General features: G+C 72.2%; 209 protein-coding genes and 1 pseudogene (1 of these 210 cut by a window edge). 96 read left to right on the forward strand and 114 right to left on the reverse strand.

Annotated elements, in window-relative coordinates; genetic code table 11:
* Positions 1-453: 453 nt before the first annotated feature.
* The 4 genes from Actob_RS34050 to pgsA are packed head-to-tail and all read right to left on the reverse strand — an operon-like array spanning position 454 to position 3675.
* A complete protein-coding gene (locus tag Actob_RS34050; RefSeq protein ID WP_284916001.1) occupies positions 454-1002 on the reverse strand; it encodes a hypothetical protein in 549 nt (182 codons plus the stop codon).
* Between the two features lie 43 nt (positions 1003-1045).
* Entirely contained in the window at positions 1046-2182 is a 1137-nt protein-coding gene (locus Actob_RS34055) for a glycosyltransferase family 4 protein (RefSeq protein ID WP_284916002.1), read from the reverse strand.
* Positions 2183-2191: 9 nt separating this feature from the next.
* Positions 2192-3058 (reverse strand): phosphatidylinositol mannoside acyltransferase, encoded by an 867-nt coding sequence (locus Actob_RS34060; RefSeq protein ID WP_284916003.1) that lies wholly within the window; start codon positions 3056-3058, stop codon positions 2192-2194.
* Complete coding sequence (pgsA, locus tag Actob_RS34065) at positions 3055-3675, reverse strand: phosphatidylinositol phosphate synthase (RefSeq protein WP_284916004.1); 621 nt, start codon at positions 3673-3675, stop codon at positions 3055-3057. The genes Actob_RS34060 and pgsA overlap by 4 nt, the downstream gene beginning before the upstream one ends.
* A gap of 176 nt (positions 3676-3851) precedes the next feature.
* Between pgsA and Actob_RS34070 the strand changes: the two genes are divergently transcribed.
* Positions 3852-6005, forward strand: a complete 2154-nt coding sequence (locus Actob_RS34070; protein ID WP_284916005.1) for an elongation factor G-like protein EF-G2 — start codon at positions 3852-3854, stop codon at positions 6003-6005.
* Here Actob_RS34070 and Actob_RS34075 read toward each other — a convergent pair.
* The 3 genes from Actob_RS34075 to Actob_RS34085 all read right to left on the reverse strand — a co-directional run bounded on the left by Actob_RS34075 (position 5986) and on the right by Actob_RS34085 (position 9548).
* On the reverse strand, positions 5986-6450 hold the full coding sequence (locus Actob_RS34075; RefSeq protein ID WP_284922433.1) for an HIT family protein: 465 nt from the start codon (positions 6448-6450) through the stop codon (positions 5986-5988). The genes Actob_RS34070 and Actob_RS34075 overlap by 20 nt on opposite strands.
* Before the next feature lie 132 nt (positions 6451-6582).
* A complete protein-coding gene (thrS, locus tag Actob_RS34080) occupies positions 6583-8580 on the reverse strand; it encodes a threonine--tRNA ligase (RefSeq protein WP_284916006.1) in 1998 nt (665 codons plus the stop codon).
* A gap of 53 nt (positions 8581-8633) precedes the next feature.
* Positions 8634-9548 (reverse strand): ADP-ribosylglycohydrolase family protein, encoded by a 915-nt coding sequence (locus tag Actob_RS34085; RefSeq protein WP_284916007.1) that lies wholly within the window; start codon positions 9546-9548, stop codon positions 8634-8636.
* A 96-nt stretch (positions 9549-9644) separates the two neighbouring features.
* Between Actob_RS34085 and Actob_RS34090 the strand changes: the two genes are divergently transcribed.
* The 4 genes from Actob_RS34090 to Actob_RS34105 all read left to right on the forward strand — a co-directional run bounded on the left by Actob_RS34090 (position 9645) and on the right by Actob_RS34105 (position 14441).
* Entirely contained in the window at positions 9645-10334 is a 690-nt protein-coding gene (locus Actob_RS34090; protein WP_284916009.1) for a response regulator transcription factor, read from the forward strand.
* A gap of 134 nt (positions 10335-10468) precedes the next feature.
* Positions 10469-11722 carry a HAMP domain-containing sensor histidine kinase gene (locus Actob_RS34095; protein WP_407653729.1) on the forward strand — a complete coding sequence of 418 codons (1254 nt, stop codon included), beginning with the start codon at positions 10469-10471 and terminating at the stop codon, positions 11720-11722.
* Positions 11723-12070: 348 nt separating this feature from the next.
* Complete coding sequence (locus tag Actob_RS34100) at positions 12071-14236, forward strand: RICIN domain-containing protein (RefSeq protein WP_284916011.1); 2166 nt, start codon at positions 12071-12073, stop codon at positions 14234-14236.
* 58 nt (positions 14237-14294) lie between these two features.
* Positions 14295-14441, forward strand: a complete 147-nt coding sequence (locus Actob_RS34105; protein ID WP_284916012.1) for a hypothetical protein — start codon at positions 14295-14297, stop codon at positions 14439-14441.
* Positions 14442-14554: 113 nt separating this feature from the next.
* Here Actob_RS34105 and Actob_RS34110 read toward each other — a convergent pair whose 3' ends face one another.
* Positions 14555-15580 carry an adenosine deaminase gene (locus Actob_RS34110; RefSeq protein ID WP_284916013.1) on the reverse strand — a complete coding sequence of 342 codons (1026 nt, stop codon included), beginning with the start codon at positions 15578-15580 and terminating at the stop codon, positions 14555-14557.
* A 475-nt stretch (positions 15581-16055) separates the two neighbouring features.
* Positions 16056-16817 carry a trans-aconitate 2-methyltransferase gene (locus Actob_RS34115; protein ID WP_284916014.1) on the reverse strand — a complete coding sequence of 254 codons (762 nt, stop codon included), beginning with the start codon at positions 16815-16817 and terminating at the stop codon, positions 16056-16058.
* A gap of 113 nt (positions 16818-16930) precedes the next feature.
* Here Actob_RS34115 and Actob_RS34120 point away from each other — a divergent pair, with 113 nt between their 5' ends.
* Together Actob_RS34120 and Actob_RS34125 are read left to right on the forward strand one after the other, a co-directional pair.
* Positions 16931-17908 (forward strand): aldo/keto reductase, encoded by a 978-nt coding sequence (locus tag Actob_RS34120; protein ID WP_284916015.1) that lies wholly within the window; start codon positions 16931-16933, stop codon positions 17906-17908.
* Positions 17902-18153, forward strand: coding sequence for a hypothetical protein (locus Actob_RS34125; RefSeq protein ID WP_284916016.1), 252 nt, complete (start codon positions 17902-17904; stop codon positions 18151-18153). The genes Actob_RS34120 and Actob_RS34125 overlap by 7 nt, the downstream gene beginning before the upstream one ends.
* 279 nt (positions 18154-18432) lie before the next feature.
* On the opposite strand, the gene Actob_RS34130 is transcribed toward Actob_RS34125, so the two are convergent.
* The 7 genes from Actob_RS34130 to Actob_RS34160 form a co-directional block, all read right to left on the reverse strand.
* Positions 18433-18636 (reverse strand): cold-shock protein, encoded by a 204-nt coding sequence (locus tag Actob_RS34130; protein WP_011905669.1) that lies wholly within the window; start codon positions 18634-18636, stop codon positions 18433-18435.
* 345 nt (positions 18637-18981) lie between these two features.
* The gene (locus Actob_RS34135; protein WP_284916017.1) at positions 18982-19254 is read right to left on the reverse strand and encodes a DUF4235 domain-containing protein; all 273 of its coding nucleotides are present in this window, start codon (positions 19252-19254) and stop codon (positions 18982-18984) included.
* Complete coding sequence (locus Actob_RS34140) at positions 19254-19538, reverse strand: DUF3618 domain-containing protein (protein WP_284916018.1); 285 nt, start codon at positions 19536-19538, stop codon at positions 19254-19256. Before Actob_RS34140 ends, Actob_RS34135 begins: the two co-directional genes overlap by 1 nt.
* The gene (locus Actob_RS34145; protein WP_284916019.1) at positions 19535-19966 is read right to left on the reverse strand and encodes a phage holin family protein; all 432 of its coding nucleotides are present in this window, start codon (positions 19964-19966) and stop codon (positions 19535-19537) included. The genes Actob_RS34140 and Actob_RS34145 overlap by 4 nt, the downstream gene beginning before the upstream one ends.
* A gap of 36 nt (positions 19967-20002) precedes the next feature.
* Positions 20003-21199, reverse strand: coding sequence for a mechanosensitive ion channel family protein (locus Actob_RS34150; RefSeq protein WP_407653474.1), 1197 nt, complete (start codon positions 21197-21199; stop codon positions 20003-20005).
* 123 nt (positions 21200-21322) lie between these two features.
* Positions 21323-22147, reverse strand: a complete 825-nt coding sequence (locus tag Actob_RS34155; RefSeq protein WP_284916020.1) for a DUF1206 domain-containing protein — start codon at positions 22145-22147, stop codon at positions 21323-21325.
* 58 nt (positions 22148-22205) lie between these two features.
* The gene (locus tag Actob_RS34160) at positions 22206-22532 is read right to left on the reverse strand and encodes a hypothetical protein (RefSeq protein ID WP_284916021.1); all 327 of its coding nucleotides are present in this window, start codon (positions 22530-22532) and stop codon (positions 22206-22208) included.
* A gap of 62 nt (positions 22533-22594) precedes the next feature.
* Here Actob_RS34160 and Actob_RS34165 point away from each other — a divergent pair, with 62 nt between their 5' ends.
* Positions 22595-22882: a GNAT family N-acetyltransferase gene (locus Actob_RS34165; protein WP_284916022.1), complete on the forward strand. Its 288-nt coding sequence runs from the start codon at positions 22595-22597 to the stop codon at positions 22880-22882.
* 209 nt (positions 22883-23091) lie between these two features.
* Here the strand turns inward: Actob_RS34165 and Actob_RS34170 are convergent, their stop codons facing one another.
* On the reverse strand, positions 23092-24633 hold the full coding sequence (locus Actob_RS34170; protein WP_284916023.1) for a glycoside hydrolase family 3 protein: 1542 nt from the start codon (positions 24631-24633) through the stop codon (positions 23092-23094).
* A 141-nt stretch (positions 24634-24774) separates the two neighbouring features.
* On the opposite strand from Actob_RS34170, the gene Actob_RS34175 reads away from it, so the two are divergent.
* The gene (locus Actob_RS34175) at positions 24775-24903 is read left to right on the forward strand and encodes a hypothetical protein (RefSeq protein ID WP_284916024.1); all 129 of its coding nucleotides are present in this window, start codon (positions 24775-24777) and stop codon (positions 24901-24903) included.
* Positions 24904-24921: 18 nt separating this feature from the next.
* Positions 24922-26565 carry a RecQ family ATP-dependent DNA helicase gene (locus tag Actob_RS34180; protein WP_284916025.1) on the forward strand — a complete coding sequence of 548 codons (1644 nt, stop codon included), beginning with the start codon at positions 24922-24924 and terminating at the stop codon, positions 26563-26565.
* A 73-nt stretch (positions 26566-26638) separates the two neighbouring features.
* On the opposite strand, the gene Actob_RS34185 is transcribed toward Actob_RS34180, so the two are convergent.
* The 6 genes from Actob_RS34185 to Actob_RS34210 all read right to left on the reverse strand — a co-directional run bounded on the left by Actob_RS34185 (position 26639) and on the right by Actob_RS34210 (position 34037).
* Positions 26639-27058, reverse strand: a complete 420-nt coding sequence (locus Actob_RS34185; RefSeq protein ID WP_284916026.1) for a VOC family protein — start codon at positions 27056-27058, stop codon at positions 26639-26641.
* Positions 27051-27902 carry a helix-turn-helix domain-containing protein gene (locus tag Actob_RS34190; RefSeq protein WP_284916027.1) on the reverse strand — a complete coding sequence of 284 codons (852 nt, stop codon included), beginning with the start codon at positions 27900-27902 and terminating at the stop codon, positions 27051-27053. Before Actob_RS34190 ends, Actob_RS34185 begins: the two co-directional genes overlap by 8 nt.
* A 52-nt stretch (positions 27903-27954) precedes the next feature.
* Complete coding sequence (locus tag Actob_RS34195; protein ID WP_284916028.1) at positions 27955-32001, reverse strand: trypsin-like peptidase domain-containing protein; 4047 nt, start codon at positions 31999-32001, stop codon at positions 27955-27957.
* Positions 31998-32297 (reverse strand): CU044_2847 family protein, encoded by a 300-nt coding sequence (locus Actob_RS34200; RefSeq protein ID WP_284916029.1) that lies wholly within the window; start codon positions 32295-32297, stop codon positions 31998-32000. Before Actob_RS34200 ends, Actob_RS34195 begins: the two co-directional genes overlap by 4 nt.
* A 76-nt stretch (positions 32298-32373) precedes the next feature.
* Positions 32374-32877, reverse strand: coding sequence for a hypothetical protein (locus Actob_RS34205; RefSeq protein ID WP_284916030.1), 504 nt, complete (start codon positions 32875-32877; stop codon positions 32374-32376).
* A gap of 110 nt (positions 32878-32987) precedes the next feature.
* Positions 32988-34037, reverse strand: a complete 1050-nt coding sequence (locus Actob_RS34210; RefSeq protein ID WP_284916031.1) for a class I SAM-dependent methyltransferase — start codon at positions 34035-34037, stop codon at positions 32988-32990.
* A 97-nt stretch (positions 34038-34134) separates the two neighbouring features.
* Here Actob_RS34210 and Actob_RS34215 point away from each other — a divergent pair, with 97 nt between their 5' ends.
* The 3 genes from Actob_RS34215 (at position 34135) to Actob_RS34225 (ending at position 37881) form a co-directional block, all read left to right on the forward strand.
* Positions 34135-36678 carry an ATP-binding protein gene (locus tag Actob_RS34215; protein WP_284916032.1) on the forward strand — a complete coding sequence of 848 codons (2544 nt, stop codon included), beginning with the start codon at positions 34135-34137 and terminating at the stop codon, positions 36676-36678.
* A 4-nt stretch (positions 36679-36682) separates the two neighbouring features.
* Complete coding sequence (locus Actob_RS34220; RefSeq protein ID WP_284916033.1) at positions 36683-37354, forward strand: MBL fold metallo-hydrolase; 672 nt, start codon at positions 36683-36685, stop codon at positions 37352-37354.
* A gap of 68 nt (positions 37355-37422) precedes the next feature.
* A complete protein-coding gene (locus Actob_RS34225; RefSeq protein ID WP_284916034.1) occupies positions 37423-37881 on the forward strand; it encodes a hypothetical protein in 459 nt (152 codons plus the stop codon).
* Positions 37882-38038: 157 nt separating this feature from the next.
* On the opposite strand, the gene Actob_RS34230 is transcribed toward Actob_RS34225, so the two are convergent.
* From Actob_RS34230 to Actob_RS34250, 5 genes are all read right to left on the reverse strand, one after another.
* Positions 38039-38614 carry a response regulator gene (locus Actob_RS34230; protein ID WP_284922435.1) on the reverse strand — a complete coding sequence of 192 codons (576 nt, stop codon included), beginning with the start codon at positions 38612-38614 and terminating at the stop codon, positions 38039-38041.
* A gap of 65 nt (positions 38615-38679) precedes the next feature.
* On the reverse strand, positions 38680-39942 hold the full coding sequence (locus tag Actob_RS34235) for a histidine kinase (RefSeq protein ID WP_284916035.1): 1263 nt from the start codon (positions 39940-39942) through the stop codon (positions 38680-38682).
* A gap of 33 nt (positions 39943-39975) precedes the next feature.
* A complete protein-coding gene (locus tag Actob_RS34240) occupies positions 39976-40716 on the reverse strand; it encodes an ABC transporter permease (protein WP_284916036.1) in 741 nt (246 codons plus the stop codon).
* A 2-nt stretch (positions 40717-40718) separates the two neighbouring features.
* Positions 40719-41621 (reverse strand): ABC transporter ATP-binding protein, encoded by a 903-nt coding sequence (locus tag Actob_RS34245; RefSeq protein WP_284916037.1) that lies wholly within the window; start codon positions 41619-41621, stop codon positions 40719-40721.
* An 88-nt stretch (positions 41622-41709) separates the two neighbouring features.
* Positions 41710-42906: a glycosyltransferase gene (locus tag Actob_RS34250; RefSeq protein WP_284916038.1), complete on the reverse strand. Its 1197-nt coding sequence runs from the start codon at positions 42904-42906 to the stop codon at positions 41710-41712.
* Between the two features lie 222 nt (positions 42907-43128).
* Between Actob_RS34250 and Actob_RS34255 the strand changes: the two genes are divergently transcribed.
* Complete coding sequence (locus Actob_RS34255; RefSeq protein WP_284916039.1) at positions 43129-43566, forward strand: SRPBCC family protein; 438 nt, start codon at positions 43129-43131, stop codon at positions 43564-43566.
* Here Actob_RS34255 and Actob_RS34260 read toward each other — a convergent pair.
* Positions 43557-45146: a phytoene desaturase family protein gene (locus Actob_RS34260; RefSeq protein ID WP_284916040.1), complete on the reverse strand. Its 1590-nt coding sequence runs from the start codon at positions 45144-45146 to the stop codon at positions 43557-43559. The two genes, Actob_RS34255 and Actob_RS34260, sit on opposite strands and share 10 nt — an antisense overlap.
* A 52-nt stretch (positions 45147-45198) precedes the next feature.
* On the opposite strand from Actob_RS34260, the gene Actob_RS34265 reads away from it, so the two are divergent.
* The 3 genes from Actob_RS34265 to Actob_RS34275 all read left to right on the forward strand — a co-directional run bounded on the left by Actob_RS34265 (position 45199) and on the right by Actob_RS34275 (position 46468).
* Positions 45199-45597, forward strand: coding sequence for a DUF2795 domain-containing protein (locus Actob_RS34265; RefSeq protein ID WP_284916041.1), 399 nt, complete (start codon positions 45199-45201; stop codon positions 45595-45597).
* Complete coding sequence (locus Actob_RS34270; protein WP_284916042.1) at positions 45594-46058, forward strand: SRPBCC family protein; 465 nt, start codon at positions 45594-45596, stop codon at positions 46056-46058. Before Actob_RS34265 ends, Actob_RS34270 begins: the two co-directional genes overlap by 4 nt.
* 230 nt (positions 46059-46288) lie before the next feature.
* Positions 46289-46468 (forward strand): hypothetical protein, encoded by a 180-nt coding sequence (locus Actob_RS34275; protein ID WP_284916043.1) that lies wholly within the window; start codon positions 46289-46291, stop codon positions 46466-46468.
* A 33-nt stretch (positions 46469-46501) separates the two neighbouring features.
* On the opposite strand, the gene Actob_RS34280 is transcribed toward Actob_RS34275, so the two are convergent.
* The gene (locus tag Actob_RS34280; RefSeq protein ID WP_284916044.1) at positions 46502-47128 is read right to left on the reverse strand and encodes a hypothetical protein; all 627 of its coding nucleotides are present in this window, start codon (positions 47126-47128) and stop codon (positions 46502-46504) included.
* Between the two features lie 217 nt (positions 47129-47345).
* Here Actob_RS34280 and Actob_RS34285 point away from each other — a divergent pair, with 217 nt between their 5' ends.
* Positions 47346-47555 carry a hypothetical protein gene (locus tag Actob_RS34285; RefSeq protein WP_284916045.1) on the forward strand — a complete coding sequence of 70 codons (210 nt, stop codon included), beginning with the start codon at positions 47346-47348 and terminating at the stop codon, positions 47553-47555.
* Between the two features lie 192 nt (positions 47556-47747).
* On the opposite strand, the gene Actob_RS34290 is transcribed toward Actob_RS34285, so the two are convergent.
* Entirely contained in the window at positions 47748-48122 is a 375-nt protein-coding gene (locus tag Actob_RS34290; protein ID WP_284922436.1) for a hypothetical protein, read from the reverse strand.
* Between the two features lie 371 nt (positions 48123-48493).
* On the opposite strand from Actob_RS34290, the gene Actob_RS34295 reads away from it, so the two are divergent.
* A complete protein-coding gene (locus tag Actob_RS34295) occupies positions 48494-48850 on the forward strand; it encodes a DUF6401 family natural product biosynthesis protein (protein WP_284916046.1) in 357 nt (118 codons plus the stop codon).
* A gap of 247 nt (positions 48851-49097) precedes the next feature.
* Here Actob_RS34295 and Actob_RS34300 read toward each other — a convergent pair whose 3' ends face one another.
* Both Actob_RS34300 and Actob_RS34305 read right to left on the reverse strand, forming a co-directional pair.
* Positions 49098-50915: a mechanosensitive ion channel family protein gene (locus Actob_RS34300; protein ID WP_284916047.1), complete on the reverse strand. Its 1818-nt coding sequence runs from the start codon at positions 50913-50915 to the stop codon at positions 49098-49100.
* A 149-nt stretch (positions 50916-51064) separates the two neighbouring features.
* The gene (locus Actob_RS34305) at positions 51065-51820 is read right to left on the reverse strand and encodes a hypothetical protein (RefSeq protein ID WP_284916048.1); all 756 of its coding nucleotides are present in this window, start codon (positions 51818-51820) and stop codon (positions 51065-51067) included.
* Between the two features lie 155 nt (positions 51821-51975).
* On the opposite strand from Actob_RS34305, the gene Actob_RS34310 reads away from it, so the two are divergent.
* The 3 genes from Actob_RS34310 to Actob_RS34320 all read left to right on the forward strand — a co-directional run bounded on the left by Actob_RS34310 (position 51976) and on the right by Actob_RS34320 (position 55877).
* Positions 51976-54099: an ATP-binding SpoIIE family protein phosphatase gene (locus Actob_RS34310; RefSeq protein WP_284916049.1), complete on the forward strand. Its 2124-nt coding sequence runs from the start codon at positions 51976-51978 to the stop codon at positions 54097-54099.
* A gap of 257 nt (positions 54100-54356) precedes the next feature.
* Positions 54357-55082, forward strand: a complete 726-nt coding sequence (locus Actob_RS34315) for a VOC family protein (protein WP_284916050.1) — start codon at positions 54357-54359, stop codon at positions 55080-55082.
* A 354-nt stretch (positions 55083-55436) separates the two neighbouring features.
* The gene (locus Actob_RS34320) at positions 55437-55877 is read left to right on the forward strand and encodes a MarR family winged helix-turn-helix transcriptional regulator (RefSeq protein ID WP_284916051.1); all 441 of its coding nucleotides are present in this window, start codon (positions 55437-55439) and stop codon (positions 55875-55877) included.
* 84 nt (positions 55878-55961) lie between these two features.
* Here the strand turns inward: Actob_RS34320 and Actob_RS34325 are convergent, their stop codons facing one another.
* Positions 55962-56207 carry a hypothetical protein gene (locus Actob_RS34325; protein ID WP_284916052.1) on the reverse strand — a complete coding sequence of 82 codons (246 nt, stop codon included), beginning with the start codon at positions 56205-56207 and terminating at the stop codon, positions 55962-55964.
* 771 nt (positions 56208-56978) lie between these two features.
* Entirely contained in the window at positions 56979-57191 is a 213-nt protein-coding gene (locus Actob_RS34330; RefSeq protein ID WP_284916053.1) for a hypothetical protein, read from the reverse strand.
* Positions 57192-58211: 1020 nt separating this feature from the next.
* Here Actob_RS34330 and Actob_RS44225 point away from each other — a divergent pair.
* A complete protein-coding gene (locus Actob_RS44225; RefSeq protein WP_456319233.1) occupies positions 58212-58634 on the forward strand; it encodes a VG15 protein in 423 nt (140 codons plus the stop codon).
* 13 nt (positions 58635-58647) lie between these two features.
* On the opposite strand, the gene Actob_RS34335 is transcribed toward Actob_RS44225, so the two are convergent.
* The gene (locus Actob_RS34335) at positions 58648-58854 is read right to left on the reverse strand and encodes a hypothetical protein (protein WP_284916054.1); all 207 of its coding nucleotides are present in this window, start codon (positions 58852-58854) and stop codon (positions 58648-58650) included.
* A 197-nt stretch (positions 58855-59051) separates the two neighbouring features.
* Here Actob_RS34335 and Actob_RS34340 point away from each other — a divergent pair, with 197 nt between their 5' ends.
* The 5 genes from Actob_RS34340 (at position 59052) to Actob_RS34360 (ending at position 62555) form a co-directional block, all read left to right on the forward strand.
* On the forward strand, positions 59052-59570 hold the full coding sequence (locus Actob_RS34340) for a hypothetical protein (protein WP_284916055.1): 519 nt from the start codon (positions 59052-59054) through the stop codon (positions 59568-59570).
* 110 nt (positions 59571-59680) lie between these two features.
* On the forward strand, positions 59681-60085 hold the full coding sequence (locus Actob_RS34345) for a hypothetical protein (protein ID WP_284916056.1): 405 nt from the start codon (positions 59681-59683) through the stop codon (positions 60083-60085).
* 14 nt (positions 60086-60099) lie between these two features.
* Positions 60100-60525, forward strand: a complete 426-nt coding sequence (locus Actob_RS34350; RefSeq protein WP_284916057.1) for a hypothetical protein — start codon at positions 60100-60102, stop codon at positions 60523-60525.
* Between the two features lie 456 nt (positions 60526-60981).
* Positions 60982-61932: a pirin family protein gene (locus tag Actob_RS34355; protein ID WP_284916058.1), complete on the forward strand. Its 951-nt coding sequence runs from the start codon at positions 60982-60984 to the stop codon at positions 61930-61932.
* A 155-nt stretch (positions 61933-62087) separates the two neighbouring features.
* Positions 62088-62555, forward strand: coding sequence for a GNAT family N-acetyltransferase (locus Actob_RS34360; RefSeq protein WP_284916059.1), 468 nt, complete (start codon positions 62088-62090; stop codon positions 62553-62555).
* Here Actob_RS34360 and Actob_RS44150 read toward each other — a convergent pair.
* From Actob_RS44150 to Actob_RS34370, 3 genes and pseudogenes are all read right to left on the reverse strand, one after another.
* Entirely contained in the window at positions 62548-62670 is a 123-nt protein-coding gene (locus tag Actob_RS44150) for a Clp protease N-terminal domain-containing protein (RefSeq protein ID WP_407653730.1), read from the reverse strand. The genes Actob_RS34360 and Actob_RS44150 overlap by 8 nt on opposite strands.
* A gap of 354 nt (positions 62671-63024) precedes the next feature.
* Positions 63025-63162, reverse strand: a pseudogene (locus Actob_RS44155) (Clp protease N-terminal domain-containing protein); the annotation flags it as partial.
* Position 63163: 1 nt separating this feature from the next.
* On the reverse strand, positions 63164-63400 hold the full coding sequence (locus tag Actob_RS34370; protein WP_185045887.1) for a helix-turn-helix domain-containing protein: 237 nt from the start codon (positions 63398-63400) through the stop codon (positions 63164-63166).
* Between the two features lie 86 nt (positions 63401-63486).
* On the opposite strand from Actob_RS34370, the gene Actob_RS34375 reads away from it, so the two are divergent.
* Positions 63487-64683, forward strand: coding sequence for an aminopeptidase (locus tag Actob_RS34375; protein WP_284916062.1), 1197 nt, complete (start codon positions 63487-63489; stop codon positions 64681-64683).
* A 33-nt stretch (positions 64684-64716) separates the two neighbouring features.
* On the opposite strand, the gene Actob_RS34380 is transcribed toward Actob_RS34375, so the two are convergent.
* Positions 64717-64842, reverse strand: a complete 126-nt coding sequence (locus tag Actob_RS34380) for a hypothetical protein (RefSeq protein WP_284916063.1) — start codon at positions 64840-64842, stop codon at positions 64717-64719.
* A gap of 90 nt (positions 64843-64932) precedes the next feature.
* On the opposite strand from Actob_RS34380, the gene Actob_RS34385 reads away from it, so the two are divergent.
* The 3 genes from Actob_RS34385 (at position 64933) to Actob_RS34395 (ending at position 68508) form a co-directional block, all read left to right on the forward strand.
* Entirely contained in the window at positions 64933-66510 is a 1578-nt protein-coding gene (locus Actob_RS34385) for a phospholipase D family protein (RefSeq protein ID WP_284916065.1), read from the forward strand.
* A gap of 79 nt (positions 66511-66589) precedes the next feature.
* Entirely contained in the window at positions 66590-67864 is a 1275-nt protein-coding gene (locus Actob_RS34390; protein WP_284916066.1) for a sensor histidine kinase, read from the forward strand.
* A complete protein-coding gene (locus tag Actob_RS34395; protein WP_284916067.1) occupies positions 67852-68508 on the forward strand; it encodes a response regulator transcription factor in 657 nt (218 codons plus the stop codon). Before Actob_RS34390 ends, Actob_RS34395 begins: the two co-directional genes overlap by 13 nt.
* On the opposite strand, the gene Actob_RS34400 is transcribed toward Actob_RS34395, so the two are convergent.
* The 4 genes from Actob_RS34400 to allB are packed head-to-tail and all read right to left on the reverse strand — an operon-like array spanning position 68487 to position 73032.
* Complete coding sequence (locus tag Actob_RS34400; protein WP_284916068.1) at positions 68487-69596, reverse strand: protein-L-isoaspartate O-methyltransferase family protein; 1110 nt, start codon at positions 69594-69596, stop codon at positions 68487-68489. The two genes, Actob_RS34395 and Actob_RS34400, sit on opposite strands and share 22 nt — an antisense overlap.
* Positions 69597-69611: 15 nt before the next feature.
* Complete coding sequence (locus tag Actob_RS34405; RefSeq protein ID WP_284916069.1) at positions 69612-70760, reverse strand: aminoglycoside phosphotransferase family protein; 1149 nt, start codon at positions 70758-70760, stop codon at positions 69612-69614.
* Entirely contained in the window at positions 70745-71722 is a 978-nt protein-coding gene (gene alc / locus Actob_RS34410) for an allantoicase (protein ID WP_284916070.1), read from the reverse strand. Before alc ends, Actob_RS34405 begins: the two co-directional genes overlap by 16 nt.
* A complete protein-coding gene (gene allB / locus Actob_RS34415; protein WP_284916072.1) occupies positions 71719-73032 on the reverse strand; it encodes an allantoinase AllB in 1314 nt (437 codons plus the stop codon). The genes alc and allB overlap by 4 nt, the downstream gene beginning before the upstream one ends.
* Before the next feature lie 54 nt (positions 73033-73086).
* Here allB and Actob_RS34420 point away from each other — a divergent pair, with 54 nt between their 5' ends.
* Positions 73087-73497: a glutaredoxin domain-containing protein gene (locus tag Actob_RS34420; protein WP_284916073.1), complete on the forward strand. Its 411-nt coding sequence runs from the start codon at positions 73087-73089 to the stop codon at positions 73495-73497.
* 36 nt (positions 73498-73533) lie between these two features.
* Here the strand turns inward: Actob_RS34420 and Actob_RS34425 are convergent, their stop codons facing one another.
* The 7 genes from Actob_RS34425 to uraD all read right to left on the reverse strand — a co-directional run bounded on the left by Actob_RS34425 (position 73534) and on the right by uraD (position 80039).
* On the reverse strand, positions 73534-73971 hold the full coding sequence (locus Actob_RS34425; RefSeq protein ID WP_284916074.1) for a hypothetical protein: 438 nt from the start codon (positions 73969-73971) through the stop codon (positions 73534-73536).
* Positions 73972-74096: 125 nt separating this feature from the next.
* Complete coding sequence (locus Actob_RS34430) at positions 74097-75233, reverse strand: DUF6986 family protein (RefSeq protein WP_284916075.1); 1137 nt, start codon at positions 75231-75233, stop codon at positions 74097-74099.
* Positions 75234-75305: 72 nt separating this feature from the next.
* Positions 75306-76841 carry a malate synthase A gene (gene aceB / locus Actob_RS34435; protein WP_284916077.1) on the reverse strand — a complete coding sequence of 512 codons (1536 nt, stop codon included), beginning with the start codon at positions 76839-76841 and terminating at the stop codon, positions 75306-75308.
* Positions 76842-76965: 124 nt separating this feature from the next.
* Complete coding sequence (locus Actob_RS34440; protein WP_284916078.1) at positions 76966-78321, reverse strand: 8-oxoguanine deaminase; 1356 nt, start codon at positions 78319-78321, stop codon at positions 76966-76968.
* On the reverse strand, positions 78318-79169 hold the full coding sequence (gene pucL, locus Actob_RS34445; protein ID WP_284922437.1) for a factor-independent urate hydroxylase: 852 nt from the start codon (positions 79167-79169) through the stop codon (positions 78318-78320). The genes Actob_RS34440 and pucL overlap by 4 nt, the downstream gene beginning before the upstream one ends.
* Positions 79170-79183: 14 nt before the next feature.
* Positions 79184-79543 carry a hydroxyisourate hydrolase gene (gene uraH / locus Actob_RS34450; RefSeq protein ID WP_284916079.1) on the reverse strand — a complete coding sequence of 120 codons (360 nt, stop codon included), beginning with the start codon at positions 79541-79543 and terminating at the stop codon, positions 79184-79186.
* Entirely contained in the window at positions 79533-80039 is a 507-nt protein-coding gene (gene uraD / locus Actob_RS34455) for a 2-oxo-4-hydroxy-4-carboxy-5-ureidoimidazoline decarboxylase (RefSeq protein WP_284916080.1), read from the reverse strand. Before uraD ends, uraH begins: the two co-directional genes overlap by 11 nt.
* Positions 80040-80238: 199 nt before the next feature.
* Between uraD and hrpB the strand changes: the two genes are divergently transcribed.
* The 3 genes from hrpB (at position 80239) to Actob_RS34470 (ending at position 84401) form a co-directional block, all read left to right on the forward strand.
* Positions 80239-82743 (forward strand): ATP-dependent helicase HrpB, encoded by a 2505-nt coding sequence (gene hrpB / locus Actob_RS34460; RefSeq protein WP_284922438.1) that lies wholly within the window; start codon positions 80239-80241, stop codon positions 82741-82743.
* A gap of 43 nt (positions 82744-82786) precedes the next feature.
* Entirely contained in the window at positions 82787-83560 is a 774-nt protein-coding gene (locus Actob_RS34465) for a class I SAM-dependent methyltransferase (RefSeq protein WP_284916082.1), read from the forward strand.
* Positions 83561-83798: 238 nt separating this feature from the next.
* The gene (locus Actob_RS34470; RefSeq protein WP_284916083.1) at positions 83799-84401 is read left to right on the forward strand and encodes a hypothetical protein; all 603 of its coding nucleotides are present in this window, start codon (positions 83799-83801) and stop codon (positions 84399-84401) included.
* Between the two features lie 72 nt (positions 84402-84473).
* Here the strand turns inward: Actob_RS34470 and Actob_RS34475 are convergent, their stop codons facing one another.
* From Actob_RS34475 to glgX, 8 genes are all read right to left on the reverse strand, one after another.
* The gene (locus Actob_RS34475; RefSeq protein WP_284916084.1) at positions 84474-87257 is read right to left on the reverse strand and encodes a putative bifunctional diguanylate cyclase/phosphodiesterase; all 2784 of its coding nucleotides are present in this window, start codon (positions 87255-87257) and stop codon (positions 84474-84476) included.
* 69 nt (positions 87258-87326) lie between these two features.
* Complete coding sequence (locus Actob_RS34480; protein ID WP_284916085.1) at positions 87327-88049, reverse strand: PP2C family protein-serine/threonine phosphatase; 723 nt, start codon at positions 88047-88049, stop codon at positions 87327-87329.
* Between the two features lie 81 nt (positions 88050-88130).
* The gene (locus Actob_RS34485) at positions 88131-89156 is read right to left on the reverse strand and encodes a hypothetical protein (protein WP_284916086.1); all 1026 of its coding nucleotides are present in this window, start codon (positions 89154-89156) and stop codon (positions 88131-88133) included.
* Complete coding sequence (locus tag Actob_RS34490) at positions 89153-90409, reverse strand: transporter substrate-binding domain-containing protein (protein ID WP_284916087.1); 1257 nt, start codon at positions 90407-90409, stop codon at positions 89153-89155. Before Actob_RS34490 ends, Actob_RS34485 begins: the two co-directional genes overlap by 4 nt.
* Before the next feature lie 45 nt (positions 90410-90454).
* Positions 90455-90862, reverse strand: coding sequence for a membrane protein insertion efficiency factor YidD (gene yidD / locus Actob_RS34495; RefSeq protein ID WP_284916088.1), 408 nt, complete (start codon positions 90860-90862; stop codon positions 90455-90457).
* A gap of 211 nt (positions 90863-91073) precedes the next feature.
* Positions 91074-92807, reverse strand: a complete 1734-nt coding sequence (gene treZ / locus Actob_RS34500) for a malto-oligosyltrehalose trehalohydrolase (RefSeq protein ID WP_284916089.1) — start codon at positions 92805-92807, stop codon at positions 91074-91076.
* A 1-nt stretch (position 92808) separates the two neighbouring features.
* On the reverse strand, positions 92809-95076 hold the full coding sequence (gene treY / locus Actob_RS34505; RefSeq protein WP_284916090.1) for a malto-oligosyltrehalose synthase: 2268 nt from the start codon (positions 95074-95076) through the stop codon (positions 92809-92811).
* On the reverse strand, positions 95076-97187 hold the full coding sequence (gene glgX, locus Actob_RS34510; RefSeq protein ID WP_284916091.1) for a glycogen debranching protein GlgX: 2112 nt from the start codon (positions 97185-97187) through the stop codon (positions 95076-95078). Before glgX ends, treY begins: the two co-directional genes overlap by 1 nt.
* Before the next feature lie 211 nt (positions 97188-97398).
* On the opposite strand from glgX, the gene Actob_RS34515 reads away from it, so the two are divergent.
* From Actob_RS34515 to Actob_RS34525, 3 genes are all read left to right on the forward strand, one after another.
* The gene (locus Actob_RS34515) at positions 97399-99189 is read left to right on the forward strand and encodes a glycogen debranching enzyme N-terminal domain-containing protein (RefSeq protein ID WP_407653731.1); all 1791 of its coding nucleotides are present in this window, start codon (positions 97399-97401) and stop codon (positions 99187-99189) included.
* A gap of 11 nt (positions 99190-99200) precedes the next feature.
* Positions 99201-100424 carry a glycosyltransferase family 4 protein gene (locus tag Actob_RS34520; RefSeq protein ID WP_284922439.1) on the forward strand — a complete coding sequence of 408 codons (1224 nt, stop codon included), beginning with the start codon at positions 99201-99203 and terminating at the stop codon, positions 100422-100424.
* A 69-nt stretch (positions 100425-100493) separates the two neighbouring features.
* A complete protein-coding gene (locus tag Actob_RS34525) occupies positions 100494-100910 on the forward strand; it encodes a hypothetical protein (protein ID WP_284916093.1) in 417 nt (138 codons plus the stop codon).
* 58 nt (positions 100911-100968) lie between these two features.
* Here Actob_RS34525 and Actob_RS34530 read toward each other — a convergent pair whose 3' ends face one another.
* From Actob_RS34530 to Actob_RS34550, 5 genes are read right to left on the reverse strand one after another with little or no spacing between them, the layout of a single operon-like run.
* A complete protein-coding gene (locus tag Actob_RS34530; protein WP_284916094.1) occupies positions 100969-101880 on the reverse strand; it encodes a ketopantoate reductase family protein in 912 nt (303 codons plus the stop codon).
* The gene (locus tag Actob_RS34535; RefSeq protein ID WP_284916095.1) at positions 101877-102140 is read right to left on the reverse strand and encodes a UBP-type zinc finger domain-containing protein; all 264 of its coding nucleotides are present in this window, start codon (positions 102138-102140) and stop codon (positions 101877-101879) included. Before Actob_RS34535 ends, Actob_RS34530 begins: the two co-directional genes overlap by 4 nt.
* Entirely contained in the window at positions 102137-103714 is a 1578-nt protein-coding gene (locus tag Actob_RS34540; RefSeq protein ID WP_284916097.1) for a Na+/H+ antiporter, read from the reverse strand. The genes Actob_RS34535 and Actob_RS34540 overlap by 4 nt, the downstream gene beginning before the upstream one ends.
* Before the next feature lie 33 nt (positions 103715-103747).
* Positions 103748-104344, reverse strand: a complete 597-nt coding sequence (locus Actob_RS34545) for a fibronectin type III domain-containing protein (RefSeq protein ID WP_284916098.1) — start codon at positions 104342-104344, stop codon at positions 103748-103750.
* 32 nt (positions 104345-104376) lie between these two features.
* Positions 104377-105054 carry an EcsC family protein gene (locus Actob_RS34550; RefSeq protein ID WP_284916099.1) on the reverse strand — a complete coding sequence of 226 codons (678 nt, stop codon included), beginning with the start codon at positions 105052-105054 and terminating at the stop codon, positions 104377-104379.
* A gap of 240 nt (positions 105055-105294) precedes the next feature.
* Here Actob_RS34550 and Actob_RS34555 point away from each other — a divergent pair, with 240 nt between their 5' ends.
* Positions 105295-106200, forward strand: coding sequence for a proteasome assembly chaperone family protein (locus Actob_RS34555; RefSeq protein WP_284916101.1), 906 nt, complete (start codon positions 105295-105297; stop codon positions 106198-106200).
* Here Actob_RS34555 and Actob_RS34560 read toward each other — a convergent pair.
* Both Actob_RS34560 and Actob_RS34565 read right to left on the reverse strand, forming a co-directional pair.
* Positions 106197-106943 (reverse strand): alpha/beta hydrolase, encoded by a 747-nt coding sequence (locus Actob_RS34560; protein ID WP_284916102.1) that lies wholly within the window; start codon positions 106941-106943, stop codon positions 106197-106199. The genes Actob_RS34555 and Actob_RS34560 overlap by 4 nt on opposite strands.
* A 113-nt stretch (positions 106944-107056) precedes the next feature.
* Positions 107057-107305 (reverse strand): sensor histidine kinase, encoded by a 249-nt coding sequence (locus tag Actob_RS34565; protein ID WP_284916104.1) that lies wholly within the window; start codon positions 107303-107305, stop codon positions 107057-107059.
* Between the two features lie 495 nt (positions 107306-107800).
* On the opposite strand from Actob_RS34565, the gene Actob_RS34570 reads away from it, so the two are divergent.
* The gene (locus Actob_RS34570; protein ID WP_284922440.1) at positions 107801-108466 is read left to right on the forward strand and encodes a hypothetical protein; all 666 of its coding nucleotides are present in this window, start codon (positions 107801-107803) and stop codon (positions 108464-108466) included.
* Between the two features lie 526 nt (positions 108467-108992).
* On the opposite strand, the gene Actob_RS34575 is transcribed toward Actob_RS34570, so the two are convergent.
* Positions 108993-109805, reverse strand: coding sequence for an IclR family transcriptional regulator (locus Actob_RS34575; protein WP_284916105.1), 813 nt, complete (start codon positions 109803-109805; stop codon positions 108993-108995).
* Positions 109806-109918: 113 nt separating this feature from the next.
* Between Actob_RS34575 and Actob_RS34580 the strand changes: the two genes are divergently transcribed.
* The 3 genes from Actob_RS34580 (at position 109919) to Actob_RS34590 (ending at position 112659) form a co-directional block, all read left to right on the forward strand.
* Positions 109919-110719, forward strand: a complete 801-nt coding sequence (locus Actob_RS34580; RefSeq protein WP_284916106.1) for a maleate cis-trans isomerase family protein — start codon at positions 109919-109921, stop codon at positions 110717-110719.
* Positions 110720-110737: 18 nt separating this feature from the next.
* Entirely contained in the window at positions 110738-111280 is a 543-nt protein-coding gene (locus Actob_RS34585) for a YbhB/YbcL family Raf kinase inhibitor-like protein (RefSeq protein WP_284916107.1), read from the forward strand.
* Positions 111281-111672: 392 nt separating this feature from the next.
* Positions 111673-112659 (forward strand): DMT family transporter, encoded by a 987-nt coding sequence (locus Actob_RS34590; protein ID WP_284916108.1) that lies wholly within the window; start codon positions 111673-111675, stop codon positions 112657-112659.
* Positions 112660-113137: 478 nt separating this feature from the next.
* Here the strand turns inward: Actob_RS34590 and Actob_RS34595 are convergent, their stop codons facing one another.
* The 3 genes from Actob_RS34595 to Actob_RS34605 form a co-directional block, all read right to left on the reverse strand.
* The gene (locus Actob_RS34595; protein WP_284916109.1) at positions 113138-113773 is read right to left on the reverse strand and encodes a hypothetical protein; all 636 of its coding nucleotides are present in this window, start codon (positions 113771-113773) and stop codon (positions 113138-113140) included.
* Positions 113770-115173 carry a selenium-binding protein SBP56-related protein gene (locus Actob_RS34600; RefSeq protein WP_284916110.1) on the reverse strand — a complete coding sequence of 468 codons (1404 nt, stop codon included), beginning with the start codon at positions 115171-115173 and terminating at the stop codon, positions 113770-113772. The genes Actob_RS34595 and Actob_RS34600 overlap by 4 nt, the downstream gene beginning before the upstream one ends.
* Before the next feature lie 70 nt (positions 115174-115243).
* On the reverse strand, positions 115244-117292 hold the full coding sequence (locus Actob_RS34605) for a sensor histidine kinase (RefSeq protein ID WP_284916111.1): 2049 nt from the start codon (positions 117290-117292) through the stop codon (positions 115244-115246).
* A 1008-nt stretch (positions 117293-118300) separates the two neighbouring features.
* Between Actob_RS34605 and Actob_RS34610 the strand changes: the two genes are divergently transcribed.
* On the forward strand, positions 118301-119341 hold the full coding sequence (locus Actob_RS34610) for a hypothetical protein (protein WP_284916112.1): 1041 nt from the start codon (positions 118301-118303) through the stop codon (positions 119339-119341).
* Between the two features lie 277 nt (positions 119342-119618).
* Here Actob_RS34610 and trmB read toward each other — a convergent pair whose 3' ends face one another.
* The 4 genes from trmB to Actob_RS34630 form a co-directional block, all read right to left on the reverse strand.
* A complete protein-coding gene (trmB, locus tag Actob_RS34615) occupies positions 119619-120332 on the reverse strand; it encodes a tRNA (guanosine(46)-N7)-methyltransferase TrmB (protein ID WP_284916113.1) in 714 nt (237 codons plus the stop codon).
* An 18-nt stretch (positions 120333-120350) separates the two neighbouring features.
* Positions 120351-121271 (reverse strand): TolB family protein, encoded by a 921-nt coding sequence (locus Actob_RS34620; protein WP_284916114.1) that lies wholly within the window; start codon positions 121269-121271, stop codon positions 120351-120353.
* 69 nt (positions 121272-121340) lie between these two features.
* Positions 121341-123110, reverse strand: a complete 1770-nt coding sequence (gene ggt / locus Actob_RS34625; RefSeq protein WP_284916115.1) for a gamma-glutamyltransferase — start codon at positions 123108-123110, stop codon at positions 121341-121343.
* A 78-nt stretch (positions 123111-123188) separates the two neighbouring features.
* Entirely contained in the window at positions 123189-124646 is a 1458-nt protein-coding gene (locus tag Actob_RS34630) for an alpha/beta hydrolase (RefSeq protein WP_284916116.1), read from the reverse strand.
* A 140-nt stretch (positions 124647-124786) separates the two neighbouring features.
* Here Actob_RS34630 and Actob_RS34635 point away from each other — a divergent pair, with 140 nt between their 5' ends.
* Positions 124787-125872 (forward strand): PQQ-dependent sugar dehydrogenase, encoded by a 1086-nt coding sequence (locus Actob_RS34635; protein WP_284916117.1) that lies wholly within the window; start codon positions 124787-124789, stop codon positions 125870-125872.
* Here Actob_RS34635 and Actob_RS34640 read toward each other — a convergent pair.
* The 4 genes from Actob_RS34640 to Actob_RS34655 all read right to left on the reverse strand — a co-directional run bounded on the left by Actob_RS34640 (position 125858) and on the right by Actob_RS34655 (position 128805).
* Positions 125858-126106 carry a hypothetical protein gene (locus Actob_RS34640; RefSeq protein WP_284916118.1) on the reverse strand — a complete coding sequence of 83 codons (249 nt, stop codon included), beginning with the start codon at positions 126104-126106 and terminating at the stop codon, positions 125858-125860. The two genes, Actob_RS34635 and Actob_RS34640, sit on opposite strands and share 15 nt — an antisense overlap.
* Positions 126107-126195: 89 nt before the next feature.
* On the reverse strand, positions 126196-126450 hold the full coding sequence (locus Actob_RS34645; RefSeq protein WP_284916119.1) for a hypothetical protein: 255 nt from the start codon (positions 126448-126450) through the stop codon (positions 126196-126198).
* 7 nt (positions 126451-126457) lie between these two features.
* Positions 126458-128110, reverse strand: coding sequence for a sodium:solute symporter family protein (locus Actob_RS34650; protein ID WP_284916120.1), 1653 nt, complete (start codon positions 128108-128110; stop codon positions 126458-126460).
* 47 nt (positions 128111-128157) lie between these two features.
* Positions 128158-128805, reverse strand: coding sequence for a TetR/AcrR family transcriptional regulator (locus tag Actob_RS34655; RefSeq protein WP_284916121.1), 648 nt, complete (start codon positions 128803-128805; stop codon positions 128158-128160).
* A gap of 84 nt (positions 128806-128889) precedes the next feature.
* Here Actob_RS34655 and Actob_RS34660 point away from each other — a divergent pair, with 84 nt between their 5' ends.
* Positions 128890-130053, forward strand: coding sequence for an FAD-dependent monooxygenase (locus Actob_RS34660; protein ID WP_284916122.1), 1164 nt, complete (start codon positions 128890-128892; stop codon positions 130051-130053).
* 162 nt (positions 130054-130215) lie between these two features.
* Here the strand turns inward: Actob_RS34660 and Actob_RS34665 are convergent, their stop codons facing one another.
* On the reverse strand, positions 130216-130872 hold the full coding sequence (locus Actob_RS34665) for an HAD family hydrolase (protein ID WP_284916123.1): 657 nt from the start codon (positions 130870-130872) through the stop codon (positions 130216-130218).
* Positions 130869-131741 (reverse strand): LLM class F420-dependent oxidoreductase, encoded by an 873-nt coding sequence (locus tag Actob_RS34670; RefSeq protein ID WP_284916124.1) that lies wholly within the window; start codon positions 131739-131741, stop codon positions 130869-130871. Before Actob_RS34670 ends, Actob_RS34665 begins: the two co-directional genes overlap by 4 nt.
* Before the next feature lie 155 nt (positions 131742-131896).
* On the opposite strand from Actob_RS34670, the gene Actob_RS34675 reads away from it, so the two are divergent.
* Positions 131897-133243 (forward strand): glycosyltransferase family 2 protein, encoded by a 1347-nt coding sequence (locus tag Actob_RS34675; RefSeq protein ID WP_284916125.1) that lies wholly within the window; start codon positions 131897-131899, stop codon positions 133241-133243.
* Positions 133244-133335: 92 nt separating this feature from the next.
* Here Actob_RS34675 and fgd read toward each other — a convergent pair whose 3' ends face one another.
* Positions 133336-134346 (reverse strand): glucose-6-phosphate dehydrogenase (coenzyme-F420), encoded by a 1011-nt coding sequence (gene fgd, locus Actob_RS34680; RefSeq protein ID WP_284916126.1) that lies wholly within the window; start codon positions 134344-134346, stop codon positions 133336-133338.
* Positions 134347-134356: 10 nt separating this feature from the next.
* Positions 134357-136207 (reverse strand): sigma-70 family RNA polymerase sigma factor, encoded by a 1851-nt coding sequence (locus Actob_RS34685; protein WP_284916127.1) that lies wholly within the window; start codon positions 136205-136207, stop codon positions 134357-134359.
* Between the two features lie 131 nt (positions 136208-136338).
* Here Actob_RS34685 and Actob_RS34690 point away from each other — a divergent pair, with 131 nt between their 5' ends.
* The 4 genes from Actob_RS34690 to Actob_RS34705 all read left to right on the forward strand — a co-directional run bounded on the left by Actob_RS34690 (position 136339) and on the right by Actob_RS34705 (position 139403).
* The gene (locus Actob_RS34690; protein WP_284916128.1) at positions 136339-136731 is read left to right on the forward strand and encodes an ATP-binding protein; all 393 of its coding nucleotides are present in this window, start codon (positions 136339-136341) and stop codon (positions 136729-136731) included.
* An 80-nt stretch (positions 136732-136811) separates the two neighbouring features.
* On the forward strand, positions 136812-137951 hold the full coding sequence (locus Actob_RS34695; RefSeq protein ID WP_284916129.1) for a PP2C family protein-serine/threonine phosphatase: 1140 nt from the start codon (positions 136812-136814) through the stop codon (positions 137949-137951).
* Between the two features lie 73 nt (positions 137952-138024).
* On the forward strand, positions 138025-138495 hold the full coding sequence (locus Actob_RS34700; protein WP_284916130.1) for a MarR family transcriptional regulator: 471 nt from the start codon (positions 138025-138027) through the stop codon (positions 138493-138495).
* A 20-nt stretch (positions 138496-138515) separates the two neighbouring features.
* A complete protein-coding gene (locus Actob_RS34705; RefSeq protein WP_284916132.1) occupies positions 138516-139403 on the forward strand; it encodes an LLM class flavin-dependent oxidoreductase in 888 nt (295 codons plus the stop codon).
* A 31-nt stretch (positions 139404-139434) separates the two neighbouring features.
* On the opposite strand, the gene Actob_RS34710 is transcribed toward Actob_RS34705, so the two are convergent.
* Positions 139435-139782 carry a histone-like nucleoid-structuring protein Lsr2 gene (locus tag Actob_RS34710; RefSeq protein WP_284916133.1) on the reverse strand — a complete coding sequence of 116 codons (348 nt, stop codon included), beginning with the start codon at positions 139780-139782 and terminating at the stop codon, positions 139435-139437.
* Positions 139783-139981: 199 nt separating this feature from the next.
* Here Actob_RS34710 and Actob_RS34715 point away from each other — a divergent pair, with 199 nt between their 5' ends.
* Together Actob_RS34715 and Actob_RS34720 are read left to right on the forward strand one after the other, a co-directional pair.
* Positions 139982-140413 carry a hypothetical protein gene (locus Actob_RS34715; protein WP_284916134.1) on the forward strand — a complete coding sequence of 144 codons (432 nt, stop codon included), beginning with the start codon at positions 139982-139984 and terminating at the stop codon, positions 140411-140413.
* Complete coding sequence (locus Actob_RS34720; RefSeq protein WP_284916135.1) at positions 140410-141702, forward strand: D-alanyl-D-alanine carboxypeptidase family protein; 1293 nt, start codon at positions 140410-140412, stop codon at positions 141700-141702. The genes Actob_RS34715 and Actob_RS34720 overlap by 4 nt, the downstream gene beginning before the upstream one ends.
* A gap of 21 nt (positions 141703-141723) precedes the next feature.
* Here the strand turns inward: Actob_RS34720 and Actob_RS34725 are convergent, their stop codons facing one another.
* Positions 141724-142224 carry a DUF456 domain-containing protein gene (locus Actob_RS34725; RefSeq protein WP_284916136.1) on the reverse strand — a complete coding sequence of 167 codons (501 nt, stop codon included), beginning with the start codon at positions 142222-142224 and terminating at the stop codon, positions 141724-141726.
* Positions 142225-142433: 209 nt separating this feature from the next.
* Here Actob_RS34725 and Actob_RS34730 point away from each other — a divergent pair, with 209 nt between their 5' ends.
* From Actob_RS34730 to Actob_RS34740, 3 genes are all read left to right on the forward strand, one after another.
* Entirely contained in the window at positions 142434-143351 is a 918-nt protein-coding gene (locus Actob_RS34730) for a sigma-70 family RNA polymerase sigma factor (RefSeq protein ID WP_284916137.1), read from the forward strand.
* A gap of 82 nt (positions 143352-143433) precedes the next feature.
* On the forward strand, positions 143434-144288 hold the full coding sequence (locus tag Actob_RS34735; RefSeq protein ID WP_284916138.1) for a GNAT family N-acetyltransferase: 855 nt from the start codon (positions 143434-143436) through the stop codon (positions 144286-144288).
* 13 nt (positions 144289-144301) lie between these two features.
* Positions 144302-145042, forward strand: coding sequence for a class I SAM-dependent methyltransferase (locus tag Actob_RS34740; RefSeq protein WP_284916139.1), 741 nt, complete (start codon positions 144302-144304; stop codon positions 145040-145042).
* 87 nt (positions 145043-145129) lie between these two features.
* Here the strand turns inward: Actob_RS34740 and Actob_RS34745 are convergent, their stop codons facing one another.
* Positions 145130-147430 (reverse strand): HelD family protein, encoded by a 2301-nt coding sequence (locus Actob_RS34745; protein WP_284916140.1) that lies wholly within the window; start codon positions 147428-147430, stop codon positions 145130-145132.
* Between the two features lie 177 nt (positions 147431-147607).
* Between Actob_RS34745 and Actob_RS34750 the strand changes: the two genes are divergently transcribed.
* Positions 147608-148120 carry a hypothetical protein gene (locus Actob_RS34750; protein ID WP_284916141.1) on the forward strand — a complete coding sequence of 171 codons (513 nt, stop codon included), beginning with the start codon at positions 147608-147610 and terminating at the stop codon, positions 148118-148120.
* A gap of 56 nt (positions 148121-148176) precedes the next feature.
* Here the strand turns inward: Actob_RS34750 and Actob_RS34755 are convergent, their stop codons facing one another.
* Complete coding sequence (locus tag Actob_RS34755) at positions 148177-149028, reverse strand: sigma-70 family RNA polymerase sigma factor (protein ID WP_284916143.1); 852 nt, start codon at positions 149026-149028, stop codon at positions 148177-148179.
* Positions 149029-149134: 106 nt separating this feature from the next.
* Here Actob_RS34755 and Actob_RS34760 point away from each other — a divergent pair, with 106 nt between their 5' ends.
* Positions 149135-150739 (forward strand): DEAD/DEAH box helicase, encoded by a 1605-nt coding sequence (locus Actob_RS34760; RefSeq protein WP_284916144.1) that lies wholly within the window; start codon positions 149135-149137, stop codon positions 150737-150739.
* Between the two features lie 267 nt (positions 150740-151006).
* Here Actob_RS34760 and Actob_RS34765 read toward each other — a convergent pair whose 3' ends face one another.
* Positions 151007-151657 carry a hypothetical protein gene (locus Actob_RS34765; RefSeq protein ID WP_284916145.1) on the reverse strand — a complete coding sequence of 217 codons (651 nt, stop codon included), beginning with the start codon at positions 151655-151657 and terminating at the stop codon, positions 151007-151009.
* A 17-nt stretch (positions 151658-151674) separates the two neighbouring features.
* Between Actob_RS34765 and Actob_RS34770 the strand changes: the two genes are divergently transcribed.
* Positions 151675-151845 (forward strand): hypothetical protein, encoded by a 171-nt coding sequence (locus Actob_RS34770; protein ID WP_284916146.1) that lies wholly within the window; start codon positions 151675-151677, stop codon positions 151843-151845.
* A 4-nt stretch (positions 151846-151849) separates the two neighbouring features.
* On the opposite strand, the gene Actob_RS34775 is transcribed toward Actob_RS34770, so the two are convergent.
* From Actob_RS34775 to Actob_RS34785, 3 genes are all read right to left on the reverse strand, one after another.
* Positions 151850-152896 carry an App1 family protein gene (locus Actob_RS34775; protein ID WP_284922441.1) on the reverse strand — a complete coding sequence of 349 codons (1047 nt, stop codon included), beginning with the start codon at positions 152894-152896 and terminating at the stop codon, positions 151850-151852.
* A 169-nt stretch (positions 152897-153065) separates the two neighbouring features.
* Positions 153066-153761 (reverse strand): hypothetical protein, encoded by a 696-nt coding sequence (locus tag Actob_RS34780; protein WP_284916147.1) that lies wholly within the window; start codon positions 153759-153761, stop codon positions 153066-153068.
* A gap of 96 nt (positions 153762-153857) precedes the next feature.
* On the reverse strand, positions 153858-154175 hold the full coding sequence (locus tag Actob_RS34785) for a hypothetical protein (protein ID WP_284916149.1): 318 nt from the start codon (positions 154173-154175) through the stop codon (positions 153858-153860).
* Positions 154176-154270: 95 nt separating this feature from the next.
* Between Actob_RS34785 and Actob_RS34790 the strand changes: the two genes are divergently transcribed.
* From Actob_RS34790 to Actob_RS34840, 11 genes are all read left to right on the forward strand, one after another.
* Positions 154271-155134: an NAD-dependent protein deacetylase gene (locus tag Actob_RS34790; protein ID WP_407653475.1), complete on the forward strand. Its 864-nt coding sequence runs from the start codon at positions 154271-154273 to the stop codon at positions 155132-155134.
* A gap of 155 nt (positions 155135-155289) precedes the next feature.
* A complete protein-coding gene (locus tag Actob_RS34795; protein ID WP_284916152.1) occupies positions 155290-156294 on the forward strand; it encodes a LacI family DNA-binding transcriptional regulator in 1005 nt (334 codons plus the stop codon).
* A gap of 191 nt (positions 156295-156485) precedes the next feature.
* Entirely contained in the window at positions 156486-158171 is a 1686-nt protein-coding gene (locus Actob_RS34800; RefSeq protein ID WP_284916153.1) for an ABC transporter substrate-binding protein, read from the forward strand.
* A 75-nt stretch (positions 158172-158246) separates the two neighbouring features.
* The gene (locus tag Actob_RS34805; RefSeq protein WP_284916154.1) at positions 158247-159302 is read left to right on the forward strand and encodes an ABC transporter ATP-binding protein; all 1056 of its coding nucleotides are present in this window, start codon (positions 158247-158249) and stop codon (positions 159300-159302) included.
* The gene (locus Actob_RS34810; RefSeq protein WP_284916155.1) at positions 159299-160279 is read left to right on the forward strand and encodes an ABC transporter permease; all 981 of its coding nucleotides are present in this window, start codon (positions 159299-159301) and stop codon (positions 160277-160279) included. Before Actob_RS34805 ends, Actob_RS34810 begins: the two co-directional genes overlap by 4 nt.
* Positions 160280-160345: 66 nt before the next feature.
* A complete protein-coding gene (locus tag Actob_RS34815) occupies positions 160346-161380 on the forward strand; it encodes an ABC transporter permease (RefSeq protein WP_284916157.1) in 1035 nt (344 codons plus the stop codon).
* Positions 161377-162354, forward strand: a complete 978-nt coding sequence (locus tag Actob_RS34820) for an ABC transporter ATP-binding protein (RefSeq protein ID WP_284916158.1) — start codon at positions 161377-161379, stop codon at positions 162352-162354. Before Actob_RS34815 ends, Actob_RS34820 begins: the two co-directional genes overlap by 4 nt.
* Positions 162355-162416: 62 nt before the next feature.
* Entirely contained in the window at positions 162417-163724 is a 1308-nt protein-coding gene (locus tag Actob_RS34825; RefSeq protein WP_284916159.1) for a GH1 family beta-glucosidase, read from the forward strand.
* The gene (locus tag Actob_RS34830; protein ID WP_284916160.1) at positions 163721-164551 is read left to right on the forward strand and encodes a class I SAM-dependent methyltransferase; all 831 of its coding nucleotides are present in this window, start codon (positions 163721-163723) and stop codon (positions 164549-164551) included. The genes Actob_RS34825 and Actob_RS34830 overlap by 4 nt, the downstream gene beginning before the upstream one ends.
* A gap of 43 nt (positions 164552-164594) precedes the next feature.
* On the forward strand, positions 164595-164795 hold the full coding sequence (locus Actob_RS34835; RefSeq protein WP_284916161.1) for a hypothetical protein: 201 nt from the start codon (positions 164595-164597) through the stop codon (positions 164793-164795).
* 41 nt (positions 164796-164836) lie between these two features.
* A complete protein-coding gene (locus Actob_RS34840) occupies positions 164837-165916 on the forward strand; it encodes an aldo/keto reductase (protein ID WP_284916162.1) in 1080 nt (359 codons plus the stop codon).
* Positions 165917-166095: 179 nt separating this feature from the next.
* Here Actob_RS34840 and Actob_RS34845 read toward each other — a convergent pair whose 3' ends face one another.
* On the reverse strand, positions 166096-166470 hold the full coding sequence (locus Actob_RS34845) for a cupin domain-containing protein (RefSeq protein WP_284916163.1): 375 nt from the start codon (positions 166468-166470) through the stop codon (positions 166096-166098).
* Positions 166471-166546: 76 nt separating this feature from the next.
* Between Actob_RS34845 and Actob_RS34850 the strand changes: the two genes are divergently transcribed.
* Positions 166547-166990: a MarR family winged helix-turn-helix transcriptional regulator gene (locus tag Actob_RS34850; protein WP_284916164.1), complete on the forward strand. Its 444-nt coding sequence runs from the start codon at positions 166547-166549 to the stop codon at positions 166988-166990.
* A gap of 357 nt (positions 166991-167347) precedes the next feature.
* On the opposite strand, the gene Actob_RS34855 is transcribed toward Actob_RS34850, so the two are convergent.
* The 3 genes from Actob_RS34855 to Actob_RS34865 all read right to left on the reverse strand — a co-directional run bounded on the left by Actob_RS34855 (position 167348) and on the right by Actob_RS34865 (position 172680).
* Positions 167348-169867: a DNA gyrase/topoisomerase IV subunit A gene (locus tag Actob_RS34855; protein ID WP_284916165.1), complete on the reverse strand. Its 2520-nt coding sequence runs from the start codon at positions 169865-169867 to the stop codon at positions 167348-167350.
* 14 nt (positions 169868-169881) lie between these two features.
* On the reverse strand, positions 169882-171969 hold the full coding sequence (locus Actob_RS34860) for a DNA gyrase/topoisomerase IV subunit B (RefSeq protein WP_407653476.1): 2088 nt from the start codon (positions 171967-171969) through the stop codon (positions 169882-169884).
* A 102-nt stretch (positions 171970-172071) separates the two neighbouring features.
* Complete coding sequence (locus Actob_RS34865; protein WP_284916167.1) at positions 172072-172680, reverse strand: adenylate/guanylate cyclase domain-containing protein; 609 nt, start codon at positions 172678-172680, stop codon at positions 172072-172074.
* A 175-nt stretch (positions 172681-172855) separates the two neighbouring features.
* Between Actob_RS34865 and Actob_RS34870 the strand changes: the two genes are divergently transcribed.
* A complete protein-coding gene (locus tag Actob_RS34870) occupies positions 172856-175672 on the forward strand; it encodes an ATP-binding protein (RefSeq protein WP_284916169.1) in 2817 nt (938 codons plus the stop codon).
* A gap of 173 nt (positions 175673-175845) precedes the next feature.
* Positions 175846-176616: a DUF5995 family protein gene (locus Actob_RS34875; RefSeq protein WP_284916170.1), complete on the forward strand. Its 771-nt coding sequence runs from the start codon at positions 175846-175848 to the stop codon at positions 176614-176616.
* Here the strand turns inward: Actob_RS34875 and Actob_RS34880 are convergent, their stop codons facing one another.
* From Actob_RS34880 to Actob_RS34890, 3 genes are read right to left on the reverse strand one after another with little or no spacing between them, the layout of a single operon-like run.
* Positions 176617-177108, reverse strand: a complete 492-nt coding sequence (locus tag Actob_RS34880) for a hypothetical protein (protein WP_284916171.1) — start codon at positions 177106-177108, stop codon at positions 176617-176619. It abuts the gene before it with no gap.
* A 35-nt stretch (positions 177109-177143) separates the two neighbouring features.
* Positions 177144-178499 (reverse strand): sensor histidine kinase, encoded by a 1356-nt coding sequence (locus Actob_RS34885; protein ID WP_284916172.1) that lies wholly within the window; start codon positions 178497-178499, stop codon positions 177144-177146.
* On the reverse strand, positions 178492-179184 hold the full coding sequence (locus Actob_RS34890; protein ID WP_284916173.1) for a response regulator transcription factor: 693 nt from the start codon (positions 179182-179184) through the stop codon (positions 178492-178494). Before Actob_RS34890 ends, Actob_RS34885 begins: the two co-directional genes overlap by 8 nt.
* 425 nt (positions 179185-179609) lie before the next feature.
* On the opposite strand from Actob_RS34890, the gene Actob_RS34895 reads away from it, so the two are divergent.
* The 3 genes from Actob_RS34895 (at position 179610) to Actob_RS34905 (ending at position 183635) form a co-directional block, all read left to right on the forward strand.
* Complete coding sequence (locus Actob_RS34895; RefSeq protein WP_284916174.1) at positions 179610-181340, forward strand: hypothetical protein; 1731 nt, start codon at positions 179610-179612, stop codon at positions 181338-181340.
* Positions 181341-181417: 77 nt separating this feature from the next.
* Complete coding sequence (locus Actob_RS34900) at positions 181418-181627, forward strand: hypothetical protein (protein WP_284916175.1); 210 nt, start codon at positions 181418-181420, stop codon at positions 181625-181627.
* Positions 181628-181688: 61 nt separating this feature from the next.
* Positions 181689-183635: a S8 family serine peptidase gene (locus Actob_RS34905; protein WP_284916176.1), complete on the forward strand. Its 1947-nt coding sequence runs from the start codon at positions 181689-181691 to the stop codon at positions 183633-183635.
* A 727-nt stretch (positions 183636-184362) separates the two neighbouring features.
* Here the strand turns inward: Actob_RS34905 and Actob_RS34910 are convergent.
* Positions 184363-185583, reverse strand: a complete 1221-nt coding sequence (locus Actob_RS34910) for an exonuclease domain-containing protein (protein WP_284916177.1) — start codon at positions 185581-185583, stop codon at positions 184363-184365.
* Positions 185584-185739: 156 nt separating this feature from the next.
* Between Actob_RS34910 and Actob_RS34915 the strand changes: the two genes are divergently transcribed.
* The gene (locus tag Actob_RS34915; protein ID WP_284916178.1) at positions 185740-186738 is read left to right on the forward strand and encodes a glutathione S-transferase family protein; all 999 of its coding nucleotides are present in this window, start codon (positions 185740-185742) and stop codon (positions 186736-186738) included.
* 151 nt (positions 186739-186889) lie between these two features.
* On the opposite strand, the gene Actob_RS34920 is transcribed toward Actob_RS34915, so the two are convergent.
* Entirely contained in the window at positions 186890-187378 is a 489-nt protein-coding gene (locus Actob_RS34920; protein WP_284916179.1) for a MarR family winged helix-turn-helix transcriptional regulator, read from the reverse strand.
* Between the two features lie 106 nt (positions 187379-187484).
* Here Actob_RS34920 and Actob_RS34925 point away from each other — a divergent pair, with 106 nt between their 5' ends.
* From Actob_RS34925 to Actob_RS34945, 5 genes are all read left to right on the forward strand, one after another.
* Positions 187485-188390 (forward strand): EamA family transporter, encoded by a 906-nt coding sequence (locus Actob_RS34925; protein ID WP_284916180.1) that lies wholly within the window; start codon positions 187485-187487, stop codon positions 188388-188390.
* 78 nt (positions 188391-188468) lie between these two features.
* On the forward strand, positions 188469-191381 hold the full coding sequence (locus Actob_RS34930) for an SWIM zinc finger family protein (RefSeq protein ID WP_284916181.1): 2913 nt from the start codon (positions 188469-188471) through the stop codon (positions 191379-191381).
* A gap of 47 nt (positions 191382-191428) precedes the next feature.
* A complete protein-coding gene (locus Actob_RS34935) occupies positions 191429-192490 on the forward strand; it encodes an ATP-binding protein (protein WP_284916183.1) in 1062 nt (353 codons plus the stop codon).
* Positions 192483-194975, forward strand: coding sequence for a DUF5682 family protein (locus tag Actob_RS34940; RefSeq protein WP_284916184.1), 2493 nt, complete (start codon positions 192483-192485; stop codon positions 194973-194975). Before Actob_RS34935 ends, Actob_RS34940 begins: the two co-directional genes overlap by 8 nt.
* Positions 194976-195341: 366 nt before the next feature.
* Entirely contained in the window at positions 195342-196526 is a 1185-nt protein-coding gene (locus Actob_RS34945; RefSeq protein WP_284916186.1) for a VWA domain-containing protein, read from the forward strand.
* 223 nt (positions 196527-196749) lie between these two features.
* On the opposite strand, the gene Actob_RS34950 is transcribed toward Actob_RS34945, so the two are convergent.
* Positions 196750-197322 (reverse strand): AAA family ATPase, encoded by a 573-nt coding sequence (locus tag Actob_RS34950; protein ID WP_284916187.1) that lies wholly within the window; start codon positions 197320-197322, stop codon positions 196750-196752.
* A 71-nt stretch (positions 197323-197393) separates the two neighbouring features.
* On the opposite strand from Actob_RS34950, the gene Actob_RS34955 reads away from it, so the two are divergent.
* Positions 197394-198137 carry a class I SAM-dependent methyltransferase gene (locus Actob_RS34955; protein ID WP_284916188.1) on the forward strand — a complete coding sequence of 248 codons (744 nt, stop codon included), beginning with the start codon at positions 197394-197396 and terminating at the stop codon, positions 198135-198137.
* Between the two features lie 121 nt (positions 198138-198258).
* On the opposite strand, the gene Actob_RS34960 is transcribed toward Actob_RS34955, so the two are convergent.
* Positions 198259-198810 (reverse strand): DUF4142 domain-containing protein, encoded by a 552-nt coding sequence (locus Actob_RS34960; RefSeq protein WP_284916189.1) that lies wholly within the window; start codon positions 198808-198810, stop codon positions 198259-198261.
* Between the two features lie 135 nt (positions 198811-198945).
* The gene (locus Actob_RS34965; protein WP_284916190.1) at positions 198946-199167 is read right to left on the reverse strand and encodes a hypothetical protein; all 222 of its coding nucleotides are present in this window, start codon (positions 199165-199167) and stop codon (positions 198946-198948) included.
* Between the two features lie 325 nt (positions 199168-199492).
* On the opposite strand from Actob_RS34965, the gene Actob_RS34970 reads away from it, so the two are divergent.
* Positions 199493-200245 (forward strand): hypothetical protein, encoded by a 753-nt coding sequence (locus Actob_RS34970; protein ID WP_284916191.1) that lies wholly within the window; start codon positions 199493-199495, stop codon positions 200243-200245.
* 59 nt (positions 200246-200304) lie between these two features.
* Here the strand turns inward: Actob_RS34970 and Actob_RS34975 are convergent, their stop codons facing one another.
* Positions 200305-202275: a S8 family serine peptidase gene (locus Actob_RS34975; protein WP_284916192.1), complete on the reverse strand. Its 1971-nt coding sequence runs from the start codon at positions 202273-202275 to the stop codon at positions 200305-200307.
* Between the two features lie 118 nt (positions 202276-202393).
* The gene (locus Actob_RS34980; RefSeq protein WP_284916193.1) at positions 202394-203623 is read right to left on the reverse strand and encodes an IPT/TIG domain-containing protein; all 1230 of its coding nucleotides are present in this window, start codon (positions 203621-203623) and stop codon (positions 202394-202396) included.
* Positions 203624-203999: 376 nt separating this feature from the next.
* On the opposite strand from Actob_RS34980, the gene Actob_RS34985 reads away from it, so the two are divergent.
* Positions 204000-205688: an IPT/TIG domain-containing protein gene (locus tag Actob_RS34985; protein WP_284916195.1), complete on the forward strand. Its 1689-nt coding sequence runs from the start codon at positions 204000-204002 to the stop codon at positions 205686-205688.
* A 71-nt stretch (positions 205689-205759) separates the two neighbouring features.
* Here the strand turns inward: Actob_RS34985 and Actob_RS34990 are convergent, their stop codons facing one another.
* A complete protein-coding gene (locus Actob_RS34990; RefSeq protein WP_284916196.1) occupies positions 205760-206428 on the reverse strand; it encodes a hypothetical protein in 669 nt (222 codons plus the stop codon).
* Positions 206429-206693: 265 nt separating this feature from the next.
* Between Actob_RS34990 and Actob_RS34995 the strand changes: the two genes are divergently transcribed.
* From Actob_RS34995 to Actob_RS35015, 5 genes are all read left to right on the forward strand, one after another.
* Positions 206694-206981, forward strand: a complete 288-nt coding sequence (locus Actob_RS34995) for a DUF1540 domain-containing protein (RefSeq protein WP_284916197.1) — start codon at positions 206694-206696, stop codon at positions 206979-206981.
* A 143-nt stretch (positions 206982-207124) separates the two neighbouring features.
* On the forward strand, positions 207125-207877 hold the full coding sequence (locus Actob_RS35000) for an NUDIX hydrolase (RefSeq protein ID WP_284916198.1): 753 nt from the start codon (positions 207125-207127) through the stop codon (positions 207875-207877).
* Positions 207874-208758 carry a protein kinase family protein gene (locus Actob_RS35005; protein WP_284916199.1) on the forward strand — a complete coding sequence of 295 codons (885 nt, stop codon included), beginning with the start codon at positions 207874-207876 and terminating at the stop codon, positions 208756-208758. Before Actob_RS35000 ends, Actob_RS35005 begins: the two co-directional genes overlap by 4 nt.
* A gap of 21 nt (positions 208759-208779) precedes the next feature.
* The gene (locus tag Actob_RS35010; protein WP_284916200.1) at positions 208780-209619 is read left to right on the forward strand and encodes a hypothetical protein; all 840 of its coding nucleotides are present in this window, start codon (positions 208780-208782) and stop codon (positions 209617-209619) included.
* A 2-nt stretch (positions 209620-209621) separates the two neighbouring features.
* A complete protein-coding gene (locus Actob_RS35015) occupies positions 209622-210824 on the forward strand; it encodes an adenylosuccinate synthetase (RefSeq protein WP_284922442.1) in 1203 nt (400 codons plus the stop codon).
* Here the strand turns inward: Actob_RS35015 and Actob_RS35020 are convergent.
* A complete protein-coding gene (locus Actob_RS35020) occupies positions 210797-211009 on the reverse strand; it encodes a DUF2283 domain-containing protein (protein ID WP_284916201.1) in 213 nt (70 codons plus the stop codon). The genes Actob_RS35015 and Actob_RS35020 overlap by 28 nt on opposite strands.
* A gap of 170 nt (positions 211010-211179) precedes the next feature.
* Here Actob_RS35020 and Actob_RS35025 point away from each other — a divergent pair, with 170 nt between their 5' ends.
* Entirely contained in the window at positions 211180-211599 is a 420-nt protein-coding gene (locus Actob_RS35025) for a hypothetical protein (RefSeq protein ID WP_284916202.1), read from the forward strand.
* Positions 211599-212981: a multicopper oxidase family protein gene (locus Actob_RS35030; protein ID WP_284916203.1), complete on the forward strand. Its 1383-nt coding sequence runs from the start codon at positions 211599-211601 to the stop codon at positions 212979-212981. The genes Actob_RS35025 and Actob_RS35030 overlap by 1 nt, the downstream gene beginning before the upstream one ends.
* Before the next feature lie 17 nt (positions 212982-212998).
* Here the strand turns inward: Actob_RS35030 and Actob_RS35035 are convergent, their stop codons facing one another.
* Together Actob_RS35035 and Actob_RS35040 are read right to left on the reverse strand one after the other, a co-directional pair.
* Positions 212999-214150, reverse strand: coding sequence for a DUF5925 domain-containing protein (locus tag Actob_RS35035; protein WP_284916204.1), 1152 nt, complete (start codon positions 214148-214150; stop codon positions 212999-213001).
* Between the two features lie 107 nt (positions 214151-214257).
* Positions 214258-214692, reverse strand: coding sequence for a nitroreductase family deazaflavin-dependent oxidoreductase (locus tag Actob_RS35040; protein WP_284916205.1), 435 nt, complete (start codon positions 214690-214692; stop codon positions 214258-214260).
* Positions 214693-214875: 183 nt separating this feature from the next.
* On the opposite strand from Actob_RS35040, the gene Actob_RS35045 reads away from it, so the two are divergent.
* Genes Actob_RS35045 through Actob_RS35055 form a run of 3 tightly spaced genes read left to right on the forward strand, consistent with a single transcriptional unit; the run spans position 214876 to position 218137 of the window.
* Positions 214876-216774: a S8 family peptidase gene (locus Actob_RS35045; RefSeq protein WP_284916206.1), complete on the forward strand. Its 1899-nt coding sequence runs from the start codon at positions 214876-214878 to the stop codon at positions 216772-216774.
* Between the two features lie 26 nt (positions 216775-216800).
* Positions 216801-217400 carry a sulfite oxidase-like oxidoreductase gene (locus Actob_RS35050; protein WP_284916207.1) on the forward strand — a complete coding sequence of 200 codons (600 nt, stop codon included), beginning with the start codon at positions 216801-216803 and terminating at the stop codon, positions 217398-217400.
* Positions 217370-218137, forward strand: coding sequence for a ferredoxin reductase (locus tag Actob_RS35055; RefSeq protein ID WP_284916208.1), 768 nt, complete (start codon positions 217370-217372; stop codon positions 218135-218137). The genes Actob_RS35050 and Actob_RS35055 overlap by 31 nt, the downstream gene beginning before the upstream one ends.
* A gap of 34 nt (positions 218138-218171) precedes the next feature.
* Here the strand turns inward: Actob_RS35055 and Actob_RS35060 are convergent, their stop codons facing one another.
* From Actob_RS35060 to Actob_RS35085, 6 genes are all read right to left on the reverse strand, one after another.
* The gene (locus Actob_RS35060) at positions 218172-220805 is read right to left on the reverse strand and encodes a S8 family serine peptidase (RefSeq protein WP_284916209.1); all 2634 of its coding nucleotides are present in this window, start codon (positions 220803-220805) and stop codon (positions 218172-218174) included.
* Positions 220806-221151: 346 nt separating this feature from the next.
* A complete protein-coding gene (locus Actob_RS35065) occupies positions 221152-223209 on the reverse strand; it encodes an alpha-galactosidase (RefSeq protein WP_284916210.1) in 2058 nt (685 codons plus the stop codon).
* Entirely contained in the window at positions 223206-224522 is a 1317-nt protein-coding gene (locus Actob_RS35070; RefSeq protein WP_284916211.1) for an ABC transporter substrate-binding protein, read from the reverse strand. Before Actob_RS35070 ends, Actob_RS35065 begins: the two co-directional genes overlap by 4 nt.
* 30 nt (positions 224523-224552) lie before the next feature.
* Positions 224553-225380, reverse strand: a complete 828-nt coding sequence (locus Actob_RS35075; RefSeq protein ID WP_284916212.1) for a carbohydrate ABC transporter permease — start codon at positions 225378-225380, stop codon at positions 224553-224555.
* Positions 225377-226237: a carbohydrate ABC transporter permease gene (locus Actob_RS35080; RefSeq protein WP_284916213.1), complete on the reverse strand. Its 861-nt coding sequence runs from the start codon at positions 226235-226237 to the stop codon at positions 225377-225379. Before Actob_RS35080 ends, Actob_RS35075 begins: the two co-directional genes overlap by 4 nt.
* Positions 226234-227941 carry the 3' portion of a beta-galactosidase gene (locus tag Actob_RS35085; protein ID WP_284916214.1) on the reverse strand. Its footprint extends 272 nt past the window's final position, so the window shows 1708 of its 1980 coding nt (coding positions 273-1980); its start codon lies beyond the right edge, outside the window; its stop codon occupies positions 226234-226236. Before Actob_RS35085 ends, Actob_RS35080 begins: the two co-directional genes overlap by 4 nt.

Genomic DNA, 227941 nt, shown 5'->3' on the forward strand with positions numbered 1-227941 from the left:
GCCCGGGAGACAACCGTGAGCACCAGCCCGGGCCGCGAACCGTGTGCCTCCGACAGCAGCGGAGCAGGACGGGCGGCCGCAACAGCGACCCACCGCCCCATGGCCTGGCACCCAGACCGAGACCAGCATCGGACCGCGGGCGGCGGCCGCGACAGTGACCCGCATTCAGGGAGACGCACGCGCACGGAGCGGGAAATGCGGATCTCGGCACGACAGGGGGTCCGGCCGCACCACGGAAAAGGGCACGAGTCCGCATTCCGGAGAGCGGGGTCAGACGGCAGGGCACGGGCGGGGTCGGACTACCGGGACCGGGAACGATCAGACGGCTGCGTCCGGGGCCAGACGGCCGGGACCGGGGTACAGACGGCCGGGACCGGGGTCAGACGGCCGGGCAGGAGCCGGGTCGGACGGCCGGGACCGCGAACGATCGGACGGCCCGGGCCGGGACCGGGATCAGACGGCCTGGACCGGGAGGGGAGCCTCCGGCGGGGCGCTCGGGGCCGGAACCGGCAACGGCGGCAGCTCCGGCATGAGCGGCTCGACGATGTCGAAGTAGCGCGGGCGGGGATAGCGGCCCGGCAGCCGCAGCACCCGGACCAGTTTGCGGCGGCGCGCGGTGAGCGCGTCCCGGACCAGGTCGGTGTGCACCTGACGGGCCAGGACCACCCGGCGGCTGCTGGCGATCAGGGTACGCGCGGCCGGGTCGGCCGGATCGAGGTCGATGCCCTGCAACTGGCGGGTCAGGTCGTTCTCCGCGGACTCGCGCTCGTCGGGCTCGGCGTCCAGGGCGAGGCGGGCCGCGGCGTACAGCTCGACCGCGTCGATCCGCTCGGCGACGACGGCGGCGGCCGCGGCACGGCGCAGCAGGTGGGCGTCGAGGGCGCGTTCGGCGGACTGGGCGCGGGCGTGCACCCGCTCGACCCGCTGGGCGGTCCAGCCGAGGTACGCCGAGAAGATCGTGGCCAGCACGACGACACCCACCACCCACCACATGCGGGGCATCGTAGTGCCGGAATGTGTCCGACCGTCACCTGCCCTGTGCCGATCAGGCCTCGTCGTCGTCGAAGACGCGCCCGTCGGTGGCCTCGATCGCCGTGGTGTAGACCTCGAGGACCCGGGCGGCCACACTCGGCCAGTCGAACGTACCGACCGCCTGGCGGGCGCAGGTGGCCAGCTCAGCGCGGCGGGCCGGGTCGTCGAGCAGGTCGCCGAGCAGGGCGGTGAGCGCGGCCTGGTCACCGTTGGGGAACAGCGCGCCAGCCCGGCCACCGTCCAATACCCGACGGAACGCGTCCAGGTCGCTGGCCGCGATCGTGGCGCCGGCCGCCATCGCCTCGGTGAGGATCATGCCGAAGCTCTCCCCGCCGGTGTTCGGCGCCACGTAGACGTCGACGCTGCGCAGCATCCGGGCCTTGTCCGGCTCGCTGACCAGACCCAGGTGCTCGACCCGGGAGTGCAGCTCGGCCGGGATGTCGTCGAACAGCTCATCGCGGTCGCCTGGGCCGGCCACGAGCAGGCGCAGGCCGGGGCGCTGCCTGGCGAGCGTGACGAACGCCGTACGCAAGAGCGGGAACCCCTTGCGCGGCTCGGTGAAACGGCCGAGGAAACCCAGGGTGCCGCCCTCCCCGGGCCAGCCCGGCAGCGGGGCGGCGGTGGCGAATTTCGCCACCGCTACCCCGTTGGGGATCTCCACGGCGCCGCCGCCCAGGTGTTCCACCTGCACCTTGCGGGCCAGCTCGCTGACCGCGATCCGGGCGGTGATCTTCTCCATCACCGGCTGGAGGAGGTTCTGCGCGACGGCGAGCGCCCGGGAGCGGGTCATCGCGGTGTGGAAGGTGGCCACCACCGGGCCGCGTGCGGAGAGCACCGCGAGCAGCGACAGGCTGGGCGTGAGTGGCTCGTGCACGTGCAGCACGTCGAACTCGCCGTGCTTGAGCCAGCGGCGCACCCGGGCGGTGGAGACCGGCCCGAAGGCGATCCGGGCCACCGACCCGTTGTACGGCAGCGGCACCGCCCGGCCGGCCGGCACCAGGTAGGCCGGCAGCTCGGCGTCCTCGTCGGCGGGAGCCAGCACGCTCACCTGGTGACCGAGCCCGATCAGCGCCTCGGCCAGGTCCATGATGTGGTTCTGCACGCCGCCGGGCACGTCGAACGAGTAGGGCGAGACGATCCCGATCCGCATCCCGGCCTCCTAGATCCAGAGTTTCTGGAGCATGTGCCAGTCCTGCGGGTGTTCGGCGATGCCGAGCGCGAAGGCGTCGGCCATCAGCTGCGTGGTCCGCTTGACCCGCTGGTCGAGCGGCCCGTCGGTCGGCGGGGTGATCTTGCGGAGTCGCGCCTCGACCCGGTGCTCGGTGTACCAGAGGTCGGCCGCGTACAGCGGGGCGCCGGTGCGGATGGCGAGGATCGCCGGGCCGGCCGGCATCCGGGTGCGCCCACCGAAGAACCGCACCTCGACACCACCGCGGGACAGGTCCCGGTCGGCCAGCAGCGGGACCACCCAGCCCTGGTCGAGGTGCTCGGCGAGCACGTCCAGCGGGGCCCGCTCGCCGCCGGTGAGCGGCAGCACCCGCATGCCGAGGCTTTCCCGGTAGTCGAGGAATTTCCGGTAGACCGCCTCCGGCTTGAGCCGCTCGGCCACCGTGATCATCGGCCAGTCGTGGGCGACCACCCAGGCGGCGGCCGCGTCCCAGTTCGCCACGTGCGGCAGCGCCAGGACGATGCCGTTGCCCTCGGCGATGACGCCTTTCATCTCGTCGTAGGACTCGGTGTGCATGAAGAAGCCGGCGGCGTTCTGCTCGCGGCTGCGCGACGGCAGGCGGAACGCCTCCATCCAGTACCGGGCGTACGAGCGCAGCCCGTCGCGGACCAGTGTCTCCGGCATGTCCGGGCCGACCACCTGCTGATAGTTGCGGCGCAGCCGCTGGGTGCCCGGACCGTTCCGGCGCCAGGCGCGGTCGGCGGCCCGGGTGAAGAGCGCGCGGACCACCGGCAGCGGCAGTGCCCGCACCAGGCGCCACCCGGCGGTGAACCCGAGCGTGGTCAGCTGGTCCTTCACTCGGCGGCGACCTTGGGCTCGGTGGTCCGGGCGTGGATCAGCCGCTGGCCCGCGGTGATCACCGAGAGGACGGCCAGCACCCAGAGCGCCGCGGGCAGGCCCCAGTCCAGACCGGCGGCGCCGAGCAGGCCGCCGACACCGACGATGAGCAGGCGCTCCAGGCGCTCGGCGAGGCCGACGTCGGCGTTCAGGCCGAGGGACTGGGCGCGGGCCTTCACGTACGACACGACCTGGCCGAAGACCAGGCTGACCAGGGCGGCGATCATCCCGTTGTACGGGTTGCCCTCGGTGGCCAGGTAGTAGGCGACCGCGCCGAACACGGCACCGTCGGCGATCCGGTCCATCGAGGAGTCGAGAAGCGCCCCGAATCTGCTCGAACCGCCGCGAAGCCGGGCCATTGTCCCGTCGAGCACATCGGTGAGAGCGCAGGCGGTTACGATCACGGTGCCCCAGAAGAGCTGACCCTTCGCACCGAAGTACGAACCGATCAGCACCCCGACGGTGCCCGCGACGGTGACGGCGTCAGGTGAGACGCCGATCCGGAGTAGGAAACGTGCGACCGGGTTGACGCCGTACGAGACGACGGCACGGGCCGTTACTTGAACGATCTTTGCCATGGCCGTCCCACCATATCGGCGCGGACGTGGCGGCGGCACGGCTCGCCCCCCGGTTGGCCGGATCGTCACCATCCGGCACGATCGGGTGGCTCTCGGTCCTTGCGGGCGGGACAGCCCCGGGTGTGGGATTTCTAGAACAGCGGCGTAACAAAACAAAAACGACAGGAGCGCTCGGCATGGCGCAGAAGACTTCGGAGAAGGGGCAAGCCGGCGCGGCCGCGCCGGTGGTGACAGAGCCCGGCAGAGTTCGCAACGTGGTGCTGGTGGGGCATTCCGGCGCCGGGAAGACCACGCTGGTGGAGGCCTTGCTCGCGGCCACCGGCACGATCACCCGGGCCGGGACCGTCACGGACGGCACCACGGTCACCGACTACGACCCGGCGGCGGTGCGGCAGCAGCGGTCGGTGGCGCTGTCCTGCGCGCCGCTGGTGCACCAGGACGTGAAGGTCAACCTGCTGGACACCCCCGGGTTCGCCGACTTCGTCGGTGAGCTGCGGGCCGGGCTGCGCGCCGCGGACGCCGCGCTGTTCGTGGTCTCCGCCGTCGACGGCGTGGACGACGCCACCATCGCGCTCTGGGAGGAGTGCGCGGCGGTCGGCATGCCCCGGGCCGTGGCGATCACCCGGCTGGACCACCCGCGCGCCGACTACGAGCAGGTGCTGCAGGACTGCCAGGAGGCGTTCGGCGAGAACGTGATGCCCGTCTACCAGCCGATGCTGGGCGACGACGGTCAGTCGGTCGCCGGCCTGATCGGCCTGGTCACGCTGAAGGTGCTGGACTACTCGCAGGGCTATCCGCCGGCGCTGCGGACCGCCGAGGCCGAGCACCTCAACCCGATCGCCGACGACCGGAACCAGCTCATCGAGGGGATCATCGCGGAGAGCGAGGACGAGACCCTGATGGACAGGTACATCGGCGGCGAGCTGATCGACACCGAGGCGCTGATCCCGGACCTGGAGAAAGCCGTCGCCCGGGGCAACTTCTACCCGGTCATCCCGGTCTGCGCGGGCACCGGCGTCGGTCTGGACGCCCTGCTCGACGGCCTGGTCACCAGCTTCCCGTCGCCGCTGGAGCACGACCTGCCGGTGGTCACCGGCGTGGACGGCTCGGCGCGCCCGCCGCTGACCTGCGACCCGGGCGGCCCGCTGGTGGCCGAGGTGGTGCGCACCACGATCGACCGGCACGTCGGGCGGGTCTCGCTGGTCCGGGTCTTCTCCGGCACCCTGCGCCCGGACCAGACCCTGCACGTCTCCGGGCACGGCCTGGCCGAGCGCGGTCACCCGGACCACGACGCCGACGAGCGGGTGGCGCACGTCTACACGCCGCTCGGCGCCACGCTGCGCGAGGTCGGCTCCTGCGTCGCCGGCGACATCTGCGCGATCACCAAGTCCGGGTCCGCCGAGACCGGCGACACGCTGTCCGGCAAGGACGACCCGCTGCTGATGGAGCCCTGGTCGATGCCCGAGCCGCTGCTGCCGATCGCGGTGGTGGCCAAGACCCGCTCGGACGAGGACGCCCTGGCCAAGAACCTGGCCCGGCTGGTGGCCGGCGACCCGACGCTGCGCCTGGAGCGCAACGCCGACACGCACCAGCTGGTGCTCTGGACGATGGGCGAGTCACACGCCGACGTGGTGCTGGACCGGCTCCGGTCCGGCGGTGTCGAGCTGGACACCGAGCCGGTGAAGGTGGCGCTGCGCGAGACGTTCGGCGGGCCGGCCAAGGGGCACGGCCGGCACGTGAAGCAGTCCGGCGGCCACGGGCAGTACGCGGTCTGCGACATCGAGGTGGAACCGCTGCCCCGCGGCTCCGGCTTCGAGTTCGTCAACCGGGTGGTCGGCGGCGCCGTGCCGCACAACTACATCCCGTCGGTGGAGAAGGGCGTCCGGGCCCAGCTGGAGAAAGGCATCGTGGCCGGCTATCCGGTCATCGACCTGCGGGTCACCCTCTTCGACGGCAAGGCGCACAGCGTGGACTCCTCGGACGCGGCGTTCCAGACCGCCGGGGCGCTGGCGCTGCGCGAGGCGGCCGCCGCCGGCCAGGTGACCCTGCTGGAGCCGGTCGACGAGATCGTGGTGCGGGTGCCGGACACCTACGTCGGCGCGGTGATGAGCGACCTGTCCAGCCGGCGCGGCCGGCCCCTGGGCACCGAGTCGGAGGCGGACGGCGGGCACAGCCTGGTCCGGGCCGAGGTGCCGGCGACCGAGCTGATCCGGTACGCGGTCGAGCTGCGCGCCCTCTCGTCCGGCGCGGGCACGTTCTCCCGTACCTATGTCCGGCACGAGCCCATGCCGGCCCACCTGGCCGAGGCGATCAAGAAAGCGGCTGGCTAGGCCAGGCTTTCGCGAGCATCAGCCGGGTGTCGCCGAGCAGCTGCGGCAGCATCTTGGTCCGGCCGATCACCGACATGAAGTTGGCGTCGCCGCCCCACCTCGGCACCACGTGCTGGTGCAGGTGGGCGGCGATCCCGGCGCCGGCCACCGAGCCCTGGTTCATCCCCAGGTTGAAGCCGTGCGGGCGGCTCACCGCGCGGATCACCCGCATCGCCGTCCGGGTGAAGCCGGCCACCTCGACCGTCTCCTCCTCGGTCAGGTCGGTGTAGTCGGCGACGTGCCGGTACGGGCAGATCATCAGGTGGCCCGGGTTGTACGGATAGAGGTTGAGCACCGCGTAGACCAGCTCGCCGCGGGCCACCACCAGGCTCTCCGGCTCGGACAGCCCCGGTGCGAGACAGAACGCGCAGCCCTGCGGCGTGGCGATCCCGTCGATGTAGGTCATCCGGTGCGGGGTCCAGAGTCGTTCGAGGCCGTCGGGGTCGGTCACGCCCGAACACTACCGCCCAGGTGACCTCTCCGCTCCCGCCGCCGCGTCACGCGCGGGGACGCCGGCAGGCGGGAGCGGGAACCGAGGTCAGACGGCCGACGGCCCGGTGTTGGTCCGGGAGCGCACCACCTCGACGACGTGCGCGACGGCCTCGTCGATCGTGACGCCGTTGCGCTGCGAGCCGTCCCGGTAGCGGAACGACACGGTGCCGCCGTTCACGTCGTCGTCGCCGGCGATCGCCATGAACGGGATCTTCTGCTGCTGCGCGGTCCGGATCTTCTTCTGCATCCGGTCGGTGGAGAAGTCCACCTCGGCCCGGATGCCCTCCTTGCGCAGGCGCTCGACGAACGCCGACAGGTAGTCGGCGTGGTCGTCGCGGATCGGGATGCCGACCACCTGCACCGGCGCCAGCCAGGCCGGGAACGCGCCCGCGTAGTGCTCCACCAGCACGCCGAAGAACCGCTCGAGGGACCCGAACTTCGCCGAGTGGATCATCACCGGCTCCTGCCGGGTGCCGTCGGCCGCCTGGTACTCGAGGCCGAACCGGGCCGGCATGTTGAAGTCGTACTGGATCGTCGACATCTGCCACGTCCGGCCGATCGCGTCCTTGGCCTGCACGCTGATCTTCGGACCGTAGAACGCCGCGCCACCCGGGTCGAGCACCAGCTCCAGGCCGGACTCCTTCGCCACGTCCTCCAGCACGCGAGTGGCGGTCTCCCACTGCTTGTCCGTACCGATGAACTTGTCGCTCTGCGGGTCCCGGGTCGACAGCTCCAGGTAGTAGTCGTCCAGGCCGAAGTCGTCGAGCAGCGAGCGGACGAAGTTCAACAGGTGCTTGATCTCGGCCGGGGCCTGCTCGGCGGTCACGTAGGAGTGCGAGTCGTCCTGGGTCAGGCCGCGCACCCGGGTCAGGCCGTGCACCACGCCGGACTTCTCGTAGCGGTAGACCGTGCCGAACTCGAACAGCCGCATCGGCAGCTCACGGTAGGACCGCCCGCGCGACCTGAAGATCAGGTTGTGCATCGGGCAGTTCATCGCCTTGAGGTAGTAGTCCGCACCCTCCAGCTGCATCGGGGGGAACATCGTGTCCTTGTAGTAGGGCAGGTGGCCCGACGTGAGGAACAGGTTCTCCTTGCTGATGTGCGGGCTGCCGACGTACTGGAAGCCCTCCTCGATGTGGCGGGCGCGGACGTAGTCCTCCATCTCGCGCTTGATCACGCCACCCTTCGGGTGGAAGACCACGAGACCCGACCCGATCTCATCGGGGAACGAGAACAGGTCCAGCTCGGTGCCCAGCTTGCGGTGGTCCCGGCGTTCGGCTTCGGCAAGACGATTGAGGTACGCCTTGAGCTCGTCACGCGACGGCCACGCCGTACCGTAGATCCGTTGAAGTTGCGGGTTCTTCTCCGACCCGCGCCAGTACGCGGCGGCCGAGCGCATCAGCTTGAACGCCGGGATCAGCCGGGTCGACGGCAGGTGCGGGCCCCGGCACAGGTCGCCCCAGACGCGCTTGCCGTCCTTGTCGACGTTGTCGTAATGGGTGAGCTCGCCGGCACCGACGGCCGCCGCCTCCGCGTCCACGTCGCCCTTGATGTCGACCAGTTCCAGCTTGAACGGCTCGGCGTGCAACTCGGCCTTGGCCTCGTCGAGCGACGAGTACTCCCGGCGGTGGAAGGTCTGACCCGCCTTGACGATCTCCTGCATCCGCTTCTCGAGCTTCGTCAGGTCCTCCGGCTGGAACGGCTTCGCCACGTCGAAGTCGTAGTAGAAGCCGTCCCGGATCGGCGGGCCGATGCCCAGTTTCGCCTCCGGGAAGACGTCCTGCACGGCCTGGGCGAGCACGTGCGCGGTGGAGTGGCGCAGCACGTCGAGGCCGTCCGGCTCGTCGATGGCGACCGGGGTGACCTCGGTGTCGGCGGCCGGCGTCCAGGTCAGGTCACGCAGCCGGCCGTCGGCCTCGCGGACCACGACGACGGCTTTCGGCCCGTTGGCCGGGAGCCCGGCGGCGGCCACCGCGTCGGCCGCCGTAGTCCCGGCCGGGACGACTAGGGGGTCGGCCACAGCGGGTGTACGGGGTGCGGACACGGTGTTCTCCATTCAGAAGGCGACTGAGCGTCCTGATGCTATCCGCCTGCGGATCACTCGCCGCTCGCGGCGGCCAGCCACGCCGGTAACGGCTCCCGGCTGGACAGCCAGGCGCCCGGGATGCCGTCGGCGCCGGTGTACGCCGCCACCACTCCGCCGGCGATCGCCGCTGTGGTGTCCACGTCCCCGCCGGCCACCACGCACGCCGCCACGGCCGCCGGGTAGTCGTCCAGATAGCGGTCGGCCACCCAGAGCGCGAACGGCACGGTGTCCTGCGCGGTCGCCTGACCGCCGTTGCCCAGCCGGGCCGCGGCCTCCTCGACGCCCTTGACCGAGGCCGCCTCGCGGAGCCCGTCGTGGACCACGCCCGCCCCGGTGTGCGCCGCGGTGGCCAGCAACAACCGGCCGGGGTCGGGCCGCTCCCCGTTGAGCCGGGCGGCCGCGGCGAACGCGGCGGCCACCGACACCGCCACCCCGCCGGCGATCCCCTCCGGGTGCGCGTGGGTCACCTCGGCGGCCCGGGCGCCCTGGACCGCGGCGTGCTGGAGCGAGTCGGCGTGCCACGCGCCGAGCGGGGCCGCGCGCATCGCCGCGCCGTTGCCGCAGGAGCCCTGCCCGTCGAACGCCGCCGCCGCCGCGATCGGCCAGGGCACGCCCTCGCGGATCTGGCGCAGCATCACCACCGCACCGGGGCCGTAGCCCCGATAGGGCTCGAAGACGTCGCCGAGGCGCGCGGCGAAGGCGTCCCGGTCGAAGTCGCCCTCGTCCAGGGTGGCCACCAGGCAGCAGGCCTGCTCGGTGTCGTCGGTCCAGTCCCAGGGCGGTGCCGGGGTGCGGGCGGCGAGCAGGTCGGACGGCTTGTTGCCGGGCACGAAGTACTGGGCTCCGAGCGCGTCACCGACACTGAGGCCGGCCAGGCTCTCGAGGGCCAACGCGAGTCGCGTACCGGGGAAAAGTGTGAAGGACATCGGTACTTCGGATCGTATTCCATCACTGAGGGTCATCAAAGCATCTCGTTCCATGACCCTTTAGGTTCTGCCCGCCGGAGTCGGTACGGTCTTCGCATGGCCACGGTGTTGCTCGTCGAAGACGATCATGTCGTGCGTGGCGCCATGCTCCGCTCGCTCGCCGACCGGGGGCACGCCGTGCACGCCGTCGGCACCGCGCTGGAGGCACTCCGGCGGGTCGCCGCGGAGACCCCCGACCTCGTCGTGCTCGACCTCGGGCTGCCCGACCTGGACGGGTCGGACGCGCTGCGGATGCTGCGCGGCATCACCGACGTGCCGATCATCATCGCCACCGCGCGTGACGACGAGCAGACCGTCGTGCGCCTGTTGCGGGCCGGCGCCGACGACTACATGGTCAAACCGTTCACCGGCGCGCACCTGGACGCCCGGATCGCCACCGTGCTACGCCGGGTCGGCCGCGCCAGCCGGGCCGCGGCCCCCGCCGTCCACGAGGTGGGTGACTTGCGGGTTGACGTGGGCGAGCGGAGCGCTACCCTCGGCGACCAGCCGCTGGCGCTGACCCGCAAGGAGTTCGACCTGCTGGCCTACCTCGCCGCCCGCCCGGGCCGAGTGGTTTCCCGTCGTGAGCTGTTGGAGGAGGTATGGCGACAGCCATCGGTCGGCGAGGACCAGACCATCGACGTGCATTTGTACTGGCTCCGCCGGAAACTGGGCGAGTCCGCGGCGAAGCCCCGCTACCTGCGCACCGTGCGGGGGGTCGGATTCCGGTTGGTGGCGCCGGACTGAGGTTGCGGCTGGCGTACACGACCGCCGCCACCACCGCTGTCGCCGCACTGGTCTTCCTGGTCCCGCTGGGCTGGGGCCTGCGCTCCGACCACCGCGAGCAGGCGCTCGCCGACGCGGCCCGCAAGACTTCCACGGTGGCCGGCGCGATCGTCGCCGGCGCCGGGCCGAAAGGCATGAACGCCGCTGTCGCCGCGGCCGGCGGCCCGGTGGTGCACGTCCCGGGCCTGGCGCCCAGCGACGGCGGCCGGGCCAGCGCCCAGCAGATCGACCAGGCCGCGACCACGACCGAGGCCAGCGTCGTGGACGTGGCCGGCGGCGTGGTCCGGTTGCAGCCGGTCACCACGGCCGGCAAGTCCTGGGTGGTCGAGGCCTTCGTGCCGGACTCCGCCCTGGGCGAGAACACCGCGCGTGACTGGTGGCTGCTGCTCGGGCTGGCCGTGATCCTGGTCGGCGGGTCGGTGATAGTCGTCGACCGGCTCGCCCGCGGCGCCGTCTCCTCGGCGAACAACCTGGTCGAGGCGGCCCTCGCGGTCGGCGACGGCGACCTGGACGTGCGCATCTCCCCGTCCGGCCCGCGCGAGCTGGCCGAGGCCGGTTACGCCTTCAACCGGATGGCCGACCGCCTGGTCAGCTCCCGCACCGACGAGCGGGAGCTGGTCGCCGACCTGTCGCACCGGCTGCGCACCCCACTCACCGCGCTGCGCCTGGACGCCGAGGCGCTCGACCCGGACGACACCCAGATCATCGACCTGACGGCCGACGAGGTGGACCGGCGGCGCGGCATCCGGCGCATCCGGCAGGCCATCGCCACCCTCGAGGACGAGGTCAACTCCCTGATCAACACCACCCGGCAGGCGGTCGCGGCGGAGGTGGCGGCAGCTCCCGAGGAGGGTCTGTGCGATGCCAGCGAGGTGGTCCGCGAGCGGATGACGTTCTGGTCCGCGCTGGCCGGCGACCAGAACCGGCAGTTCCGGGTGGTCGGCGCGCACCTGCGCATCCCGGTGCCGGTGGCCCGCGCCGAGCTGGCCGCCGCGCTGGACGCGATCCTCGGCAACGTCTTCCGGTACACCCCGCAGGGCACCGCGTTCGAGGTGGCGCTCTCCCGCCGGGACGGCTGGGTGGCGCTGCGGGTGGACGACGCCGGTCCGGGCATCCCCGACCCGGAGAGAGCCCTGCGCCGCGGCCAGAGCCAGCAGGGCTCGACCGGCCTGGGCCTGGACATCGCCCGCCGGCTCACCCAGTCCACCGGCGGCTCGGTCAGCCTGGACCGGGCCACCATGGGTGGGGCCAGCGTGGTGATGCTGATCGCCGACGCCGAGGCCACCCCCAAGACCCCGAGTCGTTTCGGACTGGTCGGCCGCGGCCGGCTGGGACGACGCCCGAGCTGATCCGCAAGCCCCCTCCCCCGTACGGAACAGAAGTTGCTTAGATCTGCTTTAAGAGTGTTCCCCTGGCTCTCCGGGCCTGGCAGTGTTCCCTCCGATCCCATCCGGCTCCCCGGCTCGCTCACCGCACGTCCCCATCGCCGCGACCGGCGGAGCCCCGGCGTGGTGGGAGGCGGGCACCCCATGGCCCCCTCCCACCGCGCACCAGCTCGACCCGCTCGACCTGCTCGACAGTTCCGACAAGGAGACGCTTTGCCCGCGCATCGCCGGTCAGCGTTCCACGGGTCGCCCCCCGGGCGGCGCCGTGCCGGAGTCGAGCGGGGGAAGCCGACACGCTCCGTCACCACCCGGATGCTTCCGGTGGCCCTCGGGCTGGCCCTGCTCGGGGTCGGCGGCGTGGTCGGCCCCAGCGTGATCGGCGCCTCCGCGCCCGACGACCCCGGCCGGTTCGAGCTCACCGCGCTGCCCGCCGACGCTCCCGACCAGGGCCTGGTCTACGAGGGGCTCAAGCCGGCTGCCGCGAACGCGCTGTGCGCCGGGTCGTACGTGCTGTTCGAGGAGACCTGCACGCACGGCCCGGACCGGGCGCCCACCGGCCTGGCCGTCGGCCGGGACGTCGCCCCGGTCACCGCCGCCGCCAAGCTGCCCTCGTCGGTACGCGTGCTGCCGAGAAGCGCCGTCCCCGGGGACGGCGAGATCGCCCGTGAGCTGGGTGGCAGCGCGCTCACCCCGGAGGCGCCGGCGCTGATCCCCGACCCGGCACCGGGCAACGCCGACTTCGTGCTCGGCCCGGACGGCGTGGCCTGCGAGGGCGACGGGCAGAGCGGCAAGCGCGTGCAGGCGCTCTACCTCTACACCGCCGGCGGCGCCAGCCGGTACGGCAAGTACGTCAACTCGTTCCGCACCTGGGCCGGCGGCGTCGACGCCATCTTCGACGCGAGTGCCGGCGAGACCGGGGGCTCCCGGCACGTGCGCTACCTGACCACCGCCGACTGCACTGTCGCCGTCTCCGAGGTGGAGCTGCCGGCCGGTTCGCTCGACTCGTTCGCCGCCACCGTCAAGGCGCTCGGCGCGCTCGGCTACAACCGCACCGACCGCAAGTACCTGATGTTCGCCGACACCAACGTCTACTGCGGCATCGGCACCTACGTCGACGACCAGCGCCCGGGCCGGACCAACCGCAACAACGCCGGCCCGTCGTACGCCCGGGTCGACTCCGGCTGCTGGAGCTCGGCGATGGCGGCGCTCGAGCTGACCCACGTGTTCGGCGCGGTACTCAACGGCGCGCCGAACGGCACCGGCGCCGGTGGCTGCCGGGACGACTTCGACCTGCTCTGCGGCGCCGACCGGGCGAACCGCGCGGTCCGCCAGGCCTGCCCGAAATCGCACGAGGTGCGGCTGGACTGCGGGCACGACGACTACTTCGACACCAACCCGGAGCCGGGCAGCTTCCTGGACACCCACTGGAACGTGGCGCTCAGCGACTTCCTGCTGCGCAGCGACGGCGGCGACGACATCCCGGACGTGCCGGGCGCCGTCACCCCCGACCCGACGACCAGCCCCAGCACGCCGGCCACCACCGCGCCGGCCACGCCGGACCCGTCACCCAGCTCCGCGTCGCCGAGCCCGAGCATCAGCGCCAGCACCCCGGCCGGCGACACCCCGGCCGCCCCGAGCCCCACGCCGAGCACCTCGGCCGCGCCGCTGCCCGGCGTGAGCGCCTCGCCGGGCGCCCAGGTCGCTGTCGAACCGGCCGCCTTCGAGCAGCCGCACGCCGAGAGCGGCGTCAACGGCTCCGGCGACCAGGACGCCGGCGCCCCCGAGCCGGAGACCGGTGGCGGTTCCGGGGTGCAGGCCGTCCTGGAGATCCGCGACGCGACCAGCATGTCGGCCCGGCTCACCTGGAGTGCCGCGTCCGACAAGGCGAAATACCAGGTGTGGGTGGACGGCAAGCCGGTGGCCACCACGAAGGCGACGCGGGCGCGGCTGATCGGCCTCAAGCCGGACGCCACCTACCGGGTCGAGATCACCAGCAAGACGCTCGACTACCACGCGACCGGCACGGCCCGGACCGCCCCGGCGGCCCGCCCGGTGCAGAACTCGTACTTCGTGCTGGCCAACGCGCTGACCGGCGGCGCGGCCGACCTCTACGCGGCACGTACCGCCGACGGCACACCCGCCACCCTCGCCCCGGCCGACGGCGGCAACCAGCAGCAGTGGCAGCTCGTCCCGGCGGCCGCCGAGGGCAGCTACACGCTGGTCTCCCGGGCCAGCGGCAAGTGCCTGCTGCCACTCGGCGGCGTCGCGGTGGCCGGCGCCCCGCTGGTGCAGGGCGACTGCGCGAGCGCCGGCACCCAGTGGCGGCTGCAGGCCTCCGACTACGGCTTCACGCTGCGCAGCGGGACCGGGGATCTGGCGGTCGGTGTCGGCAGCCAGCGGTTCGGCTGGCACCGGGTGCTGACCCTGCAGCCGGACACCGGCCAGCGCCACCAGAGCTGGACAGCGGTCCCCAACTGACCGATGCCATCGAGGCCGCGAAGACACCCCGCCGCCGAGGACAGACAGGAGGGAAGCGATGCCCGATCTGCTGCGCAGGCCGGAGACCGAGCCGGAGGAGGATCCGGCCCGGTTCAACCAGCGACGCCTCGTCCGCTGGCTGACCATCCTCACGATCGGCACGCTCGTGATGCTGGCCTGCTGGCAGGATCCGCTGTACCCCTAGATCCGCGTACCGGAAGACCGCATCACGATCTTCCGGTACGCGGGTCCGCCGGGGTACGGATCGCACGCTCCCGCGCGGGCCGGGGCCGGCGGGTGGCTCCGGAGATCAACACCTCAGTGGGCGGCCGTGGCCTCGTAGGTGTCGATGTCGGCGATCAGCGCGGCCTTGCCCTCGGCGGACAGGAAGCTGTGCCGGACCGCGGCGCGGGCCAGGTCCGCGACGCCGGCCCGGTCCAGGCCGAGCAGGTCGGCGGCGACCGCGTACTCCCGCTCCAGCGTGGTGCCGAACATCGGCGGGTCGTCGGAGTTGACGCTGACCGGGACGCCCGCCGCGACCAGCCTGCCGATCGGGTGCTCGGCCAGGTCGGCGACCGCCCGGGTGCGCAGGTTCGACGTCGGGCAGACCTCCAGCGGGATCTGCCGCTCGGCCAGGTGGGCCATCAACCGCTCGTCCTGGGCCGCCGCGATGCCGTGGCCGATCCGCTCGGCGCCCAGCTCCCGGATCGCGTCCCAGATGGTCTCCGGCCCGGTGGTCTCCCCGGCGTGCGGGACACTGTGCAGCCCGGCCGCCCGCGCCTTGTCGAAGTACGGCTTGAACTGCGGCCGCGGCACCCCGATCTCCGGCCCGCCCAGCCCGAAACTGATCAGCCCGTCCGGTCGCTCGTCGAGGGCGATCCGCAGCGTCTCCTCGGCCGCCGGCAGCCCGGCCTCCCCCGGGATGTCGAAGCACCAGGCCAGGTCCACATCGAAGTCGCGGCGGGCACCGGCCCGGGCGTCCTCGATCGCCTCGCAGAACGCCGGAGCCGGGATGCCGCGGCGCACGCTCGAATACGGGGTGACTGTCAGCTCCGCGTACCGCACCTGCTGGCGGCTCAGCTCGCGCCCGATCTCGTAGGTCAGCAGGCGCACGTCCGCGGCGTCCCGGATCAGGTCGACCACGCTCAGGTAGATCTCGATGAAGTGGGCGAAGTCGCGGAACTCGAAGTACTTCGCGAGCGCCTCGGGGTCGGCCGGCACCGGTGAGCTGCCCTCGTGCCGGGCCGCCAGCTCGGCAACGATCCGCGGGGAGGCCGATCCCACGTGGTGCACGTGCAACTCGGCCTTGGGCAGCCCGGCGATGAACGCCGTAAGGTCCGTCACGACTCGTCTCCTCGGTCGGCAGCGGTACGAATCCCCTAGAACTTAGCGACCATCCCGGTGCCGTCGGCGATGCCCCACCCGCAGCCGGCCGGGGGCCCGCTCGCAGCCGGTCCGCGATCGGCCCGGAGCCCACTCGCAGCCGGCCCGGAGCCCGCTCGCAGCCAGCCCGCGGTCGGCCCGAAGCTCGCTCGCAGCCGGCCCTTGGCTAGCCGGCAGGCAGCTCGCAGCCAGCTCGGGGATGGCGCATAGCGGACGCGCGGTCAGTCCCGAACCCGCTCGCAAGCAGCCCCGAGCCAGCCCGGGAACCGCTCGAAGCCCGCGCGGAGCAAGTCCGCAGCCCGCTCCCCTCGGCCACTACCCGCCCTCCCCCAAGGGGGCAGCCCCCGCAAGCAGTGTGGCCGGGCGAGGGAAGATCATGTGGGTGGGCTGTGGAAGTCGCCCCGCTGTGGACATCGCGTGTGTGGCGGAACGCTGTCTACGACGCGGTTCGGGCCACCACGAAGATGCGGCGGAACGGGAACGCGACGAGGTGGCCGCGGGCCGGGTAGGCCTCGGCGATCCGGCCGGCCAGGTCGGCTCGGAACGCCGTCCAGGTGTCGTCGTCGAGTGCCGCCCGGACCGGGCGCAGCGCGGTGCCCTCGATCCAGCGCAGGACCGGGTGGTCCGCGCCATCGGTCGGCAGCAGGTGCAGGTAGGTCGTCTCCCAGGCGTCGACGGTGGCGCCGGCCTCGGTGAGCCGGGCCGCGTAGTCCACCGGGTGGTCGACCGGGGCCTCGCGCAGCACGTGGGCGGCGCCGTACCGGGCCGCGGTGGCGCGGAGCAGCCGGTGCGAGGGCGCGTCGAAGTTGCCCGGCACCTGCATGGCGAGCCAGGCACCGGACGGCAGCCCGGTCGCCCAACGGCTGAGCATCTCCTGGTGGCCGGGTACCCATTGGAGCGCGGCGTTGGTGACCAGCACGTCGGTGTCCGGGCCGGGCTGCCAGGTGGCGATGTCGCCGAGGTGGAACGCGACGGGGCCCGCGCCGGCGGCCGCCTTCTCGATCATCTCGGGTGCGGAGTCGATGCCGGTGACCTGGGCCTGGGGCCAGCGTTCGGCGAGGGTGCGGGTCAGCTCGCCCGGGCCGCAGCCCAGATCCACGACGGCGCGCGGGGCTGTCGCGTCGATCCGGGCGACCAGGTCGAAGAACGGACGTGAGCGCTCGCTGCCGAAGCGCCGGTACACGGCGGGATCCCACATGGCACACCTCGCTGGCGGTAGGGCTCTGGGCGTACCCAAAACCGATCTTAATCTTGATTAAAACCGTACGTACGTTTTGTTTGACGATAACAGTCGGGCGGTAGGGTCTCCACGTGGAAAAACGAAGCTTTCGCCGGATGGGACGGGACGCCTCGGTGATCGGCCTGGGCGCCTGGCAGCTGGGCGCCGACTGGGGCGACGTCAGCGAGGCCGACGCGCACGCCACCCTGCAGGCCGCGGTCGACGCCGGGGTCACCTTCATCGACACCGCCGACGTCTACGGCGACGGGCGCAGCGAGCAGATCGTCGGCTCGTTCGTGAAGGACAAGCCGGGCCTCACCGTCGCCACCAAGATGGGCCGTCGCCTCCCCCAGGAGCCGGCCAACTACTCGCTCGACAACTTCCGGGCGTGGACCGACCGCTCGCGCGCGAACCTCGGGGTGGACACCCTGCAGCTGGTGCAGCTGCACTGCCCGCCGACGCCGGTATTCAGCAGCGACGAGGTCTTCGACGCGCTGGACACGCTGGTGCAGGAGAAGCGGATCGCCGCGTACGGCGTGAGCGTGGAGAAGGTGGACGAGGCGCTCGCCGCGATCGCCCGGCCCGGGGTGGCCAGCGTCCAGATCATCCTGAACGCGTTCCGGCTCAAGCCGCTGGAGCGGGTGCTGCCGGCCGCCGCCGAGGCCGGGGTCGGCATCATCGCCCGGGTCCCGCTCGCCAGCGGTCTGCTCTCCGGGCGCTACGACGAGCACACCACGTTCGCCGCTGACGACCACCGCAACTACAACCGGCACGGCGAGTCGTTCGACGTCGGCGAGACCTTCTCCGGCGTGGACTTCACCACCGGGCTGGAAGCGGTCCGCCGGCTCCGGCCGCTCGTTCCGGATGGCGCGACGATGGCGCAATTCGCGTTGCGCTGGATCATCGACCAGCCGGCCGTCACCGTGGTGATCCCGGGTGCGCGCAATCCCGAGCAAGCGCGCGCGAACGCGCACGCCGCCACCCTTCCGCCGCTTTCGGCGGAAACCCGGGAAAAGATCGTAGCGGTCTACGACGAGCTGATTCGTCCCCAGGTGCACGACAAATGGTGAACAATGAAAACGGCACTCCGGCCGAGCCGCCGCGGCTGCGCGGCTGGCTGACCATGTCGCTGGGCCTGCTGGCCATCGTGCTCGGTGCGGTGTGGACGCTGCAGGGGCTGAACTTCTTCGAGCACGAGCTGATGAGCGACAAGCCGGTCTGGGCCGCGGTGGGCGGCGCGGTCGCCGGGCTCGGCCTGGCCCTGGTGATCATCGGCATGCGCCGCCGCGCCAGCGGCCGATTGGCAGCGGCATAGCCCGACCCGAACGCCTCGCGGCCGGGCCGCCACGGACGCCGGCTCGCCGCGGCGCCTGAAGGTCACGGTTGTAGCGCGCCCCGGCCGTCTGACAGGTCGCTTCTGGGCAGGCGGGACACCACAACGACCGGGGCTGCGACACATTTCGTCAATAGTGTGGCTGGAACAACAAGTCGTACAAAAGCGGCCCCGCATCCTCCGGCGAGGGTGCGGGGCCACCGGTCAGGCCGGCCTCCGCCAGGCGGCCGGCGTGCCGGCCTCGCGACCGGCGGATTGGTCTCAGAGCGGGCGAACCTGCTCCGCCTGCGGGCCCTTCTGGCCCTGGGCGATCTCGAACTCCACCCGCTGGTTCTCCTCCAGAGTGCGGTAACCGCTCGTCTGGATGGCCGAGAAGTGGACGAACACGTCAGCACCCCCGCCGTCGACGGTGATGAAGCCGAAGCCCTTGTCTGCGTTGAACCACTTCACGGTTCCTTGCGCCATGCTGAACTCTCCTTCTGAAAATGCCGGCCCGCCCTACGCGGCAGCGGAGCGCGGGGCCGATGACCGTTTTCGAGCAGCGGCGCCGCGAGGCGGCCCTTTCAGAGGACGTCCCATCCGCTCGGCTTTGCGACACCTCGTGGCCCTCCCGGGAAGGGCCGGTGTCCCGCCGCCTGACGGAAGCAGCGAACCACGTACGCAAAAACTGGCCACACTGTACCCGAAAATCGGGCCGGAAAGCTGCCCCTCGAAGGAATCCAATAAAGCGTGGCAGATATGGAAAAGGCTCCCCACTTCGCGGTTACGAAGTGGGGAGCCGTCAAGACACCTGTCTATACCGGTGATGATCTAGTCAGGCCAGTGACCGGTCAGCCGCTTGGTCCCGGCCGCGCTGCCACGATGGACGGCCGCCTTCACCACGGCGAAGATCGCGCCCTGCAACGCCGCGGCGATGAGCACCTCGCCCCAGCCCCGGCTCTCGTCACCGGCGTCCGGCGCGTCGTCGTCGCCCGACGCCAGTTTCCAGACCTGCTTGAAGAGCATGCCGGCCACCGTGCCGGCCGCGACGCCCAGCGCCAGGTTGACCGGCTTGAGTGCGATCTTCTCCAGCTTGCCCGCCATCAGCGCCTCCCTCGCACGATCAAGATGATTCCGGCGATCGCCGCCAGACCGGCAGCGACCAGCACGATCGGCGCCGGGTTGAGCCGCACCGCGGCGGCCTGCTCACGCACCTGCTCGCGAACCCGCTCGCGGGCGTGCACCACCTGCTCCCGGGCACGGGCCTTGACATCCGCCTTGGCCGCCAGGGCCTGCACGGTGTCACCCAGCTCGGCCCGGGTCTGCTTGATCTCGGCGCGCAGCGCCACCAGATCCGGTTTCGTGGTGGTCCCGTTGGACTCGCTCATGCCCGGCCTCGCTCCACCGCGTGTTTGACCTCGTCGACATCGGCTTTCAAGCCCTCGATCGCGGCCTTCGGCTCGGGCGGTGTGGCCCGGCGGAACTGGGATCGGCCGATCAGCGCCAGGACGCCGGCGATCAGGAAGACCGCCACGGTGACCACCAGGCCGGCCAGCCAGGCGGGCCAGACCAGGCTCAGCGCGATGATCGCGGTCGCGATCAGGGCGCCCACCCCGTATCCGGCGAACACACCCGCGCCGCCGAACAGGCCGGCGCCGATCCCCGCGTGTTTACCTTTCTCCGCGAGCTCGGCCTTGGCCAGGGTGAGTTCGTCCCGGACCAGCTTGCTCAGCTGCTCACTGGCGCGCTGCACCAGCTCCGCGGTGGACTGCTCGGACAACGGTCGAGCCGTCCTGCCGTTGAGCACATCGGCCATCGTTCCCCCTTTCGCTGTGTGGGCTGTATGCCCTGATCACCTGCCGCTCAATCCTGAAACAGCGGCGGCGGCGGAAACGGCGTCGCCATGCCCGTCCGCGCCACCGAACGCCGCTCCCCGGGCCTCGGCGTCGTCACTGCCGCTGAACACCCGCGCGTCCGGGGACACCCCCGGCCTCCGAGACTGCCGCATCGGCGCCACCCCGTCATCGCTCTCGTCCAACTGGGTGCGCATCCGGGGCAGGCCGCCGCGCTGGTTCTCCCACATCCAGGCCACCAGCCGCTCCCGCACCAGGCAGCGCAGATCCCACAGGGCGCCCGCGTCGGCCGCGCTGACCAGGGCCCGCAGCCGGATCATGCCGCCGGTCGCCTCGGTCACCTGAAGCACGCAGACCCGCTCGTCCCACAGCTCCGAGCCCTCGCAGACCCGCCGCAGCTCGGCCCGCAGCGGTTCGATGGGGGTGGACCAGTCCACGTCGATCTCGGCCGTGCCGAGCACCGCCGAACTGGACCGGGTCCAGTTCTGGAACGGCTTGGTGGTGAAGTACGAGGTCGGCAGGATGAGCCGGCGGTCGTCCCAGATCTGCACCGCCACGTAGGTCAGGGTGATCTCCTCGATCCGCCCCCACTCCTGCTCCACCACGACCACGTCGTCCACCCGGATCGCGTCGCTGAACGCCAGCTGCAGGCCGGCGAAGACGTTGCCGAGCGTGCTCTGCGCGGCCAGCGCCGCGATCACGCTGACCAGACCGGCCGAGGCGAGCACGCTGGCGCCCAGCGCCCGGATCCCGGGGAAGGTCATCAGCATCACGCCGATGGTCAGGACCACGATGGCGGCGACGGTGACCCGGCGCAGCATCACCACCTGGGTCTTGATCCGCCGGCGGCGCAGGTTGTCCGGTACGTCGGTGCGCCACCGGGCGAGCGTCAAGTCCTCCAGGACGAGCAGGAGCGCGGCCACCAGCCACCCGAACGAGCCGATGCAGAGCAGCACCAGCAGGTGCACCACGCCGGCCCGGCCCGGGAACTCCCCGGCGACGACCCGGATCGCCTGCTGGATCGCGAACAGGGTGACGGTGAGCAGGAACGGCCGGTGCATGGTGGTGGCCAGCTCCGCGGCGAGCGCCGAGCGGCGGCCGATCCTGGTCATCGCCCAGTGCGCCGCCTCGACGAATCCGAGGGCCACGACAGCGGCCCCGGTGACACCGAGCACGGCAGTCAGAACGCTGGACACGAACTTTCCTCTCCACGGTCGAGTGCAGTGCCAGCGCTCCAACTTGCCCCAGGAGGGGTCCGGCACACACCCGCTACGGCGGATGTCGGATACAGCTCACACCCGCCCGCCGTGGAGTGTCAGTCAAATCTTGCGATAGCGGGCCTGCGCCATGCAGTACACCCCGAACGCCGCGATCCCGAGCCCGATCAGGCCCAGCAGCCAGACGCCCCACGGGTGCCCGGCCAGGGTCTTCAGCGCCGCGTCCAGGCCGCGCGCCTTGTCCGGGTCGTAGGTCACCGCGGCGGCCACGAAGAGCACACCGGCGACCGTGTACGCGACGCCCTTGGCCATGTAACCGGACATCCCCAGCCGGATGATCGGCTGCCGGGTGGTCTGCGGCATCTGCTGGACGTTCAGGTGCTTGGTGAACTTGCGCTTCAGGCCGTAGATGAAGATCCCGATCCCGACACCGACGACCACGACGCCGATCAGGCCGACCAGGAACCGGCCGCCGTCGGACTGCATCAGCCCGGCCGACTTGCTCTCCGACTTGTCGCCCATCGAGGCGTTCGCGCCCTGGATCACCTTGATCGCGAGCCAGCCCAGGTAGACGTAGAGGACCGCCCGGATCCCGGACATCACCCGCTCGGCGATCGCGCTCCGGGTCTGCTCGCCGCTCTCCCCGACGACGGCCTCGAAGGCCTGCCAGAGTGCCATCGCGAACAGGCCGACCACGATGATCACCAGCAAGGTCTTGCCGAACGGCTGCCGGGCCAACTCGGTGAGCGCGCCGGACTGGTCGCTCTCCTTGCCGGAACCGACGAACGCGAGCTGCAGCGCGATCCAGGCGAAGAGCAAGTGGATGATGCCGTACCCGACGAAGCCGCCCCGGGCCAGGAACTCCAAGGGCTTGCTGTCCGCCGCGCGGGACGCGTGATATCTGACGTTCGAGGAGGTCGAGGACATGCCCCTCAATGTGACCGAACGCGCCCTCCGCCAAACTCCGGGTGCTATTCTCCGCGGCTCATTTGGCGACCTGCACCTGAACCGCGCTCTTCGTCACGCTGGACAGCGACAGCTGCAGGCCGCCGACCTCGACCGCCTGCTGCCCCTTGGTCAGGGTCACCTGCTGGCCGGCCACCTGCAGGGTGACGGTGTCGTCGTCGGCGCTGACGAACTCGGCCCGCACGCCGAGCACCTCGACGCTGGCGTCGGTCTCCCGCTGAATGGTCACCGTGCACTGGTCGACGCCGCAGCTCACGTCGTCACCACACCCGGTGAGCAGGGCGGCCCCGAGGGCGGCGGAGACCAGGACGGCGGCGACGCGGCGGCGACGCGAGGAGATCAACACCCTTACCACGGTACGGGCGACGAGCAACCGTAGGCTGTGGATCGATCTCGAGGAGGCTGTTCGTGAGCGAGTACCCGGTTCAGGACAACGCCGCCGAGCACCGGTTCGAGCTGCTGGTCGACGGCGAGGTGGCGGTCCTGGCGACGTACCGCCCGCGCGGGGCGGACGTGCTGGCGGTGCTGCACACCGAGACCCAGCCGGACATGCGCGGCCGCGGGCTGGCGGGCGAGCTGGCCCGCATGACCCTGGAGCTGCTCCGGTCGCGGGGGCAGCGGATCGTGCCGTCGTGCCCGTTCTTCGCCCACTACCTCACGGAACACCCGGAATACGCGGATCTGGTCACCCACTAGCCCACTCGGCTGGCACCCACGGCCCACTCCCGGGCCGGGACAGCACCACCACGACCAGCCACGCCCACCCGGCTGGCGCCCACGGCCCACTCCCGGGCCCGGACACCACCACCACGACCAGCCCGGACACCACCACCACGACCAGCCACGCAGGCGGGCGACATCGCCGGATGCGGGCTACCCGGGTGCACCGGACACCACGGCGGCGATCAGGCGGGGACCGGCTCCGGCACCACAGCGCCCGCGATCAGCTCGGCAGCGGCCTGGCCGCACGCCCGGGTCGCGCCGAACGTCGCCACGTGCACCCCGCCGACCACCCTGATCGGGATGCCCATCTCGACCACTATCGCGTCCGGCCGCGCCGCCAGCACCCGGTCCAGGGTGTCGGCGATCCAGCGGTGCCGGTGCGCGTCCCGGACCACCAGGACCAGGGGCCGTCCGGCGGCTCCGGCCAGCAGCGCGCCGGCCGGGTCGCCGAGCGCCGCCAGGTCGTCGGCGTCGAAGCGGGCCGACGTGGTGCCGGGCAGCAGCCCGGCCAGCGGCGCACCGATCCCCCACGGGGTCTCGCTGCCGATCGCGATGTTGCGTTCCGGGGAGAACTCGACGACGTGCGGGACGCCGGCGATCGGCAGGGCCGGCGCGCCCTCGGCGCGGGTGACCCGGATCGCGCGGCGAGCGGCGGCGAACCCGATGTCCGAGCCGAGCTCGGAGGTGGGCCGCGCGCCGTGCACCACGCCGGCCTCCCGCTGGGTACGCGTGGTCCAGTCACCCAGCGCCCGGACCCGCGCGACCGCGTCCCGGAGCCGTTCCTCGGACAACTCGCCGGCGAGCACCGCGGCGACGATGGCGTCGCGCAGCCGGATCGCCGTCTCCTCGTCGGCGTGGTCGCCGCCCACGCAGATCGCGTCCACCCCGGCCGCCAGGGCGCGCACGGTGGCGCCCTCCAGGCCGAAGCGGCGGCGTACGCCCTGCATCTCGATCCCGTCGGTGACGATCAGGCCGTCGAAGCCGAGTTCCTCGCGGAGCAGCTTGGTGATGATCCGCGGGCTCAGGGTGGCCGGCAGGGTGGCGTCGTAGGCCGGGACGAGCAGATGACCGGTCATCACCACCCGGGTGCCGGCGGCGATCGCGGCCTGGAACGGGATCAGCTCGATGGCGGCCAGCTCGGTGGCGCTCTGGGAGATCAGCGGCACGTCGTGGTGGGAGTCGACGGCGGTGTCGCCGTGTCCGGGGAAGTGCTTGGCGCAGGCCGCCACGCCGTACGCCTGGATCCCCCGGGTGAAGGCGGCCGTGTGCCGCGCCACCAGCAGCGGTTCGGCGCCGAACGCGCGTACCCCGATGACCGGGTTGTCGGGGTTGTTGTTGACGTCCGCGTCCGGCGCGTAGTCCAGCGTGATGCCGGCCGCGGCCAGGTCCCGGCCCAGGTCCCGGGCGACCGCCTCGGTCAGCTCCGGGTCGTCGATCGCGCCGAGCGCCAGGTTGCCCGGGCGGGAGCTGCCCAGCCGGGACTCGAACCGGGTGACGTCGCCGGCCTCCTCGTCGATGGCCACGATCACGTCGGGCCGCTCGGCGCGCAGCTGCGCGGTGAGCGCGGCGACCTGGGCGGGCGATTCGACGTTCCGGGCGAAGAGCGCCACGCCGCCGAGACCCGCGCCGAGCCAGCGACGGACCCAGTCGGGGGCGGAGGTGCCGACGAAGCCCGGCTGGAGGACCGCAGCCGCGAGTTCCGGCAATTCGCCGTGCTTGGACATGATCCCCCGTACCTCCGTCTACGTGCGCGAACGCCTATGTGAACGTTCTCCCCCGTTCGGGGACCTATGGTCACACCCGCCACACCCATTAGTCAACAAACCTTTCTATTACCTGCGGTGGTTCGCCGGTAGAGTGACGACGTGCCGCTCACCCCCCTCGCGGAACCGACCGTCGACTGGTCGCAGATCCACGCCGTCAAGCTGCTCGGCGTCGCGCTCGCCGCGCTCTTCCTGCTCTGGGCGATCCGCCGCATGTTCGGCGGCAAATAGGGGTACACAGGCGCCCCGATGAAACTTCCGATCTACGGCCCCCGCCTGCGCAAGGTGGCCCGCACCCACTTCGGGTGGCCGTCGCTGCGACCCGGCCAGTTCCGGCCGATGCGCGCCGTGCTGCGTCGCAAGGACGCCCTGGTCGTGCTGCCCACCGGGGCCGGCAAGTCGGCGATCTACCAGATCCCGGCGGTGCTGCTGCCCGGCCCGACAGTGGTCGTCTCCCCGCTGCTGGCCCTGCAGCAGGACCAGATCACCGCGCTGAACGAGCGGAACGACCCGAAGATCCGTGCGGTCCGGGTCAGCTCCGCCGAGACCGCCCGCGAGCAGCAGGAGGCGATCGCCGAGCTGCGCGCCGGCCGGGCCGAGTTCCTGTTCATCACCCCGGAGCAGCTGGCCAACCCGGAGCGGCTGGCCGAGGTCAAGTCGCTCAAGCCCGGGCTGGTCGCGATCGACGAGGCGCACTGCATCTCGGCGTGGGGACCGGACTTCCGGCCGGACTTCCTGGCGCTCGGCGACATGATCGAGCGGCTGGGCCGGCCACCGGTGCTGGCGCTGACGGCTACCGCGTCACCACCGGTCCGCGAGGACATCATCGCCCGGCTGCGGCTGCGCGATCCGGAGATCCACGTCTCCGGGCTGGACCGGCCGAACCTGTTCGTCGAGGTCACCCACTGCCCGGACGAGGCGTACCGGTGGCGGCGGCTGACCACGCTGCTCGACGAGGGACAGCGGCCGGGCATCGTCTACGTACCGACCCGGCGGGCCGCCGAGGAGCTGGCCGCCAAACTGACCGAGGCCGGCTACTCCGCCGACTACTACCACGGCGGGATGGCCGGCGGGCTGCGCGAGCAACGGCACGAGGACTTCACCGAGGACCGGGTGGAGATCATGGTGGCCACCTCGGCGTTCGGCATGGGCATCGACAAACCGAACATCCGCTGGGTGGCGCACATGGCGCTGCCCGACTCGCCGGACAGCTACTTCCAGGAGATCGGCCGGGCCGGCCGGGACGGCGAGCCGGGGCGGGTGCTGCTGCTCTGGCGGGCCGAGGACGAGGCGATCCAGCGCTTCTTCAACGGCGGCGGGCCGGACCCCGACGAGCTGCGCGGGCTGGCCAAGGCGCTGCACAAGGGACCGACCACGAAGACCGCGCTGCAGAAGGCGACCGGGCTCGGCCAGCGCCGGCTCGGGCAGTACCTGGCGCTGCTGGAGCAGGTGGGCGCGGTGCGTACCGACAAGACCGGCAAGCTGACCGCACCGCCCGGCGCGCCGCTGCCGGCCGCGGCGGTGAAGGCCGCGATCGCCGAACACGAGCGCCAGCAAGCGGTGATCAAGTCCCGCACCGACATGATGCGCGGCTTCGCCGAGAGCCGGCAGTGCCGCACCGAGACGCTGCTCGCCTACTTCGGCGAGGAGATCCGCCGGATGTGCGGGCACTGCGACAACTGCCTGGACGGCAGCGCCGAGGCGGTCAACGCGGCCGAGCCGGAGGGCCCGTTCCCGATCCACAGCCACGTCCGCCACGGCGAGTGGGGCACCGGCATGGTGATGGGCTACGAGGAGGAGAAGATGACCGTCCTGTTCGACTCGGTCGGCTACAAGACGCTGAGCGTCCCGGTCGTCGTCGAGCAACAGTTGCTGACCGCCGCCCAGCTGTAGGACCAAACCGCTTTCCGGTACGCACGGAGCGCCCCGGCGTACCGAAAAGCGGTGATCGGCGGACCGGAACCGATCAGCGGGGCTCGCCGCGGTAGGTGCCGAAGGACCACAGGTTGCCCTCCGGGTCACGGGCGGCGAAGTCACGGGAGCCGTAATCGGTGTCGAACGGCTCCCTGACGATGGTGGCGCCGGCCGCACGGGCGCGTTCGCAGAGTTTGTCGGGCTCGTCGGTGACCACGTAGGCGCCGAAGACGCCCGGCGGGAGCTGGCACGGGTTGTCCGGGTCGTCCGGGTCGTCGCGGACCGAACCGAGCATGATGCCGCCGCCCGGTGGCCAGCTCAGCTCGGCGTGATCGACGCGGTCGCCGGCGCCGTGGACGGCCGTCTCCTCGAACCCGAACGCGTCCACCAGGAAGCGGATCAGCGCGCGGGCGTCGGTGGCCCGCAGCGTGGGCCAGACCTGCGGGGGCGGTGGTGTCTTCCGATCAGTCATGCACCCCATCGTGGTCATCGGCGGCGGCCGCGGCTTGGACGAAACCGAACTCGTCCGACAGCCAGCGGGACGGCGCGCAGCCGGCGAACGCCTGGAAGTCGCGGACGAGATGCGACTGGTCGGCGTAGCCGTGCTCGGCGGCCAGGTCGGCGAGGCGGGTCCCGGGGCGCAGGGCGCGGCGGGCGCGATCGAACCGGGCGATCCGGGCCGCCTCCTTGGGACGCAGGCCCACCTCGGCGCGGAACCGGTCGGTGAGGTGACGCGGCGTCCAGCCGACCTGACCGGCCAGCTCGGCGATCGAGGCGGGGGCGCCCCGGCGCAACGCCGCCCAGACGTGCGCGACCCGCTCGGTGCCGGGCCGGGCCGGACGGGTGGCGGGCAGCGCGCCGAACGCCGCGTCGAGCACCGCGAAGCGGGCCGGCCAGTCGACGGCGGCACACAGTCGTTCCCGGACCCGCGCCACGAACGACTCGCCGAGGATCGCCGCCGGGTCGATGTCCAGGCCGGCCAGTTCGCCGGCGGGCAGGCCGAGCAGTTCGCGGCAGCCGAGCGGGTGCAGCGCCACCTGCACGCCCGACTGCCGGCCGTCGTGCGCGATCATCGCGGGACGCAGGTGCAGGCCGCCGAGCAGCGCCCGGTAGGTGTCCGGGGTCTGCCGCCCGTCCGGGTGCTCGCTGATCACCAGCGGATCGTCCATCGTGAAGATCAACGTCAGGTACGGCGACGGCAGGCCCCGGTGCCGGCCGGGCGGCAGGCCGCACTGCCGGTATCCGGAGTAGAACGCGATCCGGTCGCGCAACGGCGGGGCGGGGCGGCCCTGCGCGTACTCGTCGACGGTCGGCACCCGTCCAGCATGGCAGGACCGGGTGCCGGGCGCGGGCGGTGACGCCGCCGGATCAGGCGTGGTCCGCCGCCGGCTCGATCATCAACAGGCCGCCGCTCGTCCCGACGGCCACGCCGCGCCCCACCGCCGCACAGCAGTGCACCGGGAAGTGGATCGCGATGTCGGTGGGGTGGCGGGTGTCCAGATCCCAGATCCGCACGGTGCGATCGCCACCGCCGGAGACCAGCAACGTCCGGTCACCGGCTGGCACGCCACAGAGGGTTTCCACCCAGCCGTTGTGGCCTTCCAGGGACGCGTGCACGCTCTCGGTCACCGGATCCCACAGCCGGATCAGCCCGGTCCCCTCGGCATAGGCAAGTAACGACCGGCCCAGGATCGGCACTACGCACAGTGCGCTGACCACCTCGCCGCTCTCCGTGACCACGGTCTGCACGGATCCGGTCGCCGGGTACCACAACCGCAGCCCGCCGTCCCTCATGGCGAGGGCGAGGGCCATCCGGTCACCGACCGGCATCCCGCACATCGCTCGCACCACATCGATGTCTCGCATCGGCAGAACGGCGTGCGTCCGGCCGGTGGTCACGTCCCACAGCCGGATCGTCGAGCCGGTGCCGTACGCGAGCATGGGCCGTCCGTCGAGTCGTATCCCGCACATCACGACCGCCCGCTCGAAGTCCTCCTCCAGCAGGTGGACTGTCCGGCCCCGGAGCGGATCCCACAGTCGTACCGCGGGGTCCTCAGCCGTGCACAGCAGCACCTCGTCATCGACCGCGAGGGCACATACCTCATTGACGAGCCACTCCCCCTGATCTGGCACGACGAGGGCGTCGCCAGTGGCGGCGTCCCACAGGTGCAGTGTCAGCTCCGCGTCGGAGGCGGCCACCACTGTCCGATCACCGGCCCGGACGGCGCACACCCCGGTGACGGCCCGGCCCCGCAGGGCGGCCTGGACCGCCCCCGGCTCGGGATCCCACAACCGGACCGTCCAGTCGTCGCTGGCGGAGGCGAGCAGTGTCCGGCCGCCGGCCCGCACCGGGCACACCACCCGGACCCAGTCGGTATGACCCGGCAGTTCGGCCCGGGCGAGATTCGTGGACAGGTCCCACAGGCGGATCGTGTTGTCGGCGCCACCCGAGACGAGCAGCGAGCCGTCCCTCGCCGGTACCTGGCACAGGGCCATGACCCGGCGGACGTGGCCGGCCAGCACGGCACCCGGAGTCCCGGCTATCGGGTCCCAGAGGCGCACCGACCCCTCCTCGCCACCGGAGGCGAGCAGCGTCCGGCCGTCCTCGCGCACCGCGCACACCGCGATCGCGCCCTCCTCGTGGCCGTCCAGCACCGCGCGGGCCGCGCCGGTGACCGGATCCCACAGCCTGACCGTCCCGTCGTCGCCGGCCGAGGCGAGCAGGGTGCCCTCGGCGGTCGCCAGCGCACAGACCGCGTTCACCGCGCCGGTGTGGCCACGCAGCACGGCGTGCGTGCCGGCGGTCGCCGGGTCCCACAGCCGAATCGTGCCGTCGTCGCTCGCCGACGCCAGAAGCACCCGATCGGGGGTCGGTACCTCGCACACCGCGTTCAAGGCGGCGGCGTGGCCTTCGAGCCGCACCGGAGCCACCCCGGCCCCGGGATTCCACAGCTGGACCGCTCCGGCGGTGGTGGCGGCGGCGATCAGTGTCTGGCCACCGAACCGCACCTGACACAGGCCATACACGAACTCCCCGGTTTCCAGAACGGCGTGCGTCGCCCCGGAGACCGGATCCCACACCCGGATCGTGTCGTCGTCGCCGCCGGAGGCGAGCAGCGTGCGCCCCTCGGCCTCCACCACGCACAACGCCCTGATCCAATCGGTGTGGCCCTCCAGCGTGGCGTGCTCGATCCGGGGCGCGGCCCGGCCCCAGAGGGCCCGATACGGCATCCGGGGATGGCTGATCGTGACGGGATCGCCCTGCAGGGCCTGGGTGACGCCGAGCATCGCCGCTCGCTCGGGCGGCGACGCCCCGATCGCCTGAGGCGTCAGCCGCAGCAGCCGGGCCCGGTCGTGGCCGGCCTCGGTGCGGGCCTCGGCGGCTGCCGGGATCAGCCGCACCAGATCGGCGTGCAGCAGGTAGTCGTCATCGGCGAGCAGGTCGTCGACCAGCTCGGCCCGTGCCGCGTGCCCCGGCAGTGACCGCAGTAGATACGCCGGTGCCGCCGCCCAGCCCGATCGCCGACCGGTCTCCAGGAACACCTCGGTCAGCGCACGCTCGTCGGCGCGCACCTCACGAGGTTTCCGCAGCGCGTCGTTGAGTGCCTGGTGGAACAGCCGGAACACCGGCTCGTTGCCGTCGACCGACGTCTCCACCAGGAAGTTCGCCGCCGCGGACCGGGCGAACCCGGCGAGCTCCGCGGTGCCGATCCGCCCGCCCAGCGCTCCGGCAGCCGCCTGCCACAGCGACACCGTCCACCCCGGCGACTCCGCGTAGGCCAGCGCGGTCAGCACCAGCACCGCGGCGACCCCGTCGACGGGCGGCAACACGCTCAGGAACGTGTGCAGGGCGGCATGCACGGTCGGCGTCAGCGACACCGCCCCCGGGTCGGCGGGCCGGGTCGCATACATCCCATGCCGCCGCGCCTCCAGGCCCGCCACCAGGAAGTTTCCCGAAGCCAGCCGGGCGATCCGGTCCGCCACCGCCGCCGCTGCCGCCGCGTTGGCCGGCTCGTCGTAGGGATTGTCCGGACGCGGGTCGCCGTCCATCCGCAACGTCGCGAGCGTGTAGTCGCGCAGGTCGGCCAACTGGAAATAGCGGGCGTCATCCAGATCGATCAGCTCGGTCATCCCGGCGAGACCGTCCAGCAGGTCGCCCCGGCTGTCGTGGCGCCGGGTGCCGACCACCACCTGGACCCCGCGTCCCGCGCACGCCTGCACCAGCGGCAGCACCACCTTGCTCAGGATCGACCGGGCCTCGTCAGCGGTGTCCGCCTCGTCCAGCGCGTCGATCACCACGTTGAACCGGCCGGGCCGGGCCTCCAGCCGTTCCGCCATCGACTCGGCGAGCGCGTCCGGCCGTGCGGGCAGCGCCGCCGACGCCGCCGTCGCGATCTCCGCGGCCACCTCGAGGGCGGTCTTGCCCTTGGCGTGCACGGCGCACGCCACCGAGCCGGCCTCGGCCCGCACCCCGGTGTCGTCGCTCGGCAACCGGCGCCGCAGGTCCGCGTCGGCGGTGGTCACGATCCGGCCGAGGACCGCCGATTTGCCCACTCCCGGCGATCCGGTCACCACCAGCACGCGCCGGTCCGGCGCGGGACGGCCCAGCCAGCCGGTGATCGCCCGCAGCGCCACCACCCGGCCCCGGAACCGATGCCCCCGCTCGGCCACCGTCGTGACGCCGCGCGCCCGCGAGTCGAAATGCCGGGCGGTATCCGGATCGTCGCCGAGTTTCCAGCCCCAGGAGGAGAGCGCCACCGGGCCCGCGTCGGCGACTCGCCAGCCGACCAGCATCGTCAGTTTCTCGGCCGGCACGAAGCGATCCGCCTGGGCGAGGGTCAGCGCCTGCGCGTCGCCCGGCCGGATCCGGGCCGCACCGCTGCGGGCCCGGCCGACGATGCCCACCACAGCCGCGTATTCCGGCACCCACAGGCCGGAGCCGGAGAAGCCCTCCTCCACGGGGTAGGCCGAGTCCGTGTCGAGCCGTACGCACCCGTGCGACAGAACGGTACCGATCGCCCCCTCGGCGTCGTTGCCGTGCAGCCGGCTGCTGACCGGGAACCCGAACGCCCACCAGCGCAGCCCCTGGAGATCCTTGGGCTCGGGCGCCCGCAGCCGGGCCGGCTCCACCTCGACCGGCAGGTCCTGGTCGAAGTGCAGCACCGCCACGTCGGCGATGGTCCGGTCGCCGGGGTGCCACTCCACCCGCGACACGCGGTGGCGCACGTCCCACAGCAGGGTTTTCGGGAACGAGACCCAGATCTCCCCGTCCGGCACCACGTGCGCGCAGGTCAGCGCGCGCCGGGTGTCGATCGCCACCGCCGTGCCCAGCGGCGCGAAGCCGGCCGCGCCGTCACGCTCCGACGCGTGGACCGCGAGGGTCCACGAGTCGTCGGGCGGGACAGTGCCGGTCATCGCTTACCGGGCTGCCACTTCAGGGTGACCTCGAAGTTGCCCTCGGTCGCGGCCTTCGCCACCAGCCAGTTCGCGGTGCCGCTGACCTTGATCCCGAACTTCACCTCGACCTCGTCCGGGGCGTGCGCCCGCACCCGGTCGAGGACCTCGCGGGCCGCCTCGACGGCCGGGCCGACCGCGTCGCGGACCTGGCCGGCGATCCGCTCGGCGGAGGCCTGCTCGAACCCGTCCGGCGGGTCCACCTCGAACTGCACGACGGTGCCGTCGTCGACTGTGTACCGGACCACCTGGGACATCGGGCTCCCCTCGGCAGGCAGACCCACATGCTAACCACCGCTGAACCCGGGGCGCTGGCCCCGGGTTCAGCGACGCTCAGCCGGCCAGCGCGCCGGCCAGGTGGTCGCGGAAGGTCCGCTCGTCCTCGGTGACCGCCTCGCCACCGATGCCGAGCAGACCACCGGTCGAGGCGGCACCGACCACCGCGTCGGTGATCTCCAGCAGCCAGTGCCGGTAGGTCTCGGCGTCGGCCACCGAGGCCTTCGCGGCCAGCAGCTTGGCGGCCTCGGCCGCCCGGCCCAGGACGTCACTGGCGTACCCGGCGGGGTCGGCCGGCTCGATGACCGGTGGTTCCTCACCCAGTTCCGGGTCGCCGGCCTCGGCCACGGCGGCCGTGGCGACAGCGGTGACCAGGGTGCTCGCCGAGGCCCTGGCGTCCGAGATGCGGCCCAGGCCGGCCGCGCTCTCGGCCCGGGTCTTGCGGGCGCTGTCGTGGGTGGCGGCACTCGCCGCGGTGAGCACCGCGTGCGGGAGCCCGACCAGCAGCCCCCACTCGGCGTCGGTGAAGCCCAGCTTGGCGTAGAGCGGTTCGTCCGTCACTCGGGGTTTCCTTTCGCTTGCGTCGGCAGCCGACAGCGCATTCTTTCGCACCCGCGGGCCGCTGCCCTCTCACCACCCCCTCTACCCGATCTTGCCGGTGGGTGAAAAGTTCACGGCCGGGCCTCGTACACGATGTTGAACGGGGTCTCCGCCGCCCGGCGGAACCTGGTGAACCCGGCGTCCGCGGCCAGCCGCCGGATCGGTTCCTCGCCGGCCTGCGCGCCCAGCGAGTACCCGCCCTCCTGGGAGAGCGCGTTCGGCACGCAGAGGTAGGCGGAGAACGAGTAGTAGACCCGCCCGACCGGGTTGAGGTTGGCCTCGACGGTGTCCCCGGCGGCCGGCTCCACGATCATCCAGGTGCCGTCCGGGGTGAGCTGGGACCGCACGTGCCGGGCCGCGCCCAGCGGGTCGCCCATGTCGTGCAGCGCGTCGAACGTGGTGACCAGGTCGTACGGCCCGCCGGTGAAGGTCTGCGCGCCGGCCGCCTCGAACCGGACCCGGGAGTCCAGGCCGGCGTCGGCGACCCGCTTGCGCGCCTGGTCGATCGAGCCGGCGTGCAGGTCGGACCCGGTGAAGACGGAGGCCGGGTAGGCGCTGGCCATCAGGACGGTCGAGGCGCCGTGCCCGCAGCCGACGTCCGCGACGCGCACCCCCCGCTGGAGACCGGCGACGACGCCGTCGAGCGCGGGCAGCCAGTCGGTGACCAGGCTGGCGCTGTATCCGGGCCGGAAGAACCGTTCGCAGCCGCTGAACACGTCGTCGTCGTGCTGGTGCCAGCCCACTCCCCGCCCGGTGCGGAACGCCTCCTCGATCCGGCTCTGGGCGCGCAACGCGCCGAGCGCGAGCTGGAACGCGCCGGGCGCGAAGATCGGGCCGTCCGGGTCGGTGAGGGCAAACGCCTGCTCCTCGGTGAGCGAGTACCGCCCGCCGGCCGGGTCGTAGGTGACGTAGCCACCGGCCGCCTGGCCGCGCAGCCACTCCTCGACGTAGCGCGGCGCGGTCCCGGTCCGCTCGGCCAGTTCCTCGGGCAGCGCCGCACCGGCGGCCAGCCCCCGGTACAGGCCGAGCCGGTCGCCGAGCACCACCCCACCGGCGGCGATCGTGGCGCCCAGGTCGCCGACGAACGTGTGCACGAACTCCATCAACTTGGTCTCATCCATGCGCCCGTTTCTACGGACGCACCACCCCGGGGACATCGGTGTCGGCTACCTAGCTCGGTGCCCGGCGCTACCTATCTCGGCACCTAGACTCGCGCGCATGGCGCTGCTGGAGCGCGACCACGAGCTCGCCGAGCTGGCCACCGCCGCCCGGCGGGCGCGGGCCGGGCGGGGCTCGGTCGTGCTGGTCACCGGCGAGGCCGGGATCGGCAAGTCCAGTGTGGCCGCCGCGGTCCGCTCGGTGCTGCCGGCCGAGGGCCGGCTGCTCACCGGCTGGTGCGACGACCTGGCCACGCCCCGGGTGCTGGGGCCGCTGCGGGACCTGATCGGCCGGGTCGGCACCGGGCTGACCGAGGCGCTGGCGTCCGGCGACCGGGTCCGGGTGCTCGAGGCGTTCCGGGCCGAGCTGGACTGGCCGGGGCACCCCACCGTGCTGGTCGTCGAGGACGTGCACTGGGCCGACGAGGCCACCCTGGACGTGCTGCTCTTCCTGGTCCGGCGGATCGCCACGCTGCCGGTGGTGCTGCTGCTGACCTACCGGGACGACGAGGTGGACGCCGGCCACCACCTGCACCAGGTACTGGCCCGGGCCACGCCGGTGCACCGGCTGCCGCTGTCCCGGCTCTCCGCGGACGCCGTCCGGGCGCTGGTCGGCGAGCGCGGCCTGGACCCGGACCGGGTCTTCTCGGTCACCTCGGGCAACCCGTTCTTCGTCACCGAGGTGCTCGGCGCGGGCGACGCGGACGCGGTGCCGGCCACCGTGACCGAGGCGGTGCACGCCCGGTTGCAGGGGCTGGACGAGCCGTGCCGGGCGGCGCTGGGCACCCTGGCGGTGGTGCCGCACGCGGTCGAGCGATGGCTGGTCGAGGCGGTGGTGCCGGGCGGGCTGGCCACGATCGCCGAGGCGGAGCGGCGCGGGCTGCTCCAGGTGAGCCCGGAGCGGGTGGCGTTCCGGCACGAGCTGACCCGGCGGGCCGTGGCGGCGGCGCTCACGGCGTACCGGAAAATCGTGGCGAACCAGGCGGTGGTCGCGGCCCTGCGCGACCGCGGCGGGGTTGATCTGTCGCGGTTGGTGCATCACGCGGCCGAGGCCGGTGACGACGAGCTGATCATCCGGTGGGCGCCGGCGGCCGCGGCCGAGGCGGCCCGGGCCGGTGCGCATCGCGCGGCCGCCGCGCACTACCGGCTGGCGCTGGCGCGGGAGGCGGCCTTCGCGCCGGGTTCGCGGGCCGACCTCCTCGAGGGGTACGCCGAGGAGCTCTACCTGCTGGCCGACGCGACCCGGGCGGTGACCACCCAGCGAACCGCCCTGGCGCTGCGGCGGGAGCTGGCCGATCCGGCGGCGCTCGGGCTGGCGCTGCGCCGGCTGTCCCGGCTGCACTGGTGGGCCGGTGACCGTCCGGAGGCGGAGCGGTGCGCTGTCGAGGCGGTGTCGGTGCTGGCCGCCGCCGGTGACCCGGCCGCTCTCGCCTTCGGCCTGAGCAACCAGGCCCAGCTGCACGTGCTCAACGGCCAGGCCGCCGAGGCGATCGAGGTGGGCGACCGGGCGATCGCGCTGGCCCGCTCGTCCGGCGCGGACGGGGTGCTGTCGCACGCGCTGAACAACGTGGGGTTCGCCCGCTGGGAGGCCGGCGAGGCGGACCGGGGCCGGGCGCTGCTGGACGAGAGCCTGGCGGTGGCGCTGGCCGCCGGCGAGGCCGATCACGCCGCCCGCGCCTACGCGAACATCTCCTGGCTGCTGCTCGACCACCTGCGGCTGGACGAGGCGGCCGGGGTGCTGACCGCGGCGATCGACTACGCCGAACGCAACGAGGTGCTCGGCTTCCTGCGCTACCTGCACCTGGGCCGGGGCCGGCTGCACCTGGCCCGCGCCGAGTGGGCGGCCGCCGAGCGGGAGGCCGCCTGGGCCCTCGACGCGCCACCCAACATGCGCTGCACGGCACTGGTCGTGGGCGGCCTGGCCCGGCTGCGCGCCGGCCGCCTGGGCGCCGAGGATTTGATCACCGAGGCCTGGTCGGTGGCGCTGCGGATCGGCGAGGCGCAACGGGTCGGCCCGGCCGGCGCGGCCATGGCGGAGGCGGCCTGGCTGCGCGGCGACCGCGCGGCGGCCGGCCGGCTCGCGCCGGCCTATCGGCCGGTCTTCCGCGAGGAGGGCTTCGGTTACTGGCTGCGGCGGCTGGGCGCCGCCGTCCCGCTGCCGGCGAACTCGCATTTCTACCGGTTACAGGCCGCTGGTGCGGTCCGGGCCGCGGCCGCCGGGTGGAGCAAGACCGGTTTCCGGTACGAGGCGGCGGTAGCCCTCAGCCACAGCGACGACCCCACCGACCTGCTCACCGCGATCGCCGACCTGGACGCGATGGGCGCCGCACCCATGGCCCGCCGGCTGCGTCAGCAGCTGCGCGACAGCGGGATGACCCGGGTACCGCGCGGCCCGCGCCCGGCCACCCGGGACAACCCGGCCGGGCTGACCGGCCGCCAGCTGGAGGTGTTGCGGCTGCTCGCGGCCGGGCACAGCAACCCGGAGATCGCCGCCGAGCTGGTCCTGTCGGTGCGCACCGTCGACGCCCACGTGGCAGCGGTGCTGGCCAAGCTCGGCGTGCACGACCGCAAGGAGGCGGTCGCCTGGTACCGGCACCACTGCTGAGACAATGCCCGTCGTGCGCGAAGTGGTCGACGGAGTGTTCGAGCTGTCCCTCGCAGTGGTGAACGTCCATCTGGTCGTCACCGACGACGGCCTGGTCCTGGTCGACACCGGGCTCCCCCGGCAGGCGCCGGTGATCGAGCGCGCGCTGAGAGGTGTCCGTCGCTCGCTCGGCGAGGTGCGGGCCATCCTGCTCACCCACCACCACCCGGACCACGCGGGCAGCGCCGCCGACCTACGCGCCCGCACCGGGGCCACCCTGGTGGCCCACGCTGCCGAGGCGTTCCACGTGGCCGGCTCGGAGCAGGCGCCCGAGCCCGCGGGCCGGCTGCGCGGGTTCCTGTTCCGCCGGCTCGGCAAGGTGCCACCGACCAAGGTCGACAAGCTGGTCGGGGACGGTGCCGAGCCGGTGCCCGGGTTCACCGCGCTGCACACTCCCGGGCACACCCGGGGGCACCTGTCGTTCCTGCTGGACCGGGCCGGTGGGGTGCTGTTCGCCGGGGACGCCGCGACCGTCCGGGACGGCCGGGTGACCGGGCCGCCGGTCGTCGCCGACCCGGAGCGGGCCGCGGCGAGCCTGGCCCGGCTGGCCGGATGCGACTTCGAGCACGCGGTCTTCGGGCACGGCAAGCCGATCTCCGGCAGGGCGGCGGCACGCTTCCGGGAGGCGACTGACTGACGGGTCCCCGACAATCGGGTTGTGGCGCCGACTATCCTCATGCGTCACGGTCGATCGAAGGGGGCGCCATGGGCTCGCTCGGCAAGGCGGTCCGTGGTCTGGCCGCCGTCCTGCTGGCGGCCGGCCTGATCGGATCGGTCGTCTCCGGCATGGCCCTGCTCCTCACCCTGCTCATGGCCAGCGACAAGGCGGACATCGCCGGTGAGGCCTTCGTGACCTCCGGCAGGGTCCTCTGCCTGGCCGCGCTGCTGTTCGGTGCCGCCCGCCTGCTCCGTGGGCGCACCGGCCGGGATCCGGGGCCCGGGCCGGACGACCTGGACGAGTTCGACGGGCGGGGCCGGACGGACCGGGATGAGCTAGACGAGCGGGGCTGGACGGACCGGGGTGAGCTAGACGAGCGGGGCTGGACGGACCGGGGTGAGCTAGACGAGCGGGGCCGGACGGACCGGGATGCACTCGACGAGCCGGCCCGGACGGGCCGGGAGGAGCCGGCCGAGCCGCTGGTCAGCCCGCCTACCAAGCCCTGAGGATCAGGTGCTCGGTGCACTGCGGTTCGTTGCTGTCGTAGCCGAGCGCGCGGGTGTCGTTTTCCACAGTGGCGGGTTGTCCACAGGCCGTGCGCGTGATCTTCGGTGTCTCGGGACAATGGTGTCGGGGTCGCCCCCCGAGGAGGGTGGGGGCTGGCTAGTCGCGGCCCAGCAGGCCTCGCTCGAAAGCCGCGGCGACGGCCGCCGCCCGATCGCGAACCCCCAATTTGGCGTACGCGTGCAGCAAATGCGTCTTCACCGTCGCCTCACTGATGAACAGCTTCCCGGCCGTCTCCCGGTTGCTGCACCCCCGGGCGATCAGGGTCAGCACCTCCAACTCCCGCTGGCTGAGCGGCTCCTTCTCGCCGGCCGGCGCCCGCAACCGGCCCATCAGCCGGCCGGCCACCGACGGCGACAGCACCGACTCGCCGCGGTGCGCGGCCACCACCGCGCGGAACAGGTCCTCGCGCGGCGCGTCCTTGAGCAGGTACCCGGTCGCCCCGGCCTTGATCGCCGGCAGCACGTCGCTGTCGGTGTCGTACGTGGTCAGCACCAGCACCCGGGCCGCCGACCCGCCCGCCTTGAGCGACCGGATGGTGCTCACCCCGTCCAGCACCGGCATCCGCAGGTCCATCAGGATCACGTCGGGTGCGACGGCGGCCGCCACGGCGAGCGCCTCCCGCCCGTCCCCCGCCTCGCCGAGCACGGTGAACCGGTCGTCCCCGGCGAACATGCCGCGCAGCCCGTCGCGCACCACCGGGTGATCGTCGACGATCAGCAGCCCGATCGGCCGGGCGGTCACGCCACCCCGCCGATCGTGATCGCCGGGACGCAGGCCGACAGCGCGGTCCCGCCGCCCGGCTCGGACTCCACCGCCAGGGAGCCGGCGATCCGGGCGAGCCGTTCGCGCATCGCGCTCAGCCCGAACCCGCCGCTCTCGGTCACCTCCCGGGGCTGGTCCGGGTCGAAGCCGGCGCCGTCGTCACGCACGTCCAGTGTCACCATGTCCTCCATGTAGGAGAGGGTCAGCCCGACCCGGCCGGCGCCGGCGTGCCTGGCGACGTTGGCCAGCGCCTCCTGAGCCGTACGCAAAAGGGTCGTCTCGATCTCCGGAAGCAACCGCCGCGCGGTGCCGGTGGTGACCAGGTCGGCGCGCACGCCGTGCAGGCCGGACCAGGTCTCGACCACCTCGCCGAGTGCGTCCGGCAGGCCCGCGCCGTCCAGGTGCTGCGGGCGCAGCGCCTGCACCGACCGGCGTGCCTCGGCCAGGCTCTCCCGGGCCAGGCGTTTCGCCGCGGCCAGGTGCCGGTCCCGCTCGCCGGGGTGCGCCTCGGCCGCCTCCAGCTGGGTGACGATGCCGGTCAGTCCCTGGGCCAGCACGTCGTGGATCTCGCCGGCCATCCGTTGCCGCTCGTCCAGCACCCCCGCCTCGCGGGCCTGGACGAGCAGCTGGTCGTGCAGGCCGGCGTTCTCCTTGAGGGCCGCCTCCAGCTTCGCGTTCGCCTCGGCCAGCTCCTCGATGATCTCGTTGCGCCGGATCGCCTTGCGCTCCTTGACGCTCTCCATCCTGGTCATGGCAACGGAGATGCCCGCGTTGCAGAGGAACAGGAAGCCGAAGAGGAGGGCGCCGCCGCCGGTGCTCAGGGTCCGGAAGCCGCCGGACTGGGAGGCCGCGGTGATGAACGCGACGGATGCCGCGCCGAGCAGTCGCCACCAGCCGGGCAGCGTGTAGACGGTGAACAGGTAGCCGGTCCAGACGAAGAAGCCGTAGAACGGGTGGCACCAGACCAGCAGGGCGGCCAGGGCGAGGAAGGCCAGGAAGAACAGGACCGACACCGGCCGGGGCCGGGCGCCTGCCGCCGGCACCAGACGCCAGACCACGAGCAGCAGGGCGGTGGTGCCGGCCAGCGCGAACGTCGTCGGCAGCGGCTGCATCGGCAGGTCGATCGACCGGGCCATCACCGCCAGCACTGTCGCGGCGGCCAGGAGCCCACCGGCCACGGTGAGCACCCGGCGCTCGTTCCAGTCGGTGCGCACGGCGGTCCCTGTCCCGCTGTCCATCGATGCCTCCCCCGGTCGTCCGGTCCCAGTCTGTCAGTTCCAGCGGAACAGGCGCGCGGCCCCGAACCCGAAGACGACCAGGTATCCGAGCAGGACCATCGAGGAGAGCCAGTTGGGCAGGTGCCCGTTCATCGCGTCGTTCAGCGCGCGCTCGCCGGCACCCAGGGGCGTGTAGTCACCGACCGTCCGCACCCAGTCCGGCATGAACTCGCGCGGCGTCCACAGTCCGGCGAAGAACATCGACGGGAAGAACAGCAGCGTGCCTACCGCGTTGCCGGCCTTGCCGGTGGGCACCAGGGCGGCGATGAACAGGCCGATCGCGAACACGCCGAGGGCACAGAGCAGAAAGGCCAGCACGAAGCCCGGGAAGTTGTCGGCGAGGCGGACGTCGAAGGCGAGGTAGCCGACCGCGATGGCGAGCGCGGACGAGCAGAGCGCGATCAGCATCGACGCCGTCATCTGCGCGACGAGCAGGGTGATCGGCCGGACCGGCGTGGTGGCGACCCGGCGCAGCACGCCGCGCTCGCGGTAGGTGGCGAGCACCATCGGCAGCACCTGCAGGCCGATCATGGCCAGGGTCAGCGCGACGGCGATGCCGACGTAGACGTCGATGGTGCGCAGGCCGTTGAGCTCCGGGGCCGGGTCGCGGAAGATCTTGATGTTGCCCAGGATGGCGACCAGGATCGACGGGAAGAGCAGCGAGAAGAAGGCGCTGACCGGCTCGCGGAGGAAGAGCCTGATCTCGGTACGGGTGAGCCTGGTGAAGACGTTCATGGTCATTCCTCGGTTCCGTGGCCGGTCAGGCGGACGAAGGCGTCGTCGAGGCTGGCCTGCTCCAGGCGCAGGTCGTTCGCGACGATCTGGTGGACGGCGAGCGTGGAGCTCACCGCGTGCAGCAGGTTGCCGGTGCCGACGACCTCGACGCGGCTGCCCGCCTGCCGCACCTCGCGCACCTCGGGAAGTCGCATCAGCAGGGCGTCGTCGAACGGCGCCGAGGGCCGGAACCGGATCGTCTGGGTCGTCTCGGCGCGGGCCACCAGGCCGCCCGGCGTGTCCAGCGCGATCACCGAGCCCTTGTCGATCACCGCGAGCCGGTCGCAGAGCCGCTCGGCCTCCGCCATGAAGTGGGTGACCAGCACGACGGTGACGCCGCGGTCGCGGACCGATTCGATCAGGTCCCAGGTGTCCCGGCGCGCCTGCGGGTCCAGCCCGGTGGTCAGCTCGTCGAGGATGGCGATCCGGGGGTTGCCGATCAGGGCGAGCGCGATGGACAGGCGCTGCTTCTGCCCACCGGAGAGTTTTCCGTACGCCGTCCGCAGCTTCTCGTCCAGCCCCAGGTCTGCGGCGAGCTGACGCCAGTCGGCCGGCTGCGGGTAGAACGCGCTGTAGAGCTCCAGCGCCTCGCGTACCGTCAATTTCTCCTGGAGCTGGGACTCCTGGAGCTGGACGCCCACCTCGGCCCGCAGCGAGGGATCGCGCGGAGCGCGGCCCAGCACGGTGATCTTCCCGCTGTCCGGGGTCCGCAGCCCGGCCACGCACTCGACGGTGGTGGTCTTGCCGGCCCCGTTCGGGCCGAGGATACCGAAGATCTCGCCGTCCTCGACGGCGAGCGACACGTCGCGAACCGCGACGGTGTCGCCGTAACGCTTGGTGAGGTTGCTGACCTCGATGACTGTCATGCGTCAAGCGTCACGGATCGCCGGGGGTGCCCGAATCGACCAGCGAGCGATCTCCGCCATCCACCGACCGGTGGATGGCGGCGTACTACTACGCGACCGCTTCCGCCTCCGGCTCGGCGGCCGGGCGGCGCAGGCCGGTGACGGCCGAGTAGACCGAGCCGATCTGCGCGGCGACCCGCTTCCACGAGTACGCCTGGCGGGCCCGGTCCAGCGCGGCGGTGGCGTAGGTGAACCGCCGCACCTTGTCGTTGATCAGGCGGCGGACCGCACCGCCGAGCGCGCGCGGGTCACGGGCCGGGACCAGGTCCCCGGTCAGGCCGTCGACAACGGTCTCGGTCAGCCCGCCCACCGCGGTCCCGACGATCGGCACGCCGCAGGCCATCGCCTCCAGCGCGGACCGCTCGAACTGCTCCTGCCAGGGCGCGGCGACCAGCAGGTCGGCGGAGCGGTACCAGCTCGGCATGTCCCGGTGCGGCACCGCGCCGATCAGCCGGAGCCGGTCGGCGACCTGGAACCGCTCGGCGAGCGCGCGCAGCGACTTGGCGCCCGGGTCGGCGGTGAGCTGGTCGGCCGGCGGGCCGCCGACCACCACCATCTCGGCGCCGGGCACGTAGCGCATCGCCTGGATGACGTCGCCGAAGCCCTTGTGCTCGACCAGCTTGCCGACCGAGAGGATGCGCGGGCGCTCCGGGTCGCGCGGGGCGATCGGGCCCTCCGGGGTGAACCGCTCGCTGTCCACGCCGGCCGGGACCATGGTGAGCCGGGCCCGCGGCACCCCGATCCGGACCAGGCCGAGCACCTCGTCCTGGGTCTGCGCGACCACCCGGTCGACGGCCCGGCCGAGTGCCCGCTCGTAACCGGTGCGGGACGGGCCGGCGCTGCTCGGGTCGATCGCGCCGAGCTCGTGGAACGACTGCACCACCGGGATGTTGATCTGCCTGGCGGCGGTCACCGCGGCCAGGCCGCTGGTCCAGAAGTGCGCGTGCGCCACGTCCGGCGTCCAGCCGCCGCCCTGCCACTGCTCGCTGAGCGCCCGGGCGAACTCCGCCATGTGCGGCAGCAGGTCCTCGTCCGGCAGCGGGCGGGCCGGACCGGCCGGGACGTGCACCACGCGTACCCCGTCGGCGACCGGGACGACCTCGGCCACCTCGGGATCGGTGCGACGGGTGTAGACCCGTACCTCGTGCCCGAGATCGGCGAGCGCGGCGGACAGGTCGGCGACGTGGGCGTGCTGGTCGCCCACGCCGAGCGGGCTGGCGTGCTCGGAGATCATCGCAATGCGCACGGGCGGGCTCTCCTCAGCGGCGAAGGCAGCAGGTGACAACGGCAGGCTTCGTTGCCCGTCGACCTTCAGCGTAAACATCCCGGTGGCCGGTCAGCTGCCGATCCGGCGGCGGTGGTACTCGGTGTCGTGGTCGGTCAACGCCGCCTGATCTTCGTTGCGGCCGCCCTCCCGGCCCGGTGGCGCTCCCGGTTGAAGGACCACACCCGGGGTAAAACGTTCCCCGTGGCAACCGTGACGCGCACCGTGCAAGCCCCGCCCGAGCAGGTCTTCGCCGTTCTGGCCGACGGCTGGTCGTACAGCGACTGGGTGGTCGGCACCTCACACATCCGGGACGTCGAGCCGTCCTGGCCCGCACCCGGGGCGAAACTGCACCACAAGGCCGGCCCATGGCCGTTCTCCCTGCACGACTCGTCGACAGTGCTGGAGTGCGTGCCGGATCGCGAGCTGAAGATCCGGGCCGGCCTGTGGCCGCTGGGCGAGGCCGTCGTCGACATCGTCCTGGAGCCGCAGTCCGACGGCGGCACCCGGGTGGTGATGCACGAGGACTTCGAGGCCGGCCCGCTGCTCTGGCTGCGCAACAAGCTCAACGACGTGGTGCTGCACCAGCGCAACGTCGAGGCGTTGCGCCGGCTCGCCGACATCGCGGAGGCTCACTCGTAGATCAGCCGGTGGGCGGTCTCCACGAACCCCCGGTATGCCCCGCCGGTCAGTCCACGGTCGCGGGCCAGCGCGGCCCGCGCCGCGTTGGCACCGGGCGCGCCGTGCACGCCACCGCCGGGGTGCGCCGACGAGCTGCCCAGGTACAACCGGTCCACCGGCGTGTCGGCACGCCCCAGCCCGGGCACCGGCCGCAGGAACAGCTGCTGGAACGCCGCCGACGTCCCGCCCCCGATCGCCCCGCCGACCAGCGACGGGTCCTCCCGCTCCAGGTCACCGGGCGCGAACACGTGCCGCCCGACGACCCGGCCGCGGAACCCGGGCGCCTGTGCCTCGAGCACCGCCTCGATCCGCTCCACGTGCGCCGCGATCTCGTCGGCCGGCCACCGCTCCCGGTGCGGCAGGTGGGTGTACGCCCACGCGCTCTCCGTCCCGGCCGGCGACCGGCTCGGATCCGCCGTGGTCATCTGCCCGAGCAGCAGGAACGGGTCGTCCGGCATCTCGCCCGTGGCGATCCGGGCGGAATACCTGGTCAGCCCGTTCAGATCGGCGCCCAGGTGCACCGTCCCGGCCTTGCCGACCTCGGCGTTCTTCCACGGGATCGGGCCGTCCAGCGCCCAGTCGACCTTTACCGTCGCCCCGTCCCAGCGGAAGTGCGCCAGGTCCTCGGCCAGCCGCGACGGCAGCCACCGGGTGCCCACCAGGTCCAGGTACAGCGCCGGTGCCGGCACGTCGGCGACCACCGCCCGGCGGGCCCGCCAGTCCCGGCCGTCAGCGGTCCGCACCCCCATCGCCCGGCCGCGCGCCACCAGGACCCGGGTCACCGGCGCGCCGTAGACGATCTCGCCGCCCGTCGACCGCAACCGCTGGATCAGCGCCGAAGTGATCTTGCCGGCGCCACCCACCGGCACCGGCCAGCCGACCTCCTGGCCGAGCATGGCGAGCAGCCAGCCGTACACCCCGCCGCCCGCCTCCTCCGGCGACAGGTCGGTGTGCAGCGCGCAGCCGGCCAGCGCCACCCGCGCGCCCTCGCCGCTGAACAGCTCCGAACCCAGCTCCCGGGCGGAGAGCACGAGCCGCCGGGCCAGCCGCAGCGACTGGCCCACGCCGAGCTTGCGGGCCAGCCCCAGACCGGCGCGCACCGGCGGGAACGGCCGGGTGATCGCCTCCAGCATGCGCCCGGAGACGGCGGTCCAGTCCTCGTACGCGTGCCGCCACCGCTCGCCGTCCCCGTCCGCGAACGCCTCCATCGAGGCCATGGTCCGCTCCAGCTCCCGGCTGACCGTGGCGGCCCGCCCGTCCGGCAGCAGGTGGGTGAACACGGCGGGGGCGTGCGTCCAGGTCACCCCGTGCCGCTCCAGCTCCATCTCGCGCATGACGGGAGAGGCGTACCCGAGCGGATAGAACGCGCTGAACAGGTCCGACAGGTATCCGGGCGCGGTGATCTCGCCGGAGCGCACCGCACCGCCCGGATGCCCGGTGGCCTCCAGCACCCGTACCGTCCAACCCGCGTCGGCCAGTATGTTGGCCGCCACCAATCCGTTGTGCCCGGCTCCCACGATGACCGCATCAACGATGTCCACATTCGCACGTTAGCCACGTTTAGCCCCGAACCGCGAGGGCACCCCGTGAATCATGGAACGGGGAAACAGCAAGCACGGCGCGGTGCTCGACGAGCAGATGGCCCAGGAGGTGCGTGGCATCTCCCAGGGTGTCGCCGGTAACCGCGCCGAGGAATGGCACACACCCGAGCCGTCCGGCGACGATCAGCCGCCGGTCAGCATCGCCCCGAACGGCGACTTCGGCCGGGGCATCCCGAACGGCGTGGGCAGCTCGCAGGGCGAGGCGCTCAGCCGGTTCGGCAGCTACCTGAACCGGAACGCCTTCCCCGGCGACCGGTCGGCGCTGGAGGCGTCAGCGCTGGCCATGGAAGCGCCCGACGACGTGCTGCGGCGGATCCGGAGCCTGCCCGAGGGCAGGACGTTCCAGAACACCGCCGAAGCCTGGCACGCGAGTGAAGGAGGTACCGCGTGAGCACGGTCACCGAGTTCGTTGACGTCAACGTCCCGGTCCGCACCTGCTACGACCAGTGGACCCAGTTCGAGGAGTTCCCGCGCTTCATGGACGGCGTGGCGGAGATCCACCAGCTGGACGACACCCACCTGCACTGGAAGACCACCATCGCCGGGGTCACCCGCGAGTTCGACGCGGAGATCACCGAGCAGCTCCCGGACGAGCGGGTCGCCTGGACCGCCACGGAGGGCGAGAAACAGGCCGGCGTGGTGACCTTCCACCGCCTGGACGACACGCACACCCGGGTCACGGTGCAGCTCGACTTCGACCCGCAGGGGTTCGTGGAGACCGCCGGCGACAAGCTCGGCATGGTGGACCGGCGGGTCAAGGGCGACCTGCACCGCTTCAAGGAGTTCATCGAGAGCCGCGGCGGCATCACCACCGGCGCCTGGCGCGGCAAGGTCGACCGGCCCGGCATCTGACCGTTTTCATCTTCCGGCTGACGGCCGCCCTCCGGGGCGGCCGTCTTCATGCCGTCGCCCCCTCACGGTCCGCCTCCCGCCAGGTTCCCGCTTTCCGGTACGGCCTGCGAACGGTCCCCCGCGCCGCCCGCCCCGAGCCCCTCGATTCCCGGTACGCCGCCGCCGGTCCCGTCCCGGCCGGGGCCGTCGCCTGATCGTTTCGGGCGGCTCCCACCGGGTACGCGACAGTCATGACCGAGCAACCCGAAGGCGCCTGGCGCGACGAAGAGAAGCTGCCCCTGCAGGATCTGAAGAACGCCATGGCGACCTGGGACACCGACGGACAGAACGAACCCAACGACAACGACACCGGCAACCAGCCGGGGGACGACGTGCGGCCGAGCACGGTGGGACCGAGCGGGCCGCAGTGATCAGCGTGTTCTCGGCGGGACCGGCTCGCGGCGTCAGCCGCTCGGGCGCCGAGCCGGCAGGTGGCGTCGCAGGAGCACGTCGCCCAGCCCGGCCACCGCGCGGACCGCGTACCGGTCGGCGGCTCGTGGCCACCCGCCCTCCCGGAGGATCGCGCCGGCCGGCGTGCCGTTACTGGTGAACCACGGGGTGGCCACCGCGCCGGCGCCACCGTCCAGCGCCAGCCGGAACGGCGCTCCGGTCCCGGCCGTGACGACCACCGAGCCCACGCCGCCGGTGAAGGTGACCGGCACCGTACCGGCCGGGGCCGGCAGCCAGAGCTCGGCGAGCCCGGCGGCGCCCAGATCCAGCCGATCGACCAGGCCGCCGCGCAGATCGACCCGCTCCTCCCCGGCACCGGCCGGCAGCCGGATGTCCCAGCGGACGTCCCGGTTCAGCAGGATCCGCACCTCGTCCAGGCCGTCGCCGCCGGTGGCCCGCAGCCGCACCAGGACCCGGCCGCCGCGCCGGCTGACCACCGGCGCCACCCCGGCGTCCCCCGCCGAACTCACCCGGTAGAGCAGCCCGGGAAGCTCCGCCGTCACCACCCGGACCCGGCTCGCGGCGTCCAGCACGGTGAGCCGGGCACCCCGCTCCGGTCGTGAGCCGGTCCGGTCAAGCAACGATCCGGCCACCACCCGATCCGGCCGGACCGGTACCGGCAGCGAAACCGGCCCGGATTTCCGGACGATCGGGACCAGACCCGCTCCGACCAGCGCGAACGCACCCACTACGGCGGCAATTGAGTGGCTCCGACGCAAGGTTGAGGGCACCATCGGACAACGCAGAATCGGCCGAACGGGTGACGGCGATCCGGACTTATCGAGCCAGAATTTCCGGGTGCGATCTGCCGGATTCCTGTCTGAACGTCAGCGCCGCCTCGCGTGGCTGGGCTTCCTCCTGGCCGCCTTCCAGGCGCCGCTGGCAGCGAAGCTCATCGATGACGCCTCGTGGTTCTTCGCCGTCGTCGTGGCCCTGGTGGTAGCCACGGTCATCGTCGCCGACGACACCCAGCGCCGCCGCCCGGAGCCCGCCGAGATCCCGGAATAACCGGCCCCTTCCACCGCGCCGCCGGCACCCGCCGCTCGCGGCCCCCTCACCGCCCCGGCACGTCGCCGCCCGCGGCCCACTAACCGCGCCCCGGCACCCGCCGTCGGCCCATCCACCCGCGACCGCTGGCACCGTGCTGCCAGCGGCCCCGGCGTGCTGGCGACACCCGCGGCCGCGTCCATGGCGCGTGCGTCAGCCGGGCAGCGCCTCGTGTCCAGGGCGGCCGTGCGTGCGGCGGCGTTCCTTGAGTTCCGCCTCGTAAAGATGCCGGCGCCCGCCCGCGAGCTCGTTCCGAGCGTCTTCCTCCACCTGCCGGAGCTCCCGGTAATACCCGTCGTCATACTCCTCGACGAGCTGGAACGTCCACCGCCCCGGCACCACGTTCCGCCCGATCAGCTCCCGCTCGATCCGTTCCGCGACAGCGGTGTGCCCACCCTGCATGAACAGCGAGACGGCCTCGTCCAGCATGAAGTCGGCGGTCCCGGTCAGCTGATGCATCGAGTACAGATGCCCGCGCACCCGCTCCACCGTCTCCAGCGCCTCACTCAGCTTCCCGAGCGCCTGCACCGTGACGTCGTCGAGCCCCTCCGGCCGCCGATGCCGCGCATCGGGCCCGCTCCCGCCGCCATTCCCCGCGCCCGGCCCGCCGTCCGTGCCGCCCGGGCCGCCGCTCGCCGCGCCCGAGCCGCCGCCTGTGCCGCCCGGCCCGCCGCTCGCCGCGCCCGAGCCGCCGCCCGTGCCGCCGTCCGTGCCGCCCGGTCCGCCGCCCGCAGCGCCCGGCCCGCCGTCCGTTTCTGTAGCCATCGCGCCCTTCCTCTCCCTCAGTTTCCGATTCCGCTCATACCCGCTCGACCCGTCGCCGAACAACGACAGCTTCAACCGAGCTGCACCGTTAGGAAGAACCGTTGGCTACCCGGCGGTCTCTAACTTTTCTTCTCATGAATGGTCTGTTCAGCAACGCCGCCGCCCGCGCCGCCCTCCGCTCCGCGCACGCCTCGCTCGCCGACCTGACCGCTGCCGTTGGCGTCAGCGGTCTCACCGCCGCCCAGGCCTCCCCCGGTCTGATGTCCGTGATCGACCAGCACGCCGCCGGTGTCCGCGACAGCCTCGCCGCGGACACCCGCCCGCTGACCCCGATCCTGCTCGCCGCTTACGCCGAGGGCGTCCGCGACGCCGCCTACCAGCACGGCTGGGTCGCCCCCGAGGGCGAGATCGACTGGTCCGAGAACGACTGGGTCCTCCGCCGCCTGCTCGCCGTCTGCATGCTCGCCCGCACCCTCCCCACCCCGAACTGACCCACCCGGCCGGATCTGCCAGACCCTTCACCAGCCCTGCCGACGGCAGGCCAAGGCAAGGGCCGGGCCTGACCGATCACCCGGCCCGACAGCCGGCCTGATCAGCCACAACCAGCCCAAGCCCACAGGGCCGGCACCGCCCGCGGTGCCGGCCCTTCCCCGTGCGACCGCCGCCACGACCGGCCGAGCAGCGGACCGGCACCCCCACAGGCCGCCGCCCTCGCGGACCGGCACCCCCGCCGACCGGTCACTCGGCCGGCGGATCCTTCGGCCGCGCCGACGGGATCGTCGGCGAGTCGTCGGAACCGTCCGGGTCGGTCCGGCTCCGCTCCGGCTGGGGCAGCGGGACCACCTGGGTGCGGTCCCCGTCCTCGGCCTTGTCGATCACCACCGTCCGGTCCGGCCCGGGCGACGGGATCACCGTCGTCGTCTCCTCACCGGACCCCTGGGTGATCACCGTGGTCGTATCACCGTCACCATCGGCCACCCGGCCGCCCGCCGCCGAGTCGGCCGCCCCGCCGCCCGCCGCCGGGTCGGCCAACCCGCCGCCCGGGCCGTCGGCCACGCCGCCGCCCGGGCCGTCGGCCGCAGTCGTCCCGCCGGCGTCACGGTCATCCGGCTCCGCGTCCCCCGCGACACCCTCCGACGCGCCCCCGGGCGATCCGTCACCGCCCACCAGAACGGTCGGCACCGTCCGCTCGTCACCCGCCGAGGAAGACCCGGCATCTCGTGGGAACGCCGTTGGCACCGTCTCCGAGTCGTCAGCCGCCCCCTGCGGAGCCCCGGCCAACCGTCCACCACCGCCTCCCGGCTGCCCGGACGACTCCCCCGCGCCCGAGCCGTGGTGGTCGGACCACATCGGCCGCACGCCCGGCGTGATCACCGTGGTCTCGCCGGTGCTGGCACGCGGTCCCGGATCGCCCGGCTCCTCGTCACCGGAAGTCTCCGGTGCGCCGCCGAATCCCGGGATGAAGTGCAGCCCGTCCTCGCCGGGAGCCGGGATCACCTGGGTCTCGTCGTCGGGTCGTCCCGGATGAGCCGATGACGCGCGACGGTCCTCGGCCGCGCGTGCCTCCCGCTGCCGCCGCTCGATCTCGGCCCGCCGCGCCTCCTCGGCCCGCCGCGCCTCCTCGGCCCGGCGCTGCTCCTCGGCCTGACGCTGCTGGTCAGCGCGACGCTGCTCCTCAGCCCGGCGCTCCTCCACCCGGCGCTGCTCCTCGGCCCGGCGCTCCTCGACGCGGCGTTCCTCCTCGGCTCGGCGCTCCTCCTCGGCCCGGCGTGCCTCCTCGGCGCGCTGGGCCTCGGCCAGGCGACGGGCCTCCGCCGCTTTCCGCTCCTCCTCGGCCTGCCGGGCCGCCTCCGCCAGGCGGGCCTCCTCGGCGCGGCGCTCCTCCTCCGCCCGGGCCGCGGCCTGGCGGGCACGCTCCTCCGAGTACGCCCGAGCCTGCTCCCGGATGGCCGCCGACTCCACGGCGGCCCGGTCCAGCCACCCCTCCCAGCGCTGCCGCATCGGCCGGACGAGCCCGCCGCCGACCCCCACGATGATCACCCCGGCGACGGTGGCCAGCACCGCGATCAGCAGCGGCCGGGTGACAGTGGTGGCGATGCCGACCTGGTCCAGCCCGGCGATCACGCCGAGCGTGACGATCACCGCGGCGACCGCCCTGGCCAGGACCCGCGCATAGCCCAGCTCGCCGAGTGCGTTGCCGATCAGGTCGTGCACGGCGCCGGCCACGGCGATCGCGGCCACCACGATCACGATCGCCACGAAGAGCTGCGGCAGCCAGGCGATCAACGCGTTGAGCAGGGTGCTCACCTGGTTCGGTCCCCACAGGCCGAAGGCGAACTGCACCGCGATCAGCAGGACCGCCCAGTAGGCCAGCCGGGCGCAGAGCGCCACCGGGTCGGTGCCGCGCAACAGCCGGCCGGCGAGACCGCGCCCGGCGGCGCGGTCGAGGCCCACCCGGCGCAGCGCTCTCGCCGTGATCGTGCGGGCCAGCCGGGCCAGCAGCCAGCCGATCAGCAGCACGGCGACGAACGCCAGCGCCACTGGGAGGTAAAGCACCAGGGACCGCCACATGTCACTCAGTCCACGGCTCAACCCGTCGCCGGTCATCCGCCCTCCCTCGCTCCGTGTGGCACGCCGGTCGGCGCCTTCCACGAAACCCTAGGAGTCGGATGTACCACCAGCCCCTGACAAAAACCGCCGGCGGCTCAGGAACAGACCGTCTCGCCGACCGCGCAGCCGGTGGTCGGCTCCGTCGCCGGCCACCCGGTCGCCGCGGCCGGCTCGGTGGGCGTGCTGTCCGGTTCCGGCCGCCCGGTCCCGGCGGTCGGCTCGACGGTCGGCGTCCCGCTCGTCGGCTGCGTACCGTGTCCCACGGTCAGGGTGGGCTTGCCGATCCGCCCGGTGGCCGAGGGCGAGGCGGACGCCGTCCGCCGGCGCTTGGGCTTTCGCGAGGCCGAGGGTGCGGCCGAGGCTGGGGTGACGGCGGCCGTGGCGGGCACGACGTCCTTCACCGGGTGCGCGTCGGGCACCGAGGTGACCGCGCTGGTGACCGGCGCCGGCACGGTGGACGCCGGGGGTCCGGCACCGTCGCCGGTCATCGCATAGCCGGCCCCGGCCGCCACCAGCACCGCCAGCCCGGCGCCGGCGAGCCCGGCCCAGCGGCGACGGCCGGTGCCCGGCCGGCTGGCCGGCATGTCCGGCATTCCGGAACCGGGCGCCGGATCGGAAGAGGCAGATGACGTGACGGATCCGGATTCCGCGACCACCAGGCGCCGGCCGGGCGACGCCGGATAGGGATCGTCGTCGGGCGCGTCGAGCACCACCGGCATCGTGACCGTCTCCGCCGCCTGCGACCACCCGTCCAACTCGGCCCAGCGCCGCTCGGTCCACGCGTCCGGCGCCGGAGCTCCCGGACCCGGGCCCGGTACGCGCACCGGCAGCGGCTCCCCTCGTTCGATCACGGGCGCGACTATAAATGATCAAGGAATACGCAGGTCACAGTGGGCGATCACGCAGTGTGACGCAGTGCGGGGACGACTTCCGGCACTCCGTCAAGAATCGGACGGTCGGCCGGTGCGACATCGTACAAACGGCCCACTCGGGATAGTCTTTCTGCATGGTCGGCTCGGGAGCGGCACGCCCGCCAGCGATCTCCACGCTGCCCGTGCAGTCCGCGGGCGCCAAGGGATGCGCGTCTCTGGTGCACGCCCGCGACTGGTCCGGCACGACGCTGGGCCCGGCCGACGGGTGGGATCCGGCCGTGCGCGCCGCCGTCGATCTGCTGCTCGAGTCCCCGGTCCCGATGATGTTGATTTACGGGCCGGACTGCCTGGTGCTCTACAACGACGCCTACGCGGAGGTGCTGGGCGACCTGCACCCGGCCGCGCTGGGCGTGCCCGCGGTGCGGGCCTTCGGCGAGGCGTGGGACCAGCCCGGCATGGGTGACGTGATCAGCCGGGTGTTCCGCACCGGCCATCCGGTGCTGGAGCCGGAGAGCCAGGTGACGCTGCGGCCCGGCGGCGCGGAGCCGGCCTTCTACACCCGCGGGCACTCCGTGGTGCGTGACTCGCGTGGGTCGACCGTCGGCGTGCTCACGGTGGCCGCCGAGACGACCCAGGTGATCCACCGGCTGCAGAGCCTCAGTGAGCTGACCGCCCGGCTGGCCGGCGCGCTGACCATCGACGATGTCACCCGCGTCGTCCTGGCGTACGCGATGGCCTCCTTCGATCTCGACCACTGCGCGCTCGCCGTCGACGACGGCGGCTCCTACCGATATGTCCGCCGGATCCGCGGCGAGATGCTGGACGAGGCGGACGAGCGCCTGCCCCCGGTCTGGCGGCGGCTCAGCACCGACCTGGCCGCGCCACTGGTCGCCGCGGCCGAGTCGGGCCGGGCGACCTTCGTCGCCGACGGCGAGCCGCTGCGCGCGATCGCGCAGGATCGGCACGAGCGCCGGGTTCGCGCGCTGGCCGCCCTCCCGCTGCGCACGCCTTCCGTGCGCGGCGCCCTGACCATGGGTTTCCGCCGGGCGCACGCCTGGCTCCCGGCCGAGCGGGCCCTGCTGCGCGCCGCCGCCGAGCTGGTGGCGCAGGCGGCCGAGCGGGCCCGCCGGTTCGAGGCCCAGCACGGCACCGCCCAGCTGCTGCAGCGCAGCATGCTCCCGGAGCACCTGCCCGAGCTGGACACCTTCCGGATCGCCGCGCGCTACGACGTCGGCGTCGACGGGAACGCGGCGGGTGGCGACTTCTACGACGCGTTCCGGCTCATCGACGGCCGGCTGGCCATGGTGCTCGGCGACGTGGCCGGGCACGACGTGCGCGCCGCCGCGGTGATGGGCCAGGTCCGGGCGGCGCTGCGGGCGCTCGCGCTGACCGACCCGGCCCCGCCCAGCGTGCTCGCCGGGCTGGACCGGCTGGTCGGCTCACTGGGCGCCGAGTCGCGGAACGAGGAGATCTTCGTGACCGTGGTCTACGGCGTCCTGGACCCGGCCGACGGCTCGATCACCCTGGCCAGCGCCGGCCACCCGCCACCGGTGCTGCGCCGGGCCGGGCTACGCGGCGAGCCGGCCACCGCCGAGCTGGTGAAGGTGCCGCCCGGCGCCCCGCTCGGCCTGGGCGGCCGCTGGCAGACCGGTTCACTGCTGCTGGAGCCGGGCGACACCATCCTGATGTACAGCGACGGCGTGGTGGAGCGCCGCGGCCGCCCGCTGAACGCCGGCCTGGACGCGCTGGTCGCGGCCGCCGCCGGCTCGGCCAGCGGCGACCCGCGGAACATGTGCTCGCTGGCCACCGCGGCGGTCGAGGGCACCACCGACGACGACGTGGCGGTGCTCGCGGTGGAGCATGCCCTGGCGATGAGCCGGTCGGCGACCATGCAGGTGGCCGCCGAGCCGACCGGGCCGAGCCGGGTCCGGCAGTGGATGACCACCCGGCTGCGCGAGTGGCAGGTGCCGGAGCCGGTGATCGGCGCGGCGATCCTGTGCACCAGTGAGCTGACCACCAACGCCCTGCTGCACGCGGGCACCCCGGCACAGGTGCACATCGACCTGAACGCGGAGCGGCTGCTGGTCTCGGTGGCCGACACCGGCACCCGGGGCAGCGTGATCCGGGCCCGGGCCGACGCGCTCGCCAGCCGGGGTCGCGGACTCGGCCTGATCGAGGAGCTGAGCGACTCGTGGGGCACCGATCCCACGGTGCGTGGTTCCACTGTCTGGTTCGAGATGCTGCTCAACAGAGAGTAACCATGCGCACGCGAAGACGTTTTTCGATCCGATTACTGACAGTTCCGAACGTGAACTATCTTCCACAACCGCTGTCACTATCACATGGATCACTCACGTACTTACGCTACGTAGTTTAATACTGCTCTAAACCGGACAATGAACCGTGCGGTGGTGACGAAGCGTTATCAGTGCCGTAGAGTGCTCAGCAACTGGGGACGTCCATGATGGAGCGGCACATGCGGATCAGAGGGTATGCACCACTGACACCCTGTTGGGTGGAATTGGCGAGTGCGGATCCTGCGCGAGCGGCGCAGTTCTACGGAGAGTTGTTCGGCTGGGAATCAGCCGGTGACCGCTTCAAGCTCAACGGGCGGGCCGTGGCGGGGCTCACCCGCAGCGGGGCGAACCGTCCCGACGGGTGGCTCACGCATCTGAGCACACCCGACCTCGAGGAGACGCTGGAGCAGGTGGCGCTGGCCGGCGGCGCCTGCGTGAGCCAGCCCGCCGACGCGCACGGGGGGCGCCGGGCGGTGGTGGCCGATCCGGCCGGTGCGGTGATCGGGCTCTGGGAGCCGGCCGACTTCGCGGGGGCGCAGGCCGGTGGCGAGCCGGGCACCATGTCGTGGCCGGAATTGATTACCGACGACCCGAACGCCGCCGCTCTGTTCTACGGCTCCGCGTTCGGCTGGCTGCTGCGTCACGACTTCGGCGTCGGCGAGTGGCTGAACCAGGCCCACGACGCCATCGCCGGCCTGGCCTCGGGCTACCGCGGCGCCTGGTGGCGGGCGGCCTTCCAGGTCGAGGACATCGCGGCCACCGCGAATCTGTGCGAGCGCCTGGGCGGTGCGCTTCTCGCGGAGCCGACCGAGGCGGGCCTGTCCGAATTCGCCGAGCTGCGGGACCCGTTCGGGGCGCGTTTCACGGTGGCGGCGCCGGTGCACCACCCGGTGGAGCTGACCGTGTCGCTCGGGTCGCTCGGCGGGCTGCCCGCCTTCGAGTAACTGATCATCGGTTCACCTGCGGAAAGGCCGGCCCTTCGGGGCCGGCTTTCGCGTTCGGCCCGCGTCCGGCCCAGCCACTTCGGACCGCCGATTTCCGGTACGCCGTGAGCACCGCGCCGGGGCTGCCTCGGTCCACGGCGTCAGCTCCGGCGTCGCCACCTTCGGCACGCGCTCGTGGCGAGTCCGGTGGCCCGCTTTCCTGGTGTTGATCTCACCGGGTGGGGCGGATACGGCCCGGCGCGGCCTCGCGGTCGTGGGGAAAAGCGGACATCGCGGGTAGGCACGGGACTCGGCGGGGACGTACCTGATACTTTGAATTTGAAGTTTCAGTTTTGAACGAGTACGCTTCTTCGCATGGCTGAACCGCTCAGTGAGAGCCAGTTGCGGCACTGGCGCGCGTTCATCGAGAGCTCGTGGGCGCTGCACACGACGCTCGAGGACGAGCTGCGGGCCGCCACCGGGCTGAGCATGAACGACTACCACGTCCTGGTCGCGCTCGCCGAGGCGCCGGGGCGGCGGATCCGGATGGGCGAGCTGGCCAGCCGGCTGGTCCTGTCGCCGAGCCGGGTCACCTATCAGATCAGCTCCATGGTCAAACGCGGTCTGGTCGACAAGGAGAGCTGTCCCGACGACAAGCGCGGCTTCGAGGCCGTGCTGACCGAGCGGGGGCTGACGGCGCTGCGCGAGGCCGCGCCGGCGCACCTGGATACCGTCCGCCGAAGCTTCATCGACCACCTCGACGACGAGGAACTGGCCGTCATCGGCCGCGCCTTCGCCAAAATCCGCAAGGCGTGACATCACGATCGGCGCCTCTGGTAACGGGGCCGGCCAGAGCTTGGGGATGGTCGGCCGCGCCATTGTCACCGCATCCCGGCGCGGTCAGCCACTGAGGTGACAGTCGCTGTGTTGTTCCTCGCCGGCGAGCAACCTGTCGGCGATTACGGTCGCCACTTCGTTCAGTTCGGCTATCTCCTCGGCTACTGCCTTCATCGCGTACGCAGCGTCCGACCGTGGACCGTCGCGCTTCGTCTTCTCGACGAGGTCGGCGAACGACGCGACCGAGATCGGTAGGTCGTTCCACATCTTGCAGAGGTCTTCCAGGCTTTTGCCTCCCAGTTCTGACATGTAGATATCGTCCTCCTAGACGCGTCGCCAAGACGGAGAATCACCGTAAGGCTGATTGCTGACAGTCCTTTGGTCCATCCCTGGGGATGCACCATCGGCGGCTGCCCTCCGCACCGAAGCGGCATAGCGCCTCGGGCTCTAGATGGCGACCGAATGCTGTAGCCACCGGACGGGTTTCCGCCGCGTGGCACTCTTCGGTGTGCCTGGCGAACCGGCCACCCACCGCAGCTTGCTCTTGCGACAGGACCGCGCCGGACGGGCCGCTGCCTGGCTGTTCGGCTTGCCAGTCGGAGGATCGCTGTCCTTCTTCGTTTCCGGAGAAACCTCGCCGTCCGCGCGGTGTCGCCGTTCTGACGCAACTCCGCACGCATCGTTCCAGAGCGCTGACGAATGGCCTCCCGTGCGATTCCGGCAGCAGCGACCGCGAGATAGGCCGACGGTGGTGAGCAGCGGGCTGGGATCGCGGCTGTCGGCCATGCCCCTCGGTGCGACCCGCCGCCTTCCCGCGCCGCCGCCTTCTCCGAGATCCGGATGAACGAGGATCGCGGGCGTGATTTGCACAGTCCGCCCGGGCAAGGACATTGTCGGGCTCCTGTCGCACAAAAGCGATTACCAGCGTGTCGGCTTCCTACCCCGTCCGGATCATCTCCGATGAGGTCGATACCGTGCGCGTCATGGTGTACGACATCCTCCGCCGCTGCGCCGCGGATGGCCGGTCGATGGTTGACGCCTTCGCTCACATCCTCGACGTGAGGCAGGATGGCGACCCGGTCACCGCTCCACTCGACGGCTGGTCTTCTCCATTTTGAACATCGCGGCCCAAATGGTCACCGTCAGGAGGAGTGTTCCGGAGAAGGCACCGGCGCCGGCCGTAACGATTTGGTTGACGCTGGCGCCTGCCGCGTCCGAAAGCCAGCCAGCAATCAATGCCGCGATGATGGCTAATTCGAGAAAGACGACGAGAACGCAGAACCGATTTGGCATGCGGTCCATGGGAACGCAGAAACCCCGCGCTTCAAAGCCCGGGGTGTCCTTTTGTTCATGATGCGCACAACCGTCGCATAACGTACTAGTAACCCGTACAAGGTCTGCGCGCACCGTATCGCGCCTGATGCGACTTGGAAACCCCCGAACCGCATCGCGGCGCAATAGTCCACTCCCGAGAGGCCTCAGACCCCCACCGGCCTGGGCCTCTGCCATTCCGGCCGAGGCGCGTAACGCCGGAGGTGAGGCGCGAAGGTCCGTACGCCCAGCGCCGCACCGGATCGAGACCGCGGCGCTCGTGCTGATCCTTTTCGCAGTCGGCAGGGCAGCCGGTGGGGCGTCGTTCACGCACGTCCGCGACTGGACCATGCGGCACGTTCCGGCCGGCACCCAGGTTGGTTCGGCTGGGACAACGCGATCATCTTTGAGCGGGTCCCGTCAACGCTGTTGGAGATGCCCAGGCATCAGCGGGCGAGTGAGGCAGCCGGCCGGTGTTGGACGGCACCGTCAACTTCGCCCACGGGCAACCGCCGCTGTCTCGCTCGGCTTGATCACCCAAACCGCTCCGTCCTCAATCCCACCGCCAGCGACCGCGCGTAAGCCTCGCCGTTTGCGTGCCGGATGACGCAGCTCACTAGTTCTTCAGCTTTGAAGCTAAACACTGGTCTTTCAGATTCGAAAGAGCTATTGGGTCGCCAGTCTCGGGAAGCACCTCAGGAGCTTCGGCGCCCTCGACGTACTCACCCGTGTCCTCGTTTTCAACCGCGGGCGCTGAGTCGGCGGATTCAACCGGGCTCGTCACCTTGCTCGACCCGACCGACCTCGACCGGATCTTTCCCGCCTACCTTCGCGTGGTCACTCAGATAATCGCGGAGGCGCGTCGGGTCAGTGCCCTGGTCGCGGGTGCCTCCCTGACCGCGTACCGCGGGCGTCGGCGGTGATGCTCCTGCGATTGCCTATGCCGGGCAGCTCCCGCCGGCCCGGCTCGCGACGAGCCTATTCGTTACGGGCCCTGTCCAGGTGAAGCGATCCCTCGCGGGAGGCGCGACGATTCAGACCTCGATTTCACGTGCCCGCGCGGCAACGGCCCGCGCTGCCGCCCGGCACACCGCGGACGCCGGCCGCAGCACCGTCCGCGACACGGTTCGGCGCGATCGGGTCGCGCTGGGTTGGGCACGGCTGACCGGCGGCGATCCCTGCTACTTCTGCGCCATGCTCGCTGGCCGGGGGGCGGTCTACATAGGCAAAGACAGTGCCAGGGGAGAGGACCCGTACCACGACGGTTGCGGCTGCATTCCTGTACCGGTCTTCTCGCGTGGCGGAGCGTGGACGGGCCGGTCCCGCGAGTACGCCCCCCTTTGGAAGGACTCAACCGAAGGGTACTCCGGTCGCGAGACAATAAGAGCCTTCCGCCGAGCCTATGAAGCCCGACGGAAGGCGTAAACCCAGGGATACCTCAGGGCCTGGAACTGTCATCGCTGGTCATAACAAGCGCCATCCACAGGCCCAGTCCGACCGTCATTGTTCCGATGAACGCGCCAGCGGCGTAGGCAGCGACCTCTGCAAGCGACCCTCCACTCGCGTCCTTGATCCAGGCCGCAGTGAGCCCAGCAATTACTCCCAACAGGACGAGATTTACGGCAACCAGCACACGCAACAACATGGCCGTCACTCTGCTCAAAGGACTCATGTCGCGCATGAAAATAGATACCCTTGGATCTAATTTTGGCGGAGTTGGCACACATCTTCGACGTTCCGTCATCGTGCCAAGACGCTGCGCATGTAGTGGCCTAGCGCTGTTCACCCGAAAGAGAAGCGGGCAGGTCCCGCACGCCGTCACGGGATCCAGAAGGTCACACCTTGTCGGAAGACCCCACCACCTCGCCCTCGACCGCGCCCGCTGGCAACGGTGACACGGCCGATGATGCGCCCAGCACCACCCCACCCCCTTCCGGCCAGGTGCCGCAGTGGGAGGGCGACTTCGACCCCGAGCGTGCTGCGCGCCTGGTCGAGAACCTGCGCCGCGATCTCGCCGAGGCCCGCGCGAAGGCCAAGACCCCGGCCTCGGAAGTCGCGGAGCTGAAGTCGCAGTTCGACGCGCTCAAGGGTGAACTGACTCAGTCGCGGCTCGACGCGGCGAAGGCCGACGCCATCGCCTCCGCCTGCATCCCGGCGCACCTGGCCGCCTACGTCTCCGGCTCGACGCCGGAGGAGATCAAGGCCAGCGCCGAGAAGGTCGCCGCGGACTTCAGCGTCTCCGTCGACCCGGACCCGATTCCGGGCCGGCCGAAGCCGCGCCTCACCCCGGGCCACGCCACCGATGACTCCGCCCACTCATTCGATCCCGTCGCCGTCGCCGGGGCATCCCGGAGACCCTGACCCTTCCCTACAACGCTTCGACTCCGGAGCTGACCTTCACCAAGGCGCGGAAGACCCTCCGCGACCTGGGCCTGTCTCCGGATGGGCTCTGGGCGGCGTGCGGGACCGGGGTGTACGCGGAGCTGACCGACGCGAAGGCGATCTCCGACGCCTCCCAGTCCGGCTCGACGGAGGCTCTGCGCAACGCCCGTGTCGGGCGCGTCCGGGGCTTCAACACCTTCGAGCACAACTGTCTCGACGATGACGAGACCATCTTCTACAACCGTGATGCGGTGTCCCTGGCGATCCGTGCCCCGTACCCGCCGGAGGGCACTGCCTTCTCCGCGATGCAGTCCGAGGGCGGCTTCGCGATGACCTGGATCAAGGACTACGGCTCCTCGATCCTGAAGAACCGCTCGGTTTTCCCGACCTACGCCGGCGCTCAGGTCATCAAGGTCAAGCGGCTGGCCAAGGATGGGGCGACTTCCCTGATCACTCCGGCCATCCGGGTCAAGACCTCGATCGTTCCTGCCTGAGCGGGGGGCCGAGCGTGAGTCTGCCTCCGCTGGCCACCGTCGAGGCGCTTGCCGTGCGCCTCGACGGCGAGGCCCTGACCGGCGCCGACCTTGCGCGGGCACGTGCTGCGCTCGACGACGTCTCGGCTCTTGTCCGACTGGAGGCGGGTGTCGATTGGGTCGCCACCGACGGGGCCACGATCACCGCTCCGGCGGCCGTCGTGGCTGTCGTTCTGGCGGCGGCCCTGCGCGGCTACCGCAACCCGGACGCTTTCCCGAGCGAATCCGTCGGCTCCTACTCCTACCAGTACGCCCAGGGCTCGACGTCCGCTTATCTCACCGACAGCGAGATCCGAGTCGTCAAGGCCGCCGCAACCGGCCGAGCACGTGCCTACTCCATCCGTACGCCGCCGGCGTACGAGTGGCCGACGCAGCCCCGCGCACCCTGGGAGGCCCCGTGAGGTTCCCCGACGCCGTCCCGGTGCTCCGACCCGCCGGCGTTGACGAGCACGGCAACTCCGGTACGAGTTGGGCCCCCCAGAGGAGTTCGTCGCAGTCGGCTTCTCCTGGTTTACCGGCACGGCCCGGACATCAGGAGCGTCGCGCCCGAGTTTGGCCCACTACCTGCGGCTGATCCGGACAACGGTCGGCCGCTCTGTTCCTTCTCTGTTCTGGCGCGTCTGCGCCCCCTGCATAAGAAGGCCCCTTGGCGGGCGACCCGACTTAAGGGGGCCGCCCACTAGGTCACATCCCACCGCTGACGAGCAACGAACGAGCCCGGCCCGCCCTAGCGGCCGGGCTTTTCGTGCCTAGAGCCGGATGACGTGGCTCACTAGTTTTTCAGATTTTAAAGGAATCCCTAGTCTTTCAGATTTGAAAGAGCTACGCTGACCGCACTGAAGTCAGGAGGGCTTGAGATGCCTGCGATCACCGTTGATGACGTCCTTGTTCTGCCGCGTCTGCCGAAGCTGGACCCGGTCACGACGGAGTACCGCCCGGTGCGCCGCCTGACCACCGCGCCGCAGGGCTACGAGGGCGAGGGCTTCCCAGTGCGGCGCGCGTTCGCCGGGGTGCCGCTGTCCGAGCTTGATCCCTTCATCCACCTGGACCAGATGGGTGAGGTCGACTACGCGCCGGGCGAACCGAAGGGCACGCCCTGGCACCCGCACCGGGGATTCGAAACGGTCACCTACATGATCGATGGGATCATGGACCACCAGGACTCGCTGGGTGGCGGGGGCTCGATCTCCAACAGTGACACGCAGTGGATGACCGCCGGTTCCGGGATCCTGCACATCGAGGCGCCGCCGGAGCACCTGGTGACCAGCGGCGGCCTGTTCCACGGACTGCAGCTCTGGGTGAACCTGCCGCGCGCCGCCAAGATGATCGACCCGAAGTACCAGGACATCCGCGGCAAGGCGGCCGCCCTGCTGACGACCCCGGACGGCGGTGCGCTGATCCGGATCATCGCGGGCTCGGTGGCCGGGCACGCGGGGCCCGGCTCGACCTTCACCCCGATCAACCTGGCGCACGTGACGCTCCAGCCGGGCGCGCGGCTCGACCTGCCGTGGCAGCCGGAGTACAACGCGCTGGTCTACACGCTCTCCGGCGAGGGCTGGGCCGGCACCGACATGCGCCCGATCACACTCGGTCAGCTGGCCACGTTCGGCACCGGCGACGCGATCCGCGTGGAGGCGAAGACCGAGCTGGACCTGTTCATCATGGGCGGCCGGCCGATCCGCGAGCCGATCGCGCACTACGGCCCGTTCGTGATGAACACGAAGGCCGAGCTCCAGCAGGCCTTCGAGGACTTCCAGAAGGGCCGCCTGGGCACCATCCCGGCAGCCCGGCTGCCGCACACCGATTGATTCTTTCGGTACGCGATGAGCCCGCACCGTTGGCCGCCGGAGATTGCCCGTTACCGACCGCATGCCGCCGAGCCCCGGGCTCGGCGGCTCCGGGCGTACCGGAAATCGTCCACCCGAAGCACAGCGGGCCGGGACCGGGTCGCTAACCTGCGGCCGTGGCGATCCGTCAGGCAGTGCCCGCCGACGCGGGGGAACTGATCCGGCTGCGCGCGATTCTGCTGCGCACCTTCGACATGCCGGGGTGGAACGACGACTGGCGCGAGCCGGCCCGCCGGACGCTGGTGGAGCAGCTCGGGCGGCCGGCGGCGACGCTCGGCGCGTTCGTGGTGGACCGGCCGGCCGGGGACGGACTGGCGGCATGTGCGCTCGGGCAGATCGAGCAGCGGCTGGGCAATCCGGCCAACCCGGACGGGCGGATCGGCTACGTCTACAACGTGGTGACCGATGTCGATATGCGGCGGCGCGGGTACTCCCGCGCCTGCATGGAGGCGCTGCTGGAGTGGTTCCGGGAGCGCGGGGTGCGGGCCGCCGACCTGCGGGCGTCGGCCGACGGCGAGGCGCTCTACGAGTCGCTCGGGTTCCGCAGGAGCCACGAGCCGGGGATGCGGCTGACGATCAGCTGACGCTGCGGACCTCCAGGGACCGGGTCAGCTCGGCGCGCAGTCGCTCGATGTCCACCGCACGCTCGGCGAGGACCAGCATCGCCAGCCCCTGACCCTCCCGGATCATGCCCAGCATGATGTGCTCCGGCGCGATGAACTTGTGCTTGAGCCGCAACGCCTCGCGCAGCGACAACTCTAGCACCTTCTTGTTCCGCGCGGAGAACGGGATGTGCCCGCTGGTGGTGAAGTACTGCTTGCCGAAGAGGCCGCGCTTCTTCGGGGCGGGGCGCGGCAGCCGCAGCGAGCCGGCGCCGAAGTTCTCCTCGATCGCGGCGCGGACCGCCTCCAGGTCGATGCCGATCGCCTTGAGCGCCGCGGCGTCCTCGGCATCGCGCTCCGCGGTGGCCGCCGACTCGGTGGTGCGGTCGCCGACGTGCCGGACGACGGCGTCGCGCACCGCGGCCCGGTCGACGCCGGCCCCGCGCAGCACCGCCGCCGCGCCGCAGTCGGTGGCCAGCAGCGCGAGCAGCAGGTGCTCCGTGCCGATCCTGGAATGGCCCAGCTCACGTGCCTGCTCCTGGGCGCCGGTCACGACGGCGCGCGCATCCAGGGTGAATCGCTCGAACATCTCAGCCCTCCCGCGGGTCGTGCATCGGCATCAGACGTGCGTGCTTCTTGTGTACGCCCTGACGGGTCACCTCGAGCGCGTCGGCGATCTCCTGCCAGGACCAGCCCTTGCTACGGGCATTCGCCACCTGGAGGTGCTCCAGGCCCTCCAGCAGGCGGCGCAGTGCCACCACCGCGCGGAGCCCGACCCGGGGGTCGGCGCTGCTCGCGGCGGCGGCGAGGTCGGTTGCCTCGGTCATGGTGTCAACCTACGTTGACGCAGCCCGGATTGTCAACCTCGGTTGACGGGCGGGCTTTTGCCGGCGCCCGCAACTAGGCTTCCGGCATGAATTGGATCGAGCGTTTCGCCGACGTCGTGGTCCGGGCCGGGGTCAACATCCAGCCCGGGCAGGGTGTGGTGCTCAACACCGACACCGCCCACCTGCAGGTCGCCCGCGCGGTGGTCGAGGCCGCCTACCGAGCCGGCGCCGCCTGGGTCGAGCCGGTGTGGCGAGACGGCCCGATGCACCGCTCGGCGGTCGATCACGCCTCTCTCGACCAGCTCCGGTCCAGCCGCCCGTGGGCGGTGCGGCGCATCCAGGAGTGGGCCGAGCAGGGCTCCGCCTTCATCACGCTGGTCGGTGACGCCGACCCGCACGTGCTCGACGGCGCCGACCCGGCGCGGGCCGCCGCGGTCCGGGTGGAGGAGCAGCTGGCCTATCGCGACGCGGTGATGGGCAAGCTGCGCTGGACGGTGATCGGCGCGCCGAACCCGGGGTGGGCCACCCAGGTCTACGGCGAGCCTGACGTCGACCGGCTGTGGGCCGCCGTCGGCGTCGCGATGCGCCTCGACCAGCCGGATCCGGTGGCCGCCTGGCAGCAGCGGGCCGCCACCCTCGGCGAGCGCGGGGCGACGCTGGACGCGCTGGAGCTGACCGAGGTCCGCTACCACGGCGAGGGCACCGACCTGACCGTCGGGCTGATCCCGGGCTGCCACTGGACCGGTGGCGGCATGATCGACGACGCCGGGATCCCGTACCTGCCGAACATCCCCACCGAGGAGGTGTTCACCAGCCCGGACCGGCGGCGGGCGGACGGCACGCTCCGGATCACCAAGCCGCTGGCGCTGCAGGGCCGGCTGGTCCAGGGGCTGCGGCTGACCTTCGAGGGCGGCCGGATCGTGGCGGCCACCGCCGACGAGGGGCAGGACATCGTCGAGGCGCAGCTGGCCACCGACGAGGGCGCCCGGCACCTGGGCGAGGTGTCGCTGGTCGACCGGGACAGCCGGATCGCCCAGGCCGGCATCGTCTTCCACAACACGCTCTACGACGAGAACGCGGGGTGTCACGTGGCGTGGGGCCAGAGCTTCCCGTTCGCCGTGCCGGGTGGCGTCGGCATGACCCCCGAGCAGCGCGCCGAGCTGGGGCTCAACGTCTCGGGGGTGCACACCGACGTGGTGGTCGGCGGGGAGGGCATCACCGTCACCGGCACCGGTCCGAAAGGGACCGTCGACATCATCCGCGACGACGAGTGGGTGCTGTGAGGGCGGCCCACCACGAGATCGCGAGCGGCGAGATCAGGACATGAACAGGAGTGCGGTGGTGCCGAGCAGCACCAGCAGCAGCACCGTGACGAGCAGACCCGTCTCGGCGGATTCGGCGGTTTCGGGCAGGGGTGTGGTGGTGAGCGGTTCACTGCTCATGAGGAGACTCCTCCGCGGGGGTCGCGGGACATGCGTGCGGCGGCCGGGGGGCTTACGGTGAGGGCGTCGTCGACCTCGGAGGGGTTGCCTGTGCCACCGGAGGACTGGCTGCTGACCGCCGCCGAACGCGGCAACCCGCACACCGACTTACCCACCTGGTGTTCCGGAAACACCGCCGAACCACTCATTCACGGAAAGACGTACTTCTCCCGATTGATGGCGGAAGTGGAGCGGCTCGAGGCGGGTGACCACCTGCTGTTCACCGACTGGCGGGGCGACCCGGACGAGCTGGTGGCCGACGACGGGCCGACGATCGCCGAGCTGTTCGCGGCGGCCGCCCGGCGCGGCGTGGTGGTCAAGGGGCTGCTCTGGCGCTCGCACCTGGACAAGCTGGCGTACAGCGAGGAGGAGAACCGCAACCTCGGGGACGCCATCCGGGAGGCCGGCGGCGAGGTGCTGCTCGACCAGCGGGTCCGGCGCGGCGGCTCGCACCACCAGAAACTCGTGGTGCTGCGGCACCCGGGCCGGCCCGAGCGGGACGTGGCCTTCGTCGGCGGGATCGACCTGTGCCACAGCCGGCGGGACGACGCCGACCATCACGGTGACCAGCAGGCGGTGCGGATGGCCGCCGCCTACGGCCCGACCCCGCCCTGGCACGACGTGCAGCTGGAGCTGCGCGGACCGGTGGTCGGCGCGCTGGACCTGACGTTCCGGGAGCGCTGGTGCGATCCGGCGCCGCTGGACCAGCACGGGCCGATCTCCACGGCGATGGACAAGCTGAAGCACGCCGACCTGCACGCCGACCGGATGCCGCCGCAGCCACCGGACCCGCCGCCGTGCGGGCCGATGACCGTGCAGGTGCTGCGGACCTATCCGGCGATGCGCCCGCGCTACGGTTTCGCCCCGCTCGGCGAGCAGACGGTGGCACGCGGCTACACCAAGGCGATCAAGCGGGCCCGGCGGCTGATCTACCTGGAGGACCAGTATCTCTGGTCGGCCGAGGTGGCCCAGCTGTTCGCCGAGGCCTTGCAGGCCAATCCGGAGCTGCACCTGATCGCCGTGGTGCCGCGGCATCCGGACGTGGACGGGGCGTTCGCGCTGCCGCCCAACCAGGTGGGCCGGGAGCAGGCGATCGACCTGTGCCGGCACGCCGCGGCCGACCGGGTGCACATCTTCGACCTGGAGAACACCGCCGGGACACCGATCTACGTGCACGCCAAGGTGTGCGTTGTCGACGACGTGTGGTGCAGCGTGGGCAGCGACAACTTCAACCGTCGTTCGTGGACGCACGACAGCGAGCTGTCCTGCGCGGTCCTCGACACGACACCGGACGAGCGGGACCCGCGGGATCCGGCCGGGCTGGGCGACGGCGCCCGGCGGTTCCCCCGCGAGCTGCGGCTCGCGCTGATGCGCGAGCACCTCGACACCGAGGAGGACAAGGACCTGCTGGACCCGGTCTCCGCGGTGCGCAGGATGACAGCGGCCGCCGAGGCGCTGCGCGACTGGAGCGACGGCGGTCGTCGCGGCCCCCGCCCGCCGGGCCGCTTGATCCCGCACTCGACCGAGCGTCTCCCCTGGTTCCAGCGCGCCTGGGCGACTCCGGCGTACCGGTTGATCTACGATCCGGACGGCCGTCCGTGGCGCGATCGCCGAGCCGGCCGATGGTGACCGGGGGTATGCCTGGGTACACCTCGGCACGGTGGCCAGCGGGATGGGCCGCGCATGATCGGCCGCCTACGGTGAATCGGTGTCCATCACAACGCTGAGCGCGGCCCTGCGCGACCGCCGCTATCTGATCACCCCGTGGCCCTGGCGGTCGTCGCTGTTCCTGGCCACCACCGCGATCGTCGCCACGCCGCTGGCCTGCGGCCTGTGGCTCGGCCTGCTGCCGCTGCTGGTGGCCGCGAACGACGTCGGGCACGGCCGCGGCCCGGACGGCGCGGTCATCTTCCTCGCCCTGCTCGGCGCGGCCCTGCTCACCGTCGCGGCCCCGCTGGTGGCGCTGCCGGTGGCGGCGCTGGACCGCCGCCGGCTCCGGCTGGTCGACGAGCGGCCGCTGCACGGCGGGCCCGGCGGCGACCTGATCTCCCGGCTGCGCGACGAGAGCACCTGGCGGGCGGTGCTCTACGCGCTGTTGCTGGCCCTGCTGGCGCCGCCGGTCTTCTTCGGCGCGTTCCTGCTGCTGCTCGTCGAGGCGCTCATGCTGTTCAGCCCGTTCAGCGTCGGCACCTGGAACTTCGGTGACTACGAGGTGCACGGCGGGCTCCGCGGTGTCCCGCTCTGCCTGGCCGGGATCGTCCTGGTGCCGGTCCTGCTCTACCTGGCCGGGGCGCTCGCCGCCGGGCAGGCGCTGCTCGCCCGCCGGCTGCTCGGCGCCGGGGATCCGCTGCGGGACCAGCTCAGCGAGGTGCACCAGTCGCGGGCCCGGCTGGCCGACGCGTTCGACGCCGAACGCCGCCGGATCGAGCGGGACCTGCACGACGGCGCGCAGCACCGGCTCACCAGCCTCACCCTGCACCTGGGACTGGCCCGGCTGGACCTGCCGGACGGGTCGCCGGCCGCCGAGCCGCTCGGGCTCGCGCACACCCAGGCGAAGGAGTTGATGGTGGTGCTGCGCGACCTGGTGCACGGCATCCGCCCGCAGGTGCTGACCGATCTGGGCCTGCCGGCGGCGCTGCGCGAGCTGGCGGCGACCTCGCCGATCCCGGTGACCGTCGAAACCGACATCGCGGCGCGGCCGCCGGAGGGGATCGAGACCACCGCCTACTTCGTGGCCGCCGAGGCGCTGACCAACATCGCCAAGCACGCCCACGCCACCCGGGCCCGGGTCCGGGTGACCGGCGACGGCACCCGGATCGACCTGGAGATCGAGGACGACGGGCGGGGCGGAGCCGACCCGGCCGGCGGCAGCGGGCTGACCGGGCTGGCCGACCGGGTGGCGGCGGCCGGGGGCCGGTTGCTGCTGGCCAGCCCGGCCGGCGGGCCCACTCTGCTGCGGGTGGAGCTGCCATGTCCGAGGTGACCGCGCGGGTGGTGCTGGCCGAGGACGGGGTGCTGCTGCGCGAGGGGCTGATCCAGGTGCTGGGCCGGTTCGGGTTCACGGTGGTGGACGCGGTCGGCGACGCCGAGCAGCTGATCACCTCGGTCGGCACGCACGAGCCGGATCTGGTGATCACCGACATCAAGATGCCGCCGGACTTCCACGACGAGGGGCTGCGCGCCGCGGTACGGCTGCGCCGGATGCGCCCCGGCCTGCCGGTGGTGGTGCTCAGCCAGTATGTGCAGGAGGCGTACGCGGCCGACCTGATCGGCACCGGCGACGGGGTGGGTTATCTCCTCAAGGACCGGGTGGCCGACATCGCGGAGTTCGTGGCGGCGCTGCGCACCGTGCTGGCCGGCGGGACCGTGGTCGACCCGGAGGTGGTGCGGCGGCTGCTGCACCGGCCGCGGGATCCGCTCGCCGGCCTGTCACCGCGGGAGCGGGAGGTGCTCGCCCTGATCGCCGAGGGCCGGTCGAACTCGTCGATCGCCGGTGCGCTCTTCGTCAGCGAGACGGCGATCGGCAAGCACGTCGGCAACATCCTGGCCAAGCTCGGCCTGCCGCCGACCGACGACACCAACCGGCGGGTGATGGCAGTGCTCACCTACCTGGGAGCGCGGCCCTGAGCCAGGCGCCAGACCCGCGGCACCCAGATCGGGGCGGCCGGGTCGCCGTCCAGGCCGAGACCGACCCGCCAGGCGCGCATCGGCGGACGGCCCAGCCGCGACCAGCGGTCGATCAGGGCGGTGGCGACAGCCGTATAGCGGTCCGCCTCCGCGCCGCCGGCCAGGATCGAGCCGTCCGGCAGCACCACGGCGCCGCCGGTGCCGGTCTCGTCCAGCAGGGCCAGATGGACCTGCTCGCGGCCGGGCAGCGCGGCCAGGGTGGCGCGCCGGTGCCAGGCACCGGCGGCATACCAGAGGTCGCGGAACATGGCGGTGTCCAGCGGGGACGTCCAGCGCGGCGGGGCGGTCTCGGTCAGGTCGGGCAGGACGCCGGCCGACGGCGGATGGCTGCCGGCGTGGCGCGCGCCGAGCGGGCCGGCAGCGCTCATGAAGCCGGACGGGCAGACCACCGTGGCGTCCATCGGATCGCCGGGACGCGCCGCCAGCACCGGGTGGTGACCGGCGTGCTCGACCGGGGCGAGCACCAGCCCGTCCGGGGTGAGCTGCTCGAACCAGTGCGGGGAGAGCCCGGCGATGCCCACGGTGACGACGATCCGGTCGTACCGGAAATCGTCCTCCGGAAGCCCCCGATAACCGTCGCCGGCGACGATCCGCACCCCGGCGATCCCGGCCCGGGCCAGCGCGGAGCGCGCCCGGGAAGCCACGTCCTCCTGGACGTCCACACTGGTCACGGTGGCCCCGAGGGTGGCCATCAGGGCCGCGTTGTAGCCGGTGCCGGCGCCGATCTCGAGCACCCGCATGCCGGGCCGCACGTCCAGCGCGGCCAGCATCACCGCCATCAGCGACGGCTGGCTGGACGAGCTGATCGGCACGTCCCCGTGCAGCTTGGTGACCAGCACGTCGTTGCGGTAGACCGCGTCGAGGAACCGTGGATCGTCGGGCTCGACGCGGCTGCCGTCGCGCCGGTGGAAGCCCTCCGGCACGAACAGCTCGCGGGGCACGGCCGCGAAGGCCGTGGCCAGCTCCGGCGTCAGCGCGACGCCGTCCTGCCGGATCTGGTCGAGAAAATGCCGTCGCGCGTCCGCCATCCCGCAACGGTACGTTTACATGGCCGCTCCGGCGGCGGCGAGACATTCCGGCACGTCACCGGCGTGATAGGGCCACTCCGACTGCTCGATGTGGGCGAGGAAACCGGCGTAGGTGGCGGCCGACAGCAGCCCGGCGACCGGGCGCAGCAGCTCCACCGCCCGCTCCGGATCGCAGCCCGGCACCGTCGCCCGCCAGCGCCGCGCCCATCCCTCGATCACCGGGCCGGGTGTCTCCAGGCCGTCGATCAGCCGCAGCAGGTCGAACGCCGGGTTGCCGATCGCCGAGTCGCCCCAGTCGACGACGACCAGGCCGTCCCCGGCGTCGGTGCGCACGTTGCCCGGGTGCAGGTCGCCGTGCAGCAGCGTGTCCGGCAGCCCGCACGCCGCGACGTCGGCGAGCCGCGCCGGCAGTCCGTCGATCAGCTCGGCCAGGCCGGGGATGCCACCCAGGTAGGGCGCTGCCACGTTGACGAAGCGGTCGATGTCGAGGCGCTTGTCGGGCACCCCGGTCAACGCGTCGAGCCGGCCGGCGAAGTGCGCCTGCACCGGGTGGAAGGCCTCGGCGATCCGCTCGCACAGATCGGCGCCGGCGCCGTACCGGTCCTCGCCCGGCACGTGCGCGAGCAGCATCCGGCCGGCCTGCCCGGACGCCAGAACGTAGGGCACCAGGTCCGGCTCGACCGACGCGACCAGGCCGAGCACGGCCGGCTCGTGCGCGAAGAAGCCGGGCACCTGCTTGAGCCAGGCGACCGGCCCGTCCGGCCCGTCCATCCGCCAGATCGCCGACAGGTTCCAGGTCCGCTGCTGGCGGGGGGTCACCGGGCCCAGGCCGAGCCGGTCCAGCACGCCGGACGCCCAGGCCAGGGTGGCGCCCGGCCCGCCCGGCTCGGCCCACGGCGCGCGCTGGGCGTGCGGCACCAGGTCGGCGCCGAGCGGGATCAGCCCGGCCGGCCGGTCGCGGGTCTCGGCCAGGTAGGTGACGTGCCCGCCGGGTGGCGCGGCCCGGTCGGCGTGCAGCAACCGCAGCACGGTGACGTCGGCGCCCGCCCCGGCGACCACCTCCGCCACCTCCTGCCACCAGGGGCTGTCGACGGTGAACGGCGGCAGCGCGCCGAGCAGCTCACCGGCCGGATCGACCAGTACCAGGGTCACGGTTCGAGGCACTGCCTCATTCTCGCCCACAGGTGATCCCGATCGGCGCGCCCCAGCAGACGAAGCCGGGCCATTCCGCCGTCCGGGAAGATGTCCAGCCGGACGTGGGTCACCTCCGGGCCCTTGCGCAGCGGGAACCGGTGCGGGGTGTCGGGGCGCAGGGCGGTCCGGGGCAGCAACTCGACCTGTTCGCCGCCGGCGGTACGCCCGGTCAGCGCCGCCCAGCCGGGAGCGTTGCCCTTGAAGTGGCTGGTGTCCAGGTCGGCGAAGCGCAGCCGGGCCGGTGCGGCGAGCCGGACCAGCACCCAGTCGTTGGCGTCGTCGCGGCGGCGGGCGGTCTCCCAGCCGTCGCCCATGTTCAGCGCCAGGCCGGGCATCAGCATCCGCTGCGGATTGCCGTAGAACATGTTGCTGCAGTCGACGACCCGGCCGCCGTACTCCGCGGCGGCCACGTCGAAGACCTTCGGCAGCAGCCGCGGGTCGGGAACCACCTCGCCGTGCACGCGCAGCCGGGCCACCCCGCCGTCCGGGAAGATGTTGAGCCGCACGTGGGTGAAGCGGCGCGGATCGCCGACCGGGAACAGGTTGCCGCTGTCGCCCTTGAGTTCCGAGCGGGGCAGGATCTCGGTCCACTCGGCCTCGGCCAGCTCGGCCGGGCCCGGATAGCCGGGCAGCGAGGTCGCGTCGACGGAGGCGTACGGCGGGAAGTTGCCGGTGAAGAACGCGGTGTCGACGTCCACCCCGTGGATCACGCCGGGCGCGCCCAGCCGGATCACCGCGAAGTCGTGGCCGGGCGTACGCCGGCGGCGGGTCTCCCAGCCGTCGTAGACCTGGCCCTTCTGGTCGAAGGTCCGCGGCGCGTGGCCGGGCGGGTGCGGCAGCACGAGGTGGTCGGCGGCGGCGAAGAACTCGTCGTTCGCCTGCACCACGCCGCCGCCGAAGGCCCGGGACGCCAGGTCGGGCAGATCCCTCATCGTTCCTCCCTCGCGAGGAGACGTCCGTGTCGTTCGGCACCGGTCACCGGGCGGCCCCGGAGCCAGGTGGTACGGACCACGCCGTGCAGGGTCCGGCCGGCGTACGGCGTCACCGGGTTCCGGTGGTGCAGCGCGTACGGGTCGACCAGGAAGGTGGCGTCCGGATCGAACGCGACCAGGTCGGCGTCCGCCCCGGGCGCGATCCGGCCCTTGTGCGGCAGGCCGGCCAGGTCGGCGGGGCGGGTCGCCATCCAGCTCACCACGTCGGCGAGCGCGAACCCCCGGGCTCGCGCCGCCGTCCAGATCACCGGCAGGCCCAGCTGCACCGAGGCGATGCCACCCCAGGCCGCCGCGAAGTCCCCGGTGTCCCGCCGTTTCAGTTCGGGGGTGCACGGCGAGTGATCGCTCACCACGCAGGTGATCAGGCCGTCGGCCAGCGCCGCCCAGAGCCGGTCGGCGTTGGGCGCGTCGCGGATCGGCGGGCAGCACTTGAACTCGGTGGCGCCGTCCGGGATCAGGCGAGCGTCCAGGGTGAGGTAGTGCGGGCAGGTCTCCGCGGTGATCCGCACGCCGTCGGCTCGCGCCCGCTCGATCAGCGGGAGCGCGGAGGCGGCGGACAGGTGCAGGATGTGCACCCGCCGGTCGGCGGCGCGGGCGGCCGCGACGGCGGTGGCGACCGCGGCGTGCTCGGCGGCGGCCGGCCGGGAGGACAGGAAGTCGGCGTAGGCCGCCGAACTGGCCGCGACGCGCAGCCGCTCCGGATCCTCGGCGTGGATCACGAACAGCGCGTCGGCGGCGGCCATCGCGGTGGCCAGCTGCTCCCGGTCGACAGGCGGGAACTCCGGCACGCCGGAGTCGGCGAGGAAGGCCTTGAAGCCGAAGACCCCGGCGGCGTGCAGGGCGGGCAGGTCGGCGGCGTTGCCCGGGATCGCGCCGCCCCAGAAACCGACGTCGACGTGGCACTGACCGGTGGCGGCGGCCTGCTTGATCCGCAACGCCGCGACGTCGACAGTGGGCGGCAGGCTGTTCAGCGGCATGTCGATGATCGTGGTGACCCCGCCGGCGGCCGCCGCCCGGGTCGCCGTGGCGAAGCCCTCCCACTCGGTCCGGCCCGGCTCGTTGACGTGCACGTGCGTGTCGACCAGGCCCGGCGCCAGCACGGTGTCCCCGAGATCGACATCGACGGCGGCGGTGACCTCGGCGTCGTAGGGCCGGATGGCGGCGATCCGCTCCCCCGCCACCACGACCGCCGCCGGGACCGCACCGCCGGGTGTGATCGTCCGCCGGGACCGCACCACGAGATCCGCCATGGTCCGACCCTAGCCGCGCTTTGTTTCGGCGGGGCCCTTCGCTAACCTCCGATCATGGTGCGACGGTGGCGGTTCTCCGCGGTGGCGGCGGCGGCCGGCGTGCTCCTCGCGGCGCGCGAGCTGATCTCGGGGTCGATCGGCGGTGCGGCGATCCTGCTGGCGTTCTTCCTGCTGCTGGCGTTCCTGGTGTCGCCGCTCTACTTCCCGCGGCCGGTCACCGCCACGGCGCCCCGCCCGGTGATCTACTGGCGTCCCGGCTGCCCCTACTGCCTGCGCCTGCGCACCGCTCTCGGCCGGCGGGCGAGCCGCTTCCAGTGGGTCGACATCTGGCAGGACCCGGCGGCCGCCGCGATCGTCCGGGGCATCGCCGACGGCAACGAGACAGTGCCGACGGTGGTCATCGGCGGGGCGGGCTTCGTCAACCCGAGCCCGCGCTGGCTCAAGGAAAAACTGCGACAGGCTTGACGGTACGTTCTGGGCACCCGTACCGGGCTCGTGCCGTCACACGGCCAGGCCGGCCAGCGTGGGTGGGCCTTTCCGCCGCGCCGGGCGCACGTGCGTCCAGCGCAGGAACCTGTCGAACATCTCGTGCGGCGGCCGCCGCGGCAGGTCGGCCACAGCCTGCTCCAGGTGCCCGGACATGTACAGCGCCAGCGACACCCGATCCGACTCGGCGGCCAGGATCGCGCGCGCCGGCTCGCACGGCCACGCGCACCCGCACGACCGGCACTCCCACGACGGACGCTCCCGGGTGTGCTCGACCCGGCCGTCGTGCGTGTCGTCGTCCCACTCGTCGTCCCACTCGTCGCCCAGGTGCAGGCTCCGGGTGACCGCCGGCGGCGGGGCGGTCGCGGCGTCCGGGCACGGGTACCAGCCGCACCCGCAGGAGCATCGTTTCTTCCAGGGCGCGTACCAGGCCCGGACCGGTTCGTGTCGCACCTTCATCGCCTCCCGGCGGTCCCGGCTCTCTGTCGCCGGCTGATGCTGACTTGTACGTATTTCGCGAGCCCCGGTTCGAGGTCATCGGTGATTCGACAGGCCCGGATGTCGCACGTTCTGCCTCTTCAGACCAGTGTGGTGAGCCGCTCCCGGGGAAAGCCCGCGTCGGTCAGGGCGCCGCAGTCCAGGCCGCGCAGCAGATAACCGGCGAGGGCGCGGGCGGTGGCCGGCTCGTCCAGGATCCCGCTGTCCCGCCGGTCCAGGTAGTGCCGCAGCCGGGTGACCGCCGCGTCCCGCCCGTCCCGGAAGAACGCGTAGGTCGCCGCGTAACGGCTGGGCAGCTGCGCCGGGTGCAGGTCCCATCCCTGGTAGAAGCCGCGTTCCAGGGAACGGCGGACCAGGCGGTGGTGCAGCTGCCAGCCGGCGTGCACCCGGTCCCGGTCGCCGACCGGCAGGATGTTGGTGGAGCCGTCGCTGAGCCGGACGCCGGTCTGCGCGGCGGCCGCCTGCATCACCGCCTTGGCGTAGTCGGCGGCCGGGTGCTCCATCGACTGGTACGCCGCGGCCACCCCGGCGGCGGCGCTGTAGTCGTACGTCCCGTAGTGCAGGCCGGTGCAGCGCCCGGCGGCCGCGGTGATCAGCCGGGCGACGGTGGCGGAGCCGTCCGCGGCGAGCACGGCCGAGGGCAACTCGACCTGGATCTCGAAGGTCAGGGCGCCGGCGTTCAGGCCGTACGCCGACTCCAGTTTCTCGCAGACCGCGACCATCGCCGCGACCTGATCGGTACCGCTGACCTTGGGCAGGGTGATGGTGAAGGAGTCCGGAAAGGACTCCAGGAACAGGTCGAGGGTCCGCAGCGAGCGGCGCCGGGTGGCGGCCTCCAGCGACTTGATCCGGATCCCGAGGAACGGTGGCCGGGAGCCGTCGCGGAGGATCGCGGCGGCCTTGCGGACGGCGGCGTCCTCCTGGTCGTCGTCGCGGACGCCGTACCCGTCCTCGAAGTCGACCCGCAGGTCCTCGATCGGCTCGCGAGCGAGCTTGGCGCGGATCGCCGGGTCGGGCCAGGGGAAGTCGTGCTCGTCCATCGCGGCCAGGGCGATGGTGCCCCAGTCGCGGAACCCGTCGAGCTTGTCGGCGGGGAGGTAGACGGTGTGCACGGGTTGCCGCCCGGCACGCTCCCCCGGGTATCGAGCCCGGAGGAACGCGTCGTGGGCGGCCAGGCGCCGGTCGATCTCGGTGTGATCCTGATCGGACAGGCGCATCCTCGCTCCTCGTGTCCCGGTCGCCTCGGCAGCGGTCGGTCACCGCCCCGCCACCTCAGCGGCTCGGCTCGCTCAGTCGATCGACTCGTAGGCCGCGGTGGTGAGGAAGTCGGCGAAGTCGTCGGCGAGGGCCACCCGCTCGAACAGCTTGCGGGCGTCCTCGAAGCGACCGCCCTCGCCGGCCGCCTCCGTGATCTTGGCCAGTTCCTCGTCCTCGATCCGGCTCACCAGCTCCGCGGTGATCGGGGTGCCGTCGGGCAGCTTCACCCCGTTGTGGATCCACTGCCAGATCTGCGACCGGGAGATCTCCGCGGTGGCGGCGTCCTCCATCAGGTTGTGGATCGCGACCGCGCCGTTGCCGCGCAGCCAGGCCTCCAGGTACTGCAGGGCCACGTTGACGTTGTTGCGCAGGCCGGCCTCGGTGACCTGGGCGTCCAGCGCCGCGACGTCGAGCAGGTCGGCGGCGTCGACGGCGACGTCGGGACGCAGTTTCGACAGCTGGTTCGGCTTGTCGCCGAGCACCCGGTCGAAGATCGCCTGGCAGACCGGGACCAGGTCGGGGTGGGCCACCCAGGAGCCGTCGAAGCCGTCGCCGGCCTCGCGCTCCTTGTCCTCGTTCACCTTGGCCAGCGCGATCTCGTTGACCTTCGGGTCGCGCCGGCTCGGGATGAACGCGGCCATCCCGCCCATCGCGAACGCGCCGCGCCGGTGGCAGGTGGAGACCAGCAGCTCGGAGTAGGCACGCATGAACGGCGCGGTCATCGTGACGGCGGCGCGGTCCGGCAGGATCATCCGCGGGTTGTCGCGGAAGTACTTGATGATGCTGAACAGGTAGTCCCAGCGACCGGCGTTGAGTCCCGAGATGTGCGGGCGGAGCGCGTAGAGGATCTCCTCCATCTCGAACGCGGCCGGGATGGTCTCGATCAGCACCGTGGCGCGGATGGTGCCGACCGGGATGCCGAGCTTCTCCTGGGCGTACGTGAAGACGTCGTTCCAGAGCGCGGCTTCCTTGTGCGACTCCATCTTAGGCAGGTAGAAGTACGGCCCGCTGCCGCGCTCGAGCAGCTCCTTGGCGTTGTGGAAGAAGTAGAGCCCGAAGTCGACCAGGGCCCCGACGGCCGGCTCGCCGTCCACCGGCAGGTGCCGCTCGTCGAGGTGCCAGCCGCGCGGGCGCATCACGATGGTCGGGTACGGCCCGCCGTTGAGCTCGTACGTCTTCTTCTCGGTCTCCAGCGAGATGGTCCGCCGGATCGCGTCGTAGAGGTTCTGCTGGCCGTCGACCACGTTGGACCAGTGCGGGGTGTTGGCGTCCTCCAGGTCGGCCAGCCACACCTTGGCGCCCGAGTTGAGCGCGTTGATGGTCATCTTGCGCTCGGTCGGGCCGGTGATCTCGACACGGCGGTCCTGCAGGTCGGCCGGCGCGGGCGGGGCGGTCCATTCGGCGGCGCGGATGTCGGCGGTCTCGGCCAGGAAGCCCAGGCTGGCTCCCGCGGCGATCTCGGCCCGCCGGGCGGCACGCGCCTGGAGGAGCTCGTTCCGGCGCGGCCGGAACCGCCGGTTCAGGTCGGCGACGAACGCCACGGCCTCATCGGACAGGATCTCGGTCATCGTTGACGGCTCCTCTCGGTGTGGTTACTCCCGCGTAGCGTAGTGGCGCTCCCGGCATACGTCAGTGGTCAGGAGAGCCAAGAAGATCACACTTGATATGTGCCCGTCACGCGATGGACATCCATCACTGACGCTCCGTTGTCATCAGGCGGCGATGGGCCCGCCGCGCCTCCCTGGTCAGCGTCTCCTCGTCCGCGTTGACCAGCTCACCCCGCTCGACCACCGGCTTGCCCCCGACCAGCGCCAGCTCGACCCGCGCCGGCGGCCCGAAGACGAGCGCCGCCACCTTGTCGTCGATGCCGTCGTGGCCCAGCCCGTCAAGCCGCCACATCACCAGGTCGGCGAGCTTGCCCACCTCGATCGACCCGAGATCGTCCTGCCGGCCGAGACAGCGGGCCCCGCCGATCGTGCCGAGCCGCAGCGCCTCCCGGGCGTCCATCGCCTTCGGCCCGCCGCGCTGCCGGGCCGTGTAGAGCGCCTGCCGCAGCTCGGCGCCGAGATGCGAGACCTCCTGCGAGGCCGCGCCGTCCACGCCCAGCCCGACCGGTACCCCGTTGTCGACCAGCTCGCGCACCCGGGCCAGGCCGGCACCGAGGCGCGCGTTGGAACTCGGGCAGTGCGCCACCCCGGTCCCGGTCGCGCCCAGCCTGGCGATCGCCGAGTCGTCCAGGTGCACGCCGTGCGCCAGCCACACGTCGGGGCCGAGCCAGCCGACCCCCTCCGCGTACTCCACCGGGGTGCAGCCGAACCGCCGGCGGCAGAACTCCTCCTCGTCGTCGGTCTCGGCGAGGTGGGTGTGCAGCCGTACGCCCTTGCGCCGGGCCAGCACGGCGGCCTCCTCCATCAGCCGGGTGGTGACCGAGAACGGCGAGCACGGCGCGACGGCGATCCGCAGCATCGCGTCCGCCGACGGGTCGTGCCAGCGGTCGATCGCGGCCTCGGTCGCGGCGAGCGCCTCGTCGGTGTCCTCGACCACGTGGTCCGGCGGCAGCCCGCCGTCCTTACGGCTGAGATCCATCGAGCCGCGGGTCGGGTGGAAGCGCAGCCCGACCCGCTCCGCCGCCCGGATCTCGGCCTCCAGGACGTCACCGCCGTCGCGGGGGAAGACGTAGTGGTGGTCCATGCTGGTGGTGCACCCGGAGAGGGCCAGCCAGCCGAGCCCGGCGCCGGCCGCGGCACCGACGATCTCGGCGTCCAGCCGGCCCCAGATCGGGTAGAGCGTGGTCAGCCAGCCGAACAGGGTCTCGTCGAGCGCCAGTCCCCTGGTCGCCCACTGATAGAGGTGGTGGTGGGTGTTGACCAGGCCGGGCGTCACCAGGCAGCCGGAGCCGTCGACCGTCCGGACATCGCGCCCCGGGTCCGGCTCGCCGGAACCGACGGCGGCGATCCGGCCGTCGTCGCCGACGACGACGTGGCCGTGGGTGTACTCGGTGCCCGCCGCGTCGACGGTCGCGACGGTGGCGTTCTCGATGACGATCACTGGTACCACTCCGCCGTCGCCGGGGGCGCGTCGTCGCGGGTCACCGTGCCCTCGATCAGTCCGTAGGGCCGGTCACCCGCGATGAACACCTCGTTCTCGTTCGCCAGATCGAAGGCGGAGAGGTCGACCAGGTAGTGGTGTCTGTTCGGCAGCGCGAGCCGGATCTCGGCGAGCTCCGGCCGCTTGGCCAGCACCAGGGTGCCCATCGACATCAGCGTCTGCTGCAGCGACAGGCTGTACGTGTTCACGAACGCGGTGGTCATCGCGTCGACGGCGCCCTGGAACGACTTGCCCCAGTCGGCCTCGTCGCTCAGATGCCGCCATTTCGCGTCCACAGCGGTGGCCAGGATGCGGTCGGTGGTCTCCGGCAGCGTGGTGTACCGATCCTTGACGAAACCGTGGAACTCCGAGGCGGTGGTGTTCATCAGGACCAGGCCGGTGAGGCCGGAGACCACCTGGGTCGCCGCCCGGGTCACGGTCACCACGGTGGTGCGGGTGTGGTCGCCGCGGCGCTGGAACGAGTGCGGGCCGAGCCGGTCCCACGCGAACGACTCGATCGACACCCGCGCCGAGTCCAGCTGGCCCTGCGTCCGCACGAAGTGCCGGGCCAGGAGCAGGGCGAACTCCTCCGGCTCGCCGACGCCGTGCCGCTTGGCGAACGCGTACACCGTGTTCTTCATCGTGTCGGTCGGCAGCACGGCGGAGTTGTCGCCGGTCAGGTGGGTGGCGGTCAGGTCGCCGGCGAGGGCGATGCTGACGTTGAGATCCACCAGGCCGTGCGTGTCACCGTCGCGGTGCACACGCACCAGCCGGGTCTCCGCCTTGCCGTAACGATGCGGTCCGAGCACGATCGCCAACGATTTCAGCTCCCTCGGTAGGTGGTGTAGCCGTACCGGCTGAGCAGCAACGGCACGTGGTAATGACGCTCCGGGTCGTGGACGTGGAAGGCGACCGTGATCTCCGGGAAGAAGCACTCCGCACCGAGGTAGGGCTCGACGTAGAACAGCAGCCGGTAACCGCCGGCCTGCCAGTCGCGGACCGGCACCTGATAGCGCAGGCGTCCGTCGCCGTCGGTGCGGCCCTCGGCGACGGTCCGCCAGCCGTCCGCGTCGCGGCGCTCCAGCCGCACGTAGACGTCGCCGGCCGGGTCACCGGTGACGGTGTCCAGGATGTGCGTGGAGATCCGGGCGTGGAACTGGGCAGTAGTGCCGTCAGAGGGCATCGAGCACCCGCTCCAGCCGCAATCCGGCGATCTTGCGCAGCTCGTCGGCGACGACGGCCCGCTCGGCCGCCACGTCGTTGGCCAGCCGCTCGCGGGCGGCGGCCAGGATCTCGGCCTGGCTGCGGCCGCTCGCGCAGATCAGGAAGACATGGCCGAACCGCTCCTCATACGCCCGGTTGGCCTCGATCAGCGCGGCCCTCGTGGTGTCGTCGGCGCTCCCGGCCGCGGCTGACTGCTCGGCGCGGGACCAGGCCGCCTCGCGCGACGGGCCGGCCGCACGCTCGCCGATCCGCGGGTGCGCGGACAGGCCCTGCAGCACCTCGTCCCAGCTCAACGCGCGGGCCGCGGCGTCGGCCGCGGCGACGATGGCGGACCGGTCCGGGAACGGCCGGTCGGCGACGATCCCGGCACCCCAGGCCGGCGCGGCCAGGCAGGACAGCAACTGCTCCCGCAGGTGGTCGGCCGGCAGCGCGTTGAACACCTGCACCGCGCTCATCGCCTCACCCCTTCTCCGTGTCGATCAGTCAAGCAGGCCGCGTCCGCCACGGGCACCGGCGGAGCGAAGAATTAACAGGGCCACCCTGCCACGAACCGCGGGCCGGGACACTGCCGATCGGCGGCCCTGTGGACAACGCCCGGCTGTCCACAGGGCCCGGAAAGTTGTCGGTGGGATGGGCAAGACTGGGCGCGTGCTGATCCCCGCCGACGCCCTCCCCGATCTCCCGGTCCGCGCCCTGCTGCCGGAGCTGACCGCCACGCTGTCCGAGTCCGGCGCGGCAGTGCTCGTCGCGCCGCCGGGCACCGGCAAGACCACGCTGGTCCCGCTCGCCCTGGCCGGCGCGGCCGACGCCGGCCGGGTGGTCGTCGCGGAGCCACGCCGGGTCGCGGCACGAGCCGCCGCCCGGCGGATGGCCGCGCTGCTCGGCGAGCCGGTCGGCGAGCGGGTGGGTTATGCGGTGCGCGGCGAGCGCCGCGTCTCCCGCCGCACCGTCGTCGAGGTGGTCACCACCGGCCTGCTGGTCCGCCGGCTGCAGCGAGACCAGGACCTCTCCGGTACGACGACGGTGGTCCTCGACGAGTGCCATGAGCGACACCTCGACTCGGACCTCGCCCTCGCCTTCCTCGCCGAGGTGCGCGGCGTGCTCCGTCCCGAGCTGCGCCTGCTGGCGACGTCGGCCACCGCCGACGCCGAGCGCCTGGCCGAGGTGCTCGGCGGGCCGGTGCTCACGGCGACCGCCCGCACCCATCCGGTCGAGATGGTCTGGACGCCACCGCCCGGCCCGGTCGCCCCGCCGCACGGTCTGCGCGTCGATCCGAAACTGCTCGATCACGTGGCCGCCACCACCCGCCGGGCACTCGCCGAGGGCGACGGCGACGTGCTGGTCTTCCTTCCCGGCGCCCGGGAGATCGACACCGTCGCGACCCGGCTGCGCGGTGTCGACGCCGACGTGTTGTCGCTGCACGGCCGCCAGTCCGGGACGACCCAGGACGCCGCGTTGCGGCCCGGGCCGCGCCGTCGCGTGGTGCTGGCGACCGCGATCGCGGAGAGCAGCCTCACCGTGCCCGGGGTGCGTGCGGTGGTCGACTGCGGGCTGAGCCGGGTGCCGCGGATGGATCACGCACGCGGCCTGGGCGCGCTGGTGACAGTGCCGGTGTCCCGCTCGTCGGCGACGCAGCGCGCCGGCCGGGCCGGCCGGGAGGCGCCCGGACGGGCCTATCGGTGCTGGTCCGAGGCGCAGCACGAGCGGCTGCCGGCCCAGCCGGAGCCGGAGATCACGGCGGCCGACCTGACCGGTTTCGCGCTCGACCTGGCCCTCTGGGGTGATCCCACCGGCGGCGGTCTGGCGCTGCCGGATCCGCCACCGCCGGGCGCGTTGCGGGCGGCGACCACGACGCTGCGCGATCTCGGCGCTGTCGATGCCGAGGGCCGGGTGACAGCGCGCGGGCGGGCGCTTGCCGGCGCGGGCCTGCATCCCCGGCTGGCGCGGGCGCTGCTGGACGGCGCGGCCCTGGTCGGCGCCCGCCGCGCCGCCGAGATCATCGCCGTCTTCGACGATCCCCGATCCGCGGGCGACGACCTGGTCGCGGCCGTGCGACGGGCCCGGGCCGCCGGCGATTCCGGTTGGCGCTCCGAGGTACGCCGATTGACCGCCGCCGTCGAGCAGCCCGCCACGGAGTCACCCGCCGCCCGTCCCGTGGCGAGGGCCGAGGGGGCGACCAGGATCCCGGACGACCTGGCCACCGGGCTGGTGGTCGGGCTCGCCTACCCGGAGCGGGTGGCCCGGGCCCGGGAGCCGGGCGGCCGGTCCTACCTGATGGCCGGCGGCACGGCGGCCGACCTGCCCGCCGACAGCGCGCTGGCCGGCTCGCCCTGGCTGGCGGTCGCGGCCGCCGACCGGACGGCCGGGGCGCGGACCGCCCGGATCCGCAGCGCGGCGCCGCTCGACGAGGGGACCGCACGCGAGGTGGCCGGCACACTGCTCCGCGAGGAGACCGAGATCGGCTGGATCGACGGCGACGTGGTGGCCCGCCGGGTGCACCGGCTCGGTGCGATCACCCTGGCCGGCGCCCGGTTGACCGATCCCGATCCGGCCGCGCTGCGCGACGCGCTGCTGACCGGTCTGCGCACCACCGGGCTGGGCCTGCTCACCTGGAGCCGGGCAGCCGAGGAGCTGCGGGCCAGGCTGGCGTTCGCCCACGCGGCGCTGGGTGACCCCTGGCCCGACGTCTCCGACAGCGCGCTGCTCGGCCGTGCCGAGGAGTGGCTGGACCTCGGTTCCGCCCGGCGCCGCGGTGACCTGGCGAGAATCGACGTCGCCTCGGCGCTGCGCCGGCTGCTGCCGTGGTCGGTGGCGGGCCGTCTCGACGAGGTCGCCCCGGAGCGGCTGCCGGTGCCGAGCGGTTCGCAGATCCGGCTCGACTACACGGATCCGGTCGCGCCGGTGCTCGCGGTGAAGGTGCAGGAGGCGTTCGGCTGGCGGGACGCTCCACGCCTGGCCGACGGGCGGATCCCGGTCCTGCTGCACCTGCTCTCCCCGGCCGGCCGGCCGGTCGCCGTCACCAGCGACCTCGCCTCCTTCTGGCAGCAGGGCTATCCGCAGGTCCGCGCCGAGATGCGCGGCCGCTACCCACGCCACCCCTGGCCCGAGGACCCGACCACCGCCGTCCCCACCCGCCGGGCCAATCCACGTGCCCGCTGACCCACGCCCAGCGACGTTCGTTCCCCGAAAGGAGCAACACACCATGACGAGCACCTTCACCCCCGGCGAGAAGACCTGGCTGGCCCAGCTCGGCACCCTGCGCCAGGTCGTGCGCCAGGAGGTGGTGGCCCGGCAGCTGGCCGCGCATCTGCGATCTGACGCGCCCCGCGTCCTCGACGTCGGATGCGGCCAGGGCAGCCAGGCGCTGCGGCTGGCCCGGCTCGGGTTCGAGGTGACCGCGCTGGACTCCTCGGCGGAGATGCTGGCCGAGCTGCGCCGGGCACTGGAGCACGAGCCGGCGCCGGTCCGCGACCGGGTGCAGGTGGTTCACGCGGACGCGAGCCGGCTCGCCGGGACGTTCTCGCCCGGCTGCTTCGACGTGGTGCTCTGCCACGGCCTGCTGATGTATTTCGCGGCTCCGGGTCCGATGCTCACCGACCTCGCCCGGATGCTCGCTCCCGGCGGCATCCTGTCCCTGCTGGTGCGCAACGGCGACGGCCTGGCGATGCGGCCCGGCCTGCGGGGCGACTGGGCGACGGCGGTGGCGGCCTTCGACACCACGGCGTACGGGAACCGGCTGGGCATCACGGCCCGGGCCGACCGGCGCGCCGAGCTCACCGCGGCCCTGACCGGCCGCGGTCTCGAGGTGTTCGCCTGGTATGGCGTGCGGGTCTTCACCGACACCGCCGCCGACGACGCACCGCTGCCCACCGCCACCGAGCTGAACCACATCCTGGACGCCGAGACCCGAGCCGGCTCCACCGATCCCTATCGGGGCGTCGCGGCCCTCACCCACGTCTTCGCCCGCCGCCCCTGATCCGGCAGCCGCGCGGGCTCGGTTCCGTCTCTTGACTCATGGGCGCCGGTCGTTGAGCTGGTGCGGTGCTCCGACGAGGCAGGAATGGGCCGGCGGTGGTGGCGTGATCACCGGCAGGCCGTCCGCGACCTGCCGAGTCCAGCACACCACCACCCCTTGTCGCGCGACAGCTGACGAGCGTACAGTTGTCGCATGCCATCCAGCGCATCGGGGGACCGACGACTTCCAAGTCAGGATGGTGGCCTACTGGGCCGGACTGGCCAGCAGATACGAGGAGCCACACCACCGGATCCACCAAACCGTGGTGTGGCCCGCCGGCGGCGGCTACCCCGGCTCCTTCCAGCGCGATCACCTGCGCCTGGAATACCACTCGGTGAACGTCCCCGACGACCTCGACCCGGACACGCTACTGCGCAGCCCCCTGGCCCCACTCGCCCTCTGGTCGAGCCGGCGCCCACCCGACGTAGCCGACCGGGTCGCCGACCGGATCGCTGAACTGACCAACCCCGAAGAACGACTCGTCCTGATCGACTTGAGCATGCTCGCCGAGCACACCATCGCAGCTCAAGTAGTCAACGCGTTGAGGAGCAAGAGTATGAAATTCAACCTGGCAGAAACCGAGACCGGCCGCGAGATCGCCCAGGAAAACCGGGAACGCGGACGCGAGGAAGGACGCGAGCAAGGACTGGTCCGTTCGATGGAACTCTTCCTCCAGACCCGCTTCGGCGACTTCCCCGGCCTGGACGACCTGGCGCGAAAACTCGTGACCGACGACCACACGACGAACGTGGCACGGATCCTGAACGGCGCCTCCCTGGAGGAACTCCAGCAGGACCGGTGACCCACCATGCCGGCACGTGGCCCGGAACCCGGCCGAGTACGAGACACGGCCGGATTCCGGGACATGGACCAGTTAGGGCTCCCGGGGGACGGCCGGACGGGGCAGCTCGGTCAGCCGCGCCGGCGGCCCGAACAGATAGCCCTGGCCGAGCGGGCACCCCAGATCGGCCAGAGCCGCCGCCCGGTCCTCGGTCTCGATGCCCTCGCCGACCACCGTGATGCCCAGCTCGGCGCAGATCGCGAGGACCGATCCGCACAGCGCCCCCGCCCGGGCCGGCCCCGTGTCGACATCGGTCAGGGTCGAGTCCAGTTTCACCGTGTCCACCGGGAGCCCGTGCAGCTGGGCGAGCGCGTTGTACCCACTGCCGAAATCGTCCAGGGCGACCCGCACGCCCCGGGCGCGGAGGCGTTCGACCACCGCCGCGGCGCGGGGCAGGTCCGGGATGCGGAGCGTTTCGGTGATCTCCACGACCAGGCGTTCCGGCGGCAGCGCGTATCGGGCCAGGGCGGCGTCGACGGCGTCCTCCAGGCCCTGGTGGCCGAGCCGGCCCGCGGAGACGTTGACGTGCACGTCGATCGGGCGGCCGTACCGGTCGGCGAGCGCGTGGGCGTCGGCACAGGCCTGATCCAGCACGAAGTCGTCGATGGCGGCGACCAGGCCGGTGCGTTCGGCCATGGTGACGAAGACGTCGGGATGGACCGGACCGGCCACCGGGTCGGTCCACCGGGCGAGCGCCTCGACGGCCACCGTCACGCGGTCGCCGAGCCTGACGATCGGCTGGTAGTGCACCTCGAAGCCGGCCGCTGCCGGGCTGCCGCCGGTGAGCGCGCCGGCCAGCAGCCGTGGGAGGTCGGCGTTCGGGCCGTGCACCGGGCCGGTGTAGCGGATCAGGGCGCCCTTGCCGCGGCGCTTGACCGCGTACATCGCGGCGTCGGCGCGGCGCAGCAGCAGGTCGGCGGAGAGCTGGTCGTCCGGTTCGGCGGTGACCAGGCCGATGCTGGCGCCGACGCTGACCGAGCGGCCGTCGATCAGGTACGGCTCCCGGAGCGCGGCCAGGACCCGCTCGCCGACTCCCTCCGCCTCCGCCACCCACTCCCGCTCGTCAAAAGTGGACATGGCGCCGGCCGCGGAGGCCGCCGCGGAGGAGACCGCGGAATCGGCGGCCGTGGAGACCGCCGCCGAGGAGACCGCCGAATCCGCGCCCGCGGAAACCGCCGCCGACGACACCCCCGAATCCGCGCCCGCGGAAACCGCCGCCGACGACACCGCCGAATCCGCGCCCGCGGAAACCGCCGCCGACGACACCGCCGAATCCGCGCCCGTAGGAACCCCGGCCGACGAGACCGCGGAGGCGGCGGTCGCGGCGGAGAACGACGCGACCGAGGAGCCCGACAGCACCGGCCCGCCCGTCAGCAGGTCGGTACGCCGGCGCAGCGGTGACCGAGGCGCCGGCGGCCGAGCCTTGTCCCGGGACCAGCGCCCACCGGCACGCGCGTCGCCGGAGACCCGGACCCCGGCGGCGGACAGCACGTACTTCCGCTGTCTCCCCACCACCCGGCGCAGTGCCGAGACGGCGCCGCCACCCGACCGCGGCACCGGTGGCGCCACCACGTCGCTCTGGTCCAGGACGACGGCGAACTCGTCCCCGCCGAGCCGCGCCACCAGGTCCTGCGGCCGCACCGAGGCCCGCAGCCGCTCCCCGATCGCGTGCAGCACCCGGTCACCCATCGCGTGCCCGTACGTATCGTTGATCAGCTTGAAGTCGTCCAGATCCGCGAAGATCACCGCAACCGGCGTGCCCCGGTGCTGGTTCGAGTCCAGCGCCAGGACCAGCCGCTCCCGGAAGAGGGCCCGGTTCGCCAGCCCGGTCAGCGGATCGTGGTACGCCTGATGGTGCAGCCGCCGCTGCGTCTCCGCGACCCGCCCGAGCAGCACGGTGTTGTCCAGGATCGTGATCATCTGGCGGGTCACCACCAGGCCCAGGCCCAGCCAGCCCAGGTAGGCCTGGAACGACGTGAGCGGATGCCCGGTCGCCGTCCGGGCCAGCAGCACCACCCCGGCGACCAGCACCGGCAGGTACGGCAGCAGCAGGTGGAACCAGTCCCGGGGCAGCGCCGTCAGGTCCGGCGGGGCCGGCGCCGGCCGCGGCGGGCTGAGCGCCGCGAGGGCGATGCAGGCCGGCCCGAGCAGGTGCCCGGTCGCCTCCAGCCAGAACGGCCCGAGCCCGAACAGCCGCATGGTGTCCGCCACCCCGAAGGCCAGCAGCCCGGCCCCGATCAGGGCCAGCGGCCGCCGGCCGGCCGGCGAGTCGGGCCGGGTGGTCAGCAGCAGCACCACCATGGTGACCAGGACCAGGTCGGCGATCGGGTAGCCGGCCGCCCACCAGGTCTGCGCGTCCCACTCGGTGACCGGGCTGAGGAACGACGAGGACCAGCCCAGCGCCAGCACCGACCCGGTGATCAGGACGCTGTCGATGAGCAGCGCGATCTGGTCCCGCCGCGGCGAGGTGGGTATCGGCCGTGGCCGGGTCCGGGTCACCCCGAGCAGCCCGATCAGCATGCAGACCGGCAGCACCACGAACCCGATGTCGAACAGCGACGGGCCCGCGTGCCGGTCGCGGCCGGTCAGGTCCTGGACCATCCACCAGAGCCGGACGGCGGACCAGACGGCCAGCCCGCCGGCCGCCAGCCAGCGCCAGTTACGCGGGATGCCGGTGCGGCGGCGCGCCGCGACCAGGCAGGCCCAGGCCGCGATCGCGCCCGCGGCGAGTTGCGCGGTGTCGGTGTAGAGCCGGGGCGCACCCACGAGCTCACCGACCGCGACCACCGCGAGGGCGAGCGCCAGAGTCCCGATCAAGCGCGCCGTCGTGATCACCACCAGTGTCCGGGCCGCGGTCAAGATCCACGGCCGGATGAAAATACCGGTTCAGTCCCCGTCGGTCACGTCGGCGATGACCACCGTGACGTTGTCCGGTCCCCCGCCGCGCAGCGCGAGATCGACGAGCCGCTCGGCGCAGGCCTTGGGATCGGGGACGATCCGCATCTCTTCCTCGATGGTCGCATCCGTCACCACGCCGGTGAGACCGTCGCTGCACAACAGCCACCGGTCGCCATTCTGCGGCTCGACGATCACGTACGCGGGACTGACCGGCTCGCCCTGCAGGACCCGGGTGACGACGGCGCGGCGCGGGTGGCCGGCCGCCTCCTCCGGCTTGATCAGGCCCTGGTCGACAAGCATCTGAACGTACGTGTCGTCCTTGGTGAGCTGGTTGAGCCGCCCGTCGCGGAGCAGGTAGGCCCGGGAGTCGCCGACGTGCGCCATCGCGGCCCGCTCGCCGTTGAACAGCACGGCGGTCAGCGTGGTGCCCATCCCCTGCAGCGAGGGGTCGGCGGCGACCGTCTCGGCGATCCGCCGGTTTGCCACTTCCAGCGCCTGGTGCAGCGCGTCCATCTGATGTTCGGTGTCGATCGGGGCGTCGAGCGAGACCATGGACTCCACGGTGATCCGGCTGGCCAGATCCCCGGCGGCCATGCCGCCCATGCCGTCCGCGACGACGAGAAGCCGATCACCGGCGTAGTGACAGTCCTCGTTGTTGCTCCGGACGTGTCCTTGGTCGGTGACGGCCGCCCACCGCAGGTGCAAGGTCATGGCGTGCAGCCTGCCAGGTCGATGGCTGGCTGTCTGCACGTGGTGGGCGGCATGTCGCACATGTCCTCGACGAAAATACACTCACGCCGGGTCATGCGGCCGTCCCAGGCATCTAGGATCGATTTCGGTCACCTTCCGTGTGGGAGCGATCCACTCCAGCGCCGACGTCTCGACCGGCCAGCCGCGGACCTCCACGGCGCTCTCCGGCGGTCGCACCGGCTCGGGGCAGAGTGTCTTCGACCGTACCTCGTTGTTCGGGATGAACTTCACCTCGCCGGTCGCGTCCAGCATGGTCGTCGAGGTGTCGTCGACGGCGATCAGCTGACCGCGCATCACCTCGCGGACCGGGCCGCCCTCCGGTCCCACCTCGATCGCGCTGCCGGGCAGCACCGGGGCCCGCAGGAAGACCACGCCGACCACGATCGGCAGAGTCATCGCGGCCCCGATCGCCGGCCAGTGCGTGACCAGCCGGGCCCAGCGCGCCGGGACCGGGCCGGTGAGCAGCGGGCCGAGCAACGGCGGCACGGCGAGCAGCAGCGCGATGCCGTACTCGCCGGCGTGGACCGCGGCGACCACGCCCGGCTCGACGAAGATCCAGGTGAGCAGGCCGACCAGCACCGGGACGCCGATGGTGATCCAGAGCATCAGCCAGCGCTCGGCACGCAGCCGCTGCACCGCCGTCAGCCCGAGCACCGCGACGACCAGCATCTCCAGTGTGGGCAGCATCCGCAGCTGCCAGGTGAAGCCGGCGATCAGCACCGCGATCAGCACCACCCAGTCCGGCATCCGCAGGGCGGCCACCGCGACCATCGACCCGCCGGCGTCCCCCGGCTTGCTCACCAGCAGGATCCCGCCGAGCACCCGCAGGGCCAGGATCACTGCCGGGACCGCCCAGGTCAGCGTGATGAACAACGCACTGATCATGCCGAGCGGGTTGATGTACTGGACCAGCAGCAGCATGGTCGGCAGGTCCTGCCGGCTGAGGTACCACAGTCGCAGCACCAGCAGCATCAGCGGGAACGCCGGCAGGACGGTGAGCAGCCAGTTCAGCTGCGCCCGCCGCCGGCGGGGGGCGATCACCGGGCCCTTCACGAAGATGTCGGTCACTTCAGCAGGTCCTCCCAGGGGAGTTCCCGCACGTCCGGCCGGATCACCCGGGGCTGCTGGGCCACCGCGATCGGCACCTTCCCGTTCGCCGGCACCTCGGTCTGGAAGTTCTTCTCGAAGGCCTGCTCCCACCGCTCGTCGTGCGGGTCCGCGTAGGAGCGCCACAGGGTGAGGTCGACCAGCTTCTTCAGCGCCGGGTTGTCACCCACGTTCACCCCCCACCGCTCGGTGCCGTCCAGCCCGAGATCCCAGTGGTCGTACTTGCCCGGATATCGCGCTTTCCACCCCGCGAGGATCGCCGCGTCGGTGCTGACCGCGTCCACCTCGTGGCGGTTCAGCATCGCGAAGCACTCACGCACCCGGTTCTTCGAGATCACTGTGGCACCGGCCTCTTTCGGCGCGGTGAGGCTGGTCGACGTGGACAGGGTGCAGACCTTCTGACCGGCGAAGTCGTCCAGCGAGGCGACCGCCCGGTGTCCGGCCAGGGTCATCACCGACTGCTCGGTGTACAGGTAGGACTGCGAGAAGTTGACCTTGTCGGCGACCCGCTTCGGGGTGATGCTGTAGCTCGCGATCACCAGCTGGACCGGCACCCGGTTGCCGTCGACGTCGGTGGCCTGCATCCGCGCCCGGTCCTCGGACTCCATCCCGTAGAACTTGACCTCACTGCGCCGGAACCCGAGATCCTCGGCGATCATGTAGGCGACGTCGATGTCGAACCCGGACCAGATCTTCGTCGCTGGGTCGTAGTAGGCCGTCCCGAACTGATCGTCCTTGACCCCGATGTGCAGCTCGCTCCACGAGTCGACGCCGGACTGCGCGCGCAGCTCGTCCACCGACGGCGGCCCGCCGACGAACAGCCGCATCATGGTCAGCCCGATCGCCAGCACCAGCCCGAACCCGAGCCCGGCCAGCCGCAACGCCGCCATGTTGAACCGCTCCGGCGGATCCGGCAGCACCTCCGGCTGCTCCAGCGGCACCGGCTCGGCCGGCGGCGGCAGCCGCCCCTCGTCGACCGCCTCCTGCACCGCGATGTCCCGCGCCGCGATGTCCTCCACGGTCCGCCGCTTCAGCGGCCACACCCGCCTGAGCTGCGGCGGCAGATCGCCACGCAGCGCGTAGCCGAGCCGGCTCGCCGGGTCCCGCCGGGGCGCGCCCGGAGCCGGATCCGGCAGGGTCCGCGGCGTCTCGGAAGCGCCCGAGGCCGGCGCACCCCCGCTCAGCGGCGTCCCCTCCGTCGAGCTCTCCCCCATCGGCCCTCCCCACTACTCCCGGTCGGGCCATCGTGCACCATCACGTCACGGAACGGGGTCCCCGGTACCGAACGGGACTCGCGGACCACACCTGCGGAGCCTGGCGACCGCCAGCCGCAGCCCTTTCCGCAGCCCGTGCTTTTCGACGGCCGCCAATGCGTAGGCGCTGCACGTGGGCTGGTAACGGCACCGGGTGGGCAGTTTCGGCGACACTTTGCGGTACCCGCGGATCGCGCCGGTCACCATCCGCTGGGCCGGACCCGCCGCCGGTCCGTGCCCGAGCAGCGCCACGACCGTCAGCAGCGTGCTCAGCCGGAACAGGTCACAGCCGGGCACATCGCAATGACAGCCGGGGATGTCACAGTCCGGGCAGCCCGGATCACAGTCGCAGTTGTGGTACCAAGGCTCCTTCTTCTGCTGCGGTTCCTGCGGATCATCCGGCACGTCTTCCACCGGCACATCGTGCCCGACGGATGCCACTGACCCATCAGCGGAAATGGTGGATCCGGACCACCTTCAAGATCCTCATTTACGCGCGTCCGCCGTGGTGCGGATCGCATGCTCCCGCGCGGGCCGGGCACGGCGATCTGGCCGCTGCGCGTCCAGAACGATCGCCGTGCCCTTCGTTGCCCGTGGGTGGTTCCGGAGATCAAGACCCGGTGACTCAGCGGGAGGTGCGGACCACGACGGCGCTCTCCGGGGGGAGGACGACGCGGTCGCGTTCGAGGACGACGCCCTCGGCGGTGGCGAGCAGGACCGCGGACGGGACGGCGCGCAGGCTGACCGTCTGCGGGGTGCCGGCCAGGTTGGCGGCGACCGCGTGGCGACCGCGGCGGATCACCACGAACTGGTCGCCGTGCCACACCTCGACCTCGGACAGCCACGGGTCGGTCAGGTCGGGGATCTCCCGGCGCAGCCGGATCAGCTTCTTGTACAGCGCCAGCATGTCGGCGTGCCCCGGCTTGCCCAGCTCCGACCAGTCCAGCTTGGACCGCTCGAAGGTCTGCGGGTCCTGCGGATCCGGCACGTCGGCCTCGGCCCAGCCGTGCCTGGCGAACTCGCGCCGCCGCCCGTTCTGCACCGCGGCGGCCAGATCCGGCTCCGGGTGGCTGGTGAAGAACTGCCACGGGCTGCTGGCCGCCCACTCCTCCCCCATGAACAGCATCGGGGTGAACGGCGAGGTGAGCAGCAGCGTCGCCGCGACCTTGAGCAGGCCCGGGGAGAGCGTGGCGGTGAGCCGGTCGCCGACCGCGCGGTTGCCGATCTGGTCGTGGTTCTGCAGGAAGGCGACGAACCGGTGCCCGGCGGTGCGCTGCCGGTCGACCGTCCGCCCGTGCCGCCGGCCGCGGAACGACGACCAGGTCCCGGCGTGGAAGAACGCGCCCTCCAGCACGGTGCGCAGGCAGTCCAGCGAGCCGAAGTCGCCGTAGTAACCCTGCCGCTCGCCGGTGAACAGGGCGTGCAGCGCGTGGTGCACGTCGTCGTCCCACTGCGCGTGCAGCCCGTAACCACCGGCCTCGCGTGGGGTGATCAGTTTCGGATCGTTGAGATCCGACTCGGCGATCAGCGACAGCGGCCGCCGCAGCGCCGTGGAGAGCGACTCCGTCTCGACGGCGAGCTGCTCCAGCAGGTGCACGGCGCCCTCGTCGTGCAGCGCGTGCACGGCGTCCAGCCGCAGGCCGTCGACGTGGTAGTCACGCAGCCACATCAGCACCGAATCGGCGATGTAGCGCCGCACCTCGCCGGACTCCGGGCCGTCCAGGTTCAGCGAGCTGCCCCAGGTGTTCGACCCGCTGCTGAGGTAGGGCGCGAACATCGGGGCATACGCCCCGGACGGGCCGAAGTGGTTGTAGACCACGTCGAGGACCACGCCCAGGCCCTTGCGGTGGGCGGCGTCGACGAAGCGTTTCAGGCCGTCGGGCCCGCCGTACGCCTCGTGCGGGGCGAACCAGCAGACGCCGTCGTAACCCCAGTTGTACTCACCGTTGAACGCGTTGACCGGGAGCAGCTCGACCAGGTCGACGCCGAGCTCGACCAGGTGATCGAGGCGCTCGATGGCCGCGTCGAACGTGCCGGCCGGGGTGAACGTGCCGATGTGCAGCTCGTAGAGCACCGAGCCGGGCAGCTGCCGGCCGGTCCACCCCTGGTCGGTCCAGGTGAACGCGTCGTGGTCGTAGACCCGGCTGGGTCCGTGCACGCCCTGCGGCTGCCAGGCCGACCGCGGATCCGGCACCGGAGTGTCGACATCGGGCAGCACGTAGGAGTAGTCGGTGCCCGGGCCGGCCGACGGCACGTCGAGGCGCCACCAGCCACCGTCGCCCGGCTCCATCGGGTGCTCGGCGTCACCCAGGCGCAGCTTGGGCGACTTCTCCGGCGCCCATACCTCGAAGGTCGTCATCTCACTCTTTCACCAGGAGAGCGACGGGATAGGTGTGCAGCAGCTCGGCAACGGCCAGGCGATTGCCACCGTAGCTGGCGTTCGTGAACACTTCCGTCCAACTGTGTCCGTCGAGTGACAGCGTGGTGTCGTGCCATCCGCCGTGGCGTGACAATCCGACCGGCAGCCGGGTGGCGACCACCACCACCCCGCCCCGGTCGAAGGCCAGGACGTGCTCGCCGACCCGTCCCTCGGCGAACACCGGCTGATATCCGGTGAACAGTTCCGGGCGCTGCCGGAGCAGCCGCAGCGTACGGCTGACCACGAGCAGCTTGGCCGCGCCGCTCTCGTCGATCGGGGGCTGCCAGCCGTCGTCGAGCCGGCCGAGCAGCTCGCGGCGGGCCGCGAAGTCGACAGGCCGCCGGTTGTCCGGGTCGACCAGCGAGTAGTCCCACAGCTCGGTGCCCTGGTAGACGTCCGGAACACCGGGCATGGTCAGCTGCACGAGTTTCTGGCTCAGCGAGTTGGACCAGCCGGGCGGCGTGATCGAGGCGGCGAAGTCGGTCACCTCACGGTGCAGCGCCGGGTCGTCGTAGATCTTGTCGATCATCGTCCGCAGCGCCGTCTCGAACCCCTCGTCGGGGCGGTACCAGCTGGTGACGGTGGCCGACTCGCGGGCGGCCTTCACCGCGTACGCGAGCAGTCGGTCCTTGTCGATCGGCCAGGCGCCGACGGCGACCTGCCAGATCAGATGGGCCAGCGACGGATCCGGGAGCGGAGCGACCCGGACCCAGCGGCGGACCACCTCGGTCCAGTCGCCGGGCACCTCGGAGAGCACCGCGAGCCGGGCCCGGACGTCCTCGCCGCGCTTGGTGTCGTGGGTGCTCAGCGAGGTCATCGTGGCCGGCCAGTCCTGCTGCCGGGTCTCGGCGGCCTCGTGGAACTCGTCCACCGAGACGCCGAACTTGACCGGGTCGTTGCCCACCTCGTTGCGGGCCGCGAAGCGGGTCCAGCGGTAGAACGCGGTGTCCTCGACGCCCTTGGCCATCACCGCGCCGGTGAACTGCTGGAAACGGGCAGCGAGTTCGTCAGCGGGGTTGCGCAACCGGGCGGTGAGCTGGTCCAGCGTGCCGATCAGATGCGGACGCCGGCGGCCCGCCTCGGCGCGCGCCTGGGCGAGGTACCGGGCGCCGCCCGGAAGGTAGGAGCGGTAGACCGGGAAGCAGGCGGCCAGCTCGGCGAGGCCCTGGGGCGCCGCCTCGATCTCCGGGGCGAGCCGGGACAGCCGTCCGAGCTCGGCGGCGAGCAGCGTGGTGGCGACCGTGTGCTTGGTCTCGTGGACGAGGTTCTGAAAGCTGGTGGTGCCACCGGTCAAATAGTGGTCCAGCGTGTCGAAGAAGGTCTCCGTGCCGGCGTCCACGAACACGCCGTTCACCTGCGCCATCGCGTCGTAGCCGGTGGTGCCGTCGATCGGCCAGCGGGGCAGCTGCTCGCCCGGCTCCAGGATCTTCTCGATCACCAGCCAGGCCTCCGGCGCGGCGTCGCGCAGCCGCCGCAGGTACTCCGCCGGGTCGCGCAGCCCGTCCGGATGGTCGACCCGGATGCCGTCGACCAGGCCCTCGCGGACCCAGCGCAGGATCTCGGCGTGGGTGGCCTCGAAGACCTCCGGGTCCTCGACGCGCAGCCCGGCCAGCTCGGTGATCGCGAAGAACCGCCGATAGTTGATCTCGGAGTCGCCGCGGGTCCAGTTGACCAGCTCGTAGTGCTGCCGGTCGTGCACCTCGCGGGGAGCACCCTCGCCGGTGCCCTCGGCGATCGGATAGCGCTTGTCGAAGTAGACCAGCTCGTCGCCCTCAACCTGGAGCTGGTCCAGCGCGTCCGGCTCGTCGGCCAGCACCGGCAGCAGGATCCGCCCGCGCGACCAGTCGATGTCGTAGAACTTCGCGTACTCCGACTGCTGTCCGCGCTTGAGCACGTCCCACCAGGTCGGGTTGGCCTTGGCGACGGCCACCCCGGCGTGGTTCGGCACGATGTCGACGACCAGGCCGAGCCCGGCGTTGCGCAGCGCCGCGGACAGGCCGCGCAGCCCGTCCGGGCCACCCAGCTCCGGGCTGACCTGGGTGTGGTCGACGACGTCGTAGCCGTGCTGGGAGCCGGGCGCCGCGGTCAGCAGCGGCGCCGAGTAGAGGTGACTCACCCCGAGATCGGCCAGGTAGTCGGCGATCTCGGCGGTGGCCTTGAGGGGGAATTCGGGGCGGGTCTGGACTCGGTAGGTACTGCTGGGCCGCATTACACCGTCCGATCAAGCACGATGAGGGACCGGTCCGGCACCCAGAGCCTGTGGCCGGCCTCCACGACCGACGGGCGATCCGGGGACGGCTCGGCGGTTTCGATGACCTTCTCCCACTTCTCCCCGTACTCCGCGGGAGGCGTGGCGAACTCGATGGGCGCGTCGTGCGCGTTGAAGAAGAGCAGGAACGAGCTGTCCACGTGGCGCTGGCCGTACTGGCCGCGCTCGCGGATGCCCTCGCCGTTGACGAACAGGGCGACCGCCCGGCCGAAGTCGTTGCCCCAGTCGTCACCGGCCATCGGCCGCCCGTCCGGGGTGAACCACTCCAGGTCGGGCAGCGGGTCGCCGCCGCCGCGGGCGGTGACCGGCAGGCCGGTGAAGAACCGGCGGCGCTGGAACACCTGGTGCCGGTGCCGGAACGCGGTCAGCTTGCGGGCGAACTCGAGCAGTTGCTCGTCGGCGTTCTCCCAGTCGATCCAGCTGATCTCGTCGTCCTGGCAGTACGCGTTGTTGTTGCCCTGCTGGGTGCGCCCCAGCTCGTCACCGTGCGAGATCATCGGCACGCCCTGGCTGAGCATCAGCGTGGCCAGGAAGTTGCGGCGCTGCTTGGCCCGCAGCTCCAGCACCTTCTCGTCGGTGGTCGGGCCCTCGATGCCGCAGTTCCAGGACCGGTTGTGGCTCTCGCCGTCCCGGTTCTCCTCGCCGTTCGCCTCGTTGTGCTTGTCGTTGTAGGACACCAGGTCGTTGAGCGTGAACCCGTCGTGCGCGGTGACGAAGTTGATCGAGTGGAACGGCTTGCGCCCGTCGTCCTGGTAGAGGTCGGCGGAGCCGGTGATCCGGCTGGCGAACTCGGCCAGGGTGGCCGGCTCGCCGCGCCAGAAGTCGCGGACCGTGTCCCGGTACTTGCCGTTCCACTCGGTCCAGTTGGGCGGGAAGTTGCCGACCTGGTAACCGCCGGGACCGACGTCCCACGGCTCGGCGATCAGCTTCACCTGGCCGACGATCGGGTCCTGCTGCACCACCTCGAAGAACGTGGAGAGCCGGTCCACGTCGTAGAACTCGCGGGCCAGCGTCGAGGCGAGGTCGAACCGGAAGCCGTCCACGTGCATCTCGGTGACCCAGTACCGGAGCGAGTCCATGATCAGCTGCAGGCTCTGCGGGGAGCGCACGTTCAGGCTGTTCCCGGTGCCGGTGTAGTCCATGTAGAACTGCGGCTGATCGTCGACGAGCCGGTAGTACGTCCGGTTGTCGATGCCCTTGAGGCTGAGCGTCGGCCCGAGGTGGTTGCCCTCAGCCGTGTGGTTGTAGACCACGTCCAGGATGACCTCCATCCCGGCCGCGTGCAGCGCCTTCACCATCCCCCGGAACTCCTGGGTCTGCTGGCCGAGCGTGCCGGTCGACGAGTACCCGTGGTACGGCGCGAAGAAGCCCAGCGTGTTGTAACCCCAGTAGTTGCGCAGGCCGAGGTCGTGCAGCCGGTTGTCGTGGACGAACTGGTGCACCGGCATCAGCTCGACAGCCGTCACGCCGAGGCTCTTCAGGTGCTCGATGATCGCCGGGTGGCCGATCGCCGAGTAGGACCCCCGCATGTCCGGGGGGATCTCCGGGTGCCGCTGGGTCAGCCCCTTCACGTGCGTCTCGTAGATCACCGAGTGGTGGTACGGGATGTCCGGCCGCCGGTCGTTGCCCCAGTCGAAGTACGGGTTCACCACCACGCCCTTGGGCATGTACGGCGCCGAGTCCAGGTCCGACATCTGGTCCTGGTTGCCGAAGTCGTACGCGTACAGCGACGGGTGCCAGTCGATGTCCGAGTCGACGGCCCGGGCGTACGGGTCGAGCAGCAGCTTGTGCGGGTTGCAGCGCAGCCCGCGGTGCGGCTCGTACGGACCGTAGACCCGGTAGCCGTAGCGCTGCCCCGGCTCGACGCCCGGCAGGTACGCGTGCCAGACGAAGGCGTCCTGCTCGTGGAGCAGCACCTTGCGCTCGTTCCCGGAGGCGTCGAACAGGCAGAGTTCCACTGCCTCGGCCACCTCGGAGAAGATCGCGAAGTTGGTGCCCGTCCCGTCGTAGGTCGCCCCCAACGGGTACCGGTGACCAGGCCAGACCTGCATTCTCGTGGACCCCCCTCGGCCTTCGGTCGTCGCGACCGGCCCGCGGTTCATGCCCGTCCGCGGGGTGACTCAATCCTGCCCGGCCGCGTCATCACAAATTCTCCCGGAGCGGACTGATACCGTCGGCCCGACTGTCCGATTAGGCGCTAATTTATCCCCTTACGGGGGTTTAGCGGATACCCAAAACGAGCATAGAGGCGACGTGCCGCGGATTGATCCTCTGACCTTCGGGCCCCAGGTGTGCGGCGTTCCCGCAGCGGACGCCGGCGCCGGCCGGGAATGGCTGGTCACCGACGGTCTCGGCGGCTGGGCCAGCGGCACCGTGAGCGGCCTGCGGACCCGCCCGGAGCACGCGCTGCTGACCGTGGCCGGACCGGGCCGGGCGCCGCACGTCGCGCTGGCCGCCCTGGACCTGACAGTGACGCTCCCCACCGGCACCAAGGTGCCGCTGTACACCCACGCGTGGGACTCCGGCGCCCTCGACCCGGCCGGCCACCGCTTCCTGGAGACGTTCACCCTCGCCGGCGGGCTGCCGCGGTGGCGGTGGCGGATCGGCGACGTGGTGATCGAACGCGAGCTGGCGCTGCGCCCCGGCCTCGCGGTGCTGTACCGGGTGCTCAGCGCGCCCGGCCCGGTGAGCCTGTCGGTCGCCGCGATGTGCACCTGGCGGGAGGCCGCCACCGCCCGCCGGGCGGACGGCCCGGGGCTGCGGATCGAGCGGGTGGCCGACGGTGTCGTCGTCGAGGGGGCGTACCGGCTGGCCGGGCCCGGCTGGCAGCCCGCCGGCGAGTGGCATCTCGGCGCCCGGACCGGCGACCTGGCCGAGGACCTGTGGCTGGCCGGGACGTTCGGCAAGCAGGCCGGCCCGGGCGAGAGCCTGGAGATCTCGGCGTGGGCCGGTGACCTGGCGGTCCGGCCGCCGGCTCCGCCGGTGGTGCTGGCCGCGGCGCGCGAGCGGGCTCATCGCCTGGTCACCGCGGCCAAGGCGGAGGGGTACGCCGGAACGCTCGCGCTCGCCGCCGACGCGTTCGTCGTGCAGGGCGCCGACGGGCCGGCCATGGTCGACGGCTACCCGTGGGGCGGACGGCCGGCGTCGCTCGCCGCCTACGAGGGGCTCTTCCTGGACACCGGGCGGGCCGACGAGGGCCGGGAGCTGCTGCGCGCCCTGGTGGACCGGCCGGCCGACGCCGTGGACTTCCCGCTCTGGCTGGTGCACGCGGTGGACCGGCACGTCACCCGGACCGGCGACAGCGACCTGGCCCGGGCACTCGCCGTGCCGCTCGGCCGGCTGCTGCGCCAGGCCCTCGGCGGGGACGGCGCGCTCGCCGTGGACCCGGCCGACGGGCTGCTCAGCCTCGGCCCCGGCCCGGACCGGGCGCGGGTCGGCAAGCTGGTGGAACTCAACGCGCTCTGGGTGAACGCGCTCGCCGCGCTCGGCGACCTGCTGGCCGAGGGCGGCCGGGACGACACCGAGCCGCGCGGCCGGCACGCGCTGGCCTGGGAGTCGTTCCGGCGACGGTTCCCGGCTCCGGAGGGGTGGCTGCACGACCTGGTCGAGGGCCCGGCGGCGCCGTACCCGCTCGGGGCGGGGACCCACCACGACGATCCGACGCTGCGGCCGTACCAGCTGCTCGGCTGGTCACTGCCGCACGCGCCGATGCGGGGCAGCGCCGCGAGCACGGTCCGGGCCGCCGGGGAGGCCCTGCTCACCCCGCTCGGCCTGCGCACCCTGGCCCCCGACGAGTACGGCTACGACGGCGCCGGCCCCGAGCAGGGACTGGTCCGCCCATGGCTGATCGGGCCGTACGCGGACGCCTGCGCGGCCACCGGGCGCCCGGTCGACGGGCTGCTCGACGGGCTCGCCGCGCACCTCGCCGAATGGGGCGTCGGGTCGATCGGCGAGGCAGCCCACGGCGACGCCCCGCACCCCGCGCTGGGCCGCCCGTTCGACGCCCTGGCCGTCGCCGAGATGCTGCGAGTGGAAACGAGGTACGCGCCGTGAGCCGGATCCTCATGCTCTCCTGGGAATACCCGCCGCTGCTGGTCGGCGGGCTGGGACGGCACGTGCACGCGCTGGCCGGCGCCCTCGCCGCCGCCGGGCACGAGGTGACGGTGGTGACCCGCCAGGCGCCCGGCGCGCCGCGCGTGGAACACCTCGAAGGCGTCCGGGTGATCCGGGCCGCCGAGGACCCGCCGGCCTTCGAGGTGACCGGCGGTGATCTGCTCGGCTGGGCGCTGGCCTTCAACCACGCGCTCACCCGGGCCGCCCTGCGCGCCGTCCGCGGCCACCGGTACGACCTGGTCCACGCGCACGACTGGCTGGTCGCGCACACCGCCGTCACGCTCCGGGACCACCTGGACGTGCCGCTGGTCGCGACGATCCACGCCACCGAGTCCGGGCGGCACCAGGGCTGGCTGCCCGGCGCGCACAACCGGACCATCGACGACATCGAACGCTGGCTGTGCGCCGAGGCGCACCGGGTGATCGTCTGCTCGGAGTACATGCGCGCCGAGGTGATCCGGCTCTTCGGGGTGCCCGCCGAGCGCACCGAGGTGGTGCACAACGGGGTGGACGCGCTGCGCTGGCGGGCCCGGCCACGGGCGGTCGCGGCGGCCCGGGAGCGGTACGCCGGCGACGACGGGCCGCTGGTCAGCCTGGCCGGGCGGCTGGTTTACGAGAAGGGCGTGCAGCACCTGCTCGCGGCGGCGCCCCGGCTGCGCGAACGGTTCCCGGGACTGCGGCTGGTGGTGGCCGGGGACGGTCCGTACCGCAAGGATCTGGAACGCCGCGCCGGGCCGGCCGTGAGCTTCGCCGGGTTCCTGACCGGGCACGATCTGACCGCCCTGATGGCGGCCTCGGACTGTTACGTGGTGCCGAGCATCTACGAGCCGTTCGGGATGGTCGCGCTGGAGGCGGCAGCGGCCGGCACGCCGGTGGCGGTGTCGTCGACCGGCGGGCTGGCCGAGATCGTCGAGCACGGGGTGACCGGCGTGTGCTTCCCGCCCGGCGACCCGGACGCCCTGGCTCTCGCGGTGGGCGGGGTGCTGGCGGATCGGGACTACGCCCGGGCGCTGGCGTCACGGGCCCGGCAGCGGGTGGTCGACGACTTCAACTGGCCGGCGATCGCCGCCCGCACCGCGGCGGTCTACGACAGCACCCGGCCGCCGGCGCCGGAGCTGCCGGAACTGCTGCTCACCAGGCGCCCCGGGGTACCGATGGCGGTCGGCGTCGGGTAGCTTGACCGCCCCGACCGGAGCGGCGCACGCGGCGCGGCCGGCACGCGACATCGTCAAGGACGGCCCCCGTTGAGCGACAAGCCCGCTTTCTCCGCGCCCACCCCGGCCCCCGGCTGGGCGCCCGGCACCGCACCCGTGCCCGCGCCCGCTCGCGGCGGTGCGGCTCGCACCGTCGGCGCGGTGCTCGCCGTCGTGGTCCTCGCGGTGCTGGCGCTGGCCGTCGCCGGGATCGGGCTGCTGCTGACGCTGTCCATGGACAGTTGCGGGACGGCCGGCACCGAGGACGTGTTCGTCTGCGGCACTGCCGGGATGCTGGTGACCATCGGGTCGCCGATCGCCGGCGCGGTGCTCGGCGTGCTGGTCGCGCTCGGCGGCTTCCTGCCCCTGCCGTTCCGGCACCGCCGCCCGATCCTGATCAGCGCCGGCTACCTGATCGTGCTGGCCGGCCTCGGCATCGGTTTCCTGGGCGCCTTCGGCCTGTCCTGATCAACTCCCGCGGCCGCTCCGGCGCGTCGGTCTCCCGGGCGCCCTCGGCCTGTCCCGATCAGTCCCCGCGGCCGCTCTGGTAGATCGACAGGCCGGCGTACGCCGCGGACAGTAGCGGGACCGGCACGCCGTGCCGGGCCGCCTCGGCGACCAGGTCGCCCACGATGGCGTCGGCCTCGACCGGCTGCCCGGCGACCAGGTCGCGGTACATCGACGAGGTGGTGGGCTCGGCGCTGGCCATGGTGTCCGCCAGCACGCTCAGGAACTGCGGACGGGGCGGGAAGCCGGCGGCGGTGGCCACCGATACCGACTCGGCGGTGACCGCGCGGTTGAACTCCGGGCCGCCGGGGGCCGCGTTGATCGCGCCGATCGAGCCGCGCAGCAGTGTGGTGGCCGCGCCGATGGTGGCCAGCAGCACCCATTTCTCCCACATCTCGGCCCGGATGTGCCGAGATGCCCGGGAGTCGAAACCGGCGTCGCCGAGAGCCGCGGTGACCTCGTCCAGGCGGTCGTCGGCACCGCCGTCGAGCGGGCCGAAGACCAGGCGGTGCAGGCCGGACATCTGGACCACGTCGCCGTGCTCGTCCAGCGTGCCATGGATCATGCAGAGCCCACCCCAGACGTGCCCGGCGCCGAACGCGCCGGTCAGCGCGTCCAGGTGGCGCATGCCGTTGAGGAGCGGGACGAGCACCGTCCGGTCCCCGACGGCGGGACCCAGCGCGGCGATCACGGCGTCCAGCGCGTAGCTCTTGACCGCGACGAGGACCAGATCGTACGTACCGTCGACGGTGGTGATCGTGTGTGGCGTCAGCCGCGTCTCGCCGGACGGTGCGGTGATCCGGAGACCGCGCTCCGCGAGCCGGGCGGCCCGGCCCTCGCGGACCAGGAACGTCACGTCCCGCCCGGCCTGCGCCAGCCGGCCCCCGAAATAGCCGCCGGTGGCGCCGGCGCCGACCACCAGGATCCTCATCCGAGCTGCTCGTCGTCGAAGCACCAGCGCCAGGTCTCGCCCGGCTCGAACGAGCGCATCACCGGGTGGCCGGACTCGGCGTGGTGTGCGGACATGTGCCGGCGCGGGGACGAGTCGCAGCAGGCGACCAGGCCGCAGGTGAGGCAGACGCGCAGGTGGACCCAGTCGTCGAAGCCGCCGGCCACGCACTGCGGGCAGCCGTCGGCGTAGGCGCTCCGGGGCGCCGGGTCGCCGGTTTCCTTGAGATGCTGGCAGATCACTCGTCACTCCGGTGCAGCTGGGACTCTTCCAGGTCGAGCTCGCGCTGGGCGCGGACCAGCACCTCCTCCGGGATCCGGCCCTCGTTCCGGGCGATCTTGAAGACGTGCCGCTCGGCTCTGATCATCTCGCGCCGCAGCCGGCCGTACGCAGCCGAGGGGGTCTCCTGCCGCTGGCTGCCCAAACGCTCCCAGGCGTTGTTGGACCGGCTCTCCACCAGACCGCGCAGCCGGTCGACCACCGAGCCGGGCGCCCCGTCGGCGTGCTCCTCCAGCGCCTGCAGGGCGGCCCGGCTGGCGGCGTGCTGCACCCCGGCCTCGGCGAGCGCGTCCTGGGCGCTGGTGTCCTCGCGCACCCCGAGCCGCCTGGCCAGGGCCGGCAGCGTGGTGCCCTGGGTCAGCAGGGTCAGCACGATGATCGCGAAAGCGATGAAGATGAACAGGTCACGCGGGTAGGCGGGCACCCCGGCCTCGGCGCTGGGCGGCGTCAGGGTCTGCGCGGCGGCCAGGGTGACCACCCCGCGCATCCCGGCCCAGGCGATCACGGTGGCCGCGGCGACCGGCGGCCGCTCCTCCCGGGCCCGGACCCGCGGCAGCAGCCGGGCCAGGTAGGTGGCCGGGTACATCCACAGGAAGCGGACCAGCACCAGGGTGCCGAACACCGCGGCGGTCACCGAGACCGTGGTGACCAGGCCGGTCTCGATGCTGGTCACCACCATCCGCAGCTGGAGGCCGACCAGCAGGAACACCACGCCCTCCAGGAGGAACGTGGTGAGCCGCCAGACCGCGTCCATCTGCAGCCGGGAGGTGGCCGAGAGCAGGTAGGGCATCCGGTGCCCGAGGTAGAGCCCGGCCACCACCACCGCCACCACGCTGCTGGTGCGCAGCTCCTCGGCGACGATCACCACGACGAACGGGGTGAGCAGCGACACCGCGTCGTCCAGCAGCGGATCCTCGATCCACCTGTGCAGCTTGGCGGCGCCGACCGCGGCGATCATGCCGAGGACCAGGCCGCCACCGGCTTTCAGCGCGACCTCGCCGGCGATCTCCCAGAACCCGACGGCGGCGCCGGCCAGCGCGCCCACCGACACCCGGACCAGCACCAGCGCCGTCGCGTCGTTGAGCAGGCTCTCGCCCTCCAGGATGGTGACCACCCGGCGGGGCAGGCCGACCCGGCGGGCGATGGCGGTGGCCGAGACCGCGTCCGGTGGGGCGACGATGGCCCCGAGGGCGACGCAGGCGGCCAGCGGCGCCTGCGGGACCATCCAGTGCACGACGAACCCGACGGCGAACGCGGTGAGCAGCACCAGACCCACCGCGAGCAGCAGGATCGGTCGCAGGGCGTGGCGGAACGCGGGCACCGAGGTCTGCAGGGCCGCCACGTAGAGCAGCGGCGGCAGGATGCCGATCAGCACCAGCTCCGGCTCCAGGTGCGCCGCCGGGAACCCCGGGACGTAGGACAACCCGAGGCCGGCGACCAGCAGCACCAACGGGGCCACGAAGCCGAGCCTGCGGGCGAGGGCCGCGCCGACGACCGCGATCGCCACGAACACGACCGTTTCGACGATGCTCTCCATGGCGGGAAGCTTATTGCCCGCCGCGGGCCGGCATCAGGTGGTGCTCACCACCCCGGACCGAGCCACGGTACGGGTCCAGGTGCCGTCCATCCCCTTGCGGCTGCGGACCAGATCGGCCGAGAAGACGTACGGCGTCCCGGGGGTCAGTCCGGTGACCGTGGCGGTCATCCAGCCGCAGCCGCTCGGGGTGACGGTCGTCCAGCCCGGCGTCTCCGGCTGCGCGCCCACCACCAGATGCTGACTGACCGCGGTGATCCGATAGTCGACCAGGTCGTCGCCGCCCGGGTTGAACCAGGTGACCACGGCGCTGGTGCTGCCCGGGGTGACGGTCATGCCGTCGACGGCGCCGCCCTTGAACCCGGCGGTCCCGCAGGACGGGCTGCGGCTCGGCGTCGGGCCGGCCGGGGGCGCGACGGTCGGCGACAGCGTGGCGGCGGCCGGCCGGGCCCGCGGCGTGAAGCTCGTGGCCGGCGACGGCGCGACGCTACCGGCCGTCATCCACAGCCACGGGCTGGTCGCGGACGGGCTCGGCTCGGCCTGCACGGCTCCGGTGGTGGCGCAGGCCGCCAGCAGCAGCGGCGCGGCGAGCATGGGCAGGACGACGGCGGCAGCTTTGCGAATCCCCAGCACGTCCTCCACGTTCGGGCCGGCCCGGGCGTTGCTTAGCCGTTCCGGTAGTGCTCCCGGGCACGCCTGGCGAGATCCTTGGTGGCGGCCGAGTTGACCCAGGTGCCGAGCACCACGCCGGCACCCGGGACCAGCTTGGCGAACACCTTGCGGGCGGCACGCACCCCGGCCATCTGGGCCAGCTTGACGCCGAGCTTGACCAGCGCGCCGCCCAGCGGGCCCCCCGCCGCGCCGGTGAAGATCCGGCTGGCGCGTTCGCGGCCGGCCGCCACGCCGAGCGCGGTCCGGGCGGTCTCGGCGACCCGGTGCACCCGCTGCAGCACGAGCAGGTCGGTGGCGCGTTCCGGGGCGGCCGGGTCGGCGCCGTAGGCGGCGGCGACGTGCAGCACCATCCGGGCCTGGGTCCAGGCCAGCACGCCGACGTCAAGGACCGCGCCGGGCAGGCCGGCGACCCCGGAGAGGGCGCCGGAGAGGCGGGCCAGGGCGGTGAAGTTCTTGACGGCCAGGGTGGCCAGCTCGTCCGGGGTGAGGTCGGGGTGGTCGGCGCGGGCCCGGGCGGCCCACCCGGCGGCCTCCGGGCCGAGGCGGCGGACGGCTTCCAGGGCGAGGTGCTCCGGGGCGTACTGGGGGTCGGCGCGCATCCGGGACCAGAGGGTGCCGGGCGGGGTGGCGGCGTCGTCGAGGGCGGGGACCGGTACGGGGTACTGACTCAACGATCACTCCCGAGGGGGCGAGACGGCGATCTACCCCCATAGTGGCGTCCGGGTGCACGTCGGTTGCCCGGCCGGACCGACTTTTCGTGGTGACCGTCACGCCGCACGACGGGCGGGCTCACGTCGTACGCAAAATGGTGGGGAAACCTGGACCACAGCGAGCCGGAATGATTCCAGCGGCTCGGCTGTTGTCGGCGAAAAGCCCGCGCCGTCGGGCGATGTCTTGAGGAGGTCCGCAGCGTGCTCGACCCACACGGGCTCTACGAGGTGGCCGGGGAACTGCCGGTCCTGGACGGCCCGGTGCTCATCCAGGCACTCACCGGGTTCGTCGACGCAGGCAGCGCGATCCAGCTCGCCCGGGAGCACCTCCTGGCGGACCTGGAGAGCGAGGTCGTGGCGACCTTCGACCTGGACCAGCTCCTCGACTACCGGTCCCGCCGGCCTCCGATGATCTTCGTGGCCGACCACTTCGAGAGCTACGAGGACCCGGTCCTCGCCCTGCACCTGGTGCGCGACCAGCTCGGCACGCCGTTCCTGCTGCTCGCCGGCCCGGAACCGGACCTGCAGTGGGAGCGGTTCATCGCGGCGGTGACCGGGCTCATCGAGCGGCTCGGGGTCAAGGCCACGATCGGGCTGAACGCGATCCCGATGGCCGTGCCGCACACCCGGCCGGTCAGCCTCACCGCGCACGCCACCGACCGCAGCCTGCTCGGCGACCACGAGTCCTGGCTGCAGCGGGTGCAGGTGCCGGCCAGCGTCGGCAACCTGCTGGAGTTCCGGCTCGGGCAGAACGGGCACGCCGCGCTCGGGTACGCCGCGCACGTCCCGCACTACCTGGCCCAGACCGCCTACCCGGCCGCCGCCGAGCTGCTGCTCGACTCGGTCTCCGGCAACACCGGGCTGGCGCTGCCGACCGGCAAGCTGCGCGAGTCGGCGAAACTGGTCCGCGAAGAGGTGGACAAGCAGATCGCCGAGGACGAGCAGGCGGCCCGGCTGGTCACCTCCCTGGAGGCGCAGTACGACGCGTTCCTCCGCGGCCGGCAGAACAACCTGCTGGTGGACACGGACACGCCGCTGCCCACCGCCGAGGAGCTCGGCGCGGAGCTGGAGCGCTTCCTCGCCGAGCAGACCCGGGACGAGGGCTAGCGCCCGCGCAACAGGAAGTCGATGACGGCCGGGAGTCGCGCGTCCCAGTAATCCCAGGCGTGCTCTCCCGGGCCGAACTCGGCGTCCAGCTCGATCCCACCGGCCCTGGCAGCCGCGACGAACCGCTTGTTCTGCGCGAGCAGGTGGTCCTCGGTGCCGCAGCGCAGCATCAGCCGCGGCAGTCGCGCCGGGTCGGCCACCCGCAACAGGTGCAGCAGGTCCTCGTCGCCGCCGGCCACCACCCGGTCGGCGAACACCCGCGCCACCAGGGCACGGATGTGCGGCCGCAGGTCGTGCTCCTGGATGTACGCCAGGTCGAGCGCCCCGGACAGCGTGGCGGCGGCGGCGAAGCGCTCCGGCTCGCGCAGCGCCCACTTCATCGCGCCGTAGCCACCCATCGACAGGCCGGCGACGAACGTGTCCTCGCGCCGCTGGGAGACCCGGAAGAACTTCCGTACGGTCTCCGGCAGCTCGGCCGAGAGGAAGTCCCAGAACCGCATGCCGTGCGCCTCGTTGGCGTAGAAGCTGCGGTGCACCTGCGGCATGATCACCGCCAGGCCGCGGCCGGTGGCGTAGCGCTCGACCGAGGAGTAGCGGCTCCAGGCGGAGTGGTCGTCGGTGAGGCCGTGCAGCAGGTAGAGCACCGGCGGCGGGTCGCCGCGGTCGTCGTCGGGCAGGATGACGGTCATCGAGGTGCCGACTTCGAGCGCCTCGGAGTCGAAGTCACAGCGGATCAGAGCCACGCCGCCATCCTGCCGTCTGCCGGGCGTCCGGACATCTCTCCGGTCGCTTCTCGAGTCCTCCGGTCCCGCTTCGGTGTGCCGGACGGCGCGGACCGTCTGTCACCGGCAAGTGATCAGTTCAGGTGGTGCCGGACCTGGGTACCCGGCCGGCGGGCCGTGATCGCAGGTCCGGGCCGGTGGGCGGGACGTAGCCGGATGACGGCGTCGATGCCGGTGGCCGGTGCCTGGTCGAGGTGGATCCGGCCGCCGCTGGCGGTGACCAGGCGTTCGACGATGGCCAGGCCGAGCCCGGAGCCGTCGTCGCGGGCCTGCGGGGAGCGCCAGAACCGGTCGAAGGCACGCCGGCGGTCCTGGGCGTTCATGCCGGGCCCTTGGTCCATGCGGTAAGGCCTGGGACAAGGTTCGACCAAGACACACGCCGTGCTCCCGCGGATTCGAGCCGAGCTTCCGGAAAGGCACCCTGGGACGCCGCTCGAAGGGCGCGAACTTCGATTCGTGGCGGACCGACGGCGACGCGTCGGAGACCGCTTTCCGAGCGAGGGCGATCGAGGTCCCCGCCGACCTCGGCGGTGCCTGAGCAGCCCGGTCAGCGTCTCGGCACGGCCGCGGAGGTTCCGCGCTCGCGTCGCAGAAGTGGCCGGCTCCTCCTGGATGGGCCTGGGGCCGGGCTCGGAGGCTCGACTGCGGGTGCCGGGTCAGTGTCGGGTCGGGTCGATGCGCGAGCGGTTGGGAATGTCGTACCCGTCGATTAGAATGTATGTACGAAAGAGGGGCCCTGAGCTGCTGATCTTCGGCGGGTTTAGTACACCTGTTCGAGGCCACGCGGCGAGTGAGGAGACCACGTGACCACGTCCACCATGTCCACGATCTCGACCACCCCCGTGCCCGTCATCCCGCCCTACGCCACCATGCTCGGCTTCACGCGGTATGTCTCTCGCACCGGCCCCGCGAAAGCGACGTTCGTCGGCGGTCTGCGCAAGCAGCGGGAGCGGCGCAGCGGGTTCAACCCGCACGGCCAGCTGGTCAAAGCGCTGAAGGCGGACATCGCGTTCCGCACCGGCGGCAGCTACCTCGGTGGCGTCGTCGACCTGGTGAAAGACCGGTGGAAGCCGCTCTACGAGTCGCTGCGGGCCGGCGCCCGCACCTATCTGGCGTCGCTCGGCGACCCCGAGCGGATCACCCTGGTGCAGACCCGGGACGCGCTGGCCAGCGTCGGCCCGCTCGCCGTGAAGATCAACCCGCACTTCGGGCTGCGGTTCGGCGACGGGCACCGGGAGGCGGTTCGGCTGCACTTCGACGAGGAGCCGCCCAGCCCGGAGCTGGTCACCGCCATGCTCCACCTGATGGCCCGGCACATGGAGCAGATCCTGCCGGACGCCGACCCGGTGCTGGTCGACCTGCGGCGCGGGGTGACGCACCGGTTGAACCCGGCGATGAGGCCGGCCGATGTGGAGAGTTGGCTGGCCGGGGAGGCGGCGGCGTTCACGGCCATGTGGTCGGCCACGGCCAGTCAGGCGGCGTGACGGGTTCGCTGCTCGCGGTGTGACGGGTTCGCCGCTCGCGGCGCGATTCTCCGACTGACCGGGCTGGCCGCTCCCCCGGCCGGCCCGGTCAGCGGTCGACGCGGCTGTGGTTGCCGGCATGGTCAGCGGTCGACACGGCCGGTGGCTGCCGGCCCGATCGGCGGACGGCCCGGCTGGCTGGCGGACGGGCCAGCTGGCGGACGCGCCGGCTGGCGGACGGGCCAGCTGGCGGACGGGCCAGCTGGCGGACGGGCCAGCTGGCGGACGGGCCGGCCTCACTCCCGGGCCTGTCCCGATGGCGCCGATGGCGCGGGCGATGCCGGCGGCGCCACTGGCGTGGACGGCACCGGCGACGCGGGAGCGCGGACGGCACCGGCGACGCGGGAGCGTGGACGGCACCGATCGCGCGAAAGTGCGGACGGCACCGATCGCGCGAAAGTGCGGACGGCACCGATCGCGCGAAAGTACGGACGGCACCGATTTCGTTGGCGGTGCTTGACGGTGCCAATCGCGTCGGCGCCGGTGATCAGGGGGACTCGGGAGCCTCCATGCGAGGGTCGAGCACCTTGCTGGGCCGATAACCGAGTGCCGCGCTCGCGTCCCGGGCGGCCGCCACCACCAGCGGAGCGAGCCGGTCGACGTCGGCCGGGCCGATGCGCTGGGTCGGCGCGCCGATGCCGATGACGGTCGCCAACTCGCCGGCATGGTCGAAGACGGGTGCGCTGATCGATCCGGCGCCCTCGTGCCGCTCGTCGAACGCGGCGGCGTATCCCTGGCTCCTGGCCTGCTCGACCTGCTTGTCCAGCACGTCGATGTCGACCGGGGTGTGCTCGGTGAACCGGGGCAGCCCGTGCCGGATGAGGTCGGTGCGGGCGGCCGGATCGTAGGCCAGGAAGATCTTGCCGGGTGCGCCCGCGTGGAGGGGCATCACCATGCCGACTTTGAACAGCCGCATCACGATGTGACGAGTCTCGGCAACGGCGATGACGGTTCGAGACGCGCCGTCACGCACGTACAGACAGGCGGTCTCGCCGGTCTCGTCGCAGAGTCGCTGCAGGATCGGCTTGGTCAGCTGCACGATGTCGAGACCGAACGTGCCGGGCGCCGCCCACTGCACCAGTGCCAGCCCGATGCGGTAGCGGTCGCCGCTGCGGTCGAGGAAGCCCTCCCGCACGAGGTTGTGCACCAACCGCTGGCAGGTGCTGGCGTGCAGCCCGCTGCGCTGGGTGATCTCCCGTAACGACGGCTCGGGCTCGGTCACCGAGAAACAGTCCAGGATCTTCGTGATCTTTTCGAGCACCAGCAACGGTGGCGTGCCCGTGCCGCGGTCGGTCGCCACTCGCAGCCCCTTCAGGTCGGAAATCCTCGGTAGTGACTATACCAACAACTCACATCGTGGGTTCATGCCTTACATTGTGAGTCGTTCGACGCTGCCGACGCAGGGAGAGATTCGTGAACTCGCAAACGCTGGCTCGGGGGGACATCGCGACAGCGGCCGCCCTCCCCGCCCGGATCGGCCTGATCGTGCCGAGTTCGAACACCACCATCGAGACCGAGCTGCCCGAGCTGTTCCGGCGGCAGAGCGACGCGACCGGGCGGGCGTACACGTTCCACTCCGCCCGGGCCGGCATGCGCACGGTCAACCAGCGCGAGCTGGACGCGATGGTGGGCAGGTCCGCGGAGTGCGCGGAAGCCCTCGCCGACGCCGACGTGGACGTCATCGCCTACGCCTGCCTGGTGGCGATCATGGCCCAGGGGCCCGGGGAGCACCGGGCCGCCGAGCGGGTGATCGCCGGCGCCGCCGCGCGCGGCGGCCACCCCGCGGCAGTGACGAGCAGCGCCGGCGCGCTGGTCCGCGCCCTGCACGCGATCGGGGCGAGCCGGGTCGCGATGGTCACCCCGTACCTGCGGCCGCTCACCCAGGTGGTGCGGGAGTACCTCGAGGCCGAGGGGATCGAGGTGCTCGACGCGGTCAGCCTCGAGGTCGACGACAATCTCGCCGTCGGCCGGCTCGACCCCGCGCGACTGCTCGGGATCGCCAGTGGACTGCGTCGTGACGGCGCCGACGCGATCGTCCTCTCGGCCTGCGTACAGATGCCCTCCCTGCCCGCCGTGCAACAGGTCGAGGACGCCCTCGGCCTGCCGGTGGTCACCGCGGCCACCGCCACGACGTACGAGATCCTCAAGGCTCTCGGCCATCAGCCGGCCATCGCCGGCGCGGGCCGGCTTCTCGCCGGCTCGTCTCGTCCCTGATTCAACGGAGGAAAAGAAGTGAGTCTCGATCGTCCCGTCGCGCCCGACCCCTACGAGCAGCTGCCCAGGGCCGGATCGTTCCAGGTGACCTCAGCGGATGTCGCCGACGGCCGGCCGCTGGCCAACGCCCAGGTCTTCGACAGCTTCGGCATGACCGGCGACAACATCTCGCCGCAGCTGAGCTGGACCGGCTTCCCGGCGGAGACCAAGAGTTTCGTGGTGACCTGCTTCGACCCGGACGCCCCCACCCCCTCCGGCTTCTGGCACTGGCTGGTGGTGAACATCCCGGCCTCGGTCACCGAGCTGCCCACCGGCGCGGGCCGCGGCGACGACTCGTTGCCGGGCGGCGCGTTCCACACCCGCAACGACTACGGCACCGCCGCCTACGGTGGCGCCGCCCCGCCGCAGGGCGACCAGGTGCACCGGTACTACTTCGTGGTGCACGCGCTGGACGTCGAGAAGCTGGACGTCACGCCGGACACCTCGCCCGCCGTCGTCAGCTTCAACCTGGCGTTCCACACGCTCGCCCGGGCGATCATCACGCCGGTGTACTCGCACTGACGCTCCGGGTGGCCGCGGGGCAGGCCCGCGGCCACCCGAGAGGGTGCGCCTCGGCGGCCCGCGGCCACCCGGGAGAGTGCGCTTCGGCGGCCCGCGCCACCCGGGCGGGTGCGTCTCGGCGGCAGCGGCGGCGGATCCCGGGCGAGTCGACGGCCGGCACACCGCGCGCGACGAGGACCAGCCGGGAGAGGCGTGCCGCCGGTGATCGGCGACGGCGGTCGGAGGTGCGGGTTCGGTTAAGGTGGCGGGGTGAGTCCGTTTCCCGGCGTTCTGCCGCCGCCGCGCTCCTGAGCGGAGCGTGAGCCACGCCGTCTGAGCCATGCTCGGACGGCGCTGTCGCGATGCGTTCCGCAGCCGGACCGAAACCGACTCACCCTCCGCGGAGCACACGCATGTTCTCGTTCTCTTCGTCCCCGAGCCCGGCCGGAGCACGGCTGAGCCTCGTCCAACTCTCGATCGCCGGCATCCTCTGGGGCACCGCCGGCGTCGTGGTCCAGGTGGTCGCCGCCCGCACCGGCCTCGGCGCCGTCGCCATCGGTTTCTACCGCCTGCTCGTCGCTGCCGGAACCATGCTGATCCTCGGGTTCCGGGCCCGCCACCGGATCTGGGCGGCGTTCCGGTCCGCTCCCCTCGCGATCGTCGCCGCCGGCGTGGGCCTGGCGGCCTACCAGGCTCTGTACTTCGTCGCCGTCCGCCTGACCGGGGTCAGCATCGCCACAGTGGTCAGTCTCGGCCTGGCCCCCGTCCTGCTCAGCGCCTGGGAGACGATCCGCACCCGGCGCCGTCCGGCCGGCACCGAACTGGCCGCCTCGACCGCTGCCATCGCCGGCCTGGTGCTGATCGCCGGCGCGAGCATCGACAGCGTCGCCGGAGGTCCGAACGTCACCAGCGCGGCCGCCGGCACCACCGCTGGGCTGGGACTGCTCGCGGCGATAGCCTCCGGCACCGTCTACGCCGCGTCGACCGCCCTCAGCCGGCACACCGCACAGGGCGTGCCGCCGCTGGTCCTCACCACCCTGTCCGGCACCATCGGCGCGATCTCCCTGGCCCCGATCGCGGTGGCGCAGGGCGTGACGTTCACCCCGGGACTCCAGCCGATCGCCCTGCTCCTCTACCTGGGCGCGATCACCACAGCGCTCGCCTACGCCTGCTTCTACACCGGCCTGCGGCACACCACCGGAAGCGTCGCCGTGGTCGTCACCCTGCTGGAGCCACTGACCGCCGCGCTGCTGGCCGTCCTGCTCCTCGGCGAACCGCTCGCCACCAGCACCGTCACCGGCGGCCTGCTCCTGCTCGGCGCGGTCACCACCCTCTATCTGGGCGCCGCTCGGACCCCGGCGGCGAGCCTGACCCGCTCCCGCGAACCGGACCGCGGATGATCCGGCCGCGCCAGGATCCTCCGGTTTCGGTCAAAGACTTTTTTGTACGCTTCCGTCCCGCCACCACCCCTGCCCGCGCGAGGCCGGCCCGGCTCATGACCGCCTCCGCGCCGCCGGGCCGGCTGGCGCTCACGGTCGCCTCAGGACAGTCGACACCCCCGTGAGTGCCAGCCGGACACCGCGAGCCGAGCACGACCCGCGCCGGATCCGCCGAGCGCCGGCGCCCGGGACAGTGACACCACCTCGTCACCCAGGAGAGCCCGCCGCGCGGGGAGCGACACCGAACCGCCAAACACAAACTCCCCGTGGCTGGGTGAGACGGGAACGGCCGGTCGTGGGGCGGGCCGAATTCCGGGCGTACCGGAAAGCGGCGGCCCGCAAGGAAAGCGGACCACGCGCCGCCGCACGGCCGATGTGGTCAGGCGGTGAGGGCGGTGGTCAGGTGGTGAAGGCGGTGGTCAGGTGGTGAGGGCCGGAGTCAGGCGGTCAGGGCGATGGTCAGGGCGCCGGCCGCGACCAGGACGCCGGCCCACAAGCGGTCCACGTTGAACCAGGCGCGGCGGAGGATCCGGACGCCGAGGAACTCGTAGACGAGCAGGGCGCAACCGGCCATCACGGTGACCATCGCGACGGTGTGCACACCGGCCGCGGCCAGGCCGGTGAGGGCGCCGGCCGGGGAACCGGACAGCGCGTGGCCGGGGTGCGTGACCGGGACCGGCGTGGTGGCCAGCACGGGCAGCAGCATCAGGCCGGCGCCATGCGCTGACGACATCAGGAACGACCAGCCCGCCAGCTGCGCCGGCGACAGGCGCATGCCGGCCCAGCGGAAGTGGCGCTCGGAGAGCAGCCGCCACAGTCCGAAACCGACCAGCAGCACGCCGCCGGCGATCCCGGTCACGTCGGCGGCGAGCACCGATCGGGTCGCCGAGATGACCGCGGCGACGATCGCGACCGAGGCGAGGTGCCCGGCCGCGATCGGGGGGAGCGAGCGCAGCAGCACCGCGCGGCTGCGCTCCTGCATGCCGCGGGCCACCGCGAACAGCCAGCCCATCGCCGGGTTCAGCCCGTGGAAGGCGCCCAGCGCGATCAGCGCCGCGTAGGAGCCCCAGGTCACGAGGGGAAACAGTACGAGTCGGAGGAGGCGTCGCCGCCCTGCAGCCGGGTCTGGTGCACGCGGCGGCCGCGGAACTCGTCGCCGTGCGGGAAGAACCGCTGGTCCAGCGTGAACGCGCCGGCGGTGACGTCGGCCTTGGCGAGCCAGGCGCCGACGCCGTCCGGGTAGAACTGGTCGTCCCAGGAGCCGTAGAGCGAGTTGGTCACGTAGACCCGCTCGCCGTCCCGGGACACCTCGATCATCTGCGGCCCGCCGGCCAGCGGCTCGTCCGGGAACGCCGGGTGCGGGGTCCGCCGGACGATCCCGCCCAGGTGCACCGAGTCCTTCAAGACCGGGTGGAACGGGTCGCTGACGTCGTAGCGCCGCAGCTCACCGGTGCCCCAGCAGGAGACGTAGAGGTACTTGTCGTCCACGCTCAGATCGATGTCGGTGACCAGCGGCGGCACCGCGCCGAACGGCTGCAGGGCGGGCGGCAGCAGCGCCGGGTCGGCCGGCTCGGCCGGGATGTCGATGATCTTGCGGACCTCGAAGCCGCCGCCGGACCGGTGCCAGACCCAGATCGAGGCGGACAGGTCCACCACCGAGATCACCACGCCGAGGAAGCCGTGCGAGGCGGTCGGCTCGTGGGCCGGGCGCAGCTCCAGCGCCATCTGGTACTGGTCGCCGAGGTCGACGGTCTGCACCAGGCTGCGCTTGGCCAGGTCCCAGAAGTGGATCCGGTGCCCGTACCGGCGCCCGAGCAGCAGCTCCGGCACGATGCCGTCCTCGATCATGCCGGGCGTGCCCCACTCCGAGGTGACCAGGACGTCCTGCGTCAGGTGCCACCAGAAGTCGTAGGCGAGGTACTGGTCCCCACGATCGGCCTCCCACGCGCCGCGCACGTCGAAGGTCTGGTGGTCGAGGATCGCGATGCCGCCGGGCCCGTCGTCGCCCCGACCGGCGCCGAGGGCGGAGACGTAGATCCCGTCCGGGCCGCAGTGGACGGTGTGCGGGCGCGAATAGTCCGCCTTGGCGGCCAGCTCCGCGGCGCTGATCTCCTTGACCAGCTGCGGGCTGCGCGGGTCGTCCCGGGTGTCGAGCACGTAGATCCGCGACGACCGCAGGCCGGGAACGATCAGGTAGCGGCGCTCCACGTGCGGGTGCGGGGCGGTCGGGCACAGGGCGCTGCTGCACGCGTTCCAGCCGAAGTGGTGCAGCTCGTCACCGGTGTGCGGCAGGTCGGTCCAGCCGACGACCCGGCCGTACTCGGCCGAGGCCGGGTCGGTGTCGATCACCGCGATCGCGTCGGGCTTCTCGGCCGCGCGATCGAAAGCGGCCACGTAGGCGAGCTTTTCCGCCGGAGCACCGGCCGCGTCACTCGGCGAGGGGTAGAACGTCGGATCCGGTGTCCATCGCGTCATGCCGCTCATCGTCACCCGCGCGAGCCGCCGCGACCAGGTTTACATCTGTCACATTCGATACCGGACCCGATCAGCGTACGTCCAGCGGCAGGCGCACCAGCACCGTGGTACCGGTCTCGTCACCGGTCAGCTCGATGCTCCCGTGGTGGCGTTCCACCACCGCCCGGCTCAGCGTCAGCCCGAGGCCGCTGCCCGGCAGCGCCCTGTCGTGTCCCCGGCTGGTCCGGTAGAGCCCGGTGAACAGCTGCTCCCGCTCGATCCGGGGCACGTCCGCCGCCGCGTCGGAGACCGCCAGCTCGGCCGCCCGCGCGGTCCGCCGCAGCCGCACCTCGACGTGCCCGCCGTCCGGGCTGTACCGGATCGCGCTGCCCAGCAGGTTCTCCACGATGTGCCGCAGCCGGTCCCGGTCACCCGGCACGATCAGCTCCCCGGGCAGGTCGGTGTCGATCACCACGGGCGCCTGGCCGATCGCCACCCGGGTCCGATCCACCACGTCCCGTACCACCTCGGCCAGGTCCATCGGCGTGCGCCGCACGTCGGCGTGCCCGGCGTCCAGCGCGGACAGCTCCAGCAACTCGTTGATGATCTCCCGGAGCTGGAGCGCGTTGCGCTCGACCACGGCGATCAGCCGCGGGCCCTCCCGCACCAGCGTCGCCTCGTCCGCCTCGCTGAGCAGTTCGGTGTACGCGCTGATCGAGGTGAGCGGGGTCCGCAGCTCGTGGCCGATCAGCGCCAGGTACTCGTTCTTGCTGCGCACCAGCTGCCGTTGCAGGTCCTCGACCCGGCGCCGCTCGACGAACTGGCCCAGGTGCGCGCCGATCCCGGACATCAGCGCGACCAGCTCGTCCTCCGGGTCCTCGACAGCGTCGGCGAAGACGGTGAGCACCCCGATCGTCCCGGTGCCGTCGTGCACCGGGATGGCCAGCGCGGTGTGCAGGCGCTCGGCGGCGGTGTCCGGCGAGATCAGGCTCTGCGGGCGGCCCACGTCCCGGATCCACAGCGGCTTGTCCACCTGCCAGGCGCGCCCGGCCAGGCCCTGCCCGTACGCCAGCTCGTCGGGCACGGTGATCCCGGTCGGCCAGCCCGGCGTGCTCCACCGCGCCACCGCCCGGATCACCTCGGCCGGCGCGTCCACCAGCCACAGCTCGGCGTGCACCCAGTCCAGCGTGGCGACCACCGCGGCCAGCACCCGTGGCCCGGCCGCCTCGATGCTGGGCGCCTCGGCCAGCGCCGTGGTGACCGCCAGCTCGCACGACCGGAACCGCTCGGCGCGCCGCTGACGGGTGACGTCCTGCACCGCCTGGACCGCGCCGACCACCCGGCCGTCGGGGCCGAGGATCGGTTGCGCGTCCATCAGGTAGTGCCGGTTGCGCCGGACCCGGCCCGGCCGGGTCAGCGGCTCGTCCCGGACCTGCTCGCCGCGCAACGCCCGGACCAGGCCCAGTTCTCCGGTGCCGTCCGGGTCGTCGGCCCAGAGCCGGCGCATCCGCTCGTTGGCGAAGACCACCTGCCCGTCGGCGTCGCACGCGGTCACCCCGTCGTGCAGGCTCTCCAGCACCGCGTCCAGAAACCGGTGCTGCTGCTCCAGCTCGTACCGGGCCAGTTGCTCGCCGATCAGCAGGGTGGCCACCGCGGCCGCCTCGGCCACCGCGCTGATCTGCTCCGGTGACCACTCGCGCGGCCGCAGGTCGTAGGCGCAGCACACGCCGAGCACATGGCCGAGCCGATCGTGCACCGGATAGCCCAGGTAGGCGCCGCCGTGCTGGCGCACCAGTCCGGGCGGCACCCGGTCGTCGGCTGTCGCGTCGTCGACGATCACCGCACCGCCGCTGCTCACCACCATGCCGCCGAGCGACCCGTCGAGGGTGGTGTCGTTGATCGCGTCCCAGTCCGCGGAGACTCCCCAGCTGCCGTAGAGGCGCAGCCGATCGCCCTCGACGAACTGGATGCAGGCGCTCGGGGTCTGCGCCGCGCGGGCGGTCAGCGCGGCGAGCTGGTCGGCGGTCCCGCTGCTCAGCACCCCGCGATGCAGGTCCGGCCGGGCGGCGGCCCCGGCGAGCACGTCGCGCAGCAGGTGCGAGCCGCTGGCCGGCCCGGGACGACTCCCGGGGGTGGCCACCGGTGGGCGTCCCGGAATGCCTCCGGTGGCGGCCGTCGGCAAGCTTGGGTGCTCGTCGACGGCCGTCCCCCCGTGGAGCTCGGCCGGGCGTGCGCGGGCCGCGGCTTCCACCGCCCGTGTCCCTCGGGACCGCCCGGCACCACTGCCGGGGCCTTCTCGCCGCATGGCCGACCTCCACCCTCCAGCCTAGGTGCACGAAAGGGCTGAAACCGGCAATTCGGCCTGCGGATTTGCCGGACGGTCGGCGGCCGGCCGTGATCGCGGTTCACACCCTGACGGGCCTCGCCGGGGCCCGGCGGCCGCCCTCCGACAGGGGTGACCCGGAATGCGGCCGAGGTCGCCGGTGCGCGGGCGTGCGGCTGACCGGCCGATCCGCGAGGCGGCGGCCGGAGCATTGGCGCGCATTTCGATCCGCGACGGTCATGCCATTGACGCAGCTGTCGTCCCGCCCGTCCGTTATCGGCGCGCTATCAACCGGCTGCGGCGATTGAGGAAATCGCCCGGTTCTGGTTGGCGGCGCGTTTTCGCTGGCCAGGACTCTTGCTGCGAATATGTTGGCGTCCGATTCGTCAGCGGCTGACCAATAGGCCAGGGGAACGGCGCTGGCGTCATCGGTGACCGAATAGGAGACGCCGGCGGAGACGGCGCAGTCCAAGAAGGACAAGGAGGCGAAGAAGGCCGCGGAGGCCGCCGCTGCAGCCCCGAAGAAGGCCAAGAAGTCCAGGAAGAAGTGACGCGCTCGGGCCGCCGCGCGTCGGCACGGCGGCCCAGTGCGTACCCGAACTGGGTTTCAGCTTGTTTTACGGTGCTCGATCCGACGGTTCGACGCCTGGACCGGAGCCTGGCCGGGTCGCGGTCCTAGGGCAATGAAACAAGTAGCCGATGTGAGTTCGGAGGCGCAACGCTATTCGCATGGCTGCGAGGCGAGTTCGGGGAAGCCGGCAGCGGCGATCGCGGCATCGGCGCATCCCCATATCGCCCAAGCGCGCCGTAGCTATCATGCGACGCATGATCTCGACCGAACACCGTGGACGGCGTGCCGCCGGTTCCCTGAAGACTTGGGCGGCGGGTGCCGTGGGTGCCGCCCTCGCCGTTGCCGTCGCACCGCACGCCGCGCTGGCGTGGTCCTCTCCGGACCTGCGCGCCGAGTCTGCCCAGCTCGCCGACGTAGTGCAGCCGGGCAGCACGATCGCGCTCCCGGTGATCGTGGACAACGTGGCCCGGGCGGGTGAGGAGGGCACCACCGCACACGGTGTTTCGATCAGCATCATGGCCGGCGCCGACAGCTTCGTGACCCGGCATGACAACTGTTGGTACGGCGCCTACAGCACCACCTGCCGCTTTCCGAGCGTCGTGGTCGCGCCCGGCGAACGATTCGCGCTCAGTCCGGAAACACCGCTGGCGTACCGGGTCAGCCCGGACACCCCGGAACTCGAAAATGCCCGGGTGCTGTACTCGGTCCACGCCATGAGCAGCGTGGACGACCAGCCGCCGTGGGGGACCCAGCAGGGTGACGGGCCCTCGCTGGTGCTGGTCGGAGGACCGGGTGCGAAACCCGCGGACGACAGGAACAACGCCGGCGCCATCACGTTCCATACTGGCCCGAACCCCACGGACATCGTGGCGATCGGTACGCAGGTGAGCGCACCCGGCGGTGAGTCGGTCCCGATCACGTTCGGAGTCCGTAACGACGGCCCGGCGTACATCGACGCGAACAGCGGGCGAGCCGCGTCCAACTGGGAGCCGGTCTGGGTTGACTTCGCCGCACCGGCCGGTACCGAGGTCGAGTCGATCGATTCCCGATGCGCCCCGTTCGTTGACGGCGCTGTCGACCGGAGTCGTGCCGGCGCGGGAGGATTCGCGCGGTACGAGTGTGGTCTCGGAATCATCGAGCTGGACGGGTATCCCGTGGGCTGGTCGGAGCTGTGGAACGGCACGCTGAAGGTCACCGGTACCGTGTCCGGCCCGGGCACCGTCACCGCGCACATCAGCCAGGCGGAGGGCAATCCGGCGAACGACACCGCCCCGATCGAGATCACCCAGCCGTAACAACGGGTTTGCAGGGAGCGCTCGGAGGTCGCCGACCGAACCCGATTGGTCGGGACGGAGGCCGAGCGCCCCACATTCCGCTCAAGTGAAACACCTCGCACATTTGATGGCCATGATCGAAGCCAGACCAGGAGTGCACTGTCATGCCGCGGAGAACGCGCGCTGGTCCTGTCACTGCCCGCGCCCGGCGCGCTGGCCGGCACGCACCGTAGTCACCCTTGGTGACGCGGCGAGCCCATCCGCAGCGACGCCGGGGGGACCGGGAGGTTGGACAAGTTCAGATCCGGGTGTAGCGCAGGTCGGTGATCGGCCGGCCGGCCGCCGCGCCGCGCCGCTCGAACTTGGTCTCCGGGCGCTGGTGCGGCGTCGCCGGCAGGCGGCGCAGGCCCGGGTCGGCGGACAGCGTCTCGGTCATCGACGCCGCGTACTCCGGCCAGTCGGTGGCACAGTGCAGCACCCCGCCGGGCCGCAGGCGCTCGCGGAGCAGGGCGACATTGGCCGGCTGGATCAGGCGGCGCTTGTGGTGCCGGGCCTTCGGCCACGGGTCCGGGAAGAAGACGTGCACGGCGGCCAGCGAACCCGGCGCCAAGCGGTGGACCAGTTCCATGGCGTCACCCCGGGCCACCCGGACGTTGGTCAGGCCCAGCTCGCCGACCAGGGCCAGCAGGTTGCCGATACCCGGCGTGTGCACCTCGACGCCGAGGTAGTCGCGGTCCGGGTCGGCGGCGGCCATCGCGGCCGTGGCGTCACCCATGCCGAAGCCGATCTCCAGGACCACCGGCGCCGCGCGGCCGAAGAGCGCGGGCAGGTCGACGGGGGTGCGGTCGCCGTCGGTGACGGTCAACCCGAGCCGGGGCCAGAGGGCGGCGTGCGCGTCCGCGTGGCGGGCACTCATCCGGCCGCGACGCGGGTGAAAGGTCCGGATCGGCCGGGCGGCGGCTGCCGGGGCGGCGGCATCGGGCGTGGCGGCGGGGGTGACGGTGTCAGTCATGGCGGCGCCAACGATACGTCAGCGGGGCCGGGCCGACGGCTGTGAGCCGGGCCGCAGCGGCGTCCGGACGCCGGTGGCCAGGTCCACCGAGAAGATCCAGGAGCTACCCCGGTACTGCCCGGTGACCAGGGCGTGGGTGGCGTCCAGGTAGCTGGGCTCGCGATCCATCGGCGCGCCGACCGTACGCTTCTTGCCGGTCTTAAGATCGATCTCGGTGACGTGCAGCGGTTCGTTCTGGGCGGGCGTCTCACCCTCCTGGTACGCGGTGAAGGCCAGCCGGGCGCCGTCCGGCCGCCACGCCGGGAGCACCGCGAACCCGCGGTTCTGCAGGCTGCCGCCACCGTAGGCGGCGATCGTCCGCTCCGCCCCGGTGCTGATCGTGCCGATGCTCATGCACGCGTCGTAGATCGCGTCGCACTCGCCGTTGCGGAAGGCGAGCTGCTTGCCGTCCGGTGACCAGGCGACCGCGTCGTCGGCCCGCAGCCGGTCGGTGAGCGTCCCGGTCTCCGGCTGGGGCGCGTCCGCGTCGGGCAGGTCCTCCCCCCGGCAGTCCCGGGGGAAGAGCACCTCGGGTTGCGCGGCGGCAGCGGTCACCGAGATCCGGTAGACGCCGGGTCCGCCGGTGCAGGAGACCGAGCCGAACGCCAGCCACCTGCCGTCCGGCGACCAGGACGGGCCGCCCGCCGGCCGGGTGGAGAGCCGGCGCCGGCCGGTGCCGTCCGCCTTCATGGTCCACAGCTGGCCGCCCTTGAGCACAGCGAGCGACTTGCCGTCCGGCGACCACCGGGGACGGGCGTACCCGCCCCCGGTGGTGAGCCGTTTCTCGACCGGCCCGTTGCTGACGTAGACGTCACCGGAGCGGACGTAGGCGACCGGGCTGGGCGCCGCCGGCGGCGGGGTCAGTGCCAAACCGACAAGTAGTGCCGTCGTCGTGATCATGGCTGACCGCCCCCCGATGGTCCCTGCCTGCGCTTACGTCCTGCACCATCGTCGCAACCGGCCCGCACCTTAAGGGACCGGGTGAACGACGGCAGCCGACCCGCTGCCGCGCCGGACCGGTTCGGCGACGGCCAGCTGGCCGCCGTGCCTGGTGAACTCGATGGCGGTGGCCGCCCCGATCTCCGGCGCGTCGGCTCCGAAGACGTGGCCGAGGGCGGTCAGCTGCGGCCCGTACGTCGTGTGGAAGGCCGGCTCGGCCTGGATCCCGGCGGTGTTGCGTTGCGCGGCGCGCGGCGCGGCGAGCGCCTGGGGCAGTGTCAGCCCCAGCTCCAGCCGGCCGTAGATGATCTGCAGCACGGTGGTGATGATCGTCGAGCCGCCGGGTGCGCCGACCGCCAGGAACGGCTTGCCGCCCTTGAGCACGATCGTCGGCGACATCGAGCTGCGCGGCCGCTTGCCGGGGCCGGGCAGGTTCGGGTCGTCGAAGGTGCCCTGGGTGCCGGTGAAGTTGAAGTCGGTCAGCTCGTTGTTGAGCATGAAACCGCGGCCGGGGACGACCATCCCGTTCCCGCCGAACTGCTCCAGGGTCAGGGTGTACTCGACGACGTTGCCCCACCGGTCGGCGACCGTGAGGTTGGTGGTGCTCATCCCGTTGTCGGGGGTGGCGGCGGCGGTCGCCGGCGTGCAGCCGACCGGTCCGGGGGCGACCGGCTTCACCAGCGCCTTGTCCGGGTTTATCTGACATGCGCGCTGAGCTGCCCACTTGTCGGAGAGCAGGGTCCGCAGCACGGACTTCGGGGTGTCCGCGCCCACGTAACGGCCACGGTCCGCGAAGGAGAGCGCGGAGGCCTCCAGGTAGTAGTGCAGCTTCTCGACGGTCGACGCCGAGTCGAGCGGGGACGCCTCCAGGATGTTCAGCGCCTCCCCCACCGCGGTCCCGCCGCTGGACGGGGTGGACATGCCGTACACGGTCAGGCCCTTGTAGTCCGACCTGGTGGGCGCGGGGTGGCGGACCCGGTATCTCGCCAGGTCGGCGGCGGTCAGCCGACCGGGGCGGATCGGGTAGGCCCACGGCGACGACGGCGCGTCCGAGACGTCGGGGTGCCGCACGGTGGCGAGCAGGTCGCGGCCGATGTCGCCACGGTAGAACGCCCCGGTCCCCTGACGCGCGATCTGCCGATAGGTGTCCGCCAGATCCGGGTTGCGGATCGTGGTGCCCACCGCCGGCGGCGCCCCGCCCGGCAGGTACAGCGCCTTCGTCGCGTCGAACTGCCCGAAGGCCGCCGCGTTCTCGGTCACCTGCCGCCGGAACTCGGCGTCCACGGTGTATCCGCGATCGGCCACCTTCGCGGCGTTGTCCAGCGCGCTCGCCAGTGACCGCGTGCCCCACCGCCGGGCCGCCGACTCCCAGGTGGCCAGGGTGCCGGGCACGCCGACCGACAGGCCGCTGACCCGGGCCTCGTCGAACGCGTACGGCTGGCCGGTCGCCGGGTTGACGAAGTACGTCGGCGTCATCGTGGCCGGCCCGGTCTCCCGTCCGTCGATGGTGAAGACCTGGTGCTTGCGGGCGTCGTAGTAGACGAAGAACCCGCCCCCGCCGATCCCGGAGGCGAACGGCTCGGTCACGCCGAGGGTGGCGGCTGCCGCGACCGCGGCGTCCACCGCGTTGCCACCCCGGCGCAGCACCTCGAGCCCGGCAGCCGTGGCGTCGGCGTCGACGGTGGCGATGGCGCCGCCGTACCCCTGCGCCGTCGGCGTCTTGGCCGGCGCCGCCGAGGCCGGCGTGGCGACCGCCAGGCTGGTCAACGAAAGTGCCGCTAATGCTGATAGGAACCGCATCGGCCCTCCAGACAGGACAGTGTCGGTTGTCAATCCCTGCCTACCGCTGAAGACGGCCGGACACAACCGCTACAACGATCAGCCGACACCGAACGGTTCGGGTTCGACGGCCGGGCAGCTCGCGCCGGCGGCCGGCAGGATGAGGTCGATCAGGTAGTGCTCGACCGCCGCCCGCACGCACGGGCTGTGCGCATACGCGATGTGCCCCCAGCCCTGATAGGTCAGCAGCCGCGCGTCCGGCCCGAGTTGCGCCGCCACCTGCCGCGCCCAGGGGTGCCCGGTGGCCGGGTCGTGCAACGCGTTGACCAGCAGCACCGGCAGTTTCGCCGGGGACAGCACCCGCTGCGGGCTGGCCGGCGGCACCGGCCAGCCGACGCAGCCCGCGGCCGCGGACAGGGCCAGCGGCGAGGCACGGACCTGCGGCGCCAGGGCCGCCAGGACATCGAGACGCTTCCGGTACGCGGTGAAGTCCCCCACCGGCAGCGCCCAGTCCCCGCAGAACACCGCGGGGAAGCTGTTCGGCGCCATGTCGATCGGCGGCACCGCCCGGGACCGGCGGCCGGCGGCCGTCGCGGGCTGGGCGGCGTCCCGCAGGTAGTGGGCGAACGAGAACCACTGCGGGTCGTAGAACGCGCTGAACGCCGCCGAGATCAGCTCCCAGACGCCGAGCTTGGCCGGCGGGTCGTACGGATCCTCCAGGGTCCCCGCCGCGGCCCGGCTCATCAGCGTCGCCCACAGCTTCGGGATGTCCTGCCCGCGCAGCACGCACCGGGTGTCCCGGGCGCACCACTTCACGAACTCGGTGAACGAGTCCTGCACCGCACTGGTCTCCTGGGTCAGGAACGTGTCCACGTCCACGCTGTGGTCCATCACCGAGTCCAGCACCACGGCGCGCAGCGTGGCCGGGTGGTCCTCGCCGTACAACTCCCCGATCAGCGAGCCGTAGGACGCGCCCATGATGCTGATCTTCGGTTCGCCGAGCGCCACCCGCAGCGCCTCCACGTCCCGGACCACGCTGCCGGTGTCGGCGTGCTCGACCACCGGGCCGCTGCGAGCGGTGCAGTCGGCGGCCAGCCGGCGGTTGTAGTCGGCCAGCGCGCGGAACGCCGCCTCGTCCGGGACCAGCGGCGACGGTTTCGCGTCGATCAGGGCCTGCGAGCAGAGCACCGGCGCGCTGCGGCCCACCCCGCGCGGGTCGAGCCCGATGATGTCGAACCGCTTACGCAGCTCCGGGGTGAAGTCGGCGTCCAGCACCATGTTGATCGCCGAGCCGCCGGGACCGCCCGGGTTGACGATCAGCACCCCGATCCGCCGGGCCGGGTCGAGTGCCGGTCGACGGGCCATCCGCAGCTCGATCGTCGGCCCGTACGGGCTGCTCCAGTCCGCCGGTACCCGCATGACGCCGCACTGCACCTGCTCGTCCTCGGGGCAGACCGCCCAGGTCACCGGCGCGGCCGCGAGGGCCGGCCGGACGAACCCGAGCAGGGTGGCAAGGCTGAGGATCGCGGCCGTGACCGGCCGCCGCAAAGCTCGCAAAACCCGACTCTCCGCCCTGCGCGGCGGGACTCGGCCGCGCGGCACCATCTTCGGTCCCACTCCGGCAACGATTCCGGATAATGCCCGTTTTTGCATCATATGGGGCATTCCTTGTCGGAACGGCGTGGCAGGGTGGGACTATGCCGACCGTCACACGCCTGGCCCTCATCACCGTCGGGGCCGCCCTGCTGACCGCCTGCTCGGCCGAGGAACCACCCACGGTGGCGCCGGTGCCCTCGGTGTCGGCCACCGCCCCGGTGGAGAAAGCGGCCACCGGACCCGACCTGACGGCCACCCCGGAGACCGTCGCGACCGGGATCCAGGTGCCGTGGGGACTGGCGTTCCTCGGCGACGGGAGCGCGCTGGTCGCCGAGCGGCAGACTGGCGTCATCTACCAGGTGAGACCCGGCACGGCGAAGAAGAAGGTGTACACCGTCGCCGGGGTGCAGGCCGGCGGCGAGGGTGGCCTGCTCGGCCTGGCGGTCCGGGGCGACTGGGTCTACGCGTACTTCACCAGCGCCGACGACAACCGGATCGTCCGCTTCAAGCGGTCCGGCGGCACCCCCGAGGTGATCTTCAAGGGGCTGGATCGGGGATCGCGGCACAACGGCGGGCGGCTCGCGTTCGGCCCGGACGGGATGCTCTACGTCGGCACCGGCGACGCCGGCGACGAGCCGCAGTCGCAGGACCGGGAGGACCCGAACGGCAAGATCTTGCGGCTCACGCCGGAGGGCGAGGCGGCGCCGGGCAACCCGTTCCCCGGCTCGCCGGTGTGGAGCCTGGGCCACCGCAACGTGCAGGGCCTGGCCTGGGACGCGCAGGGCCGGATGTACGGCATCGAGTTCGGCCAGGACACCTGGGACGAGGTGAACCTCATCCAGCCGGGCAAGAACTACGGCTGGCCGGAGGTGGAGGGAAAGGCCGGCGACGCGCGGTTCACCGACCCGATCGTGCAGTGGCGCACCGACGACGCGTCGCCGAGCGGCGCGGCGGTCGCCGGCAGCACGCTGTACGTGGCCGCCCTCAAGGGTGAGCGGCTGTGGACCGTCCCGCTGACCGGCGGGACCGCGCGGGCCGAACTGTCCGGCAGGTACGGGAGGCTTCGCACGGTCGCCGTGGCCGCCGATGGTTCGCTGTGGTTGACCACCTCGAACACCGACGGCCGCGGCGACGTGCGCGACGGCGACGACCGGATCCTCCGGTTCCCGCCGTCAGTTGGGCGGTAACTGGGGCAGCGCCGAGATCGCCTTGGCGTAAATGGTGACCTGCTTGGCGCTGGGCACCACGCCGTAGACCCGGAGCTGGTCCTGGATGGCCTGTTTGACCTGGTCCTCGGACTGACCGCGGTGGGTCTGGGCGACCCGGTTGACGACGTAGTCGACGCGGAGCTGCACCTGCCAGCCAGCTCCGCGCTGGCCACCGGCGCTGCCGAGGCCGCTGATTGAGGTGAGGGGTTGCATGCCCCGGTAATCGGTCGCACCGGTAGCCGTCTTGAAGATTTGCGGACCCAGTGCAACACGATGGCAACCGGGGCACACCGGCTCGAAACTCAGGCCCGCGGGGGCTCCGTGTCGTCGGTCTGCTCGGTGATCGGCTTCGGCGGGTTCAGCCGCAGCCAGAGCAGCATCAGGCCGCCCAGGACCAGCATCGCCAGGCCCATCCACAGGTTGATCCGGACGCCCTGCGCCTTGTCCACATCCGCCGGGCTGTCGAAGATCCCGATCAGCGTGACGATCACCCCGTAGACGACGAACAGGCCGCCGATGACCGCGCGTACGTCGAAGAGCCGTGTCTTGTCAGGCATGTCAACCTCACCAGAAGGGGATGTAGAGCAGGGCGGCCAGGATCAGCGCTACGGTGCCGAGCACCACCGGGTTGCGCCACCAGACCTTCTCGCCGGTGATCACCACGTCGGCGCCGGTGCTCGGCCCGGCCAGGCCGTAGACCAGGCCGCGCAGCTCGTTCTCCGGCTTGCGCGGGGTGAACGGGGTGACGATCCCGGCCACCACGACGGCCACCACGAACGCGGCGCCGGCGCCCCAGAAGCTCTCCTCCAGGTCGGAGTTGAACTTCAGGATGTCGTTCAGGTGCAGCACGTAGAGGGTGAGCGAGGCGAGGAAGCCGAGCAGCAGCGACCAGAAGCCGGCCCAGGGTGACATCCGCTTCCAGAACATGCCGACGATGAAGGTGGCGAACAGCGGCGCGTTGAACAGCGAGAACAGCGCCTGGATGTAGTTCATGATGTTGTTGAAGTCGGCGGCGATGAACGCGGTGCCGATCCCGATCACCACGCCGACGACGGTGGCGATCCGGCCGACCCGCAGGTAGTAGCCGTCCGGCCGGTCCTTGCGGACGTAGGACTGCCAGATGTCGTAGGTGAAGACGGTGTTGAAGCCGCTCACGTTGGCCGCCATGCCGGCCATGAACGAGGCGACCAGACCGGTCACCGCCACGCCGAGCACGCCGTTGGGCAGCAATTCCTGCATCAGCTGCGGAATCGCGTAGTCGTACTTCAGCGTCCCGGAGCCGCCCAGCCCCTGCACGGTGACCAGGGCGATCAGGCCGGGGATCACGGTGACCGCCGGGATGAGCAGCTTCGGGAACGCGCCGATGATCGGGGTGCGCCGGGCCGCGTTCATGTCCTTGGCGCTCAGCGCCCGCTGCACCTCGGCGAAGTTCGTGGTCCAGTACCCGAACGACAGCACGAAGCCGAGACCGAAGATGATGCCGATCCAGTTCGCGCCCAGCGGGTTGTCGGTGGTCGCGGTGTTCGAGAACGTGTGCAGCGCGGCGTCGCCCAGGTTGCTGGCCTGCACCTTGTCGACGAGCCCCTGCCAGCCACCGACCTTGACCAGGCCGAGGATGGTGATCGGGATCAGGCCGGCCAGGATGACGAAGAACTGCAGCACCTCGTTGTAGATCGCCGAGGAGAGTCCGCCGAGCGTGATGTAGACCAGCACGACGGCGGCGCCGATCACGATGGAGAGCCAGAGCGGCCAGCCGAGCAGCACCTGCAGGATCAGCGCCAGGGCGTAGAGGTTGACACCGGCGATCAGCACCTGGGCCACCGCGAAACTGACCGCGTTGAACAGGTGGGTGGGCCGGTTGAACCGCAGCCGGAGGAACTCCGGGACGCTGCGCACCTTGGAGCCGTAGTAGAAGGGCATCATCACGATGCCGAGGAAGACCATCGCCGGGACCGCGCCGACCCAGTAGTAGTGCAGGGTCATCATGCCGTACTGGGCGCCGTTGGCGGCCATCCCGATGATCTCCAGCGCGCCGAGGTTCGCCGACACGAAGGCCAGGCCGGTCACCCAGGCCGGCATCGACCTGCCGGAGAGGAAGAAGTCGGAGCTGTTGCGGATCGCCCGGCGGGCCGCGAAGCCGACTCCCAGAACAGTGATGAAATAGATCGCAAGGATCAGATAGTCGACGAAGTTCACGTCGAGCCGGAGACCACTCACGGGCCCACCTCCCAGTTCGGCCCGGGACTACCCGAATCGAAGATCTTTCACACCCGCGTCGTGAGCAGCGTCTCCAGACCGTCGAGAATGCGCTCCAGGCCGAACCGGAACGCCTGGTCCTGTCCACCGTGGGCGGCCATGTCGGCGAGCGCCGCGGCGACCGCCGGGAAGCGGGCGGCGTGCTCGGTGAGCGCGGTGATCATGCCGGACTCGTCGGGCTGCACGGCGAGAGCACGGACGTGGCCGGCCAGCACCGCCACGGTGTCCATCCGCTCCGCGCCGGTCAGGCCGTCCGGGAGCCGGGCCAGCGCGGCCTCCATCCAGCTCAGCTCGTTCGGCCCGATCGGCCGCTTGCCGCTGGACGCCTCCAGCGCCCAGCCGTGACCGGCAAAAACCGATAGGAGCGCCTGTGACCAGGCGGTCATCGCGGCCCGCCAGTCGCCCGGCGGCAGCTCAGGGGCGGCCCCCATCCCCCGCTCCAGCATCACCGACACGAGCTCGGTCTTGCCCGGCACGTATCGGTACAGAGCCATTTTCGTGTATCCGAGCTCGGCGGCCACCCGCTGCATCGAGACCGCGGCCAGTCCCTCGGCGTCAGCGACCGCGATCGCGGCATCGGCGATCTCGGCCAAGGTGAGCGCGGCCTTCGGGCCCCGCTTGCCCCCGGACCGCTCCTGCCACAGGAAGTCGGCCATCACCCTTGCCCTCCTCGGTAACTGCGTCTACCGTACACAGAAATAATCGAGTCCGATGGACACAGTTTTCACCAGGGGGAAGACATGGACGTCCTGATCTCCGGCGCGAGCATCGCGGGCCCCGCCCTCGCCTACTGGCTGGCCCGGCACGGCTACCGCCCGACGATCGTGGAGATCGCCCCGCGGCTGCGCACCGGCGGCCAGGCCGTCGACTTCCGCGGCGAGCTGCACCTGGGCGTGCTCGACAAGATGGGCGTGCTGCCCGCGCTGCGCGAGGTGCAGACCCACGGCAAGGCGATGCGGTTCGTCGACGAGCACGGCGAGCGGCAGATGGAGTGGCCGGCCGAGATGGCCGGCGGCGACCTCGAGGTGTTCCGCGGCGACCTGGCCCGGATCCTGTGCGCCGCGAGCGACAGCACCGACTATCTCTTCGGCGACCGGATCGCCGCCCTGGACGAGACCCCGGACGGCGTCGACGTCACCTTCGCCTCCGGCCGGCAGCGGACGTTCGACCTGGTCATCGGCGCCGACGGCGTGCACTCCGGGGTGCGCCGGCTGGCGTTCGGCCCGGACGATCAGTTCGTCAAGCACCTCGGCTACTACGTGGCGACCTGGCCGATCCCGAACGAGTGGGATCTGACGCCCGACCACCTGTGGCACAACACACCGGGCCGGATGATCGGGATCAGCGGCAACCACCGCGATCCGGCCGCGGCCGACGTCCTGGCGATGTTCGCCGCGCCGAAACTGGCCTACGACCGCCACGACCCCGAGGCGCGCAAGGCGATCCTGCGCTCCCGGTTCGCCGGGATGGGGTGGCTCGCACCGCGGTTGCTGGCCGAGCTGGACAAGGTGGAGGACGTCTACTTCGACCAGGTCTGCCGGGTCGACGCCCCGCACTGGGCCCGTGGCCGGATCGCCCTGGTCGGCGACGCGGCCTGCGGCGCCACCATCGGCGGTCAGGGCACCGGCACCGCGGTCGTCTGCGCCTACGTCCTGGCCGGTGAGCTCGCCGCGGCCGGCGGCGACCACCGCGTCGCCTTCCCCCGCTACGTGCGGCGGATCGCCAAGTTCGCCCGCGGCACCCAGAAGGGCGGCGAGACCACCGGCCGCTTCATGGCCCCGAAAACCGACCGAGGCATCCGCCTGCGCAACTACCTGAACAACCAAAAATGGTTCCTGGACTTCACCTTCAAGGTCGCCGGCGGCCGCAGCACCAACCTCCAGCTCCCCGACTACGCCGTCTGAGACCCGCTTTCCGGTACGCCACGAAGCCAGCCCCGCCCCGGCTGGTCCCCACGACCCTCTCCGCGCCCGCGACACCACCGTGACAGCCAGCCAACCCCACGCGGCTGGTCCCCACGACCCTCTCCACGCCCGGCAGACCACCGTGGGGACCAGCCGGACGGGTCAGCGGAGGGCGGCGACCGCCTCCGGGGTGACTTCGGTGATCGTCTTGACCACCAGGGCCGCGTGGGCCAGGGCGTCCGGCGCCGCCGGATACACCCCGTGCGGAACGGCGATCACCGCGAGCCCGGCCGCACCCGCGGACCGCAGGCCGTTGCTGGAGTCCTCGACAGCCGCGCACACCTCCGGCGTCAGGCCGAGTTTGGCCACCGCGGTCAGGTAGACGTCCGGCGCCGGCTTGCCGCGGGCCACCTCCTCGGTCGACAGCGTCACCTCGAACTCGCCGGTCAGCCCGGCCGTCGCCAGCACCTGGTCGATCAGGATCCGGGCGGACGAGCTGGCCAGCGCGAGGCGATACCGCTCACCGAGCGCCCGGACCGTCTCGGCAGCGCCCGGGATCAGCGGCAGCGACTCCCGGTAGCGCGCGGCCATCCGGCCCAGCACGTCGGCGGCGACCCGCTCGGCCGGCACCGGGACGCCGACCTCGTCGGCCAGGTGGGTGGACCACTCGACGGTGCTCATCCCCATCATCCGGTCCTGGCTGTCCGGCAGGAACGCGCGACCGTGCTCGGCCACGTACGCCCGGCGGACCTCCTCCCACACCTCCTCGGTGTCGATGATGACGCCGTCCAGGTCGAACACGACCGCCTCGATGCTCACAGTGCCTCCGCCGCCGGAACGATCTCGTCCCGGAAGATCTCGAACCGCTTGGTGTCCCACGGGTTGCGCACCGAGCCGTGGGTGACCGAGACGCCGAGCCCGGCCAGGTGCCGCATCACGTCGATGATCTCCCCGACCCGCTCGCCCCGTTCCCCCGGGTCGATGGGGTAGAGCACCGTCTTCTCGATCTCGTCGTAGTCCCGGCCGACCGCGTCACAGTGCCGTTTCAGCACGTCGAGCTTGTGCGGCAGCTCCGGGCCGGCGAACAGGTTGCAGGCGTCCGCGTACTTCGCGACCAGCAGCAGCGTCTTCTTCTCCCCGCCACCGCCGACCAGGATCGGCGGGCGCGGCCGGGTCAGCGGCAACGGCGAGTTCAGCAGCCGGGTCAGCGTGTAGTGCGTACCCTCGAAGGCCGTCTCGTCGCCGTCGAACATCTGCCGGCAGATCCGGAGCACCTCCTCCAGCCGCTCGAACCGCTCCGCTGTCGGCGGGAACGGCAGGCCCAGCCCGGCCGACTCCGCCGCGTTCCACGCCGCGCCGAGCCCGAGGATGGCTCGGCCGCCGGAGAGCACGTCGAGCGTCGTCACCGCCTTGGCCAGCAGGCCCGGCTCCCGATAGACCACGCCGGTGACCAGGGTGAGCAGCTTGGCCCGGCGGGTGTGCGCGGCCAGGAAGCCGAGCGTCGTGTACGCCTCGAGCATCGCCATCTCCGGCGGCCCGATCATCTCGATCTGCCAGAGGTGGTCCATCACACTGATCCGCTCGAAACCGGCCTCGTCGGCGGCCGAGGCGATCTCCGCGAGCGTCGTGCCGAGCCGGGGTGATCCCTCCGGCCAGCTGAAGTCCGAGATGTGGAGCCCCAGGTTCATCACGGGACAAAACACTACCTTCAAACCGTTTTTCGTACGGACGGTGACGACCGCTGAGATGATCACGATCCACCGGTCGGGCGAGTTGCCAGCCGGTTGCGGGCCGGTAGCGTCGGCGCATGCCCGTGCCACCCCACCGTCCCTCATCACCCTCCGTGAGCGTCGTGATCCCGGCCGGAACGGCGGCCCTGCCGCTCCTGCTCGCCGCCCTGCCCGCGGTCGCCGAGGTGATCGTGGTGGTCGGCCGGGACGATGACACCACCACCGCGGCGGCCGCGCCCCGCGCCGTCCGGGTGATCCGGCAGACCCGCACCGGCGTCGGCAACGCGCTGGCCTGCGGTGTCGCCGAGAGCTCTGGCGACGTCGTGGTGACCCTGGCCGGCGACGGCTCCTGCGACCCCACCGAGCTGCCCCGCTACCTGGCGGCGCTGCACGACGGCGCGGACATGGCGCAGGGTTCCCGATCCCGCGGCGACGGGCGGGACCTGTCCGGCGGGCGCTTCTCCCGGATCGGGGCACGTCTGCTGCTCTGGCTGATGGCGGTGCTGTTCGGCTGCCGGCGCACCGACCCGGGCTTCGGGTTCCGGGCGTTCTGGCGGGACGTGGCCGGCTCGGCCGGGCTGCCCCGGGTGGCCGGGACCGACCCGGTGCGCGGGGACGGCCCGGAGATCGAGCCGCTGCTGACCGTGCGCGCCGCGGCGAACGGGCTCTTCGTGACCGAGGTGCCGGCGGTGGCGTACCCGCGGACCGCGCCGGCGACCCGGCCGCGCCCGCTGCCGGCCGCCCGGGCCCTGCTCGGCGAGTACCTCGACCGGCGCCGCGCGGCGCGCACCGCCGAGCCGGGCAGCATCGTGGTGCTGACCGGGCGGGAGGCCGCGGTGGCGCCGGGCGTCCTGGGCCGCACCGGCACCGACGCCGGGCTGTTCGATCCGGCCGGCCGGAACGGGCGGGGCTATCACCGGGCTACCGGCGGGGACCGGCTGCCGGTCGGGGACGACCGCGCGGCGCGCTGGCCGGCGACGAACGGGTCGCCGGACCGGGGCGGGCGGTTCCCGGAGGGCGGCACGGAGCGGCGGCGGGGTCCCCGCGCGATGGGCGGGACGCCGGACACCGGCCGGGCCGGCGGCTTCGGCGCGGCGGGCGTCGGTGGGCTCGGCGCGGCGGGCGGTGGCGGCTGGACCGGGCAGCCGCTGGACGGGAGCGCCGCGACCGGGCGGCCGCTGGACGGAAACACCGCGACCGGGCGGCCGCCCGGGGCGAGCACGCCGGCCGGGCGAGCCCTCGGCGGAAGCGCTTCGGCCGGGCGATCGCTCGGGGACGGCACGACGATGCGGCGACGGTGGCGGGACAACGCGGGCGTCGAGGCGGGCCGTGAGGTGGGCACCGGGCGGCGGCGGATGCAGGGCCGGCCCAACCTCCGGGTGATCAATGGCGAGGGCGGCGGGGGCGGTGGGCGTACCGGGAAACTGCGGGCCGTGCCGCGGCCGGACCAGGACCGATGAGCGGGTCGTGAGACGGCGAAGCGCCGCCCGGCCGAGCCTGGGCGACGCTTCGCGGAAAGTCGCTGGGTTTTCCGGGCCCCCGGATGCGGAGCTTACGCCGGGGGTGTGACGTGGGTGCGCAGACGGGGCAGGATCTCCGTCGAGTAGAGGCGCAGGAAGCGCTCCTGGTCCGGGCCCGGGGCGTGGAAGACCAGGTGCTTGAAGCCCATGTCGAGATACTCGGCGACCTTGGCGGCGTGCTCGTCCGGGTCGGACGAGACGATCCAGCGGGTGACCGTCCGCTCGACCGGCAGGGCGTCGGCCAGGCGCTGCATCTCGACCGGGTCCTCGACGCCGGTCTTCTCCTCCGCGGAGAGGGCCAGCGCGCCCCAGTAGTGGGTGTCGTCGCGGGCCCGCTCGAGGTCGTCGTCGAAGGAGACCTTGACCTCGATCATCAGGTCCAGGTCGTCGAGCTTCTTGCCGCCCTTCTCCGCGCCCTCCTTGACGGCCGGCAGCAGCGTGTCGGTGTAGAGCGGGTGGCCCTTGCCGCTGGTGGTGATGAAGCCGTCGGCGATCCGGCCGGCGAGACGGGTGGCGGCCGGGCCGGACGCGCCGATGTAGATCGGCACCCGCTGCTCGGGCTTGTCGTAGATGGTGGCGTTCTCGGTCTTGTAGAACTGCCCCTCGTACGTCACCCGGTCCTCGGCCCACAGCTTCTGGATCAGCAGGACCGCCTCCTTGAGCCGGGCGAAGCGCTCCTTGCCGTCCGGCCATCGGGTGCCGAGCGGCACCTCGTTGAGCGACTCGCCGGAGCCGACGCCGAGGATGGCGCGGCCCGGCGCGAGGCAGCCCAGGGTGGCGAAGGCCTGCGCCACCACGGCCGGGTGGTAGCGGAAGGTCGGCGTCAGCACGCTGGTGCCGACCAGCACCTTCTCGGTACGCGCGGCGAGCGCCCCGAGCCAGGGCAGCGCGGCCGGGGCGTGCCCGCCGTCGTGCCGCCACGGCTGCAGGTGATCGCTGACGAAGACCGAGTCGAAGCCCAGCTCCTCGGCGAGAATGCCGTACTTGAGCAGTTCAGCCGGCGCGAACTGCTCCGCCGACGCCTTGTACCCGAACCGAATCATGAATCCGACTCTAACCCGCGGCGCGGTACGCCTTGCCCGCCTCGGTGGGGCTGTCGCCGTCCCGGTACAGCCCGAAGCCGACGCTGTCCCCGACCGCCGGCAGGCCGAACCAGGCGTAGCGCTCGACGAACGACCGTTTCTCCAGTCCCGCGGTGGCCGCCCGGATGAAGGTGACCTTCTGCGCGTCGCTCGGGTACTTCGGCGAGCCGGAGAAGTTCATCAGGCCGAACTCGGTGATCCAGATCGGTTTGCCGTACCGCTTGTGCACCGCGTCGACGTAGCTGAGGAACTGACCGGCCGCGGCGGCGCCGAAGTCCGAGCCGTACCAGTGCAGCGCGATGGCGTCGACCCGCAGCCCCTTCGCCTTCGCCCCGCTCATGAACCTGTCCAGCCAGCCGCCCGGGGTGTCCCCGCCGTAGGCGACCGCCGGGCTGACCAGGCGCATCCCGGTCGCCTGCAACTGTGGCCAGGCGGCCAGCGCGTCCTCGACGCTCATGTTCGCCTGCCCGCCCATGTCCGGCTCGTTGAAGCCGAGCAGCACGTCACCCTCCGCCTCGGCCTGCTCGAGGGTGGCGCCGGTGACGTCCTTGCGGCCCCAGATCATCGGGACGAACTCGACACCCGCCGGGCCGGGGATCTCGTCGTTCCCCGCCGCCCAGTCGTAGTACCACCCGGCCCCGACGTCCTTCAGCGCCGCCTTGGACCCGGCGAACTTCCAGACGCCGACGCCCTTCTTGGCCGAGGTCTCCTTGGCCGGCACGGCCGCCTTCGCTTCCGGAGACTTCGGCGTACGCCGGGGAGCCGGCGCCTTGCTCGTCGGTGCGAGCGAGGCCGGACGGGCGGACGGCAGGCTGACGGTGGCCGGCGACGGGGCGACCACCGCCTGCGGGACGGCCGGATCGGGCTGGCCGTTCAGGGTGTAAACGGCCGCCCCGCCACCCCCGGCGACGGTCACCGCCAGCGCGGTGACCAGCAGTTTCTGGGTGGCGCTCAGGCCCGCCTTGACGGCCAGGCCGTTGACCCCGCCGCCGGCTCCGGTGCCCACCCCGGTGGTCCCGCCCGTGCTCACCCCGGCCGCTCCGGCTCCGGCGCTCAGGCCGGCCGCCAGCGACGGCGCCGGTACCACCAGGGCCAGGCCGGCCAGCAGGCGTTCCGCGGCGACCAGGTCCTGCCAGGCCGGGGCGCAGAGCCGGCACTCCCGGGTGTGCCGGGCGATCCGCTTGCGCCACAACGCGTTCGGCAGGCCGTCCCACGGCTCGATCAGCACCGACAGTTCCGGGCAGAGCGGCTGGCGGTGCAGCGCCCGGACCACCGCCCGGGCCGTCTCCAGCTGGCCCTTCATCCGCTGGATGCGGACCGCGGCGTGCTGGCGGCCGAGCCCGGTGCCCTCGACGATCTCGTCGCGGGTCAGCTCGCCGGAGGCTTCCAGCCACCAGAGCGAGAGCAGCTCCCGGTTCTCCTCGTCGAGCCAGCGGGTCGCCTCGGCGGTCTCCCGGCGCTGGCCGGACAGTTCCAGCCGGGTGATCGCCAGGTCGGTGAAGTCGGCGCCCGGGTCGCGCAGGTCCGGATCGAGCAGGGCGTGCTCGCCGACCTGCCGGGCCCGGAAGCGGTCCCGGACCTGGCGCACCGTGATCGCCACCAGCCAGGAGCGGAACGCCTCGGGCTCGCGCAGCTCACCGAGGTTCCGCAGGACCCGGATCATGGTCTCCTGCACCACGTCGTCGACGTCCGCGTGCCCCTCCAGGGCCCGGCCCACGATGGTGTAGACGAGCGGGAGGTAACCGGCCACGAGCCGGTCGATCGCGGCCGGGTCGCCGGCGCGCGCGGCCACCACGGTGGCGGTGTCGGGTTGGTTCGCCATCTGCACTGCCCTTTCGTCCGGCGCCGGGGCGCCAGAAAGGGAGACGGGCGCGGTGACCATGGATAACACGAAACGACGACCCGCCGTCGCTCGCGCGTGTAACCGGTGGACCGATCGGGCACAGAAACGGCATGCGCATGTCGGTTCGGCTCAACCTTCCCCGCGAGGTCGACAGTGTTCCCGCCGTGCGCCGGCTGTTGCGCTGCGCGCTCACCTCACTGACCGTCGACGGTCAGGCCGGCGCGGACCTGGAGATCGCCCTGACCGAGGCGTGCGCCAACGTGGTGAAACACGCGACCGGCGCCGAGGCGTACGAGGTCCGTCTCGACGTCGGCGAGGACCGCTGTTCGATCGACGTCGTCGACGGCGGCCACGGGTTCGACCCGGAGAGCGAGACGGCGCCCAGCGAGACCAGCGAGCACGGCCGCGGCCTGTTCCTGATCCGGGCGCTGGCCGAGAACGTCCGGATGCAGTCGAGCCCGCGCACCGGCTCACTGATCCACTTCGAGAAGTCCTTCGCCTGACGGGTGGCGGGCGGCCGTGGCGCCGCCCGCGCGCCGTTTATTTGCCGTATAACAAATTTCGGTCCCGGAGAGGAGTTCAGGTGTCCGACCGACCGGCCCCCACCGGCGCGCTGCTGCGCGCCACCGCGCCCGACCGTTTGCCCGAGGCGACCGCCGACCACCTGCGCCGACACTTCGCGGCCGAGCGGGTCGAGGTGCTGGTCGCCGACCTGGCGCTGCGCCGGCTGGCGCCGCTGCTCGACACGGCCGGCGCCGAGCTCGACCCGGCCGCCCTGCGCTGCCTGGCCAGCCAGCGTCCCAGCACCGGGTCCGGGCCGACCGGCACCCGGCTGCACCTGCCGCTGTCCTGCTGGGGCGAGCGGCTCGGGGTGCTGCGCGTGGACCTGCCCCGCCACCCCGATCCGGAACAGGCCGAACAGCTGCGGTCGGTCGCCGACGAACTGGCGGTGGCGATCCGCGCCGCCGACCGGATGACCGACAGGTACCGCCAGGCGCAGTGCCTGCAGCGGCTCACCATGGCCGCCGAGCTGCAGTGGGACCTGCTGCCCGGCCGCTCGCTCGGCGACGACCGGTTCCTGCTGGCCGGGCAGCTGGAACCGGCGTACGACATCAAGGGTGACCACTTCGACTGGGCGCTCGCCAGCGACCGGCTGACCATCACCGTGCTCAACGGCGCGGGCGAGGGACTGGACGCCGCCCTGCTGACCGTGACAGCGGTGAACGCCATGCGCAACGCCCGCCGCTGCGGCGCCGACATCGTCGAGCAGGCCGAGCTGGCCTCGGACGCGTTGCACACCCGGTACGGCGGCGGCCTGCACGCCGCCACCCTGCTGCTGGAGATCGACCTGGTCGGCGGCTGGGTGGACGCCGTCGACGCCGGCTCGCCGCACTGCATGGTCGGCCGGGGCGGCGAGATCAGCCAGATCCGCCTGGAGCAGCAGCTGCCGCTGGGCATGTTCGGCGAGGCCCGCTACGAGATCGAGCGGTTCCGGCTGGAACCGGGCGACCGGCTGCTCGTGGTCAGCGACGGCGTCCACGCCGCGGCACCCCGGGGTGGTCCCACCTTCGGGGAATCCGCCCTGTTCACGGCGTTGCGCGGGACTAGGTTGCAACCGGCCACCGAGGCGGTCGGTACGGTGATGCGGGATCTGCGTGAGTTTCACGCCGATGCCGAGCCGGAGGACGACGCGGTGACGGTCTGCCTTGATTGGCGCCGTTGACCGGTTTACGCCCGTCGCCGGCGGGGTAACCACCAGGCCTTTGCGGGTTCGTGACTTCGCGACGGGGAACGCCATGGAGCACGCCACCGATGTCGCCGCGGCGATCGAGCCGTCGGTGGAGTCGCTGGTGGCTGTCCTGGAACGGGCCCGCCTCGCGCAGAGCCCGGTGCTCCCGCCCGCCCAGTTGCGGGTGCTGACCATCGTCGCGGAGAACCGGCACACCAACATGAGCCGCCTCGCCGAGGCCCTCGACGTGGTGCCGTCCTCGGCCAGCCGGCTCTGCGACCGGCTGGAGGCGACCGGACTGCTGCGCCGGGTGGCCGACCCGCGGGACCGCCGCGAGGTGCGCCTGCTGCTCACCGCCGCCTCCCGCCGCCTCCTCGCCGATCTGCGGGAACGCCGCCGGGAGGCGCTCGCCGAGGTGCTCGAACGGATGCCGGCGCCGGCCCGGCAGGACCTGGTCCGGGCGCTGCGCGCGTTCGAGGCGGCCGCCGCCGACATCCCGGCCGGCGCCGCGGCCGGCGACGATCTCCGGACCGCCTAGCCTTGCCCTAGTCTGTGGCGATGCGTTTCGGCATCGTCATCCTTCCCGATCAGCGCTGGGCCGAGTCGAGCCGCCGGTGGCGGCTCGCCGAGGAGTACGGCTTCGACCACGCCTGGACCTACGACCACCTGGGCTGGCGGGACCTGGTCGACGGACCGTGGTTCGACGCGGTGCCGACCCTCACGGCCGCCGCCCTGGTCACCGAGCGGATCCGGCTGGGCACCTACGTGGCCTCGCCGAACTTCCGGCATCCGGCGCACTTCGCCCGCGAGGCGACGGCCCTCGACGACATCTCGGCCGGCCGGCTGCTGCTCGGCCTGGGCGCCGGTGGGATCGGCTTCGACTCGGCGGTGCTCGGCCGGCCCGAGCTGACCCCGCGCGCCCGGGTCGACAGGTTCACCGAGTTCCTGGAGCTGTTCGACACCATCCTGCGGTCCCCGGCCACCCCGGGCTCGTCGACCACGTGGTCCGGCTCCTACTTCGCCGCCGTGGACGCGCGCAACCACCCGGGCCCGGTGCAGCAGCCGCGGCCGCCGTTCGTGGTCGCCGCGAACGGGCCCCGCGCGCTGCGGCTCGCCGTGAAGTACGGCGACGGCTGGGTCACCACCGGCCCGCAGGCCGAGACCAGCGCGGAATGGTGGCGCGCGGTGTCCGAGATCCGGGACCGATTCGAGACCGCGCTGGCGGACGCCGGCCGGGCCCCGGAATCGGTTGACCGATACCTCAATCTGGACTCGTCGCCGGTGTTCTCGATGAGCAGCCTGGACGCGTTCCAGGAAGCCACCGGGCGGGCCGCCGAGCTGGGTTTCACCGACGTGATCACGCACTGGCCACGGGCGGCCAGTTGGTATGCCGGCGACGAGAAGACGCTCGAAGCCGTGGCCGCGGAACTGCCCCGGCTGCGCTGAATTCTTTGGCGCCGTCCGATGTGGAACGAGGTCAGCGGCCGTGCGCGGCCCGATAGGCGTTGCTGACCTCCTGCGGAATGCGGCCCCGCTCGGAGATTTTGTGCCCGTTGCGGATAGCCCACTCGCGGATCAGCCGGTTCTCGTCGCGGGAGCCGGCGGTCCGCGCGGGTGCGGCGCCTCGCGCCGGGATGCGCGCGGCGGTGCGACCCAGCCGCGTTCCCGCGTTGATGTACGGATCCAGGGCTTTGCGCAGCTTTCCGGCATTGGCCTCGGAAAGGTCGATCGTGTAGCTGACTCCGTCGAGACTGAACTCGACGGTGCGATCCGCCTTCTTGCCGTCCAGATCGTCGATCAGGGTGGTGATTACCTGCCGCGCCATAACGACTCCCGAGAGAATTCAATCGCCCGCCGACAGTCTGGCCCCCGAACCGCTTCCGGCGCAACTCCCCGGCGCGATCCGGCAATTCTTTTGTCGCCGGTTGCCCGGTCCCTTATCAGAATGTGCCGTGGGTATTCGTACCGAATCCTCAGAAAGCCAGGTTGACCTACGGCCCGGGTCCCGCGTTAAGGTCGGCGCCATGCAGGACGAGCACGCCGCCTGGCTGGCGCACCACCGGCAGGCCGTGGCCGGCCGGGCCGCCGCCCTGGAGGCCGGGCGCACCGCCGAGGCGCGGCATGCCGCCGCGCTGCTGGAGGAGTTCGTCCGCCGGGCCGGTGAGCGCGGGCTGGCCCCGCACCCGCTCGCCGCGACCAGCTACGACGGCCGGTGGACCTACAAGACCCGGGTCCGCGGGTGGTACCTGAAGTCGAACCGCACGGTCGCGGCCGGCGAGGACGGCGAGTACTACGTGCTGACCGTCCCGGCCTCGCTGCGCGCCCGGTTCACCGGCGCCGAGCTGTCCCCGAGCATGCCCCGGCTGATCGTCGGGGCCGGTGGCGGCGACGGCGAGCCGGTACCCCTCGAGCACCTCCTCGATCGACGACTGGAAGCGGGAGCACGCTGGCCGTGACGGTTACCCGGATCACCGCCGCCCTGGCCCTGGTCGCCGCCCTCGTCACCGTTCCGCCATCCGCACCACGAGCCGCGTACGCCGCTCCGGCCGCCGCGTACGCCGCTCCGGCCGCCGCGCGCGCCGGAGAGACCCCCTGTCCCAAGCCGAGGATCGCCAAGCCGAGCGCGCCGCCGCGTCCGGTCCCGCCGGCCGACAACCCGCGGGACATGCGGGTCGGCGGTGACGCGCTGGCCACCCACGGCCTGGTCGTCCCGGCCGGCGCGAAGAACCCGCCGGCGGTCACCGCGACCACCTGGATGGTCGCCGACCTGGACACCGGCGAGGTGCTCGGCGCCTGCGGCCCGCACGTCCACCAGACCCCGGCCAGCGTGCAGAAAACGCTGCTCGCCGCGACGGCCATCGACAGGCTGAACCCGAACCAGAAGATCAAGGTGGTCCCCGGCGACCTGAACATCGAGGTGAACAGCTCGGCGGTCGGGATCGTCGCCGGCGGCACCTATCCGGTCTCCACCCTCTGGCTCGGCCTGCTGCTCAACTCGGGCAACGACGCGGCCAACGCGCTGGCCCGGATGGCCGGCGGTGGCGGCGCCGACGGCGTGGCCACCACGGTGGCGGCGATGAACGCGAAGGCGAAAGCGATAGGCGCGTTCCAGACGCACGCCGTCACGCCGTCCGGATTGGACGGCAAGGGGCAGTTCACCAGTGCGTACGATTTGGCCCTTATCGCCCGGGTGTGTTTCGCCAACGCCGACTTCCGCAAATACGTGCTCACCAAGAGCGCCCAGATGCCCGCCCAGCCGGCCTTGAAGGTCAAGGGCTTCCAGTTCCAGAACGAGAACAAGCTGATCTACAACTACCCGGGCGCGATGGGCGGCAAGACCGGTTTCACCACGGTGGCCCGGCACAGCTACGTCGGCGCGGCCCAGCGCGGCGGCCGGCGGCTGGTGGTCACCCTGCTCGGCGCCGAGGCCCGCCCGCTGCGCGGGTGGCAACAGGGCGCGGCCCTGCTCGACTGGGGTTTCGCCCAGCCGAAGGGCTCCTCGGTCGGTCACCTGGTCACCCCGGCCGAGGTCGCGGCGTCGGCGCGGGCGACGAGTCCGGCCACCGCGGAGAAGGCCATCGCGCCGGGGTCGGCGGACGGCGCGGCACCGGCCGCCACGTCGGGCGGGATGTCCGTGATCGTGGCCGGCGCGGTGGCGGTGGGGCTGACCGCGCTGCCGCTCCTGCTGCTGCTCACCCAGCGGCGGCGGCGCCGGATCGCCCGGGAGGACGCCCGGGAGGAGTGAGGCGGCCCTGGGCCGGCCGGCTCAGGCGGCGAGCACGCCGAACACCCACAGCACGGCGATCGCGAGCGCGGCGGCGAACTCCACCAGCATCGACAGCCCGACCGCCGCGATCGCCCGCCGGGTCGACGGCCAGGCCCGCTCGCGGCCCAGCCGGGCGGCCTCGGCCGCCCAGACGCCCAGCACGAAGCCGAGCACCAGGCCCACCACCGGGATCACGAAGAAGCCGATCAGGCCGAGCGCGCCGCCGGCCAGCAGGCTGGTGGTCGGCACCCCGGCGGTCTTCAGCTTGCGGCCCGGCCACAGGTACTTGACGATCGTCCCGGCCGCGGCGATCGCCGTGGCCACCGCGAGGACCGGCCAGCGCAGCGCGGCCGAGGCGTCCGACAGCAGCGCCCAGAGCAGCACCCCGGCCCAGCTCAGCAGCAGTCCGGGGAGCACCGGCAGGAACACGCCGAGCGCGCCTGCGGCGATCACCACCCCGGCGATGACGTTCACCGACGTGGCGCTCTCGCTCAGGTCCATGGACACACCCTGCCGTACCCGCCGGAAAACTCTCAAGGGCGGCCGCGCGCCGCCGATCGACTCCGGCAACGCGGACGGGGCACCCGGTTCTCAAGCAACCGGGAGGCAACCGTCCATGACCTTGTCCCGCACCTCGCGAGCTTCAAAGTTTCTCCCTGTCAGCCGGTGCCCACCGCCAACGGGCGCCGACAACAACCGGGGGAAACGACATGACCAGCACCGTGACGACCGCTGCCGACCTCACCGCCGACACCGCTCCCGCCACGCCGGTGCTCACCGCCCGCGAGCAGGAGGAGCTGATCCGCACGCACATGCCGCTGGTCGGCCACCTGGTGCGGGACATGCTCAGCCGGATCCCCAACCACATCCACCGCGACGACCTGACCAGCGCCGGCCTGCACGCCCTGGTCACCGCCGCCCGCGGCTGGGACCCGGAGCGCGGCGTGCCGTTCCACCGCTTCGCCGGCACCCGGATCCGCGGCGCCCTGCTGGACGAGCTGCGCGCGCTGGACTGGGCGACCCGCTCGGTGCGGTCCAAGGCCCGTAACACCGACGTCACCCGGCAGAACCTGACCACCACCCTGGGCCGTACGCCGACCCCGGAGGAGCTGGCCCAGGCGCTCGGCACCACCACCACCGACCTGCACCAGACCGACACCGACGTGCAGCGCGCCACCGTCCTGTCGCTGCAGGGCTTCACCACCAGCAGCGCCGACGACCTGGTCACCGAGCGCGACCCGGGCCCGGAGGAGATGCTGCTGCGCCGCGAGCAGATCGGCTACCTGCACCACGCCATCGACTCGCTGCCGGACCGCCTGCAGACCGTGGTCACCGAGTACTTCCTGCAGGAGCGCCCGATGGCGGAGATCGCCAAGGACCTCGGCGTCACCGAGTCCCGCGTCTCCCAGCTGCGCGCCGAGGCCCTCTCGCTGCTGCGCGACGGCCTCAACACCCACCTCGACCCGGAGCTGGCCCCGAACCCGGAGAACCCGGAGAGCATCACCGCGCGCCGCCGGGCGTCGTACTACGCGACCATCGCCGGCAACACCACCATGCAGAGCCGCCTGGCGATGACCAACGCGCACGGGCACACCACGCTCGGCCTCGGCCTGCGCACCGCCGCCTGACACACCGTCACCGGGACGGGCCCGGCGTCTCCGGACGCCGGGCCCGTCCCGCATTACCGGGCTTTTTCATTAAGGTCGCCATATGGGCGAATTCGTGGTGGCACCCGCCAGCGTCGACGACATGGGCCTGCTCGCGGAATGGGCCACCGCGGAGGGCTGGAACCCGGGCACCGGTGACGAACGGATCTTCTTCCCGGTCGACCCCGGGGCGTTTCTCGTCGGCCGGCTCGACGGTCACCCGATCACCTCGATCTCGGTGGTCCGCTACGGCACCGGGCACGGGTTCCTCGGGTTCTATCTGACCGTTCCGGAACACCGCGGCCGGGGGTACGGCCTGCGCACCTGGCAGACCGGCCTGCACCGGCTCGCCGGCCGGGTGATCGGCCTCGACGGCGTCGTGGCCCAGCAGGCCAACTACCGCAGGTCGGGCTTCCAACCGGCCTGGACCAACATCCGCTACCGGGGTGTCCCCCGGCTCGACCCGGTCGCGACCGGCAGCACCCTGGTGGACGCCCGCGGTGTCAGCTTCCAGGAACTGGCCGCCTACGAGCGCCGATTCGGCCCGGCGGGCCGCGACACGTTCCTGGCGCTGTGGATCTCCGCGCCGAACCACCACGCGCTCGCCGTCCTGCGCGACGGGGCGCTGGCCGGTCTCGGCGTCCGCCGCCCAGCCGCCGAGGGCGCCCGGATCGGTCCGCTGTACGCCGCCTCCCCGGAGATCGCCGCGGAACTGCTGAACGCGCTTTCCCACGACGAGGACGACGATCGCCTGTCCGAGATCGCCCTCGACGTCCCGACCGTCAACGGCGACGCCGTGGCGCTCGCCGAACGCGCCGGCCTCACCCCGTCCTTCGAGACCGCCCGGATGTACACCACGGCCCGCCCCGACATCGACGTGTCCGGATTTTATGCGGTGGCCTGCCTCGAACTCGGCTGATTAGGGTCCGGGGATGCCCGACGCGCATTTCGCCGATCCCCGGCTCGCTCCGCTCTACGACCATTTCGACGCCGATCGAGGTGACCTCCCCGCCTACCTGGCGCTGATCGACGAGTTCGCCCCGGACCGGGTCCTCGACGTCGGCTGCGGCACCGGGACCCTGGCCACCCTGCTGGCCACCGGCGGCCGCACGGTGATCGGTGCCGACCCGGCCCTGGCCTCGCTCCGCGTCGCCGAGCGGAAACCGGGCGCCGGCCGGATCACCTGGCTGCACGCCGGCGCCGCCGGCCTGCCGGACGTCTGGGCCGAACGGGCACCCGCCGACCTGGCGATCATGACCGGCAACGTCGCTCAGGTCTTCCTCGCCGACGACGACTGGACCGCCGCGCTGCGCGGCATCCGCGGCGTGCTGCGCCCCGGCGGCCACCTGATCTTCGAGGCGCGCCGCCCGGAATTCCGCGCCTGGGAGGAGTGGGCCGCCACCCAGGCCCCGGCCACGCTGGAGATCCCCGGCGTCGGACCGGTGGAGCGGCGGTTCACCCTCGGCGAGGTCCGGCTGCCGCTGGTCTCGTTCCGGTACGAATTCCGCTTCCCCGGCGGCGAGGTGCTCACCTCGGACTCCACGTTGCGTTTCCGGACGCGGGAGGAGACCGAGGACACGCTGGTGGCGGCCGGTTTCACCGTGCTGGAGGTGCGGGACGCGCCGGACCGGCCGGGGCGGGAGAACGTGTTCGTCACGCGAGCCGGGTCCTGACCGGCGCGGGGCGGGGGCTCCCCGGCGTACGCCGCAAGGGCGGTCCTGAGGAAAGCGGCCCCGCCGGGAAGGCAGGGCCGCGATCGGTCAGGCGAGCGAGCCGAGCACCGCCGGGAGCGGGGCGGTGTGCAGGACGCCGAGGCGCTGGGTGGCGCGGGTGACGGCGACGTAGAGGTCGGACAGACCACGCGGGCTCTCCGCGACGATCTCGTCGGGGCAGACCACCAGGACGGAGTCGAACTCCAGGCCCTTCGCCTGCCGGACGGTCATCAGGACCACATGGTTGAGCAGGTCGGGCTGCTCTCCCACGGCCGCGCCCGGTACGGCCTCGACCAGGGCCTCCCCCAGCGACGACTCCAGGCCCGCCGGGACCAGCACCCCGACGCGGCCGGGCTCGACGGCGGCGGCCTCCTTGCGGACGTCGGCGATCAGCTCCTCGGCGAGGGTGCCGGTGAGCACCCGCCGGGCCCACGGGGTAACCCCGGCCGAGCGGACCGAGCGGGGCGGTTTCAGCTGCGGGTCGACGGCGGCCAGGACGTCGGCCGCCACAGCCATCACCTCGGCCGGGGTGCGATAGTTGACGCTCAGCTCGACGAGCCGCCAGCGCTGCCCCACGTAGGGCTCGAAGACCTGGTCCCAGGTGGTGCTGCCGGACAGCTCCGAGGTCTGCGCGACGTCACCGACCACCGTCATCGAGCGGCTCGGGCAGCGGCGCATCAGCAGCCGCCAGGCCATCGGCGACAGCTCCTGCGCCTCGTCCACGATGACGTGCCCGAAGACCCAGGTCCGGTCGGCGGCGGCGCGCTCGGCGGCGGTCCGGGTGTCGATCACCTCGTGCCGCTCCACGAAGGCGCTCGCGTCGACCACGTCGACGGCGGAGAGGATCTCCTCCTCGACGTCCTCGAAGTCCAGCGAACGGGAGCCCTCGACGATCTCCAGGACGCCCTCGGCGTACTCGATGGCCGCCTCACGCTGCCGGGCCGCCTCCCGCCTCTTCAGCGTGTCGTCGACCCCGAGCAACTCGGCCAGCTCGTCGAGCAACGGCACGTCGGCCGGCGTCCAGCCGTGCGCCCGGTCCCGCAGGAACGACGCCGGCAGCCCGGCGGACTCCAGCCGGTCGGCGTCGGTGAGCAGGTCGCGCAGCACCTGCCGGGGAGTGAGCACCGGCCAGAACTCGAACAGGACCCGCTGCACGTCGACGTCCTCGCGCAGCTCCCGGCGGGTCTCGGCGAGGTCGGCCTCGGAGAGCAGGTTGTCCCCGCCCAGCGGGTCGGCGCCGATCCGCTCGGCGATCTGCAGGGACAGCTGGTGGATCGCCTCGGTCACGAAGATCGCCCGGGCCACGTTGTGCGGTTTCGCCGACCTGCGGGCCGCGGCGCGGGCGTCCTCGAGGACCGCGCGGTCGATGCGCAGCGGGTAGCCGTCGTGGTCCACCTCGACGAAGTCGTCGGGCACGGTCTGCCGGTCGGCGACGGCGTTCTCCAGGGCCGGCAGCATCAGGTCGAGGTCGCCCTTGAGCGCGGCGATCCCGGCCGGCTCGGCGGCCCGGGCCCGCACGCCCGGGAACATGTCGCCGAGGGTGGCCAGCAGCACACCGGTCTCGGCGAGCGACGGCAGCACCTGGGAGATGTAGCGCAGGAACGTGGTGTTCGGCCCGAGGATCAGCACCCCGGAGCGGGTGAGCTGCTGGCGGTACGTGTAGAGCAGGTAGGCCGCCCGGTGCAGGGCCACCGCGGTCTTGCCGGTCCCCGGGCCGCCCTGCACCACCAGCGCCCCGGCCAGCCCGGACCGGATCACCTCGTCCTGCTCGGCCTGGATGGTCTCGACGATGTCGCGCATCCGGCCGGTCCGGTTCGCGGTCAGCGCGGAGAGCAGCGCCGCCTCCCCGGTCACGTCCTCGCGCCCGGAGCCGTCGCCGGCCGAGAGGTCCAGCACCTCGTCGTCGATGCCGGTCAGCACCCGGCCCCGGGTGCGCAGGTGCCGGCGCCGGGTGACCCCGTCCGGGTTGACGGCCGTGGCGAGGTAGAACGGCCGGGCCGCCGGGGCCCGCCAGTCGATCAGCAGCGGATCCTCGTCCCGGTCCTCGGCGAACAGGCCGAGCCGGCCGATGTAGCGCTCCTTGGCCGCGGCGAAGTCGAGCCGGCCGAAACACAGCCCGTTCTCCACGGAATTCATCTGGGCGAGCTGTTCCGCGTAGTGGGCGCGAGTGGCCTCGCGCTGGGTGCGGCCCTGGGGGGTGCCGCCACCCTCCAGCAGGATCGCCTTGAGCCGGCTGTCGGCCTGCTCGCGCAGCTGGTCGAGCCGCTGGTAGAGCGCGGTCAAGTACGCCTGCTCAGAATCGATGTCGGCGTTCGAGCTTGACAAAATCGCCCCTTTTCGTGCTATCATTCCGGCCGCTGGCAACCATTTTCGATGGTTGCCATTTCTGTTGGCACAGACTGTTTACGGCAAACGACCAGACTAGCCGACCCGGCGAGGGTTACGGGTTCGCCGGTGAGTGTCAGGAAGTCGTCAACGACACGCCGGGGCCGTTACGCGAGGCGGCGTGCCGGGATTAACCGGGACATGGACAACAACCACCCGTACCGTCTTGCCGTCCTGGCCCTCGCCGCCGTCGCCACTCTCGGCGTGACCGCCGGCTGCTCCGGCGATGACGACACCCCGGCCGGCAACGCCGCCGCGGCCGCCGCCGGCGGGCCGGAGCCGAAGACCCTCGATGGGGCGAAGACCGCCGCGCAGACCGTGTTCGACCGGTTCAGCGGTGGCGACTTCGCCGGCGCCTGGGAGATGTACACCAGCGCCGGCAAGCAGTCGATCAGCAAGGACGACTACGTCAAGCTCAACCAGGCCTGCTCCCGCAAGGGGCTGGCGATCACCCTGACCAGTGCCCGGATGGAGGGCACCGACCGGGCCATCGTGATCGCGAAGCAGCTGGTGGCGGCGCAGTCGTACACCATGGTCTACGAGAACGACGCGTGGAAACTGGAGCCGGCGGCCGAGGGGCTGGCGCTCTACAAGCTCGGCGCGGCCAAGGCGATCGCGGCCCAGAAGAAGGCCGGGACCTGCGCGAACTCGTGACAACGGTTTTGGGGCCCGCCGCGAACCGCGGCGGGCCCCGGCCAACCGGGATGGTTCTAGGCCGCGACCGGGATCCCGTCCGGGCCGGTCAGGGCGAGCCGGGTGCGCAGCGTGCCGCGGCTGGCGATCCGGTCGTAGTACGCCGCCCGGCGCCGCGCCACGCAGCCCTCCTTGGGCGGGTTCTCCGCGGCGAGCGCCGGGTCCAGGTGGGTGTTCAGCCCGTCCCGCAGCAGCACCAGCGCCTCGGCGCGCAGCTGCGACACCCGGGACTCGCTGACCCCCAGGTCCGCGGCGATGTCGGCCATCGGGCGCTCCTCGAAGAAGTAGCCCTGGACGACCACGCGCAGCCGGTCCGGCAGCGCGTCCACCGCGTGCCGCAGATAGCCGAGACGCTCCCGGAGGATCAGCATGTCCTCCGGCCCGGGCGTGCGTTCGGTCACCAGGTCGTCGGCCGTCGCGGTGGCGAAGCCCTGCAGGCTGAACACCGTGGCGCGGTGCACGTCGTCGGCGGCGTGCTCGATGTCCTCGACCGTGCAGCCCAGCCGCTCGGCCAGCTCCGGCACGCTCGGGGTGCGGCCGAGCTCGGCGGTCAGCTCCTCGCGGGCCGCGTCGGTCCGGCGGGCCCGCTGGCGGACCGAGCGGCTCGCCCAGTCCAGCCCGCGCAGCTCGTCCAGCAGGGCGCCGCGCACCCGGGCGGCGGCGAACCGGGGGAAGGGCACGCCCCGCTCGGCGTCGAAACCGCGGGCGGCGGCGACCAGCGCGGCGTACCCGGCGGAGAGCAGGTCATCGCGGTTGACGTGGGCGGGGACCCGGGCCAGCATCTCACGCACCAGGTGCCCGACGAGCGGCATGTTCGCTCGCACGATGTCCTCGCCACGCCGATCGACGGCAGGTGCCTCACCGTTCATCAGGGGTCTCCTCAGTACCGGCCGGGAGGGTGTCCGGCGCTGAGAAAAAGATCTGCGAGGCTGAGTGCTACCCGGTTCGATACCGGGTGCAGAGTGGTTGCCACGGATGATCGGTAGGATTGACCTCCAACTGACCTACGGAGAGTTACCCCCTTTGACATCGTTCATCGAGCTAGGCGTCCCCGCCGTTCTGTCCGGCGCCCTCGCCGAGCTCGGCATCACCACACCGTTCCCGATCCAGGCGGCCACGCTGCCTGACTCGCTCGCCGGCCGTGACCTGCTCGGCCGTGGGCGTACCGGATCCGGGAAGACGTACGCGTTCCTGCTGCCGGTGGTCACCCGCCTGGCCGCCGGCAAGACGCGTCCGAAAGCGGGCCGCCCGCGTGCGCTGATCCTGGCGCCCACCCGGGAGCTGGCCACTCAGATCGAGGCGAGCCTGCGTCCGCTGGCCGCCGCGATGGGCCTGAGCACCCTCACCGTCTTCGGCGGGGTCGGCGCGAACCCGCAGATCGCCGCGCTCCGCAAGGGCGTGGACGTGCTGGTCGCCTGCCCGGGACGGCTCGACGACCACATCCGTAACGGGCACGCCTCGCTGGACGCCGTCGAGATCACCGTGCTGGACGAGGCCGACCACATGGCCGACCTGGGCTTCCTGCCGGTGGTCCGGCGGCTGCTCGGGCAGACCCCGGCCGGCGGGCAGCGGCTGCTGTTCTCGGCGACCCTGGACAACGGCATCGACGTCCTGGTCAAGCAGTTCCTCCGGAAACCCGTCACGCACCACGTGGACGCGGCCGCCCAGGCGCCCGTCGAGATGGACCACCACGTGCTGCACGTCCAGCCGGACGACCGGTTCCCGGTGCTCGTCGAGCTGCTCGCGGCGCCCGGCCGGTCGGTGGTCTTCACCCGGACCAAGCGACGTGCCAAGGTGCTGACCCGGCAACTGATCGCGGCCGGGGTACCGGCCGTCGAGCTGCACGGCAACCTGGCGCAGAACGCGCGGAACCGGAACCTGTCCGCGTTCGCCGACGGGAGCGCGGAGACGCTGGTGGCCACCGACATCGCCGCCCGCGGCATCCACGTGGACGACGTGACGCTGGTGGTGCACGCCGATCCGCCGGTGGAGCACAAGGCGTACCTGCACCGGTCCGGCCGGACGGCCCGCGCCGGCGCCCGCGGCACGGTGATCACGCTGATGACCGACGACCAGCAGGCCGACGTGCGCGACCTGGCGCGCAAGGCGGGGATCCGGCCGGTGACCCGGCGGGCGCGCCCCGGCGACGCGCTGCTGGCCGAGCTGGCACCGGGCGAGCGGACCTTCGTCTCGCCGGCACCGGTGCAGCCCGCCTCACCGGCGCGGCCGGCCTCTCCCGAGTCGGCGGGGTCGTCCCGGCGGCGGCGGGGTGGTCGCGGCCCGTCCGGTGCCGGGGCCGCTCCGGCGGCGGGCCGTGGGGCCACGTCGACCGCTGGCCGTGGGGCCGCTCCGGCGGGTCGCGGGGCCACGTCGGTAGCGGATCGTGGGGCTGCTTCCGGCTCGGGTCGTGGGGCCGCTTCCGGCTCCGGGCGCGGGGCGGCGGACAAAGCCGGCTCGCCGACGCCACGGTCCGGGCAATCACGGACGAACCGCTCCGGTACGCCTCAGCCCCGTCCGTCCACGGGTGGTGGCGCGGCCGCCTTCTCGGCTCGCGCGGGCGGTCGCCGCGCCGGTCGCTGACCCGTCGCGCCCCGTCCCACCCGGACGGGGCGCGAAACTGGGCAGCACCGGGCGCAACGCCACGCGTGGCCGGACCAGACCGGGCACTGGGCCGGGTGGACCACCACCTCCAGGGTGACCTGAACCGTCCGCTGGATCGGCCCCCGGCCGGCCCCGGACACCCCGCCGCCACCCGGTCCACCGCGCACCGGGCGACGAACCGGTACCCGTCACCCACCGGCTCCCACGCATCGCCGGTGCGTCGCCGCGGGCGTACCGGAAAGCCGGTCAGGCCTGCGGGACGCGGACGGCGATCTCGTCGCCGAGCTTGAAGCCCGTGCTGAGCTCCAGCTCGTCGCCGGACCAGAAGCGGCCCGGGTCGTACCAGTTCGCCTTGCGGTTGCGCGGCAGCAGGCCCATGTCCTCATAGGTCACCGCGACGACCTCGGCGCAGTAGGCGCGTTCCAGGGTCGCCGGATCGCTGTCCGACGGCTTCCACGGGGGACGGATCTGCGGGACTCGGCCGCGGACCCAGCGCCAGGCCAGCTGCGACGTGGAGGGGAACGGGGTGCCGTCCAGGCGAGCGACCGTCTTGAGGGCCTTGTCCTCCATCACCCGGGTGACGCCCGGGTCGAGTTGGCGCAGCCAGCCGCGCTGGCCGTACCGGCGGGCCCAGACGGTGACCGCGTCGCGCAGGTCGTGCAGCTGGACGCCGCGCTGGAAGGTGCCCGACCACAGGTCGGGCAACGACTTGCCCAGCTCGGCGTGCCACATCAACGGTGGCATGTCCTCGATCACCAGGGACATCCCGACATGGTTCACCGGGCTGTTGGTGAGGGTCTGAATGGCACGATCCGGCCCGGAGCGCCCCCGGAAGATCCAGATGTCACCCGTACGCGTCAGGTCGATGGCCTCGTCGAGGCTGATGTCGGCAACCACGTGTCTATTCTCAGCAGATGCGGTGGTGGAAGATAGCGGGACTGGCGGGGCTGGCAGGAGTGGCGGCGACCGGGGCGGTGATCGCGCGGGCCGAGCGCAAGCGCCGGGCGTACTCCCCCGACGAGATCCGGGAGCGGCTGCACAAGCGGGTGGCCGAGGCCACCGCGCCCGCCGAGACCGCCGAGTGACCCGTCATCGGGTGAGGTCCGTGTCGCGCAGCAGCGACCAGAGGCCGGCGCCGTCCGGGGCGGCGAACCACGTCTTGCCGCCGGACGGCACCGCCTCGGGCGTCTCGGTCGGCCCGGGGATGGCGCCGGCCAGCACCGCCTGGGTCGGCGAGAGCCGGCGGATCGCCACGGCCGCCACGTTGTCCGGGTGCTCGCGGGCGAACTCGGAGTAGATCTCCTGGTCGTGCTGGCCGTCGTCGCCCACCAGCAGCCACTTGATCTCCGGGAACTCGCCGGCCAGCCGGCGCAGCGTGTTGCGCTTGTGCTCCTGGCCGCTGCGGAACCAGCGGTCCGGGGTCGGTCCCCAGTCGGTGAGCAGGATCGGGCCGGCCGGGTAGAGATGCCGGCTGAGGAAGCGGGTCAGGGTGGGCGCCACGTTCCACGCGCCGGTGGAGAGGTAGATCACCGGGGTGCCCGGGTTCGCGTTGACCAGGCGCTCGTAAAGGACCGCCATGCCGGGGACGGCCATCCGGGCGTGCTCGTCCAGCACGAACGTGTTCCACGCGGCGAGCATCGGCCGGGGCAGCGCGGTGACCATCACGGTGTCGTCGATGTCGGAGATCACGCCGAACCGGACAGCCGGATCGATCACCCGGATCGGGGCGTCGGCCGGGGCCGCGCCCTCGCAGTGCAGCCGGACGGTGGCCCAGCCCGGCTCGAGGTCGCCCTTGACCCGGCAGTCGACATAACCGCTGCGGTCGGTGCGGGTCTCGGTGACGCTGCCGCCGACCTCGACGCGCACCACGGCGCCGCTCACCGGCGTGGTGGTGAAGCTGCGCCAGCCGCGCACCTTCTCCCGCTTCTTCCGAGCCGGGCGGGGCCTGGACAGCAACACCCGGCCCATCACCCGGGCCCAGCCGGGTGCGCCGTAACCGGTGTAGGCCGTGATGTACGGCTTCCAGCCCCGGTTGCGCAGGTTGCGCTCGATGATCTCGTGCACGGCGTCCTCGACCAGGGCCGCCCGGTGCATCCGGACCGCCTGGGCCTGCTCCGCCGGTGTGACCGCCACCATCTCCTCCTCGCCGTCCGGCCGCTCGGTCCGACGAGCCGTGCCCACCGGAGGCGGTCACGGCAAGTCGGCCGTGCCCGCCGGACGCGGCCACGTCAAGCCGCCCCGCCGTGGCAACGTTACCGGGCCGCTGTTACCGGCCGCTTGTGAACAAACGGCTCCAGGATGGACGTCACGCCGCCGCCGGGAATTCGGCGGTCGTCCATTGCTCGGCCCACCACTGCTGGTCGGCCGGCTCCGGGACGTCCACCCGCAGCGGCGCCTCCATCGCCTCGGTGCGCAGCGCCCGCAACGCCTCGGCGGCCGCCTCGGCGCCGCGCCAGGCCGACCGCTCCTTCTCCACCGCCGCGTAGTAGTCGGCCAGCCGGTGCGCGCGGACCGCCTGGGCCAGCACCGACTCCTGCTGGACCGGGTGCAGCCGGGGATTCCAGCCGCGATGCGCCAGGACGTCGTTGAGCTGGTCCATCGACAGCTCCTGGGCACGGCATCGAGCGGTGGCGGCGCGGTGCAGGTAGCGCTGCCGGTCGACGTTCTCGCCCGGCTTGCGCCGGCGGCTCAGCAACGGGTAGGCGCCGGCGGCGGCGATCCGCTTGGCGTCCCGATCGGCTTTCTCGTACGCGGTCCAGGCCGCCTCCACCGCCGCCTGCGCCGCCTCCCACTCGGCGCGCCGGCGCTCCGCCGTCCCGGCGGCCCGCCCGGCGGCGATGGTCACCTCCTCGGCGTACCGCTCGCGCTCGGTGGCGGCCGGGGTCAACTCGGTGAGAATCCGGGGCACCGAGACGGTGGCCGCGGCGACGGCGAGGAGCAGCACGATGATCAGCCAGATACCGACGGCTTGCGGGATGGAGCTCAGGAATGCGGAATCCACGGAACACCCCCAGTTGAGCGGAACGACGAATCGACAGGCCGGCTTACACGGTTGATCCGGGACGGGCCATGGGCGGCGCGTCCGGCGGCGGAATCGTCAGCGGGCCGGTGGTGCGCGCGGGTCGCCGGTGACCGGGACGAGCCCGACCGGCGGGGTCACCGGCTTTCCGATCGGCTGCGGGGCCGGCTCCGGCGTGGCCGGGGTCTCCTCCCGGGCCTGCTGGGCGGCTTGCTCCTCGGCCGGCGCGACGGTGGCAACCGCGGCCACCCGCTGGATCGGTTCAGCGGCCGGGGCCGGGGCGGTGGCGGGCAGGCGCAGGGTGACGGCCAGGGCCAGCAGGGCGAGGCCGGTGAGGAACCGCAGCAGCCGGCGACCATCCCACGGTCGGTTCGCCTCTTGCGCCACAGCGGTCACAGGATCAACCTACCGGCGCGGACGGCAACGCGCACCGGTGCTTCCGGACACGGCCACCGGATGGTGGTCACCTCCCGTCACCCGGGCGAGGGACGATGTTCTCCATGGACCTCGAGGTGGTGGAGCAGGTGGCCCGGCTGGACGGCTGGCTGGGCGAGGGCGGCGTGGTGGTGCTCAGCGGGGCGGGCCTGTCCACCGACTCCGGCATCCCGGACTACCGCGGCCCGTCCGGCTCGGCCCGGCGCAACACCCCGATGACGTACCAGACCTTCACCGGCGATCCGCTGGCCCGGCGGCGCTACTGGGCGCGCAGCCACCTCGGCTGGCGGACCATCGGTCTGGCCCGGCCCAACGACGGGCACCGGGCGGTGGCCCGCTGGCAGCGGGCCGGGCTGCTGCACGGGGTGATCACGCAGAATGTGGACGGCCTGCACCAGGCGGCCGGCGCGCGGGACGTGGTCGAGTTGCACGGCAACCTGGCCCGGGTCGTCTGCCTGGCGTGCGGCGCGCTGAGCTCGCGTTCGGCACTGGAGAGCCGGCTGACGGCGGCGAACCCGCACTTCACCGCGGCCGCCGCGGCGGTGAACGCGGACGGCGACGTGGAGCTGGCCGAGTCGGAGCTGGACGGGTTCACCGTCGTCGACTGCCTGGACTGCGGCGGGCTGCTCAAGCCGGACGTGGTCTATTTCGGCGAGACGGTGCCGGCCGGCCGGGTGTCCCGGGCGTTCGAGCTGGTCGCCGGGGCGCGCACGCTGCTGGTCCTGGGTTCCTCGCTGACCGTGATGTCCGGGCGCCGGTTCGTGCTGCGCGCGGTGAAGCAGGGCGTCCGGGTGGCGATCGTCAACCGCGGCGTCACCCGCGGTGAGCCCTATGCCGATCTGATGATCGACGCGCCCCTCGGGGTGATCCTCCCGAATCTGGCCTCCGGGACCGATACATACCGATTGTTGCCGCAGTAAACGAAACCGGTTCCGGCTGGTTATCGGACCGAAACCTAAATAGATCTCGCGGGCATTGACGTGACTGCCCTCACTGCGGTTGACTGCCGAAACCGGTCCCGAAACCGGTTCCGAACCCCGGAGCAACCAGCCGGACACAATAACTCGGAGGAGCTGTGCCGATCACCATCGCCGACGTGGCGGCTCGGGCCAAGGTCAGTAAGACGACCGTGTCCCGGGTTCTCAACGGCAAGGGTGAGCTGGACGAGTCGACGGCGGCGCGGGTCCGCGCGGTGATCGACGAGCTCGGCTACGTTCCCAGCGCCCGCGCGGTGAACCTGGCCCGCGGCCGCACGCGGGTGGTCGGCATGCTGGTGCCCTCGCTGACCTGGCCCTGGATGGGCGAGGTGCTGCAGGGTGCGGTGGACGTGCTGGAGGCCGAGGAGTACGGCCTGCTCCTGTTCACCTGCAACCGCGGTGACGACTCGATGCGGCAGTTCGCCGCCCAGGTCGCCGCCAAGTCGTTCGACGGCCTGCTGGTGATCGAGCCGGAGGGCACCCTCGACTACATCAAGACCCTGCACCACCGGGGCCTGCCGATGGTGCTGATCGACGACCGGGACCAGCTGTCCGGCGAGCAGATCCCGACCGTCGGCACCACCAACCACAGCGGTGCGGCCGACGCGGCCCGGCACCTGCTGGAGATCGGGCGCCACAAACCGCTCGTGATCACCGGGCCGTCCCGGTTCGGCTGCACCGTTCAGCGCACCGACGGCTTCACCTCGGTCTTCGCCGAGGCGGGCCATCCGATCCCGGCCGAGCACGTGGTGCTCGGCGACTTCACCCGCGCCGCCGGCGTCGAGGGCGTACGGGAGGCGATCGCCGCCGGACGCGACTTCGACGCCGTCTTCTGTCACAACGACCTCTGCGCCTTCGGCGCCGTGCAGGCCATCCTGGACAGCGGCCGGCGGGTGCCGGAGGACGTCGCGGTGGTCGGCTTCGACGACATCCCGATGGCCGGTCACCACCAGCCGCCGTTGTCCACTGTGCACCAGCCGATGCGGGAGATGGGCGAGGCCGCGGCCCGCACCCTGCTCGCGCACTTCGACGGCACCCCGCTCCCGAACCGGCCGACGGTGATCCCGGCGACGTTCACCGTGCGTGCCTCCACCCAGGCGTAGACCAGACGAAAGCCGGGCTCGGACCACGAGAGCCAGGCACCGACCAGAACCTGAAGGACACCGTTCGACCGGCCACCGGGCCGGCCGGGCACCCTGGCGCACCTCGGGGCCGGCAGCCGCCGGTCACGCGATGCCGCACGCCTCCGGGCACCCCTCTCACCCGAAAAATCGCTATCCGAGGAGATTCTCCGATGCAGAGAAGGAAGCTGTTCGCGGCCGCCCTGGCGGGCGTGATGGTCACGGGCGGCCTGGCCGCGTGTGGCGACTCGCCGAACGACAACAAGAACGCCAACAACAGCAAGGCCGCTGACTTCCTGTCGATCGGCATGCCGAACGGCACCGTCACCCAGAACAACAACCCGTTCATCGGCACCTCGGCGGCCGCCTCGCTGGGCTACCGCTGGACCATCTACGAGCCCCTCGGCATGTGGAACAACGTCAAGCCGGCCGAGAAGGCGAAGCCCTGGCTGGCCAGTGAGATCACCTGGGCGCCGGACTACACCTCGCTCGACGTGACCATCCGCGACAACGCCACCTGGTCGGACGGCGAGAAGCTGACCGCCGAGGACGTCGCGTACACGTTCAACCTGATCAAGTCGAACGCGGCGCTGAACATCTTCGCGATCCCGCTCGACCAGATCACCGTCGACGGCAGCAAGGTGAAGATCACCTTCAAGTCGTCGCAGTTCACCACGTGGCACAAGATCATCAGCCAGATCCCGATCGTGCCGAAGCACATCTGGGAGAAGATCTCCGACCCGGCTACCGACGCGATCGAGAAGCCGATCGGCAGTGGACCGTACACCCTGAAGACGTTCAGCCAGCAGGGCATCGTGCTCGAGCGCCGGGAGAGCGGTTACTGGCAGGACAAGCCGGCCATCAAGGAACTGCGCTACACGTCGTACACCGACAACGCCGCGCAGACCACCGCGCTGGCCACCGGCGCGTCCGAGTGGAGCTTCGTCTTCATCCCGAACTACCAGCAGGTCTTCGTCGCCAAGGACCCGGAGCACTTCAAGGTCTGGGCGCCGGGCGTGCTGGGCATCCACGGCCTGTACATCAACACCACCCGCAAGCCGTTCGACGACCCGAAGCTGCGCCAGGCGATGAACATGGTGATCAACCGGGCGGACATCTTCAACCAGGCCGAGGCCGGCTACTTCCACCCCGAGGTGAAGAGCGTCACGGGCCTGCCCAACGGCGCGGGTGACGCGTACATCACCGACGCGTACCAGGGCAAGACCTTCTCGGTCGACGTCGAGGGCGCGAAGGCGCTGCTCAAGGAGGCCGGCTACACGCTGGACGGCACCACGCTCAAGGACAAGAGCGGCAAGCCGGTCACCATCAAGCTGAGCGACCCGGCCCCGTGGTCGGACTACCAGACCAGCCTCGAGATCATCAAGAGCAACCTGGCGCAGATCGGCATCGCGGCCACCGTGGAGAAGCCGAACCAGAACGTCTGGGACGCCAACGTCCAGAAGGGCGACTTCGACGCGGCGCTGCGCTGGACCAACGGCGGCTCGACCCCGTTCGACATCTACCAGACCGTCATGGACGGCGATCTGATGAAGCCCATCGGCACCGCCGCCCAGCAGGGCAACTTCGGCCGGTTCAAGAGCCCGGAGGCGACCGCCGCGCTGAAGGCGTACGCCAACGCCAAGACCGACGCGGACCGTGCCGCCCCGCTCGCCACGCTCCAGAAGATCTTCGTGGAGCAGGCCCCGATGCTGCCGGTCGGCGCCGACAACGTCGGTGGCGCCTACAGCACCAAGAACTGGGTCGGCTGGCCCTCGGACGCGGACCCGTACGCCCCGTCGCAGCCCACCCAGTCCGGCGCGCTCGACGTGATCATGCACCTCAAGCCCGCCAGCTCCTGATCGCCTGACACGGGCGCCCCGGTCCTCGCCGGGGCGCCCGTCTTCCCTGCTCGCTGCTGGAAAAAGGACACCGGCATGACGTCGATCCCCGACGCGAAAGCGCCGGCCGGCGAGGTGGTGCTTGAGGCGATCGGCCTGACCAAGCACTTCCCCGTCCGCCGGAAGCTGCGCGACCTCTTCTCCAACCGGAAGGACGTGGTTCACGCCGTCGATGACGTGCACCTGGTCCTTCGCCGCGGCAAGGTGGTGGCCCTGGTCGGCGAGTCCGGCTCGGGCAAGAGCACCATCGCCCGGCTGCTCGCCCAGCTGTATCCCCGCACCGGCGGGGACATCCAGCTGCACGGCGAGACGACCAAGGTCAAGGGAGGCTCGGCGTTCCGCCGGTACTGCTCCCAGGTCCAGATGATCTTCCAGGACCCGTTCGCGTCGCTGAACCCCACGCACACCATCAGGTACCACCTGACCCGATCGCTGAAGATCCACGGCAACGCCGGGACCACCGAGGCCGACCTCGAGCAGGCGCTGCGCGACCTGCTGCAACAGGTCCAGCTGACCCCGCCGGAGCGGTACCTGGACAAGTTCCCGCACGAGCTCTCCGGCGGCCAGCGGCAGCGGGTGGCGATCGCCCGGGCGCTCGGCGCGCAGCCGGAGGCGCTGCTCGCCGACGAGCCGGTGTCCATGCTGGACGTGTCGATCCGGCTCGGCGTGCTGAACCTGCTGCGCGACCTGCGCGACCGGCTGGACCTGGCGATCCTCTACATCACCCACGACATCGCGTCGGCACGGTACTTCGCGGACGAGACGATGGTCATGTACGCCGGCCGGATGGTGGAGGGCGGCGACAGCGAGACGCTGACCCAGTCGCCGGCTCACCCGTACACCAGGCTCCTGATCGATTCCGCGCCGGACCCGGACCGGCTCGCGGGCGCGGCCGATGCCGGCGGCGCGGACGCCGGGAACGGCGAGCCGCCGAGCCTGATCCACCCGCCCACCGGCTGCCGGTTCCACCCGCGCTGCCCGGTCGCGATGGAGCGCTGCCGCACCGAGCTGCCGGTGCCCCTGGAGATCGGCGACGCGCCCGGTCACTGGGCCGCCTGCTGGCTGTACGACCGCGAAGAGGTGGCCAAGTGAAGTACCTGCTCCAGCGGATCGCCTTCTACCTGTTCACCGCGTGGGCCGCGATCACCCTGAACTTCTTCATCCCGCGTCTGGTCCCCGGCGATCCGGTGCAGTCGCTGATCACCAAGTACCAGGGTCAGATCAGCAGCCAGGCGGTCGACTCGCTGTACGTCCTGTTCGGACTCGACAAGAACAAGAGCCTCTGGCAGGAGTACCTGGACTACTGGGGCCAGCTGTTCCACGGCGACCTGGGCCTGTCGTTCACCTTCTTCCCGACGCCGGTCTCCGAGATCCTCACCAAGAGCCTGCCGTGGACCCTGCTGCTGGTCGGCATCACCACGATCATCAGCTTCTTCCTCGGCACCGGGCTGGGCGTGCTGGCCGGCTGGCGGCGCGGCTCCTGGGCCGACGGCCTGCTGCCGGTCACCACGTTCCTCTCCTCGGTGCCCTACTTCTGGCTCGGCATCATCGCGATCTACCTGCTCACCGGCCCGGACAGCTTCTTCCCGTCGTCCGGCGGCTTCGACAACGGCCTGGTGCCGGCGTTCGACCAGTACTTCATCCCGAGCGCGATCCGGCACAGCCTGCTGCCCGCGCTGACCATCCTGATCTCCTCGGTCAGCGGCTGGATCCTCAGCATGCGCAACATGATGGTGACAGTGTCCAGTGAGGACTACATCACCGTCGCGCACGCCAAGGGACTCTCCGACCGCCGGGTGGCGATGAGTTACGCGGCGCGCAACGCGCTGCTGCCGAACGTCTCCGGTTTCGCGCTCTCGCTCGGCTTCATCGTCGGCGGCACGCTGCTCGTGGAGATCGTCTTCTCCTACCCGGGCATCGGCTTCCAGCTCTTCCAGGCGCTGGGCGCCCAGGACTACCCGCTGATGCAGGGCATCTTCCTGATCATCACGATCTCGGTGCTGGTCGCGAACCTGCTCGCCGACGTGGCCTACCTGTTCCTCGACCCGCGCACCCGCAAGGAGGGCTGAGATGACGATTCTTATCCACCGAGGTGGGCGGTCCATCTCCAGCCGGGTATCCCGGAGGACCGCGCGGTGACGATCCCTACCTCCAGCATCGAGCAGGTGATCCCCGGTCAGGGGTCGATGGCACAGCCGGAGACCGGTAAGCCGGCCAAGGCCAAGCGGCAGCGGTTCCGGTTCGTCAGCAACAAGAAGGCCGCCACCGGCCTGATCATGCTGAGCATCTACCTGCTGTTCGCGATCATCGGGCCGTGGGTGGCGCCCTACGACCCGGACGCCCGCGGCGACCAGCTGATCCAGCCGCCCTCCGGCGACCACTGGCTCGGCACCACCCACCTCGGCCAGGACGTCTTCAGCCAACTGCTGGTCGGCACCCGCAGCGTGATGTTCGTCGGCTTCCTGGCCGGCACCATCGCCACGGTGCTGTCGGTGCTGATCGGGGTGACCGCCGGATACCTGGGCGGCAAGACCGACGAGGGCCTCTCCGCGCTCTCCAACGTCTTCCTGGTCATCCCGGCCCTCCCGCTGATCATCATCATCACCTCCACCCTGGAGAACGCCGAGGACTGGCTGATCGCCCTGGTCATCGGCCTCACCTCGTGGTCCTGGAACGCCCGCGTGCTGCGGGCGCAGACCCTGTCGCTGCGCCGGCGGGACTTCGTCGACGCGTCCCGGGCCACCGGCGAGAAGACCTGGCGGGTCATCGTCTTCGAACTGATGCCGAACCTGACCGCGGTGATCGCCTCCGGGTTCGTCGGCACCGTCATCTTCGCGGTGCTCTCCGAGATCACCCTGGCGTTCATCGGCGTCACCTCGGCCACCACCTGGAACTGGGGCACCATCCTGTTCTGGGCGCAGGGCCAGCAGGCGCTCGCCCAGGAGGCGTGGTGGTGGTTCATCCCGGCCGGTCTGGCCATCGCGCTGCTCGGCACCGCGCTCTCGCTGATCAACTTCGGGATCGACGAGTTCGTCAGCCCGCGCCTGCGCAGCGCCGGCAAGACCAAGATCAAAACCGCCTCCGGCCATACGGTACGGATGCGCATCGGCTTCACCCCGGTTCTTTCGCAAGGCGCTACGCCGGTCGTTCGGAAGGAGACCGTGCAGTGAGCGAGCCGGTTCTCGAAATCAGGAACTTGAACGTCGACTACGGTCTCGGCGACCAGGCGGTCCGGGCGGTCCGCGACGTCAACCTGACCCTGCACCGCGGTGAGGTGCTCGGCCTGGCCGGCGAGAGCGGCTCCGGCAAGTCGACCCTCGCCTACGGCATGACCCGGCTGCTCCCCCCGCCCGGCGTGATCACCGGCGGCGAGGTGATCTACCACCCGGAGAAGGGCGACCCGTACGACGTGCTCGGCCTCTCCGACCGGGAGCTGCGCGGCTTCCGCTGGGCCGAGACGGCGATCGTGTTCCAGGGCGCGATGAACTCGCTCAACCCGGTGCACAAGATCTCCACGCAGCTCACCGACGTGCTCCGGGCACACCGGCCGGAGATGACCGAGGCGGCCCGCAACGCCCGGGCGCGGGAGATGCTCAAGCTGGTCGGGATCGCCGCCGACCGGATGGACGCCTACCCGCACCAGCTCTCCGGCGGCATGCGGCAGCGGGTGATGATCGGCATGGCGCTGATCCTGCAGCCACAGGTGGTGATCATGGATGAGCCGACCACCGCGCTCGACGTGGTCATGCAGCGGCAGATCCTCGGCCAGCTGATCGAACTGCGCGAGCGGCTGGGCTTCTCGGTCGTCTTCATCACGCACGACCTCTCGCTGCTGGTCGAGTTCTCCAACCGGATCGCGATCATGTACGGCGGCCGGATCGTCGAGGAGGCGCCGGCCGCGGCGATCTACAAGGACGCGCTGCACCCGTACTCCAAGGGGTTGCTCGGCTCCTTCCCGGCCCTGCGCGGGCCGCGCCGCGAGCTGACCGGCATCCCCGGCTCGCCGCCGGACCTGAAAGGCATGCCGAGCGGGTGCTCGTTCCACCCGCGGTGCCCCAAGGCCTTCGAGCCGTGCCCCGACAAGATTCCCGTGCTGGTCCCCAGCGGGGGCGACCGGTCGGTCGCCTGCTGGCTGCACGAGTGAGCAGAGGGCCGGTCCCCTGCCGTCGGGACCGGCCCTCACCATTTCCGTCGAGGGGACTGCTTGTGAGCTTTACCTGGGGTGTGGCGACGTCGGCCTACCAGATCGAGGGGGCCGCCGCCGAGGACGGGCGGACGCCGTCCATCTGGGACACCTTCGCGCACGAGGTGGTCGGCGAGCACGGCGACGTCGCCTGCGACCACTACCACCGGATGCCGTCCGACGTGCGGCTGATCAAGAGTCTCGGGGTGGACGCGTACCGGTTCTCGGTGTCCTGGCCGCGGGTGCAGCCGGGCGGGCGCGGGCCGGCGAACCCGAAGGGGCTGGACTTCTACGACCGGCTGGTGGACGAGCTGCTGGCCAACCGGATCGAGCCGTGGCTCACGCTCTATCACTGGGATCTCCCGCAGGAGTTGGAGGACGCCGGCGGGTGGCCGCACCGGGACACGGCTCATCGGTTCGCCGACTTCGCCCAGCTGGTCTTCGACCGGCTGCGGGACCGGGTGCGGAACTGGCAGACGCTGAACGAGCCGTGGTGCGTGGCCTATCTGGGATATGAGCACGGGGTGCACGCTCCCGGGCGGCGCTCCTTCCCGGACGCGCTGAAGGCCACCCACCACCTGCTGCTGGGGCACGGCTTGGCCCACTCGATCGTGAAGACTCCGGAGAACACGGTCGGCATCGCTCTCAACATCGGCACCGCCACCCCGCACACCGACGACCCGCTGGACATCGCCGCGGCCCGCCGCGCCCACGACAACGTCGCCGGGATCTTCCTCGATCCCCTGGTCCACGGCCACTACCCCGCGTCGGTCGTCGCCGACCACGGCCACCTGCTGCCGATCCGGGACGGCGACCTGGAGATCATCAAGCAGCGACCCGACGTGCTCGGCGTCAACTTCTACTTCGGACAGGACTTCGCCGGGCGCGACGAGCGGGGCAACACCCACGACGCGAACGGCCGGCCGATCATCAGGGAGATCAAGCCGGACGTGCCGGAGACCGCGATGGGCTGGGCGATCACCCCGGACCGGTTCACCACGCTGCTGCTGGGCCTGCACCGCGACTACCGGCTGCCGCTCGCGGTCACCGAGAACGGCGCGGTCTACGACGACCACCCCGACCCGGACGGATTCGTGGCCGACGAGGGGCGGACGGCGTACCTGAAGGCGCACGTCGAGGCGACGCTCGCGGCCCGCGACCAGGGCGCCGACGTGCGCGGCTACTTCGCCTGGTCGCTGATGGACAACTTCGAGTGGGCCGAGGGGTACACCCGCCGGTTCGGCCTGGTCGCCGTCGACTACGCGACCCAGCGGCGGACGCCGAAACAGAGTGCGCTGTGGTTCCGGGACCGCATACGCTCCGGCACGTGAGCGATTACCTGACTGTCAACCGCGCCAACTGGGACGAGCGGGCCGGGGCACACGCCGCATCAGCCGATTACGGCTTCGCCCGATTCGCCGCCGACCCGGCGCACCTCAGCGACGTGGTCCGCTTCGACCTGCCGCTGCTCGGCGACGTGTCCGGGCGGCGAGCCGTGCACCTGCAGTGCCACATCGGCACCGACACGGTCTCGCTGTCCCGGCTCGGCGCCCGGATGACCGGCCTGGACTTCTCCGGTGAGTCGCTGAAGCACGCCCGCCGCCTGGCCTCGCTCGCCGGCGCCGAGATCGACTTCGTGCGGAGCGACGTCTACGCCGCCCGGGACGTGCTGGACGGCGAGTTCGACCTGGTCTTCACCGGGATCGGGGCGCTCGGCTGGCTGCCCGACATCAGGCGCTGGGCGCGGACGGTGGCGTCCCTGCTGGCTCCCGGCGGGCGGCTGTTCATCAGGGAGGGGCACCCGGTCCTGTGGGCGTGCGACTACGAGCGCACCGACGGGGTGATAGCGCTCGCCGAGCCGTACTTCGAGCAGGCCGAACCGCAGATCTACGACGAGGCGGGCACCTACGTCGACACCGATCACCGGTTCACCCACACGGTGACGCACGAGTGGAACCACGGGCTCGGCGAGATCGTCACCGCCGTACTGGAAGCGGGGTTGACCCTGACCGGGCTGGTCGAACATCGGAGCGTGCCGTGGAACGCGCTGCCCGGGCGGATGCGCCGGCTGGACAACGGCGAGTGGCAGCTGGCCGACCGGCCGGAGCGGCTGCCGCACACGTACACGCTGCAAGCCGTTCGTTTACCGAGCGCCTGAATCCGGGTACCTGCCGCGCATCCCCGATCTCAGGAGGCTCTCGATGCGCATCGGTGGCGTCATCATCGTCATCTGGCTGCTGATCGGCCTGTTCGCGGCCTTTCAGCGCGGTTACTTCAAGGACACCGGCGACGCGAGCTGCGCGAAGGCCGGCACCGTCATCGTCACCACGGTCGCCGGGCCGCTGAACTACCTCGGCCTCAACCCGAAGATCACCTGCGACGTCCCGGAACCCAGCAAGTAGGTCTTGAGCTGGAGCGCGCTCCAGGTCCTAGCGTCGTCCTCATGGAGATGAGGGACTTCGGCCGGCTCGGCCGGATCAGCGCACTGACCCTGGGCGGTGGCGGCATCGCCGGCGTCTGGGGCTCGACCGACCGGCGCGAGGCGGTGGCCACCATCCACGCCGCCCTCGACGCCGGGATCACCATGCTCGACCTGGCGCCGTCCTACGGCGCCGACTTCGAGGCGGAGCGGGCGGCCGGCGCGGCCCTCCGCTCCGCCGGCACCGCCGGCTCGGACGTGATGATCACGTCGAAGGTCTCCCTGGAGGACGACGACGAGCGCGACTTCGCCGCCCGGATCCGCCGCGGCCTGGCCGCCAGCCTGGACCGGATCGGCCGCGACCACCTCGACCTCTTCCTGCTGCACACGCAGATCCGGGTGACCGGCCCGCACCCGCACTCGATCGGCCCGGACGGCTACCGCGAGGCGGCCGCCGAGTTCGAAAGGCTGCGCGAGGCCGGCCGGATCCGGGCCTGGGGCATCACCGCGGTCGGGCACCCGGATAGCGTGCTCGCCGCGTTCGACGGCAGCCTCGGGCCGGATGCCGCTCACGACGGCAGCCCGCGGCCGGATGCCGCTCACGACGGCAGCCCGCGGGCCGACGCCGCACTCGACGACGGCACGCGGGCCGAGGCCGCACTCGACGGCAGCCCGCGGCCGGATGCCGCGCAGATCGTGGTCAATCCGCTCGATTTCAACGGTGACCTGTGGTTCTTCCCCGGGGCACGGCCGCGCACCGACGACCTGATCCGCTGCGCCAACGAGAACGGGGTGCGGGTGATCGGCATCCGCGCGGTCGCGGCCGGGTCCCTGACCGCGAGTCTTGACCGTACGCTTCCGGCCGACCACCCCGCGGCAGTCGATTTCGTCCGGGCGGAGCCGTTCCGCGAACTCGCCGCGGAACTGGGCACCACGCCGTCGGCGCTGGCCCACCGTTACGCGCTCACCGCCGCCGGAGTGTCGACAGTGGTTCTCGGCGTGAAGAACCGCGCCGAGCTGGCCGAGTGCCTCGCGGCGGAGGCGGCCGGCCCGTTGTCGCAGGCCGAGATGGACGCCCTCGGAGCCCTGCGCTCCGCCCTGTGATCTCCGGTGACCCACCACCCGCCGGCCCGGCGCCCCGGGTGAGATCCGGTGACCCGGCACCCCCAGGCAAGGTCCGGTGACCCGGCACCCCCGGGCGGGGTCCGGTGACCCGGCGCCCGCCGGGCCGGCGCCCCGGGTGAGGTCCGGGTGCGAAGCGCACCCGGCCTCCCACGCACGGTTCAGTTCACCCAGGGCGGGCTGATCGTCGAGCCGTCCGGCAACGTCGCCTTCAGCCCGACGCTGGTGGTCACCCACACCTCCGCGCCGTCGGCGCCCGGGTTGTCGATGCCGAACTCGGCCCCGGCCGGCACCAGCAGCACGTCCCCGGCGGTGAGCTCCTCGACCACCCCGTCCAGGAACACCCGGACCCGGCCGGCGAGCACCAGGAACACCTCCTCCCGATCGATCCGGTGCCGGACGCCCGCCGTCCCGCCGGCGATCTCCAGCCGCCACGCGCAGAGTTCCGCGCTGCCGGTGGACGGAGCGACGTAGGAGTTGAAGACCGAACCGTGCAGGCGGTGCACGACCGCCTCGTTCCGACGATGGATCGCCATCTCTCCTCCAGTGTTATTTGGTCAAGCTGCTTGACCAAATAGTCAACCAGCTTGACCGTCATGTCAAACTCTTTTGGTGCGACGTGATCTCCTGGACCTGCCGGTGCTGCTGCTCGGAGCCGCATCCGCGCTGGTCGACGCCATCGACGCGGGTGTTCGCGCCCGCGGTTTCGCCGACCTGCGCCCGGCGCACGGCTTCGCCTTCGTCCGCCTGGCCCCGGACGGCGCGACAGTCGTCGAACTCGCCGAGCACCTGGGAGTGACCAAGCAGGCGGCCAGTCAGATGGCCGACGAGCTGGTCCGCAAGGGTTACGTGGAGCGCCGCCCGCACCCGGTGGACGCCCGCGCCCGCCTGCTCACACTCACCGACCGCGGCTGGGCCTGCACCCGGGCCGCCGACGCCGCCGCCGAGGAGGCGTTACGCCCGTGGGCCGACGCCATCGGCCCGGAGAATCTCGCCACCGTCCGCGCGAGCCTGTCCCGCCTCGTCGTCCCCGGCCGCATCCGCCCCACCTGGTGACGGGCGGACTCGCCTCTCCGGCGGGCCGTCCGCCACCCGACGGCCCGCCGCCGAGCGCAGGCTTCCCGAACAGCCGCCCCACAACCCTACGGCCCCACCGCCACCTGATGACCGCCGAGCGCCGCCTTCCCCGGCCCGCCATCCCACGTCGAGAACGGCTCGGCGCCGGCCCGCCATCCCACGACGAGAACGGCCCGACGCCGGCTCGTGTCCGCCAAACACGAAACGGCCCGCCGGAAGGCAGGCCGTTCTCGCGGGATCACGGCACTCCCCGAGCGCCGCCCCCAGCCCGCGCGAGGCGCGGACCGTGCGCCCGGCGTACCGGAAACGGGGTGAGCGTGCGCCGGAGCGGATCCGTCAGTCGCGTTCGATGTGGTGCCCGATGAGCTGCGGCCCCATGATCACCGCAGCGCCGGACCCGTCCCGGCGCGCGTCCGGCTCGGGCAGCTCGACCGGGTCCCCGGTGCTGGTCGCCCCCACCGGCCGCGGCCCCACCCAGGCCACCACCAGCTCCGTCTCGCCCTTGAGGAAGCGCTGCACCCGGACCCCGCCGGTGGCCCGGCCCTTCGCCGGGTACGACGCGAACGGCGACACCTTCACCTGCGTGCCGGTCGACGTCACCACCATCGGCTCCCCGTGCGAGGTGTCCGACGTGGCGACCGCCTGGAACGAGACGACAGTGGCCCCGGCCGCCAGGTTGACGCCGGCCATGCCTCCACCCTTGAGCCCCTGCGGCCGCACCAGTTTGGCCGGGAACCGCAGCAGGTTCGCGTCCGAGGTGACGAAGACCAGCGACTCGGCCCCGTCGGTGAGCCAGGTCGCCTGGAGCACCTCGTCACCCTCTTTCAGGGTGATCACCTCGAACTCGTCGGACCGCACCGGCCACTCCGGCGCGCACACTTTCACCACGCCCTGCCGGGTGCCCATCGCGATGCCCGGCGAGTCGCCGGCGGCCAGCGGCGCGAGACCGACGACCTGCTCGCCTTTCTCCAGCGGGACCAGCTCGGAGGCGGACATCCCGCCGCGCAGCGACACCGTGCCGGACTGCTCGGGCAGCACCGGCAGCGGCAGCACGTCGGTCTTGAACGCCCGCCCCCGGTTGGTGACCAGCAGGATCCGGCCGCGCGCGGTGGCGTGGATGATCGCGCGGACCGCGTCGTGCTTGACCCGGCCGCTGCGCTTGCGCCCCTCGGCCGCCTCCTCGCTCTCGGCGGCGGTCCGGGCGATCAGCCCGGTGGCGGAGAGGATGATCTGGCACGGGTCGTCGGCCACCTCGAGCGGCCCGGCCGGCACCGACGCGGCGAGCACCTCCTTGAGGTCGCCGTCGATCAGCGTGGTGTGCCGCGGCCGCCCGAACTCCTTGGCCACCTCGGCCAGCTCGTCCGAGACGACCTTTTTCAGTACGGCCTCGTCGTCCAGGATCCGGCTCAGCTCGGCGATCTCGGCGCGCAGCCGCTCCTGCTCGGTCTCCAGCTCGATCCGGTCGAACCGGGTGAGCCGCCGCAGCGGGGTGTCCAGGATGTACGTCGCCTGGATGTCGCTGAGCCCGAACTCGCTCATCAGCGAGGCCTTGGCCGCCGCCGCGTCGTCGCTGGCCCGGATGATCGCGACCACCCGGTCGATGTCGATCAGCGCGATCAGCAGGCCGTCGACCAGGTGCAGCCGGTCCTCCCGCTTGGTCCGCCGGTACGTCGTCCGCCGCGTCACCACCTCGTAGCGATGCTGGACGAACACCTCCAGCAGCGCCTTGAGCCCGAGCGTCCGCGGCTGCCCGTCGACCAGCACCAGGTTGTTGATGCCGAACGAGCTCTCCAGCGGGGTCAGCCGGTAGAGGTCGGCCAGCAGCGCCTGCGGGTTGACCCCGACCTTGCACTCGATCACCAGGCGGGTGCCGTGCTCGCGGTCGGTCAGGTCCTTGACGTCGGCGATGCCCTGCAGCCGGGCCGCCTGCCGCTGCCCGCGCCGCGGACCGGAAGTGATCAGCTTGCCCTTCACCTCGTCGGTGATCGCCTCGATGATTTTCTCGGTGCCGACGCCGAACGGCAGCTCGGTGATGGTGATGGCCTGCCGGCCCCGGCCGCCCTCCAGCAGCCCGGTCTGCGCCCGGGCCCGGATCCGGACCACGCCCCGGCCGGTCTCGTACGCCCGGCGCACCTCGTCGAGGCCGAGCAGCTGCCCACCGGTGGGCAGGTCGGGGCCGGGCACGAAGCGCATCAGCGCGTCGAGGTCGGCCTCCGGGTGGGTGATCAGGTGCCGGGCGGCCGCGACCACCTCGCCCAGGTTGTGCGGGATCATGTTGGTCGCCATCCCGACCGCGATCCCGGACGTGCCGTTGACCAGCAGGTTCGGGAAGGCCGCCGGGAGCACCTTGGGCTCGGACTCGGAGCCGTCATAGGTCGGCTTGAAGTCGACGGTGCCCTCGCCCAGCTCGCCGACCAGCAGCATCGCCTCGCGGGACATCCGCGCCTCGGTGTACCGCGCGGCGGCCGGGCCGTCGTCGGGCGAGCCGAAGTTGCCGTGGCCGTCGATCAGCGGCGTGTTCAGCGAGAAGTCCTGGGCGAGCCGGACCAGCGCGTCGTAGATCGCCACGTCGCCGTGCGGGTGGTACTTACCCATCACGTCACCGACCACGCGGGCCGACTTCACGTACGCCCGATCGGGGCGGTGCCCCTGCTCGGACATCGACCAGAGGATCCGCCGGTGCACCGGCTTGAGCCCGTCACGGGCGTCCGGCAGGGCCCGGGAGTGGATGACCGAGTAGGCGTACTCCAGGTAGGAGTCCTCCACCTCGGTGGTGAGCGGATTGTCGATGACCCGGGCGCCCGCCTGGTCGAATGCGGACAGGTCGACGCGGTTCTCGCTCTTGCGGCGTGCCACTTCTCAACAACCCCTCAGGCGTCGATCGTCTCTTGGTCGATCCGGCCGGCTGCCTCGATCAACCAGTTCTTCCGCGGTTCGACCCGCTCGCCCATCAACAGCTCGAGCGTCGCCTCGGCGCGCTCGGCGTCATCCAGCGTGATCCGCCGGACGGTCCGGGTGGCGGGGTTCATCGTGGTGTCCCACAGCTCGTCGGCGTCCATCTCGCCGAGACCCTTGAACCGGCTCACCGGGGCCAGCGTCTTGCCGGCTTTCTGCAGCCGGCTGAGGGTCGCCTCCATCTCCTGCTGGGTGTAGGTGAAGAAGGTCTCCGGGTTGCGGCCCTTGGTGGTCATCTTGTGCAGCGGCGGCATCGCGGCGAACAGCCGGCCCTCCTCGATCACCGGGCGCATGTACTTGGCGAACAGCGTGATCAGCAGGGTCCGGATGTGCGATCCGTCGACGTCGGCGTCGGCCATCAGCATGACCCGGCCGTACCGCATCGAGCCGATGTCGAAGGTGCGGCCCGAGCCGGCGCCGAGCACCTGCACGATCGCCGAGCACTCGGCGTTGTCCAGAACCTGCTGGAGGCTGGCCTTCTGGACGTTGAGGATCTTGCCACGGATCGGCAGCAGCGCCTGATATTCCGAGGAGCGGGCCATCCGGGCGGTGCCGAGCGCGCTGTCCCCCTCGACGATGTAGAGCTCGCTGCGGGCGATGCCGGTGGTGCGGCAGTCGACCAGCTTGGGCGGCATCGAGGCGCCCTCGAGGGCGGTCTTGCGGCGGGCCGCGTCCTTCTGCTGTTTCTGGGTCAGCCGCACCCGGGCCGCGTCCACGACTTTCTGCAGGACGGTGCGCGCCTCGGTCTTGGTGCGCCGGTCCTCCATCCAGCCCTTGAGGTAGGCCTCGACCAGGGTCTGCATCACCCGGGTGATGCCCGCCGTGGAGAGCTCGTCCTTGGTCTGCGAGGTGAACTGCGGCTCCGGGACGCGCACGTGGATGACCGCCGTCATGCCCTCCAGGAAGTCGTCCAGGACGGGCGGCTCCTCCTTGGGCTTGAGCAGGCCGCGAGCGTTGCGGATGGCGTCGGTGAGCGCACGGGTCAGGGCCCGCTCGAAGCCCTTGCGGTGGGTGCCGCCGTGCACGTTGCGGATGGTGTTGGTGAAGCACTCGACGGAACGCTCGTAACCGGTGCCCCAGCGGAACGCCACCTCGACCTGGGCGTGCCGGACGACGTTGGACTGCATGACGCCGTTGGCGTCGGCGGCGTTCTCCTTGTAGGTCCCCTCGCCGGTGACCACCAGGATCCCGGAGACCGGCTTGTCGGCGGGCGGGGTGAGGAACTCCACCATGTCCATCAGGCCGTTGGGGTAGTGGAACGCCTCGGTGGCCGGCTCCTCGGCGGTCGCGTCGAAGAGCGTGTACTGCACGCCGGGGACCAGGAACGCGGTGTTGCGCAGCTTGGTGCGGACCGCATCGACGTCCAGCCGGGCGCCGGTCTCGAAATACCGCGCGTCGTACCAGTACCGGATCGAGGTGCCGCTGGGCTCGCCGCGTTTCATCCGGCGGGCGACCCGCAGGCCGGGCGCCGCGGTGAACGGCGCGTCCGGCCCGGGGCCGTCGAAGACGCCGGGCACGCCACGCTGGAAGGAGATCTCGTGCACCTTGCCGTCCCGCTTGACCGTGACGTCGAAGCGCAGCGACAGGGCGTTGACGGCGGAGGCGCCGACGCCGTGCAGGCCACCGGAGGCCTTGTAACCGGAGCCGCCGAACTTGCCGCCGGCGTGCAGCCGGGTGAGCACCAGCTCGACGCCGCTCAGGCCGCTCTTGGCGTGCACATCGGTCGGGATGCCCCGGCCGTCGTCGTCGACCTGGACCGAGCCGTCGCTGTGCAGCGTGACGGCGATCCGGGTGGCGTGCCCGCCGACACCCTCGTCGGTGCAGTTGTCGATGATCTCGTTGGCCAGGTGGTTGATGCCCCGGCTGTCGGTGGACCCGATGTACATGCCTGGGCGTTTCCGGACAGCGTCCAGACCCTCCAGGTGCGTGAGGTCGGCAGCCCCGTACAAGGTCTCTGGCTGTGCGGTCACGAGGCGGCACTCCCGGTCGGCCAAGGTGGTCAAGGACGGCGCGAGCCTACCCGGAGCCTCCGACACTTCTGCCCCAGGCGAGCCAGGTCCTGACTCCTGAGCCTGAAAAATCGGGGGAAAAGGCTACAAAAAACGCTAGCGGACCCCCACCAACCGGGCAGACTGAGGCTGTAGCGCTCGCCACAGGTCCAGCGGGTACGACTTGCCCGGCACCGACACCGGTGGCAGCTCCTGATAGGCGATCAGCGCGTCGGTGACGTCCCGGGTGGCCGAGCAGACCACCACCGTGTCGTGCGGCGCGTACGCCTGCAGCCGGGCCGCGGTGCTCACCACGCTCCCGCTGACCATCCCGTAGCCCCCGTCGAAGGTCATCACCGGATCGACGATCACCTCGCCGGTGGCCAGCCCGACCCGGGTCCGCACACGGTGCCTGCCGGCCAGGAGACGCCCCCTCAACGCCTCCTGGACCGACAGGCCCGCGCGCACGGCCGAGGCGGCCGCCTCCGGCTCGAAGCCGCCCTCGCCGGCGCCGAACACCGCCATCACCGCGTCACCCACGTACTTCTCGACGATGCCGCCACAGTCCCGGACCACGTCGGCCACCGCCGAGAAGTAGTCCCGTTGCAGCGCCCGCACCTCCGCGCAGTCCAGCCGGTCCACCAGCGCGGTGAAGCCGACTATGTCGATGAACAGCACGGTCACGGTCTGGCGCCGCTCCTGAACGGCGACGGTGATGGTGGTCATGTCTCACGCTCCCCCAGATCACTGCGTTGACCGGGAGTACGGTGCCAGCCCGGCTCCACATGCGGATCCGCAGAACGACGTATCTGTGACAGCATCAACACTCGTCATTTTTGTGACGCAGAACAGTCCGAACCGACGACAACGTGCTAGTCGCTTTCGCATTAGGCTGCCGGACATGGCCAGCCAGGGGGACGACGGGCCGCTTGTCGGACGCACCGGCACGCTGGCCGAGATTCAGTCCAGCCTGCGCGGTGTCGGTCCGGGTGGGACCGCCGCGGTGTTCCTCACCGGGGAGAGTGGCGTCGGCAAGAGCCGGCTGCTGCGCGAGACCGCCGACGCGCTGCGCGGCGGGGACTTCGCGGTGCTCGTCGGCACCTGCCTGGACATCGGTGACGCCTCGCCGCTGCACCCGGTGCTGCAGGCGCTGCGCCGGCACGACAGCGGACCGGCCACCGTGGCCGACGACCCCGGGGCCCTGCTCGACCGGGTCTCCCGCGACCTGCGGGCGATCGCCGGCGACCGGCAGCTGCTGCTCGTCCTCGACGATCTGCAGTGGGCCGACCGGAGCACCCGCCAGCTACTGCTCTACCTGCTCGCCGGCCTGGGCGACGTGCGCGTGTCGGTGCTGGCCGCGATCCGCGCCGAGGCGCTGCACGGCACCCACCCGCTGCGCCGGGTGCTGGCCGAGCTGCGCCGGCTGCGCTCGGTCCGGGTGGTCGACCTGGCCCCGCTGAACCAGGAGCAGACCCGCGAGCTGGTCGGCGCGATCGCCGGTGGCGACGTGGCCGGCGAGGACGCCGAGCGGGTCTACAAGCGCAGCGGCGGCAACCCGTTCGTGGTCGAGGAGCTGGCCCGCGACCTGCGCGACGGCCGGGTCGAGCTGTCCGACACGCTGCGCGAGATCTTCCTGGCCCGGGTGGACGAGCTGCCGGTCAACGCGCACGCCGTGGTGCACGCGGTGGCCGCCGGTGTCGAGCCGGTCGAGCACGGGGTGCTGGCCCGGGTGGTCCGCCTGCCCGAGGACGAGCTGCTGGAGGCGATCCGCGCCGCGGTGGCGTACCGGTTCGTGGTCGGCGACGCCGAGGGTTACCGGTTGCGGCACCGGCTGGTCGCCGAGGTGCTGGAGCAGGAGGTGCTGCCCGCCGAGGCCGCCGCCCTGCACCGGCGGTACGCGGAGGCCCTGGAGACCCAGGACGGTGAGGCTGATCATGCCCGCCTGGCCCATCACTGGCAGCGCGCCGGCGTACCGTCCCGCGCGCTGCCCTCGGTGATCGCCGCGGCCCGCTCGGCCGAGAGCCTCTACGGCTTCGCCGAGGCGCACCGGCACTGGACCATCGCGTTGCGGCTGACCGCCGAGGACGCACCGGAACGCACCGAGCTGCTGGAGCACGCCGCCGAGTCGGCCCATCAGTGCGGTGAGCACCTGCTGGCGCTGGCCCGGCTGGAGGAGCTGGCCGGCCGCAAGGACGCGCCCGGCGAGTGCGAGCTGCACCTGCGCCGCGCCCGCTACCTGGCCGCGACCGGCCGTTCGGAGACCGCCGAGCGCGAATACGAACTCGCCCTGCGGTCCGCGGACTGCACACCGCAGCTGCGTGCCACCGCCGCCGCCTTCCTCGCCGAGCTGCTGCTGCACCTGGGCCGCTACGCGGACGCCAACCAGCGCGCGCGGGACGCCCTGGAGCTGGCCGCCGTCAACGGTTCCACAGCCGACCTGGTCCGGGCCAGCGCCGCGCTGGGCTTCAGCGCCGCGTTCCGCGAGGACCCGGACGCCGGCCTGGCGGTCATCCGGCACGCCGTGGAGATCGCCGAGCGCTCCGGCCACCCGGACGACCTGGGTGTCGCCTACCTGCACCTGGCCGAGCTGCTCACCGGCCCGCTGAACAGCATCGAGGAGGGCGTGCTGGTGGCCCGCCGCGGCGCCGAGAAACTGGCGTCCCGCGGGGTCGGCCGGACGTACCAGACGCGGCTGCTGGCGATCGCCGGCAACGGCCTGTTCCGGATCGGCCAGTGGGCCGAGGCGGACGCCGTGCTGGCGCAGGCGATGCGGCACCGCCCGTCCGGCGCCGACGCGGTCGAGGTGCTGCTCGCCCGCAGCCGGCTCTGGGTCGGCTTCGGCGAGGTCGACAACGCCCGCCGGGACCTGGACGCGGCCGCCACCCTGCTGGCCGGCGGCGGCGCCCGGCACGTACTGCCGATGCTGACCCTGCGGGCCGGTCTGGCGATGTGGCAGAAGGAGCACTCCGACGCCCGCGCCGCGGTGCAGCGCGGCCTGACCGAGACCCGCTCCGACGACCTGGTGCTGCTCGGCATCCTGGCCTGGCACGGGCTGCGCGCCGAGGCGGAGGCGCACGTGGCCGGCTCGACGGTCGACCCGGGCGCGATGCGCCGGCTGAAGACCGTCGTCGGCCGGCTGGAGACCGGGGCGAACAACGCGGCTCCCGAGGTCCGCGCGGTGATCGACGCCTACCTCGCGCTCTGCGCCGCCGAGCTGAGCCGGGCCGAGGACCGCAACGACGCGGAGCTGTGGGCCCGGTCGGCGTCCAGCTGGGACCGCCGCGAGCAGCCCTACCCGGCCGCGTACTCACGCCTGCGGCACGCCGAGGTGGCGCTGGCCCAGCAGCGCCGGTCCCGGCGCACGGCAGCGGTGGCCGGGCTGCGGCAGGCGTACGCGACGGCGACCGCGATGGGCGCCCGCCCGTTCGCCGCCGAGATCAAGGGGGTCGCGCAGCGCTTCCGGGTCTCGCTGGCCGAGGACGCGGACACCGTGCCGATGGTGCCGCCGGAGCCGGAGACCGGCGACGAGCTCGCCGTGCTGACCGGGCGCGAGCGGGAGGTGCTGGCCGCCGTCGCCGAGGGCTTGACGAACAGGGAGATCGGTGAGTTGCTGTTCATCAGCGAGCGCACCGTCGGCGTACACCTGGGCCACATCTTCGACAAACTCCAGGTACGCACCCGCGTTCAGGCCAGCCGGGTCTATCTGACAGCGGCCTGACCAGGCGATCGTTATCTGGCCGTGACATACGTACACGGAATACGTCGTTCTACCGATCCCCTCGCCCGTCACCTTTGAAAGGCTGTGCGCACGGGGGAGCACCGCCCGGTGGTTCTCGCCGCCGGGCGGTGCTGGGGGCCCTCCGCTGATTCGCAAGTCGCGTGGAGGATCCGATGACCCAGCCGATCTGGGGGCCAGTGCAGCTCCAGATGTCCACGATCCTGCAGGAGCACCCGGACGACGTGCCCGCCGTCGTCGACCAGCTCACCAAGCTGCAGGACGCCCTCTGCCAGGTGCCGCCGTTGTTGCACGGCAATCCCCTGGCGGACTTCAACAAGCTGTACCTCACGATCACCGAGAACGTGCTGGACCGGCTCTACGCGGGCAAGTTCAAGGATCCGGCGTTCCTGTCCCGGCTGGACGTCGAGTTCGCCGCGCGCTACTTCGACGCGCTGCGCTACTGGACCGAGGGCAGCCCGGCCTGTCCCGGCGTCTGGGCCGGCCTGTTCACCCGGGTACCCGGGCCGGACGCGCGCCCGCTGCCGTCAGCGGTCGCCGGGGTCAACGCGCACATCAACTTCGACCTGCCGTTCGCGCTGGTCACCACGTTCGATCACCTGGGCACCGACCCGATCGACGGCAGCGACCAGCACCACGACTACCTGCAGGTCAACGACATCTTCGCGGAGGAGATCCCGGGCCTGCGCCGAGGCTACCTGGACCGCTGGCAGCTGCTCATCGACACGATGAACGGCGACCTGGACGACTGGTGGCAGGGCGAGATGGTGGAGTACACCCGCAATGTCGCCTGGCGCAACGCTCAGAAGATCTGGGCGATCCGGCACGACCTGGGCGCCCTCGACGCGGAGCGCCGCCGGCTCGACCGGACCGCCACCGGCCTGGGCAAACTCCTGCTCTCGCCGTTCGCCGACTTCTTGCAGTGACTATTTCTTGAGGACGATCAGCCGGGCGGCCGACGCCACCCCACCGACAGCGATCTCCGCGCCGGTCTTCAGCGCCGCCCGGTCGACGGGCTCGTGCTCCCGCACGATCCGCAGCGGGTCGCCGTAACTCCAGGTGAGCTTGAACCCGTCGGCGGAGACCACGGTCAGGCTCTGGTCGTCCACCGCGGTGATCTTTCCGCGCTGCACCACTATCGTCTTCGTCTCGTCCTTGACCTGCACGGTCACCTCGCCGTGCAGGGCGTTCCGGCGCAGCAATTTACGGACCGCCCGGGGCCGGACGCCGTCCTTGCCCGCCTTACTCGTCGCGCCGTCCGCGTCATCGGTGGTGAAACCCACCTCCTGGAGGGCCACCGCCTCGGCGCTCACCGTCTGGTCCGGCGCGGCGGCCTTCTCCGGCGCGGCTGCGCCGCATCCGGCCAGGGCCAGGGTCAGGGTCGCTGCCAGGGTCACGGCTTTCCCGCTTCGCTTCATGGGTACGACGATCCGCCCGCCCCGATCGGCCCACGTCAGCCGATTGTTCGAGTTCGGTAAGGCAGCTCCACGGTGAACATCGCCCCGCCCTCCGGGGCGTGGCCGGCCTCGATCCGCCCGCCGAGCCGCCCGACCAGCCGGGCCGCGAGCGCCAGTCCCAGCCCGCTGCCCACCTTGCGGATCCCCCGGTACCGCCGGTTCAGCGCGCCCCGTTCGAACGCCACCGCCAGGTCGTCGTCGCTGAACCCGGGCCCGCCGTCGCGTACCTCGATCACCCCGCCTGACGCACCGGCCCGCACCGCCAGCACCAGCGGCGCGCCGGCCGGTACCACCCGCAGCGCGTTCTCGCAGAGGCCGTCGAGCACCTGCCGGATCCGGCCCGGGTCGGTGTCCACGGTGACCGGGGCGTCCGGCAGCTCGACGGCGAGACCAGGCCCGTCCGCCGCGCACCGCGCCGACCAGGCCGTCCCGGCCTCCCGGACCAGCTCGACCAGGTCCACGGCGACCACGTCGATCGGCAGGTCGGCGGCCTCCAGCCGGGACAGCACCAGCAGGTCGGAGATCAGCCGGTCGAGCCGGTCCGCCTCACCGAGCATCGTCGCCCCGGCCTGCTGCGCACCGTCCGCGCCGACCACGCCGTCGGCGAGCGCCTCGGCGTAGCCGCGGATGGTGGCCAACGGCGTACGCAACTCGTGGGAGACGGACAACAAGAAGTCGCGCTCGCGGCCCTCGCTGGTCTGCAACGCCGCGGCCAGTTGGTTCACCGCCTCGGCGAGGCGGTGGGCCTCGGCCGGACCGTGCCGGGCGATCCGCACCGACCGGTCCCCGGCGGCCAGCCGGGTGGCCGCCGCCGCGGCCAGCTCGATCGGCCGGGTCAGGAACCGGGCCAGCAGCGCACCGGCCAGGATGCCGCCGAGCAGGCCGGCCAGCAGCGCCCACCAGACGCCGCCGAGCACCTGCCAGGCGACGCCGGAATCGGCCGGGCGGGTGAGCACCACGCCGGCGTCCACCCCGGGCAGCGGGCTGCCGGCCACGAACGACGCCCGGCCGCCGACCCGGGCCCGCACGTTCACCAGGGCGCCGCCGGTGACCTGGGCGATCACCCGGGGCGGCAGGCCGGGGCGGTCGGCGACGCCGCGCCGGATCACGTAGATCTCGATGTCGTCGCGGCGCAGCCGCTCCGCGATGTTCTCCCGGACCGCCGGGCGCCGATCGGTGAGCAACTGCACGGCGATCGCCGACTTCTCCACCAGCTCGGCGCGGACCTGAGCGTTCACCGAACGCACCGCGACCGGGACGGCGACCAGCGCGGTGACGATCACGGCGACCACCGCGGTGGCGACGGTGACCAGGACGGCGCGGCCGGTGAGCGTACGGAAGAAGTCACGCATCGGCGGTGTACCCGACGCCGCGCACCGTGCGGATCAGGCCGGCCGCCGCGCCGAGCTTGGCCCGCACCTGAGCCACGTGCACGTCGACGGTCCGGGTGCCGGCGTGCGAGGCGTAGCCCCAGACCGCGGCCAGCAACTCCTCCCGGGTGAACACCCGGCCGGGCCGGCCGAGCAGGTGGGCGAGCAGATCGAATTCGGTCGCGGTCAGCGTCAGCTGGTCGTTCCCCAGCTGCGCGGTCCGCCGGCTCTGGTCGAGGGTGAGCGGGCCGAGCGTGCGGACCCGATCGGTCTCCGGCGGGCCGGCCGCCCGGCGCAGCAGCGCCTTGACCCGGGTGACCAGCTCCCGCGGGCTGAACGGTTTCGTCACGTAGTCGTCGCCGCCCAGCTCGAGGCCGAGGATCCGGTCCACCTCGTCGTCCCGCGCGGTCAGGAAGATGACCGGGGTCCAGTCGCCGTCGGCGCGCATCCGTCGGCAGATCTCGGTGCCGTCCAGGCCGGGCAGCGCGATGTCCAGGATGCAGGCGACCGGGCGGAGCCGGCGGGCGGCGGCCAGGCCGGCCGGGCCGTCGTGCTCGACCTGCACGCCGAAGCCCTCCCGGCTCAGGTAGAGCCGCACCAGGTCGGCGATCGGCCGCTCGTCCTCGACGACCAGGACCAGTCCCTTGGAGGCGTCAGTCACCGACACATCATGCCGTCGTCGCGCCCGGGTGAATGTTCGGGCAACGTAAGGGACACAGCCGATCTTTCATGAGCAGCCCCTTCATATGATCCTGTTAATCTCCTTGAAATGATCTGAATGCTATTCGATCAGCGTTTTTATTGATCGTTGATTTTGCGGCAATCATCCGTACGGCCGATACAGACATCGAATAGATGATGGAACGCTAAGGTGGACGTCCAGACACCCCGGGGGCGAGTGCGGGTACCTCCTCGTGATCCCGTTTCTGCAGGACGGGATGCAGACCGGAAATCGATCAATCAATTATTTAGGGGCCTTGCCGATCACCGGCTGACGAGCCGCAGCGACCGCGACATTCCTATTGGAGTGGGCGCATGATTCGTCGCGCGTAGCGGCCGGTGACGGTTGCCCTTGAGGGGACGACGGAACCTATGTACGAACAGCAGATGTATCCACAGGGCGCGCAGTTCGCACCCCAGGGCGCCATCGGCCAGCAACTCGGCGGCATGCTCGGCGGCCTCGGCGGCGGCTACCTCGGACAGCAGGGCCTCGGCCAACAACTCGGCTCGATGCTCGGCAACTTCTTACCGTTCCAGGCCGGACCCCAGCAACAGCAACAGCAACAGCAACAACCCCAACAGCAACAACAGCCCCAACAGCAACAACAGCCCCAACAGCAGCAGCCGCAATTCGCACCCCAGGGCGCCATCGGCCAGCAGCTCGGCGGCATGCTCGGCGGCCTCGGCGGCGGCTACCTCGGACAGCAGGGCCTCGGCCAACAACTCGGCGGCATGCTCGGCAACCTCTTACCGTTCCAGGCCGGACCCCAGCAACAGCAACAACCCCAACAGCAGCAACAGCCCCAACAGCAGCAGCCGCAATTCGCACCCCAGGGCGCCATCGGCCAGCAGCTCGGCGGCATGCTCGGCGGCCTCGGCGGCGGCTACCTCGGACAGCAGGGCCTCGGCCAACAACTCGGCGGCATGCTCGGCAACCTCCTCCCCTTCCAAGCCGGACCCCAACAGCAGCAGCAGCCGCAGCCGCAGTTCGCCCCGCAAGGCGCCATCGGCCAGCAGCTCGGCGGCATGCTCGGCGGCCTCGGCGGCGGCTACCTCGGACAGCAGGGCCTCGGCCAGCAACTCGGCGGCATGCTCGGCAACCTCTTACCGTTCCAGGCCGGACCCCAGCAACAGCAACAACCCCAACAGCAGCAACAGCCCCAACAGCAGCAGCCGCAATTCGCACCCCAGGGCGCCATCGGCCAGCAGCTCGGCGGCATGCTCGGCGGCCTCGGCGGCGGCTACCTCGGACAGCAGGGCCTCGGCCAACAACTCGGCGGCATGCTCGGCAACCTCCTCCCCTTCCAAGCCGGACCCCAACAACAGCAACAGCCCCAACAGCAGCAACAACAGCCGCAGTTCGCCCCGCAAGGCGCCATCGGTCAGCAACTCGGCGGCATGCTCGGCGGCCTCGGCGGTGGCTACCTCGGACAGCAGGGCCTCGGCCAGCAACTCGGCGGCATGCTCGGCAACCTCCTCCCCTTCCAAGCCGGACCCCAGCAACAGCAACAACAGCAACCCCAACAGCAGCAACAGCCCCAACAGCAGCAGTTGTCTCCGCAGAGCCTGTTCGGCCAGCGGCTCAGCGACCTGCTCAGCGACCAGCCGGGCTTCCTCGGCAGTATCGGCTCGCCGGGTATCGGCAGCCCGGGCATCGGTTCGCCGATCAGCTCCATGGCGCCGTTCCAGGCGGGACCCCAGCAACAGCAGGCGCCGCAGTTCACTCCGCAGGGCATCTTCGGTGGCGCACTGGGCACCATCGCCGGCAACGCGCTCGGCGGCTACTTCGGCAACAGCGGTTTGGGCAGCACTATCGGTGGCATCGCCGGAGGCCTGCTGCCGTTCCAGGCCGGGCCGCAGCAGCAGCAGTCCCCGCCGTTCATTCCGCCGCATCTCAGCCAGTACATGACGCCAGGCGCACAGGGCGGCGGCCAGGGCTACGGCGCGCAAGGCGCCCAGGGCGGCTACGGCGCACAGGGCGCCCAGGGCGGCTACGGCGCACAGGGCGGCCAGGGCGGCTACGGCGCACAGGGCGGCTACGGCGGCCAGACGCCCACACCGCAGACCCAGCAGTTCCCCCAGATGGCAGGCGCGTTCAACTGATCGGACCGCGCGAAAACGCCGGATAAGGTCGTGGCGCCGGGCAACCCCGGCACCACGATCCGGCCGGGAGAAACCTCATGGACTTCCAGGAATACATTGCCACTGGCACCGAATTCAGTGAACTACTCGCCGCCGTCGACACGTTCCCCGACGTCACAGTCACAAAAAAGGCATCACGGTACGTCGTTTTCCAGGCGTACGAAAATGATGTCGAGTCATTGCGTAAACAGCTCGCCGGTAAATACACCATCGCACCCAACGCAAAGATCGAGCCATTAGACGAATAGCGCTGGTGGCCCTCTGCTCGAGGCGCCACCAGCGACGCACGCCTCATGCTGGGAGGAACGGATGCCCGAATCCGAAGGCCGCCGTGGATCGACAGCCCGCAGCCACCCCACCGCCGCGTCCACAGCGCTGCCGGAAATCCAGGAAATCCCGGTCGGCCCCCGCCCGACCGCCCAATACCTACTCGCCCCCCGGTCCCGGGCCAACGCCCGCCAGCTGGGCGTCCAGCCTCTGTCGGCCGGCATGCTGAACGCCGCGGTGCAGGGCCTCGACGTGGTCCGGCGGATTCAGCGCCCGCACGCCACCCTCGCCACCCTCGGCGTCGGGCACGGCGACGCCACCGACATCCTGGTGGCCAACATGGAGCCGGACCACGCGCAGCTCATCGCCGCCACCGCACCCCAGCTGGTGATCGGAGCCAACAGCGCGCTGACCTACGGCGGCGGCCCGGCCCTGATGCAGGACGCCTCGATGTTCGGCATGTTCCCGGCGGCCGCCGTGAAACCCAAGGAGATCCGCTTCAAGGTTCTCGGCGAGAACGACCGGCCGCTGGAGGGCGCCGTCGTCACCCTCACCGGCGACACCGTGCCGAGCCAGGGCACCACGAACTCCAAGGGCGAGGTCAACCTCGACCTTTACACCCTGCACGACCGGCCGGCCCGGTCGCTGTTCGTGATGCGCCCGGGCGGTTACTGGGACCTCTACCTGACCGAGCCGGCCGTCTCCGACGCCGCCGTCAACGTGGTCCGGCTGCGTGGTTACGCCGAGACGATCAGCGGCTTCCCGCGCGGCTACCAGCACGGGTGGGGCCAGCGGCTGATGGGCCTCGACCGCCTGAACCCGAACCTGCGCGGCGAGGGCGTCAAGGTGGCCATCATCGACTCCGGTGCGGACAACACCCACCCGCTGCTCAGCCACCTCAAGATCGGCCGCGACTTCACCAACGGCAACACCACCGCCTGGAGCAACGATCTGGTCGGGCACGGCTCACACTGCGCCGGCGTGATCGGCGCCCGATCCGAGGACCTGTTGCGTGGCTTCGTGCCGGACGCCGAGATCCACGTCTTGAAGGTCTTCCCGGGCGGCCGCTACGACAGCCTGATCGACGCGCTGGACTACTGCATCGACCACAACATCGACGTGGTCAACATGAGCCTCGGCGGCGACACCGAGATCAACGCGGTGGTCGAGGAGACCCTGACCGCCGCGGTCAACGCCGGGGTGGCCTGCATCGTGGCTGCCGGCAACTCCGGCGACGCGGTCAAGTACCCGGCCCGTTCGTCGTACTCGTTCGCGGTCTCCGCGGTCGGCAGCATCGGCGAGGTGCAGCCGAACACCTGGGACCGTTCCAACTTGCGCCCGCAGTTCCTCGCCGCGGACGGCATCTTCTCCCCGGCCTTCACCTGCTACGGCCCGGAGGTCGCGGTCTGCGCGCCGGGCGTGGCGATCATCTCGACCGTCCCGGGCGGCAACTTCGAATCCCAGTCCGGTACGTCGATGGCCGCACCGCACGTCACCGGCCTCGCCGCGCTGCTGCTCGCCCACCACCCGGTCTTCCGCCAGACCTTCGCGGCCCGCGGCCCGGCCCGCGTGGCCGGCCTGTTCAGCATGATCCGCTCGCTGTGCGCCCCGTACGGTTTCGGCCCGACCCGGGTCGGCGCCGGGATGCCGACCCTGGCGACCGTAGCGAGCCAGCTGGTCCCCGCCGGCCAGCCCGACTCGGCCACCGCCGGCCACCAGCCCACCCCGTCCGGAGCGCAGGGCTTCGCTCCCGGCCAGATCCCCACCCCGGCTCCCGCCATGGCCGGCATGATGGCTCCGCAGGCGGCCGGTCCGATGGCCGGCATGATGGCTCCGCAGGCGGCCGGTCCGATAGCCGGCGGATTCCTTCCCTTCGCCGCCGTACCCGGCCTGGTCCCGGTCCCGGTGGCCCCTACCGGATGGGTGTATGCACAACAGCAGACACCGCCGATCAACTGGCTCCTGGCCCAGGCCGGCATCCACTACTGACCCCCAACCCCAGCAAGGGCGCGGACCCCTCGGTCCGCGCCCTTCTCGCTGACCGCTCTCCCCTTCCCACCCCTTTCCGGTACGCCCTCAGCACCGCCCGCCGCATCCCCCGGCCTGCCGCTCTCCCACGCGCGGCGCTCTCGCCCGCCCCACACGGTGAGCGGGCCTTCCGCCGCCGGTCCCCGCACCCGGCGCTTTCGCCGGACGCCGCGATGAGCTGGACTTCCGCCGCTCGCGGCCGCCGCGCACGGCCCCGGCGGGGTGACACCCGATCAGGGGACTTGATCACCCAGCGGTCGCTCAGGTAATGCTCAACCTCCTGGGCACGCTCCCATTTCCGATTCCGGTGCTCGGAAAGCGCTCTCCCCCGTGCTATAAAGGCGGCGGCCCCAGCGTGGGCCGGCAGCGGGCTCAGGTCGCCTGGCGGCGCCGGTCGACGCGGCCGCGCGGCACAAGCCGGCTCCCAGGCCGGGCGAGGCGTCGCACACGGGGGGATGCCTCGCCCACCAAGCCGACCGAGGAGGGCCGCCCACCGGCCCCGGGTGGCCAGCCCAGCCACCATCCGGTGGGTGCTGATCGCGGAGCTGGGTGATCCTCGGCTCGGGCGTGGGCCACTTCGTGGGCGCGTCAGCCGCTGGCCGGTTACCTGGTGCTGGGCCTGCCCCCGGCACCGCGCCCGCGGCTCACCGGCGGCTCACCGGCACCGCGCCGGCGGCTCATCGGCGGCTCACCGGTGCGAGGAACTGAGCAGCGCTTCGAGCATCGCCTTGTAGGCGGCAGGGGTGACGATCGGGATGCCGTACTGGCGGGCCAGCTTGGCGGTGCCGGACATCGAGTCCGGGTCGGCGGCGACCAGCAGGCGGGTCTGCTTGGTGACCTTGCGGGCGGTCCGCAGGCCGTGGGTCAGGGCGTCGACCTCGAGGTGCTCGCGGGGCGGATGCAGGTTGCCGGTGAAGACCACCTGGTCGCCGGAGCTCAGCTGCCACTGGGTGACCTTCGCGGCGGGCCGGGCGGCCGCCTCGGCGAGGGCCCGGTCCACGTCGGCGCTGGTCAGGCCGAGGAGTTCGGCGACACCGTCGAGGTCGAGACGTTCGGCGCGGGTCAGGACCTGGTCGGCGAGGGCCACCGCGGCCAGCCCGGACAGGTACCGGTGGTGCAGCACCTCGGCGTCGGCCCGGGACAGGCCGAGCTTGCCGGCGGCGGCGACCAGCTGGTCCGCCTCGCTGGCCGAGATGTGCCTGTCCAGCAGCACCCCGTCGAGCAGGGCCGAGTACGCGTCGGCCGCCGGGTTCAGCTGCCGGGGCAGGTGGTCGACGAGGCGGGTGAGGAAATGTGGGTCACGTTCCCGGGAGCGGCCGCGGGTCACCGGGGCGACGCCGGTCAGCGGCAGCGCGGGCCAGTCCGCCTGCCGCGCCTCGTCGATCAGCTCGGCCCACGGCGGCGGGTCGCCAGCCCGCTCCAGGTAATAGGTGAGCAGCTCGGCCGCGGCGCGAGCGCCGTGCAGGGCGGAGAACTCGCGATGGGCGGGCAGGCCGGCGGCGGCGCGGCAGGCGGTGAGGCTGCGCGACGCGGCCGGCAGGAAGTGCCCGGCCAGGCGCATGGTGCACAGACCACGCTCGTCGCCGACCGGGACGGTCACGCCGAGCTTGCCGAACTCGGCGACCAGGAAGCCGGCGTCGAAGAGGAGGTTGTGCGCGACCACGAGGTGTCCGGCCAGGCGGGCGGCAACCTCGCCGGCCAGGTCGGCGAAGCGCGGGGCGCGCCGGGCCTCGGCACCGGTGATGCCGTGCAGCTCCTGCGGGCCGAGGTCACGGTCCGGGTTGACCAGGGTGCACCACTCGTCCAGCACCTTGCCCGACGGGTCCAGCCGGACGACGGCGATCTCGACGACCCGGTCGTGCCAGCTGATTTTGGTGCCGGTGGTCTGGAGGTCGACGACGGCATACATGGGAACGAAATTAGGCGACCGCTCCGGCCCGACGCCAGCAGGCCCCGGGGCGGGACCGCCGAGGACGGTCCGGCGAGCCGCGCGGGCGATACGCGTACCGGAAATGGTCTTGGGTTTGGCGGTGAGCCGGGAGCGGATCGTGGGCAGGATGCATCTATGACTTCCGGTGAGTTCTCGCGTGACCAGCGTTACATCGCCACCCGGATCACCGCGGACGGGCGGGACGGCTATCCGGTGGAGCCGGGGCGGTACCGGCTGGTGGTGAGCCGGGCCTGCCCGTGGGCGAACCGGGCGATCATCGTGCGGCGGCTGCTCGGGCTGGAGGACGTGCTGTCGATGGGCGTCGCCGGGCCGACGCACGACGAGCGCAGCTGGACCTTCGACCTCGATCCGGGCGGGCGGGATCCGGTGCTCGGGATCGAGCGGCTGCAGGAGGCGTTCCTCCGGCGGTTCCCCGACTACCAGAAAGGGATCACCGTCCCGGCGATCGTGGACGTGCCGTCCGGCGCGGTGGTCACCAACGACTTCGCGCAGATCACCATCGACCTGTCGCTGGAGTGGGCCAAACATCACCGGGCCGGGGCGCCGCGGCTCTATCCGGCGGAGTTGCGAGCCGAGATCGACGAGGTCAACGCGGTGATCTACGAGGACGTCAACAACGGCGTCTACCGGGCCGGGTTCGCGACGTCGCAGGAGGCCTACGAGAAGGCCTATCACCGGCTGTTCGAGCGACTCGACTGGTTGTCCGCCCGGCTGGCGGGACAGCGGTACCTGGTCGGCGACACGATCACCGAGGCGGACGTGCGGCTGTTCACGACGCTGGCCCGGTTCGACGCGGTCTATCACGGACACTTCAAGTGCAATCGGCAGAAGCTCAGCGAGATGCCGGTGCTCTGGGCCTACGCGCGAGACCTGTTCCAGACGCCGGGCTTCGGCGACACCATCGACTTCGTGCACATCAAGCAGCACTATTACGAGGTGCACCGGATGATCAACCCGACCGGGGTGGTGCCGGCCGGGCCGGACCTCCGCGGCTGGCTGACGCCGCACGGCCGGGAGTCGCTGGGCGGGCGGCCGTTCGGCGACGGGACTCCCCCGCCACCGCCGAGCCCGGCGGAGACGGTGCTGCCCGGGCACGGCGCCGGCGGGAGCTGACCGCCTCGGCGGCGGGCGGCGCATCGACACGGGACAACATCGCTCACCGTGCTGCGGTAGACCCGCCGGTGCCGGCGCTGACCGGCGGCCCCAGCCGGCGCACGATTCAAGCCGGCGCTGCGGCGCTGAACGCGGCTGACCGGAAACCAACTCAGAGGCCGGTCAGGACCTCGCGGAGCAGCGCGGCGAGCTGCTCCTGGCGCGCCGGGGCGAGGTGGGACAGCAGTCGCTGCTGCTCCGCCAGGCCCGCCGCCACCGCCTGATCGGCCAGCTGGAAGCCCTGGTCGGTGAGGCGCACCAGGACACCGCGGCGATCCCCCGGGTCGGGTGACCGAGCCACCAGACCCGCTTTCTCCAGACGGTCCAGCCGAGCCGTGGTGCCGCCGGTGCTCAGCATCATCGAGGCCGCCAGGGCCCCCGGCGAGAGCTGGAACGGTGCGCCGGAGCGGCGCAGGGTGGCCAGCACGTCGAACTCGGGCCGTCCGATCCCGTAGGCCGCGTAGGCCCGCTCCGTCGTGTCCGCCGCGATCCGGGCGATGCGCTGGATGCGCCCGAAGATGCCCATCGCCGTGGTCTCCAGGTCGGGGCGTTCGGTGGCCCACTGGGCCAGGATCCGGTCGACGCCGTCGGGTTCGCTCATGCCGCCATTTTCCTCCATCACTCGATGCAAAGCTTCTCGACATGAGTTATCTTTACGTCGAGATACTTTTCATCGAGATAACGGCGCCGAGCCGAGGGGGTTCGTCATGCGGGTTCTGCTGGTCACAGCGCTCACCCCAGCGGTCTGGGGGACGACGTATGCGATCACCACCGAGTTCCTGCCGCCCGGGCGACCCCTGCTGGCCGGGGTGCTGCGGGCGCTGCCGGCCGGCCTGCTGCTGCTGGCGATCACCCGTGAGCTGCCCCGCGGCGCCTGGTGGTGGAAGTCGGCGGTGCTCGGCGCGCTGAACATCGGGCTCTTCTTCGCGCTGTTGTTCGTCAGCGCCTACCGGCTGCCCGGTGGCATGGCCGCCGTGCTCGGGGCGGTGCAGCCGCTGCTGGTGGCCGGGCTGTCCGCTGTGGTGCTCGGCGAGCGCGCTGCCTTGCGTACCGTGATCGCGGGTGTGCTCGGCGCCGTCGGCGTCGCCCTCGCGGTCCTGACCGCGACCATCCACCTCGACCCGATCGGGATTCTGGCCGGCCTCGCCGGCGCCGCCTCGATGGCGATCGGCCTGGTGCTGACCAAGCGGTGGGGCCGGCCCGGGGTGTCGCTGCTGACCTCGACCGGCTGGCAGCTGACCGCGGGCGGCCTCACGCTCATCCCGATCATGCTGGCCGCCGAGGGATTGCCGGCCAGGCTGACCGGCGAAAACCTCTTCGGGTACGGCTATCTGGCCCTGATCGGGACCGCGCTCGCCTACACCCTGTGGTTCCGCGGCCTGGAACGCCTGCCGGCCACCCGGGTGTCGCTGCTGAGCCTCCTCTCCCCGGTCACCGCCACCGTGATCGGCTGGGCGGTGCTCGGCCAGTCGCTGACCCTCGTGCAGGTCAGCGGGATGGTGCTGGCTTTCGGCGCGGTGCTGTGGGGACAGTCGGCGCAGGTCCGCGTTCGTCACGACGCGCCGCATCGCCCGGCCGATCGCGTCGGTGGTCACCACGCGACGCGGCGCTAGCCGAGCCTCTCTGCCGAGGTCCTCAGCACGCCCTGCGGCACCGGCGGTTTTGTCGTACCCCGGGCCTAGGGTCGTCACGTGCCCATTGAACGATGGTCCGTCGCCCAGGCCGAGTCGCTCGCCCCCGACCCCGCCGCACTGAAACGCGCGCGGAGCGTGTCCGGGCAGTTCGGCGCCACCGGCACGCTCGACCAGATCGTCTGGGGCCTGGTCCGGGGTTATCAGGTGGCCGCCGACCTGGCCGGTCCCGCGTTCAAGTGCTCCTGTCCGAGCTTCCGGGCGCCGTGCAAGCACGCGGTCGGCCTGGTGCTGCACTGGGCCGAGGCGGGCGCCGGCGACCATCCGGCGCCGGACTGGGTGACCACCTGGCAGACCGCCCGCGCCGCCCGGGCCAAGGCGAGGACGTCGCCGCCCGATCCGGTCGCCGCCGCGAAACGCGCCCGGGAGCGCGCCGAGCGGGTCGCCGGCGGCCTGGCCGAGCTGCGCCGCTGGCTCGACGACCAGATCGAGCAGGGTCTGGCCGGGCTGGGCCGGCGCGGTCACCAGGCGTTCGAGCCGATGGCCGCGCGGCTGGTCGACGCGCAGGCGCCGGGCGCGGCGAGCGCGGTCCGCCGGCTCGGTGGCATCGCCGGCATCGGCCCGCAGTGGGCCGACCGGCTGCTCGGCGAGCTGGCCACGCTGCATCTGCTGGTCGCCGGTCACGCCCGGCTGGGCGCGCTCGACCCGGCGATGGCGGCCACCGTCCGGTCCCGGATCGGCTTCCCCACCCCGGCCGAGGAGGTGCTGGCCGGCCCCCGGGCCAGCGATCGCTGGCAGGTGCTCGGGCAGGTCGACAGCGACGACGGCGCGCTGACCACCCGGCGCACCTGGCTGCACGGTGCGGCGACGTCGCGGTTCGCGCTGGTGCTGTCGTTCGCCGCGCCCGGCCAGTCGCTCGCCGCCGACCTGGTCCCGGGCACCGAGTTCCGGGGTGACCTCTGCTTCTATCCGGGTGCGGCGCCGCTGCGCGCCCTGGTCGCCGACCGCACGAGCGCGGCCGAGCCGTTCGGCTCGCCGGATGGCGCCGGGTCGGTGCGCGCCGCTCTGTCCCGCTGGTCCCGGCTCCTCGCCGACGACCCTTTCCGGTACGACGGTCCCCTCCTCCTAGCCGGCGTCACCCCGACCGGGGACGGCTGGCTGGTGGATCCGTCAGGTGACGCGTTGCCGCTGGCCGCCGGCCATCGGGAGCCGTGGTGGCTGCTGGCCGCCGCGGGTGGCCGGCCGGCCTCGGTGGCCGCGGAGTGGTCGCCGGGCGGGCTGCGGCCCCTGGCGGCCTGGGTCGGCGGGGCCTTCGTCCCGGCCGGGCCACCGGTGCCCGATCCCGGTGCGCCACGCCAGGCCGAGCTGCCGCCGGAGATGCTGGCGGCCGCGCTGGTGGGGACCGCCCGGCGGCCCTGGCAGGCCGAGTCGGTGCGGGTCGGGCCGGTCACCGTCGGGATCGGTCCCGACGCGCTGTCGCCGGTCGAGCCGGTCACCGCCGGGGTCGCTCCCGACGCGCTGTCGCCGGTCGAGCCGGTCACCGTCGGGATCGGTCACGACGCGCTGTCGCCGGTCGGCCTGCTCGACGCCGCGGCCGTCGCCCTCACCACCCGGCGGGCCGGCTTCCTGCCGGTGACCGGGCGGTCGCCGGTCGAGCCGGCCCCGGAGGAGACCGAGCCGCCGCTGCCGGTCGCCGCCGGCGTGCGGCTGTCCCGGATCCTTCGCGGTGGCACCCCGGGCGGGGCGCACCTGGAGCAGGAGCTGCTGGCCCAGTGGCTGGCCGCTGCCGTCGCCCGGGGCGGCGTGGTCCCGCCGGTGCTGCTGCCGGAGCTGCTCGACGCGGCGCGGCGGAACACCACGGTGCGCTCCGGCGTGGCCCGGGTCGCCGGGCGGCGCGGCGCCTGGCTGGCCTGGCAGCGACCGGACTGGGGCTGGCTGCTCGACGAGGCCACCCCGGTCACCGTCACCGACTGGACCACCGCCACCGGCACCGAGCGCCTCGGTCACCTGATCACCCTGCGCCGCACCGACCCCGCCCAGGCCCGCCGGCTGGTGGAGAGCACCTGGGGCGCCGACTCCTCGGAGAACCGCGCCCGCTTCCTCGGCACCTTCGCCGACGGGCTCGCGGCGGACGACGAGGACCTGCTGGAGCGCGCCCTGGACGACCGCCGCAAGGAGGTCCGGCAGACCGCCGTCGAGCTGCTGCGCCGGCTGCCCGCCTCGGCGCTCGCCGCGCGGATGCGGGACCGGGCGCACGCCGCGGTGCGCCTGCTGCCCGGCGACCCGGCCCGGCTCGTCGTGGAGCCACCCGACCGGCTCGACGACGACCTGCGGCGGGACGGGGTGGGCGCCACCCCGGCGCACGGCATCGGGGCGAGCGCCTGGCTGCTGGAGGAGGTGGTCGCCGGCGCGCCGCTGGCCTCCTGGGCCGACCTGGAGCCGGTCGGCTATCTCGCGCTGGCCAGGGGGAACGACTGGGCCACCCCGCTGCTGCACGGCTGGGCCAAAGCGGCCATCGCGCAGGGTGACGCCCGCTGGGCGGCCGCGTTGCTGGCCACCGACGCCGGCGTGCTGCGCGAGGCGGTCCGCTGGGATCTGCATCTGGTGCTGCCGCCGGACGCGCTGGCCCGGCTGGCCGCCGAGGCGCTGCGTGCCGAGGACGGCACGGCGCACCGGCTGCTCGCGCTGCATCCCGGTCCGTGGCCGGAGCCGCTGAGCGTCACGGTGCTGGAGACGATCGCCACCCGGGCGCGGACCGACCGGCACACCTGGCAGCTCGGCGAGCTGTGCCGGACGGCCGCCCTGGCGATGCCGCCGGACTATGCCGACCTCACCGGGCGGCTCGCCACCCAGCTGGAGCCGGAGCTCGACGCCGGCCGGGTCCGCCCGGTCGCCGACCTGGCCCGCACCCTGGCCTTCCGCGCCGAGATGCGGGCCGAGCTGGCGCCGGAAAGTGTCACACCCGGGCAGTAAGTTGCTGTTCGAGCCACCTTCCGGACTGACGACTCAGGAGTTTTCGCGTGACTGTTCTGCGACCGCACGCCGAGGATCAGTATGCCGACGAGCTGGCTCAGCTGGCCGCCGCCGACGACCGGCCCCGGCCGCCCGGCTGGCGGCTGTCGCCGCACGCCGTGGTGACGTACCTGCTGGGTGACGGCGCCAAGATCACTCCGAAGTACGTGGGACCCCGCCGGCTGATCGAGGTGGCCGTCTCGACGCTGGCCACCGACCGGGCGCTGCTGCTGCTCGGCGTGCCCGGCACCGCCAAGACCTGGGTCTCCGAGCACCTGGCCGCGGCCATCTCCGGCGACTCCACCCTGCTGGTGCAGGGCACCGCCGGCACCGCCGAGGAGGCGATTCGGTATGGGTGGAACTATGCCCGTCTGCTCGCCGAGGGCCCGACCGAGGCGGCCCTGGTGCCCAGCCCGATCATGCGGGCCATGCGGACCGGGTCGATCGCCCGGCTGGAGGAGCTCACCCGGGTGCCGTCCGACGTGCAGGACGCGCTGATCACCATCCTGTCGGAGAAGACGCTGCCGGTCCCGGAGCTGGGCACCGAGGCGCAGGCGGAGCGCGGGTTCAACCTGATCGCCACCGCCAACGACCGCGACCGCGGGGTGAACGAGCTGTCCAGCGCGCTGCGCCGGCGGTTCAACACGGTGGTGCTGCCGGTCCCGGCCAACGCCGACGACGAGGTGGAGATCGTGGCCCGGCGGGTGGCGCAGCTCGGCAAGTCGCTCGACCTGCCCGAGGTGCCCGCCGCGCTCGACGAGATCCGGCGGGTGGTCACCGTCTTCCGTGAGCTGCGCGCCGGCCTGACCGAGGACGGGCGGACCAAGCTGAAATCGCCGACCGGCACACTCTCCACCGCCGAGGCGATCTCGGTGATCACCAACGGGATGGCGCTCGCCGCGCACTTCGGGGACGGCACTCTGCACCCCGGTGACGTGGCGGCCGGCATCGTCGGTGCGGTGATCAAGGATCCGGTGTCCGACGCCGTCGTCTGGCGGGAGTACCTGGAGACGGTGGTCCGGGAGCGGCCCGACTGGCTCGACTTCTACCGGGCCGCCCGCGATGCCTGAGCGGTTCTACGGCGTCCGGCATCACGGGCCCGGGTCGGCCCGGGCGGTGGTGCGGGAGTTGGCCGCTCAGCAGCCGGAGATCCTGCTGGTGGAGGGGCCGCCGGAGGCCGACGAGCTGGTCCGGTGGGTGGCCGGCGACGGGTTGGAGCCGCCGGTCGCGCTGCTGGGTTACTCGGTGGACGATCCGGGGCGGGCGGCGTTCTGGCCGTTCGCGGTGTTCTCGCCGGAGTGGCAGGCGATCCGGTGGGCGGTGGAGCGCGGGGTGCCGGTGCGGTTCTTCGACCTGCCCTATGCGTTTCGGGTGGCGGGCTCCGATCGGCGCGTGTCCGATCCGGATCAGCCTGGTGGGGCTGACCACGACAGTTCTTCCGGCGAGCCGGGGAACGCGCTCGGCGCCGGCCGCGACGGATCTCCCGGCGAGCCGGGGAGCGAGTTGGAGGCCGGCCGGGGCGGATCGCCCGGCGAGCCGCGGGGCTCGGCCGAGGCGGATCGGGGTGGGACTGTCGGCTCGTCCGGGGGTGCGGCCGGCGCTGAGCCGGGGCGGGGCGGGGCTGCGGGCGTACCGGAAGAGGCTGGGGAAAGCGTGAGTGGACCGCCGTCCGGGACCACCGCGCTGCCGCCTCCGGCGGAGGAGGCCGCGACGCGGCCGGTGGATCCGATCGGCGAGCTCGCCGCGGCGGCCGGGTATGACGATCCGGAGCGCTGGTGGGAGGACGTGGTCGAGCACCGCGGGGTGCCGGTGTTCGAGGCGATCGCGGAGGCCATGGCGGCGATCCGGGAGGGTGCGCCCGAGGATCCGGACGACCTGCTGCGTGAGGCGTACATGCGGACGGTGCTGCGCGAGGTCCGGCGCAAGCACGAGAACATCGCGGTGATCTGCGGGGCCTGGCACGTGCCGGCGCTCACCCGGAAGGTCCCGGTCAAGGACGACACCGCGCTGCTCAAGGGCCGGCGCAAGGGGAAGGTCGCGTTCACCTGGGTGCCGTGGACCTACGGGCGGCTGGCCTCCTGGTCCGGTTACGGCGCGGGCGTGCGGTCGCCGGGGTGGTACCACCACCTGTTCACCAGCGCGGACTCGGTGGTGCCGCGGTGGCTGGTGGACGCGGCCGGGGTGCTGCGCGCCGAGGGGGTGCCGACCTCGTCGGCGCACGTGATCGAGGCGACTCGGCTGGCCGAGACGCTCGCCACGCTGCGCGGGCGGCCGCTGGCCGGACTGGCCGAGGTGACCGAGGCGGCCGAGGCGGTGCTGTGTGACGGGGAGCCGCTGCGCACCGAGTTGATCGCGCGCAAGCTGGTGGTCGGCGAGCGGCTGGGCGCGGTGCCCGCCGAGATGCCCGCCGTTCCGCTGGCCAAGGATCTCGCCGCCCAGCAGCGCACGCTGCGGCTCAAGCCGGAGGCGACCGAGCGCAACCTGGAGCTGGACCTGCGCAAGGACACCGACCTGCGCCGCAGCCGCCTGCTGCACCGGCTGCGCACCCTGGACGTGCCGTGGGGGCAGCCGGCGGCCGGGCGGCGCGGGACCGGGACGTTCCGCGAGGAGTGGACGCTGCGGTGGCAGCCGGAGTTCGCGGTGCGGCTCGTCGAGGGCGGCATGTGGGGCACCACGGTGCTGGCGGCGGCGACCGCCCGGGTGGTGCGCCGGGCCCGGGCGGCGGAGAGCCTCGCCGAGGTGACGGCGCTGCTGGAGACGTGCCTGCTGGCGGAGCTCGGGGAGGCGTACCCGGAGGTGCTCGCCGCGCTGGACACCCGGGCCGCGCTGGACGCCGACGTGCATCATCTGATGGCGGCGCTGCCCGCGCTGGCCCGGACCATGCGGTACGGCGACGTGCGGCGTACCGATGTGGCCGGGCTCGCCACAGTGACCGCGAGCCTGCTGAAGCGGATCTGTGCCGGGCTGCCGTCGGCGGCCGGGTCGCTCTCCGACGACGCGGCCCGGCGACTACGCGACGGGGTGGACGGCGTGCACCAGGCGGTCGGCCTGCTCGCCGATCCGGACCTGCGCGAATTGTGGCTGGGCACGGTGGAGTCGCTGGCCCGGCGGCCGGATCTGCACGGGCTGCCGGCCGGGCGGCTGACCCGGCTGCTGCTGGACGCGGGACGGCTGGACGCGGCCGAGGTGCGGCGCCGGTTGCGGCTGCCCCTGACCGTGGGGACACCGCCCGCGCACGCGGCCGCCTGGGTGGAGGGGTTCCTGGCCGGGGGCGGCTTGCTGCTGGTGCACGACGACGCGTTGCTGGGTCTGGTCGACGACTGGCTGGCGGATGTGCCGGCCCAGGCGTTCGACGACGTGTTGCCGCTGCTGCGGCGGACGTTCGGGACCTTCGAGGCCGGGGAGCGCCGGGCCATCGGGGAGCGGGTGGCCGGTCCCCGGGCCGGGGCGGCCGCGGCCGGTGCCGCGATGCTCGACGAGGAACGGGCGCTGGCTGTTCTGCCGGCGCTCGGTGCCCTGCTGGGGCGTGAGATCCGGGTCCGGGAGGACGTATGAACGGGGATGTTTCACGGCTTTTCTCGCACTCCGCGGAGGAGCGTCCGCCGGGGGTGGCGGATGCTTCGCCAGCGGTGATGCGGTTCTCGCATCCGGCCCCGGAGCTGGCCGGTGAGGCGGTGGCGCATTCGGCGGCGGCGGTGTTCTCGCATCCGCGTGCCGCGGGCGGCTCGGAAACGGGCGACTCACGCGCGGGCCGCTCCGCCAGCGGCGGTGCGGGTGGCAGCGGGCGGGCCGGCGGGCACGGGTCCGGCGACCGCCGGGAAGGGGGACGGGCTGGCCGGGCGGATGTCGATGGTCAGGGCGCGGCTGAAGGTGCTCGACGCGGCTCGGGCCGCCGGCCGGGCGCGCGGTCGGGGCGGCGCGATGGCTGAGCGGGACGAGGCGGCTCGGGAGCGGCTCCGGCGGTGGCGGCTCGTGTTGGGTGGGCCGGCCGAGGAGTCGCTGGGCAAGGCCGAGGGGCGGGACGGGGCGATGGACGCGGCGCTCGCGGCGCTCTACGACGCGGGCGGGGACGGGGACGGGACGCCTGCCAGGCGATCCGCCGGGCTGGGTGGGTCGGCGCCGAAGGTGGCCCGCTGGCTCGGCGACATCCGGGAGTATTTCCCCAGCACCGTGGTGCAGGTGATGCAGGCCGACGCGATCGAGCGGCTGGACCTCACCCGGCTGCTGCTGGAGCCGGAGATGCTGGCCGCCGTCGAGCCCGACGTGCACCTGGTCGGCACCCTGCTCTCGTTGAACAGGGTGATGCCGGAGGCCACCAAGGACGCCGCCCGGCAGGTCGTGCGCACGGTGGTCGAGCAGCTGGAACGCCGGATCGCGCAGCAGACCCGGGCCGCGGTCTCCGGTGCGCTGAACCGGGCCGCCCGGATCAACCGGCCGCGGCACGCCGACATCGACTGGGACCGGACGATTCGCGCCAACCTCAAGCACTACCAGGCCGAACACCGCACGGTGATCCCGGAGCGGCTGATCGGGTACGGCCGGCGCAGCACAGCGGTGCAGCGGGACGTGATCCTCTGCGTGGACCAGTCCGGCTCGATGGCGGCGTCGGTGGTGTTCTCCGGGGTGTTCGCGGCGGTGCTGGCGTCGATGCGGTCGCTGCGGACGTCGCTGGTCGTCTTCGACACCGCGGTGGTGGACCTGACCGAGCAGCTCAGCGATCCGGTCGAGGTGCTGTTCGGCACGCAGCTCGGCGGCGGGACCGACATCAACCGGGCGATCGGGTACAGCCAGCAGTTGATCACCAGGCCGCGGGACAGCGTATTCGTGCTGATCAGCGATCTCTACGAGGGTGGCGTGCGGTCGGAGATGCTGCGCCGGGTCGCCGAGATGACGGCAGCCGGGGTGCAGGTGGTGGTGCTGCTGGCGCTCTCCGACGAGGGCGCGCCGGCCTACGACCACGAGAACGCGGCGGCCTTGGCGGCGCTCGGGGTGCCGGCGTTCGCGTGCACGCCTGACGCTTTCCCGGACCTGATGGCGGCGGCGATCGAACGGCGGGACCTGACGGCGTTCGCGGAGCGCTTCGCGGACCGCGAAGCATCGAGCTGACGGAGGCGGCCCGGAGGTCACCGGAGGCGGAAGCGGCGGGCTGACCGGCGACCACCCACCGGCCGCCCATGCAGTGGAAGCGGCGGGCTGACCGGCATCCGCCCACCGGCCGGCTGGCGAGGCAGTCCGTGAGCCGGCTTCCCGCGCGGCGGGGCAATCCGTGAGCCGGCTTCCCGCGCGGCGGGGCAGGCCGCAACCGGCCGGCCGCGCGGCGGGGCAGCCGCTACCGGTTGCCGGCCGTGCAGCGGGGGCAACGGTCCGGGCAGGAGGTGAGCGCCACCGCGGTGGCCAGGCCGCTGTCGTGCAGGATCAGGTCCACGGTCGCCGCGAAGCCGGACTCCTCCGGGATGACCCGCTCCCCCGGCACACCCAGCAGGTCGAGCGGGTGGTACCACTCGCGCATCTGCTCGGCGGTGACCGGGATCGGCTCGGCACGGCCCAGGTGGCGGCGGACCGTCTCGTCGAAGGAGACGTCGAGGAAGTACGCGGCCGCCGGCCCGGGATGCCCGGCGATCAGGTCACGCAGGGCGGCGCCGTAGCGGCCGGTCCACAGGATGCCCTCGAGGACCACGTGATATCCGCTGTCCAGCGCGGTACGCGCCATCGCGGTGATGAACCGAGGCGCCACCGGATCGGGGCCGCTGTCGTGCTCCCGCAGGATGATCCGGCGCAGGTGGTCCTGCTCGATCAGGGCACAGCCTCGGCCGTACCGCCGGCGGACCTCGCGGGCGGTAGTGGTCTTGCCGCTGCCCGAGTTGCCGCGGATCACGACCAGCGTCGGGTAAGGCCTCAACATGTCAGCACACATTACTTCAAACCAGCGGACAGGTCGTGACAGGCACGCTCGAAGTAAGTAGCGTGTAGCCCATGAATCCTTACATCTGGCAGGAGTCGTGGGATCGTCAGCAGGCCGGTTTCATGCCGGACCGGGAGCATCGGTTCGACGCGATGCTGACCGCTGTCGGCGCGGTCACCGGTGGCGCGCCGCCGCGGCTGCTGGACCTGGCCGGCGGCACCGGGTCGATCAGCCTGCGGACGCTGGCCCGCTTCCCGGGCGCGCGGGTCACCGTGCTGGACCAGGATCCGGTGCTGCTGGCCATCGCCGAGGGATCACTTGCCGGCCGGGCCACCATCGTCGACGCCGACCTGGGCGACCCGGGCTGGCGGGCGAAGCTGCCGCACGAGGAGTTCGACGCGGTGCTGACCGCTACCGCGTTGCACTGGCTGCCGGCCGAGCGGACCGCCGCGCTGTACGCCGAGATCCGGGAGGTGCTGCGCCCGGACGGCATCTTCGTGAACGCCGACCACATGCCGGAGGAGGGGTTGCCGGACTTCTCCCGGCGGCTGCGTGACCAGGCCCGGGCCGAGCGGAACGCCCGGTACGCGTCCGGGGCCGCGACGTCGTGGGAGGAGTGGTGGAAACGCGCAGCGGCCGACGAGAGCCTGGCGGCCAAGGCGGTGGAGCGGGCCCGGATCTATCCGACCGGGCACGCGGCCGAGTGGAACCCACCGGCGACCTGGCATGTGGACGCGCTGCGGGCGGCGGGATACCGGGAGGTCGGCATGCTGTGGCGCGGCGGCACCGACGCTGCGGTGCTAGGGGTGCGCTGACCGGGCGAACTGAACGCACAAAGCCGCCTGAGGCATAGGCGACCAACAGGGCAGAGAAGCGAACGGCCGCGGCGCTACCCGCCGCGGCCGTATCCAGCTGATGCCGGAAAGCTGGGTGCCGTCAGTGCGTACGGCCGCCGGCTTCGAGGTATCCGGCGAGCCCCTCTGACGCCGCGACGCTGCGCAACTGCTGCACGTGGCCGCTGACGACCGGCGCGGCTTTCGCCGCCAGTTCCTTCACCGAGGTCTCGGTTCCCTGATCCGCTTCGGCCGTGATCAGCGCAAGCGCCTCCCGGTGGCCGGCCAGCTGCGAGGTGAGGTAAAACTCGTCGAACGCACCGGCTTCGGCCACCTCATACCGATGCACCATCGCCCGTTGCTCCTCCGTCGGCGAGGACGGTAGCGCGACTCGTAGCTTGCGCGCCACCGAGCCGACTTCCCCATCCATCCAGATGTGGTCCCGCATGAAGGACGCGGCCAGGCTCTTGAGGTCCGGGTCCGTCGCCTTCCTCCAGGCGATCCGCCCGGCGGCGATCTCCGCGAGGTTGGTCTGGTGGGCCGCGCGCAGGAACGCGACGTCCCGTTCCGACGGGTCGGCGGCCCGCGCGGCGGTAGCCGGAAGACACAGGAGCCCAGCGATGCCGAGCGTCGCGGGAATACGACCGAAAAACATGCTCATCTCCTCAAATAGGGCATCTTTACCCTAGTCACGGAGATGTGCGCTCGATTCGCTTTCGGCGACTTCGGCGGAACGATGACGCGGGTCGCGCTGGAGCCGGCCATCAGCGCCGGAAACCAGCCGCCGGGCTCATTGAGTCCAGCGCAGAAAGCGATCGAAGAGTTCCGATGCCGGCGTGTGCGGCATGTCCCGTGCGGCCTCCTCGAGGTAGTCCCACATCAACACGGCAAGATCCATCTGGCCGTGCCCCCGGGACAGGATCAGCTGGGCCGGCTCGCACGGCCATCGGCGGCCACAGACCCGACAATCCCACAGCGGCCGGGTGGGCAGGTGCTCCGCTTCCGCGGTCATCGCCGGCAACCCGCCGGCCGGGCGCAGGACCGCACCACATCGTGCCGCACGTGGCCTCCCTCCGGATCCGGGCACGGCGGGACGACCCCGGATCCGCCCGCCAACGCACCCGTGCACCACACGATGCGCGCACCGATATACCGGGTCAACCACAGGCGAGCAGCGATCCCTTTCCGGGTGATAGCAGCGACGGGAAGCCGACAGCAGGGACTTCCGGATCGCCGTCGGGCACAGCCGTTAAGCCGATTCTCTCCCGATATGTCCCTATCTCTGAAAACATGGATGTTCGCTGCGAACCGATCATCAGAAACCGGAGGATGGTGACATGAGCGACGCCGAGCAGGGCGAAACCACGCCCGAGGGCAGTCTGTACGCCTCGGCGGCGGCCACCACCGCGGAGCGCCGCAACCGGCGTCGCAAGCAGGCCCTGGTCGGCGCGACCGGCCTCGCGGCGGTGCTCGCCGGAGCCGGCTTCCTGGCCACCCAGTTGATGCAGGCGAGTCAGCCGAGCCTCCCGGAACCGGCCGCGCTCGCCCCCGCGACCACGCAGACACCATCGGATGCACCGGTGACCTCCGATGTGCCCACCCAGCCACCGGCGTCTCGCGCCACCAAGCCGGCTCAGGCCGCGAAACGCAGCCCGACGCCCACCCCGTCGGTCGACCGGGCGAAGATCGAGCAGGAGATCGCCGCGGCGCGGGCCTCCGCCGCGGCCGACGGTGTGCCGCTGAAACGGCCGTTGACCGCGCCGAACGGAGTTCAGGAGGCGACAAGCGTGCGGACCGAGAGCACCCGCGAGGGATCGGTACGGATCACGACAGCCCACTACGACCTGACCGGTCACCAGCCGCTACTGATCGCGGCGGACCGGGGCAAGCCGGTCGGCGGCGGAGTGCGCTGCACGAACAAGGTCCGATTCAGCGCGAATGCCCCGGCCGTGGAGCGCCCCAGCCTGCTGCTGTGCTGGCGCACCTCCAGCGAGCGCAGCGTGGTCACGATGGCCACCAATCCGAGCGGCGAACCGGATCCGCAGGACAGCGTGAAAATCATCGACCGGGAGTGGGCGACGCTGGACTGACCCGCCGGCACGGCGAAGCCGCGACAGGAGGTTCCTGCCGCGGCTTCGCTACTAGCGGGTCAGCCGACCACGACGGCGCTGGTCGCGCCGGCCACCGAGGTGGTGGCCGGGACCACCGCGCGGTACTGCTGACCGACGGTCAGGTTGCTGACGTTCACCTTGGTCGCGGTGCTGGCGGTGGCGAACTGCGCCACCTTCTTCCAGGTGCCGGCGAGGTACTGCTGCACCTCGACGGTCAGCCCGGACGGCGAGGCGACGCTGATCGTCATGACCCGGCTCGCGCTTTTCACCGCGGCCGCCGTGCTGCGCACGGTGTACGCCGCGGTGCCGGTCGCGGCCTCGTTGGTGGTGGTCGCGGCGATCCGCAGCTGCACCTGGTAGCCGCCGGTGGCGACCCGGTTCGCGGTGACCATGCCGGTGGCCGAGGTGACCACGTCGACGCACTGGAACGTCTTACCGGTCTCGGCGACGCAGAGCTGGGCGCTCTTCGCCGTCCACGCCTTCCCGCCGGCGGTCACGCTGAACGTGGTGACGGTGGTGCTGCCGTAGGTGAGGTCGGCCGCTGCCGTGTTCGGCACGATGACCGGCTTGGCCTTGCCCACCGGGGTGGTGGAAGCACTCGGCGACGGGGCGGCCGAGCTCGGCGCGACCGTCGGCGCCTTGGAGGTCGGAGCGGTGGTCGGCGCGCTGGTCGGCGCGCTGGTCGGCGCGGTGCTGCTGGGCGCGGTGCTGGTCGGCGCGGCGGTAGGCGCGGTGCTGGTCGGCGCGGCGGTAGGCGCGGTGCTGGTCGGCGCGACAGTCACAGGCGCCTTCGTAGCCGTCGTCACGGTCGCCAGGGCAGCCACGGCGTCGACCCGGCCGTACCCGAAGTCGTTGTCCTTGCCGGCGGTCCCGAGGTCGACGGCGGACGTCTCCATCGCCTTCTCGATCTGGTCCGGGGTCAGGCTCGGCTGCGCGGCCTTGAGCAGCGCGGCCAGCGCCGCGACGTGCGGCGACGCCATCGAGGTGCCGCTCATCGTGCCGTAGCTGCTGCCCAGCGCCGCCGGGTAGGTGCTCAGGATGGCGCTGCCCGGCGCCGCCACGTCGACGTAGCTGCCGGCGTTCGAGTAGCTCGCCACCTTGTCCGCCGAGTCGGTGGCGGCGACCGCGATGACGCCGGCCTCGGCCGCCGGGTAGCTGGTCGGGCTGCCGCTCGTCCGCTCGTTGCCGGCCGCGGCCACCACGGTGACCCCCTTGCCCCGGGCGTACGCGATGGCGTTGGTCACCGCCGTGACCTGCGAGCTGGCCCCGAGCGACATGTTGATGACCTGGGCGCCGTTGTCGGCGGCCCAGACGATGCCCTCCGCGGCGTCGGACATGTAGCCGCTGCCGTCCGCGCCGAGCACCCGCACCGGCAGGATCTTGGCGTCCGGCGCCACCGAGGAGACCCCGATGGTGTTGCCGGTGACCGCGCCGATGGTCCCGGCCACATGCGTGCCGTGCCCGTTCGGGTCGATGTTGCCGCCGGCCTTGTCGGTGGTGGCGTCCCAGCCGGTCAGCACCTTGCCGGTCAGGTCGACGTTCGTCGCGTCGACGCCGGTGTCGATCACCGCGACGGTCACGCCCGCGCCCGTCGACTTCTGCCAGGCGTCGGTGGCCCGCATGGTGGCGAGATCCCACTGCTTGGGGCGGTACAGGTCGGAACCGGTCGGCGCCTCCAGCGCGACAGCCTTGACGTCAATCTCCACGCCGATCGCGCCCTCGGCCCGCTGCGCGTCCTTGACCAGCTTGGCGGCGCTCGCCTTGTCGGTCGCCTGCTTGACCGTGACGACCGGCCGGCCGTTCTTGTCGAGGGTGGTGCTGACGACGCGGGCCGGCTTCTCCGCCGAGACCGTCGCCGGCACCAGCTGCTCGGCGCTCGCGGTCAGCCCGTAGGTGACCGGCGTCCAGTCCGGGCTACCGGCCGGCAGGGCGAACGCGGCCACCGCACCGAGCGCACCAGCGGCAACGGCTCCGGCGGCGTAGCGGCGCAGCTGAACCTTCTTCGACAACGTTCCTCCCCAAGAATCTCTTGGGGACGAGAATCCGGTCGGGAAGGTGCGCGCGGAGGTCCGGCGGGGTTGCCGGTCGGGAGCAGGCTTTACGGTACGGCTGGAGCACCCTCGCCGGTCAGAAGGGCGCGACGATGAACCCGGAACCGCTGCTGATCACCGTGGGGTCGGCGGTGCCGGAGCCGATGGTGCCGTCCGAGACGAGCGTGACGATGTAGGCCCCGTCAATGATCGGCGATCCGGTGACGCTGCTGTTCGTCGGGTCCAGCCGGTTCAGCGTCAGGTCCAGGGTGCAGACCAGCTCGGTGTCGGTCACCACGGTCACCGTGGTGCACTCCGCGACGCCCCGGTTGGTGGACGAGTTGAAAGCCCCGTCGACCAGGAAGACGTGCGAGTTGCTGCTGGTCGGGGTGCCCGCGGTGAGGTCGAAGGTGCGGGTCAGGAAACCCGCGCCGATCACGTCGAGGCTGACCGAGGTGCCGGCGGCGGCGGTGTTCGGCGAGACGGTGATGCCGTTGCTGTAGGTGAACGGGATCGGAGCGTCGGGTGTCGCCGGGTCGCCGTCCTGCGGCAGGCCGTTGTTGTCCGGGTCGAGGCTGCTCACCGTGCCGCCGGCGGCCGTCACCGTGAGCGCCAGGTTGCTGCCCGCGGTGCGCGGCCCGGTCGTCGCGGTGAAGCTGGCGCCGGTCGTCGCCACCTTGACGTTGGTGAGCGGCGCCCCGGCGATCGAACCGCTGATCGGCGCGACGCTGTTGAAGCCGGTACCGACCACGGTGATCGACTGACCGCCGGCCGCCGGGCTGGTCGCCGGCGTGATCGAGGTGATGGTGGGCTTGAGCACCAGCGTGTAGACCGAGCTGGCGATCAGCGTGGTGCCGGCGTTGTCGTAGACGCAGACGTTCCACTTCGCCGTGGTCTGGCCGCCGACGAGCACCAGGCCCGTCGCGTTGATGCTGCTGTTCGGGTAGGACGCGGTGGGCACCTGGAACGCGATCTTGGTGGTGGAGATCCGCGTGACGGTGGCCGGGTCGACGGTCTGCGCACCGGCCGTCGGCGTGCTGCTCGTGGTACCGGTGATCTGGGTGATCGTCCGCACCCCCGCCGAGCAGGCGTTGTACTGGAACTGCACGGTCGGCTTGCTGCCCGCCGCGAAGGGCGTGGGGTTCGTGGTGCTCGGCGGCACCGTCCCGACGATCGTCTTGCCGACGCCGCTGGCCCCGTACGGACTGCTCAGCGTCATGGTCAGTGCCACCGCGCCGGCCGGCGCGGCCGCCCCGGAGAGGACTAGGACGGTGGCGGCGGCGCCGACCACGCCGATCCGGCCGAAAGCCTGCGGAAAAACAATCATCAGACACTCCTGCGGCGGCGGTCACGGGCGCTCAAGGGCGAGCGTAACCAGCCCGATAAACCTCAGAAGCCGAAATAGCCAGGCGTCCGGAAATGCCGCCACAAGCCAATTCCGCCGATTATCCCGCACCGCCGAAAAGACCGCAGGAATATTCACAACGACACCTACAAGAGGCTCGTGAGCTGCGGATACATCATGACGAGCCGTCTGTGCGCCTGATCGAGTGCTCACTTCGGCAATCAATTTCATCACTCTAGGCATCTACCCAATCACACCAAGTTACGCTTCCGGCGAGAAAAGCCCGACGGCGCTGCGAGCGGCCGCGGGCGCACCCCATCCCAGAGACGGTTTTCCAGAAACCGTAGGAGGACCTCGCATGCGTAAGTCCCAAACACGCACCGGAGCCCGGCGCGCCCTGCGCGCCGGGATCACGACGGCGGCGACGGCCGCAGTCGTGGTCGGTGCAACCGCGCTGCCGGCCCAGGCAGCGGCAGTGGCCCTGACGATGAACGTCACATCCGGGGCAAATGACGCCGGCACCATCACCGGCAGTTCGGCCACCCCGTGGCTGATCGGCTACAACACGCCCGCCGCCTACTTCTCCCAGGCAACGTGCCCGCTCACCTGGACCTCGTTGAAGTTCAGCACGAACACGCTACCGAGTTCGGCCGGCACGGGGATCGTGGCGCCGGGCGCCACGAAGAAGGTCAGCAACTCCAAGGTCGCGGTCACTCTCCCGACACCGCAGGCCGGCACGACGGGCGTTCAGATCGACCTGACCGACTACTCGGCCACCGGTGGCACGAGGTACAACCTCTGCGTCTACGGTGCGGCCGTCGCGGACAGCCCCCTGCTCGGCACGGGCGCCTACACGGCCATGGCTCCGGCTCGCGTCACCGCCATCACCCCTGCCGCGGGACCGGCAGCGGGCGGCACCACCGTCACGGTGACCGGCTCCAACCTGCCGACGACGGCCGGCTCGATCACCGCGACGATCGGTGGCATCCCGCTGACGGTGCGGCCGGGAACCGACACCTATTTCACGGCCACCACTCCGTCGGCCGCCCCGCAGTCCAATGCCACGCTCGTGGTGAGCACCTCGGCGGGAACGCAGCGCCTCGCCAACGCCTTCAGCTTCGTCAACGCGACGAACATCGTGCCGAACACGGCGCCGTCGTCCCAGAACACGGTGGATGTCGACGTGACCGGGTCCGGGTTCCTCGGCTTCGACTTCACCGCACCCACCCTGCTCAAGTCGCACGTCTATCTGGTGAGCGGCAAGTACAACCCTGGATCGGGTAGCACACCGGGCACCGGCGCCAAGACCAACGGCCCGACCTCCGAGTGCTCCAACGTGCTGGTGATCGACGACAAGGAGATCATCTGCACGCTGCAGCTGTCGGCGGCTTACGCCGCCAGCGCGTCGGCGACCGGCTACACGACGACCACCGACGCTGACGCCAACTACCAGACGGCGTCCGCGTACTCGCCGCTCGGCGCCGCCACCATCAGCGGTACCAACACCATCACTCTCACCAGCGGAACCTTCTCCGCGTCGATGGTCGGCCTGAGTGTCACCGCGACAAACGGAACCACCGGTGTACTGGGCTCTAACAAGTTCATCACCGCGGTGAACGGCGCGGCCGCGACAATCAACTCGACCTCGGGCGTCACTAACGGCGACGTCACCGCGGTGACCGTGGGCGGCGCCGCACGGACGACGGGTAACCTCACCACTGTCCTCGGAAGTACCGCGGTCACTGCGGGTACGGTGCAGTTCTACTCCGCCGATGTTGGCCGCCGGATCTTCGATGGCGGCACGAACTTCGAACCTGGAACGGTCATCACCGCCGTCGGTGCGGATGGCCAGAGCGCCACGCTGTCGAAGGCGGCGATCGGCGCCAGCTCGTCAGCCACTCCTTCGATCCAGCGCGGTGTGGCGGTCCCCGACGGCTCCTACAACCTCACCGTGGTGAGCAACGGAGCGAAGGGCATCGCCGACGCCACCACCTACACCCAGTCGGTGGTATCAAGCGCCGCAACTTTTACTGTGTCTGACTTCTGATCCCACATCCGACTCCTAGCGAGCCGGCGGCCAGGTGCGAAGCACCTGGCCGCCGGTCTTTTCCGGCCGGATCACCCCATCTCCGCCCAGCGACGCTCGATCGCCGCCACGCTCTTGCTTCGGGACGGCTGCCCGTTCAAAGCGACCGTCACGGTGTAGACACTCTTGTTCGCACTGACCCGCCAGCACAGCAGCAGATTGCGCCGGACATGCGCCTTGTCGTTGTTCTGCAACTTGATGCGCTGCGAGCATTCGATGCCGTTCCCGGCGGATTCGCCGGCCCCCGAAATCCAGGCGAGTTCTCGCTGCCCGGTGAGGTCGCTGCGTGCCGACACGACCCGCATGGTGGCCTTGTCCTTCCTGATGTCCCCGCTGTTGGTGACCTGAAGGTCTTTCACCGGTACCGGCGGCGGGGCCTGCAGTGGCCTTTTGATCTCGACCTTGCCGAGGATCGCCGATTTCCGGGCCTCGGCCACCCGCTTCTTCTGGGACGGGGAAAGCGACGGCGGCGTTTTCGACGGCATCGGCATGGACAGCACCGACCCCCGCTGATCCGATGGCGACGGAGCCACCTGTGCCGAGCCGGATGCTCCCCCGCTTTGGCCCGGGCGCGAATCGGCGGCCTCGTGCGCGTCGCTGCCACAAGCGCCGGCGCCCAGCAGCAACACCATTCCGGTCGCCGCCGCCAACGTCCGCCCCATGGCGCGCGCCCGATGATTTCTCGACAAGCCGACAGTCATGCTCTCGTTCCTCCAAGTGTGGGTGACTCGGACTGTCCATGCTGGCAGTGGGGCCCACCGCGCACCGCGGAACGGCGACAAACTCAGCCATTCCACAGCGGCAGCCATGACGCACCAATGGCATCACCGCCACCACGTCTTTCGAAAGGCAGGCTTGCCTAACAATTCTTCGCTTCCGGGATATTTGCCGGGAAATTGTGTTAAGGAGTCCCGGAAATGGATACCTTGGGGGCGGCGAGAACGGGACGACGGAGGAGGACGCGCGATGACTCAGATGATGAACATGCCCCGGGTCCAGACCTGCACGGTCACCGACTGTGGCTACAACCACGACGGATGCACCGCGTTCGCGATCACCATCGGGGACCTGAACGCGGAGTGCGACACGTTCGTCGGCTCCGGGCTCAGCGGCGGGATGGGCGTGGCCACCGCTCAGGTGGGCGCCTGCAAACGGGCCGACTGCAAGTACAACCACGATCTCGAATGTCAGGCGCCGGCCATCACCGTCGGCGCCTCGGCGGACCGCGCCGACTGCCTGACGTACGAGAAGTAGGGACCCACCCGGAGCGAAGCCCGCCGCGAGACGGCGGGCTTTCGCATGCCCGGGACATTGACAGGGGCACCCGGCCGCGCTAGGTTGCTCTCACATCGAGTAAGACTCATACCGAGTAGAACTCAGACGGAGAAGGACTGACCATGACGGACGAGGCGAGTTTCCTGGCCGGGTACGACCCCCGGGACTACCCGGCCGTCGCCGTGACCGTCGACGTCGTGGCCCTGACGATCCGGGACGGCAAGCTCTGCGTCCTGCTCGTCGAGCGCGGCGAGCAGCCCTTCGCCGGCCGGCGCGCCCTCCCCGGCGGCTTCGTCCGGGAGGAGACCCTGGACGAGGCCGCGCGCCGCGAGCTGGCCGAGGAGACCGGCCTGCTGCCCGGGGCGAAAGACCTGGAGCGGGTGCACCTGGAGCAGCTCCGGACGTACGGGAACCCCGGCCGCGACCCCCGGATGCGCGTCGTCTCGGTGGCCTACCTGGCCTTCGCCCCGCACCTGCCGGAGCCGACCGCCGGCAGCGACGCCGCCCGCGCCTACTGGGTGCCGGTCGAGGCGGCCGGGGACCTCGCCTTCGACCACGACCAGATCCTCGCCGAGGGCCTCGACCGGGCCCGCGACAAGCTCGAGTACACCCCGCTCGCGACCGCCTTCGTCGACCCCGAGTTCACCATCTCCGAGCTGCGCGCGGTCTACACCGCGGTCTGGGGCGAGGAGCTGCACGCCGGCAACTTCCACCGCAAGGTGCTCTCGGTGCCGGGCTTCGTGGAGAGCACCGGCGAGACCGCCACCCGCGGCGGCGAGCGCGGCGGACCCAAGCCCAAGCTCTACCGGGCCGGCGACGCGACCCTGCTGCACCCCGCTCTGCTGCGGCCGACCAGGGAGGACCGGATCAGATGAGAGCTTCCTTCGAGGAGGTGGCCGCCGCGATCCGGGCGGCCGGCACGTTCGCCGAGCTGGTCGACACCACGGGGGTCGACAGCCGGCGGCAGTCCGCGTACCGGATCCTGGCGAGGATCGTGCACCCGGACGCGGCCGGCCCGGCGCTGCGCGAGCCGGCGACGGCGGCGTTCACCAAGTTGCACGATCTCTACCAGCATCCGGGCGCCTGGCGCTCGGGCGACATCGCGGACCTCCACGAGGACGGGGACCTGCTCGTCAAGATCCCCCGGAGTCCGCTGGACAACGATCTGATGGCTGCCGAGGCGAGCGCGCTGGGCCGGCTCCGCAGCCACGGCCACCCGGACTTCCAGGCCTACGCCCCACGGCTGATCACGAGCGAGCCGCGCGACGGCCGTACCGTCAATGTCCTGACCCGGCGGCGCGGCTTCCGCGACCTGACCGGCAGCCGCGATCTGACGCCTGCCGATCTGGTCTGGATCTGGCGGCGGCTGCTGGCCGGCCTGGGCTGGGCGCACCGCGCGGGCCTGGTGCACGGCGCCGTCTTCGAGGAGCACGTGCTGATCGAGCCGCGCCGCCGCGGCCTGGTCCTGGTCGACTGGTGCTACGCCACCGGCGCCGGGACCCGGCCGAAAGCGATCATCGCGAAGCGCGAGCGGGACTACCCGCCGGAGGTGCTGGCGAGGCAGCCGGTCACCGCCGCCACCGACATCCACCTGGCGACCCAGCTGATGATCCGCCTGTTCGGCAGTGCCATGCCGGATCCGCTGCGGCGCTTCGCCGACGGCTGCCGCTTTCACCGGCCACCGATGCGCCCGCAGAACGCCTGGCGGCTGCTGACCGAACTCGACGCGCTGATCCCCCCGCAATACCGCATCTAGAGACCCCCCGAGGAGATCGACATGGGAAGCGGACGCTGGTCCACCGACGTCTACGCCGCCGCCGAGCACTACCGCGCGGCCACCGGCCAGAGCGCCTTCGCCTACAGCGACGGCGGCGCCCGCGAGGTGCATCCGGACCTCGACCCGCACGGCGTGTTCATGCGGGAGTGCCGGGACAGCGACGAGCACCCGGAAAGCACGCCGATCGTGGTGATGTTCGACGTCACCGGCTCGATGCGGCACGTGCCGCGGGTGCTCCAGGCCCGGCTGCCGCAGCTGCTCGGCCTGCTCACCAGGCAGGGACGGGTCACCGATCCGCAGATCATGTTCGGCGCGATCGGCGACGCCACCTGCGACCGGGTCCCGCTGCAGGTGGGCCAGTTCGAGTCGGACAACCGGATGGACGAGGACCTGTCCAAGATCGTCCTGGAGGGTGGCGGGGGCGGCGGCAAGCGGGAGTCCTACGAGCTGGCGATGTACTTCCTGGCCCGGCACGTGGTCACCGACTCGATGGTGCGGCGGCAGCGGAAGGGTTTCCTCTTCCTGATCGGTGACGAGATGCCCTACGACCGGGTGGAGCCGGGCCAGGTCGGCAAGGTGATCGGCGACGACCTGCGCCAGGCGATCCCGACCCGGGACCTGCTCGCCGAGCTGCGGCGCAAGTTCGAGGTCTTCTTCATCCTGCCCACCGCCGCGAGCAACGGCGGTGACCAGCAGGTGCTGCGGGCCTGGCGGGACCTGCTCGGGCAGCACGTGCTGGAGCTGGACGACCTGGACGAGGTCTGCGAGACGATCGCCCGGCAGGTGACCACCGACTCGCCCAGCACGCCGCAGCTGTCGCTGACCACCCGCCGGCTGTGACGATCGAGCACGTCGCGGTCGTCGACCTCGGCTACGGGGATGCCGGCAAGGGCACCGTGGTGGACGCGCTGTGCGGGCGCCGGGCGGTGCGTGCGGTGCTGCGCTTCAACGGGGGAGCGCAGGCCGCGCACAACGTGGTCACCGACGACGGGCGGCACCACACGTTCAGCCAGTTCGGCTCGGGCACCCTCCGCGGCGTGCCCACCCACCTGACCCGGTTCATGATCGTTGATCCGCTCGCGCTGGCCGCCGAGGCGGCCGCCCTCGGCAACCCGTTCCACCTGCTCACGGTCGATGGGGACGCACTGCTCGCCACTCCGTGGCATCGCGCGGCGAATCAGCGCAGGGAACGCTCGGACCGGCACGGTTCCTGCGGGATGGGCGTCGGCGAGACTGTCGCGTACGCCTTGAGCAGCCCCGAGGCGCCCCGGGTCGCCGACGTGCTCGCCCCGGCCCGCCTGCGCCGCCGGCTCGCCCTGCTGCGGGACGCCTACGAACTCCACGACATCCCGCTCGACGCCGTCGTCGACGCGTTCACGGCGTTCGGCCGGACGGTCCGGATCGTCGACGACCGTCACACCGACCGGCTGCTGGCCGAGGGCCCGTGCGTCTTCGAGGGCGCGCAGGGCGTGCTGCTCGACGAGTGGCGCGGCTGGCACCCGCACACCACCTGGTCCACCACCACCTTCGACAACGTGACGCGGTTGTGCTCGTCGTTCCGGCGGCTCGGGGTGGTGCGGACGTACACCACCAGGCACGGGGCCGGGCCGTTCGTCACCGAGGACGCCACCCTGCGGCTGCCCGAGGCGCACAACGGGCACGGTGCGTGGCAGGGGCCGTTCCGGACCGGGCACTTCGACGCGGTGGCCCATCGGTACGCCGTGACGGTGGCCGGCGGCGTCGACGAGCTCGCCGTCACCCACCTGGACGTGCCCGGCCGCGAGCCCGGCCTGCGGATCTGCACCTCCTACCGGGGCGCCGACCGGATCGTGCCGGGGGCGCACCGGGATCTGGCCCACCAGGCGGCCCTGACCTCGTGGTTGTTCCGGGCCGAGCCCGCCGGGCTGCACCGGCCCGGCGACTGGGCGGGAGCCATCGGCGAGCTGCTCGGGGCCCCGGTCACCCTGGAGTCGTACGGCCCGCGCGCCGCCGACAAGCGGTTCGCCGTCCGAGGTGGTCACCCCATGCTGTCGCGCAGTGCCTGAGGAATCTGCCGCTCGGCGTCCAGCAGCTCGACGCCCAGCAACTCACCGGACTCGGCGAAGCGGAGCAGGGCGGGCACGTCGCCGTCGCCACCGTCGACCGGCAGCTTGACCGAGCCCTCGCCGGGCTCGATGGCGCGGAACTCCAGGTACGCGGCGTTCGCCTGTGGATCGTGACGCAACCTCATCGGACCATTATGGAAGACGACCGCATGACCCTGGAGTCGTACTGCCCGCAGGCCCGCGGCACGCCCCGTGGGAGTACGCCGCCCGTCCGGATACGCCCGCTGGTGTATTGCCGGGCCCGGGCCCGGGGAGAACGCTGAGACGCATCGGTTCTTTGAAGGGGGAAAGCCCGATGCGCTCCGCATATCGAGCTGTTTCTGGATTGATCCTGCTCGGCGTCGTCGTGCAGCTCGTCGTGATCGCCGCCGCGTGGTTCCAGGTGCTCAACGACGTGGACAACGGCGGCGTCTTCGACAACAACACCCGCAACTGGGCGCACAACGCGCACAGCGTGGTCGGCATGATGGTGATCCCGCTGCTGGCGGTCGCGCTCCTGGTGATCTCCTTTTTCGCCGGGGTCCCGAACGGGGTGCGGTACGCCCTGCTCGTCTTCGGCGCCGTGGTCCTGCAGATCGTCCTGGCGTTCGCCAGCTACAGCGTGCCCGGCCTGGGCGCGCTGCACGGGCTGAACGCGCTGGCCGTCGCCGGCCTCGCCGAGAACGCCATGCGCAAGGCCCGCGTCGCCCGGCAGATGCCCGCAGCGGTGGCCTGATGCGCCGCTCGACCAGGGCCGCCATCGCCGTGGTGGCGGCCCTCGCCGTGCTCGGCCCGATCGGCTGGTTCTGGTACGACAGCCTGGTCCCCGGCACCTACGACATGGCCGCGATGGGGTACGCCGACAACGGTGGCGGCCCGGCGGCCGGCCACGATCACGCGGCCGGGCTGTCGGTGGCCGACCTGCGCGGCCCGAGCGGGACCCCGGATGTGGCGGTGACGCTGACCGCCCGCGAGCAGGGTGCGCGGTACACGTTGAACGGCACCTCCCCCGGCCCGGAGATCCGGGCGAAACAGGGACAGCTGATCCAGGTGACGCTGGTCAACGAGTCGGTGCCGGACGGCGTGACACTGCACTGGCACGGGGTGAACGTGCCGAACGGGGAGGACGGCGTCGCCGGGGTGACCCAGGACGCGGTGCCGCGCGGGCGCAGCTTCGTCTACCGGTTCGTCGCGAAGGACGCCGGCACCTACTGGTACCACTCCCACCAGGTGTCGCACGAGCAGGTCCGCAAGGGTCTGTTCGGGGCGCTGGTGATCGTGCCGCGCGGAGCCGCCGAGCCGGACCAGGTGGCGATGGTGCACACCTACCAGGGCAGGCGCACCATCAACGGCAACCCCGAGACCTCGGCGCTGTCCGCCGAGCACGTCCGGGTGGTCAACACCGACGCCGGGCCGATCCGGATCTGGGTCAGCGGCACCACCTTCCGGATCACCGCTGTCGACGGCCACGACGTCAACCAGCCGGGCCTGGTGGCGAACCAGGCGGTGCTGGTCACCGCGGGCGGCCGGGTGGATCTGCGGCTCACCGGGCCCGGCCGGGTGGACGTCGGCGGTGGTGCGGCGCTGACGGCCGGCGCCGTCACCCCGGTCGCGCTTCCGGGCGACACCGTGGACTTCCTGACGTACGGAAAAATCGCTCCTTACGGTTTCGATCCCGGCAAGGCCGCCAGGCATTTCCGGTACGACATCGGCAGGCGCTTCGGCTTCCTCGACGGCCGGCCGGGCATGTGGTGGACGATCAACGGCCACCTCTTCCCGGACGTTCCGATGTTCATGGTGAACACCGGCGACGTGGTCCGGATGACGGTGCACAACGGCAGCGGCGAGGTGCACCCGATGCACCTGCACGGCCACCACGTCGTGGTGCTCGCCCGCAACGGGGTCGCGGCCACCGGCAGCCCGTGGTGGACCGACTCGCTCGACGTGCCGGACGGCGACACCTTCGAGATCGCCTTCGTCGCCGACAACCCCGGCATCTGGGCCGACCACTGTCACAACCTGGAACACGTGCCGGAGGGTCTGGTCGCGCATCTGGCCTACGCCGGGGTGCGCGGCTCCTACCAGGTCGGTGGGGAGAGCGGCAACACCCCGGAGTGAGCCGGGCCGGCGCCTGCCTACAGGTACATCCCGGTGGACGGGAGCTGTTTCGGGACGGTGACCGGCTGGGCGCCGGTCCTCAGCGCGTAGAGCTCGGCCAGCGTGGCGCCCTCCGGGCCGACACCTGTGGAGGTGCCGAGCCAGGCCACCGCCTCGGGGTAGGGCAGCCGGCCCACCTCGATGCTGGCCAGGCAGCGGCCCGGCCGGATCACCGCGGGGTGCAGCGCCGACAGGTCCTCGTTGGTGGTGATCGCGATCAGCGCGTTGCGGCCCTGGCCGAGCAGGCCGTCGGTCAGGTTGAGCAGCCGGGACAGCGACTGCCCGGCACTGGCCTTGGCGTCCCCGCTGATCAGCTCGTCGCAGTCCTCGAGCATCAGCAGCCGCCATTTCGGCTCGTCCTCGTCGCCGCTGCCCAGCGCCACGCTCATCAGGTAGGCCGGGTCGCCGAACAGCCGCTCCGGGTCGAGCACGCAGTCCACCTGGCACCACGACCGCCACTGCTGGGCGAGCGCCCGCAGCGCGGTGGTCTTGCCGGTGCCCGGCTCACCGTGCAGCAGCAGGAGCCGCCCGGTGACCGAGGTCGCGTCGATCGCCATCAGCCGCTCCAGGGTGTCGGCGACCGGACGGGCGTAGTTCGGCTTGATGCTCTCCCAGGGCGCGGCGCCGATCTCCCGCTGGGTGCGGCGCGGACCGTGCGGGCCGTAGTGCCAGAAGCCGACCGGCACGCTGTCGTCGGCCGGGGCCGGCTCCTCCACCGCGTCGGTGATCACCGCGCGGAGCACCGTCTCGGCCAGCTCGCTGGCGATCGCGGTGACGGTGACCCGGGCCCGGCGGCTCTGCTTCCAGCGCATCACGTGCAGGGTCCAGCCGTCGCCGACGCTGAGCCGGCCGTGCCCGTCGTCCTCCACCGCGTCCCGCACCACGCGGGCGTCCGGAATGGTGAGCGGCGCGTCGGCCTTCAGGTTTTCCAGCCAGGTGGTGCGGCCGAACGGTTCCCGGCCGGTGACGAACGGGTCGAGCGCGATCAGGTCGACCAGGTCCACCAGCCGGTCTCCGTCGTCGACGGAACCGGCCAGCGGCAGGCTGGCCGGCGCGGCCGCGGAGGCCGGGGTGCGGGCGGCCGGGACCGCACCGTTGGCTCGGTCGAGGGGCTGGTGGGGGGTCCGCATGCCTCCATGATCGCGGGCTGGTGCCCTGGTGGCATCCCCTTTTTCCGCGTTGTTCGCGCCCACCGGGCGGGTTGCGGGCGACCGGTCGGGGTCGCCCGCGCCCTCGGTCAGCGACGCGTCAGCAGGAACACCGGGATCAACCGGTCCGTCTTCGTCTGGTACTCCGCGTAGTTGGGAAACGCCTCGACCGCCCTCGCCCACCAGACCTCCCGCTCGGCGCCGGACAGCTCCCGTGCCGTGTAGTCGTGCCGCTCCGCGCCGTCCTGCAGCTCGACATGCGGGTTCTTGCGCAGGTTGTAGACCCACACCGGGTTCTTCGGAGCGCCGCCGAGCGAGCCGACGACGAGATACTCCCCCTCGTGCTCCACCCGCATCAGCGGGGTCTTGCGCAGTTTCCCGGATTTCGCCCCCACGGACGTGAGCAGGACGATCGGTCTGTCCAGGATCGTGTTGGCGTCGGCGCCATCGGTCGCGTCGTATTTCTCGGCCTGCTCGCGCGCCCAGTCGGAAGTGCTGGGCTCGTATTCACCGGTCAGCGGCATACGCCCGATTCTAGGCCCGCCGGTGGATCTCGTGGGATCCAGGCGTGGCACCGGACGGCCGCCGGCCGTCGCCCGGCGGAGCCCGCACCTCGACTGCACCCGGGAGCTGACCCGCGCGCACTCCGGCGGACCGACCTTTGCTCCGGGGGCCGACCACGGCCGGCGGACGAGGGGCGGGGACGAATGCGACGCAGGGCTTTCGCGGGCATGCTGACGGCGGCGGCGCTCGCCACGCTGGGCGCGCTGGTCGTGCCGGTCGGCGGCCCGGGCTGGCAGCCGGTGTCGTACGCCCTGGCCGCCCCGCCGGAGCGGATCCTGCCCGCCGAGGTGTCCGCCGCCAAGCCCGCCCGGGTGGTCAGTACCACCCTGGACGCCGCGGGCCGCCCGGTCGTCCGGGTGCACCAGGCGACCGACAAGGCCACCGCCACCCGGCTGGTGGTCGAGGCGCAGCGGGCGGACAACGCGCTCGGCGTGGAGGTCGACGGCATCGTCCGGGCCCTGGAGGCACCCACCGGGACGGACACCTACCGCGCCAAGCAGTGGGACCTCACCACGATGAACGCGCCCACCGCCTGGCAGCGCTCGACCGGCGCCGGGGTCACCGTCGCGGTGATCGACACCGGGGTCGACGCGAACCACCCGGACCTGGCCGGCCACGTGCTCACCGGGTACGACGCCACCGCCGACCGGCCCGGCGGCACCACCGACGCGCACGGGCACGGCACCCACGTGGCGGGCACCATCGCGGCGCTGACCGGCAACGGGACCGGCGTCGCGTCGGTCGCCCCGGACGTCGAGATCCTGCCGGTCCGGGTGCTCGACGCGAACGGCGTCGGCTACGACTCGGACACCGCCGAGGGCATCGTCTGGGCCGCCGACCACGGCGCTGACGTGATCAACATGTCGCTGGGCGGGACGGACCGGTCCAGCGCGGTGACGAACGCCGTCGCGTACGCCAGGGGTAAGGGTGTGGTCGTGGTGGCGGCGGCCGGCAACGACCGCGCGAAGGGCAGCCCGACCAGCTACCCGGGGGCCGATCCCGGGGTGATCGCGGTGGCCGCCACCGACGCGGCGGACCGGGTGGCGTCGTACTCGAACGCCGGCGACTACGTGGACGTGGCAGCGCCGGGCAGCGCGATCCTGAGCACCTACCCGACCGGGCTGGCGGCCGCCGGATACGCCACCATGAGCGGCACCTCGATGGCCTCGCCGCACGTCGCGGGGTTGGCGGCGCTGCTGCTCGCGGCCTCGCCGGGGCTGTCCCCGGACGAGGTGGAGTCGGCTCTGGAGAGGTCCGCCGTCGACCTCGGGCCGGCGGGCAAGGACACCGATTTCGGGTACGGGCGGGTGGACGCGGTCGCGGCCCTCGACGCGGTCGTCCCGGCCAGCCCGTCGTCGTCCTCGCCTCCCTCGCCGACCGCCCCCACCTCGACTCCCTCGTCGACCGCCTCCCCCACCTCGTCTCCCTCGTCGACCGCCTCCCCCACCTCGTCTCCCTCGTCGACCGCCTCCCCCACCTCGTCTCCCTCGGCGCCCTCGTCTCCCTCGCCGACCGCCAGCACCACCCCGGTCCCCGCCAAGCCGCGGGTCACCACCAGCGTGACCAGCCGGACCGTCGCCTACCGGACCCGCACCAGCACCACCTTCCGGGTCACCACCGCCGGCAAGCCGTGGGCCTCCCAGCCCGTCTCGGTCTGCGTCTCCGTCGGCGGCGGCTCCTGGTCCTGCACCGCCGCCCGGACCGGCACCACCGGCGCCTACACCGTGACCCGGATCGCGACCGCCTCCTTCCGGGTCCGGCTGGTCGCCTCCGGCGCGTCGGCGACCAGCGCGTACACCGTCAGGGCGGCGGTAGCGGTGTCCCGCGGCGCGCGGAAGACGCTGACCGTACGGGTCTCCGGCGCCACCGGCCAGCGACTCATCGTGCAGCGATACCTGCACCAGCGCTGGTCCACCGTGCGCAGCTACGCCGCCACCGGTAGCCGGAAGGTCACCGGCCTGGTCGGCGGCGGCAGTTACCGGGTGGTGCTGGTCTCCACCAGCGGGGTGGCCGGAGTCACCAGCAAGACCGTGAAGGCCTGATCGAACATGGGGTTTACTCATACCCCATGGGCATCATCTCCCGGGGCTTCGGCGGGCGGCGGCGTGACTCCGCACCCGACCTGCCTCCCGGTCAGTACCTGACACACGACTTCCCGGTCCTCTCCGCCGGTCCGACCCCGCGCGTCCCGCTGGACCGGTGGAAACTCACCGTCGCCACCGAGATCGGGGAGAAACACACCTGGGACTGGGCGCAGTTCACCGCGCTGCCGTCCGAGGAGATCACCAGGGACATCCACTGCGTCACCAAGTGGTCCAAGCTCGGCACCACCTGGCGCGGCGTCTCGCTGGACACCCTGTTCGAGGACGTGGAGACCGCCGCCGACTACGTGATGGCGCACAGCTACGGCGGCTACACCACCAACCTGCCCCTCGAGGACCTGCTCGACGGGAAGGCGTGGATCGCCTACGAGTTCGACGGCGAGCCGCTGCACCCGGAGCACGGCGGCCCGGCCCGGCTGCTGGTCCCGCACCTGTACTTCTGGAAGTCGGCCAAGTGGGTCAACGGCCTGGAGATGTTGGTGGAGGATGAGCCCGGCTTCTGGGAGGCCGCCGGCTACCACATGTACGGAGACCCGTGGTCAGAACAGCGCTACCAGGGCGACTGAGCTGGCGGGTCGCCACCGTCTCCGCGATTCGCCAGGAGACGTCGTCGGCCCGCACCCTCGTCCTGGACATCCCGGACTGGCCCGGGCACCTGCCCGGCCAGCACCTCGACCTGCGCCTCACCGCGGAGGACGGCTACTCGGCCCAGCGCAGCTATTCGATCGCCTCGGACTGGTCCGGCGAGGTCCCGGCCTCCGGTGGGGGCCTTGTCGAGATCACCGTGCAGCGCCTGGACGACGGCGAGGTCTCGCCCTATCTGACGGACGTGGTCGAGCCCGGCGACCAGATCGAGCTGCGCGGCCCGATCGGCGGCTGGTTCGTCTGGCGCGCCACCGGGCCGGCCCCGGTCCTGCTGGTGGCCGGCGGCTCCGGCATCGTCCCGCTGATGGCGATGATCCGCGACCGCGGCCGGCGCCGGACCCGCCAGCCGTTCCGGCTGATCTACTCGGTCCGCACCCCCGAGGACGCCTGTTACGCCGACGAGCTGCGCCGCCGCGTCCGCGAGGACCCGGGCCTGGACGTCCACGTCGTCTACACCCGCAAGACCCCGGACGGCTGGCCCACCCCGCCGAAGCGGATCGACGTGTCCACCCTCAACTCGCACGGCTGGCCGCCGGACTTCGGCCCGGACGTCTTCGTCTGCGGCCCGACGTCCTTCGTCGAGACCGCCGCCGACATCCTGGTCGCCCTGGGGCACGACCCGAAGAAGGTCCGCACCGAACGCTTCGGCGGCGGCTAGCTTTCCGGTACGCCCGGAGCGCCGCCGCCCGCGGTCAACGCAGGCGGGTGACCGCGGGGGTGAGCGGACCCGACGTGTAGCCCGGGACCGCTGACGCGTCGGTGGTGGCCAGCGCGACGTAGGCGCCGTCGCGCGACAACGCCGTGCCGTCGGAGACCCGCCGATCGCCGGTGTAGTCCTGGGCGAGCGGGGTGTACCACGGCCCCACCCGCCGGGACGCCCCGCTCGCCGGGGTGACGGCGAGGACGCTCACCGCGTCGGCCGACGGGTCGAGCGGGTCGCTGTGCTCGACCGACACCGTGACCTGGGTGCCGTCGCCGGAGAGGTGACCGCCCACGACCCGATCGGCGGTGTAGGCGGCGCCGGGGTCGCGGCTCGCCACCCGGGTGGTGCCGGTGCTCAGGTCACGCCAGTACGCCTGGGTGTAGACCGCGCCGACGTCGCCGGCCAGCTGGTCCATCGAGGTGAGCAGCACGTACCGGCCGTCGGCGGACAGGTCGAGCACCTCGCCCCAGGTGTCGGCGGTGCCGTCGGCGCGGGTGGAGACCATCCTGGTGGTGCCGGCCGTCAGATCCCGGCGGTACGCGTGCGCCGCGTAGTTGCTCGCCGGTGTGGCACTGCTGAGCTGGGCGGCGGAGGAGGTGAAGGCGACGTACCGGCCGTCGCCGGAGAGCACCGGGTCGCTGCTCCCGTCGCCGCCGGGCTTGCCGCCGGTGGTGACGCTGGCCAGTGTCTGCGCGCCGGTGGCGATCGTCGCCACCAGCACCTGGTCGGTGATCGGCGCTTCGGTGCCGCCCCACAGGACCGGTTCGGCCGAGACGTAGGCGACCCGGGTCCCGTCCGAGCTGACCGACGGGGCCTCGCTGCGGCCCGCGGCCGGTTTCCCGGCCGGGCGGCTGACCAGCCGGACCGCGCCGGTGGTCCGGTCGGCGAGGTAGACGTCGGTGGTGTCGTTGGTGTCGTCGGTGGCGAGCCGCGCCGACGAGGTGAACGCGATCCACCGGCCGTCCGCCGAGATGTCCGGCTGCCAGCTCGCCGCGTCCGCGACGGCGCCCGCGGTGGTCCGGCTGACCAGTGTGGTGGTGGCGGTGGCCAGGTCGGTGACGAAGACGTCGGCGACCCCGTTGGTGTCCCCGGCGACCAGGTCACCGGCGGTGGCGACGAACGCGGCGTAACGGCCGTCGGCGCTCAGCGACACCGGTCCGGCGTCCGCTGAGGACTGGCCGCCGCCGGTTCCGCGCGCCACCGGCAGGAACTCGCCGACGGCCGGCAGCCCCGGGGTCCGGACCGCCAGGGTGATCTTCGAGTCGGCGGTACGGCCACCGCTGTCCTTGACCCGCGCGGTGACCGTGGTAGCGGCGGTGGCGGCGGTCGGCGTCCCGCTGACCACGCCCGCGGCGCTGAGTTTCAGCCCGGCCGGCAGGGTCCCGGCGGCGGTGGTCCAGGTGTACGGCCCGACGCCGCCGGTGGCCCGCAACGTGACGGCGTACGCCCGGTTCACCAGCGGGTCCGGCAGCCGGCGGGCGGCCGGGGTGGTCAGCGGCAGCACCGTGGTCAGCGTGCTGACCAGCAGATTCGCCGTGTCCCCGGGCAGCCCGCGGACCACGCCGGGGGTGGCCGACGAGGCGAGCCGGGCGGCGACCACGGCCGGGGTGAGCGTGGGTTCGCGGCCGAGCAGCAGGGCCGCGGCGCCGGCCACGTGCGGGGTGGCCATCGAGGTGCCGGACATCGTGGTGCTGGCGGTGTTCGACCAGGTGGCCGCGGACTCGATGTCGTCGCCGGGGCCGAGCAGGTCGACGCACGCCCCCCGGTTGGAGAACCAGGCCAGCGTGTCGTCCTTGGCGGTGGCGCCCACGGTGACCGCGGCCGGCACCCGGGCCGGGCTGTGCTGGCAGGCGTCGCCGCTGTCGTTGCCGGCCGCGGCGACCACCGTGATGCCGTCCGCGACGGTGGCGTTGACCGCCTGCTCCAGGACCGGCGACGGGTCGCCGCCGAGGCTCAGGTTGACCACCGCGGGCCCGCCGGTGTGGTGGGCGATCACCCAGTCGAGTCCGGCGGCGACCCCCTCGTCGGTGCCGTTGCCCTGGCAGTCGAGCACCCGTACGCCGATCACGGTGGCCTTCTTGGCGATGCCGTAGGTGGCTCCGGCGACGGTGCCGGCCACGTGCGTGCCGTGCCCGTTGCAGTCGGTGGTGCCGAACGGGTCGTCGACGGTGCTCACCGGCGCGGTGGCCCGGCCCTGGAAGTCGGTGTGGGTGACCATCACCCCGGTGTCGACCACGTAGACGGTCACGCCGGCGCCGCCGCCGGTCCAGGTGTACTTGCCGTCCAGCGGCAGCGCGCGCTGGTCGGCGCGGTCCAGGCCCCACCCGGCGCCGGTCTGGGTGTCGCTGATCCGCACCGGGCGGACCGGGTCGACCGCGACGACGGCGGGGTCGCGGCGCAGCCGGGCCGCGGCGGCCGGGGTGAGGTCGGCGCTGAAGCCGTGCAGTGCCGAGCTGAACCGGCGGTGCACCGTGCCGCCCAGCCGGGTGACCCGATCCGGAGCGGCCGCGGTACTGAGCCGCACCACGTACCGCCCGGTACCCGGGGCGGCCTGGGCCGGTGCGCCCAGCGCGGTGGTGGCGAGCAGCGCTGCCAGCGGCAATGTCGTCCAGCGTCGAACCATGCGATGCCACCCCCACGTCCACGATGGAGTGACATCGTCACCGTCCGGAACCGGTCACCGCCCCGCTCTGTCGCATCCCCGACACCCCACGGCTGGTCGTGGCGGTGGTATCCCACGCCCGCAGACCACCGTCACGACCAGCCGCACACACCCCGGGGCTGGCACTCACGGTGGTGTCCCGCGCCCGGAGACCACCGTCACGACCAGCCGCACACACCCCGGGGCTGGTGCTCACGGTGGTGTCCCGCGCCCGGAGACCACCGTCACGACCAGCCGCACACACCCCCGGGCTGGTGCTCACGGTGGTGTCCCGCGCCCGGAGACCACCGTGACGACCAGCCGTGGGTCAGGAGGCTGTCACGGTGAACAGGGCGGCCTGCTCCGGGGCCAGCAGCGGGACGGGCAGGCCGGCCTCGGCCAGCACCCGGCCGGGCAGCGTGACCGCGCCGCCCGCGAACCACGGCGGCGGAGCGTCCTGGACCGTCTTGGGCGCGTGCCCCAGCGGGCGCACCGTGTAGAGCCGGTCCGGGTCGAGACCCGGCAGGCGCATCGGCGGCGGCAGGGCGGTCGCCGGCGCGTCCAGGGTGACCAGGGCGAACACCGCCTCCGAGCGGTCCCGGGCGACGACGCCGTGCACCAGGATCGCCGGGTCCGGCGAGTCCGCCCGGACCACGACGCCGGAGTGCAGCAGCGGGCGCAGCCGCTTGTACTCGGCGGTCCACTCGGCGATCGCCGCGCGGTCGGCGGGCGAGGCGCGGGAGACGTCCCACTCGATGCCCGCGTGCCCGAACAGGGCGGTGGCCATCCGGAGACCCAGAGCCGAGGTACGCCCGGTGACGTGTGCCGTGCCGGCGCCCAGGTGACCGCCGAGGAACTCGGGCGGGATCAGGACGCCGGTCCAGCGCTGGATCCGCTGCCGGTCCAGCGGGTCGTTGGTGTCCGAGGTCCAGAACCTGTCGACATACGGCAGGATGCCCAGGTCGACCCGGCCACCACCGGAGGCGCAGCTCTCGATCTCCAGGTGCGGGAACGCCGACCGCAGCTCGCCGAGCAGCCGGTGCACCGCCAGCGTTTGCCGGTGCGCGGCGCCGGGCTGCAGCAGGTCCCGGTTGTGGTCCCATTTCAGGAAGGCGATCGGGTACTCGGTGAGCAGGTCGGTGAGCCGCCCCCGGATGTGATCGAAAGCGGCCGGCACCGACAGATCGAGCACCCGCTGGTGACGCCAGGTCGGCGCCTCCGGCGGTCCCAGGATCCAGGACGGATGCTCCCGCGCCAGGGCCGAGTCGGCGCTGACCATCTCCGGTTCGACCCAGAGCCCGAAGTCCATGCCCGCCGCGTGGACGTGGGCGATCAGCGGATGCAGGCCGTCCGGCCAGACGTCCGGGTCGACGTACCAGTCGCCGAGCGCGCGGCGGTCGTCCCGGCGCCCGGTGAACCAGCCGTCGTCGAGCACGAATCGCTCGACGCCCACCTCGGCGGCGGCGTCGGCCAACGCGGTGAGCCGGGTCAGGGAATGGTCGAAGTAGACGGCTTCCCAGGTGTTCAGCACGACCGGCCGCGGTGTGTCGCGACGCTTGACCGAGCGGATCCACTGATGCAGCCGATCGGAGAGCCCGTCGATCCCGGAATCGGAGTAGACCGCCACCGCCCACGGTGCCGGATAGGACTCGCCGGGATCAAGCCGGATCTCTCCCGGGCCCAGCAACTCCCCCGCGCCGACGACAGTGGGCCCCAGCGCGGAACGCTCGGCCCAGATCTGTTTGTCACCACTCCAGGACAGGTGCAGCGCCCAGACCCGGCCGGTCCGGAAGCCGAATCCGGGTGTGCCGGCCATCAGCAGGAACGCGTCGTCGTGCCCGGGCCGCCCGTGCCGGCTCTCCCGGCTCCACACCCCGTGGCGCAGCTCCGCGCGCTGCGGCCGCCGCTCGTGCGCCCACAGGCCGGTGAAGTCGAGCAGCTCGGACGCCTCGGCCGGGATCGGCAGCAGGACGTCCAGGTTCGCCACGGTGAGAACGCCGGGACCGCGGTTCTCCAGGACGTGCCGGACTCGCAGGACACCTTCGGCTGTCAGTTCGGCCTCGGTGGTGACGTGCACGCCGTCGGCGCTCTCCGAGCGTACCGAAATCGTGTTCTCGCCGGCCTCGACGGCGACGGCCCGCGGCGTGCCGCAGGGTTTTCCGTCGCGGTGGCCCGCCACCGCGGGCCGGCCGGTCCAGCCGTCACCGGCGGTGGGCAGCAGAGGCAGCGTCAGGGGTACGTCGATCGAGCTCGGCGGAATCGCCGGGATCCGCGTGGCGGCCAGGGAGAACGGCAGCGAGCCGAGATCGGGACCCCAGTGCAGAACGGCGCCGCGAGCGTCCAGCACGAGGCTGACGCCCGCGGCGCGCAGGTGGAACTCGGTCACTCGGCGACCGGGATGCTCTGCGATTTGAGGTTGTCGATGGTCGATGCCTGCGCCTTCTCCAGCGCGTCCAGCAGCGTGCCCTGGCCGGAGACCGCCGCCTTGAAGCCGTCGGAGGCGGTGGCGTAGGTGGAGGTCATCGTCGGTCCCCAGGTGAAGTCCGGGCTGACCTGGGCGGACGCCTCGGCGAAGACGTCATAGATCTGCTGCCCGCCGTAGAAGTCGACGCCCTTGGACAGCGCCGGGAGCGTGGCGCCGGCCTTGGTCGCCGGGTACAGGTTGGCATCCTGGTTGAGCAGGGTGAGCGCCTCCTCCGAGGTGTTCAGCCAGATCGCGAACCGGGCCGCCTCGTAGGGGTGCTTCGAGCCCTTGAAGACCGCCGTGGACGAGCCACCCCAGTTGCCGGCCACCTTGCCGCCGGCGGTCCACTGCGGCATCGGGGCGACCGCCCACTTGCCGGCCGTGGCCGGCGCCCCCGAGGAGATCGAGTTGGCACCCCAGACCGCCGACACCCAGGTCCACGCCTGCCCCTTGTTGTACGCGTTGTCCCACTCCGTGGTCCACGGCGGCACCGCGGAGACCAGCTTCTTGCTGATCAGATCCTGCCAGTAGTTGGCCACCTTGGTGGTCGCCTCGTCGTGCAGGCCGACGGTCCACTTGCTGCCGTCGTTGCTGAACCAGCGGCCGCCGGCCTGCCAGGCCAGGCCGGCGAACTGGTTGATGTCGCTCTGCGAGAAGTTGGTGATGTAGCCGCCGGCGGCCTTCACCTTGACCGCCGCCGCGGCGTACTCCGCCCAGGTCGTCGGCACCGGGATGCCGGCCTTCTCGAAGAGGTCCTTGCGGTAGAACAGGGCCATCGGGCCGGCGTCCTGCGGCACGCCGTAGACGGCGTTCTGCTCGCCGAAGGTGACCTGGTTCCAGGTCCAGTCGACGAACTGGTCCTTGGCGTCGGTGACCGGCTTGCAGCCGGCCAGGTTCTCCAGGCCGTCCTGGACGCGGAAGCTGGGCAGCGCGTCGTACTCGATCTGGCCGAGGTCCGGGGCGTTGCCGGCCTTCAGCTGGTTGAAGAAGTTCTGATAGGTGCCGCCGTTGCCGTTCGGGCCGGTCTGGACCTTGACCTGGATGTCCGGGTTCTTCGCGTTCCAGACCTTGACCACCTCCTCGATCTTCGGGATCCACGAGGTGAAGGTGAGGGTGACCGGACCGCTCGACGGAACGCAACTCGCGGCCGGGGCCGCCACGGTGTCATCGCTCGTCGACGAGCAGGCGGTAAGGGCCAGCGAGGACGTCAGGAGAACGCCGAGAATTCTTCTCATGGGAAAGCCTTCATCTGCCGGAGGGAGGGATTATTTGACAGCGCCGGAGCCGAGACCGCTTCTCCAGAACCGCTGGAGGAGCAGAAAGGCGACGACCAGCGGAACGATCGAGACAAGGGCGCCGGTGAGCACCAGCATCCGCAGTTCGGGGAGCTGGTTGACCTGGGAGTTCCAGGAGTACAGGCCGAGCGTCACGGGGAACAACCGCTCGTTGCCGAGCATGATCAGCGGCAGCAGGAAGTTGTTCCAGACCGCGACGAAATGGAACAGGAAAATGGTCACCAGGGCGGGGAACATCAGTTTGCTGGAGACGGTGAAGAAGGTGCGCACCTCGCCCGAGCCGTCCAGCCGGGCGGCCTCCAGCAATTCGTCCGGAACACTCGCGGTGGCGTAGATCCGGGCCAGGTACACGCCGAACGGGTTGACCAGGCTGGGCAGGAAGACCGACCAGAAGGTGTTCGTCGCGGCCAGCTGGCTGAAGATCAGGAAGAGCGGCAGGGCCAGTGCGGTGGCCGGGACCAGCACCCCGCCGAGCACGACGTTGAAGAGCAGCTCGCGGCCCGGGAAACGGTACTTGGCCAGGGCGTACCCGCACATCGCGGCGAGCAGGGTGCCGAGCAGCGCGGCACCGCCGGTGTAGAGGACGCTGTTCAGCATCCAGCGCAGGAAGACGCCGTCGCGGTAGTGGAACAGCTCGCTCAGGTTCTGCCCGAGGTGGAAGTCGGCGAACCAGAGCGGCGCGGTGCCGGAGAAGTCGCCGCGGGACTTCGTCGCGCCGACGAACAGCCACCAGATCGGGATCAGGAAGTACAGCGTGCAGATGCCCATGACGCTCATGGCGGCGGCTTTGGACTTCACTTCTCGCCCCCTCGCTGGGTGAACTTGAGGAAGGTGAACGAGAGGGCGAACGTGGCGACGGCCAGGACCACGCTGAACGCGGCGGCCAGGTTGAAGTTCGGGATCGACGAGGTGGAGTAGACGGTCAGGTTCGGCGTGTAGGTGCTGGAGACCGCCGAGCTGAAGGTGCGGAAGACCTGCGGCTCGGCGAGCAGCTGCAGGGTGCCGATGATCGAGAAGACGGTGGTCAGCACGATCGCCGGCATGACCAGCGGGATCTTGATGGACCAGGCGGTGCGCCACCGGCCGGCGCCGTCGATGGTGGCCGCCTCGTAGACCTCCTGCGGAATCGCCAGCAGGGCGGAGTAGATGATCAACATGTTGTAGCCGACGTAGACCCAGGTCACCACGTTGGCCATGGCCCACAGCACCAGGTCGGCGGAGAGCAGGTCCGCGTTCCGGGTGACAGCGGTGAACGGGGACAGGTTCGGTGAGTAGAGGAAGCCCCACATGATCGCGGCGACCACCCCGGGCACCGCGTAGGGGACGAAGAACGCCAGCCGGAAGAAGCGCCGGCCCTTGACCAGGCCGGAGTCGAGCAGCAGGGCGAGCAGCAGGGCCAGGCCCAGCATGATCGGGACCTGGACCACGCCGAAGAGCAGGACCCGGCCGACCGACTCCCAGAACGGGCCGTTCTGGAACACGCGCTGGTACTGCTCCAGGCCGCCGAAGACCTCGCGGGCCGGGCCGAAGGTGCCGGTGCGGGTGACCTTGTAGAGCGACTGCTTGATCGCGTACCCGATCGGCGCCAGATAGAAGGCGGCGAACAGCAACCCGAACGGGGCGACGAAGAGGAGGATCGATCTCTTCTTGATCACGCCGGCTCCTCCTCGCGGACCACTGCCACCCCGCCGCCCTCGACGCGCAGCACGCCGTCCACCCGTGCACCGCTGATGAGGTCGTGCCCGGTGGCGGGCTGCTCGACGGCGTTCGCCCCGTGGTTCACGACGAAGAGGTAGCTGTTCCCGCCGCCCGTCCGCCGCACCACCTCGAGCCCGTCACCGAGGCGCTCATCAAGATCAACTTCTGCTTTTCGTACGACATGTCGCGTCAACTCGCGCATGGCGTCATCGTCGAGAGCCGTGGCGGCGTACCACGCCACCCCGTCGCCGAAGTCGTTGCGCGTGATCGCCGGCGTACCCGGCAGCGGCCCGTCGGCATAGGTGGCCACCGTCTCCGCGGTCGTGGTCCGCAGCCGCTCGGTCCAGAGCGATCCGGTGGCGCCGTTGCTGAGTCGCACCTCGTGCCCCGGTTTGAGCGGCGCGAACTCCTCGGCCCGCACGCCCAGCACGTCCCGGAACGCGCCCGGGTAACCGCCCAGCCGGATCCGGTCCCGCTCGTCGACGATCCCGCTGAAGAAGGTGACCAGCAGGTGCCCGCCGCCGGCCACGTAGTCGGCGATCCGGACCGCCGCCAGGTCACCGACCATGTAGAGACACGGGACGACGACCAGCCGGTATCCGGTGAGGTCCGCGTCCGGGGAGACGACGTCGCAGGTGACGCCGAGCGCGCGGAGCGCCCGGTGCGCCGCGTGCACCTGGTCGAGGTAGCGCACCGCCTGGGACGGCCGGGCCTCGCCCTCGGCAGCCCACCACGACTCCCAGCTGAAGACCAGCGCGACGTCGGCCTGGACCGTCGTGCCGGCCACCTCGCCGATCGCGTCGAGGGTGGCGGACAGCCGCAGCACCTCGCGCCAGGCGACCGTGTCGGTGCCGGCGTGCGGCAGCAACGCGGAGTGGAACTTCTCGGCACCCTGCGCCGAGGCCCGCCACTGGAAGAAGCAGACCGCGTCGGCGCCGCGGGCCACGTGGGTGAGCGTGTTGCGGAGCATCTCGCCGGGCCCCTTGGTCAGGTTGTGCGGCTGCCAGTTGACCGCGCCGGCCGACTGCTCCATCAGCATCCAGGGCCGCCCGCCGGCCAGGCCCCGGGTCAGGTCCGCGGCGAAGGACAGCTCGGCCGCCGGGTCACCGAGCCGGTGGTCCAGGTAGTGGTCGTTGGCGATCACGTCCATCTCCGGCGCCCAGGACCAGTAGTCCAGATTGCGGATGTGCGCGGTGACCATGAAGTTCGTGGTGACCGGGGCGGCCGAGTGCGCCCGCAGGATCTCGGTCTCGCCGCGGTAGTAGTCCAGCAGCTCGTCGGAGCTGAAGCGGTGGAAGTCGACGATCTGCGCCGGGTTGCGGATCGACAGGGCGGCCCGCGGCGGCTGGATCTCGGCCCAGTCGCCGTACCGCTGGCTCCAGAAGGCGGTGCCCCAGGCCTCGTTCAGGGTTTCGATCTTGCCGTACCGGCGGCGCAGCCAGGAGCGGAATGCCTCGGCACTGGTCTCGCAGTAGCAGAGCGCGTTGTGGCAGCCCAGCTCGTTGGAGACGTGCCAGAGGGCGAGGGCCGGGTGGTCGCCGTACCGCCGGGCGACCTGGCGGACCAGCGCGTAGGCCCGGTCGCGGAACACCGGAGAGCTCGGGCACCAGGCCTGGCGGCCACCCGGGAAGCGGGTGGTGCCGTCGGCGGCCACCGGCAGT

The organism is Actinoplanes oblitus, from assembly GCF_030252345.1.
Classification (GTDB): Bacteria; Actinomycetota; Actinomycetes; order Mycobacteriales; family Micromonosporaceae; genus Actinoplanes; species Actinoplanes oblitus.

Excerpts from the sequence above, each read along its gene's own strand:
- Actob_RS34050 (WP_284916001.1), bottom strand. The coding sequence starts at position 1,002 with ATGCCCCGCATGTGGTGGGTGGTGGGTGTCGTCGTGCTGGCCACGATC.
- Actob_RS34055 (WP_284916002.1), bottom strand. The coding sequence starts at position 2,182 with ATGCGGATCGGGATCGTCTCGCCCTACTCGTTCGACGTGCCCGGCGGC.
- pgsA (WP_284916004.1), bottom strand. The coding sequence starts at position 3,675 with ATGGCAAAGATCGTTCAAGTAACGGCCCGTGCCGTCGTCTCGTACGGC.
- Actob_RS34070 (WP_284916005.1), top strand. The coding sequence starts at position 3,852 with ATGGCGCAGAAGACTTCGGAGAAGGGGCAAGCCGGCGCGGCCGCGCCG.
- Actob_RS34075 (WP_284922433.1), bottom strand. The coding sequence starts at position 6,450 with ATGACCTACATCGACGGGATCGCCACGCCGCAGGGCTGCGCGTTCTGT.
- Actob_RS34085 (WP_284916007.1), bottom strand. The coding sequence starts at position 9,548 with ATGTCCTTCACACTTTTCCCCGGTACGCGACTCGCGTTGGCCCTCGAG.
- Actob_RS34090 (WP_284916009.1), top strand. The coding sequence starts at position 9,645 with ATGGCCACGGTGTTGCTCGTCGAAGACGATCATGTCGTGCGTGGCGCC.
- Actob_RS34100 (WP_284916011.1), top strand. The coding sequence starts at position 12,071 with ATGCTTCCGGTGGCCCTCGGGCTGGCCCTGCTCGGGGTCGGCGGCGTG.
- Actob_RS34105 (WP_284916012.1), top strand. The coding sequence starts at position 14,295 with ATGCCCGATCTGCTGCGCAGGCCGGAGACCGAGCCGGAGGAGGATCCG.
- Actob_RS34115 (WP_284916014.1), bottom strand. The coding sequence starts at position 16,817 with ATGTGGGATCCCGCCGTGTACCGGCGCTTCGGCAGCGAGCGCTCACGT.
- Actob_RS34125 (WP_284916016.1), top strand. The coding sequence starts at position 17,902 with ATGGTGAACAATGAAAACGGCACTCCGGCCGAGCCGCCGCGGCTGCGC.
- Actob_RS34130 (WP_011905669.1), bottom strand. The coding sequence starts at position 18,636 with ATGGCGCAAGGAACCGTGAAGTGGTTCAACGCAGACAAGGGCTTCGGC.
- Actob_RS34135 (WP_284916017.1), bottom strand. The coding sequence starts at position 19,254 with ATGGCGGGCAAGCTGGAGAAGATCGCACTCAAGCCGGTCAACCTGGCG.
- Actob_RS34140 (WP_284916018.1), bottom strand. The coding sequence starts at position 19,538 with ATGAGCGAGTCCAACGGGACCACCACGAAACCGGATCTGGTGGCGCTG.
- Actob_RS34145 (WP_284916019.1), bottom strand. The coding sequence starts at position 19,966 with ATGGCCGATGTGCTCAACGGCAGGACGGCTCGACCGTTGTCCGAGCAG.
- Actob_RS34155 (WP_284916020.1), bottom strand. The coding sequence starts at position 22,147 with ATGTCCTCGACCTCCTCGAACGTCAGATATCACGCGTCCCGCGCGGCG.
- Actob_RS34170 (WP_284916023.1), bottom strand. The coding sequence starts at position 24,633 with ATGTCCAAGCACGGCGAATTGCCGGAACTCGCGGCTGCGGTCCTCCAG.
- Actob_RS34180 (WP_284916025.1), top strand. The coding sequence starts at position 24,922 with ATGAAACTTCCGATCTACGGCCCCCGCCTGCGCAAGGTGGCCCGCACC.
- Actob_RS34185 (WP_284916026.1), bottom strand. The coding sequence starts at position 27,058 with ATGACTGATCGGAAGACACCACCGCCCCCGCAGGTCTGGCCCACGCTG.
- Actob_RS34195 (WP_284916028.1), bottom strand. The coding sequence starts at position 32,001 with ATGACCGGCACTGTCCCGCCCGACGACTCGTGGACCCTCGCGGTCCAC.
- Actob_RS34200 (WP_284916029.1), bottom strand. The coding sequence starts at position 32,297 with ATGTCCCAGGTGGTCCGGTACACAGTCGACGACGGCACCGTCGTGCAG.
- Actob_RS34210 (WP_284916031.1), bottom strand. The coding sequence starts at position 34,037 with ATGGATGAGACCAAGTTGATGGAGTTCGTGCACACGTTCGTCGGCGAC.
- Actob_RS34215 (WP_284916032.1), top strand. The coding sequence starts at position 34,135 with ATGGCGCTGCTGGAGCGCGACCACGAGCTCGCCGAGCTGGCCACCGCC.
- Actob_RS34220 (WP_284916033.1), top strand. The coding sequence starts at position 36,683 with ATGCCCGTCGTGCGCGAAGTGGTCGACGGAGTGTTCGAGCTGTCCCTC.
- Actob_RS34225 (WP_284916034.1), top strand. The coding sequence starts at position 37,423 with ATGGGCTCGCTCGGCAAGGCGGTCCGTGGTCTGGCCGCCGTCCTGCTG.
- Actob_RS34230 (WP_284922435.1), bottom strand. The coding sequence starts at position 38,614 with ATGTTCGCCGGGGACGACCGGTTCACCGTGCTCGGCGAGGCGGGGGAC.
- Actob_RS34235 (WP_284916035.1), bottom strand. The coding sequence starts at position 39,942 with ATGGACAGCGGGACAGGGACCGCCGTGCGCACCGACTGGAACGAGCGC.
- Actob_RS34240 (WP_284916036.1), bottom strand. The coding sequence starts at position 40,716 with ATGAACGTCTTCACCAGGCTCACCCGTACCGAGATCAGGCTCTTCCTC.
- Actob_RS34245 (WP_284916037.1), bottom strand. The coding sequence starts at position 41,621 with ATGACAGTCATCGAGGTCAGCAACCTCACCAAGCGTTACGGCGACACC.
- Actob_RS34265 (WP_284916041.1), top strand. The coding sequence starts at position 45,199 with ATGGAACGGGGAAACAGCAAGCACGGCGCGGTGCTCGACGAGCAGATG.
- Actob_RS34275 (WP_284916043.1), top strand. The coding sequence starts at position 46,289 with ATGACCGAGCAACCCGAAGGCGCCTGGCGCGACGAAGAGAAGCTGCCC.
- Actob_RS34295 (WP_284916046.1), top strand. The coding sequence starts at position 48,494 with ATGAATGGTCTGTTCAGCAACGCCGCCGCCCGCGCCGCCCTCCGCTCC.
- Actob_RS34310 (WP_284916049.1), top strand. The coding sequence starts at position 51,976 with ATGGTCGGCTCGGGAGCGGCACGCCCGCCAGCGATCTCCACGCTGCCC.
- Actob_RS34320 (WP_284916051.1), top strand. The coding sequence starts at position 55,437 with ATGGCTGAACCGCTCAGTGAGAGCCAGTTGCGGCACTGGCGCGCGTTC.
- Actob_RS34325 (WP_284916052.1), bottom strand. The coding sequence starts at position 56,207 with ATGTCAGAACTGGGAGGCAAAAGCCTGGAAGACCTCTGCAAGATGTGG.
- Actob_RS34330 (WP_284916053.1), bottom strand. The coding sequence starts at position 57,191 with ATGCCAAATCGGTTCTGCGTTCTCGTCGTCTTTCTCGAATTAGCCATC.
- Actob_RS34335 (WP_284916054.1), bottom strand. The coding sequence starts at position 58,854 with ATGTTGTTGCGTGTGCTGGTTGCCGTAAATCTCGTCCTGTTGGGAGTA.
- Actob_RS34355 (WP_284916058.1), top strand. The coding sequence starts at position 60,982 with ATGCCTGCGATCACCGTTGATGACGTCCTTGTTCTGCCGCGTCTGCCG.
- Actob_RS44150 (WP_407653730.1), bottom strand. The coding sequence starts at position 62,670 with ATGCTGGGCATGATCCGGGAGGGTCAGGGGCTGGCGATGCTGGTCCTC.
- Actob_RS34370 (WP_185045887.1), bottom strand. The coding sequence starts at position 63,400 with ATGACCGAGGCAACCGACCTCGCCGCCGCCGCGAGCAGCGCCGACCCC.
- Actob_RS34375 (WP_284916062.1), top strand. The coding sequence starts at position 63,487 with ATGAATTGGATCGAGCGTTTCGCCGACGTCGTGGTCCGGGCCGGGGTC.
- Actob_RS34380 (WP_284916063.1), bottom strand. The coding sequence starts at position 64,842 with ATGAGCAGTGAACCGCTCACCACCACACCCCTGCCCGAAACCGCCGAA.
- Actob_RS34395 (WP_284916067.1), top strand. The coding sequence starts at position 67,852 with ATGTCCGAGGTGACCGCGCGGGTGGTGCTGGCCGAGGACGGGGTGCTG.
- Actob_RS34400 (WP_284916068.1), bottom strand. The coding sequence starts at position 69,596 with ATGGCGGACGCGCGACGGCATTTTCTCGACCAGATCCGGCAGGACGGC.
- alc (WP_284916070.1), bottom strand. The coding sequence starts at position 71,722 with ATGAGGGATCTGCCCGACCTGGCGTCCCGGGCCTTCGGCGGCGGCGTG.
- allB (WP_284916072.1), bottom strand. The coding sequence starts at position 73,032 with ATGGCGGATCTCGTGGTGCGGTCCCGGCGGACGATCACACCCGGCGGT.
- Actob_RS34420 (WP_284916073.1), top strand. The coding sequence starts at position 73,087 with ATGGTGCGACGGTGGCGGTTCTCCGCGGTGGCGGCGGCGGCCGGCGTG.
- Actob_RS34430 (WP_284916075.1), bottom strand. The coding sequence starts at position 75,233 with ATGCGCCTGTCCGATCAGGATCACACCGAGATCGACCGGCGCCTGGCC.
- aceB (WP_284916077.1), bottom strand. The coding sequence starts at position 76,841 with ATGACCGAGATCCTGTCCGATGAGGCCGTGGCGTTCGTCGCCGACCTG.
- uraH (WP_284916079.1), bottom strand. The coding sequence starts at position 79,543 with ATGCCCTCTGACGGCACTACTGCCCAGTTCCACGCCCGGATCTCCACG.
- uraD (WP_284916080.1), bottom strand. The coding sequence starts at position 80,039 with ATGAGCGCGGTGCAGGTGTTCAACGCGCTGCCGGCCGACCACCTGCGG.
- Actob_RS34465 (WP_284916082.1), top strand. The coding sequence starts at position 82,787 with ATGACGAGCACCTTCACCCCCGGCGAGAAGACCTGGCTGGCCCAGCTC.
- Actob_RS34480 (WP_284916085.1), bottom strand. The coding sequence starts at position 88,049 with ATGACCTTGCACCTGCGGTGGGCGGCCGTCACCGACCAAGGACACGTC.
- Actob_RS34490 (WP_284916087.1), bottom strand. The coding sequence starts at position 90,409 with ATGGGGGAGAGCTCGACGGAGGGGACGCCGCTGAGCGGGGGTGCGCCG.
- treZ (WP_284916089.1), bottom strand. The coding sequence starts at position 92,807 with ATGACGACCTTCGAGGTATGGGCGCCGGAGAAGTCGCCCAAGCTGCGC.
- treY (WP_284916090.1), bottom strand. The coding sequence starts at position 95,076 with ATGCGGCCCAGCAGTACCTACCGAGTCCAGACCCGCCCCGAATTCCCC.
- glgX (WP_284916091.1), bottom strand. The coding sequence starts at position 97,187 with ATGCAGGTCTGGCCTGGTCACCGGTACCCGTTGGGGGCGACCTACGAC.
- Actob_RS34520 (WP_284922439.1), top strand. The coding sequence starts at position 99,201 with ATGCTCTCCTGGGAATACCCGCCGCTGCTGGTCGGCGGGCTGGGACGG.
- Actob_RS34530 (WP_284916094.1), bottom strand. The coding sequence starts at position 101,880 with ATGAGGATCCTGGTGGTCGGCGCCGGCGCCACCGGCGGCTATTTCGGG.
- Actob_RS34540 (WP_284916097.1), bottom strand. The coding sequence starts at position 103,714 with ATGGAGAGCATCGTCGAAACGGTCGTGTTCGTGGCGATCGCGGTCGTC.
- Actob_RS34565 (WP_284916104.1), bottom strand. The coding sequence starts at position 107,305 with ATGAACGCCCAGGACCGCCGGCGTGCCTTCGACCGGTTCTGGCGCTCC.
- Actob_RS34570 (WP_284922440.1), top strand. The coding sequence starts at position 107,801 with ATGTCCACGATCTCGACCACCCCCGTGCCCGTCATCCCGCCCTACGCC.
- Actob_RS34590 (WP_284916108.1), top strand. The coding sequence starts at position 111,673 with ATGTTCTCGTTCTCTTCGTCCCCGAGCCCGGCCGGAGCACGGCTGAGC.
- Actob_RS34600 (WP_284916110.1), bottom strand. The coding sequence starts at position 115,173 with ATGACGCGATGGACACCGGATCCGACGTTCTACCCCTCGCCGAGTGAC.
- Actob_RS34610 (WP_284916112.1), top strand. The coding sequence starts at position 118,301 with ATGATCTCGACCGAACACCGTGGACGGCGTGCCGCCGGTTCCCTGAAG.
- trmB (WP_284916113.1), bottom strand. The coding sequence starts at position 120,332 with ATGACTGACACCGTCACCCCCGCCGCCACGCCCGATGCCGCCGCCCCG.
- Actob_RS34620 (WP_284916114.1), bottom strand. The coding sequence starts at position 121,271 with ATGATCACGACGACGGCACTACTTGTCGGTTTGGCACTGACCCCGCCG.
- ggt (WP_284916115.1), bottom strand. The coding sequence starts at position 123,110 with ATGCGGTTCCTATCAGCATTAGCGGCACTTTCGTTGACCAGCCTGGCG.
- Actob_RS34635 (WP_284916117.1), top strand. The coding sequence starts at position 124,787 with ATGCCGACCGTCACACGCCTGGCCCTCATCACCGTCGGGGCCGCCCTG.
- Actob_RS34640 (WP_284916118.1), bottom strand. The coding sequence starts at position 126,106 with ATGCAACCCCTCACCTCAATCAGCGGCCTCGGCAGCGCCGGTGGCCAG.
- Actob_RS34645 (WP_284916119.1), bottom strand. The coding sequence starts at position 126,450 with ATGCCTGACAAGACACGGCTCTTCGACGTACGCGCGGTCATCGGCGGC.
- Actob_RS34655 (WP_284916121.1), bottom strand. The coding sequence starts at position 128,805 with ATGGCCGACTTCCTGTGGCAGGAGCGGTCCGGGGGCAAGCGGGGCCCG.
- Actob_RS34660 (WP_284916122.1), top strand. The coding sequence starts at position 128,890 with ATGGACGTCCTGATCTCCGGCGCGAGCATCGCGGGCCCCGCCCTCGCC.
- Actob_RS34670 (WP_284916124.1), bottom strand. The coding sequence starts at position 131,741 with ATGAACCTGGGGCTCCACATCTCGGACTTCAGCTGGCCGGAGGGATCA.
- fgd (WP_284916126.1), bottom strand. The coding sequence starts at position 134,346 with ATGATTCGGTTCGGGTACAAGGCGTCGGCGGAGCAGTTCGCGCCGGCT.
- Actob_RS34685 (WP_284916127.1), bottom strand. The coding sequence starts at position 136,207 with ATGGCGAACCAACCCGACACCGCCACCGTGGTGGCCGCGCGCGCCGGC.
- Actob_RS34690 (WP_284916128.1), top strand. The coding sequence starts at position 136,339 with ATGCGCATGTCGGTTCGGCTCAACCTTCCCCGCGAGGTCGACAGTGTT.
- Actob_RS34700 (WP_284916130.1), top strand. The coding sequence starts at position 138,025 with ATGGAGCACGCCACCGATGTCGCCGCGGCGATCGAGCCGTCGGTGGAG.
- Actob_RS34705 (WP_284916132.1), top strand. The coding sequence starts at position 138,516 with ATGCGTTTCGGCATCGTCATCCTTCCCGATCAGCGCTGGGCCGAGTCG.
- Actob_RS34710 (WP_284916133.1), bottom strand. The coding sequence starts at position 139,782 with ATGGCGCGGCAGGTAATCACCACCCTGATCGACGATCTGGACGGCAAG.
- Actob_RS34715 (WP_284916134.1), top strand. The coding sequence starts at position 139,982 with ATGCAGGACGAGCACGCCGCCTGGCTGGCGCACCACCGGCAGGCCGTG.
- Actob_RS34725 (WP_284916136.1), bottom strand. The coding sequence starts at position 142,224 with ATGGACCTGAGCGAGAGCGCCACGTCGGTGAACGTCATCGCCGGGGTG.
- Actob_RS34730 (WP_284916137.1), top strand. The coding sequence starts at position 142,434 with ATGACCAGCACCGTGACGACCGCTGCCGACCTCACCGCCGACACCGCT.
- Actob_RS34735 (WP_284916138.1), top strand. The coding sequence starts at position 143,434 with ATGGGCGAATTCGTGGTGGCACCCGCCAGCGTCGACGACATGGGCCTG.
- Actob_RS34740 (WP_284916139.1), top strand. The coding sequence starts at position 144,302 with ATGCCCGACGCGCATTTCGCCGATCCCCGGCTCGCTCCGCTCTACGAC.
- Actob_RS34745 (WP_284916140.1), bottom strand. The coding sequence starts at position 147,430 with ATGATAGCACGAAAAGGGGCGATTTTGTCAAGCTCGAACGCCGACATC.
- Actob_RS34750 (WP_284916141.1), top strand. The coding sequence starts at position 147,608 with ATGGACAACAACCACCCGTACCGTCTTGCCGTCCTGGCCCTCGCCGCC.
- Actob_RS34755 (WP_284916143.1), bottom strand. The coding sequence starts at position 149,028 with ATGAACGGTGAGGCACCTGCCGTCGATCGGCGTGGCGAGGACATCGTG.
- Actob_RS34760 (WP_284916144.1), top strand. The coding sequence starts at position 149,135 with ATGATCGGTAGGATTGACCTCCAACTGACCTACGGAGAGTTACCCCCT.
- Actob_RS34770 (WP_284916146.1), top strand. The coding sequence starts at position 151,675 with ATGCGGTGGTGGAAGATAGCGGGACTGGCGGGGCTGGCAGGAGTGGCG.
- Actob_RS34775 (WP_284922441.1), bottom strand. The coding sequence starts at position 152,896 with ATGGTGGCGGTCACACCGGCGGAGCAGGCCCAGGCGGTCCGGATGCAC.
- Actob_RS34790 (WP_407653475.1), top strand. The coding sequence starts at position 154,271 with ATGTTCTCCATGGACCTCGAGGTGGTGGAGCAGGTGGCCCGGCTGGAC.
- Actob_RS34800 (WP_284916153.1), top strand. The coding sequence starts at position 156,486 with ATGCAGAGAAGGAAGCTGTTCGCGGCCGCCCTGGCGGGCGTGATGGTC.
- Actob_RS34805 (WP_284916154.1), top strand. The coding sequence starts at position 158,247 with ATGACGTCGATCCCCGACGCGAAAGCGCCGGCCGGCGAGGTGGTGCTT.
- Actob_RS34835 (WP_284916161.1), top strand. The coding sequence starts at position 164,595 with ATGCGCATCGGTGGCGTCATCATCGTCATCTGGCTGCTGATCGGCCTG.
- Actob_RS34840 (WP_284916162.1), top strand. The coding sequence starts at position 164,837 with ATGGAGATGAGGGACTTCGGCCGGCTCGGCCGGATCAGCGCACTGACC.
- Actob_RS34845 (WP_284916163.1), bottom strand. The coding sequence starts at position 166,470 with ATGGCGATCCATCGTCGGAACGAGGCGGTCGTGCACCGCCTGCACGGT.
- Actob_RS34865 (WP_284916167.1), bottom strand. The coding sequence starts at position 172,680 with ATGACCACCATCACCGTCGCCGTTCAGGAGCGGCGCCAGACCGTGACC.
- Actob_RS34870 (WP_284916169.1), top strand. The coding sequence starts at position 172,856 with ATGGCCAGCCAGGGGGACGACGGGCCGCTTGTCGGACGCACCGGCACG.
- Actob_RS34875 (WP_284916170.1), top strand. The coding sequence starts at position 175,846 with ATGACCCAGCCGATCTGGGGGCCAGTGCAGCTCCAGATGTCCACGATC.
- Actob_RS34880 (WP_284916171.1), bottom strand. The coding sequence starts at position 177,108 with ATGAAGCGAAGCGGGAAAGCCGTGACCCTGGCAGCGACCCTGACCCTG.
- Actob_RS34885 (WP_284916172.1), bottom strand. The coding sequence starts at position 178,499 with ATGCGTGACTTCTTCCGTACGCTCACCGGCCGCGCCGTCCTGGTCACC.
- Actob_RS34895 (WP_284916174.1), top strand. The coding sequence starts at position 179,610 with ATGTACGAACAGCAGATGTATCCACAGGGCGCGCAGTTCGCACCCCAG.
- Actob_RS34900 (WP_284916175.1), top strand. The coding sequence starts at position 181,418 with ATGGACTTCCAGGAATACATTGCCACTGGCACCGAATTCAGTGAACTA.
- Actob_RS34905 (WP_284916176.1), top strand. The coding sequence starts at position 181,689 with ATGCCCGAATCCGAAGGCCGCCGTGGATCGACAGCCCGCAGCCACCCC.
- Actob_RS34910 (WP_284916177.1), bottom strand. The coding sequence starts at position 185,583 with ATGTATGCCGTCGTCGACCTCCAGACCACCGGCACCAAAATCAGCTGG.
- Actob_RS34915 (WP_284916178.1), top strand. The coding sequence starts at position 185,740 with ATGACTTCCGGTGAGTTCTCGCGTGACCAGCGTTACATCGCCACCCGG.
- Actob_RS34920 (WP_284916179.1), bottom strand. The coding sequence starts at position 187,378 with ATGAGCGAACCCGACGGCGTCGACCGGATCCTGGCCCAGTGGGCCACC.
- Actob_RS34925 (WP_284916180.1), top strand. The coding sequence starts at position 187,485 with ATGCGGGTTCTGCTGGTCACAGCGCTCACCCCAGCGGTCTGGGGGACG.
- Actob_RS34940 (WP_284916184.1), top strand. The coding sequence starts at position 192,483 with ATGCCTGAGCGGTTCTACGGCGTCCGGCATCACGGGCCCGGGTCGGCC.
- Actob_RS34945 (WP_284916186.1), top strand. The coding sequence starts at position 195,342 with ATGGCTGAGCGGGACGAGGCGGCTCGGGAGCGGCTCCGGCGGTGGCGG.
- Actob_RS34950 (WP_284916187.1), bottom strand. The coding sequence starts at position 197,322 with ATGTTGAGGCCTTACCCGACGCTGGTCGTGATCCGCGGCAACTCGGGC.
- Actob_RS34955 (WP_284916188.1), top strand. The coding sequence starts at position 197,394 with ATGAATCCTTACATCTGGCAGGAGTCGTGGGATCGTCAGCAGGCCGGT.
- Actob_RS34960 (WP_284916189.1), bottom strand. The coding sequence starts at position 198,810 with ATGTTTTTCGGTCGTATTCCCGCGACGCTCGGCATCGCTGGGCTCCTG.
- Actob_RS34965 (WP_284916190.1), bottom strand. The coding sequence starts at position 199,167 with ATGACCGCGGAAGCGGAGCACCTGCCCACCCGGCCGCTGTGGGATTGT.
- Actob_RS34970 (WP_284916191.1), top strand. The coding sequence starts at position 199,493 with ATGAGCGACGCCGAGCAGGGCGAAACCACGCCCGAGGGCAGTCTGTAC.
- Actob_RS34980 (WP_284916193.1), bottom strand. The coding sequence starts at position 203,623 with ATGATTGTTTTTCCGCAGGCTTTCGGCCGGATCGGCGTGGTCGGCGCC.
- Actob_RS34985 (WP_284916195.1), top strand. The coding sequence starts at position 204,000 with ATGCGTAAGTCCCAAACACGCACCGGAGCCCGGCGCGCCCTGCGCGCC.
- Actob_RS34990 (WP_284916196.1), bottom strand. The coding sequence starts at position 206,428 with ATGACTGTCGGCTTGTCGAGAAATCATCGGGCGCGCGCCATGGGGCGG.
- Actob_RS34995 (WP_284916197.1), top strand. The coding sequence starts at position 206,694 with ATGACTCAGATGATGAACATGCCCCGGGTCCAGACCTGCACGGTCACC.
- Actob_RS35000 (WP_284916198.1), top strand. The coding sequence starts at position 207,125 with ATGACGGACGAGGCGAGTTTCCTGGCCGGGTACGACCCCCGGGACTAC.
- Actob_RS35005 (WP_284916199.1), top strand. The coding sequence starts at position 207,874 with ATGAGAGCTTCCTTCGAGGAGGTGGCCGCCGCGATCCGGGCGGCCGGC.
- Actob_RS35010 (WP_284916200.1), top strand. The coding sequence starts at position 208,780 with ATGGGAAGCGGACGCTGGTCCACCGACGTCTACGCCGCCGCCGAGCAC.
- Actob_RS35020 (WP_284916201.1), bottom strand. The coding sequence starts at position 211,009 with ATGAGGTTGCGTCACGATCCACAGGCGAACGCCGCGTACCTGGAGTTC.
- Actob_RS35025 (WP_284916202.1), top strand. The coding sequence starts at position 211,180 with ATGCGCTCCGCATATCGAGCTGTTTCTGGATTGATCCTGCTCGGCGTC.
- Actob_RS35030 (WP_284916203.1), top strand. The coding sequence starts at position 211,599 with ATGCGCCGCTCGACCAGGGCCGCCATCGCCGTGGTGGCGGCCCTCGCC.
- Actob_RS35035 (WP_284916204.1), bottom strand. The coding sequence starts at position 214,150 with ATGCGGACCCCCCACCAGCCCCTCGACCGAGCCAACGGTGCGGTCCCG.
- Actob_RS35040 (WP_284916205.1), bottom strand. The coding sequence starts at position 214,692 with ATGCCGCTGACCGGTGAATACGAGCCCAGCACTTCCGACTGGGCGCGC.
- Actob_RS35045 (WP_284916206.1), top strand. The coding sequence starts at position 214,876 with ATGCGACGCAGGGCTTTCGCGGGCATGCTGACGGCGGCGGCGCTCGCC.
- Actob_RS35050 (WP_284916207.1), top strand. The coding sequence starts at position 216,801 with ATGGGCATCATCTCCCGGGGCTTCGGCGGGCGGCGGCGTGACTCCGCA.
- Actob_RS35060 (WP_284916209.1), bottom strand. The coding sequence starts at position 220,805 with ATGGTTCGACGCTGGACGACATTGCCGCTGGCAGCGCTGCTCGCCACC.
- Actob_RS35070 (WP_284916211.1), bottom strand. The coding sequence starts at position 224,522 with ATGAGAAGAATTCTCGGCGTTCTCCTGACGTCCTCGCTGGCCCTTACC.